This is a genomic window from Paraburkholderia nodosa DSM 21604 (assembly GCF_000519185.1).
In the GTDB taxonomy this organism is placed as follows: domain Bacteria; phylum Pseudomonadota; class Gammaproteobacteria; order Burkholderiales; family Burkholderiaceae; genus Paraburkholderia; species Paraburkholderia nodosa.
Map to the genome: position 1 here is coordinate 1 of NZ_JAFA01000002.1, position 228,762 is coordinate 228,762.

205 protein-coding genes and 2 pseudogenes (1 of these 207 only partly in view) are annotated in these 228,762 nt (G+C 64.4%); 96 read left to right on the forward strand and 111 right to left on the reverse strand.

Translation table 11 applies throughout. From position 1 onward, the window contains the following. Nucleotides 1–123 precede the first annotated feature (123 nt). The gene (locus tag A3CW_RS0102530) at nt 124–1,569 is read right to left on the reverse strand and encodes an IS1182 family transposase (RefSeq protein WP_028202163.1); all 1,446 of its coding nucleotides are present in this window, start codon (nt 1,567–1,569) and stop codon (nt 124–126) included. Between the two features lie 912 nt (nt 1,570–2,481). Between A3CW_RS0102530 and A3CW_RS0102535 the strand changes: the two genes are divergently transcribed. The 5 genes from A3CW_RS0102535 to A3CW_RS44970 all read left to right on the forward strand — a co-directional run bounded on the left by A3CW_RS0102535 (nt 2,482) and on the right by A3CW_RS44970 (nt 7,070). Continuing rightward, nucleotides 2,482–3,057: a hypothetical protein gene (locus A3CW_RS0102535; RefSeq protein WP_028202164.1), complete on the forward strand. Its 576-nt coding sequence runs from the start codon at nt 2,482–2,484 to the stop codon at nt 3,055–3,057. Then, on the forward strand, nt 3,054–4,430 hold the full coding sequence (locus tag A3CW_RS0102540; protein ID WP_028202165.1) for a 7-cyano-7-deazaguanine synthase: 1,377 nt from the start codon (nt 3,054–3,056) through the stop codon (nt 4,428–4,430). Before A3CW_RS0102535 ends, A3CW_RS0102540 begins: the two co-directional genes overlap by 4 nt. Further along, a complete protein-coding gene (locus A3CW_RS0102545) occupies nt 4,423–5,613 on the forward strand; it encodes an XRE family transcriptional regulator (protein WP_028202166.1) in 1,191 nt (396 codons plus the stop codon). The genes A3CW_RS0102540 and A3CW_RS0102545 overlap by 8 nt, the downstream gene beginning before the upstream one ends. 4 nt (nt 5,614–5,617) lie before the next feature. After that, entirely contained in the window at nt 5,618–6,262 is a 645-nt protein-coding gene (locus tag A3CW_RS50725; protein WP_211254028.1) for a DNA-binding protein, read from the forward strand. Between the two features lie 214 nt (nt 6,263–6,476). Continuing rightward, nucleotides 6,477–7,070: a DUF2182 domain-containing protein gene (locus A3CW_RS44970; RefSeq protein ID WP_051481178.1), complete on the forward strand. Its 594-nt coding sequence runs from the start codon at nt 6,477–6,479 to the stop codon at nt 7,068–7,070. Between the two features lie 921 nt (nt 7,071–7,991). Here the strand turns inward: A3CW_RS44970 and A3CW_RS0102565 are convergent. Genes A3CW_RS0102565 through A3CW_RS0102580 form a run of 4 tightly spaced genes read right to left on the reverse strand, consistent with a single transcriptional unit; the run spans nt 7,992 to nt 9,831 of the window. Further along, on the reverse strand, nt 7,992–8,213 hold the full coding sequence (locus A3CW_RS0102565; RefSeq protein WP_028202168.1) for a hypothetical protein: 222 nt from the start codon (nt 8,211–8,213) through the stop codon (nt 7,992–7,994). A gap of 54 nt (nt 8,214–8,267) precedes the next feature. Further along, nucleotides 8,268–9,080, reverse strand: a complete 813-nt coding sequence (locus tag A3CW_RS0102570) for a fused MFS/spermidine synthase (RefSeq protein WP_028202169.1) — start codon at nt 9,078–9,080, stop codon at nt 8,268–8,270. Nucleotides 9,081–9,085: 5 nt separating this feature from the next. After that, nucleotides 9,086–9,349, reverse strand: a complete 264-nt coding sequence (locus A3CW_RS0102575) for an HPr family phosphocarrier protein (RefSeq protein WP_028202170.1) — start codon at nt 9,347–9,349, stop codon at nt 9,086–9,088. 35 nt (nt 9,350–9,384) lie between these two features. Then, a complete protein-coding gene (locus A3CW_RS0102580; RefSeq protein WP_028202171.1) occupies nt 9,385–9,831 on the reverse strand; it encodes a hypothetical protein in 447 nt (148 codons plus the stop codon). A gap of 180 nt (nt 9,832–10,011) precedes the next feature. On the opposite strand from A3CW_RS0102580, the gene A3CW_RS0102585 reads away from it, so the two are divergent. Continuing rightward, the gene (locus A3CW_RS0102585; RefSeq protein ID WP_028202172.1) at nt 10,012–10,356 is read left to right on the forward strand and encodes a zinc ribbon domain-containing protein YjdM; all 345 of its coding nucleotides are present in this window, start codon (nt 10,012–10,014) and stop codon (nt 10,354–10,356) included. Nucleotides 10,357–10,424: 68 nt separating this feature from the next. Next, nucleotides 10,425–11,261, forward strand: a complete 837-nt coding sequence (locus A3CW_RS0102590; protein WP_028202173.1) for a fused MFS/spermidine synthase — start codon at nt 10,425–10,427, stop codon at nt 11,259–11,261. Between the two features lie 24 nt (nt 11,262–11,285). On the opposite strand, the gene A3CW_RS0102595 is transcribed toward A3CW_RS0102590, so the two are convergent. Together A3CW_RS0102595 and A3CW_RS0102600 are read right to left on the reverse strand one after the other, a co-directional pair. Beyond that, complete coding sequence (locus A3CW_RS0102595) at nt 11,286–11,483, reverse strand: ribbon-helix-helix protein, CopG family (RefSeq protein ID WP_028202174.1); 198 nt, start codon at nt 11,481–11,483, stop codon at nt 11,286–11,288. A gap of 233 nt (nt 11,484–11,716) precedes the next feature. Continuing rightward, nucleotides 11,717–12,484 (reverse strand): YoaK family protein, encoded by a 768-nt coding sequence (locus A3CW_RS0102600; protein ID WP_028202175.1) that lies wholly within the window; start codon nt 12,482–12,484, stop codon nt 11,717–11,719. A 250-nt stretch (nt 12,485–12,734) separates the two neighbouring features. Here A3CW_RS0102600 and hyfB point away from each other — a divergent pair, with 250 nt between their 5' ends. The 8 genes and pseudogenes from hyfB to A3CW_RS50730 all read left to right on the forward strand — a co-directional run. Then, nucleotides 12,735–14,741 carry a hydrogenase 4 subunit B gene (gene hyfB / locus A3CW_RS0102605; protein ID WP_028202176.1) on the forward strand — a complete coding sequence of 669 codons (2,007 nt, stop codon included), beginning with the start codon at nt 12,735–12,737 and terminating at the stop codon, nt 14,739–14,741. Beyond that, nucleotides 14,735–15,685, forward strand: coding sequence for a respiratory chain complex I subunit 1 family protein (locus A3CW_RS0102610; RefSeq protein ID WP_028202177.1), 951 nt, complete (start codon nt 14,735–14,737; stop codon nt 15,683–15,685). The genes hyfB and A3CW_RS0102610 overlap by 7 nt, the downstream gene beginning before the upstream one ends. After that, nucleotides 15,686–16,345, forward strand: coding sequence for a formate hydrogenlyase (locus A3CW_RS0102615; protein WP_028202178.1), 660 nt, complete (start codon nt 15,686–15,688; stop codon nt 16,343–16,345). Beyond that, nucleotides 16,338–17,801, forward strand: coding sequence for a hydrogenase 4 subunit F (locus tag A3CW_RS0102620; protein WP_028202179.1), 1,464 nt, complete (start codon nt 16,338–16,340; stop codon nt 17,799–17,801). The genes A3CW_RS0102615 and A3CW_RS0102620 overlap by 8 nt, the downstream gene beginning before the upstream one ends. Nucleotides 17,802–17,804: 3 nt before the next feature. Next, nucleotides 17,805–19,367 (forward strand): hydrogenase large subunit, encoded by a 1,563-nt coding sequence (locus tag A3CW_RS0102625; protein WP_028202180.1) that lies wholly within the window; start codon nt 17,805–17,807, stop codon nt 19,365–19,367. Continuing rightward, nucleotides 19,367–19,885, forward strand: a complete 519-nt coding sequence (locus A3CW_RS0102630; protein ID WP_028202181.1) for an NADH-quinone oxidoreductase subunit B family protein — start codon at nt 19,367–19,369, stop codon at nt 19,883–19,885. Before A3CW_RS0102625 ends, A3CW_RS0102630 begins: the two co-directional genes overlap by 1 nt. 69 nt (nt 19,886–19,954) lie before the next feature. Continuing rightward, complete coding sequence (locus tag A3CW_RS0102635; protein WP_028202182.1) at nt 19,955–20,407, forward strand: hypothetical protein; 453 nt, start codon at nt 19,955–19,957, stop codon at nt 20,405–20,407. 196 nt (nt 20,408–20,603) lie between these two features. Continuing rightward, nucleotides 20,604–20,813 (forward strand): annotated as a pseudogene (locus tag A3CW_RS50730) (IS110 family transposase); the annotation flags it as partial. Nucleotides 20,814–20,992: 179 nt separating this feature from the next. Here the strand turns inward: A3CW_RS50730 and A3CW_RS0102640 are convergent. Next, nucleotides 20,993–21,265: a hypothetical protein gene (locus A3CW_RS0102640; protein ID WP_028202183.1), complete on the reverse strand. Its 273-nt coding sequence runs from the start codon at nt 21,263–21,265 to the stop codon at nt 20,993–20,995. A 10-nt stretch (nt 21,266–21,275) separates the two neighbouring features. Then, nucleotides 21,276–21,953: an MgtC/SapB family protein gene (locus A3CW_RS0102645; RefSeq protein ID WP_028202184.1), complete on the reverse strand. Its 678-nt coding sequence runs from the start codon at nt 21,951–21,953 to the stop codon at nt 21,276–21,278. 800 nt (nt 21,954–22,753) lie between these two features. On the opposite strand from A3CW_RS0102645, the gene A3CW_RS0102655 reads away from it, so the two are divergent. Together A3CW_RS0102655 and A3CW_RS44975 are read left to right on the forward strand one after the other, a co-directional pair. After that, nucleotides 22,754–23,587 carry a DUF932 domain-containing protein gene (locus tag A3CW_RS0102655; protein WP_028202186.1) on the forward strand — a complete coding sequence of 278 codons (834 nt, stop codon included), beginning with the start codon at nt 22,754–22,756 and terminating at the stop codon, nt 23,585–23,587. Nucleotides 23,588–23,710: 123 nt separating this feature from the next. Next, the gene (locus tag A3CW_RS44975; protein ID WP_035512233.1) at nt 23,711–25,972 is read left to right on the forward strand and encodes a ParB/RepB/Spo0J family partition protein; all 2,262 of its coding nucleotides are present in this window, start codon (nt 23,711–23,713) and stop codon (nt 25,970–25,972) included. A gap of 164 nt (nt 25,973–26,136) precedes the next feature. Here A3CW_RS44975 and A3CW_RS44980 read toward each other — a convergent pair whose 3' ends face one another. From A3CW_RS44980 to A3CW_RS0102675, 3 genes are read right to left on the reverse strand one after another with little or no spacing between them, the layout of a single operon-like run. Beyond that, entirely contained in the window at nt 26,137–26,997 is an 861-nt protein-coding gene (locus A3CW_RS44980) for a hypothetical protein (protein WP_407669687.1), read from the reverse strand. Continuing rightward, complete coding sequence (locus A3CW_RS0102670) at nt 26,990–27,682, reverse strand: nucleotide-binding protein (RefSeq protein WP_028202187.1); 693 nt, start codon at nt 27,680–27,682, stop codon at nt 26,990–26,992. Before A3CW_RS0102670 ends, A3CW_RS44980 begins: the two co-directional genes overlap by 8 nt. A gap of 9 nt (nt 27,683–27,691) precedes the next feature. Continuing rightward, nucleotides 27,692–28,147, reverse strand: coding sequence for a hypothetical protein (locus A3CW_RS0102675; protein ID WP_028202188.1), 456 nt, complete (start codon nt 28,145–28,147; stop codon nt 27,692–27,694). A 1,388-nt stretch (nt 28,148–29,535) separates the two neighbouring features. On the opposite strand from A3CW_RS0102675, the gene A3CW_RS54235 reads away from it, so the two are divergent. The 3 genes from A3CW_RS54235 to A3CW_RS0102690 all read left to right on the forward strand — a co-directional run bounded on the left by A3CW_RS54235 (nt 29,536) and on the right by A3CW_RS0102690 (nt 32,280). Beyond that, nucleotides 29,536–31,053 carry a methyl-accepting chemotaxis protein gene (locus tag A3CW_RS54235; protein WP_081771498.1) on the forward strand — a complete coding sequence of 506 codons (1,518 nt, stop codon included), beginning with the start codon at nt 29,536–29,538 and terminating at the stop codon, nt 31,051–31,053. 126 nt (nt 31,054–31,179) lie between these two features. Then, entirely contained in the window at nt 31,180–31,830 is a 651-nt protein-coding gene (locus A3CW_RS53595; RefSeq protein WP_211254029.1) for an amidase, read from the forward strand. A 111-nt stretch (nt 31,831–31,941) separates the two neighbouring features. Beyond that, the gene (locus tag A3CW_RS0102690; RefSeq protein ID WP_245623531.1) at nt 31,942–32,280 is read left to right on the forward strand and encodes a DUF2322 family protein; all 339 of its coding nucleotides are present in this window, start codon (nt 31,942–31,944) and stop codon (nt 32,278–32,280) included. A 42-nt stretch (nt 32,281–32,322) separates the two neighbouring features. Here A3CW_RS0102690 and A3CW_RS0102695 read toward each other — a convergent pair whose 3' ends face one another. The 3 genes from A3CW_RS0102695 to A3CW_RS0102705 form a co-directional block, all read right to left on the reverse strand. Beyond that, complete coding sequence (locus tag A3CW_RS0102695) at nt 32,323–33,762, reverse strand: MFS transporter (protein WP_028202191.1); 1,440 nt, start codon at nt 33,760–33,762, stop codon at nt 32,323–32,325. Between the two features lie 165 nt (nt 33,763–33,927). Then, complete coding sequence (locus tag A3CW_RS0102700) at nt 33,928–35,079, reverse strand: CaiB/BaiF CoA transferase family protein (protein ID WP_028202192.1); 1,152 nt, start codon at nt 35,077–35,079, stop codon at nt 33,928–33,930. 16 nt (nt 35,080–35,095) lie between these two features. Beyond that, a complete protein-coding gene (locus A3CW_RS0102705) occupies nt 35,096–36,046 on the reverse strand; it encodes a hydroxymethylglutaryl-CoA lyase (RefSeq protein WP_028202193.1) in 951 nt (316 codons plus the stop codon). A gap of 127 nt (nt 36,047–36,173) precedes the next feature. Here A3CW_RS0102705 and A3CW_RS0102710 point away from each other — a divergent pair, with 127 nt between their 5' ends. After that, nucleotides 36,174–37,103 (forward strand): LysR family transcriptional regulator, encoded by a 930-nt coding sequence (locus A3CW_RS0102710; RefSeq protein ID WP_028202194.1) that lies wholly within the window; start codon nt 36,174–36,176, stop codon nt 37,101–37,103. A gap of 9 nt (nt 37,104–37,112) precedes the next feature. On the opposite strand, the gene A3CW_RS0102715 is transcribed toward A3CW_RS0102710, so the two are convergent. Beyond that, on the reverse strand, nt 37,113–38,060 hold the full coding sequence (locus tag A3CW_RS0102715; RefSeq protein WP_028202195.1) for a LysR substrate-binding domain-containing protein: 948 nt from the start codon (nt 38,058–38,060) through the stop codon (nt 37,113–37,115). 180 nt (nt 38,061–38,240) lie between these two features. Here A3CW_RS0102715 and A3CW_RS0102720 point away from each other — a divergent pair, with 180 nt between their 5' ends. From A3CW_RS0102720 to A3CW_RS0102765, 10 genes are all read left to right on the forward strand, one after another. Further along, nucleotides 38,241–39,308 (forward strand): ABC transporter substrate-binding protein, encoded by a 1,068-nt coding sequence (locus A3CW_RS0102720; protein WP_028202196.1) that lies wholly within the window; start codon nt 38,241–38,243, stop codon nt 39,306–39,308. Between the two features lie 49 nt (nt 39,309–39,357). After that, entirely contained in the window at nt 39,358–40,428 is a 1,071-nt protein-coding gene (locus tag A3CW_RS0102725; protein ID WP_028202197.1) for an ABC transporter ATP-binding protein, read from the forward strand. Then, nucleotides 40,415–41,287, forward strand: a complete 873-nt coding sequence (locus tag A3CW_RS0102730) for an ABC transporter permease (protein WP_028202198.1) — start codon at nt 40,415–40,417, stop codon at nt 41,285–41,287. The genes A3CW_RS0102725 and A3CW_RS0102730 overlap by 14 nt, the downstream gene beginning before the upstream one ends. A gap of 11 nt (nt 41,288–41,298) precedes the next feature. After that, complete coding sequence (locus A3CW_RS0102735; protein ID WP_028202199.1) at nt 41,299–42,096, forward strand: ABC transporter permease; 798 nt, start codon at nt 41,299–41,301, stop codon at nt 42,094–42,096. Next, nucleotides 42,093–43,235, forward strand: a complete 1,143-nt coding sequence (locus A3CW_RS0102740) for an NAD(P)/FAD-dependent oxidoreductase (protein WP_028202200.1) — start codon at nt 42,093–42,095, stop codon at nt 43,233–43,235. The genes A3CW_RS0102735 and A3CW_RS0102740 overlap by 4 nt, the downstream gene beginning before the upstream one ends. A gap of 7 nt (nt 43,236–43,242) precedes the next feature. Next, nucleotides 43,243–43,617, forward strand: a complete 375-nt coding sequence (locus A3CW_RS0102745) for a (2Fe-2S)-binding protein (protein ID WP_028202201.1) — start codon at nt 43,243–43,245, stop codon at nt 43,615–43,617. Further along, nucleotides 43,607–45,037 carry an NAD(P)/FAD-dependent oxidoreductase gene (locus tag A3CW_RS0102750; protein ID WP_028202202.1) on the forward strand — a complete coding sequence of 477 codons (1,431 nt, stop codon included), beginning with the start codon at nt 43,607–43,609 and terminating at the stop codon, nt 45,035–45,037. Before A3CW_RS0102745 ends, A3CW_RS0102750 begins: the two co-directional genes overlap by 11 nt. A 25-nt stretch (nt 45,038–45,062) precedes the next feature. Then, the gene (locus tag A3CW_RS0102755) at nt 45,063–46,211 is read left to right on the forward strand and encodes an NAD(P)/FAD-dependent oxidoreductase (RefSeq protein ID WP_211254038.1); all 1,149 of its coding nucleotides are present in this window, start codon (nt 45,063–45,065) and stop codon (nt 46,209–46,211) included. Nucleotides 46,212–46,266: 55 nt separating this feature from the next. Beyond that, on the forward strand, nt 46,267–46,620 hold the full coding sequence (locus tag A3CW_RS0102760; protein ID WP_028202204.1) for a RidA family protein: 354 nt from the start codon (nt 46,267–46,269) through the stop codon (nt 46,618–46,620). 158 nt (nt 46,621–46,778) lie between these two features. Further along, nucleotides 46,779–47,444, forward strand: a complete 666-nt coding sequence (locus tag A3CW_RS0102765; protein ID WP_028202205.1) for a DUF2278 family protein — start codon at nt 46,779–46,781, stop codon at nt 47,442–47,444. A gap of 61 nt (nt 47,445–47,505) precedes the next feature. Here A3CW_RS0102765 and A3CW_RS0102770 read toward each other — a convergent pair whose 3' ends face one another. Next, nucleotides 47,506–49,716, reverse strand: coding sequence for a TonB-dependent siderophore receptor (locus A3CW_RS0102770; protein WP_211254030.1), 2,211 nt, complete (start codon nt 49,714–49,716; stop codon nt 47,506–47,508). A gap of 351 nt (nt 49,717–50,067) precedes the next feature. Between A3CW_RS0102770 and A3CW_RS0102775 the strand changes: the two genes are divergently transcribed. The 3 genes from A3CW_RS0102775 (at nt 50,068) to A3CW_RS0102785 (ending at nt 52,123) form a co-directional block, all read left to right on the forward strand. Beyond that, nucleotides 50,068–50,373: a hypothetical protein gene (locus tag A3CW_RS0102775; RefSeq protein WP_154677840.1), complete on the forward strand. Its 306-nt coding sequence runs from the start codon at nt 50,068–50,070 to the stop codon at nt 50,371–50,373. A 193-nt stretch (nt 50,374–50,566) separates the two neighbouring features. Next, on the forward strand, nt 50,567–50,851 hold the full coding sequence (locus A3CW_RS0102780) for a hypothetical protein (protein WP_028202208.1): 285 nt from the start codon (nt 50,567–50,569) through the stop codon (nt 50,849–50,851). A 156-nt stretch (nt 50,852–51,007) separates the two neighbouring features. Next, nucleotides 51,008–52,123: a linear amide C-N hydrolase gene (locus A3CW_RS0102785; RefSeq protein ID WP_028202209.1), complete on the forward strand. Its 1,116-nt coding sequence runs from the start codon at nt 51,008–51,010 to the stop codon at nt 52,121–52,123. 21 nt (nt 52,124–52,144) lie between these two features. On the opposite strand, the gene A3CW_RS0102790 is transcribed toward A3CW_RS0102785, so the two are convergent. After that, nucleotides 52,145–52,570 (reverse strand): VOC family protein, encoded by a 426-nt coding sequence (locus A3CW_RS0102790; RefSeq protein ID WP_028202210.1) that lies wholly within the window; start codon nt 52,568–52,570, stop codon nt 52,145–52,147. 102 nt (nt 52,571–52,672) lie between these two features. Here A3CW_RS0102790 and A3CW_RS0102795 point away from each other — a divergent pair, with 102 nt between their 5' ends. The 10 genes from A3CW_RS0102795 to A3CW_RS0102840 all read left to right on the forward strand — a co-directional run bounded on the left by A3CW_RS0102795 (nt 52,673) and on the right by A3CW_RS0102840 (nt 61,446). Then, a complete protein-coding gene (locus A3CW_RS0102795) occupies nt 52,673–53,566 on the forward strand; it encodes a LysR family transcriptional regulator (RefSeq protein WP_028202211.1) in 894 nt (297 codons plus the stop codon). 37 nt (nt 53,567–53,603) lie between these two features. Then, nucleotides 53,604–54,206 carry an alpha/beta fold hydrolase gene (locus A3CW_RS0102800; RefSeq protein WP_028202212.1) on the forward strand — a complete coding sequence of 201 codons (603 nt, stop codon included), beginning with the start codon at nt 53,604–53,606 and terminating at the stop codon, nt 54,204–54,206. Nucleotides 54,207–54,339: 133 nt separating this feature from the next. Further along, complete coding sequence (alr, locus tag A3CW_RS0102805) at nt 54,340–55,461, forward strand: alanine racemase (RefSeq protein WP_028202213.1); 1,122 nt, start codon at nt 54,340–54,342, stop codon at nt 55,459–55,461. A gap of 131 nt (nt 55,462–55,592) precedes the next feature. Then, complete coding sequence (locus A3CW_RS0102810; protein ID WP_028202214.1) at nt 55,593–56,663, forward strand: fatty acid desaturase family protein; 1,071 nt, start codon at nt 55,593–55,595, stop codon at nt 56,661–56,663. A 43-nt stretch (nt 56,664–56,706) separates the two neighbouring features. Next, a complete protein-coding gene (locus A3CW_RS0102815; RefSeq protein WP_028202215.1) occupies nt 56,707–57,015 on the forward strand; it encodes a non-heme iron oxygenase ferredoxin subunit in 309 nt (102 codons plus the stop codon). A 295-nt stretch (nt 57,016–57,310) separates the two neighbouring features. Then, nucleotides 57,311–58,426, forward strand: a complete 1,116-nt coding sequence (locus A3CW_RS0102820; protein ID WP_035512271.1) for a SpoIIE family protein phosphatase — start codon at nt 57,311–57,313, stop codon at nt 58,424–58,426. 14 nt (nt 58,427–58,440) lie between these two features. Next, nucleotides 58,441–59,004 carry a SiaB family protein kinase gene (locus tag A3CW_RS0102825; protein WP_028202217.1) on the forward strand — a complete coding sequence of 188 codons (564 nt, stop codon included), beginning with the start codon at nt 58,441–58,443 and terminating at the stop codon, nt 59,002–59,004. 18 nt (nt 59,005–59,022) lie between these two features. Then, entirely contained in the window at nt 59,023–59,409 is a 387-nt protein-coding gene (locus A3CW_RS0102830) for a DUF1987 domain-containing protein (RefSeq protein WP_028202218.1), read from the forward strand. 22 nt (nt 59,410–59,431) lie between these two features. Beyond that, nucleotides 59,432–60,172, forward strand: a complete 741-nt coding sequence (locus A3CW_RS0102835; RefSeq protein ID WP_407669689.1) for a GGDEF domain-containing protein — start codon at nt 59,432–59,434, stop codon at nt 60,170–60,172. Nucleotides 60,173–60,315: 143 nt separating this feature from the next. Continuing rightward, complete coding sequence (locus tag A3CW_RS0102840; protein WP_028202220.1) at nt 60,316–61,446, forward strand: patatin-like phospholipase family protein; 1,131 nt, start codon at nt 60,316–60,318, stop codon at nt 61,444–61,446. Between the two features lie 100 nt (nt 61,447–61,546). Here A3CW_RS0102840 and A3CW_RS0102845 read toward each other — a convergent pair whose 3' ends face one another. Genes A3CW_RS0102845 through A3CW_RS44995 form a run of 4 tightly spaced genes read right to left on the reverse strand, consistent with a single transcriptional unit; the run spans nt 61,547 to nt 65,334 of the window. Continuing rightward, nucleotides 61,547–62,794, reverse strand: a complete 1,248-nt coding sequence (locus A3CW_RS0102845; RefSeq protein WP_028202221.1) for an NAD(P)/FAD-dependent oxidoreductase — start codon at nt 62,792–62,794, stop codon at nt 61,547–61,549. 17 nt (nt 62,795–62,811) lie between these two features. Next, nucleotides 62,812–63,846, reverse strand: coding sequence for a sugar ABC transporter substrate-binding protein (locus A3CW_RS0102850; protein ID WP_028202222.1), 1,035 nt, complete (start codon nt 63,844–63,846; stop codon nt 62,812–62,814). Between the two features lie 55 nt (nt 63,847–63,901). Beyond that, nucleotides 63,902–64,225: a Rieske 2Fe-2S domain-containing protein gene (locus A3CW_RS0102855; protein ID WP_028202223.1), complete on the reverse strand. Its 324-nt coding sequence runs from the start codon at nt 64,223–64,225 to the stop codon at nt 63,902–63,904. A 50-nt stretch (nt 64,226–64,275) separates the two neighbouring features. Next, a complete protein-coding gene (locus tag A3CW_RS44995) occupies nt 64,276–65,334 on the reverse strand; it encodes a fatty acid desaturase (protein ID WP_051481182.1) in 1,059 nt (352 codons plus the stop codon). A gap of 251 nt (nt 65,335–65,585) precedes the next feature. On the opposite strand from A3CW_RS44995, the gene A3CW_RS0102865 reads away from it, so the two are divergent. The 4 genes from A3CW_RS0102865 to A3CW_RS45005 all read left to right on the forward strand — a co-directional run bounded on the left by A3CW_RS0102865 (nt 65,586) and on the right by A3CW_RS45005 (nt 70,188). Further along, the gene (locus A3CW_RS0102865) at nt 65,586–66,620 is read left to right on the forward strand and encodes a LacI family DNA-binding transcriptional regulator (RefSeq protein WP_028202224.1); all 1,035 of its coding nucleotides are present in this window, start codon (nt 65,586–65,588) and stop codon (nt 66,618–66,620) included. A 135-nt stretch (nt 66,621–66,755) separates the two neighbouring features. Beyond that, nucleotides 66,756–67,547, forward strand: coding sequence for a DeoR/GlpR family DNA-binding transcription regulator (locus A3CW_RS0102870; RefSeq protein WP_028202225.1), 792 nt, complete (start codon nt 66,756–66,758; stop codon nt 67,545–67,547). Next, nucleotides 67,544–68,758, forward strand: a complete 1,215-nt coding sequence (locus A3CW_RS45000) for an MFS transporter (protein ID WP_245623524.1) — start codon at nt 67,544–67,546, stop codon at nt 68,756–68,758. The genes A3CW_RS0102870 and A3CW_RS45000 overlap by 4 nt, the downstream gene beginning before the upstream one ends. Nucleotides 68,759–68,892: 134 nt before the next feature. Beyond that, nucleotides 68,893–70,188, forward strand: coding sequence for an MFS transporter (locus A3CW_RS45005; protein ID WP_063750793.1), 1,296 nt, complete (start codon nt 68,893–68,895; stop codon nt 70,186–70,188). 25 nt (nt 70,189–70,213) lie between these two features. On the opposite strand, the gene A3CW_RS0102885 is transcribed toward A3CW_RS45005, so the two are convergent. After that, entirely contained in the window at nt 70,214–71,311 is a 1,098-nt protein-coding gene (locus A3CW_RS0102885) for a lactonase family protein (RefSeq protein ID WP_028202226.1), read from the reverse strand. 53 nt (nt 71,312–71,364) lie between these two features. After that, the gene (locus A3CW_RS0102890; RefSeq protein WP_028202227.1) at nt 71,365–72,924 is read right to left on the reverse strand and encodes a methyl-accepting chemotaxis protein; all 1,560 of its coding nucleotides are present in this window, start codon (nt 72,922–72,924) and stop codon (nt 71,365–71,367) included. A gap of 418 nt (nt 72,925–73,342) precedes the next feature. On the opposite strand from A3CW_RS0102890, the gene A3CW_RS0102895 reads away from it, so the two are divergent. After that, a complete protein-coding gene (locus A3CW_RS0102895; RefSeq protein ID WP_028202228.1) occupies nt 73,343–74,698 on the forward strand; it encodes an MFS transporter in 1,356 nt (451 codons plus the stop codon). Between the two features lie 22 nt (nt 74,699–74,720). Here the strand turns inward: A3CW_RS0102895 and A3CW_RS0102900 are convergent, their stop codons facing one another. From A3CW_RS0102900 to A3CW_RS0102960, 13 genes and pseudogenes are all read right to left on the reverse strand, one after another. Continuing rightward, entirely contained in the window at nt 74,721–75,944 is a 1,224-nt protein-coding gene (locus tag A3CW_RS0102900; RefSeq protein WP_028202229.1) for an MFS transporter, read from the reverse strand. A 14-nt stretch (nt 75,945–75,958) separates the two neighbouring features. Next, the gene (locus tag A3CW_RS0102905) at nt 75,959–76,411 is read right to left on the reverse strand and encodes a MarR family winged helix-turn-helix transcriptional regulator (protein ID WP_028202230.1); all 453 of its coding nucleotides are present in this window, start codon (nt 76,409–76,411) and stop codon (nt 75,959–75,961) included. A gap of 196 nt (nt 76,412–76,607) precedes the next feature. Then, nucleotides 76,608–78,101, reverse strand: coding sequence for a patatin-like phospholipase family protein (locus tag A3CW_RS45010; RefSeq protein ID WP_245623525.1), 1,494 nt, complete (start codon nt 78,099–78,101; stop codon nt 76,608–76,610). A gap of 27 nt (nt 78,102–78,128) precedes the next feature. Further along, nucleotides 78,129–79,595, reverse strand: coding sequence for an efflux transporter outer membrane subunit (locus A3CW_RS0102915; protein WP_028202231.1), 1,467 nt, complete (start codon nt 79,593–79,595; stop codon nt 78,129–78,131). A 70-nt stretch (nt 79,596–79,665) separates the two neighbouring features. Continuing rightward, a complete protein-coding gene (locus tag A3CW_RS50060; RefSeq protein WP_245623532.1) occupies nt 79,666–81,267 on the reverse strand; it encodes a proton-conducting transporter transmembrane domain-containing protein in 1,602 nt (533 codons plus the stop codon). Nucleotides 81,268–81,314: 47 nt separating this feature from the next. Then, nucleotides 81,315–82,829, reverse strand: a complete 1,515-nt coding sequence (locus A3CW_RS0102925) for a complex I subunit 5 family protein (protein WP_211254031.1) — start codon at nt 82,827–82,829, stop codon at nt 81,315–81,317. Further along, complete coding sequence (locus A3CW_RS0102930; protein WP_028202233.1) at nt 82,826–83,176, reverse strand: sodium:proton antiporter; 351 nt, start codon at nt 83,174–83,176, stop codon at nt 82,826–82,828. The genes A3CW_RS0102925 and A3CW_RS0102930 overlap by 4 nt, the downstream gene beginning before the upstream one ends. After that, nucleotides 83,173–84,117, reverse strand: a complete 945-nt coding sequence (locus A3CW_RS0102935; RefSeq protein WP_035512236.1) for a hydrogenase subunit MbhD domain-containing protein — start codon at nt 84,115–84,117, stop codon at nt 83,173–83,175. Before A3CW_RS0102935 ends, A3CW_RS0102930 begins: the two co-directional genes overlap by 4 nt. Continuing rightward, entirely contained in the window at nt 84,114–84,407 is a 294-nt protein-coding gene (gene mnhG, locus A3CW_RS0102940; protein WP_028202235.1) for a monovalent cation/H(+) antiporter subunit G, read from the reverse strand. Before mnhG ends, A3CW_RS0102935 begins: the two co-directional genes overlap by 4 nt. Before the next feature lie 56 nt (nt 84,408–84,463). Next, nucleotides 84,464–84,688: pseudogene (locus A3CW_RS0102945) on the reverse strand (monovalent cation/H+ antiporter complex subunit F); the annotation flags it as partial. After that, a complete protein-coding gene (locus A3CW_RS45020) occupies nt 84,681–85,208 on the reverse strand; it encodes a Na+/H+ antiporter subunit E (RefSeq protein WP_051481185.1) in 528 nt (175 codons plus the stop codon). The pseudogene A3CW_RS0102945 and the gene A3CW_RS45020, both read right to left, overlap by 8 nt. Continuing rightward, complete coding sequence (locus A3CW_RS0102955; protein ID WP_028202237.1) at nt 85,208–88,279, reverse strand: efflux RND transporter permease subunit; 3,072 nt, start codon at nt 88,277–88,279, stop codon at nt 85,208–85,210. Before A3CW_RS0102955 ends, A3CW_RS45020 begins: the two co-directional genes overlap by 1 nt. Beyond that, entirely contained in the window at nt 88,276–89,388 is a 1,113-nt protein-coding gene (locus A3CW_RS0102960; protein ID WP_035512237.1) for an efflux RND transporter periplasmic adaptor subunit, read from the reverse strand. The genes A3CW_RS0102955 and A3CW_RS0102960 overlap by 4 nt, the downstream gene beginning before the upstream one ends. An 803-nt stretch (nt 89,389–90,191) precedes the next feature. Here A3CW_RS0102960 and A3CW_RS0102965 point away from each other — a divergent pair. Both A3CW_RS0102965 and A3CW_RS0102970 read left to right on the forward strand, forming a co-directional pair. Next, on the forward strand, nt 90,192–90,848 hold the full coding sequence (locus A3CW_RS0102965) for a cytochrome c oxidase assembly protein (RefSeq protein WP_035512238.1): 657 nt from the start codon (nt 90,192–90,194) through the stop codon (nt 90,846–90,848). Continuing rightward, entirely contained in the window at nt 90,845–91,357 is a 513-nt protein-coding gene (locus A3CW_RS0102970) for a CopD family protein (protein WP_028202240.1), read from the forward strand. Before A3CW_RS0102965 ends, A3CW_RS0102970 begins: the two co-directional genes overlap by 4 nt. Here the strand turns inward: A3CW_RS0102970 and A3CW_RS0102975 are convergent. Continuing rightward, nucleotides 91,321–91,833: a DUF2231 domain-containing protein gene (locus A3CW_RS0102975; protein WP_028202241.1), complete on the reverse strand. Its 513-nt coding sequence runs from the start codon at nt 91,831–91,833 to the stop codon at nt 91,321–91,323. The genes A3CW_RS0102970 and A3CW_RS0102975 overlap by 37 nt on opposite strands. Nucleotides 91,834–91,854: 21 nt before the next feature. Here A3CW_RS0102975 and coxB point away from each other — a divergent pair, with 21 nt between their 5' ends. Genes coxB through A3CW_RS0102995 form a run of 4 tightly spaced genes read left to right on the forward strand, consistent with a single transcriptional unit; the run spans nt 91,855 to nt 96,873 of the window. Continuing rightward, nucleotides 91,855–92,580, forward strand: a complete 726-nt coding sequence (gene coxB / locus A3CW_RS0102980; RefSeq protein ID WP_051481187.1) for a cytochrome c oxidase subunit II — start codon at nt 91,855–91,857, stop codon at nt 92,578–92,580. Next, a complete protein-coding gene (gene ctaD, locus A3CW_RS0102985) occupies nt 92,577–95,114 on the forward strand; it encodes a cytochrome c oxidase subunit I (protein WP_028202243.1) in 2,538 nt (845 codons plus the stop codon). The genes coxB and ctaD overlap by 4 nt, the downstream gene beginning before the upstream one ends. Next, nucleotides 95,111–95,449, forward strand: a complete 339-nt coding sequence (locus A3CW_RS0102990) for a hypothetical protein (RefSeq protein ID WP_028202244.1) — start codon at nt 95,111–95,113, stop codon at nt 95,447–95,449. Before ctaD ends, A3CW_RS0102990 begins: the two co-directional genes overlap by 4 nt. Continuing rightward, on the forward strand, nt 95,440–96,873 hold the full coding sequence (locus tag A3CW_RS0102995) for a ferredoxin reductase family protein (RefSeq protein ID WP_245623526.1): 1,434 nt from the start codon (nt 95,440–95,442) through the stop codon (nt 96,871–96,873). Before A3CW_RS0102990 ends, A3CW_RS0102995 begins: the two co-directional genes overlap by 10 nt. 126 nt (nt 96,874–96,999) lie before the next feature. On the opposite strand, the gene A3CW_RS0103000 is transcribed toward A3CW_RS0102995, so the two are convergent. Next, the gene (locus tag A3CW_RS0103000; RefSeq protein WP_211254032.1) at nt 97,000–97,671 is read right to left on the reverse strand and encodes an MOSC domain-containing protein; all 672 of its coding nucleotides are present in this window, start codon (nt 97,669–97,671) and stop codon (nt 97,000–97,002) included. A 107-nt stretch (nt 97,672–97,778) separates the two neighbouring features. On the opposite strand from A3CW_RS0103000, the gene A3CW_RS45025 reads away from it, so the two are divergent. Beyond that, nucleotides 97,779–98,729 carry a LysR family transcriptional regulator gene (locus tag A3CW_RS45025; RefSeq protein ID WP_051481188.1) on the forward strand — a complete coding sequence of 317 codons (951 nt, stop codon included), beginning with the start codon at nt 97,779–97,781 and terminating at the stop codon, nt 98,727–98,729. Nucleotides 98,730–98,753: 24 nt separating this feature from the next. Here the strand turns inward: A3CW_RS45025 and A3CW_RS45030 are convergent, their stop codons facing one another. The 6 genes from A3CW_RS45030 to A3CW_RS0103035 form a co-directional block, all read right to left on the reverse strand. Then, nucleotides 98,754–99,791, reverse strand: coding sequence for an NAD(P)H-dependent flavin oxidoreductase (locus tag A3CW_RS45030; protein ID WP_051481189.1), 1,038 nt, complete (start codon nt 99,789–99,791; stop codon nt 98,754–98,756). Between the two features lie 3 nt (nt 99,792–99,794). Continuing rightward, the gene (locus A3CW_RS0103015) at nt 99,795–100,349 is read right to left on the reverse strand and encodes a cytochrome b (RefSeq protein ID WP_028202247.1); all 555 of its coding nucleotides are present in this window, start codon (nt 100,347–100,349) and stop codon (nt 99,795–99,797) included. A 23-nt stretch (nt 100,350–100,372) separates the two neighbouring features. Then, nucleotides 100,373–102,043: a cation/acetate symporter ActP gene (actP, locus tag A3CW_RS0103020; RefSeq protein WP_028202248.1), complete on the reverse strand. Its 1,671-nt coding sequence runs from the start codon at nt 102,041–102,043 to the stop codon at nt 100,373–100,375. Next, complete coding sequence (locus tag A3CW_RS0103025) at nt 102,040–102,351, reverse strand: DUF485 domain-containing protein (RefSeq protein ID WP_028202249.1); 312 nt, start codon at nt 102,349–102,351, stop codon at nt 102,040–102,042. The genes actP and A3CW_RS0103025 overlap by 4 nt, the downstream gene beginning before the upstream one ends. A 184-nt stretch (nt 102,352–102,535) precedes the next feature. Next, on the reverse strand, nt 102,536–102,700 hold the full coding sequence (locus A3CW_RS53205) for a hypothetical protein (protein WP_169739091.1): 165 nt from the start codon (nt 102,698–102,700) through the stop codon (nt 102,536–102,538). Nucleotides 102,701–102,888: 188 nt separating this feature from the next. Continuing rightward, nucleotides 102,889–103,092, reverse strand: a complete 204-nt coding sequence (locus A3CW_RS0103035; RefSeq protein ID WP_028202250.1) for a DUF2970 domain-containing protein — start codon at nt 103,090–103,092, stop codon at nt 102,889–102,891. 451 nt (nt 103,093–103,543) lie between these two features. Between A3CW_RS0103035 and A3CW_RS0103040 the strand changes: the two genes are divergently transcribed. Continuing rightward, complete coding sequence (locus tag A3CW_RS0103040; protein WP_028202251.1) at nt 103,544–104,959, forward strand: aminotransferase-like domain-containing protein; 1,416 nt, start codon at nt 103,544–103,546, stop codon at nt 104,957–104,959. 607 nt (nt 104,960–105,566) lie between these two features. Here the strand turns inward: A3CW_RS0103040 and A3CW_RS45040 are convergent. The 3 genes from A3CW_RS45040 to A3CW_RS0103060 form a co-directional block, all read right to left on the reverse strand. Then, a complete protein-coding gene (locus tag A3CW_RS45040; protein WP_081771500.1) occupies nt 105,567–106,541 on the reverse strand; it encodes a LysR family transcriptional regulator in 975 nt (324 codons plus the stop codon). 199 nt (nt 106,542–106,740) lie between these two features. Continuing rightward, nucleotides 106,741–107,196: a response regulator gene (locus A3CW_RS0103055; RefSeq protein ID WP_154677841.1), complete on the reverse strand. Its 456-nt coding sequence runs from the start codon at nt 107,194–107,196 to the stop codon at nt 106,741–106,743. A gap of 95 nt (nt 107,197–107,291) precedes the next feature. After that, complete coding sequence (locus A3CW_RS0103060; RefSeq protein WP_028202253.1) at nt 107,292–107,951, reverse strand: response regulator transcription factor; 660 nt, start codon at nt 107,949–107,951, stop codon at nt 107,292–107,294. A gap of 329 nt (nt 107,952–108,280) precedes the next feature. Between A3CW_RS0103060 and A3CW_RS0103065 the strand changes: the two genes are divergently transcribed. Together A3CW_RS0103065 and A3CW_RS0103070 are read left to right on the forward strand one after the other, a co-directional pair. Next, nucleotides 108,281–109,243, forward strand: a complete 963-nt coding sequence (locus tag A3CW_RS0103065) for a GlxA family transcriptional regulator (RefSeq protein ID WP_028202254.1) — start codon at nt 108,281–108,283, stop codon at nt 109,241–109,243. 149 nt (nt 109,244–109,392) lie between these two features. After that, nucleotides 109,393–110,100, forward strand: a complete 708-nt coding sequence (locus tag A3CW_RS0103070; RefSeq protein ID WP_028202255.1) for an SDR family NAD(P)-dependent oxidoreductase — start codon at nt 109,393–109,395, stop codon at nt 110,098–110,100. Between the two features lie 67 nt (nt 110,101–110,167). Here A3CW_RS0103070 and A3CW_RS0103075 read toward each other — a convergent pair whose 3' ends face one another. The 9 genes from A3CW_RS0103075 to A3CW_RS0103115 all read right to left on the reverse strand — a co-directional run bounded on the left by A3CW_RS0103075 (nt 110,168) and on the right by A3CW_RS0103115 (nt 122,842). Further along, nucleotides 110,168–110,530: a nuclear transport factor 2 family protein gene (locus A3CW_RS0103075; protein ID WP_028202256.1), complete on the reverse strand. Its 363-nt coding sequence runs from the start codon at nt 110,528–110,530 to the stop codon at nt 110,168–110,170. 101 nt (nt 110,531–110,631) lie between these two features. Beyond that, a complete protein-coding gene (locus A3CW_RS0103080) occupies nt 110,632–111,273 on the reverse strand; it encodes a DsbA family protein (RefSeq protein WP_028202257.1) in 642 nt (213 codons plus the stop codon). A gap of 184 nt (nt 111,274–111,457) precedes the next feature. Then, complete coding sequence (ilvB, locus tag A3CW_RS0103085; protein WP_028202258.1) at nt 111,458–113,323, reverse strand: biosynthetic-type acetolactate synthase large subunit; 1,866 nt, start codon at nt 113,321–113,323, stop codon at nt 111,458–111,460. Between the two features lie 295 nt (nt 113,324–113,618). Next, on the reverse strand, nt 113,619–113,819 hold the full coding sequence (locus A3CW_RS0103090; protein ID WP_028202259.1) for a hypothetical protein: 201 nt from the start codon (nt 113,817–113,819) through the stop codon (nt 113,619–113,621). A gap of 123 nt (nt 113,820–113,942) precedes the next feature. Further along, a complete protein-coding gene (locus tag A3CW_RS0103095) occupies nt 113,943–115,736 on the reverse strand; it encodes a 1-deoxy-D-xylulose-5-phosphate synthase (protein ID WP_028202260.1) in 1,794 nt (597 codons plus the stop codon). 27 nt (nt 115,737–115,763) lie between these two features. Further along, entirely contained in the window at nt 115,764–117,188 is a 1,425-nt protein-coding gene (locus A3CW_RS0103100; RefSeq protein ID WP_028202261.1) for an efflux transporter outer membrane subunit, read from the reverse strand. Next, a complete protein-coding gene (locus A3CW_RS0103105) occupies nt 117,181–118,359 on the reverse strand; it encodes an efflux RND transporter periplasmic adaptor subunit (protein WP_028202262.1) in 1,179 nt (392 codons plus the stop codon). Before A3CW_RS0103105 ends, A3CW_RS0103100 begins: the two co-directional genes overlap by 8 nt. Next, nucleotides 118,349–121,537 carry an efflux RND transporter permease subunit gene (locus A3CW_RS0103110; RefSeq protein WP_028202263.1) on the reverse strand — a complete coding sequence of 1,063 codons (3,189 nt, stop codon included), beginning with the start codon at nt 121,535–121,537 and terminating at the stop codon, nt 118,349–118,351. Before A3CW_RS0103110 ends, A3CW_RS0103105 begins: the two co-directional genes overlap by 11 nt. Nucleotides 121,538–121,612: 75 nt before the next feature. After that, complete coding sequence (locus A3CW_RS0103115; protein ID WP_028202264.1) at nt 121,613–122,842, reverse strand: MFS transporter; 1,230 nt, start codon at nt 122,840–122,842, stop codon at nt 121,613–121,615. Between the two features lie 142 nt (nt 122,843–122,984). Here A3CW_RS0103115 and A3CW_RS0103120 point away from each other — a divergent pair, with 142 nt between their 5' ends. From A3CW_RS0103120 to A3CW_RS0103130, 3 genes are all read left to right on the forward strand, one after another. After that, the gene (locus tag A3CW_RS0103120; RefSeq protein WP_028202265.1) at nt 122,985–123,905 is read left to right on the forward strand and encodes a LysR family transcriptional regulator; all 921 of its coding nucleotides are present in this window, start codon (nt 122,985–122,987) and stop codon (nt 123,903–123,905) included. Nucleotides 123,906–124,113: 208 nt separating this feature from the next. Beyond that, nucleotides 124,114–124,869 carry an LLM class flavin-dependent oxidoreductase gene (locus A3CW_RS45045; protein WP_035512246.1) on the forward strand — a complete coding sequence of 252 codons (756 nt, stop codon included), beginning with the start codon at nt 124,114–124,116 and terminating at the stop codon, nt 124,867–124,869. After that, nucleotides 124,847–125,236, forward strand: a complete 390-nt coding sequence (locus A3CW_RS0103130) for a nuclear transport factor 2 family protein (RefSeq protein ID WP_028202266.1) — start codon at nt 124,847–124,849, stop codon at nt 125,234–125,236. The genes A3CW_RS45045 and A3CW_RS0103130 overlap by 23 nt, the downstream gene beginning before the upstream one ends. A 105-nt stretch (nt 125,237–125,341) precedes the next feature. Here A3CW_RS0103130 and A3CW_RS0103135 read toward each other — a convergent pair whose 3' ends face one another. From A3CW_RS0103135 to A3CW_RS0103155, 5 genes are all read right to left on the reverse strand, one after another. Further along, nucleotides 125,342–126,859 carry a CoA-acylating methylmalonate-semialdehyde dehydrogenase gene (locus A3CW_RS0103135; RefSeq protein ID WP_028202267.1) on the reverse strand — a complete coding sequence of 506 codons (1,518 nt, stop codon included), beginning with the start codon at nt 126,857–126,859 and terminating at the stop codon, nt 125,342–125,344. Between the two features lie 269 nt (nt 126,860–127,128). Next, a complete protein-coding gene (locus A3CW_RS0103140; RefSeq protein ID WP_035512247.1) occupies nt 127,129–132,639 on the reverse strand; it encodes a trifunctional serine/threonine-protein kinase/ATP-binding protein/sensor histidine kinase in 5,511 nt (1,836 codons plus the stop codon). Nucleotides 132,640–132,784: 145 nt separating this feature from the next. Continuing rightward, nucleotides 132,785–134,317 (reverse strand): efflux transporter outer membrane subunit, encoded by a 1,533-nt coding sequence (locus A3CW_RS0103145; RefSeq protein WP_028202269.1) that lies wholly within the window; start codon nt 134,315–134,317, stop codon nt 132,785–132,787. Further along, complete coding sequence (locus A3CW_RS0103150) at nt 134,314–135,402, reverse strand: HlyD family secretion protein (RefSeq protein WP_028202270.1); 1,089 nt, start codon at nt 135,400–135,402, stop codon at nt 134,314–134,316. Before A3CW_RS0103150 ends, A3CW_RS0103145 begins: the two co-directional genes overlap by 4 nt. A 12-nt stretch (nt 135,403–135,414) precedes the next feature. Further along, nucleotides 135,415–137,040, reverse strand: a complete 1,626-nt coding sequence (locus A3CW_RS0103155) for an MFS transporter (protein WP_028202271.1) — start codon at nt 137,038–137,040, stop codon at nt 135,415–135,417. Between the two features lie 503 nt (nt 137,041–137,543). Here A3CW_RS0103155 and A3CW_RS45050 point away from each other — a divergent pair. Then, nucleotides 137,544–138,563, forward strand: coding sequence for a LysR family transcriptional regulator (locus A3CW_RS45050; RefSeq protein ID WP_081771502.1), 1,020 nt, complete (start codon nt 137,544–137,546; stop codon nt 138,561–138,563). On the opposite strand, the gene mug is transcribed toward A3CW_RS45050, so the two are convergent. Next, nucleotides 138,549–139,115 (reverse strand): G/U mismatch-specific DNA glycosylase, encoded by a 567-nt coding sequence (mug, locus tag A3CW_RS0103165; protein ID WP_051481191.1) that lies wholly within the window; start codon nt 139,113–139,115, stop codon nt 138,549–138,551. The genes A3CW_RS45050 and mug overlap by 15 nt on opposite strands. After that, nucleotides 139,108–140,073, reverse strand: a complete 966-nt coding sequence (locus tag A3CW_RS0103170) for a GlxA family transcriptional regulator (protein ID WP_028202273.1) — start codon at nt 140,071–140,073, stop codon at nt 139,108–139,110. Before A3CW_RS0103170 ends, mug begins: the two co-directional genes overlap by 8 nt. Before the next feature lie 311 nt (nt 140,074–140,384). Here A3CW_RS0103170 and A3CW_RS0103175 point away from each other — a divergent pair, with 311 nt between their 5' ends. The 4 genes from A3CW_RS0103175 (at nt 140,385) to A3CW_RS0103190 (ending at nt 145,141) form a co-directional block, all read left to right on the forward strand. Next, complete coding sequence (locus A3CW_RS0103175; RefSeq protein WP_028202274.1) at nt 140,385–143,210, forward strand: 2-oxoglutarate dehydrogenase E1 component; 2,826 nt, start codon at nt 140,385–140,387, stop codon at nt 143,208–143,210. 6 nt (nt 143,211–143,216) lie between these two features. Then, entirely contained in the window at nt 143,217–143,795 is a 579-nt protein-coding gene (locus A3CW_RS0103180; protein ID WP_028202275.1) for a DJ-1/PfpI family protein, read from the forward strand. 28 nt (nt 143,796–143,823) lie between these two features. Then, the gene (locus A3CW_RS0103185) at nt 143,824–144,123 is read left to right on the forward strand and encodes an ArsR/SmtB family transcription factor (RefSeq protein ID WP_028202276.1); all 300 of its coding nucleotides are present in this window, start codon (nt 143,824–143,826) and stop codon (nt 144,121–144,123) included. 70 nt (nt 144,124–144,193) lie between these two features. Continuing rightward, nucleotides 144,194–145,141, forward strand: coding sequence for a LysR family transcriptional regulator (locus tag A3CW_RS0103190; RefSeq protein WP_028202277.1), 948 nt, complete (start codon nt 144,194–144,196; stop codon nt 145,139–145,141). Here A3CW_RS0103190 and A3CW_RS0103195 read toward each other — a convergent pair. The 5 genes from A3CW_RS0103195 to A3CW_RS0103215 form a co-directional block, all read right to left on the reverse strand. Then, the gene (locus tag A3CW_RS0103195; protein ID WP_028202278.1) at nt 145,138–146,433 is read right to left on the reverse strand and encodes an HlyD family efflux transporter periplasmic adaptor subunit; all 1,296 of its coding nucleotides are present in this window, start codon (nt 146,431–146,433) and stop codon (nt 145,138–145,140) included. The genes A3CW_RS0103190 and A3CW_RS0103195 overlap by 4 nt on opposite strands. Nucleotides 146,434–146,467: 34 nt before the next feature. Further along, on the reverse strand, nt 146,468–147,991 hold the full coding sequence (locus tag A3CW_RS0103200; protein WP_028202279.1) for an efflux transporter outer membrane subunit: 1,524 nt from the start codon (nt 147,989–147,991) through the stop codon (nt 146,468–146,470). A 56-nt stretch (nt 147,992–148,047) separates the two neighbouring features. Continuing rightward, on the reverse strand, nt 148,048–148,485 hold the full coding sequence (locus A3CW_RS0103205) for a MarR family winged helix-turn-helix transcriptional regulator (protein WP_028202280.1): 438 nt from the start codon (nt 148,483–148,485) through the stop codon (nt 148,048–148,050). A 113-nt stretch (nt 148,486–148,598) separates the two neighbouring features. After that, nucleotides 148,599–150,161, reverse strand: a complete 1,563-nt coding sequence (locus A3CW_RS0103210) for a DHA2 family efflux MFS transporter permease subunit (protein WP_028202281.1) — start codon at nt 150,159–150,161, stop codon at nt 148,599–148,601. Nucleotides 150,162–150,248: 87 nt separating this feature from the next. After that, nucleotides 150,249–150,686 carry a MarR family winged helix-turn-helix transcriptional regulator gene (locus tag A3CW_RS0103215; protein ID WP_028202282.1) on the reverse strand — a complete coding sequence of 146 codons (438 nt, stop codon included), beginning with the start codon at nt 150,684–150,686 and terminating at the stop codon, nt 150,249–150,251. Between the two features lie 270 nt (nt 150,687–150,956). Between A3CW_RS0103215 and A3CW_RS0103220 the strand changes: the two genes are divergently transcribed. From A3CW_RS0103220 to A3CW_RS0103240, 5 genes are all read left to right on the forward strand, one after another. Then, nucleotides 150,957–151,379 (forward strand): VOC family protein, encoded by a 423-nt coding sequence (locus A3CW_RS0103220; RefSeq protein WP_028202283.1) that lies wholly within the window; start codon nt 150,957–150,959, stop codon nt 151,377–151,379. A gap of 259 nt (nt 151,380–151,638) precedes the next feature. Then, nucleotides 151,639–152,349, forward strand: a complete 711-nt coding sequence (locus A3CW_RS0103225; protein WP_028202284.1) for an SDR family NAD(P)-dependent oxidoreductase — start codon at nt 151,639–151,641, stop codon at nt 152,347–152,349. A 90-nt stretch (nt 152,350–152,439) separates the two neighbouring features. Beyond that, on the forward strand, nt 152,440–152,673 hold the full coding sequence (locus tag A3CW_RS0103230) for a tautomerase family protein (RefSeq protein WP_028202285.1): 234 nt from the start codon (nt 152,440–152,442) through the stop codon (nt 152,671–152,673). Nucleotides 152,674–152,758: 85 nt separating this feature from the next. Continuing rightward, a complete protein-coding gene (locus A3CW_RS50065) occupies nt 152,759–153,274 on the forward strand; it encodes a DUF3331 domain-containing protein (protein ID WP_051481192.1) in 516 nt (171 codons plus the stop codon). 92 nt (nt 153,275–153,366) lie between these two features. Next, the gene (locus A3CW_RS0103240; RefSeq protein ID WP_028202286.1) at nt 153,367–154,053 is read left to right on the forward strand and encodes a type 1 glutamine amidotransferase domain-containing protein; all 687 of its coding nucleotides are present in this window, start codon (nt 153,367–153,369) and stop codon (nt 154,051–154,053) included. 57 nt (nt 154,054–154,110) lie between these two features. Here the strand turns inward: A3CW_RS0103240 and A3CW_RS0103245 are convergent, their stop codons facing one another. The 4 genes from A3CW_RS0103245 to A3CW_RS0103260 form a co-directional block, all read right to left on the reverse strand. Next, on the reverse strand, nt 154,111–154,590 hold the full coding sequence (locus A3CW_RS0103245; RefSeq protein ID WP_154677842.1) for a hypothetical protein: 480 nt from the start codon (nt 154,588–154,590) through the stop codon (nt 154,111–154,113). Beyond that, nucleotides 154,587–155,870, reverse strand: a complete 1,284-nt coding sequence (locus A3CW_RS0103250; protein WP_028202288.1) for a DUF3734 domain-containing protein — start codon at nt 155,868–155,870, stop codon at nt 154,587–154,589. Before A3CW_RS0103250 ends, A3CW_RS0103245 begins: the two co-directional genes overlap by 4 nt. 31 nt (nt 155,871–155,901) lie before the next feature. After that, complete coding sequence (locus A3CW_RS0103255; RefSeq protein ID WP_211254033.1) at nt 155,902–156,690, reverse strand: acetoacetate decarboxylase; 789 nt, start codon at nt 156,688–156,690, stop codon at nt 155,902–155,904. Between the two features lie 202 nt (nt 156,691–156,892). Continuing rightward, a complete protein-coding gene (locus tag A3CW_RS0103260) occupies nt 156,893–158,146 on the reverse strand; it encodes a serine hydrolase domain-containing protein (RefSeq protein WP_028202290.1) in 1,254 nt (417 codons plus the stop codon). 223 nt (nt 158,147–158,369) lie between these two features. Between A3CW_RS0103260 and A3CW_RS0103265 the strand changes: the two genes are divergently transcribed. Both A3CW_RS0103265 and A3CW_RS0103270 read left to right on the forward strand, forming a co-directional pair. Beyond that, nucleotides 158,370–159,437: a GGDEF domain-containing protein gene (locus A3CW_RS0103265; RefSeq protein ID WP_322787935.1), complete on the forward strand. Its 1,068-nt coding sequence runs from the start codon at nt 158,370–158,372 to the stop codon at nt 159,435–159,437. Between the two features lie 191 nt (nt 159,438–159,628). Next, nucleotides 159,629–159,895: a DUF4148 domain-containing protein gene (locus A3CW_RS0103270; protein ID WP_028202292.1), complete on the forward strand. Its 267-nt coding sequence runs from the start codon at nt 159,629–159,631 to the stop codon at nt 159,893–159,895. Between the two features lie 119 nt (nt 159,896–160,014). Here the strand turns inward: A3CW_RS0103270 and yicI are convergent, their stop codons facing one another. From yicI to A3CW_RS0103325, 11 genes are all read right to left on the reverse strand, one after another. Continuing rightward, the gene (gene yicI, locus A3CW_RS0103275) at nt 160,015–162,345 is read right to left on the reverse strand and encodes an alpha-xylosidase (protein WP_028202293.1); all 2,331 of its coding nucleotides are present in this window, start codon (nt 162,343–162,345) and stop codon (nt 160,015–160,017) included. A 54-nt stretch (nt 162,346–162,399) separates the two neighbouring features. Further along, on the reverse strand, nt 162,400–163,479 hold the full coding sequence (locus A3CW_RS0103280; RefSeq protein WP_211254034.1) for an ABC transporter ATP-binding protein: 1,080 nt from the start codon (nt 163,477–163,479) through the stop codon (nt 162,400–162,402). Between the two features lie 18 nt (nt 163,480–163,497). After that, nucleotides 163,498–164,310, reverse strand: a complete 813-nt coding sequence (locus A3CW_RS0103285) for a carbohydrate ABC transporter permease (RefSeq protein ID WP_028202295.1) — start codon at nt 164,308–164,310, stop codon at nt 163,498–163,500. Between the two features lie 30 nt (nt 164,311–164,340). Continuing rightward, nucleotides 164,341–165,279, reverse strand: coding sequence for a carbohydrate ABC transporter permease (locus A3CW_RS0103290; RefSeq protein WP_081771504.1), 939 nt, complete (start codon nt 165,277–165,279; stop codon nt 164,341–164,343). Between the two features lie 86 nt (nt 165,280–165,365). Further along, nucleotides 165,366–166,577: an ABC transporter substrate-binding protein gene (locus A3CW_RS0103295; protein ID WP_028202297.1), complete on the reverse strand. Its 1,212-nt coding sequence runs from the start codon at nt 166,575–166,577 to the stop codon at nt 165,366–165,368. A gap of 210 nt (nt 166,578–166,787) precedes the next feature. Continuing rightward, nucleotides 166,788–167,834, reverse strand: a complete 1,047-nt coding sequence (locus tag A3CW_RS45060; protein WP_051481194.1) for a substrate-binding domain-containing protein — start codon at nt 167,832–167,834, stop codon at nt 166,788–166,790. A 187-nt stretch (nt 167,835–168,021) separates the two neighbouring features. Beyond that, nucleotides 168,022–168,414 (reverse strand): hypothetical protein, encoded by a 393-nt coding sequence (locus A3CW_RS0103305; protein ID WP_028202298.1) that lies wholly within the window; start codon nt 168,412–168,414, stop codon nt 168,022–168,024. A gap of 80 nt (nt 168,415–168,494) precedes the next feature. Further along, nucleotides 168,495–169,166 (reverse strand): RraA family protein, encoded by a 672-nt coding sequence (locus A3CW_RS0103310; protein ID WP_028202299.1) that lies wholly within the window; start codon nt 169,164–169,166, stop codon nt 168,495–168,497. Beyond that, nucleotides 169,163–170,203 carry an amidohydrolase family protein gene (locus tag A3CW_RS0103315; RefSeq protein WP_028202300.1) on the reverse strand — a complete coding sequence of 347 codons (1,041 nt, stop codon included), beginning with the start codon at nt 170,201–170,203 and terminating at the stop codon, nt 169,163–169,165. The genes A3CW_RS0103310 and A3CW_RS0103315 overlap by 4 nt, the downstream gene beginning before the upstream one ends. Before the next feature lie 34 nt (nt 170,204–170,237). Continuing rightward, a complete protein-coding gene (locus tag A3CW_RS0103320) occupies nt 170,238–171,566 on the reverse strand; it encodes an MFS transporter (RefSeq protein ID WP_028202301.1) in 1,329 nt (442 codons plus the stop codon). A 169-nt stretch (nt 171,567–171,735) separates the two neighbouring features. Further along, nucleotides 171,736–172,635, reverse strand: coding sequence for a LysR family transcriptional regulator (locus A3CW_RS0103325; protein WP_028202302.1), 900 nt, complete (start codon nt 172,633–172,635; stop codon nt 171,736–171,738). Between the two features lie 138 nt (nt 172,636–172,773). On the opposite strand from A3CW_RS0103325, the gene A3CW_RS0103330 reads away from it, so the two are divergent. The 3 genes from A3CW_RS0103330 to A3CW_RS0103340 are packed head-to-tail and all read left to right on the forward strand — an operon-like array spanning nt 172,774 to nt 176,842. Then, nucleotides 172,774–174,093, forward strand: coding sequence for a cytochrome c (locus tag A3CW_RS0103330; protein WP_028202303.1), 1,320 nt, complete (start codon nt 172,774–172,776; stop codon nt 174,091–174,093). Then, nucleotides 174,090–174,551 (forward strand): (2Fe-2S)-binding protein, encoded by a 462-nt coding sequence (locus tag A3CW_RS0103335; protein WP_028202304.1) that lies wholly within the window; start codon nt 174,090–174,092, stop codon nt 174,549–174,551. The genes A3CW_RS0103330 and A3CW_RS0103335 overlap by 4 nt, the downstream gene beginning before the upstream one ends. Further along, nucleotides 174,548–176,842, forward strand: coding sequence for a xanthine dehydrogenase family protein molybdopterin-binding subunit (locus tag A3CW_RS0103340; RefSeq protein WP_028202305.1), 2,295 nt, complete (start codon nt 174,548–174,550; stop codon nt 176,840–176,842). The genes A3CW_RS0103335 and A3CW_RS0103340 overlap by 4 nt, the downstream gene beginning before the upstream one ends. 20 nt (nt 176,843–176,862) lie before the next feature. Here the strand turns inward: A3CW_RS0103340 and A3CW_RS45065 are convergent, their stop codons facing one another. Further along, nucleotides 176,863–177,147, reverse strand: a complete 285-nt coding sequence (locus tag A3CW_RS45065) for a hypothetical protein (RefSeq protein WP_035512248.1) — start codon at nt 177,145–177,147, stop codon at nt 176,863–176,865. A 155-nt stretch (nt 177,148–177,302) separates the two neighbouring features. Between A3CW_RS45065 and A3CW_RS0103350 the strand changes: the two genes are divergently transcribed. Next, on the forward strand, nt 177,303–178,718 hold the full coding sequence (locus A3CW_RS0103350; protein ID WP_028202306.1) for an MFS transporter: 1,416 nt from the start codon (nt 177,303–177,305) through the stop codon (nt 178,716–178,718). Between the two features lie 21 nt (nt 178,719–178,739). After that, entirely contained in the window at nt 178,740–179,735 is a 996-nt protein-coding gene (locus A3CW_RS45070; protein ID WP_051481195.1) for a GlxA family transcriptional regulator, read from the forward strand. Between the two features lie 14 nt (nt 179,736–179,749). Here A3CW_RS45070 and A3CW_RS0103360 read toward each other — a convergent pair whose 3' ends face one another. Beyond that, complete coding sequence (locus tag A3CW_RS0103360; protein WP_028202307.1) at nt 179,750–180,703, reverse strand: GlxA family transcriptional regulator; 954 nt, start codon at nt 180,701–180,703, stop codon at nt 179,750–179,752. Between the two features lie 142 nt (nt 180,704–180,845). Between A3CW_RS0103360 and A3CW_RS0103365 the strand changes: the two genes are divergently transcribed. After that, nucleotides 180,846–181,649 carry an SDR family NAD(P)-dependent oxidoreductase gene (locus tag A3CW_RS0103365; RefSeq protein ID WP_035512250.1) on the forward strand — a complete coding sequence of 268 codons (804 nt, stop codon included), beginning with the start codon at nt 180,846–180,848 and terminating at the stop codon, nt 181,647–181,649. 52 nt (nt 181,650–181,701) lie between these two features. On the opposite strand, the gene A3CW_RS0103370 is transcribed toward A3CW_RS0103365, so the two are convergent. Genes A3CW_RS0103370 through A3CW_RS0103385 form a run of 4 tightly spaced genes read right to left on the reverse strand, consistent with a single transcriptional unit; the run spans nt 181,702 to nt 186,395 of the window. Continuing rightward, nucleotides 181,702–182,688, reverse strand: coding sequence for an ABC transporter permease (locus A3CW_RS0103370; RefSeq protein ID WP_028202309.1), 987 nt, complete (start codon nt 182,686–182,688; stop codon nt 181,702–181,704). Beyond that, complete coding sequence (locus A3CW_RS0103375) at nt 182,685–183,665, reverse strand: ABC transporter permease (RefSeq protein ID WP_028202310.1); 981 nt, start codon at nt 183,663–183,665, stop codon at nt 182,685–182,687. Before A3CW_RS0103375 ends, A3CW_RS0103370 begins: the two co-directional genes overlap by 4 nt. Beyond that, on the reverse strand, nt 183,662–185,230 hold the full coding sequence (locus A3CW_RS0103380) for a sugar ABC transporter ATP-binding protein (protein ID WP_028202311.1): 1,569 nt from the start codon (nt 185,228–185,230) through the stop codon (nt 183,662–183,664). The genes A3CW_RS0103375 and A3CW_RS0103380 overlap by 4 nt, the downstream gene beginning before the upstream one ends. A 37-nt stretch (nt 185,231–185,267) precedes the next feature. After that, nucleotides 185,268–186,395, reverse strand: coding sequence for a sugar ABC transporter substrate-binding protein (locus A3CW_RS0103385; RefSeq protein WP_028202312.1), 1,128 nt, complete (start codon nt 186,393–186,395; stop codon nt 185,268–185,270). A gap of 391 nt (nt 186,396–186,786) precedes the next feature. Here A3CW_RS0103385 and A3CW_RS0103390 point away from each other — a divergent pair, with 391 nt between their 5' ends. Next, nucleotides 186,787–187,530 carry a FadR/GntR family transcriptional regulator gene (locus A3CW_RS0103390; RefSeq protein ID WP_028202313.1) on the forward strand — a complete coding sequence of 248 codons (744 nt, stop codon included), beginning with the start codon at nt 186,787–186,789 and terminating at the stop codon, nt 187,528–187,530. A 4-nt stretch (nt 187,531–187,534) separates the two neighbouring features. Here A3CW_RS0103390 and A3CW_RS45075 read toward each other — a convergent pair whose 3' ends face one another. The 3 genes from A3CW_RS45075 to A3CW_RS0103405 are packed head-to-tail and all read right to left on the reverse strand — an operon-like array spanning nt 187,535 to nt 192,084. Then, entirely contained in the window at nt 187,535–189,169 is a 1,635-nt protein-coding gene (locus A3CW_RS45075; protein ID WP_063750795.1) for a methyl-accepting chemotaxis protein, read from the reverse strand. 15 nt (nt 189,170–189,184) lie between these two features. Then, nucleotides 189,185–189,493 carry a hypothetical protein gene (locus A3CW_RS0103400; RefSeq protein WP_154677843.1) on the reverse strand — a complete coding sequence of 103 codons (309 nt, stop codon included), beginning with the start codon at nt 189,491–189,493 and terminating at the stop codon, nt 189,185–189,187. Between the two features lie 47 nt (nt 189,494–189,540). Continuing rightward, on the reverse strand, nt 189,541–192,084 hold the full coding sequence (locus A3CW_RS0103405; RefSeq protein ID WP_028202315.1) for an EAL domain-containing protein: 2,544 nt from the start codon (nt 192,082–192,084) through the stop codon (nt 189,541–189,543). A 253-nt stretch (nt 192,085–192,337) separates the two neighbouring features. On the opposite strand from A3CW_RS0103405, the gene A3CW_RS0103410 reads away from it, so the two are divergent. Together A3CW_RS0103410 and A3CW_RS0103415 are read left to right on the forward strand one after the other, a co-directional pair. Then, nucleotides 192,338–192,910 carry a helix-turn-helix domain-containing protein gene (locus A3CW_RS0103410; protein WP_028202316.1) on the forward strand — a complete coding sequence of 191 codons (573 nt, stop codon included), beginning with the start codon at nt 192,338–192,340 and terminating at the stop codon, nt 192,908–192,910. A 16-nt stretch (nt 192,911–192,926) separates the two neighbouring features. After that, nucleotides 192,927–193,463, forward strand: coding sequence for a GNAT family N-acetyltransferase (locus A3CW_RS0103415; RefSeq protein WP_028202317.1), 537 nt, complete (start codon nt 192,927–192,929; stop codon nt 193,461–193,463). 13 nt (nt 193,464–193,476) lie between these two features. Here A3CW_RS0103415 and A3CW_RS45080 read toward each other — a convergent pair whose 3' ends face one another. The 7 genes from A3CW_RS45080 to A3CW_RS52190 form a co-directional block, all read right to left on the reverse strand. Next, on the reverse strand, nt 193,477–194,259 hold the full coding sequence (locus A3CW_RS45080; RefSeq protein WP_081771505.1) for an alpha/beta fold hydrolase: 783 nt from the start codon (nt 194,257–194,259) through the stop codon (nt 193,477–193,479). A 16-nt stretch (nt 194,260–194,275) separates the two neighbouring features. After that, on the reverse strand, nt 194,276–195,292 hold the full coding sequence (locus A3CW_RS0103425) for a helix-turn-helix domain-containing protein (protein ID WP_028202318.1): 1,017 nt from the start codon (nt 195,290–195,292) through the stop codon (nt 194,276–194,278). 227 nt (nt 195,293–195,519) lie between these two features. Then, nucleotides 195,520–196,320 (reverse strand): ethanolamine ammonia-lyase subunit EutC, encoded by an 801-nt coding sequence (gene eutC, locus A3CW_RS0103430; RefSeq protein ID WP_028202319.1) that lies wholly within the window; start codon nt 196,318–196,320, stop codon nt 195,520–195,522. Then, nucleotides 196,317–197,714: an ethanolamine ammonia-lyase subunit EutB gene (locus A3CW_RS0103435; protein ID WP_028202320.1), complete on the reverse strand. Its 1,398-nt coding sequence runs from the start codon at nt 197,712–197,714 to the stop codon at nt 196,317–196,319. The genes eutC and A3CW_RS0103435 overlap by 4 nt, the downstream gene beginning before the upstream one ends. A gap of 47 nt (nt 197,715–197,761) precedes the next feature. Then, nucleotides 197,762–199,204, reverse strand: coding sequence for an ethanolamine permease (eat, locus tag A3CW_RS0103440; protein WP_028202321.1), 1,443 nt, complete (start codon nt 199,202–199,204; stop codon nt 197,762–197,764). Nucleotides 199,205–199,372: 168 nt separating this feature from the next. After that, nucleotides 199,373–200,392, reverse strand: coding sequence for a M23 family metallopeptidase (locus A3CW_RS45085; RefSeq protein ID WP_245623527.1), 1,020 nt, complete (start codon nt 200,390–200,392; stop codon nt 199,373–199,375). A 705-nt stretch (nt 200,393–201,097) separates the two neighbouring features. Further along, nucleotides 201,098–201,307: a hypothetical protein gene (locus A3CW_RS52190; protein ID WP_154677844.1), complete on the reverse strand. Its 210-nt coding sequence runs from the start codon at nt 201,305–201,307 to the stop codon at nt 201,098–201,100. Here A3CW_RS52190 and A3CW_RS0103450 point away from each other — a divergent pair. Genes A3CW_RS0103450 through A3CW_RS0103465 form a run of 4 tightly spaced genes read left to right on the forward strand, consistent with a single transcriptional unit; the run spans nt 201,306 to nt 204,777 of the window. Then, nucleotides 201,306–202,022 carry an ABC transporter permease gene (locus A3CW_RS0103450; protein ID WP_028202322.1) on the forward strand — a complete coding sequence of 239 codons (717 nt, stop codon included), beginning with the start codon at nt 201,306–201,308 and terminating at the stop codon, nt 202,020–202,022. The genes A3CW_RS52190 and A3CW_RS0103450 overlap by 2 nt on opposite strands. Further along, nucleotides 202,019–202,942, forward strand: coding sequence for a glycine betaine ABC transporter substrate-binding protein (locus A3CW_RS0103455; RefSeq protein WP_028202323.1), 924 nt, complete (start codon nt 202,019–202,021; stop codon nt 202,940–202,942). The genes A3CW_RS0103450 and A3CW_RS0103455 overlap by 4 nt, the downstream gene beginning before the upstream one ends. 15 nt (nt 202,943–202,957) lie before the next feature. Beyond that, on the forward strand, nt 202,958–203,611 hold the full coding sequence (locus A3CW_RS0103460) for an ABC transporter permease (RefSeq protein WP_028202324.1): 654 nt from the start codon (nt 202,958–202,960) through the stop codon (nt 203,609–203,611). Further along, a complete protein-coding gene (locus A3CW_RS0103465) occupies nt 203,608–204,777 on the forward strand; it encodes an osmoprotectant ABC transporter ATP-binding protein OsmV (RefSeq protein ID WP_028202325.1) in 1,170 nt (389 codons plus the stop codon). The genes A3CW_RS0103460 and A3CW_RS0103465 overlap by 4 nt, the downstream gene beginning before the upstream one ends. Nucleotides 204,778–204,790: 13 nt before the next feature. Here the strand turns inward: A3CW_RS0103465 and A3CW_RS0103470 are convergent, their stop codons facing one another. Beyond that, nucleotides 204,791–206,896, reverse strand: a complete 2,106-nt coding sequence (locus A3CW_RS0103470) for a TonB-dependent receptor (protein WP_407669694.1) — start codon at nt 206,894–206,896, stop codon at nt 204,791–204,793. A gap of 351 nt (nt 206,897–207,247) precedes the next feature. Between A3CW_RS0103470 and A3CW_RS45090 the strand changes: the two genes are divergently transcribed. The 4 genes from A3CW_RS45090 (at nt 207,248) to glgX (ending at nt 210,767) form a co-directional block, all read left to right on the forward strand. Next, a complete protein-coding gene (locus tag A3CW_RS45090; RefSeq protein ID WP_051481198.1) occupies nt 207,248–207,655 on the forward strand; it encodes a DUF6632 domain-containing protein in 408 nt (135 codons plus the stop codon). Nucleotides 207,656–207,689: 34 nt separating this feature from the next. Next, on the forward strand, nt 207,690–207,857 hold the full coding sequence (locus A3CW_RS53220; protein WP_154677845.1) for a hypothetical protein: 168 nt from the start codon (nt 207,690–207,692) through the stop codon (nt 207,855–207,857). 123 nt (nt 207,858–207,980) lie between these two features. Further along, a complete protein-coding gene (locus A3CW_RS0103485) occupies nt 207,981–208,304 on the forward strand; it encodes an antibiotic biosynthesis monooxygenase family protein (protein WP_028202327.1) in 324 nt (107 codons plus the stop codon). A 285-nt stretch (nt 208,305–208,589) separates the two neighbouring features. Next, nucleotides 208,590–210,767, forward strand: a complete 2,178-nt coding sequence (gene glgX, locus A3CW_RS0103490; protein ID WP_028202328.1) for a glycogen debranching protein GlgX — start codon at nt 208,590–208,592, stop codon at nt 210,765–210,767. Between the two features lie 102 nt (nt 210,768–210,869). Here the strand turns inward: glgX and A3CW_RS0103495 are convergent, their stop codons facing one another. The 10 genes from A3CW_RS0103495 to A3CW_RS52200 all read right to left on the reverse strand — a co-directional run bounded on the left by A3CW_RS0103495 (nt 210,870) and on the right by A3CW_RS52200 (nt 222,976). Further along, nucleotides 210,870–211,703 carry a M55 family metallopeptidase gene (locus A3CW_RS0103495; RefSeq protein ID WP_028202329.1) on the reverse strand — a complete coding sequence of 278 codons (834 nt, stop codon included), beginning with the start codon at nt 211,701–211,703 and terminating at the stop codon, nt 210,870–210,872. Then, nucleotides 211,700–212,776 (reverse strand): DmpA family aminopeptidase, encoded by a 1,077-nt coding sequence (locus A3CW_RS0103500; protein ID WP_051481199.1) that lies wholly within the window; start codon nt 212,774–212,776, stop codon nt 211,700–211,702. Before A3CW_RS0103500 ends, A3CW_RS0103495 begins: the two co-directional genes overlap by 4 nt. Further along, nucleotides 212,773–213,666 (reverse strand): glutathione ABC transporter permease GsiD, encoded by an 894-nt coding sequence (gene gsiD, locus A3CW_RS0103505; RefSeq protein ID WP_028202331.1) that lies wholly within the window; start codon nt 213,664–213,666, stop codon nt 212,773–212,775. Before gsiD ends, A3CW_RS0103500 begins: the two co-directional genes overlap by 4 nt. Before the next feature lie 7 nt (nt 213,667–213,673). After that, the gene (gsiC, locus tag A3CW_RS0103510) at nt 213,674–214,594 is read right to left on the reverse strand and encodes a glutathione ABC transporter permease GsiC (RefSeq protein ID WP_028202332.1); all 921 of its coding nucleotides are present in this window, start codon (nt 214,592–214,594) and stop codon (nt 213,674–213,676) included. A gap of 69 nt (nt 214,595–214,663) precedes the next feature. Beyond that, complete coding sequence (gene gsiB, locus A3CW_RS0103515) at nt 214,664–216,208, reverse strand: glutathione ABC transporter substrate-binding protein GsiB (protein WP_028202333.1); 1,545 nt, start codon at nt 216,206–216,208, stop codon at nt 214,664–214,666. Nucleotides 216,209–216,295: 87 nt separating this feature from the next. Then, complete coding sequence (locus A3CW_RS0103520) at nt 216,296–218,197, reverse strand: dipeptide ABC transporter ATP-binding protein (protein ID WP_051481200.1); 1,902 nt, start codon at nt 218,195–218,197, stop codon at nt 216,296–216,298. A 47-nt stretch (nt 218,198–218,244) separates the two neighbouring features. Then, nucleotides 218,245–219,252, reverse strand: coding sequence for an isoaspartyl peptidase/L-asparaginase family protein (locus A3CW_RS0103525; RefSeq protein ID WP_028202335.1), 1,008 nt, complete (start codon nt 219,250–219,252; stop codon nt 218,245–218,247). Continuing rightward, nucleotides 219,249–220,190: a MurR/RpiR family transcriptional regulator gene (locus A3CW_RS45095; protein ID WP_051481201.1), complete on the reverse strand. Its 942-nt coding sequence runs from the start codon at nt 220,188–220,190 to the stop codon at nt 219,249–219,251. The genes A3CW_RS0103525 and A3CW_RS45095 overlap by 4 nt, the downstream gene beginning before the upstream one ends. Nucleotides 220,191–220,515: 325 nt before the next feature. Then, a complete protein-coding gene (locus A3CW_RS45100) occupies nt 220,516–222,423 on the reverse strand; it encodes a PAS domain S-box protein (RefSeq protein WP_051481202.1) in 1,908 nt (635 codons plus the stop codon). A 367-nt stretch (nt 222,424–222,790) separates the two neighbouring features. Continuing rightward, on the reverse strand, nt 222,791–222,976 hold the full coding sequence (locus A3CW_RS52200) for a hypothetical protein (protein ID WP_154677846.1): 186 nt from the start codon (nt 222,974–222,976) through the stop codon (nt 222,791–222,793). A 138-nt stretch (nt 222,977–223,114) separates the two neighbouring features. Between A3CW_RS52200 and A3CW_RS45105 the strand changes: the two genes are divergently transcribed. From A3CW_RS45105 to A3CW_RS0103570, 5 genes are all read left to right on the forward strand, one after another. Further along, nucleotides 223,115–225,067 carry a putative bifunctional diguanylate cyclase/phosphodiesterase gene (locus A3CW_RS45105; protein ID WP_081771507.1) on the forward strand — a complete coding sequence of 651 codons (1,953 nt, stop codon included), beginning with the start codon at nt 223,115–223,117 and terminating at the stop codon, nt 225,065–225,067. A 43-nt stretch (nt 225,068–225,110) separates the two neighbouring features. Then, nucleotides 225,111–225,980 (forward strand): flagellar motor stator protein MotA, encoded by an 870-nt coding sequence (gene motA / locus A3CW_RS0103550; RefSeq protein WP_028202337.1) that lies wholly within the window; start codon nt 225,111–225,113, stop codon nt 225,978–225,980. Between the two features lie 10 nt (nt 225,981–225,990). After that, complete coding sequence (gene motB, locus A3CW_RS45110; RefSeq protein ID WP_051481204.1) at nt 225,991–226,929, forward strand: flagellar motor protein MotB; 939 nt, start codon at nt 225,991–225,993, stop codon at nt 226,927–226,929. Between the two features lie 220 nt (nt 226,930–227,149). After that, nucleotides 227,150–227,608, forward strand: coding sequence for a PRC-barrel domain-containing protein (locus A3CW_RS45115; RefSeq protein ID WP_322787936.1), 459 nt, complete (start codon nt 227,150–227,152; stop codon nt 227,606–227,608). 314 nt (nt 227,609–227,922) lie between these two features. Then, on the forward strand, nt 227,923–228,762 hold the 5' portion of the coding sequence (locus A3CW_RS0103570) for an intradiol ring-cleavage dioxygenase (protein WP_028202338.1). The gene runs 12 nt beyond the window's last position; 840 of the gene's 852 nt are visible here — the first part of the coding sequence; the start codon lies at nt 227,923–227,925; the stop codon falls past the right edge of the window.

Genomic DNA, 228,762 nt, shown 5'->3' on the forward strand with positions numbered 1-228,762 from the left:
CCAGAGTGTGTGGAAACCCCAATTTTTCCCGAATGTAAGCGGTAGGCAATCAGATCGATCGAGTTCGATACGCCGATTTTGCGCTAATCGGACGTCGCAAGTACAACAACGCCCCTCGGGGCTTCAGCCTACCGCCAACTTCATGGCTTTCATCATTCCCGCTACGCCAAGTATGTTCATGACGCGTTTCAGGTTGTAGGCCAACACGTGGAGGCTCATCTCGGTGCTCACTCGCCCGAGCGTTCTGGTCAGGAAGTGTGCGGGGCCCATCCAGTGCTTGAGCGTACCGAAGACATGTTCGACCGTGCTTCGACGGACGGTCATTGCATCGGGTTTCCTGTCGAGCCGTCGCTCCATGGCTTCCAGTATATTTTCGTGTTCCCATCTTCGGATGCGGCGATAGTCGCTGGGGGAACATCGCCGTTTCATAGGGCAACGCGGGCAGGCACTCGGCCAGTAAACCCTTAGATTCAGGCCATTTTCAACGGTAGTGAAGCGATGGATAGCTCTCTCGCCGGCAGGACATCGATACACATCGCCTCTTGCCTCATAGACAAAGTCGGCTTTGGTGAACAGACCTTTCTTCCGTGATGCCGATGTGAGTGGCTTGGGAACGTATGCACGGATGTCGTTCAGCTCACATGCCCTTATCTCCGGCCCGCTGAAGTACCCCCGGTCAGCGACAACCTTCAGCTTCAATCTGCCCATCGCGTGCTTTGCAGAGATCGCCATTCTGCTGAGTTGTCCGTGGTCGTTTCCGACATTGGTTACCTCGTGCTCAATGATCAGATGGTGTTTCGTATCCACTGCCGCCTGCACGTTATAGCCCACTATGCCGGAGCCTCTTCCGCTTGTCGCCATGGAGCGCGCGTCGGGATCAGTCATCGACAGTTGCTTCTCCGGTTGTTTCTCTAGCTGCTTCCTGATCTGTGCAAGTTCACGCATCTGCAGGCGCAAGCGGGCGATCTTCTCGTACAGTCGAACGGTCTTTGGAGCGAAACCTGTTGCGCTGGTTCTGTCTGCCGTTTCAATCAGGTCGAGGTATCGCTGCACACTCTCCTCGATCTGCCGCTGGCGCTTGTCGAGCTTGCCCGTTGTGTAATTCAGGTCCCGGCTATTTGATGCCTTGAACTTGCTGCCGTCGATGGCCACCATGTCGCTGGACAGCAGCTTTAGTCCGCGACACAGTTCGACGAAACGCCGACATGTATTGCGAATGGCTGTGCCACTCTCGCGGCGAAAATCTGCGATCGTCTTGAAGTCCGGAGCGAGACGGCCTGTTAGCCACATTAGCTCGACATTGCGCTGACACTCGCGCTCCAGGCGCCGACTGGATGGTATCCGGTTCAGATAGCCGTATATGTAGATCTTGAGCATCACACCGGGGTGATAGGAGGGACGTCCGGTGGTCGCCGGCTTGATGCCGGTGAAGCCCAGTTCCGCGAGGTCCAACTCGTCGACGAAGGCGTCTATGACTCTGACTGGGTTATCTGCGCCGATGTAGTCATCGACACATTCGGGAAGTAGTGCGACCTGTTTGCGGTCATCGCCTTCAACGAATCGCTTCATGAGTCACCCGGATCTCAGTGCGTTGATTCAGTTTAGGCGACCAACGCGTTTTCACACAGGCTGGGTCGATCGCAGTATGGGCGTATGAAAGTGGCCGGTGGCGTTCCGAGGTCATCGAATGCTATCTGAGCCACGTTGAGCGCAACAAGGTCAAATTAGCTTACACCAATGCGACGAAGTATCTCTCTGAGAGGCGCGACCTTGCCCAACAATGGGCCGATCTTATAGATCCCCTGACAGCAACGGCCAGCCCCAGATTGAATGTGGCCTAAGGATGTTACCAGCTGCTCTCCGCAGCGGCGAAATTTACAGAAGCCAAACTAGAGCCCCGCAGAAGCCGGATGGCTTCTCCGCAAAAGCGAACGCTATCGAATCGCTGCATCCGCCGCGACCAGAATGATCGCGGCAATTTCCTACCCTGACACACGCCCAATCTGGACGGCATTCTGGCCGCAGTTCGTCGAAGTCAATCTCGTACCTGACGGGAGCGATTTCGACGTCTGCATCCCATCTGGCCGGGCGCACATCGGTTTCAGCACCACCACCGGTCAGAACAAAGCCTTCATTTCGATGTTCGTCTTCCGCCGGACTCTTTGCGCATCCGGCGCCATCTCTCCCGAACGATCTCATCCAAAACGTAGAACGTCACGTCGATCTCCACCTCCACTGTCAATGACGCTGCCAATTTGACAACCCACGCCGGACTTTCCGACCCGGAATCTGACTCCGCGATGGCAGTCTTACATCCAGCGCTTTTTACCGACCCAGCGGGATTCGCCTGTCCCACCGCAGAGGCCGATCGTCAGCGCTCTCCTCCGCCTTCGACCTTGACTCAGCGCAATGTCAGATTATTTAACCCGTGTGTTGACATTGTCAGATTTAACTCGTACATTGCTGACATGGGAGGGCGCTATGTCTGACGGACCATTCAGAAATGTCGCATTAACTAGTCGCTGGAAGGTATACGGCCAAAGGCTGGTTAGCGACGCCACCAGTGCTGAAGAGCGCATGGCGCAGGCTTGCCACAGCATGATTCGCGACGTAGACATGAAGACCTTTCATCCCCTTTTAGGCGAACTCAGTGCGCATGCCCAGCGCCCCCAAATGGACCTCGACCCTGTGGCAGCGATTGAGACAATCTTTGATCGCCACCCCAGGTCGTTTCTGTCCGAATCTCTGAGCAGGCATTTGATCGCCAATCTCAGGGATCAGATATCGCCGGAGAAAGCACTTGATCAAGCGTTGGGGAACACGGCAAGAGAATGGATTGGCACCACCAAGAATCGACTCGACGAACACTGCATTCGCGCCCGCGATCGTGGGGACATGAAGCACGAGGACTATCGCAAGGGGCTTGAGCGAAACCAAGAATCCTTTTCTGCCATCAAGCCTGACGAGCTCTGCGCTGCTTTGGCCTCCGGCAACAAGCGCGCATTTAGCGAAGCGCTTCATAAGAAAAGCGGCGTAGATGAGGGCCCCGAAGAATGAGCACTAGCGTCAACAAACCAGCTAGATCGGAAAAGCGTCTGGTTGTTCTCGAGAATGGGCAGAAGCGCGGTCGCGCCGTCCCGAAGGATGCCGAAATTGCGGAAATCGGCCGGCACATCTGCTTTGATCCGTCAGCTCTCAATAGCTTTGACGTCGAGGGGTGCAAGCCAATTCACTACGAGATGCTGGTTCTTTGTGCCGCCGTGGAGTTCGCTGATCGCCGCTGGAAGCGGCCACTGAACTGGCGCCGGATCTTGCATGTGACTCTTCCCGTTGCCGAACCCGAGAGCTGGCAGCAGCCGGAGGTTCTGAACAGCCTCCAGGGTGTCTTGAACCATCTGACCGGCGACACCTGGCAATTCAGCTTTGTGAAAACGAAGGCGCCCGCGCCTATCGGCTCGCGACAGATACCATTGGACTTCGGTATGACCAAGACCTTTGCTGTTGCCTACAGCAATGGCTTGGACTCGCGTGCAGTATCGGCTTTGAGCGGCGCAAGAGACGAAGCCCTTTGTATCCGGGTTGCCGGAAATTACCAACGGCCCAAAGACGGCGATAGCTACTTCACGCAGATTCCCTTCGAGACCAAGGAATACCGTGGCAGCGAGAGTAGCTTCCGCTCACGCGGATTTCAATTCGCAGCGGTAACAGCGATTGCCGCGCAACTCTCAAACGTGACTCGAATTGTCGTCCCAGAGAGCGGACAGGGGGCGCTTGGGCCGGTGCTGCTTCCGCTGTACAACGTTTACCCTGACTATCGCAACCATCCGACGTTCTTTCGAAAGATGGAGCAGTTCATAAGAGCATTGCAACACTACCAGGTCAGCTTTGAACAACCGCGCCTCTGGTTCACAAAAGGCCAGACATTAAGCGCATTCTTGCACATACCCGGAAAGTCTAAAAAACATCTGACGAACACTCGATCCTGCTGGCAAACGCGCCGTGTCGTCAATGTAGGTGAGAAGAAGCAGTGCGGCCTGTGTGCTGCCTGCTTGCTGAGGCGCTTGAGTCTGCATGCCGCTGGCGTCAGCGAGGCGCGCGACACCTATATTGTGTTCGACCTCGCCGCCTCCGATGTGGAGGAAGCCTTATCGGTCATCCCTCAGAAGGCCGATAGAGATATCATGGTCGAATATGGAAGTGTCGGTGTGCGCCATCTGCAGCATCTTGCAGACATGGCCGGTCGACCCGATGACGGTCTTCGCGCGTACGCCTCGCAAATCGCGATCGCGACCGGGGAAACCTATGAGGAAACTTTGAAAAAGCTGAAGATGATGTTGGTATCGCATTCCGAAGAATGGCGAGCATTTCTATCCGCGCAAGGACAACAGAGCTTTCTGAAGAACTGGATGGATGGAGGACGCTATGGCTGATCTGAATGAGCTGACTGCTCAGGAACTCGGACGTCGGCTGCGAATAGCACGAGAAAACGCAGCCATCCGGCAAGAAGACGCCGCTCAGATCATCGGCGTTTCCAGACCCACGCTCGTATCCATCGAGAAGGGTGTACGCCGCGTGCGTATTCAGGAAATCCAGATGCTTGGCCGCCGCTACGGCGTATCTGTGAACGCCCTACTCCGCCGCGAAGCTGTCCACATCGACTTAGTGCCTCGTTTTCGCAAATTACGTGAGACTGAGGACACTCAAACCGCTGAAGCCATTCGACTATTCAACGACTTGATCAGAGCAGATGTTGAAATGGAAAACATCCTTGGCATCCAGCGCCGACGAAATTATCCGCCGGAACGCGGTCTCAGTGGGGGCGATGTTGTGGCACTCGCCGAAAGGCATGCCAAGGAATTGCGCGACTGGCTTGGTCTTGGCCCTGGACCGATTGCCGACATTTTCTCGGTAATCGAGCTGGATCTTGGCATACGCCTGTATCAGCGTCGCCTTGCTTCCAACTCGAAGGTTGCGGGCCTCTTCAACTACGATGAAAGCATAGGTGCCTGCATTCTTCTCAACGCTAGTCATCCGTTACCCCGGCGCATCCAGTCCGCGGCGCATGAACTCGGCCACTTCTATGGGACGCGTCAGACTCCGGAGGTGCTCGAAGAAGATGAGAAATTTCTGTCTCGGGACGAGCGCTACGCCAACGCTTTTGGTCGTGCCTTCCTGACGCCGGCCGAGAGTTTCTCGGAAAGCTTCCAACAATTGAAGCAAATCACTGGCAAGACGACCCGGCGTCTAATAATTCTCCTCGCCCAACAGTACAACATATCGCGGCAGGCGTGCTGCCTCCGGCTTGAGGAACTAGGCCTTGCCAAGAAGGGAACCTGGGTCTGGTTCGAAAACAATGGCGGCATCACTGACGAGCACGCTCGGGAGGTTCTCGGCGAAATGACTGAACGCCGAGATCCGGCGAAGAGCGATTCGGACCGCCCCATCTCCCACCGCCTGAGCCTGATGGTACATGCCGCCTGGAAGCGCGAATTGATGTCGGAAGGACAATTGGCGGAGTTGCTGAAGTTAGGCCGAGTGGAAGTACGCGGCATTATCGATCAAATCGAGCTTGAGGAAAGGGATACGGATGAACTGCTCAAGCTCCCGGATTGATATCGTGAACCAGTGGGTTCTCGACACCAGCGTACTGATTAACCTTCACGCGTGCAAATATGGCGAACGAATCCTCTCAGCTATCCCGAACGATATCCTTGTTCCCGAAATCGTGGCAGGAGAACTGGAACATGAGAGAAGCCGTAAAAATGGCGAGTACAACTTTCTTCAGGCGCTTGTGGCAGATCGAATCGTTACTGTCGCGGGTCTGACCGACGCTGAGGAGCTGATTTTCCAAGAACTGACATCAACATCTCCGTCGCTGGACGATGGTGAGGCCGCGACGATTGCCATCGCCGCCTCCAGACAACTTCGACCGGTTATTGATGAACGAAGGGGGCGAACGCGCGCCGGCGCACTGCTTCCAACGTTACTGCCGCACTGGTCGCTAGACCTTCTTCGGCATCCGACGGTGATCGCAACACTTGGTGTCCAAAATGCCGTCGATGCGCTATATCACGCCCTACGCGACGGTCGCATGCGCATTCCATTGGAAAGTGCGGACGACGTTATCGCACTGATAGGCGTAGGGCGGTCTCGCGACTGCACGTGCCTTCCTGGGTACCGCGAACGGTTTCTCGACGGTCGGAACAGGTCCACAGAGGCGGGAATATCACCGCATCACGTTGCGACTGCCGCACCCCGATAAAAATATCGGGAATATGGAGCGATCCGCATGCACTCGGTAAACGCACCATGGAGCACCGCGACAAAACCCGGCTGCCGGTACACGGCCGCGTGATCGTACTCACCGGGCTCACGGCTGCCGCGGCAATTGCGTTGGCCTAGCTGCTGTACATGAGCTGGGGCAAGACACATATGAACGTGGGCGCAGCAATGGCCATCATGCCGCGCATGACGGATTGGGCGCCATTAATCTGCTGCTGGTGCTGGTCATGTGGATCGTGATGATGCTCCCGTCGGTGATGCCGATGGCTCTGACTTTCGCGTCGATCAGTCGGCAGCGACGTGTGCAGCAATCGCCGTATGCACGCACGGGTGCATTCGTGCTCGGCTACCTCGCGGTGTGGTGCGGATTCAGCGTGTTGGCGACGCTCGCCCAGTGGGGAATGCTCGAGGTTCGTCTCGTTACCCCGATGATGGTGAGCACAACGCCCTTGCTTGGAGGCACGCCTCTGATCATTGCCGGTGCTTTCCAGCTCACGCCATTAAAACATGCGTACCTTCGCAAATGTACGTCTCCACTCGGCCTTCTTCTGACCGAATGGCGCGACGGCACCCTCGGTGCCTGGATCATGGGAGCTCGCCATGGAACCTGGTGCGTGGGCTGCTGCGGACTACTCATGGCGGTGCTTTTTTTTGGGGTCGGCTGCGGTGCTGTCTATCTGCGCAATGCTCGAAAAGATACTGCCGCAAACACGTTGGATCGCTTTCGCGGTAGCGCTCCTGCTGGTCGGCTGGGGTATCGCTGTTGCAGCAGCCTCGTGAGGTCGTGACGTCACCGCCGGTATGCCCGCTGTCGATGGCGGCATAACCCGCGCTGCGGGGGCGCCAGCTGCCTGACCACTCGAGGCCGTCGGCGAGTACACGCTCAAGCACGCAACCACCCTCGGCAAACCATGGATGCGTGTCAGGCACGTTGTGGGAACCGTGCCTGGCACTTCACCGGTGTTATCCCTCGCAGGCCGCTCGCCAGCGTGGAAACATGCAAAAGAAGTCGTCTCCGACCTGGCAGCCATAGCGGAGCTTGGACGCTGCGTTCGTAGTCTTGTTGTCGTGTAACTGCGTCACTTGCACCCTGCTTCCGGCCCATTCCTCCAGGTCTTTGGCAAGCTCCGCGAGTTCAGCGGACGTTAGTTCGAATACCCGGTACTTCATTTGACTCCTCCAATGCTACGTGTGAACGCGATGCAGCTTACGCTGCTCACCGCTGCCGCCGACGCATCCCGAACCATGGCTCACCTGACGGAATGTCTGCCGCCAGGGCTCACCATTGAACCCGCTTCAGGCGTTTGTCTTGCGTGATCGTTCATGACGTAGCTCATCGTCTCCTGTTTCTGACATGGGCTCGCCGCACATCCTGCGTTCATGGTGGCGGTACCCGCGTGAGTCGATGCAGTTGTCTGCCATCCGGGTCATTCGGACCCGTTCCCGTTGCGACGACAACAATTCATCGCTTCATGACACCACCTCTTCGCCCTCATGTCCGTCGATCTGCACACGGTAATTCTGATGTCTTCGATTATGCTGGGACTCATGCCGATCGCGCTGTTCGCGCGGACCCGAAACTCCCTCCCGAATATTCCCGTGCGCACCGCTCATGGACTCGCCTGATGTCGACAATGATCTCTGACCCCATAATCTACTTCGGCTCGGCCGCCTCGACTGGACGTTCTGTCCAGTGAAATTGACACGATCTATTTCCGGTCTTTCAGAAATGCCCGTCCGGCAGCCGTAATCGTAATGCTGGAGCGCGCGCCCGACGGGTAGCCGACGAAGCCCGCGCTGATCAGTTCCCGGGTGACTGACCAGCCCAGCGCCGGCGCGTCTCTCCCGTAGCGAACTTCGGCGAGGCGTTCCAGCGCCCAGATTGAGGACGCGGATATGGTTCGCTCATTTAGCTTATCGTTGTCGTTCATCGTTTCTCCAAAGAATTAACAGGTACTCGTTGCGTATTGCGAGGTCACGCACGATCAGACGGAATTCGTCGCGCCCTGTCGTGTCCAGTCGCAGGTCGCACCGATCTCGATGCGTATGGCTGCTTCCACGAGATCAACGCCATGCTGCCTGGCGTGTTGATCCACCTGCGTCATCAGCGCCTCAAGTGACGGTAACGGCGCACCATTCTTCCACGCAAATGCAATGATATTTTCTGTACTGTCTTCGGCTGAGGCGAGCGCAACCGATGAGCCGAATGTCCCGCGAATCCCGGCGAGACTGCCCCCCAGCCGGGGATCCTCTCGCAGCAGGTTGGCGGCCATCACGCCACCGTCGTTCATCCGCGAATGGCACGCTTTGTAGAAGGCCGCGTCAGAGAGCTCAGGAGGCGCACCGTCTGCGTTAAAGCCGTCGAGCAACAACGCGTCGTAGGTTTGCGTGGTTATCGACAGGTATTGCGCAGCGTCCGCGCAAACGACCGACAGCCGCTCATCGTCGGGTGGGATGCAGAAACGGTCGCGCAGTGCGATCACCTGCGGATTGATCTCGACTACGGTGATGCTCGCATCTGGCAGATACCGACAGCAGTACTTCACCATTGATCCTCCGCCCAGCCCGATCATGCAGATGTGCCTGGGAGCAGGCTGCAACAGCAGGAATCCCATCATCGTGCGCGTATAACCTAGTGCGAGCATGTCTGGAGCGGCGCGCAGCATGATGCTTTGCACGCCTCGGCCGTCCAGGTGCAGCGAGACGAGATGATCGGATTCCATGACGCCTGGTGTCTCTGGAGCAGTGCCTGAATGAAAGGCCCGAAAACCCGGAAGCGACCAGTTAAAAGGTGGCATGCGGCTCATCCCCCCTGTAGCAGCGGCAAAAGCGCTTGAAGTGCCGCGTCTTCATCCGGGCCCGCGACCAGCACCTGCGCGGCAGTCCCGCTGCGCACCCGTAACGCGTCAATTGCCATGCCGTCCTTCGCATTGGCACGGCGTCCGTTCGCGGTCAGCAGGATGTCGCTCTCGAAGCGGCGTGCCACATTGACGAATGTATCCCGGGCAGCGTACGCCCCATTCCGGTTCCACCCGGAACCGGTTTGAAAATGCATAACCTTTGCCATGTTCTTTACCAAAACCTCAGAACAGATCCCTGGATTCAGTGCGAAATATCGATCTGGCAGTCCATGAGAAATGCCCGTAGCTCGCCTTCCCACGTCGTGACCTGCAGGTCGATGCTGACGCTGGCAAGTCGCTTCATTTCGAGGTTCAGGTGCACCGCTTCAAGCGATCGGGGCCATACACCCTGCACGAAACAACGACCGTCCACGTCAAGCAGCAGCCACGGATAACGCCGGAAGCGCGCACTGGCGACCGAGATCGCATCCAGCACGTGCCGGGCCGATTGCCGTGGATAAACGAAGGCCAGGTGGATACCGGCCGCCGCGAGCTGCTCGCCGACGTCGTGGAACCGGTGGACCATCTGGAACCCGCGTTCACCGCCGCGCCCCACTCCCACCGCGACCAGACCGCGACTTCCTGCAATCTCCCGCAAGCGCACCAGGCGCCGGTCAGGTAACACCAGTGCTCCATCCAGATCGAACATGACGACATCCTCAGCGAATCCGCCCGCAAGTTCGCTGAAGGGCGGCGAACGCAATTATAATCCAGAGGCAATACTATGTGCCTTACATTATAATACCCTGTGTGCCGTCAAATGATTGGTGCCCGCGAGACGCGCCCTATTTTTCCCGACTGGCCCGAACCTGTTCCAATGGAAGCCGCAATGAACGCCACCCCCGCATGCCCGCAATGCTTAATGGAGAACACGTACCCGGACGGAGCGCTGTATGTGTGCGCGGACTGTGGTCACGAATGGTCAGAGGTCGGGGGCGTCGACACCGTAGACGAACCGGAAAGGCGCGTGGTCCGGGATGCAAACGGAACCGTGCTCTCCGACGGTGACTCGGTGGTACTCGCCAAGGATCTGCGTGTGAAAGGCTCGTCGATCACGCTGAAGATGGGTACCAGGGTGAAAAATATCCGGATCGTCGGTGGCGATCACGAGATCGACTGCCGGACCGATACCGGCAGCTTCATGCTCAAGGCCTGCTTTCTGAAGAAGGCCTGACCGAGCGCCCTGCACCGCACGCGAAACGCGGGGGGTGTTTCACGCCTTGTTTACCGGATAAATCGAGAATGGACGGCGACCCGACATCCTGTGACGCATTCGTCGAGTTCCTCTCGACGCCACTGAATGACAGGCGACCCTTCGTGCTGGAAACGCAGCACGCCGTGTCCCTGCACTTCGATCACTTTGCCACCCAGAGCTGCATGTCGCTTCGTGCGCCGGACAGGCTCACGCTCGGCTACACGCGCACGATGATGGGATTCCTGCTGTTGCAGCCTGCTCCCAGGCAAATCTGCATGATCGGGCTCGGCGGAGGCTCGCTGGCAAAGTACTGCTATCTGCATCTGCCCGAGGTGGAGATCACTGCGGTCGAGATCGACCCCGAGGTCATTGCGCTGCGCGACGTATTCAGGATTCCGGCAGACGACGCGCGCTTCAGGGTGGTGTGCGCCGATGGTGCAGACCACATCCGGAATGAGGGCGCCGCAGCCGATGTCATTCTGGTTGACGCCTACGTGTCGGGCGGGATCGCGAACCAGTGCACGGATATCGCGTTCTTTGGTGCATGTCGCGAACGGTTGACGAAGACGGGCGTACTCGCAATGAATTTCACCGATGACGAACCCGCGCTGGATCTTTACGTCGAACGGCTGAAATCCGTGTTCGGCGCCTCATACGCATTGGTCCGATGCGGGGACGACAGCAATTACGTCGTTTTCGCCTGGAAAGGCAGAAGCCGTTTGCCGTCTTCGCGCGTCCTGCTGGACCGCGCCTTCTCGTATGCCTGGGCGGATGATCTGAGGCTACCGGCAACCGCCAGACGCCTGAAGGGCGGTGTGAGCCTCGACCCCAAGCGGTTGGTCTGGCGCGAGAACGGCCACGCACACTGGGAACAAGGCGCCTGATGCTGCTCGCAGATTCCGGCGGCTTCAGTCAGCATTACGCCCGACCCGCTTTCCGAGCGCGCTCTTCGTCTTGTAGGTCACGCCGTGACGTTCGAGATATTCGCGGATCAACTGCCGGACAACCTGCGATGACGTCAGATCCTGAGCGGCACAGAGCTTCTCGAATGCCTCCTTCTTGGCGGGATCGATCAGGATGGTCAGGCGCGCGGTTTTCGTTTCCATTGGGGGGCAGGAAAGGCAAGTATGATAATCGAATTATAATACACTGGCGTTCAATGCCAATGGCCACGCGAGCGGCCGAGGTCGTTCCGGCAAACGCGTCTCCCGGAATATTGAAGCCCAGCGCCGCGAGGCCCCAGCGGCACAGCCGGAACAGCGGGTTCCAGCTGTTTCCCCGTCTGATGGCCCCCGACGCAGGCCATTGTGCTCCGCCCTGCACGCCCTCCCATGCGGGCTTACCGCCTGTATCCCTGTCTCCAGACATACGCGAGTACATCGTCGGCTACAGGCACAACCGTCAGCGTGACGAGCGCCGCAGCGAGCGGAACGGTCGACACGTAACCCACGTGCCTGAACCCGATCGCGCCTGCCAGACCGCCGACGAAAAAAGAAGCCAGCATCGTGCCATGCGTCCTCAATTTCGCGCGGTTCGCGATGACCGCGTGCGTATCCGCGTCAACGGTCGGCCAGTTCCAGTAAAAAAGCTTGCCCAACTCTATCCCGAGGTCCGTCACGATGCCGGTCATGTGCGTCGTGCGGATCTCCGCGCCCGACAGCTTCGCAATCGTCGCGTTCTGCAGCCCCATGATGAAGCACAGCAGGATCACGGTCACAGGCACAAAGAACGCCTCCCATAGCGCGAGATGGCTGCCGAGCAAGCCGAACAGGAGGAGCAGCGCGGCCTCTACCAGCAACGGCAGGACGTACTGGCTTTGCAGGTTGCGCCGTCGCCCCCAGTTGACGAGCACGGCCGAGCACCCCGCTCCGACAAGAAACGATGCGAGCGCACCAATACCGGCAAGCGCAAGACGAGCATCCCCGAGCGCGGTTTGGTCGGCGATCGCCGAGACGATGCCGCTCATGTGTGACGTGTATTGTCCGACCGCGAGGTAGCCGCCAGCGTTGGCCGCTCCCGCAACAAAGGCGAGCGACAACCCGAGCTGACGGTTTGCGCCTGCGCTGCGTCGTCTTCCCGTGAGGCTTCGAAAATACTGTGCTGGCATAGGATCTTCAGACGTTCGCCCGGATGTGGGCACATATCCGATATATGGGGCTTTGAGGCACTGCGCCTTGCGCGTCTGCCCACTCGAAGCACCCGTCTTTTTGGCCTCATGTGCCTCACATGATAACGCCATTAGTATACTCTGCTAGCCACATGCATCTTTCGATGTAATATTATGCGCAAGACTGATCCGGCGTGCCGGGCTCGGTCCATGCCCCTCGTCCAATCCGAGCGCACTGGAGACAATCCGGATGGCAAGCGTGTCTGGCGTGCATTTCGTCCTGCTGGTCGTGGCTGCCTGGCTCGCAGTCGGCGCGCTGGGCCTTGGGGTGCTGCATCGCACGCGACTTGTCGCACACGGTCTGTTTCCGCTTGGCGCACTGGCTGGGTTGCTGCTGGGCGTGGCAGGACTTGCCGGCATCTTCGCTGAACCGTCCCCCCTCGTGCTGCCGGTCGGCCTGCCCGGTCTTCCGTTTCATCTGCGCCTCGACCGGCTGTCTGGCTATTTCCTTTTCGTGCTCGGTGTCGTCACCGCAGGCATCGGCGCCTTCTCTGCAGGCTATTTCCGCAAAGGCGAAGGGACGGCGCCTGGGCTGATCTGTTTCGAATATCACGTGTGTGTCGCAAGCATCGCGCTTGTGCTCGTCGCAGACGACGCCTACGCGTTCATGGTTGCCTGGGAAACGCTGACGCTGTCTGCCACGTTCCTGGTGATGACCAACCACCGGATCGGGGAAATCCGTCGCGCCGCCTACCTGTATTTCCTGATTTCGCACGTCGGCGCGCTCGCACTGCTCCTTTGCTTCGGCATTCTGCAGGCTCGTACCGGCGACTACACCTTCGCCAACATGCGGGCTCAGTCGCCCGACACATTCTGGGCATCGCTCGCGTTCCTGTTCGCCCTGATCGGATTCGGCGCCAAGGCCGGCGTGTTCCCGCTGCATGTCTGGCTGCCCGAGGCCCATCCGGCGGCGCCGTCGCCCGTGTCGGCGCTCCTGAGTGGATTCGTGCTGAAAGTCGGCCTGTACGGCATGCTGCGCACCGTGTTCGACCTGCTGCACGTGCAGATCGCGTGGTGGGGTGTGCTGCTGCTTGTGCTCGGCGTCGGCACCACGCTGCTTGGCGTGGTGTTCAGCACGATCCAGGTCGACATGAAGCGCCTGCTCGCGTATTCGTCGATCGACAACGTTGGCCTGATGATTGCCGCGCTCGGACTCGCGGTGCTGTTTCGTGCCTGCGGCATGCCGCTTCTGTCGGCCCTGGCGCTGACCGCGATGCTCTACCAGATCGCCGCACACGCGTGTTTCAAGAGCCTTCTGTTCCTGGGTACGGGTGCTGTGCTGCATGCTACCGGGGAGCGCAACCTTGGCAGGCTGGGCGGCCTGATCCGCTTCATGCCGTGGACCGCGTGGGCCGTGCTCGCCGGCGTCGCAGCCAGCGCAGGCCTGCCGCCGCTGAGCGGTTTCGTCGCGGAGTGGCTCCTGCTGCAGAGTTTCCTGTTCGCGCCGGGCTTGCCCAATTCCGTGCTCGCCATGACGGTGCCGATCGTGGCCGCGCTGGTCGCGATGTCGGCAGCGCTCGCCGGCTACACGATGGTCAAGTTCTTTGGCATCGTGTTCCTCGGGCAGCCGAGGGAAGCGAAACTGGCCCGCGCGCGCGACGCGAACGCATGGGAACGGCTCGCGTTCTGCTGGTTCGCGGTGGTCAGCGTGCTGCTCGGGCTGATGCCCGTTCAGTTCGTCAAGGTACTGGACCCGGTCACGCGTACGCTGGTTGGGAGCGGCGTCGCTGCGAACAACCAGGGCTGGCTGCTGTTCGCTCCGGTGTCGACCGCCCGGGCAAGTTACATGCCCGCCGTGTTCATGCTTTTCTTCATTGCCTGTTGCGCTCTCGCCTGGGTCCTGGTACGGCGCTTCTACCACGGCCGGCTGCGGCGCGCGCCACCCTGGAGCTGCGGCTTTCCGTTCACGACAGCACGCATGCAGGACACGGCCGAAGGCTTCGGGCAACCAATCCGGGAGATTTTCGCGCCGCTCCTACGCGTCGAGCGGCAATTGCCGTCGCCCTACGACGCGCAACCGGTCTACCGCGTATCCGTCACCGACCGTACGTGGTCCCTGATCTACGACCGTATCGCGGCAATCACGCAACGGGCAGCACAATGGGCCGGCCGGCTGCAGACAGGCAGGATCGCCGTGTACCTGACCTACAGTTTCGCCGTACTGATCCTGCTCCTGATGCTGGTGAGAAGATGGTAAGCGTATCCGGCGTGATCTCGCAGGCCCTCGAGATTGTCGTGGCGCTTGCCGGCGCCCCCCTGCTCACGGGCTGGATCAACGAGTGCCGTGCATGGCTGCAGAACCGGCGTGCACCATCCATCTGGCAGCCATACCGGATGCTCCATAAGCTGTTCAACAAGGAATCGGTTGTCGCGTACAACGCAAGTCCCGTGTTCCGTGGTGCACCTTACGTCGTCTGGGCCGCGATGACGCTTGCGTGTGCGATCGTACCCACGCTGTCGACTGAACTGCCGCTGTCGCCTGCAGCGGACGCGATCGCGCTCGTCGGCCTGTTTGCGCTCGCGCGCGTTGCGTTGTCGCTCGCTGCGATGGACACCGGCACCGCCTTCGGCACGCTCGGCGCCCGCCGCGAGATGCTGATCGGCTTCCTCGCAGAGCCCGCGCTGCTCATGGTCCTGTTCTCTGCCTCGCTGATCACGCAGTCGACACTGCTCACAAGCATCGTCGCGACGCTCGGCCGGGGCGAGCTCACCATCTATCCGAGCCTGGCTTTCGCGGGTATTGCGTTCACGCTGGTGTCACTCGCCGAAAACGCTCGCTTGCCCGTCGACAACCCAGCCACCCACCTCGAACTGACGATGATCCACGAGGCGCTGATCCTCGAATATTCAGGACGGCACCTCGCGCTGATGGAATGGGCCGCGAGCCTCAAGCTGTTCGCGTACTCGTGCATTGGCCTGGCGTTGTTCGTACCGTGGGGCATCGCCGGGGCAGGCAACCCGTTTGCACTCCTGCTCGCGTTGCCCGCGCTCTTCATCAAGCTGATGGTAGGCGGTGCAGCGCTTGCCGCAGTCGAAACCACCAACGCGAAAATGCGCATTTTCCGCGTTCCCGAGTTTCTCGCCACCGCTTTCCTGCTCGCGGTCATCGGTATGCTCGTGCATATTCTGCTGGGGGCATGAATGCACGGTTACGCGACGCAACTCATCAACTTCCTCGCAGCCGTTCTGCTCGCGTTATCGTTCGCGATGCTGAGCCAGCGCCGCATCCTCTCGCTGATTCACCTCTATACGCTGCAGGGTGTCGCGCTCGTGCTGGCAAACCTGATCCTCGGATTTGTGACGGGCGATCCAAACCTGTACGTGTCCGCCGGCCTCACGCTCGTGCTGAAGGTCGGCGTGATTCCGTGGATCCTGTACCGGCTCGTTCGCAGGCTCGACGTCCGGGCCGATGTCGAACCGCTCATCAACATTCCGACGACGATGCTGATTGGCATCGTGCTGGTCATCATTGCGTTCAACGTCGCCTCGCCAATCAGCCAGCTCGCGACCTCGGTCGCGCACGGCACCCTCGGCATCGCGCTCGCGTGCGTGCTGCTGTCATTCATGGCGATGATCACGCGCGCGAAGGCAATTCCCCAGGTGATCGGCTTCCTGTCGATGGAGAACGGGCTGTTCTTCGCCGCAACGGCCGCGACCAACGGCATGCCGATGATCGTGGAACTCGGCATCGGGCTGGACGTGCTGGTTGGGCTCCTGATTCTGGGCGTGTTCATGTTCCAGATCCGGGAGCAGTTCGACAGCCTGGACATCCATCACATCGAGAAACTCAGGGATGAGTGACGCCCACGTCCTGCTCGCCGTATTAGGCATTCCGCTCGTGGCCGCCGCCCGCCTGGCGCTCACGCGAGCGAGCCGTGTCGCGCGTCATCTGAACGTCGCCTTCAGCTTCGCGACGTTTGCAGCCACGCTCGTACTCGCCGCGCGCACCGTCGAGCACGGCCCGTCGTTTGCGTTCGGACGGGCATTTTTTGTCGATCCGCTCAACGTGTACCTCGTCGCGCTGACCGCATTCGTCGGCTGGACGACGTCACTGTTCTCGCGGCCGTACATGCAGGTCGAAGAGGCGCGCGGCCGGATGACGGCAACGCGCATGCGGCTCTATCACAGCATGTACCAGCTTTTCATCTTCGCCATGCTGCTTGCGCTGCTGACCAATAATCTCGGCGTGCTGTGGATCGCGATGGAAGCCGCCACACTCGCAACCGTGCTGCTCGTCAGCGTCTATCGCACCGCCGCGAGCCTCGAGGCTGCCTGGAAATATTTCATCCTGTGCGGCGTCGGCATCGCGCAGGCATTGTTCGGCACGATCCTGCTTTACCTCGCTGCGAGCCGACAGCTGACCGATGGTGATGCGCTGCTCTGGACGAGCCTGGCCGCCGCCAGGACGCACCTTGACCCGAACATCGTATCGATCGCCTTCGTGTTCCTGCTCGTGGGCTACGGCACCAAGGTCGGACTGGTACCGATGCATAGCTGGTTACCGGACGCACACGCCGAAGGCCCGACGCCGATTTCGGCCGTGCTTTCGGGGCTGCTGCTGAACGTCGCGCTTTACGCTGTACTGCGCTGCAAGGTGCTTGCCGACGGCGCACTGGGCAATGGTCTGCCTGGGCGGTTGCTGGTCGGGTTCGGGCTCGTGTCGGTGCTGGTTGCCTCGTTCTCGCTGTTCCGCCAGAAAGACGTCAAGCGGCTGTTCTCCTGGTCCTCGATCGAGCACATGGGGCTGATGACCTTTGCGTTCGGACTTGGTGGTCCGATCGCGACGTTTGCCGGGCTCCTTCACATGACCGTCCATTCGCTCGTCAAGTCGGCCATCTTCTTCACCGTGGGTCACGCGGCGCAAAAGGCAGGCACGCAGGCGATCGATGGGATTCGCGGGCTGCTGCAGGTCAGCCCGACCGTCGGCTGGGGGATGATGCTCGGCGCGCTTGCGATTCTCGGCCTGCCGCCGTTCGGCGTGTTCGCAAGCGAGTTCCTGATCCTGACGACTGCCATGAACACGATACCCTGGACGGCCCCCCTGCTCCTGCTCGGCCTCGCCGTCGCATTTGCGGCAATCTTCGCGCGCGTGCAGCGGATGGTGTTTGGTGGCACGACAACGGCAAAACCGCTCGAGCATCGCCCCGCACTGCTACCGGTATTCGTTCATCTGGGCCTCGGGCTGATGCTCGGTCTTTACGTGCCGCCTTACCTGGCAACGTGGTATCGCCAGGCCGCGACGATGCTGGGAGGCTGAAGCATGCGACTCGACTCGTTACCGCTCAGCGCGGCGACCCACCTCAAGTGCAGTCCCGGTCAAGTGCCGGCAAGGATTGCGGACGTCGAGGAAGCGGGCTGGCTTGAGATCGCGCGCGCCGCGCAATCCAGTCGGAGCCGGCTCATTGCGATGTGGGGTAGCGAAGCGCCCGAAGGAATTTTTTCGGTGAACGCCGCGTACGAATGTGAAGACGGGATACTGTGGCTACGTCTCACGACGGAGCGTAGTCCGCAACCCGACGGGAGCTTCCCTGATCTTGCCGCCATTTTTCCGTACGCGGCGCGCATGCAGCGCGCAATCTTCGATCTCACCGGCCTGCGGGCTCGCGCGGCACAGGACAACCGCCCGTGGCTCAATCACGGCAACTGGCCCGGTGACTATTTCCCTTTGCAAAAACAGGCAACCGGCATCGAAAGGTTCGAGTCGAGCGAGGCCGACTACCCCTTCGTGCAGGTCACCGGAGACGGCGTGCACGAAATCGCGGTCGGGCCGATCCACGCCGGCACCATCGAGCCCGGACATTTCCGGTTCTCGGTCGTGGGGGAAAAGGTGCTGCGCCTCGAGGAGCGTCTCGGCTACGTTCACCGGGGCGTCGAACGGTTGTTCGAACGAACCCCGGCCTCAGGTGGCCACCGGGTCGCGGCACGGATTGCGGGCGACTCGACAGTTGCGTTTTCATGGGCGTACTGCATGGCGCTTGAGCAGGCGTGCGGTGTCACGGTGTCGAACCGCGCGCTGTATGTACGCGGCCTCCTGCTGGAAAGGGAGCGGGTTGCCAATCATCTGGGCGACCTGGGTGCGCTCGGCAACGATGCGGGGTTTGCCTTCGGACTCGCCCAGTTCTCACGGCTCAAGGAGGACTGGATCCGGATGAACGCTCACGCTTTCGGGCATCGCTATCTGATGGACCGGATCGCGCCAGGGGGCGTCGTAGTCGACATTCGCCCCGAGACTGCGACGGCACTGGCCAGGCAGTGTGACCGTATCGAGCGTGAAGTCCACGTCTTGCGCAAGATCTACGAAGACCAGTCAGGATTGCAGGACCGCTTTGCCGGCGCGGGCCGGTTGACTGCCGAAGTTGCCAGGCATTTCGGCGTGCGCGGCATGGCGGCCCGCGCCAGCGGCCACACATTTGATGTGCGCGCGGACTTGCAACCCGCTCCGTATGACGATTTGGCCGTCAAGGTTGCAAGCGACACGCGGGGCGATGTCGCGGCGCGCGTTGCCGTGCGATTCACCGAAATCGACGAGTCCCTGCGTCTGATGCGTGCGCTGCTGGCCGAGCTTCCGGCTGGACCGGTTGCCATCGACTTGAAGCCGGCAACGACACCTTCGCGAGGAACAGGCTGGGTGGAAGGATGGCGCGGCGACGTGTTCGTCGCGCTCGAGCTGGACGCAGACGATGTGGTTTTGCGCTGCCATTGCCACGACCCGTCCTGGCAAGCCTGGCCGGCACTCGAGCACGCGATCATCGGCAACATCGTTGCTGACTTCCCGCTGATCAACAAGTCGTTCAACCTGAATTACGCGGGGCACGATCTCTGATGTGGCAACTTATCCGGCAATTCGCGCGCTCCGGCTTTCCGGACGAACCAGCGCCGACAGTGGAAGACGCATGGCGACACGAGGAGCGAGAGATTCGCGGCGAAATACTCGATCTGCTCGGGCGCGCGCTGTGCATCCGGCAGATCGATGCGGGCTCCTGCAATGGCTGCGAGCTGGAGATCCACGCGCTGAACAACCCCTACTACAACATCGAAGGTCTGGGCATCCGGTTCGTCGCGAGCCCGCGCCATGCAGACCTGCTGCTCGTGACCGGGCCCGTGACGCTGAACATGAAGACGGCAGTGCTCGCAGCCTATGAGGCTACGCCAGCTCCAAAGCTCGTTGTTGCGGCGGGTGAATGCGCGTGTACGGGCGGCATTTTTGCCGGGAGCTATGCAGTGTGTGGCCCCGTTTCGTCGATCCTGCCGGTCGATGTGGCAATCCCTGGATGTCCCCCGCCGCCCATCGATCTGCTGCAGGGCATCCTGACGGCCTGCCGGTCCGCTATCGAGAGATGAAATTCAGTAGGGAGACGTCGTCCACGCGCTTACGCCCCGCGCGATGTCTCGATCCACTGGGACCTTATCATGCGAGACGACAACTCTGGTGACGAGCGCGAGACTCTCGCGCTCGTGCGCCTGGCGTGGCCTCAACTCGTCACCATGTTCGGCTTCCTGTTTGCCGTCCTGCTTCGGTACCCGATGTGGTTTGTTGCGCTATCCGTTCTTGCTGTAACGATCTCGATCTCACACGTCGCTATCAATATCGCAAGGAATCCGGCCAGACCGTTCGATTTTAAAGTGATCGACGGGCTCGTCGTTGGTCTTGGCTGGGCGGCCAGTCTGCTCTCGATGCACTGGCTGCACATCGAGCAGACGCAGCGTCTTAAGCCAGGTGCGCTTCTTGGCCAGGCGATCCAGACCATTCCGTTTTCCACTCCTCAACTGGCGTGGGATTCCGCTGTAGCGCAATGGCTGTTCTGTTTCGCCGCGTTGATTGCGATGCTCACCTGGGCGTATAGCGGGCGATACCTCGACTGACTCCCGAAAGACCGCAGCAAGGGCTGATCCGGCTGACGCTCCGCATCCTTGACGCAACCGGGGCCATGACACGAGAGAGTTTTAATGTGCGCGGCAAAGCTTCGTCGCGCGGCGCTCGGTGTCAATGCGGCCCAGGGGCCGCGCGTGTGGCCTTAGACTGGCCCGCAAACACGGACACCTATCCTCTTTCCGCATATCCGCCAGGCTTGGCAAGAACGACGCGGCGGATGCTGCTGCAGTCTGCGAAGCAGTGACGCGACCAGGCATGCGTTTCGTGCCGGTGAAGGACGAACATCAGCAGGCAGCGCTTTGCCTGCATCGGACACGGCAAGATTTCATAGAAGAAGGGACAATGACCTGCAATCGGTTGCGATGCCCGCTGTCGGAATTCCGTGTGGTGTTGCCGTAGAACTCGGAGAAGTTACACGGGTACGCACCAGCGCTTTACCCTCCACTTCATCGTTGCGCGAGATCGAGCGGTCCCCGCTTTCGTGGAGCGTGAATCCTGTGCGTCGTGCAGCCGGCAGAACCTGGACCTGTCCGCACCTGAAGCGAAGCGTGCCGGCGTAACGCCGCGCCCCGCAATCAGCGCCGGTCATCACGAAAGAGGTCGTCGACAATCCTGTGTGCAGCATCCGAGCCGCCCGCAAGCGCTTCAGCCTCGGTGCAGAATGGGCGCCCGCCTGCTTCCCCGAAACGTAACGGAGAAAACACCGCTATGGCGTTGTCCGCCTGGAATATCCTGACGATCGCGACGTACCCCGGCCCCGCCTGCGCAAGCCTGTTCGTCCCGAGACAGGAATCAGGTTCAACGCAGACCTCGAGCCTGAACCCCTCGTATTGGTATGTGCGCGTCATGGTTGGCCTCCTATTTGTCCTGAAGGCATGCCCGCACACCCCGCATGGCTTCCAGGCGCGCGCAGACCGCCGCGAATTCGCTGGCTGTTACGCGCGATAGCGCAATCTGCACGTCGTCGAGATCGGCATCGTCCTCGGACTGCTGCACGATGAACTGCTTGACCCGTACGCTACCCGTACCCAGCGCACGATGAACCGTATCGAGCGAGACGCTGCCGCGTTCGACCAGGAGCTGGATGCTGCGCTGCTGGCGCACGGAGATAAAGCGCCGCTCCAGCGGCTTCACGCCTGCCAGGATGAGCAGCATGATGACGGTGGCACCGATCGCTGCGGTGTACATGCCACCTCCCACTGCCAGTCCGACGCCCGCCACTGACCAGAGGCTGGCTGCCGTCGTCAGGCCACGCACCACTTCGCCACGCAGGAGGATCGATCCCGCGCCGAGAAAGCCGATCCCCGACACGACCTGGGCTGCAACACGGGATGGATCAAGCACGACGTTCTTCTCGCCCAGCACATCGGCAAAGCCGAATGCCGACACGAGCATCATGAGCGCGGCACCAACACAGACGAGCATATGGGTACGCAGTCCAGCCGCCCAGTTCAGTCTCTCCCGCTCGAAGCCGATCACACTGCCGAGCAGGGCAGCGATCAGCAGCCGCGACAGGATTTCGAGGTTTCCAATCATTTCCCGTTCCCGATAGTAATTTCATCAGCCGGCAGGACGTGCATGCACAATTGTGACATTTTTGTGACGTTCGTGACGTCCACGGACAAGCCAGTCGTCGCCAGGCTCGCCTGTGCGCTGGCCGCTTTCACGCCGGGCAGCAATGGCGCCAGGATGGAACACGTCAACGGCGTATCGCGCAGGCGCGACATCATCACGCGACATGAGCTGCGGCTTGCGCCCGACGGTGGCAGTTCCGTTCGCAGCACGCGTGGCCTGGTGGCACGGCGCAGATAGCGCGCTGCCCGATGAAAGACCCTGAGACAGGGCGTCCCCTGCGCTGACGCTGCGGACCGGGCTTTCGCGCTTCGCGTCGAGCCGCGTGACGCGTCTCGCCCCTGCGGGCTTCAATCCCTGACGCACACACCTGAAGCCTCAACACCCTCGTCACACCCCGGTCAGGTGGAGGCCGCACACGGCCTCCACGATCGCGCTCGCCGCGCGGCGGCTCATCCCGGTCAAACCCGGCGCTTCGCATCCGCCACTCTCCTGGGTTCCCGCCCGACACCCGCGACCGTAGCCGGTGGCAGCCAGACATCAAGGGGCGAGGGACCGTGTTGCCCGCACCCCTCCCTCGCCTATTTCCTTGACATCTGGCTGCCACCGGCTCCTTCAGTCGCACGGGCGCGAACTCAGGAGACTGGCGGCAGCACAGCCGGCACCGGGTTCCACCGGGACGAGCCCAACCCCTACGGGACGGGCGGAATCTTGGAGCCCGGTCAGCGCAAACACCCATCAACCTCCTTGCTGTGGAGAGTGTCATGCAACTCGCTTCCTCCTTCCGTTACGGCTCCCCGATGCTGCGTTCCGACTCGCCCCTCCCGGACGACCAGATCCGCCGTGTCGCCCCTTCGATCTTTGCGGACGGCAAGCACGAAAGCCGCTCGGAACGCTACACCTACATTCCGACCATCGACGTGCTGCGCGGCCTGCGCAACGAAGGCTTCCAGCCCTTCATGGTCTGCCAGACACGCGTCCGTCATGACGACCGTCGCGAATTTACGAAGCACATGATCCGCATGCGGCACGCCGACGAAATCACCGGCGAAGAAGCCAACGAGATCATCCTGCTCAACTCGCACGACGGCACGAGCAGCTACCAGATGCTCGCCGGTGCCTACCGCTTCGTTTGCCAGAATGGCATGGTCGCCGGGGACACCGTGCGCGATATCCGCGTGCCGCACAAGGGCAACATCGTCCAGAACGTCATCAACGGTGCATTCGACGTGCTCGATGGCTTCGACCTCATCGGCGAGCAGAAGGACGGCATGAAGGCCGTCACGCTCGAGCGTGACGAACAGCACGCGTTTGCGCGCTCCGCGCTCGCGCTGCGCTACGACCCGACCGACGCAGACACGCCCGTCCCCATCACTGAAAACAGCCTGCTCGCCCCGCGCCGCTTCGAGGATCGCCGTGACGACCTCTGGACGGTATTTCAGCGGGTTCAGGAAAACCTCACCAAAGGCGGGCTGCACGGTCGCTCGCGCAGTGGACGCTCCATGTCCACCCGTCCCATCACCGGCATCGACCAGAACGTGAAACTCAACCGCGCGCTGTGGATGCTCGCTGACGCCATGCGCCAGATGAAGGCGTAGCCACCACCCGGCGGCATCCGCTGCCGCCCCTCCATTCCTTTGATCAGGACTCCTTTCCGGGTCAAGTCCTGACCAGCCCTCTAGTACCGACCCGGAGCCTTCTTCTACCTTTTGGAGTCAGTCATGCAAGCCCAGGTTGAAACCACCGTGGTCAACAACGAAACGGCCTCCCCGCTCGAAACCAGTTTCGGCGACGAGCAGCCGGTTGTCACCGTGCCGTATTCCAGTCTTCGCCCGTCGCCCCTCAATGTCCGCACGAAGCCCCTGTCCGGCATCGAGGGTCTCGCCGCCAGCATCCGCGCCAAGGGTCTGCTGCAAAACCTTGTCGTCCACACCATGAAGGGCTCGCGCAACAAGCGGCAGACCTACGGCGTATGCGGAGGCCGTCGACGCGAAGCCGCGCTCGACCTGCTGTTCGGGCAGAAGCACATCGCCGCCGACTACCCGGTGCCGGTGCGCATCGTCAGCGAAGGCGAAGCCCTCGCGATTTCGCTCATCGAGAACAGCGAACGCGAAGGACTCGACCCGTTCGACGTCCTGCGCGCATACCGCATGCTGGCCGGGGAAGGGCGAAGCGTCGATTACATCGCGGCGCTTTTCTCGGCCTCGCCGCTCACCGTCAAACGGCGCATGAAGCTCGCCAACGTATCGCCCAGACTGCTCACGCTGCTGCGTGAGGATGCGATCACCCTCGACCAGCTTGCCGCCCTCGCCCTCGCGGACGACCATGAAACGCAGGAGCATATCTGGTTCGACGCGAACGACTGGCAGCGCCAGCCCAACTACCTGCGGCAGGCCATCACCCGCGCCGAGATCGACGCGAGTCGCAGCCGTCTCGTGCGCTTCGTCGGCCTCGCAGCCTATGAAGCGGCTGGCGGCTACGTGAGGCGCGACCTGTTCAGCGACGACGGGAACGCCGGTTATATCGCCGACGCCGAACTGTTGCAGCGCCTCGTCGCGCAAAAGCTCGACGCCGCCGCTCAGGAAGTGCACGCGGAAGGCTGGGGCTGGATCGAAACGCGCGTCGAGCGCGATTTTCTGGAACTGAACCGCTACGGGAGGCTTCGCCCGGTGCAACGTCCCTGTACGGAAGACGAGCAGCGGGAAATGGACGTCCTCACCGCGCAGCAGGACGAACTCGCTGAGAAGTTCGAGGCGCTGTCGGAGGACGATGAAGACGCCTGGGAAGAAGCCGACCGGCTCAACGACGAAATCGAACGCGTCAACGCCGCACTCATCGCCCTCGAAAGCCGCAGCGTGATATGGGAGGCGCAACAGATGGCCGAGGCGGGCGCATTCGTCATCGTCGGCCAGCAGGGCGAACTCGTCATCGAGCGCGGCCTCGTGCGCCGCGAGAACGCCAGCACGCTCGAAGCGGCGGGCGCACAGGTCGCCGGCACGCCCGATGCCGAAGCCGACGAGGCAGTTACCGCCATGGCACCGAAAATCCGGCCCGTTCACAACGCGAAGCTCTGCCAGCGCCTCACCGCGCACCGTACCGCAGCCGTGCACGCCGAACTCGTCGCGCAGCCGTCTGTGGCGCTCGCAGCCCTGCTGCATCAACTGGTGCCGAAGGCGTTTCCCGATCACTTCGGGCACACGTCTGCGCGCGACTTCCTCGCGCTCACCGGCACGAACAACCAGGACAACCTGCTGCGCGCCGCCGACGATCTGCCCGCCAGCCCCGCGTGGAACGCCATCGAGGCGCAGCGCGCGCGCTGGATCGCGGAACTCCCCGCAAAACGGGCCGACCTGCTGCCGTGGCTGATCCAGCAGGACCCCGGCACAACGCTGCTCGACCTGCTCGCGTTCTGCACCGGCACGCTGCTCGACGGCATCGCGAGCGAAGAAAAGCCGCACACGATCAACGCCCTCGCGGGCGCGCTGAGCCTCGACATGACCCGGTACTGGACGCCGACGCGCGCCACGTATTTCGATCATGTGAGCAAGGCACGCATCGCGGAAGTCGTGTCCGCAGCCGTCTCGCCCAAAGCCGCCGCCGATCTCGAAAAGATGAAGAAAGCGGACGCGGCAGCCGCCGCCGAGCTTCGGCTCGCGAAGGCGGCCTGGCTCCCGGAAATCATCACCGATCGTGCGACCCCGGTCACCCCGTCATGGGAAAGCCGCAACAACAACGATAACGACGAGGATGAAGACCAAGGCGGTTGTGACCACGACAGCGCGGACACCGGGAACGGTGCGGATGAAACGCTGGACGACGAGCACGCCGACGCGGAACCGGATGCCGGGAACGGCACCGGACTCGTCAACGGCACGCCCACCGGCGAAAAAACCGCGCCCGTCGCCAGTCGCCCGCTCACGCCGTGGCCCTTTCCCACTGCCGACAACATGAACGGTGCGCAATCCGGCCCGCTCGCGGCTTAACCCCATCCCTCGCCCCGGCAACGGGGCGAGGCACGCGGCAGACCCGCATTGCTACGTATTACCGTGTATTGCTGCCGTCTGCTTGCCTGAAGCGGAGAAATCACCATGACCGACCAGATCCGCATGGCCGTACTCGCCACCAATACCGAAGGTGCGCCCGACCTCTACCTGACGTTTTTCGACCTGCAGTACAACGAAGGCCAGCACCACGGCATGCACTGGCCCGTGCCGGAGATGAAGGCTACCGGGCACCGATGATCGCCTTCGGCCCGAACGACGCAGCTTCGCTGCATGCTCCGCGACGCCGTCGCGTTCATGGACGGTGACACCGGCGAGGTATGACCCATCCGGCTAGACGGCGCACCGTCTGCCCGCACCCTATGACTGCCCGCCCACCATCCGGCCAGCCCACCAGCACTCGCCGCCACCAATATCGCGATCAGCCCACACGCGACCAGCCCATAGCATGCCCGCATGAGCCGCCGCATGACGACCCGTTCGAATGACGCGAGTGCCCCGTCAATCCGCTTCTGCTGTTCACGTGCAGCCACCGCCATCGCACCCACGAGCCGGTTTCCGGCGACGAGCGCAATCCGGTTCGTCGCGCGACGCGTGAGTCTGGTCAATGCCTCGTCACCCAGTGCGGCAAGCGCGGCGCGATAGCGCGCTTCGTGCTCGGCTGTCATCTCTTGCGCCAGTGTGATCGTTTCCTTGCACCGTGCGAGCGCCTCACGATGCTGCACCATGAGTGCCTCGGTCGCCGCGTACGCTTCGGCCCGCGCCGCATCCACCCCGCCCGCCCCCGCCTGCCGGATGCGCTCCGGTATGGCTTCATACAGCCGCGTGTAGTATTCGAGCACGGCCAGCACCGACCACAGCGCATCGTTGTCGCGCAGGTTCAGCGCCGCCGACACGCGGCGCATGCGCAGCAGGCTCGCGTCGTCCGGTGGTCCACCACTGACTTCGAGAAAAAGCCGCGCGAGCGGATCAGGCGGCCCCGTGCGCCGCGAACGACGCTCACGCATCGCCTGTCACCCGCGCGAACATCGCGTCGTAGCACGACCGCCAGCGCAACAACTCCGCGCGCTGCCCGATGGGGAGCGTCTCAACCGCCTTGCGCACCGACAGCCGCTGGCTGCGCAGGTCATCGGCAACGCGGTCGGCCAGTTCGGGAAAATCCAGTGACTTGCCTTTCGCCTCGATACTTTTGCGCAGTTTCGAATCCTGATACAGCACGAAGCGCTCAGGTGTGCCGTAGTAGCCATTACGCACGACATGCACCGTCGCCTCGGGGAACGTCTCGCTGAACTGTCGCAACAGTTCGAGACTGTCGCGCTGCCGGTTGATGACCCAGAATACGACGAGCCGCCGTCCGAGTTCATCGAGCGTACTGCTCAGGGTCGCTCCGTATCGTGTGACGCCATCCTGATTGCGCGCCGCCGTGCTGACCACCACGACCGCATCGCGGTGCACGTCACAGTAGTTCACGAAATCGATCCATCCCCCGGCCTTGTCCAGATCGAACGAAGCGCAATCGAGTTCCTCGTGGACCGCGCGCATCACGTCCGGGTTCGACGTATCGTTTTCCACCAGCACGGTATTCACGCCCCGCCGCTGCAGGTAGTCCACCAGCGCGAGCGCGACCACACTCTTGCCGACACCGCCCTTGCCACCGCCAACGAGATAGATAGGATTGACTGTCGTGTTCATGGCGGCTCCCTACAGATCGTCGGAATCGGGCCGGATTGCGAATCCGAGCGTGCCCTGCACCGGCATGAGTTGTCTGGTTACGGTCTTTCCCCCGTCCTTGCGGACCTGATTCGTGTGTGACGGATCGCCTGGCGCGCGCGGCGATGACGCACTACCTGTGCCCGTCGCGCGCGCGCCCGATGACGCGCGAGTGCTGCCACTTCCGGCACCGCTGCCCTTTCCGGCTGCGCGCAGCGCATAGCGGATCGTGCCCGCCGTGATCTCGATTCCCTGCGACTTCGCCTGCTCCGCGATCTGCTCCAGCGTATAGCCCTTCGCCTGTGCCGCGCGCACACGTGCGCGTATCTCCTTCATCGCCTCGCGCACCGGGACACTGCGCCCGGCATCCGGTTTCTCAGGCAACGCATCGAGCGCGCTCGCAAACGCCTCCCATTGCGACTTCGTATAACCCTTTGCGACAGGCATGCTCACCCTCCCGCGCACGCCGTGACACACGGCCCTGTCGTTATCGTGCGCAGCGCGAGCGCACGCGTCAAGCGCGTCTTTCGCAGAGGAAACGCACACGGGAAGCGATGGGAACGCACGGGAACACGCGAGAACAACGCACTTTTTTGCGCACGTCGCACGCATGCAACAGCCACATGTTCAGGCACGACCGATCGCACCGGATGCGTGCAATGTTCGCGCTTCATGCGCTGCGACAACGCACAGCCATTTACCTTCAGTACACCGCGCCTTGGCTCCGGCAAGGCAAGTTTGAGGCATCAGGTGACGCGACCGGTGGCACCCGGGCAACGCAGCAGGTGCGCATCCCGGTTCGCACCCGCTCACGCCAGCTGTAGGCACCCGGCTGCATGTATCCAGCTCACTGTATGTAGATGTGAACTGTCCTGTTTGCGACACGGGAACACGCACGAGATCGCTCGATTCATCCGCACCGGGTTCGCAGTTTTCAGGACAGGGCAAGCACACTGCGGTATGCAGGTTCGACGCACGATGAAGGACACCAGATCGCACACCATCGCGCACAGGGTTGCGCGACCTTTACGTACTCGCGTACGCACCGCGCTGACGCTGAACGAGCGACCTCTACGCAAACAGTTCGCACGCGGTTCGCACCTGATCGTGCAGGGCCTGAACACGCGGCTTACGCGGGAATGGCGACCTCTGCGCAAAACGTTTACGCCGGGCGACAAAAAACACACAGAAAACACGGTACTGCAGGATAGGCTGGTGCCGGTTTGGGGCGCCTTGTACATCACGCTGGTACTCGGAGCAGGATGGTACTAGCCTTGCGCTTCTCAGCAAGTACTCTCACGTAGACCGGGATCTCATTGCGAATTTCAGCAAGTATAGCCGGGCGGTTCTACTTGAATGCAGGCGAGATAATCGTCGAAATGAGTTGCGCGACTGCGAGATGCGTTGCCTCCGGGATACCCGATCTCCCGTTTAGTCAACGGCACCCATCGAATCGGATGCCCCCAAGCCGCCATCCCGACGCATCGCTGGTCGCCTTCCGCCGCTCTGCGACCGGCTCAGGGCCGATGTGGTTCGCTCCGCCTTCAGTGCAGCGGATTTGCACCGCTCACCCCGCAGATCGCGCGACAGACTCAGAATTTATGACCGGCGGTGCAATTCATATGGGGGCATTCGCCCGCGGCTCGCTTACATTGGCGCCCAACCTACAAAAAGCTTGATGTCTGGAGACAGTTCATGCCCGTTGTCGACGATACGTTCGCGCGTGACCGGGTCCGACGATGATCATCCATTCGAGGCACATTTTGAATGGCCAGCCATGGCGGGCCGGATTGAAATGGGTGGGTTATCCGAACTAGCCTTTAAGGAACACCGTAATGGGTCTTTCCATAAAATCGCGCCTCGCAGTGACGACGGGTTTGTTATCCGTACTGCTGCTAATTGTCGGGATCGTTGGCATAGCCGGCATGACCTACAGTGACGACGGCAATCTCGATACGTACACAAACAAACTGCCAAGCGCCATTTTGATTAGCGAAGCCGAACTCAGCCTGCAGCGTGAGCGTACGGCACTTCTGCGTGGCGCCAGCGACATTTCTTCGGATGACAACATCCAGCAAACCGTCGCGCACGAGAAGAACTTTCGCGCAATGGCCCACAAGGCGCTCAACGGATACATAAAGCTGCCGCACTCGGCAGGCGAAGCTGAACTCGCGCGCGAGTTAATGGCTCAGCGCACGACGATGGACAACAGCCTCGACGAATTCGCACAAGCGCTGCTCGCGAAGGACAGTGCTCGCATCATGCGGTCCGCGCTCGAAAACAACACGTTGTACGGCAAATATCACAGCAGCAGCGTCAAATTACGCGCATTGCAGGTAAAAGAAGCGCAGGAGCAGTTCGAGACTGAGCAGCACTGGTATGCCGTGTTGCGCCTCGTCGCCTTCGCCTCGCTGGTGTTGGGCTTGGCGACTGCTGTCGGCAGCTTTTTGAGTCTGCGCCGCGCCGTCGCACAGCCGCTGAGCGAAGCGCTTGCGCACTTCGAGCAGATCGCGCAGGGCAATCTAACATGCCCGGTTTCGCTCAAATCGCATGACGAGATGGGCCGGTTGCTGCGTGGCATAGCGGACATGCAGGAGCGTCTGCGTCAGACGGTTCGCGATTTGCACCACGCCAGCGAGGCCATAGCGTTAGCCAGCGGCGAAGCGGCTGCGGGCAACCAGGATCTCTCGGCGCGCACCGAAGAACAAGCGGCCTCGTTGGAGGAAACGGCGGCGAGCCTGGAAGAGTTGACCTCGACCGTCAAGCACAATAGTGACAGCGCGCACGACGCAAGACAAATGGCGTCCACGGCACGCGACGTGACTCTGGCCGGAAGCCGCCTGGTTGCGGAAGTTGTCGAGACCATGAACGGCATTAGCGATAGCGCGATCAAGATTGCCGAAATCACCAGCATGATTGAAGGCATTGCATTCCAAACCAATATCCTTGCCTTGAACGCCGCAGTTGAGGCTGCTCGTGCCGGCGAAAACGGCCGCGGATTCGCCGTGGTGGCCTCGGAAGTCCGCTCGCTGGCACAGCGCTCGAGCACGGCGGCAAAGGAGATCAAGGACCTGATTGGCACTTCTGTCGAGCGTGTGCGAATGGGTAGCGAACTCGTTGTCCGTAACGGTAGTGCGATGGACCAGATCAGCCTGTCCATCCAGCGCGTGTATGACATTGTCGGTGAAATCGCCAACGCTTCGGAGGAGCAGAGTCGCGGCATCGAGCAAGTGAATCAGGCGATCTCGCAAATGGACGGCGTTACCCAGCAGAATGCCGCGTTGGTCGAGCAAGCCGCGGCGGCGGCCATGTCGCTGGAAGATCAGTCGAGCAAGCTGCGCAAGATTGTGTAAGGCTTTACGACAGACCACGCGACATCCTGATGCTGAGCGCCTTATTGGGAGCCCTTCAAGGACGCCACATAGCGCGCTACTTCCCGAACGTCGTCTGCATTTAGAGGCGTAGGAAACAATCTGGGCATGATGGCCGATCGCGCCCGAATGTGCGTTTCGATATCCGCTGTTTGGTCACGGCTGGAAATGCGGGTCGCGCGCATGCACCCTTCCGCGCCCAAGGGCCTGCGCCTCGCGGCACTTTCGAACTACGTGTCCGAAGGCATGGACGCGCACGTCGCCCGCACCTGGGAAGCCACGCTCACGCGCCTCTCGCGAGCGGACATCCAGGTTGCCTTGCTGCACCTGCCGTCGCTGGAGGCGCTGCCCGCCATCAAACGCATCGGCTTCTCGCCGATCGGGGCCTACACGGCGCACCGTAGCCGGCTCCAAGCACATGCTCAGCACCACTACCCGCGCGTGCTCGCGCGCATCCGCCTGGGCGAAACGGCGAGCGCAGCGGCAATGTCACAGGCGCGCGCTGCGCTCGCGAGCTTCGATGCCTTCCTCATTGCGACCGTGCCCATGGCCGCCCGACATCGCAGCGCTCGAAGCCGACCTGGCGCACTTCGCGGAAACGAACGCGCTCGTGTTGCGCAATCCCTCGGTGATGAATTTCCTCGACGGATGCGCGGTATCGCTGCCGTGCGCGCCGCGCGGCAAGGCGCCGGTAGGCTTGAGCGTGGCGGGGCTCGCCGAGAGCGACGCGCACGTGCCGAGCGTTGCCGCCGCGCTTGAAAGCGTATTGCAGAACGCGAACGCCGCCTGATGCACGGCGGCGCCCGCCCCGATCGGCTAAGATACGGCTCCACAAACGCCATTTATCGAACCAACGGAGTGTTTTCAGTGATTCAGGCAATTCAACCGGGCGCCGTCTTCAAGGACAATCTCGCACTGCTGCCGGGCATCGACGGCATCGAGCGCATCGATCTCGTGGACGCTCAGGGCAACGTGGCCGCGAGCATCGAGAACAAGCCCGGCAAGCAGGGCTCGCTCGCGGTCTACCACTATCTGCGCGAAGCCTTCGGCACGCTCGACACCAACGCGGCCGAGCATGGCCTCGCCGTGTTCGCCGAGCACACCGCCGACGCGCGCAACCGCCCGGGCGCGCACCCGAACGTCGATCGCCTGCTGGAAATCGCGGCAGGCGGCCCGACGCTGCGCATCGACGTGATCGCCGCAGCCTGAGCGTTGGCTTCGCGGGCGTGCCGGCCGGCACGCCACTCTCCCTCACGCCGAAAGCTCTTCCAGCCGCACGCCATTCGTGCGGGGCCCGAACCCGCCGATCGAAATCATCACCGCGAGCATGCACACGGTGATGCCGGCGAACACACCGCTCACGCCAAAATCGCGCAACAACGCGGCGATGATGAAGCCCGACATCATCGCGCCCACGCGGCTCGCGGAATAGACGATGCCGTTGGCGCTGCAACGTACCGCTGTCGGGAAGAGCTCGGCCTGGTATGCGTGATAGCACACGGAAATGGTCTGCCCCGCAAGACTGATCAGGACACCGAGCGAAATGAGCGCGAGCGGCCCGCGCGCCTGCGAGAACAGCAAGCCGAACACGATCACCGCGAACGCCGAGCCGACGATGAGCCACTTGCGCTCGATGCGATCGGCCACGAGCATCGCGAGCAGCGGCCCGCACGGCAGCGCAATGGCGATCACGACCGCGTAGAGCAGGCTCTTCGTCACGGTCACGCCCTGCCCGATCAGGAGCGTGGGCACCCAGTTCGCGAAACCGTAATAGCCCACCGCCTGGCACAGGTTGAACGCGATCAGCATGATGAGGCGCGCACGGTATGGCGGCTTCCAGAGCTCCGCGAGCGAAGCGCGCCGATGCGCGGGCAGCACGAGCGTGGGCGAAGGCTCGGGCAAGCGCTTGCCGCTTTCGCGCACGGCGCGTTGCTCCATCTGCGCGATCACACGTTCGGCCGCCCCGGTTTGACCGTGCGTGACGAGCCAGCGCGGACTTTCCGGCACGGCGCGGCGCACGAACCACACGATCGCCGCGCCGAGCGAGCCGGCGAGCACGACCCAGCGCCAGCCGTCGAGGCCGAGCGGCGCCTGCGGCACGAGCCACCACGACAGCAACGCCGAAATGGGCGCCGCCGAAAACATGATCGCCTGATTCAGCGCCATGGCGCGGCCGCGCATCTGCTGCGGGACCATCTCCGTGACGTAGCTGTCGATGGTGACGATCTCGATGCCCACGCCGATACCGGTGATGAAGCGCCACAGGATCAGCGCCTGCGAGGTATGCTGAAACGCCATCGCCACCGAGCCCACCGAATACCAGAGCAGCGAGAACGTGAAGACGCTTCGTCGTCCGAAGCGGTCGGGCAGCCAGCCGAAGCAGAATGTGCCGATGAACAGACCCGCGAAAGTCGCGGCCACGAAGGCCCCGATGCCGTTGAAGCCGAAGAACGCATGCGTCGTGGTTTGCAGCATGCCGCTTTTTGCCATGCCCGGCGCGATATAGCCCGTGAAGATGAGATCGTAGACCTCGAAGAAGCCGCCCAGCGAAATCAACATGACCAGCATCCAGAGCTGGCGCGTGGCGGGCAGGCGGTCGAGCCGCGCGGAAAGCGCTGCCGCTGCGCGATTGCCTGCGGGAGGGGCCGTGACGGCGTCGAGCGGGGCGTCCGCGCCGAGGGTTCGTTGCATGCTTGTCTCCGTGACGACGCCTCGCCGGGCGTCATTCTTGTGAACGCCGGGCGTGCGAGCGCGCTGCGCGTGCGAGCTTCTGGCGGCTCATGGCACGCGCAGCCGTATGGCAGACCGGCGGGGGGGAACCGCGAACGTACTGCTTCTACTTCGTCTGCCGGTGGCTCAGGGCGCTGCGTGCGACTTCAGGCCCGCCAGCACCTCTTCGGTATGCTCGCCCACCCGCGCGAGCGGCTGACGCACGCCGGGACGGCGGCCGCCCATCATGAGCGGCAGCAGCACGACTTCGGTCGTGCCGCCGTCGTCGGTCTGCATCGGCACGAGTCCACCGCTCGCCTTGAGGTGCGGATCGTCGAGCAACTGGTCGGGGCGCACGATCGGCGCATACGGAATGCCGGCCGCTTCGAGACGCGGCATGAGTTCGCCCACCTGCTGCGTGGCAAGCACGGCGCCGAGGCGTTCGAGCAATTCGGGCCGCACCTCCACGCGCGATGCGTTGGTCGCGAAGTGCGGCTCGTCGGCAAGCTGCGGGCAGCCGATCACGTCGCACAGCGTCACGAACTGCTTGTCGCTCACCGCACCGATGAAAAGCTGTTCGCCCTCGGCGAGCGTGAACACGTCGTACACGCTCCAGGCCGATACGCGCGAAGGCATGGGCGGCGGCGCTTCGTGCGTCATGGCGTATTGCTGCATGTGCTGCGCGCTCAGGAACACGCAGTTCTCGAACAACGCGCTCTGCACCTCCTGGCCGCGCCCGGTCGCATCGCGCTCGCGCAGCGCGGCCAGCACGCCGATCGCGCCGAACATGCCGCCCATGATGTCGTTCACCGACGTCCCCGCGCGCAGCGGCCGCCCCGCAGGCCCGGTCATGTACGAGAGGCCGCCCATCATCTGCACGACTTCGTCGAGCGCGAGACGCTTTTCATAGGGGCCCGGCAAAAAGCCCTTGTGCGAGACGTAGATGAGGCGCGGATAGCGCTGCGAGAGCGTGGCGTAATCGAGCCCGAGCTTTTCCATGAGGCCGGGCCGGAAGTTTTCCAGCATCACGTCGCACTCGCCGATCAGCTCGACGGCTGCCGCACGGCCCGATTCGGTGTTGATATCGAGCACCACGCTCTTCTTGTTGCGGTTGAACGAGCGGAAAAAGCCGATGCCGAGGCCCGGCAAGTTGCGCGTCTTGTCGCCGCCGGGCGGTTCGATCTTGATGACTTCGGCGCCCAGGTCCGCGAGGATCATCCCGCAGGTCGGGCCCATGACCATGTGCGTGAATTCGACGACGCGCACGCCTTCGAGCGGCAAACAGTTTTGCGTATTCATAAGGATCTCAAACTAGTCAGGCGTGATGCGCGAGTGCGCCAAAGGTCTTCGGCAGGCCGGCGCGCCAGAGCGTGCCGTGCAGCGTTTCGCCCTCCAGCCACTGGGCGACGCGCGCGCGCAGCGCCAGCAGCCGTTCGATGTCGATGCCGGTGTCGATGCCCATGTCGGCGAGCATGAACGCGAGGTCTTCGCTCGACGCATTGCCGCTCGCGCCAGGCGCATGCGGACAGCCGCCGATGCCGCCGAGCGTGGCGTCGAAGCGGGTGACACCCGCCTCCAGTGCCGCATAGACGTTGGCGAGCGCGAGGCCGCGCGTGTCGTGAAAGTGCGCGCAGCACAGCCGCTCGCCCGCGATCTCGCGCGCGGCTTCGAAGAGTTCCCGCACGGCGGCGGGGTTCGCGTAGCCCACGGTGTCGGCGAGGCTCACGCGGTCCGCGCCCGCGTCGAGCAGCGCCTGCATGCAGCGCAGCACCTCGGCGGGCTCGACGCGCCCTTGCAGCGTGCAGCCGAACGCCGTGCCGATGCCGCCTTCGATCAGCGTCTTCGCGCCGCTCGCGTCGCGCGCGGCGCGTATGCGCGCCACTTCGGCCACGACTTCATCGGGCGTCTTGCGCAGGTTCGCGAGGCTGTGCGCCTCACTCGCGGAAAGGGGCACGAGCATCAGGTCCGCTTGCGCCTCCAGTGCACGCTCGGCGCCCTTCAGGTTCGGCACGAGCACCGAGACGAAGAGACCCGGCAGCGTCTTCGCGTAAGCGACGAGTTCCGCCGTATCGGCGAGTTGCGGCAGGAGGCGCGCAGGCACGAACGAGCCCACTTCGATCTCGCGCTGGCCGGCTTCGTGCGCCGCGCGTATCCATTCGATCTTGTGCGCGGTAGGCAGCACCGTCTGGATGCTCTGCAGGCCGTCGCGCAGGCCGACTTCGCGTATCACCGCACGAGTCTGGGCCCTCTGAGGTAATGGGGGCATGAAGGCGTCTCCGTTTTTGTCTCCAGCAATGTGCTAACTTTAGTCATTCCGCAAAATACATAAAGCGGTATTTTGGAACCGTAAAGATTCCAATCCGGAAACATACAAAACGCAGTCAGGAGACACCGTGCACGACATCGACCTCAAGACCCTGCGCCTTCTCGTAAGCGTGTGCGAGCACGGCAACATGGGGCGCGCGGCGCGCGAGGAGCACATCGAACCCTCCGCCATCAGCAAGCGCATCGCCCAGCTCGAAAGCGAATTCGGCGTGCCGCTGCTCACGCGCTCACGCCGCGGCGTGCAGCCCACCGCGGCGGGTCTCGCGCTGCTCGAGCATGCGCGCAGCGTGATCTTCACGCTCGAGCGCGCGGCCAGCGACGTCGCCGCGCTCGGCAGCGGCCTCTCGGGCAGCGTGAGCGTATGCGCCTCGGCGTCCGCGATCGCCGAGGCCCTGCTCGACGATCTCGCATCGTTCATGCGCTTGCCCGAGTACAAGAACATCCGCGTGAACGTGGAAGAGCGCACCTCGCACGAACTCGTAGAGCGCGTGCGCGACGGCGCGGCCTCGCTAGGCGTGTGCTGGGACAACGTGGAACTCGGGGGACTGCAATCGCGCCCCTGGCGCGAAGACCGGCTCGTACTCGCCGTGCATCCCGAGCACCCGCTCGCGAAACGCCGCACCATCGCCTTCGAGGAGACGCTCGATTACGAGCACGTGGGCCTGCCGACCTCCACGGCCGTGCATACGATGCTGCGGCAGTCGGCGGCGCGCAGCGGACGCACGGTCGCCTATCGCGCGGTGGTGTCGACGCTCGATGCGGCGTTTCGCGTGGTGGCCGCCAACCTCGGCATCAGCGTCGTGCCCCAGGAGGTGAGCAACACCTACCGGCGCATCATGGACGTGCACACCATCCCCCTCACCGATGCCTGGGCGCGGCGGCGTTTCATCGTCTGCTTCCGTGCGTTCGACACGCTGCAGCCCGCGGCGCAGCGCATGGTCGAGCATCTCGTGGAGCGGGCGGCACGGAAAAAGCGCGGCGCGAAAAACAACGCCTGATCGCGCGCCTCAAGCCGCCGCATTCTTCGCGCGTTTGCGCGCGGGTGCGCGGTCGGCCGCTTTCACCTGCGCAATCAAACCGTCGTGGTGTTCGCGCAGCACCTCGACGAATTCGGCCACGAGACGCTCGCGCGGCCGGTTCGGCGGAAACAGCAGGTACGTCGGGAACAGCACCGCCGGCGAGAACGGCCGGATCGCAATGTCCGGCCCCGCGAAATCACGCGCGACGATGGGATGCGCGAGCGTCACGCCCATGCCGCAGCGGACCATCTCGCAGCAGATCGCCGTGTACTGCGCCTCGATGGCGAGCACGCGCTCCACGCCCGCGCGCTGGAACACTTCGTCCATCTGCGTGCGTGTGCCGTCGCCGTGGCACAGCGAGATGAACGATTCCCCCTCCAGATCGGCAGGCCGGATCATGGCCTTTTTCGCGAGCGGGTGAGAGGCCGGCATCACGCATACAGCCGAGACCTTCGAGAGCAATTCGACCTCGCAGTTCGACGCTTCGCTGATGTACACCGCCACGCCCAGATCGCAGAACTGCGAGCCGGTCCAGTGGTTCACCGTGCCCGATGTATTCACGTGCAGCGAGACCGTCACGCCCGGATAGAGGCGGCGGAACTTGTCGATGGCATGCGGCACGAGCGTGAGCCCCGCGGAAGGCATGGCGGCAATGCGCAGACGCCCGCTGCCGAGATTGCGGATTTGTGCGGCGGCGGTGCTGAGGCCTTGCAGGCCCACATACGCGCGCTCGACTTCGCGAAAAAACGCATTGCCCTCGCTCGTGGGAATGAGGCGGATACCCACGCGCTGAAACAGCGTGAGCCCGGTCTCGCGCTCCAGTTGCCCGATCAGGCGGCTCACGTTGGGCTGGGAGGTGTAGAGCGCCTTCGCGGCGGCCGTCATCGAGCCCGACACCATCACCGCGCGAAACGCCTCGACGTGCTTCAGATTCAAGATGATCTCTCCTGGGCATAACCCTGATTCTTGCGCCAGGGCCTAACCCTGGTCCATATCATTCCCGTATAGGTTGGCATTTTATTCGTATTGGACGATATGGCCAGCCCGGCACAGACTGCGATGCATCGGCGCACTGTCCGGTTCGCCGCTCCCCACAATCGAATGGAGATCGTCGTCATGAAAGCCGCGATGCGCCGTCGTTCAACCTTCCCCCACAAAACCGCATTCGTCGCACTCGCCGTCGCCGGCACGCTCGCTGCAGCCTCGCTCGCCCACGCCGAAACCACGCTGTACGTCGCCAACGTCGGCGGCTCCAACGAGCAACTCTATCGTCAGAAGATCATCCCGGCGTTCGAAAAGGCGCATGACGTCAAGATCGTCTACGTGGCGGGCAATTCGAGCGACACGCTCGCCAAGCTCCAGGCGCAAAAGGGCCACGAGCAGATCAACGTCGCCGTGATGGACGACGGCCCGATGTATCAGGCGATGCAACTCGGCCTGTGCGGCAAGCTCGACGACGCCCCGGTCATGAAGGACCTCTATCCGCTCGCGCACATTGGCCCGACCGCGGTGGGCGTGGGCATGGTGGCAACCGGCATCGGCTATAACGAACAGGCGTTCAAAAAGCTCGGCCTGCCCGCGCCCAATTCGTGGAAGTCACTCGAAGACGCGCGCGTGAAGGGCAAACTCGGCGTGCCGCCCATCACCAACACCTACGGCCTGCATACACTCGTGATGCTCGCGCGCCTGAACGGGGGCGGCGAGAAGGACATCGACCCGGGCTTCAAGGCCATGACGAAGCAGGTCGCGCCCAACGTGCTTTCGTGGGCGCCCACGCCCGGCGAGATGGACGGCCTCATGCAGTCCGGCGACGTGATCATCGCGCCATACGGCAGTGGCCGCGCGGTGGCGTTGCAGAACACCGGCTTCCCGCTCAAGTTCATCTACCCGAAGGAAGGCGGCGTGGCGCTGCAGGTAGCCGCGTGCTCCATTGCGCAGAACGCACAGCCGCAACTCTCGCAGCAGTTCATCCAGTTCCTGCTGAGCCCCGAAGTGCAGGCGCAGCAGGCGGCGGACATCGGCCTCGGCCCCGTCAACAAGACCGTCAAGCTCACGCCCGAAGTGGCCGCGCGCGTGCCTTACGGTCCTGACCAGATCGCGAAGCTCACGGCGATGGACTGGACCACCATCAACGAGCATCGCACCGAGTGGACCGAGCGCTGGAACCGTTCGGTCGAGCGCTGATGCGCCCGCTCCCCGCCCCGCACCCAACGCACAGCGAGGACCGACGCTCATGAGCTTCCTCACCCTGCAAGGCATCTCGAAGCGCTACGGCGACTTCACGGCGATCGAGCAGCTCGACCTCACGGTCGAGCGCGGCGAGTTTCTCTCGCTGCTCGGTCCCTCGGGTTGCGGCAAGACGACCACGCTGCAGATGATCGCGGGCTTCGTCACGCCGAGCACGGGCCGCATCACGCTCGATGGCCGCGACATCACCCACGAGCGGCCGGAGAAGCGCGGCATTGGCGTGGTGTTTCAAAGCTATGCGCTCTTTCCGCACATGACCGTGGCCGGTAACGTGGGCTTCGGTCTGGAGATGCAGAAGATGAAGCGCGCGCAACGCGCCGAGCGCATTGCCGAGGCGCTGGAACTCGTGCGCTTGCGCGGGCTCGACGCGCGCTACCCGAAGGAGCTTTCGGGCGGCCAGCGCCAGCGCGTGGCGATCGCCCGCGCGCTGGCCATGCAGCCCGAACTGTTGCTGCTCGACGAGCCGATGTCGAACCTCGACGCCAAGCTGCGCGAAGAGATGCATATCGAACTGCGCGCCATCCAGAAACGCCTTGGCATCACGACCCTTCTCGTGACGCACGACCAGGTGGAAGCCATGACGATGAGCGACCGCATCGCCGTCATGCACCGCGGCACCATCGCGCAGTTGAGCACGCCGTTCGACGCTTATGAGCGCCCCGCCACGCCCTTCGCCTCCACCTTCCTTGGCCGCACCAATACGCTCGTGGGCGAAGTGCTGCGCCGCAATCCGCGTTGCGCCGAGGTCGAGGTAGGCGGGACGATGCTGCACGTGCCGCACGAAGGCCGCGAGGTGGCGGGCGCCGTGAACGTGTACATCCGCCCCGAAAAAGTGCATCTGGCCAACGGCGACGCGCGCCTCATGGGGCGCGTGACGACGCGCGTGTTCGTGGGCAATCAATGGTTGCTCGTCGTGGAAACCTCGCTCGGCAAGTTTCATGTTGCGCAGCCCAACCACGGCGCACCGCCGCCCGAGGAAGGCCACGAAGTCGGACTCGCCTGGACCGACGACGATCTGCGCGTGCTCACGCGGGAGGGCGCTCATGGCAACGCTTGACGACTCGCGCCCGGGCGCCGCGCCGTGGCTGCTCTCCGCGCCCGCGCTCTTGCTGTTCCTCGCGCTGCTGCTGGCGCCGCTCATTCTCACCTTCGTGCTGTCGTTTCACGTGTTCAGCGACCTCGCGGGTGTGCAACGCGGCTGGACCGTCACCAATTACCTGGAGGTCCTGAGCGATCCCTACTACGGCGAAATATTCCTGCGCACGGCAGGACTCGCGTTCGCCGTCACGCTGCTTTCCATCGTGCTGGGCGTGCCCGAAACGCTGGTGCTCGCGCGCATGCGCCGGCCATGGCAATCCGTTTGCCTGTTGATCGTGCTCGGTCCGCTGCTGATCTCGGTGGTGGTGCGCACGCTCGGCTGGCAAATCCTGCTGGGCAACAACGGGGTGCTCAACCACGCGCTGCAAGCCCTGCACATCACCGACGAGCCCATTCGCCTCGTCTTTACCATGACGGGCACCATCATCGCGCTCACGCACGTGCTCGTGCCGTTCATGGTGATGTCGGTCTGGGCGACGCTGCAAAAGCTCGATCCGCAGGTGGAATGGGCCGGGCGCTCGCTCGGCGCCTCGCCGCTGCGCGTGTTCCGCCGCGTGATCCTGCCGCAGATCATGCCGGGCGTGCTCTCGGGCTCGATCATCGTGTTCGCGCTTTCGGCCTCCGCGTTCGCCACGCCCGCGCTGATCGGCGGACGACGCCTGAAGGTCGTCGCCACGGCCGCCTACGACGAGTTCCTCGGCACCCTGAACTGGCCGCTGGGCGCGAGCATTGCCGTGCTGCTGCTGATCGCCAACGTGGCGATCGTGATGGGCTGCAGCCGTCTCGCCGAACGCCGTTTCAAGCACATCTTCGACTGAGGAGCCTTTCCATGAAACGCAACGGATGCCTCGGGCTCGCGTTCAACGCGCTCTTTCTCGCCTTCATGCTCGCACCCATCGTCGTGGTGCTGCTCGTGGCCTTCACGGACAAGGGCTATATCTCGATGCCGTTCGACGGCGCCTCGCTGCGCTGGTTTCGCGCGATCCTGCAGAACGGCGACATCGTCTCGGCCTTCTGGCTCTCCGTGCGCCTCGCGTTCGCAGCGGCGACCATCGGCGTGGCGCTCGCGGTGCCCGCCGCGCTCGCCATCGCGCGCTACCGCTTCGCGGGCCGCGGTGCGCTGGTGAGCTTCTTCCTCTCGCCGATGATGATTCCCGCCGTGGTGCTCGGTATCGCGTTCCTGCGCTTTCTCTCGCTGCTGAACCTGAACGGCTCGTTCTGGGCGCTCGTCGCCGCGCACGTGGTGATCGTGCTGCCGTATGCACTGCGTCTCGCGCTTTCTTCAGCGGTCGGCCTGGATCGCGACGCCGAGCGCGCGGCGCTTTCGTGTGGCGCGAGCCGCTTCACGGCATTCCGCCGTGTGGTGCTGCCGATGATCCGCACCGGCGTGGCGGGCGGCTGGGTGCTGTCGTTCATCCAGAGCTTCGACGAGCTCACCATGACCATTTTCGTCGCGACGCCCGGCACCACCACGCTGCCCGTCGCCATGTACAACCAGATCGCGCAGACGATCGATCCGCTCGTCACCTCGGTGTCGGCGGTGCTGATCGTCGGCACGATCCTGCTGATGCTGCTGCTCGACCGCATGGTCGGGCTGGACCGCATCCTGATCGGAGAAGCCCGATGACACAGAACTCCACCGCGAGCCCCGACGTGCTCGTGATCGGCGGCGGCCTCGTCGGCTCCGCCGTGGCCTACGGGCTCGCCCGCGAAGGCGCGCGCGTGACCGTGCTCGACGAGGACGACGGCGGCTTTCGCGCCTCGCGCGGCAACTTCGGCCTCGTCTGGATTCAGGGCAAGGGCTACGGCCTTTCGCCCTACGCGCGCTGGTCGCGCAGCTCGGCGCAGCGCTGGCCGCTGCTCGCGCAAAGCCTCGCCGACGAGGCGCGTGTGGACGTCGCGCTGCGCCAGCCTGGCGGCTTTCATATCTGCTTCTCGGACGAAGAACTCGCCGAGCGCCATAAACGGCTCTCCACCTTGCAGGCCGAGATCGGCGATTATCCGTTCGAACTGCTAAATCATCGCGAGCTGCGCGAGCAGTTGCCCGGCATCGGCCCGGCGGTCGTTGGCGCGAGCTATACGCCGATGGATGGCCACGTCAACCCGCTCAAGCTGCTGCGCGCGCTGCATGTCGCGATGCAACGGCGGGGCGTACGGCTCGTCTCGGGCGAACGCGCCGAGCGTATCGCCGCCGCGCCGGGCGGGTTCAGCGTGCAAGGCCGGCGCGGCGTGTATCACGCTGCGCGCGTCGTGCTCGCGGCCGGCCTCGGCAATCGCGCGCTCGCACCGCACGTGGGCCTCAACGCCCCCGTTGCGCCCAATCGCGGCCAGGTGCTCGTGAGCGAGCGCGTCGCGCCGTTTCTGCGCTACCCGACCATCAACGTGCGGCAGACCGACGAAGGCACGGTGCAGTTCGGCGACTCGATGGAAGAAGCCGGCTTCAACGACTTCACCACCACGCCGATCCTGCGCCAGATCGCCGCGCGCGGCGTGCGGGCGTTTCCCATGCTCGCCCATGTCCGGCTCGTGCGCATGTGGGCCGCGCTGCGCGTGTACAGCCCCGACGGCTTTCCGATCTACGACCAGTCCGAGGCGCATCCGGGTGCCTTCGTCGTCACCTGCCATAGCGGCGTGACACTCGCCGCGGCCCACGCGCTGCGCATCGCGCCGTGGATCACGGGAGGCCCGATGCCCGCCGAACTGCCCGCTTTTTCCGCTCGCCGCTTCGCGACCGACGCGGCGGCCGAACCGATCCTCGCTCACTAATTCCGCCATGACAGCCCAATCTACCCAGGCGGCCGCGCCGCTGTTCAAGACGCTCTCCGACGCCGAAACGCGCGTCGATATCTGGTTCAACGGCCAGCCGCTGTCCGTGCCCGCCGACCGCTCCGTCGCCGCTGCGCTGCTCGCCGCGGGCGTCTCGCGCTTTCGCGCGACGCCCGTTTCGGGTGCACCGCGCGCGCCGTTCTGCATGATGGGCGCGTGTTTCGAATGCCTTGTCGAGATAGACGGCGTGCCGAGCCGCCAGAGCTGCATGGTGCCCGTGCGCGCGGGCATGCAGATCCGCTCGCAGGAAGGCGCGCGCGACCTGCCGCCCGAACCCGGCACGAATGCCGACACGCTCGAGGAGAACGCTCATGCCCGGTGATTATCAAGGCGATGCCAAAGCCGATTTCAATGCGCAAGCCGTCGATGTCGTCGTGGTCGGCGCGGGTCCTGCCGGGATGAGCGCGGCCACCCGTTCGGCGCGAGCCGGACTCTCAGTCGTCCTGATCGATGAGCAGGACGCCGTGGGCGGCCAGATCTATCGCGCGATAGGCCGCGCCGACGCGCGCCGCAAGGAGATACTCGGCCCCGACTACGCGGCGGGCGACGCCATCGCCCAGGCGTTCGCGCATTCCGGCGCGCGCCATGTCGCCCACGCCTCGGTATGGCAGGTCACGCGCGAACATGCCGTTCACTACCTCAAGGACGGCAAGGTGGGCAGCTTCCAGGCGAAGCGCGTGATTCTCGCGAGCGGCGCGCTGGAGCGGCCGTTTCCCATTCCGGGCTGGACCCTGCCCGGCGTGCTCACCGCGGGCGCGGCGCAAATCCTGCTGAAGAGCGCGGGCGAAGTGCCCGCCTCGCCGCCCGTGCTCGCGGGCTGCGGGCCGCTGCTCTACCTGCTCGGCTGGCAATACGTACGGGCAGGCGTGCCGATTCGCGCGCTCGTCGACACCACGCGCCACGAAGACCGCTGGCGCGCGAAACGCCACCTGCTTGCCGCGCTGCGCTCGTGGCCGTTCCTGAGCAAGGGCCTGCATCTGATCCGCACGCTGCGCGAGGCCGGGGTGTCCATTTTCGAAGCCGCCGACGACCTCGCCGTGGAAGGCCGCCAGGGCAGCGACGGCGTGCAGCGCGCAGCCGCGCTCACGTTCACGTCGCAAGGCCGCGCACACCGTATCGAAGCCGATGTGATCCTGCTGCACCAGGGCGTGGTGCCCAATACGCAGTTCACGCAGGCGCTGCGCGCCGCGCATCGCTGGGACAACGGGCAGCTTTGCTTCACACCGCAAACGGATGCATGGGGCGAGCTGGATGTACCCGGCATCTTCGTGGCCGGCGACGGGGCGGGCATCGGCGGAGCCCAGGCCGCGGCACAACAGGGCGTGCTCGCGGCGCTTGCCGCCGCCGCACAGCTAGGCTCGATCGACGCAGCCGCGCGCGATCGCGAGGCCGCGCCCCATCGCGCGGAACTCGACCGCGTAATGCGCATCCGCCCGTTCCTCGACAGCCTCTACCGCCCGCGCGACGCGAACCGCATCCCCGCCGACAGCACCATCGTCTGCCGCTGCGAAGAGGTGACGGCGGGCGAGCTGCGCGGCTTCGTCGGCCTCGGCTGCCTCGGCCCGAACCAGGCGAAGTCGTTCGGCCGCTGCGGCATGGGGCCGTGTCAGGGCCGCATGTGCGGCCTCACCGTGACCGAAGTGATCGCCGAGGCGCGCAAGGTGCCGCCCGCCGAGGTGGGCTACTACCGCATCCGCCCGCCGATCAAGCCGCTTACGCTCGGAGAACTCGCCGGTGAATGACGCCCGAACTCCTCCCGCGAGCGCCATGCAGGAAGCGGACGTGCTCGTGATCGGCGGCGGCCTGCATGGTTCGAGCAGCGCCTTTCACATGGCGCGGCGCGGCGTGAGCGTGATCGTGCTCGAAGCCGACTACGTGGGCCGCCACTCGTCGGGCGTGAACGCGGGCGGCGTGCGCACGCTCGGCCGCCCGCTTCCCGAGATCCCGCTCGCCCTCATGTCGCGCGAAATCTGGCACGCGCTGCCCGACACCATCGGCGACGACGGCGGTTTCGTTCCTTCCGGACAACTGAAGATTGCGGAGACCGAGGCCGAACTGGAAGAGTGCCGCGAGCGCGTCGCGCTGCTCGAATCGCACGGCTTCACACATGAAAAGCTGATCGACCGCGAGACGGTGCTCGAACTCGAACCGGCACTGGCGAAGCACGTGACGGGCGGCATCTGGGTCGAGCGCGACGGCTATGCGCTGCCCTTTCGCACCACCACGGCGTTTCGACTCGCCGCGCAAAAGCACGGCGCGCGCTTTTACGAAGGCACGGCGGTCACGCACATCGAGCCGCGCGGCGAGCGCTGGCTCGCGCAAACTCCGCGCGGCACCTTTGCCGCGCGCAGGCTGCTCGTCACGGCGGGCGCGTGGTCGGGCGAGCTGGCGCGCCAGGCCGGCGAGCCCGTGCCCGTGCACCCCGAAGGGCTCATGCTGATGGTCACGCACCGCGTGGCGCCCTTCTGCCGCGCGACGCTCGGCGCAACGGGCCGCCCGCTTTCGTTCAAGCAGTTCGACAACGGCACGGTGGTGATCGGCGGCAAGCTGATCGGCATCGCGGATCTGCCGGGGCGCCACGGCGAAGTCGATTTCATGCGGCTCGTGAAAAGCGCGCAGACGGTCGTCGATCTGTTTCCGCATCTGCGCCATCTGGGCGTGAACCGCGCGTGGGCCGGCGTGGAAGCGTTCACGGCCGACTCGCTGCCGATCATTTCGGCGAGCCGGCGCGCCGCGAATCTCTACTACTCGTTCGGCTATTGCGGCAGCGGCTTTCAACTCGGGCCCGCGTGCGGGCGGCTCGTTGCCGAACTCGTACTCGACGGCGCGCCTTCGCTTTCGCTCGATGCGTTCGCGATCGACCGCTTCGCGCGCGCCGCGGTGCAGGCGCCGCTGGCCGGCGTTGCCGCGCATTGACGCCATCGAATCCCTCACCCCGTATCGCCATTGCGGCGAAGGAGCTTGCAGACACATGAACGATATCGTTCGCATCGAAACCAATCAGCGCATGAGCCGCGTCGTGAAGGCCGCGGGACTCGTGTTCGTGGGTGGCCAGACGTCGGCCGACCCGTCGCCCGACGTGAAGATCCAGACCGCCGCCGTGCTCGCGAAAATCGACGGCTTTCTCGCCAAGGCCGGCATCGACAAGACGCGGCTCGTCTCCGCGCAGGTCTGGCTCGCCGATATCGCGCGCGACTTCGCCGGCATGAACGAGGTATGGGACGCTTGGGTGCCCGAAGGCTGCGCGCCCACGCGCGCGACGGTGCAGGCGCAGCTGGCATCGCCGCAACTGCTCGTGGAAATCGCGGTCGTGGCGCTGGGCTGAGCGCCGCGTGAGGCTGACGGCGCCGCCGTGAAAGCGCGCCGACAGCCGCAGTCGAGCAACCGTAAAGCGATGGGCGGGGCATCGCGCGCACGCTGTAAGCGCAAGTTCACGTTCGCGCGGCACAATGACGAACCCACCCTAACTTAGAGGAGCGCGCGATGGCCCTTCCTTACGGCTACGTCAAGGCGAAAATTGTTTCCGCGCCGCAGTTGAAGGCCACGCGGCGGCCGCACGAAGTCCAGTATCACCTGCACTTCGGCGTGACGGTCAACGGCGCGCGCTGGGACATCGCTGTGAACGTGGGCACCACGGACGCGGACGACCTGCTCAAGTACAAGCTCGTGTTCGACTTCAACCATAACGTGCTCACCACGCTCGAGGGCGCGGCCGAAGGCTCGACCGATCTCACGGGCACCGAAGCGCTGCCGGCCATCGACTTCGAGCGCAGCGACTTCCTCGCCAATACGGGCGCGTGGCGCAATAGCGACGTGATGGACGGCTCCAACCAGGTGGAGCCCGTCGCCTCACTGCAGCGCCTGCTGTTGCGCGCACAACAAGCGTCGCTCGACGTCTACGTGTTTGGCCGCTTCTACAGCGAAGGCGACGGTATCCACGACGTCCACATGAACCAGGGCTCGAAGGGCGAGTTCATCCACAAGGCGGGCAACGACGCGAACGACCACAACGACATCTGGCAGGACGGCGCGCTGCTCGTGGATCTGGGCGACCCTGAATGGGCCCTGTATGTGGCGGCGTTCGATCAGCAATACGTGCCCAGCGACAATCTCGGCAACCCCACGCCGGATTCGCAGCCGATTTCGTAAACGGCGCGCGGGCGCATGCGGAATCCCGCCATGCGCCCGCACTTTCAAGCGGATCGAACGCTTAGAAGTCGATCTTCGCGTTGAGGCTGACCGTGCGCGGATCGCCTGGCGCGATGTAATCGGAGTACTGGTACATCCAGTAACGGCGATTCGTGATGTTGTCGATCGCCGCGCGCAGCGTCACGTCGTGGCCGCCAATGCGCGTGAAGTAGTTCGCGCCCACGTTCACGAGCATGTAGCCGCCCGTTTCCAGATTGTTTGCCGGACGCACCTGGGTGCTGCCCGTGAACTTCGCATCCGCGGCCAGTTGCAGGCCTTGCACGTAAGGCACGTCATAAGTCACGCGGCCCGCGGCGACGAACGTCGGCGCGCCGGCTACACGCTTGCCGTTGTACGACTGGCCCTTCGCGTACCACGTATCGAGCAGCGTGACGCTGCCTGCCACCTGCCAGCTGCGGCCAAGCCGTACGCTGCCGGCCGCCTCGACCCCTTCGTAGATCGCGTTACCGTCCTGCACGTAGACGTTGTCGCTGTTCGCGTAAGCCGCGCCGCGCTCGATGCGGAACAGCGCCGCCGTTGCGCTCCAGCGCTCGTGCTCGCTCTTGATGCCGATTTCATACTGACGCGAGCGCAGCGGGCGCAGCATCGCGCCGCCGTTCGCATAGATGCTGTCCACGATCGCGCCCTGCTCCAGCGCCTCGACGTAGCTCGCGTACAGCGTCGTATTCGGCTCGAGCTTGTACATGAGCGCGAAGGTCGGCGTGAGCACGCCGTTCTGGCTGTACTGGGACGTCTTCTCGCCCGTGGTTGCGTAGTTGTTCTGACTATAGTTCGTGTAACGCAGGCCCGCGAGCACCGACCAGCGGCTCGTGATCTGCATCGTGTCGCTCACGAACGCCGAGGCCTGCGTGATATCGCTCGTGCGGTACGTTTCGAGCCCGCCGCCCGAATAGAAGCGCCACGGGTTGGGCTGATACAGGTTGCCGTTGCCGAGCACCGTATAGATCGAGTTCAACGCGTAGTTGTTGGTCTGGTGCTGGTACGCGCCGCCAATCACGAGTTGATGCGTGAACGGCCCGGTCTTCAACTTGCCCTCGAACATGCCCTGCCAGTAGACGTCCTGATGGCCTTCGTCGCCGTTCCAGCGCGCGTCGGTGTAGTCGCCTTGCTGGTTGAGCAGCGTGAGCGTGCTCTCGTTGCGGTCGCGCGCCGACTTGCTGTAACTGCCCGAGGTGGTGAACGACCAGTCGGGCGTGATCTGGTAACGCACGCCCGCCGTGTAAAGCTGCAGGTTCGTGTTGATATGCTGGTCGGTGCCGCCGAGCAGGTTGCTGCCGCCGCTGATCACCGCGGGCAGGCTCGACGCCGTGTAGCTGCCCGTGTAGATCGCGGGCGTCTGGCCGCTGGAACGGATCGTCTGGTAGAGCGCGTTGAACCACACCTGCAGGTCGCGCGTGAGCTGGCCGTCGAGCGCGAGCGAAACCGAGTTGCGGTTGATATCGCCGGCGTTATAGGTCTTGCCCGCTTCCTTCGTGTAGTTCAGGCGCGCGCCGAACATATCGTCCGGGCCGAAGCGGCGGCTCAGGTCGACGTGCGTGCTCAGCACGCCGTCCATGCGATAGCCCACGTCGAGGCTCGTGACAGGGTCCTTCTCCGGCCGCTTCGTCACGTAGTTGACGAGGCCGCCCGGCTGCGCGAAGCCGTACATGAAGCCGCCCAGGCCCTTGAGCAGCTCCACGCGCTCCAGTTGCTCGTAGGGCATGGTGATGCCGTACGAGATGAACGGATTGCCGTCGATGCGAAAGCCGTTTTGCCAGTCCACGGGCAACCCGCGAATGGTGATGTAGGTGGCCCACGCGTTATAGGCGTTGCTGTTGTTGGTGACCGAGGCGTCGCCGGCGAACACATCGCCGAGCTTGTAGACCTGGCGCTCGGCCAGATTCTCGCCCGTCACGACGGTGGTCGAGAACGGCGTGTCGAGCTGCGAGCGCGTGCCGAGCGCGCCGCTGTTCACCGGCGTGTTCAGGTTCAGCGGCGAATCGGCGACCTGGCTCGCGCTCACCTTCACGGCGGGCAGCGCCTGGTCTGTGCCGGCCGTACCGGTGGCGGCGGCCTGAGGCGGCGCCTTCTGGGTTGCGCTCGTCGCGGCGCTGTCCTGCGTCGACGTTTGGGCAACAGCGGCCTGAGCCGCTGCGAAAGTAAGCCAGGCCGCAATATGCAACGGCCGCGGCAGCGTGCGTCGCACGTGCCGCGCGTGTTCTCGGTTGTTCATGTCGTTTTGGAAGGGTCGTCTCGCCAGTGCTTGCCGGATACTTCAATGAGAAGCATTCTCATTATCACTGGCGGGCGATATTAACAAACCCTTACGACTTTTCCTAGAACCCGCGGCTCATTCGTCAGATTTGATGGATTCCCGCGAAATACTGCTCAAAACGGACTCAAGGCGACCGGATAATGTCTATCTGGCGCAAGAATCACCGGAAATCGTCTGGATTGGACAGCCGCGCGAAAGGTAGCGCGCTCGCGCCCGGCTTGCTGCTTTGCGTGATGCCGGCGCCTGGAAATACGCTAAGCCGCGACATAAAATACAGGCCCAGTTAGTGCATTCACGTGGTGACCGCGTATGAGACACGCTACGTTCCCCGTGCTGATCGTTCTGGCTTCGGTCCCGGCCGCATGGGCCATGGGCCTCGCCGCGGCGAACGAAAACACGGATCTGCCCTCTCCCCAGAGCGCGGCGCCTGCCACGCTGCATTGGCCTCCCGCCTCGCCCTCGTCCATCCCGCCGGGCATTTCGCGCGCGGCGTTGCATACGGGGACCCAGAAAGACGACAAGTCGTATTTCGAAACGCTCCCGGGCGGCGATAAAAACCTCGACGATAACGGCGCGCCCCTGCGCGGCGATCGGTTCCACTGGCAGCAACCTTAGCGTTTGCATCCTGCTGCACTGCACCTGCCAGATAATCAGCTTTACTGATTATTTGTGTGAGCCGCCGGATTCCGCTGTTTGCCACGCCGGCGCCAGCATTAATCTACGGTTAAGAATCCGCTCCTATGCTCGTGTTGCGAGCCGCCAGGTCCTTCGCCGGCGGCATCGCGGCGAACACGATGGAGGTCGGATCATGAAAACCGGAATCTATTCAACCGCACTGTTTGCGGCGCTAATCTTGCCAGCCGCTGCCTTCGCGCAAACCGGCAACGCCTACGCCCAGCTCGATTTGAACAGCGGCCCCGCGGCGCACGCGCAACTCCCCGCCGACGTGCACGCTGCCGAAGCCCGCGTCGCGACCCGCAGCGGCGCCGACGACGCCACGCTCTGGGGCGTGGGCGGCGTGCCGGGCGGCATGTCGCAGTCGGGCATGGGCGCGCACTCGCATGCGCGCGCCGCGCTTTATCTGCACCACTGAGCCGTCGATAAACCGCCAGCCGGCCAGCGACAACCGCACCGGGATATTCGCGCCGCATAGCGCGCGCGTGGGCATGCTTGCACCTCGTGCCACGTTCGAACGGCCCAAAAGGCGTTCCATGACATGATCGGCGCGTCCTGCAACTGGAACGCCATCATGTCCCGTCTGGTTCGTTCGCCTCTGCGCCTGAAAGCCTGTGTGCTTGCCGCGTCGCTCGCCTTGCTGGCTGCGCCGCTCGTCATCGACCCCGCGCTTGCCTGCACGCGCGCGCTCTACGTGGGCGACAGCGGTCTCGTCATCACGGGGCGTTCGATGGACTGGTCCGAGGACATGCGCTCGAACCTCTGGGTCTTTCCGGCCGGGATCGAGCGCGACGGCAACGCAAGCCCGCGCTCGCCGCACTGGCGCTCGAAATACGGCAGCGTGGTGGTCTCGGGCTACGACATCGGCAGTGTGGATGGCATGAACGAGCGCGGCCTCGTGGCCAACGCGCTCTATCTGGCCGAAACCGATTACGGCAAGCCCAACTCGGGGCGGCCGCCGCTCGCCATCAGCCTGTGGGCGCAATACGCGCTCGACAATTTCGCCACCGTTGGCGAAGCCGTCGCTGCGCTTGGCCACGAGCCGTTCCAGATCATTGCGCCGCCGCTGCCCGACGGCAAACCGATCTCGATCCACCTCGCGCTTTCCGATTCGCAAGGCGACTCGGCGATCCTCGAATATATCGACGGCAAGCTCGTGATCATGCACGACAAGGCGTACAAGGTGATGACCAACTCACCGATCTACCCCGAACAGCTCGCGCTCGACACGTACTGGAAAGGCGTGGGCGGTCTCGCCTTTCTCCCCGGCACGAATCGCGCGGCCGACCGTTTCGTGCGCACCTCGTTTCTGCTCGACGCCATTCCCAGGAAGCCCGACCCTGCCTATATGGCGGGCGTGCCGCAGCAGAACCCCAATTATCAGGCTGTGGCGAGCGTGATGAGCCTCATCCGCTCGGTGAGCGTGCCGCTCGGGATCACCACGCCCAACATGCCGAATCTTTCGTCGACGATCTGGCGCACGGTCGCGGATCAGACGAACCGCGTCTATTACTTCGATTCCGCCACGCGCCCCGACACGTTCTGGATCTCGCTGAGCAAGCTCGACCTCAAGCCCGGCGCGCCCGTGATGAAGCTCACGATCGCTTCGGGCCAGGTGTATTCAGGCGAGGTGTCGGGCAATTTCGTGGCGACGCCGTCGTTCAAATTCATGCCCGCGCCGGCGTCTTGATCGCCGCGCGGCGATTCACGTTTATTTGGCGAACAGCTGGCCGATGTCCTTGAACGCCTTGAATTCGAGCGCGTTGCCGCACGGGTCGAGGAAGAACATCGTGGCTTGCTCGCCCACCTGCCCCTTGAAGCGCACGTAAGGTTCGATCACGAACTTCACGCCAAAGGTCTTGAGGCGCTCGGCCAGCGCCTCCCAGTCGCCCCAGCCCAGCACGACGCCGAAATGCGGCACCGGCACGTCGTGGCCGTCCACGGGGTTCGTGTGCGCATGGTCCTGCGAGGCCGTTTTCGGGTGCTCGTGAATCACGAGCTGATGGCCGAAGAAGTCGAAGTCGACCCACTGCGCGCTGGAGCGCCCTTCCGCGAGGCCGAACACGCGGCCGTAGAAGTCGCGCGCGGCGGCGAGGTCATAAACGGGAATGGCGAGGTGAAAGGGGGAAAGCGACATGCGTGTCTCCACTGTCTTCGAAAGCGATCCCGCCATGGTAGACAGGCCGAATCAAAAACAAAATCAATATATAATTTTCTGATACACAAATATTCTTGATGAATGATACGCGAACTCAGAACCCTCGTTGCCGTGGCGAGAGAAGGCACGTTCGCCGCGGCGGGACAGAAGATCGGCCTGACTCAGGCTGCCGTGAGCGCGCAAATGCAACGACTCGAGGCAGAGCTGGGTTTCGCGCTGTTCGACCGCGAGGGGCGCGCCGCGCGCCTGAACGCGATGGGCCAGCAGATCCTCGCCCAGGCGCACGAAGTCATCCGGCTCTATGAAAACCTGAGTTCGAGCGCGGCCGGCCCCGCGGCGACCGGGCGCGTCACGCTCGGCGCGATCGCTTCCGTGCAGCGCGCGCTGGTGCCCGAGGCGCTCGCCGAATTCCACCGCCGTTGTGCCGGCTGCCGCACGCGCGTGATCCCGGGCGTTTCGATGGAGCTTCACAATCTCGTCGATGCGGGCGAAATCGACATGGCGGCCATCATCCGGCCACCCTTCGCACTGCAAAGCGATTTGCATTGGACCACGCTCGCGCGCGAGCCGTTCCGGCTCATCGTGCCGCGTCACGTGAAAGGCCACGACTGGGCCGAACTGCTGGCGACGCAACCCTTCATCCGCTACGATCGGGCATCGTTCGGCGGACGCCAGGTAGACCGCTTCCTGCGCCGCATGCACTACACCGTGCAGGACCTGAGCGAACTCGACGAACTGGAGGCCATCGTCGGGCTCGTTGCGAACGGCGTGGGCGTCGCGCTCGTGCCGCAAACGTCGGCGTGGCGGCGCTGGCCCGCCAAAGTGCGCGCGATCGATCTCGGGCAGCACACGTTTCACCGCGACGTCGGCCTCGTGCATCGCGCGCCGGGCACACTGAGCGAGCCCGCGCGCCTGCTGATCCAGCTGCTCGAATCGCGCGCCCGTGAGCAACAGCCGGCGGGCGAGGCGCAATGAACCCATCATGCCTTGCAGGCCCACCGGAGAAGCACACGTGAGCACTCCCGAACAATTGCTTTTCCTGCCCGGCGCTTCGGGCAACAAGGCCTTCTGGCAACCGCTGTCCGATCGCCTCGCCACGCCGGCGGCGCGTCGCTTCGTGGGCTATCCGGGTTTTGGCGGCGAACCGGCGGACCCGGCAGTCGCCAGCATCGACGACATCGTGCGGCGCGTGCTGGCCATGCTCGATCGGCCCACAGCGCTGATCGCCCAGTCGATGGGCGGCGTCATCGCCGTGCGCGCGGCGCTCGAGAAGCCGCAGTTCGTCACGCATCTGGTGCTCTCGGTCACGTCGGGCGGCATCGACACCGCGGCGCTCGGCGCGCAGAACTGGCGCGCGGGCGACACGAGCGCGTTCCCCGAGTGGTTCGTCTCGTTCCATACGGACCTTTCGAAGCCGATCGCCCGCATCACCCAGCCGGCCCTGCTGCTTTGGGGCGACAACGATCCGTTGAGCCCTGTCGCGGTCGGCGAGCGGCTCAACGCCCTGCTCGCCAATTCCACGCTGCACGTGGTGCGCGGCGGCGAGCACGATCTCGCGAGCGTCCATGCCGAGGCGTTGGCGCCGCTCGTGGAGGCGCATTTGACGGCGCATTGACCCGTTGCCCTGCGGGATGGACGACAGTCGTTTCGACCAAATTCGTCGGAAAATACATTAAAAATAACTGGACAAAAATCAATACGATTGCACAAATCACTAGACCATCGCCATCCAACCCATAGGAACGCCTATGCCGCGCCCCATCGTCGCCCGCATCCAACCCGACGCCATCCGTCACAACCTGCAGCTGGCGAAGCAGATCGCGGCCGGCTCGCGCGCCTTCGCCGTGATCAAGGCCAACGCGTACGGTCACGGCATCGAGCGCATCTATCCGGCGCTCGCGGGCGCCGACGGCATCGCCCTGCTCGACCTCGATGAAGCCGTGCGCGTGCGCGAACTGGGCTGGACCAAACCGCTGCTGCTGCTCGAAGGCGTGTTCGAGCCCGCCGATGTCGAGCTGGCCGCGGCGCATCGGCTCACCGTGGCCGTGCACTGCGACGAGCAACTCGATCTGCTCGCGGCAGCGAAGCCGCAGCATCCCATCGATATCCAGCTGAAGATGAACTCGGGCATGAACCGCCTGGGATTCCGCCCCCATGCGTATCGCGCCGCGCGGGAGCGCGCACGCGGCATTGCGTCGATCGGCGCGATCGGCCTCATGACGCACTTCGCGAACGCCGATGACGGCCAGGTCGACTGGCAGCTCGACACGTTCGACGCGGCGGTGCAGGACATTCCCGGCGAGCAGTCGGTGTCGAATTCGGCGGGCGTGCTCTGGCACCCGCGCGCGCATCGCGACTGGGTGCGGCCCGGCACGATCCTCTATGGCGCGTCGCCCACGGGCGTGGCGCGCCACGTGGAAGGCTTCGGGCTGCGCTCGGCCATGACGCTCACGAGCCGCATCATCGGCGTGCAAACGCTCGCACCGCAGGAAACCATCGGTTATGGCCGCACCTTCGAGGTCGACCGGCCGATGCGCATCGGCGTGGTGGCGTGCGGCTATGCGGACGGCTATCCGCGCCACGCGCCCACCGGCACGCCGATTGCCGTGGATGGCGTGCGCACGCGCGTCGTGGGCCGCGTGTCGATGGACATGCTCACCGTCGATCTCACGCCGTGCCCGCACGCGGCCATCGGTTCGAGCGTCGAGCTGTGGGGCGACCAGGTGCGCGTGGACGAAGTGGCCGAAGCGTCGGGCACGATTGGCTATGAGCTGCTGTGCGCACTCGCGCTGCGCGTGCCGGTGGTCGTGGCCGACGGCGCGGACACGGCCTGCGCTGCGCAGGCGCGCGGCGAGCGCGTAGCAGCCTGACTGCGCCGAAAGCTCGCTGACGAAATTTCGTCAAACTTCCGGTTGAGCCCCGGCCTTGCGTCACCTATTTTTGTGTTGACACGCGCGGCGCATTGCACGCCGCGCGCTGCCAACACTTAAAGGAGACACTCGTGGCCGACCAGGAGACTCACGCCTACGCGCCGCATCATGCGGACTACCGGCTCATCGGCGGTGCAGGCGAACGCGCGCGCGCAGCGGGCCTCGTCAATGCGGACTGGTACCGGTGCGCCGTGCCGCGCCCCGTGATGAAGCAGCTGATGCAGCGCAGCGACGCGCGCGCCATACGCGACACCGCGATCTGGTATGCGGCCATCGTCGCGAGCGGCGTGCTCGCCGGCTTCCTCTGGCACGCGCATTCGTGGTGGGCGGTGCCCGCGTTCCTGCTCTACGGCACGCTCTATTGCAGCCCCGCCGATTCGCGCTGGCACGAAGCGGGTCACGGCACCGCATTCAAGACGCGCTGGATGAACGACGTGCTCTATCAGATCGCGTCATTCCAGGTGTTCCGCTGCGCGACGATCTGGCGCTGGAGCCACGCGCGCCATCACACCGACACGCTGGTGGTGGGCCGCGATCCCGAGATCGCCGCGCCGCGCCCCACCGACTGGCTCTCGCTCGCCCTCAACCTCTTCGCGCTCAAGCACGCCTCGCGCGAGCTGCCGCGCATGATCTCCGCCGCGTGCGGGCGCCTCGGCGCGGAAGAACGAAGCTTCGTGCCCGCCTCCGAATGGCCCAAGGCCATTCGCGAAGCGCGCCTGAGCCTGCTCGTGTACGCGATGGTGATTGGCGCGTGCATCGGCTTTCGCACCCTCCTGCCGCTGCTCTATATCGGCCTGCCGAGCCTCTACGGCGCGTGGCTCTATCTCTACTTTGGCCTCACGCAGCACGCGGGCATGCCCGAGAACGTGCTCGACCACCGGCGCAACTGCCGCACGATCATGATGAATCCCGTGTTCCGCTTTCTCTACTGGAACATGAATTATCACGTCGAGCATCACATGTTTCCGATGGTTCCGTTTCACGCGCTGCCGCGCCTGCACGAAGTCGTGAAACCGGATATGCCGCCGCCCTATCGCAGCAGCCTTGCCGCCTACGCGGAAATCATTCCCGCGCTCGTACGGCAAACGCGCGATCCCTCCTATCACGTGGCGCGCCCGGTTCCGGGCCACGCCGAAGCCTGACCCGTTGCGCACACAACTTTCCATACCAATCTGGAGACACCCCATGACCCAATGGATCGACGCAGCCGCACTCGACGATATCGAGGATGAAGACGTCATGCGCTTCGACCACGGCGCACGCACCTTTGCGATCTATCGCGTGGAAGACAAGGTCTACGCGAGCGACGGGCTTTGCACCCACGAACACGTGCACCTGAGCGACGGGCTCGTCATGGGCCATGTGATCGAATGTCCGAAGCACAATGGCCGCTTCGACGTGCGTGACGGCAAGCCGCTTTGTGCACCAGTATGTGAGAAGCTCGCAACGTATGCGGCCAAGGTCGAAGGTGGACGGATCTATATTGAAGTGTGATGCACCGAAACCCTGCACGAGGGAAGCGAAAAAAACGCGCAAACGTTAGCGCGGTGTTCGCCGATCATTACGGTGTATTAAACAAGCGAACTTGAGCGCTTACTCTCGTCCATGTAACGAGAATGACATAAATAGCCATTAGCGTGCTGAATCTCCATATTAATCGGAATGGATAGTCATGCATCCCGCGCTCGCGCAGTTTCGTCGTCCGGGTCTTCCCGCAGGCCCGCGCAGCGCCGGAGAACTGGCTCTGGAAGTGCCGGCCATCGACGCTTCGGATTCGAACTCTCTCGTCATGGAGATTTTCTATTCGAGGCGCGACATGGCCAGTCTCGCGGTAATCGAAAACGATCGCCCCATCGGGCTCATCAACCGCGATATTTTTCTGTCGCAAATGAGCAAGCCGTTTCATCGCGAGCTATACGACAAGAAGAGCTGCATCGCGTTCATGGACAAGGAGCCATTGATCGTCGACGCGGCCATGAGCATCGAGGCGCTCACGTTCAAAACCGTTGAAGTCGGCGAAAAGGCGCTGGTCGACGGTTTCATCGTGACGCGCGAGGGCCGTTTCGCTGGCGTGGGCAACGGTTTGCGGTTGCTTTCCATCGTGGCGGAAATGCAGGCGGAAAAGAATCGTCAGATCATGCAGAGCATCGAGTATGCGAGCGTGATCCAGCAAGCCATGCTGCGCGCCTCGCGCGAAACGCTCGCGACCATGCTGCCCGATGCCGCGCTTGTCTGGGAGCCGCGCGACGTGGTGGGCGGCGACTTCTACCATTTCGCGGCGTTCGCCGACGGCTGGTTCGGCGCCGTGGCCGATTGCACGGGGCACGGCGTGCCCGGCGCGTTCATGACGCTGCTCGCCTCGGCGTCGCTTTCGCAGGCGCTCGAACAGATCGGCCCGCGCAACCCCTCCGCGCTGCTCGCAGCCGTCAATCGCAATGTGAAGGGCCTGCTCGGGCAAATCAACGGCGCAGGCGACGCCCCGCAGTCCAACGACGGTCTGGACGCCGCGTTCTTCTGGTTCGACGCCGCCAGCCAGGTGCTGCACTTTGCGGGTGCACGGGTCGCGCTGCATGTCTTGCGTGCCGACGCACCACAGTTCGAAAGCACTGCCGGCGACCGCATGGGCGTGGGCTATGTCGACAGCCTCGCCGATTACACGTGGACCCAGCATGCCGTTGCCGTGCCGCACGGCAGCCTGCTGTTCGTTTCCACCGATGGCCTGACCGATCAGATTGGCGGCCCGCGCAAGATCGGCTTCGGCAAACGCCGCACGCTCGACCGGATTCTCGCCGAGCGCGAAAACGCTTCTTCATTCATCTGCGCACGCCTGCTCGAAAGCTTCGCCGAATGGCAGGGCTCACAGGCGCGCCGCGACGATGTCACGCTTTTCTTTGCACGAGTTTGAGGTAGTTCACCAATATGTCTGGAATTCTGGATCAAAACTGCTGCTTCTTCGAAATCGCACAGAAGCGCAATTTGCTCTTCTATCACAAAGGCTATTTCTCGCACAGCATCGTCGCGGCGATGAGCGAGGTCGTCAAGCTGCAACTGGAAGTGGCGGGACTGAGCTCGTCCACGCGCAGGAGGATCTTCTCCTCGTTCATCGAGCTTTCGCACAATATCGTGCATTACTCGTGCGACGCGCTCTCAGAAGATCAAGGCCAGGGCGGTGCAATCCGCGAAGGCGCGATGTCCATTTCCGCCGAAGGCGAGCGCCACCTCATGGTCTGCGTGAATCCCATCGCCACGGCGGCCGTGAACGACTTGCGCGAGAAGCTGGAGCCGCTGCGCAACATGTCGATCGAAGAGATCAAGCAGGCCTACAAGATGTCCCTGCGCGCGGACACGCCTGCCGACAGCAAAGGCGCGGGACTGGGTTTTCTGACGATGGCGCGCGACGCCAGTGCGCCGCTCGAATTCGCGTTTCATCCACGCGAAAACGATACGGGCACCACACTGTTTTGCCTCAAGACCATCATCTGACCAGGGCACGCGTACAAAATGGAAAACCTTTTTATCGCCGCCACGGCAACGTCGCCGGAAATCGACTTCCGCTTCGACGAAAACGTGCTGTCACTGCGAGGCGAATCGTATCCCGAGAATGCCGCCGCGTTTTATGCGCCGATCATCGAGCAGCTCAATCTCTGGCTCAAGGCTTGCGAAGACGCCGCGATCACGGTCGAGGTCACGCTCACCTACTTCAACAGCTCGAGCACGAAAATGCTGTTTAGCGTGTTCGACGCACTGGATCGCGCCGCAGCGGCGGGCAACCAGGTGCAGGTGAACTGGTATCGCGACGAAGAAGACGAAACGATCCTCGAATTCGGCGAGGAACTGCAAACCGACTTCACCGCAATCAAGTTCAACGATTGCCCGGTTGCAACGTGAGAACGCTTTGAGGACGACGCGCGTGGAAACGACTGGCTTGCGGGACACCATGAAGGATCATTACCTCGACCTGTTCCGCAACGAAAGCGAGGCGCTGGAGCGGGCCCGTGCGATTGCCGAGGCTCCGGAGTCGCACGCGCACAGTCATCGCGAGGCGCTCATCGAGCTGATCCACCATTACGAGCGCCTGATGCGCGAAACCCGCCGCCTGATCGGGCGCAGCGATCGCGCCGAGCGCGAAATGCAGGCGCTCACGCAGCAACTGCAGTATCGTGCGACACACGACGCGCTGACCGGCGTCCTGAATCGCAGCGCCGTGATCGAACGCACGGTGAAGGCGCTGCGCGCGAATCGGGCGGTCATGATCCTGCTCGACATCGACGACTTCAAGAAGGTCAACGACGACTTCGGGCACCCGGCCGGCGACAGCGTGATTTCGGGCATCGTGAACTGCCTGCGGCGCATACTCGGCGAGACCGGCATCATCGGACGCGTGGGCGGCGAAGAGTTCACGGTGGTATTGCCGGGCTTCGAGATTGCCGATGCCTTGCAACTCGCCGAGCGCATGCGCGCGGCCATTGCGAATCACGCGTTCCCCGCGCCGGTGTGCCGCCTCATTACCGCCAGTTTCGGCGTCAGCGACAATCCGGCCGGCACCGATTTCGACACGGCGTACGGACTCGCCGATTCCGCGCTTTACACCGCCAAGCGCGGCGGCCGCAACTGCGTGACGTTCGAAGGGCAAATCGCCTCAGCAGGCTGAAGGACGGCGGCTGATTGGGCCGTTGCCACGCAACGCTCGTCTTTTCCTAACGCCACTACAATGGTGCGGAGAAAACGGTGACGCGTATGAAGAATGCAGGTCACGAAAGCGCGCGTCGGCAGAGCAAAACAGCGAGGCGATCGATGACAGCGAAGCAGCCGGCAAGCCTGGCGTTGCCAGGGCAAGTCGTACTCGTGTTGCAGGGCGGCGGTGCGTTGGGCGCCTATCAACTCGGCGTTTATGAGGCGTTGCACGCAGCCGGCATCCATGTGGACTGGGTGATCGGCACCTCCATCGGCGCCATCAACGCTGCGTTGATCGCCGGCAACGCACCGGAGCACCGCTTCGAGCGTCTGGACGAATTCTGGCACCGCGTCACGGACCGCACCCGCCTCGACGTGGCGGCAGCGTGGCCAGGCTTCGCGCCCGGCTGGGACAAGACGTTTGCAAAACTGATGATCATCGGCGGCGGCATTGCGGGGTTCTTTCAGCCCAACCCGGCATCGTGGTTCGGTCCGCTCGCGCACCTCGGCGTCGATCGCGCGTCTTACTACAGGATTGCACCGCTGCGCGATACGCTCGTTTCACTGGTCGACTTCGAATTGCTGAACGCCGGGCATCCGCGCCTCACCGTGGGCGCGGTGAACGCACGCACGGGTGCGATGCGCTATTTCGATTCGCGCGACCAGCGCCTGAACGTCGAACACATCATGAGTTCGGGCGCGCTGCCGCCCGCGTTCCCGGCGGTGCGCATCGACGGCGAGCCGTACTGGGACGGCGGCATCTATTCCAACACGCCGGTGGAGGTCGTGCTGGACGACAAGCCGCGCAACAGTTCGGTCATCTTCTCGGTGCAGGTGTGGAATCCAGCGGGCCCGGAGCCGGAAAGCATCTGGCAGATCGCAGAGCGGCAAAAGGACATTCAGTACGCGAGCCGCACCGAAAGCCATATCGCGCGCCAGCAGCAGATCCACCGCTTGCGCCACGTGATCCGCGAACTCGCGAAGCGCGTGCCCGAGGCCGAACGCGACACAATCGATGTGCGGGAACTGGCGGCCTGGGGCTGCGAGACCACCATGCGGCTCATCAAGCTCGCGGCGCCTCGACTCGACGGCGACGACCAGTTGAAGGACATCGACTTCACCCCGTCGGGCATTGCCGCGCGCCGGCGCGCGGGCTACGAGGCCGCCATGCGGGCGATCGAAGCGAGACCCTGGGACGCCCCGATGGACCCGATAGAAGGACTCAGCGTCTACAGCGCGGACGAAGAATAAAAGAAAGCGATAGGGCATCAACCCCATATCGCCCCACTCGAACCACAGTGGAAAAAAGCCGGCGGGTGGAGCCACCGGCCGAGCAGATCGGTCCGGCCGGTCAGTGCACGGCAGCGGCGAGCAGCGATTTGAGTTGGGTCGCGCTGTCGGCGAGACGCTCGGGTTCGATGCGCGCACGGCGCGCAATCAGTTCCTGCGCAATGCGTACGTCGCGGGCGATTTCGCCCGTTTGCCCCACGCCGCTCGCGCTCACCAGCACGCCCGCGTCGTCGAACGCGAAGAACACCTTCGATGCCGTGCCCGTTGCACGCACTGCCCTGGTCGAGCCGAACGCGGGCAAGCCCGCGATCTGGACCGTCATGTCGTATTGATCGGACCAGAACCACGGCACGGCGCGGTGCGCCTCGTCGCGGCCGAGCATGTTGAGCGCGGCCACACGCGCCTGGTCCTCGGCGTTGCGCCAGCATTCGAGACGAATGCGCCGTCCGTACAGCGGATGCACGAACGAACACACATCGCCCGCGGCGTAGATATCCGGGTCGCTGGTCCGCAGCATGGGATCGACGGCAATGCCGTTGTCGATCGCGAGACCCGCTGCCTGTGCGAGCGCCACACGCGGCGCGACGCCAATGCCGACCACGACCGCATCGCAAGGCACGACGGTTGCGTCGCCGAGCACGACGGCATTGACGCGCCCTTCGCCCTCGAAGCGTGCCACGTGCACGTCGAAGCGCACGTCCACGCCGCGCTCGCGATGAAGGTCCACGAGGCACTGCGCCACCTCCGCAGGCACCGCGCGCATCAACGCGCGCGGCGCGGCTTCGAGCACGACGACTTCGCAGCCGCGCTGCACCGCCGAGGCCGCGACTTCGAGCCCGATGAAACCCGCGCCGACCACCGCAATGCGACGCCCCGGCCCGAGTTCTCCCGCGATGGCGAGCGCGTCGCCGGCAGTGCGCAACACGTGCACGCCCGCGAGACCGGCGCCAGGCACACTCATGCGGCGAGGCTCGGCACCGGTCGCGATCAGCAGGCGACGGTAAGCAAGCGTCGCGCCGTTCGCGAGCGTTACCGTATGCGCGGCGCAATCGATCGCGCGCGCAGCGCAACCGCTGCGCAGGTCGACACCCTGCTCGCGATAAAACGCCTCGCGGTGTATCGCGCCCTGTTCCGGCGTGCGCACGCCCAGCAGCACCGCCTTGGAAAGCGGCGGCCGTTCGTACGGTGCTGCGGCTTCGCCGGCGATCAGCGAAATCGCGCCTTGCCAGCCGCCTTCGCGCAGAACCTGCACGGCGCGTGCACCGCACTGGCCGCCGCCTATCACCACCATGGCATCGCCCGCACTCATGCTGACTCCTTGCGCGCTCAACGATACTGCCCCGCGAGCGCAGACACCTGCTGAATGTTCTGCGGCGTGATGAAGCCCGGCCCGGAGCTGATATTGCGTGCCTCATACACGGGCTTGAGCCCATAGTCCTTTAGACGCTGCTGGAACTTCGGGTTCTGCTCGAGTGCGGTGCGCGCCTGCAGCACATCGTTGTTGTGGTTCTGATGCATGATCGCCAGCAGGGCTACCGGGATATACCCCTGCAAATACGGCTGCTGGTCGGTGCAGAACTTGATCGTGCCGTCCTTGATGCCCTTCGCGACGTCCGAGTCGATATCGAAGGTCGCAAACCAGATCTTGCCGGCAAGCCCGAGGCTCTTCACCGCGCGTATCGTCGGATCGGCCGAGGTCGGACCGAGCGTGAGCACGGCCTGCGTGTCCGGGTGGTTGCGCAGATACGCACTCACCTTCGATTCTATGCCCGTGGGGTCGGTGCCCGCATCGAGCACCGAGGTTTTCATGTTCGCGCCGATGGCATCGGCAAAGCCGCGGCAGCGTTCGAACGAGAGCGGATTCGTGGCGTAATGGTTCACGCACAGGAACGTCTTCACGCCGTCCGCCTTCGCGCGCAGCCCCGCCTCCTTGCCCGCGAGATACTCGGGCTGGCCCACGTGCATGAGCGCGCCAAGCTCGGCGCTCTGCTGCTCAGTGCCCGTATTCGCGGTGATGAAGGGAATGTTCTTCGCTTTCAGGCGCGCCACGGCGCCCTTGAGCAGATCGAAATCCGCAATGGTCGTGACCACGCCGTCGTAATTGCGCGCGGCCGCCTGATTCACGAGCTGCACCATGTCGGCGATATCGCCATTGGGCGGATTACGGTAGTCCGTCTGGACATTGAAGTCCTGATCCGCCTGCTTGATGCCGTTCTTGACGGTATTCCACCACGCATCCGAATCGGGCGCGTGCGAAATGAAGTCGAAATGCGCGACGGGGTCCGCGTGCGCCGCAGGACTCAGCGCGAGTGCGAACACCGTAGCCGCCAGCGGCAATACCCTCAGGAAAGGAACATTCATGGCTGTCTCCTAAATTGCGTCGTTATCGTGGTGATTCAACGATTCGTATGCCGAATCAATCGGTTGCGAGCCCGAGGTAGATCGTGCCGGCCTCCACCTTGACCGGGTGTGTGGCGAGATTCACGCAGACCGGCGCCCCCTTGGCCGCGCCCGATGGAATGTGGAAGCGCCCCATATGCATCGGACACTCGATGATGTCGCCGAACACGAGACCTTGCGCGAGACGCGCCGTTTCGTGTGTGCAGACCCCCGCGGACGCGTAGTAGCCCGTGGGCGTGTGGTAGATCGCGTAAAGCTCGCCTGCGTGCTCGAACTCCATCACGTCCTCTTCTTCGAGTTCGTCGCTCGCGCACACCTCATGCCATTGAAGAATGTTCATGGTCGTCTCCTCCGTCTTCATCTTCGAAAAATTAGCGGGTGGCCCAGGCGTCATTGCGTATCGGCGGCAAAGGCATTCGCACCGGCGGCCTCGCGCATCGCGCCCGCCGTCTTGCCGGGCACCTGCGGTGTGATCATGTAGTCCGGGTCGCGGCGCTGCCTGCGCAACACGTGCACGATCTCGGCCCACGCGTCGAACAAACCGTCATAAGCGGGCGGCAAGTCGGCCTCGATCGCTTTGCGCAGTTTGGGCAGCGCATGAAACGGCACGTTGGGGAACATATGGTGCTCGACGTGATAGTTCATGTTCCAGTAGAGGCACTGCAGCACGGGGTTCAGGCGCAGCGTGCGGGTGGAGAAGCGGTGATCGAGTTCGTTCTCGCGCAGGCCGGTGTGCTGGGTAATGGCCAGCAGTTCGTGCAGCCAGGCGCCGTATGCGCGGGGCAGCAGCAGGAACACCACGGGCAGCCAGCTATGCGCGACGAAGGCCCACACGCCAACGGCCACGTAGAGCGCGAGCATGACCCGCGAATTGCGGCGCATGGCCCGATATTCGACCACCGGTACGACGGCCTTCGCGCTCCGTGTCACGATGCCAAGGCTTTGCAGCACGATGTTGCCGAGATGATGAATGCCATGGGAAACGCGCAGGAAGTCGGTGGCGAGCTTGAGGTAATTGGGCGGCCGCTTGACGGCGATTTCAACGTCGGCGGGCACCGTGGCCGTGAGGTGCGTATAGGTGTGATGCTGCGCATGCGACCAGCGGCTATAGATCTGCTCGCGCCAGGTCATGAAGCAGATGACCCAGTGCACGGACTCGTTGAGCCATTCGCTCCTGAACGGCGTGCGGTGACGCAGTTCGTGCTCCATCGCCTCGGCGAACGCGTAGATCGTGCCGTACAGCAGAAAGGCCGGAATGCACCAGAGCGTGCCCAGCGAAAGCCAGGCGAGCGTGCCGGTGGCGAGCACGAGTGCCATGAAGCCGCCGAAATACGTCAGGGCAACCCGGTCGTTGCGCCGCGTGACCTCCTTGAGCACCTTGCGGTCGAGCGGACAACGGTACCAATCGTCCATCGTGATGACCTGCGGCGAGCCTGGCTGTGCGGACATGAATCGAACTCCCGTGCATAACATTGAACGCTGATGAGCCGCTTTGACTTCGCTCATCCTTGAGGCGAATTACAGGCTCTAAATGAGCTACAGTCAAAGACTAAAATGACTCATTTTGATCATTAAAGGGTTTTTACCTAAACTCATCGTGTCTGAAAACGTTCTCCACGTGGAGATAAAATCCAAATACGTGCGACGAAAGACTCATTTTGAGGCAAAATGAGATCATCCTCACTCGCTGCGGAACCCCGATGAAGAGCCGCCCCACGCTGAAGCAGTTAATGGAACTCACGCAGTTGAGCCGCGCGACCATCGACCGGGCGCTCAACGACCGCCCCGGCGTGCACCCGCGCACGCGCAGCGCCGTGGAAGCCGCGCTCAGACAACTGGGCGCGGGCGACGGCGAGGTGCTGCCGCCCGCATCGCGTACTTCGTCCAGTGCGCTGCGCGTGCGCCTGCTCCTCCAGGCCGGCGACGCCTTCAGCGCGGAACTCACGCGCACGGCAGCGAGCCTCGAAGCCGAGTTCACCGGGGCGGGCGTGACGGTCGAGGTGGTCAATTGCGTGGGCGCCAGCGACGAAGACGTCGCACTGCGCGTGCGCGAGGCGGCGCAAGGCGCTGCCGACGCCATCGGCATCATCTGCACGAACACGCCGCCGATTACGTCGGCGCTGCGCGAATGCATGGCGCGGGGCCTGGGCGTGGTGACGCTCATCACCGACGTCGACGCCGATGCGCGCCACACCTACGTGGGCGTGAACAACCGCGCCGCGGGCCAGTCGGCCGCGTTCCTCGTGGGCCGGCACCTGGAGGGACGGCCCTCGCCTTCCGTGGCCGTTGTGGTCGCAACGTTCTCGTACACCTGTCACGAAGACCGCGAGATCGGCTTTCGTTCGCTGTTGCGCCAGCGCTTTCCCCACGTGAACGTGGTCGAAGTGATCAAGGGCGCCGACTCGGGTCCGGCGACCTACGAGGCCACGCGGCACTGCATGGAAATGCACGGCGCGCTCGACGGCATCTACAACGTGGCGGGCGGCAACGAAGGACTCGCAGCGGCGCTGCGCGAGCGCGGGCTTGCGGGCCGCACGCTCTATGTGACGCATGAGGTGAACGCCGTGACGGAGCCGCTGTTGCGGGCGGACGTGATCGACTATCTGCTCTCGCAAGACTTGCGTCTGCTGCTGCGCACGGCCGTCGAACAGATGCGCCACGCGGCGGCAGGCGGCACGCCGCCCGCGCAGGCGCTCGTGCCGATCGAGACGTATTCGCGCTATTCCTTGCCCTGAAGCGGCTGAAGCGCCTGAAGCGGCTGCGCCACCAGCCTTGCGCCACCGGTTGCATGCATCGCCCGTTTACGATACTTTATGCTCGTTTTTGCTCGATTCGACGGGCAAGCCAACGAGCAAGCGGGAGCCGAACCCATGCAACGAACACGCCAGGAGGCCAGTGAAGGCCTGCTCCCCGACGAGCGCGAGCGCCTGATCCTCGAAAAACTGCGCGCCGAGGGCCGTGTGCTGGCCGCCGAACTCGCCGCGCAGCTCGACACCTCGGAGCACACGATCCGGCGCCATTTGCGCGACCTGGCCGAGGCAGGCCACTGCAAGCGCGTCTATGGCGGGGCGCTGCTCACCTCGCCCGCCAACAAGCCCGCCTCCGTGCGCATGCGCGAGCAACTGCCGGCCAAGGCGCGCCTTGCGCGCGCCGCCGCCGCGCTCGTCAAGCCCAACCAGGTGATTCTGCTCGACGCGGGCTCCACGAACGTCGAGATCGCGGCGGCACTGCCGGAGAACGCCGGCCTCACGGTGGTCACCACGTCGCCGCAGGCCTGTGTGCGCCTGCTCGAGCGTCCAGGCATCGAAGTCGTCCTGATCGGCGGCCGCGTGAGCGCGCAGGCCGCGGGCGCGCTCGGAGCGACGGCGCTCGTGCAGATTCAGCAGATCAAGGCCGATCTCTGCTTTCTCGGCGCATGCGCACTCGATCCGTCCGAAGGCATTGCAGCCTTCGATGCGGAGGATGCCGAAATGAAACGCGCGATGGTCGCCGCAAGCGGCCAGATCGCGGCCGCGGTCACCACGGAAAAGCTCATGACGTCCGCGCCGTTCGTCATTGCGCCGTGCGCTTCGCTCGACTATCTGGTCGTCGATATCGACGTACCGAAACGCCATCTGAAGCAGCTGAAAGCCGCATGCGGCGACGTGGCGGTGGCGCGATGAGGCCCCTGCGCGAACGCTACGCCACCACGGCGATCTTTCTGGCGAACGGCTTCGGCATCGGCGCGTGGGCCGTCGAGGTGCCGCGCGTGAAGGACAAGCTGCTCCTTGGCGACTCCCTGCTCGGGGTCGCGCTCTTTGCCTTCGCGCTGGGCGCCATCGTCGCCATGCCGCTCGCGGGGCGTCTCGCGCCGAAGGTCGGCAGCGGCCGCGCGACCGCCCTGCTCGGCGTGCTGTTCGTCGCCGCGTTTCCAATGCCCGCGCTCGCGCCCAACGCGCCGTTGCTGTGTGCCGCGTTGCTGCTGCTCGGCGCGCTCAATGGCGCGCTCGACGTTTCCATGAACGGCCACGCCAGCGCGATCGAAAAAGTGTGGCATGCGCCGATCATGTCGTCGTTCCACGCGGCATGGAGCGCGGGCGGTCTGGCGGGCGCGGCAGTTGGCACGGTGCTGCAGAAAGCAGGATTCGGTGTGCTAAGCGGTCTAGCGCTGCCGGCCATTCCCATCGCCGTGCTGATCGTCGGTGCAGCGCTGCTCTCGCTGCGCGACGTGGGCACGCGCCCGGAGGCTGCGTCGGGCGGCGGCTTCGCGTGGCCACAGGCGGGCGTCGTGAAGCTCGCCGCACTCGCGTTCCTTTGCATGATGACCGAGGGCGCCATCGCCGACTGGAGCGCCGTGTACCTGCGAACCGCCTTGCCCGCTCATGCGGATAGCGCGGGCATCGGCTATACGGCGTTCGCGTTCGCCATGGCGGCGTGCCGTGTGGTGGGCGACGCGTTCGTGCGGCGGCTGGGCGCGGTGCGCGTGGTCGCGCTGGGCGGCCTGCTTTCGGCTGCGGGTCTTGCCGCCGTGCTCGCTGCGCCGGCGCTCGCTACGGCGGTGGTGGGGTTCATCTGCGTGGGCATTGGGCTTGCCAATGTGGTCCCGGTGATTTTCAGCGCAGCCGGGCGTACGACCGATCCGCCCGTTACCGGCGTGTCGATGGCGGCCACTGCGGGGTATGCGGGCTTTCTCGTGGGACCGCCGATCATCGGCTTTGGCGCGGGGCTAGTGGGGCTGCAACTCGCGCTCGGCGTGCTGGTGCTCGCGACGCTCGCGGTGTGCTTTGCGGGGAGTCGCGCGGTTCGCGATGTCGATGCATCGCGCGGCGAATCGGCGACGCATGCGCCGGTGCGCAGCGATACGCGCGACGCGGATCGTATCGAGGCGGACTGACCTGCGGTCGCCCGGCGCATCGAATATCACCACAAGATCCGGATATCTCCACCCAATCGCCCTGCGTAGACTCGATCCCGAAGCTCAAACCACCGCATCCGGCCCGCGCCGGATCGATCTTCGGGACATCGACAATGGGCATCACAACAGGTAACGCGACGCCACAGCGCGTCGTCGTCAATCTTTCGCACGCGAGTCTCGCCGCGCAATTCAGCGAGCAGATGGCCATTGCGGTCATTCCGATCGTCGCCGTGGTGGCATTGGGCGCTACCGCGCAGCAAAGCGCCTCGCTACAGGCCATCAATACCCTGCCCTTCCTGCTGCTGTCGCTGCCCGCCGGTCTCATTGCCGATCGCAGCCGGCGCAAGCCGCTCATGATCGCAACCGAACTGCTGCGTGCCGCCGCCCTCTTCGTGCTGTTCGCGTTGTTCCATGCGCGCGTGCTGTCGCTCTACACGCTCGGCTCCCTGGGCTTCGCCATCGCGACCGGCACCGTGGTGTTCAGCGTGACGGCGCCCTCGCTCGTCGCGGCCATGGTCGAAACGGGCGACCTGCTCGCCGCCAACCGGCGGCTCGAAATCGCGCGCAGCATCGCCTATACGGCGGGGCCTTCCGTGGGCGGTATCTTTGCGGGCTGGGCGTCGGGCGTGTTCGCGTTTCTCGCGGCGTTCGCCTTGTCGCTCGCCAGCGCATGGTGTCTCGCACGCCTGCCCGCCGAGGCGCCGCGCTCGCGTTCGCGTCGCGCGCTTGCACGCGAACTCTTCGACGGCGTGCAGTTCATCGCGCGCAGCACGCATCTGCGGCCCATCGTGGCGACGGCCTTCGTCTTCAACACGTCGTGGTATCTGCTGCTCGCCGTGTTCGCGTGGTACGCGATACACCGGCTCGCGTTCGCGCCATCGGCGGTAGGCGTTGCGCTCGGCGTATATGGCTTCGGGATGGTGGGCGGCGCGTTTCTCCACAAGATCATCGCAAAGCGGCTCGTCTTCGGGCGGCAAATCCTGCTCGGCCCGACGAGCGCTGCGCTTGCCTCGCTGCTCATGGCGAGCACCGCCCTCACGCATTCGCGCGCCACTGTGTTTCTGGCTTTCTTTCTGTTCGGCTTCGGGCCGATCGTCTGGACCATCTCGACCACGGCGTTGCGCCAGGTCGTCACGCCTCGCGATCTGATCGCGCGCGTCTCGTCGGTCATCATGATGGCGACGTTCGGCGCGCGCCCGCTCGGCGCCCTGCTCGGCGCGTTCCTGAGCACGCGCCTTGGCATGACGAGTTGCCTCGTCGGCGCCGCGTGCGGTTTCGCCCTTCAGCTCGCGATCATCGTGTGCTCGGCGCCCGCGCGGCTGCGCTCGATCGAAGGTCTCGATGAAGCGCAAGCCGAGCCGAGCGACGTGAAGGCAATGCGCTTCGCGACGGAGAGCCGCCAGGAGTAAGGCGACCGAAGTCGCCCTTCATTGCCTAGCTGTTCGAACCGTCGAAGTCCACCACTTCGACCCAGTTCGCACCCTTGCCCACCGGGTACTTGCCAAGCTCATGCAGCGCACCGCTCTTCGCCTCGATGCGGTACGCGCTCAGCGTGGGCGAGAGCTGGCCCACGGCAAACAGATACTGGCCCGACGGATCGATATTGAAGCCGCGCGGCTGCTTCTCGGTGGCGTACGTGCCGATGCGCGTGAGCTTGCCCGTTTCCTGGTTCACGCGGTACGCGCCCAGCGTGCTCGACGTGCGCTCCGAGATATACAGGTGGCGGCCATCGGGCGTGAGGTGGACGTCGGCGCCCCATGGCTTGTCGCCGGAGAAACCGGCGGGCAGGATCGAAATCGTCTGGATCGGCTTGACCGAGTCGTTCGCCGCGTTGAAGGCGAGCACGTGCAGCTTGCCGTCGAGTTCGTCGATCAGATAGACGAAGCGCTGGTCCGGCGAGAACTGGAAGTGGCGCGGGCCGGAATCCTTGGGCAGCGAGTAAGCGGGCTTCGCGTCTTCGGTGAGCGCGCCCGTCGAGGCGTCGAACTTCAGGCGCAGCCAGGCGTCGGCGCCGAGCACCGAGGCGAACGCATAGCGGTTGTCCGGCGAGGTGCGAATGATGTGCGCCATCGGGCCCGTCTTCACGGTTTGCTGCACGTCGGCGGCCACGCCGTTTTCGCCGATACGGTTCACCGCCAGCAGATTGCCGCCGTACGAAGCCGAAAGCAGATAGCGTCCCGTGCCGTCGGTGGAAACATAGGCCATGCTCTCCGCGAGCGGCGCGCGGCCCAGTTCGGCGAGACGGCCGTCGAGCGGATTCACGGCGAAGCTCACCACGCGATACGGCTTCGAGCGCAGCGCCGCATACAGGTGGTGATGGTCGGGCGAGAACGCCATCGGCATCACCGTGCCGCCCGCCGGCACGGTCTCGACCGCGGCCAGCGCGCCGCTTTGCGCATCGAGGCGAAACACCGAAATATCCTGGCTATCGGCGTTCGACACATACACATAGCTAGCCGCATGCACGGCCACCGATGCCGCGAGCCCGAAAACGGCCCCCACCACGCTGCGCAAGATTGCCTTCTTCCTCATATCGTCCTTTCTGGTTTGTTAGTTCTATTGAATGGTCTTGCGCGTTGCAGGCTTCACGCAAGCGCGCCGACGCGGAACACCGAAACCGCTTCCTTCATCGATTGCGCCTGGTGCTCCAGCGCGCTCGCGGCGGCGGCGGCCTGCTCCACGAGCGCGGCGTTCTGCTGGGTGACCTGATCCATCTGGCTCACGGCCATGCCCACCTGCTGAATGCCCGTGCTCTGTTCGGCGGTGGCCGTCGTAATCTCGGCCATGATGGTGGCGACATTGCGCACCGAGTTGACGATCTCGTTCATCGCCTCGCCGGCCTGCGCGACGAGCGCGTTGCCGCTGCGCACGTCTTCCATCGACGCGCCAATCAGTTCCTTGATCTCGCGTGCGGCGCCCGCGCTGCGTTGCGCGAGTGTGCGCACCTCGCCCGCGACCACGGCGAAGCCGCGTCCCTGCTCGCCCGCGCGCGCCGATTCCACGGCGGCGTTGAGCGCGAGAATATTGGTCTGGAACGCGATGCTGTCGATCATGCTCGTGATCTCGGCGATCTTCTGCGAGCTGGCGCTGATGTCCTGCATGGTCTGCACGGCGCGTCCCACCACGTCGCCGCCGCGCTGCGCGAGTTCGGCCGCGCCCGTGGCGAGCGTGCTGGCCTCGGATGCGTTCGCGGAGTTCTGCTTCACCGTGGAGGTGAGTTCCTCCATGCTCGCGGCGGTTTCTTCGAGCGAGGCAGACTGCTCCTCCGTGCGGCTCGACAGATCGAGATTGCCCGCGGCGATCTCGCGCGCGGCCGTGTGAATCGCGTCGCAACTGTCGCGCACGCCGGCCACGGTGTGCGAGAGCCCCGCCTGCATCCGTCGCATGGCCGCGAACAGCAGGCCGATTTCGTTGCGGCCCGCTTCGGGCACGCGCACGGTGAGATCGTTCGAAGCGATGCGGTCGAGCACCGCCGCGGCGTCGGCCAGCGGGCGTGACACGATGCGCTGCAAGGCGAAATGCGTGACGACGACGAGCGCCAGTGCGATGGCCACGCCCACGCCCACGAGCGTGACGATCCAGGCATAGCGCGCGTTGCCCTCGTCGAGCGTGGCCTCGGCGAGCGCGTTAGCGAGCTTCTGGAACTTCTCCACGCTCACGGAATAGGCCGCGCCCGCGGCGGTGATGTCGGTGTCGTTGACCGCCACGTAGGCGGCCGTGTCGCCGTTGCGCAGCGCGTCGGTGGCGCGCGTGAGCGTGTTCGAGAGTTGCGCCGCCGAATCGAGCAACTGACGCTTGAGGTCCGCGTCCATGCCCTCGAAAGCCGGAGCATTGGCGAACGCCTGGGTCTCGCTCGCCGAAAGCTCGAAGCTATGGGCCGCGCTCTTCAACGCGGAGTCGCGCGTGGCCGTGTCGTTGCGTTCCTTGAGCGCGCTGTAGCCGCGCACGAGCGCTGAACGCGTGCGCGTGGTGTCCTTATAGGCGTCGTTGACCAGAATGGTCTGACGCGCGATTTCGTGCAGGCGTTGGGCGCTGGCGTTCGACTCCCTGAGCGAGAACACGCCCGCGAAGCCGCCAATCAGGATCATCACGCCAAAGATCACCAGCACCGCAAGGAGGCTGGCTCGTACCGTCGTGTTGCGCATGTTGCTTCAATCCCCGGTTTCCATGGTGCTCTTCTTTACGGCTCAAACGCCGGAGTCTTGAGGGTCCAGTCGCCATGTTGTCCAACAACTTGGCCGCATCATCCCACAATCGCGCGGTTATCCTGAAATTCGAGTTTACCCTGAGGCCGACTCAAGAGGCATACAGTCTGGTTGCTTCGGCTTCCCGGGCGTTGTACGATTAGCTCAGACAACCATCCATGATGTCAAACAACTTACTGACAACTGGCTGAACAAGCAGCGAATCAGGTCCGCAAACAGAACGCGCTTGACGCGAGTCAGGCGCGTTCTTGCGTAAGCAGATGCGGCGTGCACGAGGCGCGCCGTCCGGAGACAGCAGATTCAGGCCGCAGCGTGAGCGCAGCGGCCCGCGTCTCGCGCACGAGAGAGGTCGATCCACATGTCGTTGAGCCGCACCGCCACGCAGTCCGATGTCGCAAGGCGCACCAGGGTGCGCTATCTGATCCTCTCGCTGATCTTCATCATCACCACGCTCAACTACGCGGACCGCGCCACGCTCTCGGTTACGGGTTCGGCCATGCGCACCGAGTTCGGTCTCGACGCCATTCACATGGGCTACATCTTCTCGGCGTTCAGCTGGGCCTATGTGCTCGCGCAGGTGCCCGCGGGCTGGGTGCTCGATCGCTTCGGCGCGCGCCGCGTGTACGCGGGCAGCATCTTCCTGTGGTCGCTCTTCACGCTGCTGCAAAGCTCGATCGGCCTGCTCGGCGGCGCGGGCGCTGCGATTGCGGGCCTCTTCGCACTGCGCTTCGCGATGGGCGCGGCCGAAGCGCCCGCCTTCCCCGCCAACGCGAAAGTGGTGGCGAGCTGGTTCCCGGCGAAGGAGCGCGGCACGGCCTCGGCGATTTTCAATTCGGCGCAGTATTTCGCGGCCGTGGTGTTCACGCCGCTCATGGCGTGGCTCACGCACGCGTATGGCTGGCATCACGTCTATATCGTGATGGGCGCGGGCGGCCTCGTGCTCGCCTTCGCGTGGATCAGGTTCATGAAGAATCCGGCCGATCACCCGGGCGTGAACCCGCAGGAACTCGAATACATCGAAGCGGGCGGCGGCATCGTCAACGGGCATCAACGCGCAGCGCGCGCCGAGCATAAAGAACGCAAGGGCGCGAACTGGGCGGTCATCCGCCAGCTGCTCGGCAACCGCATGCTGCTGGGCGTCTATCTCGCGCAGTACTGCATCAACGTGCTCACGTACTTCTTCCTCACGTGGTTCCCGATCTACCTCGTGCAGGCGCGCCACATGACCATCCTGAAGGCGGGGCTGATCGCTTCGTTGCCGGCGATCTGCGGCTTCCTGGGCGGGGTGCTGGGCGGCGTGGCTTCGGACGCCCTGATCCGCTCGGGCCGCTCTCTCACCATGGCGCGCAAGGTGCCGATCGTCGGCGGCATGGTGCTGTCGTCGTGCATCGTCGGCTGCAACTACGTGAACAGCGACTGGATCGTGGTCGCGCTCATGTCGCTCGCGTTCTTCGGCAAGGGCCTGGGCGCGCTCGGCTGGGCCGTGATCGCCGATACCGCGCCGCGCGAAGCGATCGGCCTTTCGGGCTCGATCTTCAACATGTTCGGCAATGTGGCCGGCATCGTGACGCCGATCGTGATCGGCTATCTCGTGGCGGAAACCGGTTCGTTCAACGGCGCGCTCGCCTTTGTCGGCATCAACGCGATCGTTACGGTGATCAGCTATCTCGTGATCGTGAAGGACATCAAGCGTGTGGAGTTGAAGGCCGCGTGATCGTGTGTGATCGTGCGGCGCGCTACGGCTTCTCGTGGGCCCGCCGCGCGAGCGTGCGGGCCGCGACGATCGCCGCCGCGAAGCCGGAAGCCGCGCCCACCAGCAAGGCCCAGCGCGGCCCCCAGTGGTCGGCGATCCACCCCACGATCGGCGCGCCGATGGGCGTGCCGCCCAGCGCCACGGCGAGGCGGATCGCCAGCACGCGGCCACGCATGCCAGGCTCGGTGGAAAGCTGCATGAGGCTGTTGGTTTCGGTGGTGAACGTGAGCGCCGCGATGCCGATCAGCACGAGCGCACCGCCGAACCACCAGTAGCCCGGCGCAACCGACGCCAGCACGCATCCCACCCCGAACGCCGCCGCCGCGAACAGCAGCGAGACGAAACGCGGATGGCTGCGCCCCGCGCCGAAGAAGGCGCCGCTCATGGTGCCCACCGCCATCATGGAAGACAGGAGTCCGTAGCGTCCCGCGTCGGCGTGAAAGACGTTTACGGCCATCGTCGAGATGAAGATCGGAAAGTTCAGCCCGAAGGTGCCGATGAGGAACAGCATGACGAGAATGGCTCGCAGGTCCGGGCGCGCCCACACGTAGTGGAACCCCGCGGCAATGCCGCCCTTCGCGGGTTGCGCGCGCCTCGCCGAACGCAGTTCGTCCACGCGCAGACGCGTGAGCGAGATCAGCACGGCGACGAACGACAGGCCGTTGAGCAGGAAGGCCCAGCCCACGCCCACCGATGCAATGACGAGACCCGCCACGGCCGGGCCGATCATGCGCGCGGCGTTGAACGAGGTGGAATTGAGCGCGACGGCGTTGGAGAGATCGGCGTCGCCCACCAGCTCCGAGACGAAGGTTTGGCGCACCGGCGAATCGAATGCCGTCGTGCAGCCGAACAGGAACGCGAACACGTATACGTGCCAAAGCTGCACGAGCCCCGTTGCCGTGAGCACGCCCAGTGCAATGGCAAGCGCGCCGAGCGTGGCCTGCGTGACCATGAGCAGCTTGCGCTGGTCGAAGTGGTCGGCGGCGAAGCCCGACCAGGGCATGAACAGCATTTGCGGGCCGAACTGCAAGCCCATCACGATGCCAACCGCGGCCGCGCTGTGATGCGTGAGCCCGGTGAGCACGAGCCAGTCTTGCGCCGTGCGCTGCATCCACGTGCCGACGTTCGAGACGAGCGCGCCCGCGGACCACACGCGATAGTTGTAAGTCCTGAGCGAACGAAAGAACCCGGAAGCTGGAGCGCCCATGTGCCCGCCTCGCCTTAGTCGGCCACGAGCCGCTTGAGCAGTTCGACTGCCGCGGCTAGCTGCTGTTGCTCGGCGGCCGAAAGGCGCGTGTCGATCCTGCGCGAGAGCCAGTCCTGGCGCGCCGCCCGCCCTTCCTTGAGCCACTCCCGAAAGGCGTGAGTGAGCGACCAGAGCGTTTGGCGCCCGTCATTGGGGTCCGGTTCACCGCTGATGTGGCCCGCCGCTTCGAGCGGCGCGATGAGCGTGCCCATGGACTGCGGGCGCATGCCCTCCGCGCGCGCGAGGCTCGACACCGTGGACGGCCCCTCGCGTTCGAGCCGCTGCAGCACGGCCATCTGGGAAGGCGTGAAGTCGCCGAGGATCGCCTGCTCGCGAAAACGGCGGCGCAGCTGCCCGACCAGTGCGCGCAGGTCGCCGGCAAGCGCCGCGGCGAGGTCGGGAGGGGGAGTTTGGGCGCGATCGGTCATGCCCGCATTCTAGGAGATATGAAGGTAAACTGCAAAGATAACCTTCATATCTCCGGCGACGCGGCAGGCATGACTGCCCCTGCACAACAGACCCGGGAAAATTAGCAATCGCTACTCCGCCGCGCTTGCGCGTCGACTCTGACGAAGGTCAGTCGACCGGCCAGCTTTTTCAGTCATCCGCAAACATGCTGGCCAACTATTTTTCGAGGGAATTTTTGTTCTCAACCGGTACGAAGTTTGATTTGGCCTTTACGGCGTCGGGCTGCTCAACCATACGGGCACCCCCGCTCTTGACTGCGGCCTGGAATTCCGGCGAGTCCAGGATGATTGCGCTCGCGGCGCTGCGCAGGCGATCGATCGCTGCATCCGGTAACGCAAGCGAAGTCGGCAATTGATTGAGGTAGTTCCGCTCGACTTTGTCGGCCAGCGCGTCAAACGACACGTCGACCACATAGATATCGGTATCGGGCGCGTCCACCGCCTCGGCCAGTGCCGGGTCCTTGCTACCCTTGAATGCCTCGGAATTGCGGATCTGGCGCAATAAGGCCCATCGTGCCTTGATGTCCTGCAATAACTCGACTGATTCGCTGGAGAACCGGTCGATCGGCACGCCGACCGCCCGGACGAGTGTTCTGATCGTGCCCGGTGGACGCTCCGAGAGGTTCCAGCCAGTCGACGGCGACGAGGCCGCGTTCACCACGAAGATAATCAATCTGCGAACGTTGTCGAGCGGCGCGGGCTGACCGGCTTCGTGGAGCGCCTCAAATGTGCCGATGAAATCGAGCACGCCTCTTAAGCCCAGATTGTCGGATACCCCGCCATCTACAAGGTGGAAATACGGGTTCTGCTGCGCGTCGACAATTTCGCGCAAGTCCGCCAGTCGATTGAGGATGCGACTCGCGGATCTCTGCACGCGGTCGGATTGGGCAAGCGCATGGCTCCATTGGGGTTCCTGGTAACCACACGTGCCGCCGTAGTTGTTGATCGTAATCGGAGCCAGAGCGACCGGCACCGCAGAGGATGCCGCCACCGCACGCGAAAGCTTGATTGGCCCGAGATCCGCGCACATGACATCGAAGTTTTGCTGGAGAAACACGATACGCGATCCCGTCGTCAGTTCTGTCGCGCTGACTGCGATCATCGGACCGCCCTTGTCCTCGAGTTCGGCGAATGTTGCATTGTTGAACAGGACTTCGTCATACAGCTTCGCCGCAATCTCGGAGCGGCTCCAGCGCGCGGAAGCCAGTGCGGGCCAGTTCGCAGGATTGAGGATCCGGGCAATGAGTTGCCCCTGCACATTGCGCTTGAGAAAGCGATCCTCATAGAAGTCGAACAGACGCTCGCCGTAAAGCCCGTACGCGAGCGCAGTAAAGCTGCCTCCGGAAACACCGGTGATCAGGTCCACCTCGTCGAGCAAGCGGACTTTCTTGCCCGACGTGGTCGTCACTTCGATGCGCCGCAGTGTCTCCAGTGTTCCGTATGAAAATGCGGCCGCGCGCATGCCGCCGCCAGAGAAGGCCAGAATGACCATATCCTGCCGGTCTCCCCTGTTCCCCTCCAGCCGGTCAAACGGGCTCAACTGTTGCGGGTCGTATCGAATGATCGGCGGGTTCACGGGCCGCGTCGCACATCCGCCAAGCAACATCAACAGCGTGGCCGAAAGTATTACGGAGTCCTTCCATGAACGCACGAAGATGTCCTTAAGGCCAGCGTGAAATCACCTTCCCTGCGGGGCAGAGCCCTTTCGCTCGGCGCTCAGTGACACGGGCGTACGCGAATCAGCGACATCCACCCAGCCCCCGCCCATTGCCTGATACACACCGATCACCTGGTTATAGCGCGCGGCCTGCAAGCTCGCGAGGGCAAGCTCGGCTGAGAACAGGTCGTTTTCGGAAACCAGCACTTCGAGATAGCCGATGAGACCGTCTTCGAACTTGAGCCGCGAAAATCTCGCATATTCACGCAACGCATCGACGCGCTGTTGTTGAAGCTCGGCCTGCTCGATGGTCTTCTGCGAGCTGACGAGCGCATTGTTGGCATCGCCGAACGCACCCAGCACCGTTTGCCGGTAGACCAGTTCGGCCTGGCTCTTTTGTGCCTCGGCCGACTGCACCTGACCACCGATGGCGCCCGACGTGAAGATCGGGCCGGTCAGCCCCGCCGCGAGCGACCAGACCTGCGCCGGGCCGGAAAGGAAGTCGCCGAATGCAGTGCTGACCGAGCCAAGCGCCCCCGTCAGCGAGATCGTCGGATAGTAAAGTGCGCGGGCAGCGCCTACATTCGCGTTGGCCGCCACCAGATTCTGTTCGGCCTGCAAAATATCGGGACGCCGCTCGAGCAGTGTTGAAGGCAGATCCGCCGGAATCACGGGAAGCACGAGCTCGTTCACCGACTTGCCTCGCGGAATCGGCCCAGGATTGCGCCCAAGCAGAATGGAGATGCCGTTTTCCACGATGTCGATCTGCTGCTCGATGGCCGGGATCGCGGTTTGTGCCAGCTTGTACTGGGAGCGCACCTGCGAAAGCTCCGTCTGGGAAACGAGGCCGTCCCGGTAGCGCAACTCGAATATGCGCAGTGTTTCGCTGAAATTGCTCGCAGTGGCCCGCGCGACTTCGAGTTGCCGGTCGAGCCCGCGCAACGTGATGTAGCTGGTCGCCACGCCTGTCACGAGCGAAAGCACGACGCCCCGCTGGGCCTGTTCGCTGGCATAGACCTGCGCCTGTGCGGCCTCGGTCAGGCGCCTTACGCGCCCGAACAAATCGATTTGCCATGAGGCGGACAGCATGCCCTGATAGAGATTGAATACGGGGTCGAGCGTGGGTGGCAGCGGCGGCATGCCGACCTGGCTGGCCCGGTTGCGGCTCACGCTGGCGCCGTAGCCGATCTGCGGAAGGCCTTGTGAGCGCGCGGAGCGCAGCACGCCGATGAACTGGTCGACGCGCGCCGCAGCGATGCGCACGTCCAGATTGCCCTGCAGCGAGGATTGAATCAGGTCGTTCAGCACCGGATCGTCGAACTGCTCCCACCATGCCGTGTTCACGACCTCTTCAGCCTGTGGCAAGTCGATGCGCCACGTTGCCGGCACCTGGACTTCGGGGCGACTGTAATCGGGTCCCACGGTAATGCAGCCGGCCAGGCAACTGGTAGCGGCGGCAAATAGTGCAGCACGCGTCAGCGTTCTCATGACGGACTCCAGGTTCTGCTTCGACCGCGTACGGTATGCGCCAGCGCCGCGATCGCTTGCGACACACACATCAGGCCGCCAGGGCCAGCAGGCCACCGAACAGCAGCGCTGCAAGCAACAGCGTCAGACACGACACGGACCATCCCCGCACGAATGCATCCGTACACTGAGCGAACCGCCCTGCCGCCGCTGCGGCCCGCTGGAGTTCGCGCAGGATCGCGCCCACATCCCCTACCGGTATTGGGGGGGCTTTCTTCCTCCATCGATCCCAGCCAATGGCCAGCGCCGCGCCAGCGAGGACAGGCCAGAGCGCCGACCACAACGCCGCGGGCGCGAGCGCCTCAGGCAACGTGCCAACAGGGATATGCAGATACAACACCCACGGCCCGATCAGCGAGGCCAGCACCATGGCCAGCCATGCGACTGTGATCGGTGCGGGAGCGCAGGCATTGCGATGCGCCGCTGCGGTGGCACTCAGACAGCGCACGAAATGAAGCATCAGCAGTGTCGTCGCGACGGAAGACGCCACGGCCAACGAGCCTGCGAGATCCCCGCCCAGCAGATCCTTGGCCGCGTATTTGGCCAGTGCACCGCCAGTCAACGGCAAGCCGCCCAGCCCGAGCGCGATAACTGCCGTAGGCGCCAGGACCCAGCGCAGCCATCCGGCGCCCGTCAACGCGACCACGCCCACGGCCAGAAACAGCGTGCCTTTCACCAGCAGATGATGCGCGGCATAGTAGGCGGCCGCCACGACGGTAGCGGGGTCTCCCGCGGCCAGCCCCATGCCGGTCACCGCCATCAGAAAGCCCATCTGGCTGACGCTCGAGTAGGCGAGCACGACCTTCGGCTCAGACTGCATGATGCCAATCGCCACGCCGTAGAACGCGCCCAACATGCCCAGCGCCGCCAGTGGAATGCCGAAGTGCGGCGTCGCGTCGTTGAGCGTGAATGGCAGAAAGCGAACCAATGCGATCACGCTGGCCTTGACCACCGCGCCGCTCATGACCGCCGCCGCGGGAACCGGCGCCGCGCGATAGGCATACGGCATCCAGAAGTGCAGCGGCACCAGCCCGGCCTTCATGCCGAGACCAACGAGCAGCAAGAGCAGCGTGGTGTCGCGCCAGGGCGAGCCCGGCAACGCCGCTGCTGCATCACGAATCAGCAGGCTGCCGCCGGGCGCGGCCTGTGCCAGCAGGATCAGCGCCACCAGCACGAACGCTTCGGCCAGCAGGGCAATGCCCAGATAGAGGCCGCCCGCATACCGCGCATCGGGCGCCGCTCCCTGGAGCACCAACCCGCTGGCGCCGACGCTCAACACCGCCAGCATCAGATAGAAGCCGATCAGATCCGCCGCCAGGAACACGCCTACGCTGCCGGTCATCGCCATGAACCAGCAGACGACGAATCCAGCGGAGCCCTCGCCTTCGACTGCCCGGTCGCGCACAAAGCGCGCGGCATAGATGCCGGCGAAGAGCCACAACAGCGCCGCCGCGCCGAGCAACAACGCGCCCGGCATATCGATTGCGAAACGCAGGGCGAAACGGCTGTTGCCGAGCATGAGCATTTCGCTCGGGCTAGCGCCGACGGCCGCCGCCAACGCGGGCAGCGGAGCGATCGCGAACCATGACGGCAAGCGCCGGCGAATATTCGCCGACGCACTAAGCAGCAGCATCAGCAACGGCAAGCCAACGGCTGTGGCCAGCAGACTCTGGGACAGGTTCATGGCGTCCCCGCCGGCAGTATCACGGTGCGGCCAATCTGCGCCACGTCGACGGGCAGCAGCACGGCCAGGCCCAGCAGGAAGGAGCCCGTGGCGAGGCCGAGCACCGCGAGCTGCTGGTAACGGGGCACTTGCTTCTTTGGCGACCAGCCGGGTGCGGCGGGCTCCATCGCGCGTACGACCACCATGAAGACGTAGACGCTCGTGAGCAGGCCGCCGAGCAGCATCACCAGCGCCCACCACCATTGCCCGGTGGCCAGCGCCGCCGACATCAACAGCCACTTGGCCAGAAAGCCTCCCGAGGGCGGCAAGCCGATCAACGTGGCCCCGGCCAGCGCGAATGCGGTCAGCGTCATAGGCAAGGCGCGCCCCGCGCCACGCAGGTCGGCCAGACGGTCGTGACCCAACGTGCTATAGATCAGACCGGCCGCGAGGAACATGGCCGCTTTCGCGCTCGCATGCGAGACGGCCTGCAACAAGCCGCCCGTGACGGCTCGGGCGCTCTCGTGCTGCGCGGCGAGCGGAAACAGCAGGAACAGATAGCCGATCTGGGCAACCGTCGAATACGCGATCAGGAGCTTCAGGCGCACCTGGCGCAGCGCCACGACGTTGCCAAAGAGGATAGCCATGGCGCCCAGGCCCGCAAGCAGTTGCGCGACGGACCCGCTCACCATGCCACCGAAGACATCGACCCACAACCGCACCACCACGAACCACGATCCCTTGATGACCAATGCCGACAGCAGCGCGCTCGCGGCGGCAGGCGCGCCCGCGTGGGCGGGCGGCAACCACAGATGCAGCGGGAACAGCGCGGTCTTGGCAAGCATGCCAGCGGTCATCAAGGCCACCGCCGTCCATGCTAGCGGGCCGGGTCCGATCCTCCCTGCCAGCAGCGCGATGTCCAGTGTGCCATACGCGCCATAAAGCAGGAACACACCCAGCAGATACAGCATCGAGCCGATCAGCGCATAGAGCAGATAACGCAACGCCGCTTGTAGGGTTTCGGCGCGACCGTCCAGCGACACCAAAGGTACGCCGGCAAAAGTCAGCAGTTCGAGCGCGACGTAGAGCGTAAAGATGTCGCCGCTCACGAACACCAGATTGAGCGCTCCCCATACCGCTAGCAGCAGCAGCCAGAAGGCCAGCGGCGCGCGCGCCTCGCGCGTGCCGGGCGGCGTGCCGAAATCGCCGTTGGCGTAGATGGCCACCGCGCCAACCACCACGGCAACCACCAGCATCATGCAGACCGAAAGGCCGTCCGCGCGGAGCATGACGCCGAGCGGCGGCGCCCAGCCGCCGAGCGCATAGCGCAATGCGTCGCCCGAGACCAGCAGCCTGGCCGCGATCTCCAGCACGATGCCTATGCCGAAGACGATCGTTACCCACGCCACACGTTGCGCGTGGCGGCCACCTGGCGTCAACCCGGCCAGCATGCCGGCGAAAGGCACTAGCACCGCGAGCGCCAGCAACAGGCCGCCCGGCGTCGATTGCCCTGTGAGCGCCAGCGTCGTCACCTGGCCTCCGCATTGGTGCGCGCCTCGCCCGGCGCTGCATCGCCGTCCGCCGAAAGCGAATTCGTGCCGGTTTCCGCAAACCGGCGCAGCATGAGTCCGACCGCGAGCGCGGAAGCGGCGAACGATACGACGATCGCCGTGATCAACAGCGCCTGCGGCACCGGATCACCGGACATGCCGGCGCCCGCGCCACGCTGCGCGATCACGGCACAGGCCAGAAAAACGCCATTGCCGATGAGGTTGAAAGCCAGCACCTTGCGCAAGGGCTGCGGGTTGACGATCAGGCCATACACGCCCAAACCCACCAGAGCGGCGGCGGTCAAGCCGAACAGGTGCGAGACGTTCATGGGCGCACCTCCGGCCGCTGCGGTGGCCCGACAAGCAGGAGTACCAGGGTCACGGCAAGCGAAGGGAGCAGCGCGGCTTCGATCACGATGATCCACAGCTTCGCCCACCCATCGGGGTACGCCAGAAACGCCCCGGCCATGACCGCGCCGAGCAGGCCGAGCGCGATGAAGACAGCCGGTCCGAGAATCAGCACGGCGCGCAACCAGCGCCGGCTGACCGCGGGCGCGTCGCGCAGACCGGACATCATGACGAGCAGCCACATTGCCGCAATCACCGTGGCGCCCTGGAATTTGCCGCCCGGATGATCGGCGCCGACCCAGAAAATGTAGATGCCGATTACGACGCCTATCGGCGGCAATACTCGCGCCAGGTACACCAGAATGTCGTTGGGGCCGACCGCCTGCGCCAGTCCCGGCCTGCCGCCCCAACAGCGGTCCGGCGCCAGCGACCAGACGCCGACCACGCCGAACAGCAGCACGATCGCTTCGAGCAGCGTGTCGATCGCGCGAAACGACAGCAGGACCGCCGTGATCGGGTTGCCGACGCCCGTTGCCTGAATGTGCCGCGCCACCTCGGGCGCGAGTGTCGGCGCGGGGTCCGGCAAGCGCAGCAGGCACAAGGCGATCACGACCGCCACAGCCGCGGCGGCGACGCCGGCCGCAACACGCATTCCGAGGCCCGGCGTTTCGGTTTGGGCAGCCGCTTCGGTTGGACGCAGCCGCGAAGCCGCGCGGATCAGCAGCGCGCCGGTCAAGCCCGCGCCGATGGCCGCCTCGGTCAACGCCACGTCGACTGCGCGCAGCACCAGCCAGGCGAGCGTGAGCAGCAGGCCGTAAGGAATGAACCCGGCGACCGCGGCGAACGTATCGCGCACAACGACAGTCCAGAGCGCGAGCGCCAGCAACAGAATCCCGATGCCGACGGAGATGGCGGAGATCACGTGCGTTTCTCCTGCCGGCGCGCGGCGCGCGCGATGAGCTGCGACACATCGGACGACGTCAGCATCACCAGCAGCCAGACCACGATCAGCTTGAGGGCGACCACGATATGACCGGCCTGGGGCAACAGCCCCACCACCACCATGCCGAGGCCCAGATTATCGGCCTTGGTGAGCGCATGCAGCCGCGTGTACGTGTCCGGGAACCGCAACAGCCCGACCGTGCCGGCCACGAAGAAGAACAGGCCGGCCAGCATGGCAATGATCGTGAAGACGTCGGCTGCGGTTTTCATTTCCGGTCCTCATTCGCGCTATCGCCTTCTGACTGGAGATCGGCCTTCACGAAGGCGACCGAAGCGAACGCCGCGAGCACGGCAAGCGTCAACGCGACATCCACGACCGAATCCACGCCGGTTGCCGTGCCGACCAGCAGCAGCGCCGCAATCCCGCCCGTGCCGAACAGTTGCGCGGCCATCATGCGGTCGGCGCGCGTGGGCCCGCGCAGCACGCTCAGCAACCCCACGGCCACCATTAACAGCACCAATGCGCAGACGGCGATGAGCACGTCAGCCATGACGTTCACCGCTGACCAGCGCGCCGGCGAGGCGCCGCTCCTCGTCCGCCAGTTGCTCGGCGATCGGCTGCGAGATGTCGAGGCAGTGGTAGACGAGCCCGTCCGCGGTCTCGTCTACCGGGAGCGAGCCCGGCAAGAGGCTCGTGATGATGGCGAAACCGTTGCGCGCCGTCCCCGGCGGAAAGCCGGTTCGATAGACGACGATCCCCGGCTGCAAAGGCAGGCGCGGGTCCAATGCGCGGCGCGCCACGTCGATGCCCGCCAGCACGGACTGCGCAAGAAAATGCGGCGCGAAAACGAGTAAAGCCCCCAGGCGCAACCGTCCTGCGGCGGGAGGAAGCAGACGCAGGCTCATCTGCGTCGCGACGATCGTCGCGATCAGGCCACATGCGAGATCGGCCGGCTTCACGCTCGGCATCAGGATGAACCATATCGCCAGAAAACACAGCGCGCGGGTCAGCCCGACGCGCCAGTGCGAACGCCAGTCGAGCAGGAAAGCACGCAGCGATGATGAGCTCATCAAAGAGGCGCCTCCTTCAGGGAAGACCCGCCGGGCCGGTCTTCCTTGCCGAACACCACCATGTACAGGGCGGGCAGAAACACCAGCGTCAATAGCGTCGCCACCAGCAATCCGCCCATGATCGCGAAGGCCATCGCGCCCCAGAACACCGTGGGCGCAATCGGGATCAGGCCGAGCACGGTCGAGATCGAGGTCAATATCATGGGCCGTATGCGCGAAGTGCCCGACGCGACCACGGCCTCCAGCACGCCCATGCCCTCGTGGCGATAGGTCTCGATCTGCACGATCAGGATCAGGCCATTTTTGGCGATCATGCCGATCAACGCGAGAATACCCAGAATGGCGACGAAGCCAAGCGGCCGGTTGAAGACCAGCAGCGCGAGCACCACGCCTATCAGGCCCAATGGCATGACCGAAACCACCATGGCCAGGCGTTGGAAGCTCACCAGCAGCACCATCATGGTCGTGAGCATCAACACGATCATGATCGGGACCACGGCAAACACCGATGCCTGCGAGATCGCGCTTTCCTCGAATATGCCGCCGGTCTCGACCCGATAGCCCTTGGGCAGCTTCGCATTGAACTCGACAATTTTCGGCGCCAGCGTCGCGACGACTTCGTCGGGCAGCCCGCCATGCATCACGTCGGCGCGAACCGTGAGCGTCGGTACGCGGTTTCGCCGCCATACCAGCGGCGATTCCTGTTCCTCCGTGAACGTCGCGAACTGGCTGAGCGGAACCATCCGGCCGCTCGGCGTGGGCACCTGCAAGGTGCCTAGTGACTGCACCGTCAGCGGCTGCTCCTCCTGCGCTCGCGCCACGACGTTGACGAGATAAATGTCGTCGCGTATCTGCGTGATCGGCGTGCCGGTCACGACGGTGTTCATGATGGCGGCCAGCGCAGCGCTGCTCACGCCGAGCTGGCGCGCTTCATCCTGGTTGATGTGAATGCGGATCTGCCGGGCCGGCTCCATCCAGTCGAAGTTGACATGGCGCGTGCGCTGGTCCGCACCCACGATACCGGCGAGATCGAGTGCGACTCTGCGCACCTGTGCCGGATCGGGTCCCGAGACGCGATACTGCAGCGGCCAACCCACCGGCGGCCCGAGTTCCAGCGGCGACACCCGAGCCACGATGCCGGGAAACTGGTCGCTCAGTACCTTCTCCAGTTTCAGTTGCAGCCGGTCGCGCGCCTCCAGATTTTTCGCCACCACGATGATCTGCGCGAAAAACGGATTGGGCAACTGGACATTGAGTGTGAGAATAAAGCGCACCGCGCCACGACCTACATAGCTGCTGAAGTGATCGACATCGGGATCGCTTTTCAAAATCGCTTCGATGCGCTCGACCTGCGCCTCGGTGGCGTGGATCGACGCGTTCTGGCGCAAGGTCAGATCCACCGTCAACTCAGGGCGATCCGACGCCGGGAAAAACTGCTGCGGCACGAAGCGAACCAGGAAGATCGATACCACGAACGCGGCCAGCGTAACGGCAATGGTCAACCACCTCATGCGCAGCGCGCCGCGCAGGAAGCGGTCATACGCCATGAGCATCTTGCCGGGCTTCTGCGGCTCCTTGCCTGCCTTGGGCGCCTTCAGGATTGCCTGACCCACCAGCGGCGAGAAAATCACGGCGCCGAACCACGACACGAGCAGTGCGATCGCGACCACCGCGAAAATGGAAAACGTATATTCACCGGCCGAACTCTTTGCGAAGCCAATCGGCACGAAACTCGAAATCGACACGAGCGTGCCGATCAGCATCGGCGCGGCCAGGGTCCGGTATGCGAACGTCGCTGCCTGATCTTTGCTGTCCCCCGCGGCGAGCCGGTTGATCATGGCGTCGACCGTGGTCATGGCGTCGTCGACCATCAGCGTCAACGCGATGATCAGCGCCCCCAGCGACACGCGGTGCAGGTCGATATGCACGACGTCCATGATCGCGAATACGATCGCCAGCGTGAGCGGAATCGACAACGCCACCACCGTCCCCGGCCTGATGCCCAGACTCACGAAGCTGCACGCGAGGATGATGATGATGGCCTGCCAGAGGGACGCCATGAAGTCGTTGATGGCCACATCGACGGTCTCTGACTGATTGGCGACCAGGAATGGCTCGATGCCGGCAGGCAGGTTCGCGGTCACGTCAGCCATCTCGGCCTTCAGGTTATGGCCGAGTGCGAGGATGTCGCCCGAATCGCGCATGGCGATGGCAAGGCCGATGGCAGGCTTGCCGTTGACGCGGAACATCGGCTGTGGGGGGTCGGCGAAGCCGCGTCTCACGGTGGCGATGTCGCCCAGGCGAACGATGCGTCCTCCCAACACCAGATTGACATTTTCGATGTCGCGTTCGGAATCGAAGGCGCCCGTGACCCTGAAGAACACCCGCTCCTGCCCGGTTTGCAGGACGCCGGTCGGCCTGATGACATTCTGTGATCGCAACGCCGCGACGATGGACGGGTAATCCAGACGCAAACCCGCCAGACGCGTGGTCGAGAATTCAATGTAGATCTGCTCGTCCTGCGCGCCCAGCACCTCGATCTTCGAAACGTCCGGCACCAGCAGCAGACGCGAGCGGATCGCCTCAACGCGATCGCGCAACTCCCGCATGTTGTAGCCGTCGGCAGTAAATCCGTAGATGATGCCGAAGGTGTCGCCGAAGTCGTCGTTGAAGAACGGCCCGAGCGTTCCGGCCGGGAGCGTCTGGCGCATATCGCCCACGTTCTTGCGAACCTGATACCAGATGTCCTGGACTTCGGAAGGCGGCGTGGATTGCAGGAGATCGACAAAGATCGTCGTCTGACCCGCGGTCGTATAGCTGCGTATGCGATCCAGGTGCCGGGTCTCCTGCAGCGTGCGTTCGAGCCGCTCGGTCACCTGTGAGAGCGTGTCGTCGACCGTGGCACCCGGCCACACGGCGGACACCACCATGGTGCGGAATGTGAAGAGCGGATCTTCAGCGCGCCCCAACCGAAAAAACGACAGGGTTCCCGCGGCGAGCGCAGCGATCATGAGGAACACGACCAGGGGGCGCTTCGAAAGCGCCCACTCGGATAGATTCGGGCCAATCACCTGGCTGCCTCGGTCCAGTTAATTTTTTGTCCCGGCCGTAATGCCTGCACGCCGGCAGTCACGACCACGTCGCCTGTGGCCAGGCCTTGCGATACCTGAACGCGGTCCTCGCCATACGCCTGAAGCTCCACGTCACGCGCCGAAACCGTGCCCGTCTTCGTATCGACCACCCAGACCGCCGGTTTGCCACCGGGCTGGATCAAGGCACTCGCGGGAATTTCGATGGCGGGCGGCCGCTGCACCTTCATATGGCCAATGACCGTACTGCCCAGGCGCATGGTCGCGGGTGGATCGATCAATCGCACCCTGACCGCAAAAGTCCCGGTCACCGGATCGGCGCGGGGCGATACTTCGCGCACCTTACCAACGGCGGTCACCTGCGGGTTGCTGGCAAGCGCAACGACAATGTCAGGATTTTCCGGGGCGGCGTCCTTGATCGCGGCGGGGACGTCGAACACGGCATCCACTGCGCCTTCGCGAGCGATCTGCACGATCATGCGGCCAGCCGGAACCACCTCGCCCGGCTCCGCACCGCGCGCCGTCACTACGCCCGCGACATCTGAAACCAAATCGGTATAGCTCAGGCGGTTCTGTGCGATGCTCACCAGTGACTGCGCCGAATCGACTTGCGACTGTGTGATCTTGGCCATCGCCTCGGACTGCTCAAAGGAAGCACGCGACACCGCATGTTCCGCAAGCAGATCGCGCATGCGGGTGAACATGGTGCGCGCCTCCAGGGCTTGCGCCTGAGCTGCGGCCAGTTGTGCGCGAGCGGACTCCAGGCTGCTTTCTTCGTTCATCCGGTCAAGCCGCGCCAGCACCTGGCCAGCTCTGACGCGGTCTCCGACATCGACGTTGCGCGAGGTCATTCTTCCGTCGATACGGAACGACTGATTGATCTCGGCCTGTGCCTGCAGCCGGCCGGTCAAGGCGATGGTGCTCCCCGCCTCCTGCTTCTCTATGCGGATGACACGTACCGGACGCACTTCTGCCACCGGCGCCTCTTCGCCTTTGCGACAGCCCGCCAACAGTGCACCTGCTGCCAATACACACAGCGTCACGGCGAAAGGCAGGGATACCGCTCGACCCGTTGCATGGTTCGCAAACACTGGCGTTTTCCTCTGGATTCCTGAACAGGCTGCCAGAATCCACCCTGACCTGATAGCGCGCCCTGTAGCAGCCCCGCTGGGCGCGCGGGTGCACTCCCGCGCAAACACCTTACGAAGTGGTGAATTCGCACGGGTGTTACGGTCGCAGGAAAACACGACGCTGAGCGGCAATATGCAAACCAGATTCGCGCCGCGCTATAGGTGCTTTATTCCCGAACCTGCCGTCGCCCCTGTATTCCGGTCGTATAGGCGTAGAGACTAGCCGATTTTTTTAAAAGCCGTATTTTGATTTGCCATCCATAAGGGAACCGGTCTTTCCCTTCACAAAATCCACTGTAATGTTGGCGACGGAGCTGCAAAAATCGGCTTCTCATGAAGCACTCATGGGTCAGCGAAGACAGCATGGACGCCTTCCCTGGACTGCGTTTCACGAAATTGGGGCCACGCGCGCGGAACGTGAGCGCTGCAAACATCTGGCAGGCATCCCTGGTTTCGGGCTTGCTCCCGTAGCGGGATTTTGTCTGGCGGATACGAACGTTTTCCCACAGGAACCGCAATCTATTCGCAATCCTCAAAGGCAGCGTAAGCATATTGGGAGGCCCGAGCGAGTTATTTGAGCTACAGTGCTTCTGCAGTCGACACGATCGTTGCCGTCCCGCCAAACGCTCCAGGTTTCTCTTCCTTTGCGCTTCAGCGCATGGTACTGAACCCGGACTAGCCGAAGATATTGCGCCATGCCATATTTTCCGGTCGCTTACTGTGGCCCTGCGAGTGTCCCCGACAGCTTCTGGATGCGCTGGAATATGGACCCGCTGCTACTCGCGTCGCTTGCTGCGCTCGCGTTCGTCGTCGGGCGTGGCTGGTCGGCGAATACGCGAGCAGGCTGGGCAGCGATCGCACTGTTGGCCGTCGTATTCGTTTCTCCACTCTGCGCCCTGTCTTCGGCATTGTTCTCGGCACGCGTGACTCATCACGTCATTCTGATCGCGGCTGTCGCGCCGCTGCTCGCCATTGCCTTTCCGATGCCGCGCCTCGTCTATCCCCCGCTCGCGCCGGTGGTCGCCATGCATGCGTGCTTCATCTGGCTCTGGCATGCGCCAGGGCCCTACGCATGGGGACTTTCTACGGTACCTGCTTACTGGCTAATGCAGATCACACTGCTTGGAAGCGCCTGGCTGATGTGGCGCGGCATCTTCGCAGCGTCCGTGCAGACAGGCGCCGCATTGATGGCGCTCGTCGCAACGATCGGGCACATGGGTCTACTCGGCGCGCTGATCGTATTCGCGCCCGTGCCGTTGTATGCCGTGCATTTCGATACCACGGCTGCCTGGGGGCTGACGCCGCTCGCCGATCAGCAACTAGCCGGTCTATTGATGTGGGTGCTGGCGATGGTCCCCTATCTCGTCGCGGGGTTGCGGATCGCCTGGTCAGGCCTGCGCGTCAGTGAGCCTCATCTGTGACGACCGTCCTCAAATTCATCCATCTGGGCGCGATTGCCATCTGGTCGGGCGGCCTCATCGCGTTGCCCTTCCTGTTCGGGCAGCGCCGCGCGCTCACGGCCACCGCCGATCTCGACCGGCTGCACCGTGTCACGCGGCTGGTGTACGTGGAACTGACCTCGCCTGCCGCTTTCGTGGCGATTGCCAGCGGCACCGCGTTGATCTTTCTGCAGGCTACGTTCGTGGAATGGTTTTCCGCGAAGATGGTGCTGGTCGGCATCATGGCTATGCTGCACGTAGTGGCCGGCCTCGTGATGCATCAACTTTATTCGCCCGACGGACATTTCAGCCGGCTCTCGGAGATCGGGCTGACCACGGCCTATGTCGTCGTCATCGTAGCGATCATCTGGGTCGTGCTGGCCAAGCCGCACATCGACTCGATCCTGATCGCCCCGCATCTGTTCGAACCCGGCGGGCTCGGCCGGTGGCTGCATCAGTCCTTCGGCGACACGAGAATACCCACGCCATGATCGAAGACGAGCTTGCCTCCATGCCAGCCGGCGAAGCCCGTCATCACCGAGGCCAGTGCCGACAGTGCAAGCCCATGCGGCAGAACCTCGTTGGGGAAAAAGAGACGCACGCCCCAGTTGGCGCCCGCGATGGCAACGAGCGTCATGGCGGCGACCGCATGGGACCAGCTCGCCTCGCGCAGCCGGATGCCGCGCACGAGCAACAATTCGGCCGTGCCGACGGCGCTTGCGCCCACGCCGCTCCAGAACGCGAATCCGGCGGCCCACAGACCCGCCCGCACCCAGAACGGATCGCCCGTCCACCAGTAGATAACGTCCACCCCCAGGGTAGCGACGACGAACGCGATCGGAAAATGCACCATCATCACGTGAACCGGATGACCAACGAGTGCAACGGCGGAACCCGCATCGAGACGCAGCAGTTCCAGGAGCACTTCGCTCCGGGTTTCGGCTCCGGTATCGCCTTGCTTTGCCATGACGGAAGCTCCTCGCGTCGAATGAGGGACGCCGCAAACCATCATAGCTTCTTGAGCGCATCGGTCCAAGCAGGATTGCTCCTGGCGGCAGTCGGCATCGCCGGCTGCGCCGGTCCACTTTCGGCACTGGACCCGTCAGGCCGCTCGGCGAAGTCCATCGCCGGGTTGTGGTGGGTCATGCTCGCCGGGGCGGCGGTGCTGTTCGCGATGGTGCTCATCCTGTTCTGCATGGTGATCTGGCGTCCGGGCTGGGGTTCGCGGGTGTCGCCCATGCGCTGGATCGTGCTCGGCGGCCTGGTGCTGCCTGCCGTCATCCTGATCCCGCTGATCGGCTATGCACTGCTCGCGGGTGAACGGCTGCTGCCGCTGCCAGCGCAGGCACCGGTGCGCATCGAGGCGATTGCGCAGCAATGGCGCTGGACCTTCCGCTACCCGGACCAGGGCGGACTCGAAATGGAGAACGTGCTGCATATGCCGGCGGGGGTGCCGGTCGACATCGTCGTCACCAGCAAGGACGTCGTGCACGCATTCTGGATTCCGCGCCTTGCCGGCAAGATCGATGCCGTGCCGGGTCACGAAACCCGGCTTCGAATCCAGGCCGATCAGCCGGGCCAATACGCTGGACAATGCAACCAGTTCTGCGGCATCGGCCATGCCGAGATGCATTTCGCCGTGGTCGTCGACCGTCCTGAAGACTTTTCCGCTGCCGTCAAAAGCGCCGCCACCGCCGGGGAGGTGAAGAAATGAGTGTGCCCGTCGAGCCGCCTTCAGAGGGCATGAGCGCGCTACGGCTGCATCGCCAGCTCACCGCGATCTGGGCTACCGGGCCGGGTGTGCAGAAGCTTGCCGCCGTGAATCACACGGTCCTCGGTATGCGCATGATGATCACCTCGTTCGTGTTCTTCGCGATCGCGGGCGTTCTCGGCATGCTCACGCGCGTCCAGCTCGCGACGCCGCATGCGGCCTTCATGGACGTGGAGACCTACAACCAGGTCTTCACGATGCATGGGTCCATGATGCTGTTCCTGTTCGCCATTCCCATGGTGGAGAGCTTCGCGGTCTACCTCACGCCAAAGATTCTCGGCACGCGCGACTTCGCGTTTCCGCGGCTGACCGCGTACGGCTACTGGTGCTATCTGCTGGGAGGCACGATCCTGGCGGTCTCGCTGATCCTGCGTAGCGCGCCGGACGGCGGCTGGTTCATGTACACGCCGCTCAGCTCGAACGTCTACACGCCCGGCATCAACGCGGACGTCTGGCTGCTCGGGATCACGTTTGTCGAAATCTCGGCGCTGTCGCTCGCAATGGAAATCGTCGTCTCGATCCTCAAGATGCGGGCGCCGGGCATGTCGCTCGACCGCATGCCGATCTTCGCGTGGTATATCCTCGTGACCGCGATGATGATGATCGTGGCCTTTCCCCCGCTCATTCTCGGCTCGATTCTGCTCGAGGTGGAGCGCGCGTTCAATCTGCCGTTCTTTGATCCGACCCGTGGCGGCGACCCGTTGCTCTGGCAACATCTGTTCTGGCTGTTCGGCCACCCGGACGTGTACATCATCTTCCTGCCCATGGCGGGCGTGCTGTCGACCATCATCCCGGTTTTTGCGGGACGTCCACTCGTCGGCTACCGGGTTATTGTCGTCGCGATCATCGCACTCGCGTTCCTGAGCTTCGGCATCTGGGTTCACCACATGTTCACGGTGGGAATACCGCATCTCGCGCTGGCGTTTTTCTCGGCCGGCTCCGCGATCGTCGCGGTGCCGACTGCGATCCAGTTCTTCGCCTGGCTCGCCACGCTGTCGCACGGCAGGCCGCGCTGGGACGTGCCGATGCTGTACATCTTCGGCTTCTTCTTCGTGTTCACGGCAGGCGGGCTAACCGGTGTCATGCTCGCGATCGTGCCATTCGACTGGCAAGCGCACGATACGTACTTCGTCGTCGCACACATGCATTACGTGGTGGCAGGCGCACTCGCGTTTCCGATGCTCGCCGCGTTCTACTACTGGCTGCCTTTGCTTACCGGACGCACGGCAGTGTACAGGCTGTCCGTACCGGCCTTCTGGCTGGTCTTCATCGGCTTCAACATGACATTCTTCATGATGCACCTGACCGGCCTGCTCGGCATGCCGCGGCGCATCTATACGTATAGCGGCGATGAAGGCTGGAACTGGCTCAATCTGCTGTCGTCGGTGGGCAGCTTCGTGATGACGATCGGCTTCGCGCTGGTCGTGATCGACATCATCGTGCAGGTGCGCTTCGGCCGCCGCGTGCGCCGCAACCCATGGGAGTCGACCACGCTCGAATGGGCCATGCCGATTCCGCCCGCACCGTATGCATTTGCGTCGATCCCGCGTATCGATGCCGAAACGGAAGGTGTCGCCCCCGGCCTGCTGGCAACCTCGCTCGCACGCGGCGAAGGCTATCTCGGCTTCACGCGCAACGGCTGGCAGGAAACGCTCGGCGTACACATGACTTCAGGCGAACCCGAGCAGTTGATCGTGTTGCCGCGCGCGACCTATCTGCCGCTCGTCACCGCGCTCGTGACCTGCGCGGCCGTGCTCGCGATGCTGTTCAAGTTCTATCTGGTGTCGCTCGCGTTCGCGTTCGTGACGTTCGGCCTGTTCATCTATGCAGGACAGAGCGCAGGGCTCGCACGCGACTATGGCGCGCTGCCGGTTGGCCGTGGCGTGAGCGTTCCGCCGCATACCGAAGTTTCGGGCGCGCCAGCCTGGCTCGCGCTGACCTGTACGCTGGTCGCGAACGGCACGCTCTTTACGTCGCTCGTGTTCGGCACATTCTATCTGTGGATCGCCGCGCCAAACTGGCCGGCTGCGGTGACGCCGCAACCCAGCCGCCTGCTCGCGTTCGTCACGGTTGCCGCGCTGGCCATCGGGGCGGCGGCGGCGCGGGGCTCGCTGCGCGCCGCCGCCAGCGAGCGCAAGCCATACACGACGATCGGCCTCACTGTGCTGGCGCTCGCCGTCGCGCTGGCCTCGGCCGTCGCGCTGATCAACGGTGTCACGCCGAACCCTCGCGAACATGCACTCGGCGCGACGGCTGCGGCACTGCTCGCGTATGTCGCGGTACACGCGGGCATCGGCCTGCTGTTCCTCATCAGCAATCTGCTGCGCCTCGGCGCCGGCTTCATTTCCGCACGACGGCTGACGGACCTGCGCCTCACGCGCCTCTGGGTCGACTACACGCTGGCGACGGCCATCATCGCGTTGGGCCTCGTGCTCGCGCTGCCCGGCCTCGTGGGCATGCTCGGAGCCAGACCATGAATGCGCGTCCGTTTCCGCCCCGGCGCTTGTGGTGGCTAGCTGCGGGCTTCACTGTCTGGTGCCTCGCGCTTGCCGTTCTTTACGCGCTGCATGCGATCGGCTGCGCATTCGGCTGGGCCGCCGGCCCGCTGCGCGCGAGTCTCGCAATCGTACTGCTCCTGCACCTGGTCGCGATCGGCTGGCTATGGCGCTATCGTGCCGCCGCGCGCCGTGATCCTGGTCCCGAGCGCATCAGCACGTTCATGCACTCGGTCGTTATCTGGACCCTGATTTCGGCGTTGGCGGCGACCGTCATTACCTTTGGCCCCGCACTACTGCTCACCACGTGCATCTGAGCGGCAGGCGAGCGACGCGCGGCCTCTTACATGCGAGGGACGGCGCCGCGGACAGCGAGACGCCCGTTTATGTCGCTGCAGAGATAGAGAGGCATTTCATGCAGTCTCGTGATCTCATACGCAGGGCCATCTGGTCCGCCATCTATCTGCTCTTCATACTCGCCCCGCTCTTCGCGTTGCTTGCAGGCACACTGCCGCCCGCGCGAAACTTCGGCACCGAGTTTTCGGTTGCGCTCGGTTACTCGGGGCTTGCCATAATGGGCCTGCAATTTGGTCTGACCGCGCGCTTTCGTCATGTGACCGAGCCGTGGGGCGAGGACGTCATCTATCACTTTCATCGACGGGTTTCGCTGCTCGCAGTCGGCCTCGTCATCGTTCATCCGCTTATTCTGGTCGCCATTCGCTCGGAATCAGTCGCAATGCCAGAATCGCTCAGTGAGGTTCCGTGGGGTGCCTGGTTCGCTGTCCTCTCGATTGGCTCGCTCATCGTTCTCGTGATCACCGCTCTATGGCGCAAACAACTGAAAATCCGCTATGAGATATGGCACCTGTCGCATATCGTGCTCGCGCTGACGGCAATCGGCGCGGGCATGCTTCACATGATCGGCTGGGGCTTCTATCTGACCGATCCATTCAAGCGGGCGCTCTGGATCTGCGTTGCGATCTTCTGGATCTGCCTGCTGCTCTACGTGCGTCTCTTCAAGCCGCTTTTCATGCTGCGACGCCCCTACCGGATCTCGGAGGTGCGCACGGAACGCGGCGACACAACGACCCTCGTGATGCTGCCCGACGGCCATGCAGGCTGGCGCTTCAAACCGGGGCAGTTCGGCTGGCTAACCGTGTGGGGCGGACCATTCAGGGTCACGGGACACCCCTTCTCTTTTTCGTCGAGCGCGGAGGCGCCGGATGGCCGCGTCGAAATGACGATCCGGAATCTCGGCGACTTCACGAGTACCGTGAACAAGATACCCGTCGGCAAGCGGGTGTATCTCGATGGGCCGTATGGCGCTTTCACGATCGGCAATCCAACCGATATGCATGTGCTGATAGCGGGCGGCATCGGCATCACCCCGATGATGAGCATGATCCGTACGCTCGCCGATCGCGGCGACAAGCGTCCGCTCGTGCTGATATACGGCGCGAAGACCTGGGACTCGCTCACGTTCCGCGAGGAACTGGATACTCTGAAGACCCGCCTCGATCTGCGGATTGCCTATGTGCTGGCAAATCCGCCCGATGGCTGGGAGGGAGACACCGGTCGCATTGACGCGGAATTGTTCCGGCGTCATCTTCCCCCCGAGTATGCCGATCATGAATATTTCATTTGTGGGCCCGATACGATGATGGATGCAATCGAGTCCGCGCTCGGCGAAATGAAAGTGCCGCTTTCCCGATACCATTCCGAACGCTACAGCTTCGTCTAGGAGATTTGCGATGCGTCGACTGTTAGCCAATCGCCTCGTGGTTGCGACGGGCATCATTGTGGTTGGGCTGTCGCTGCTGTTTGCGTATCTGCGGGTGACCTCTGTGCACTAGCATGACCGAACGCCTCATCGACGCGCACGCAGCCATTTTTCCCGCTCGCCCAGGCGCCGCTTCCAGTCGGGCGCAAGGCCCGGAATGGCAATCAGCTCGACCAACGCATCGATCGACGGACGATGCGACAACTGCACCTTCCAGAACTCGTCGATGGAGAAACGTTCCGTTTGCCGGTCGACGAGCGTGATGGCGTCGCCCGGCGCGATCATGCCCGGGCGTATGACACGGTAATACCATCCGGTGATTCGCCCCTCGGCAATCTGCATCGACATGCGCTCGACGCCAAAGCGATGATTGATCTTCCAGCACGGGCTGCGCGGTTGCGAGACTTGCAGCATGGCGCTGCCGACCTGGTAGATATCGCCAATGTGCACATCGCGCTCGGACAGCCCCCAAGCCGAGATGTTTTCGCCGAGACTGCCGGGCACCAGGGCCTCCACGCACGCCGCGAACGCCTGCGCGATGCGTGCGTAATTCTCCGCCGCGTAGTGATGAACGGCCTTTTCCGGGCCGCCGTGCACGCGCGGATCGCCATGCTCGTCGCCGACAATCCCCTGCGCCTCCACGCGCACCGGCCCGGCCATGCGCCGCTTGAAAATGCCGCTGCGCTGCCCTTCGTGGTCCAGATAGCCCATCCCCCCGGCGAACAGGCACTCAACGTTCGTAGTCGTCGTCGTCGCCACACGCATCCTCCCGTTCGCGTTTACGACACTGTGCTCGCACCGCTCGATCCAGTAAAGTGATGGTAAATGATGAAATCCATCATTATTTGTGATTCTTGGAATTCGCCATGGAGATGCGTCAGCTGAAGATTTTCTGTGCGGTGGCGGAGCACGGCAGCTTCACAGCGGCGGCCGAGAAAGTGCACACCGTGCAGTCCAACGTCACGATGCGCGTCAAGGAACTCGAAGCCGAACTCGGTCAGCCACTGTTTATCCGGCAAAAGAGCGGCGTGGTGCTCACTTCGGCCGGGCAAACCTTTCTGGGCTACGCCCAGCGCATCCTCCAGCTCACGGAAGAGAGCCGCAACGCGCTGCTCGATACCACAACGCCGGCAGGCACGTTACGGCTCGGCTCGATGGAGACGACCGCGGCAATACGCCTGCCCCAGGTATTGGCCAAATACCGCGAGAAGTATCCTCAGGTCCACTTGTCGCTACTCACCGGCACGACCGCCGAGCTGATCAAGGCCGTCGAGAGTCATCGCCTCGATGGCGCATTCGTCGGCGGTCTTCACCAGAATCCGGTGCTCGCGCAAGACGAGGTCTTCCAGGAGGAGCTCGTCCTCGTGAGCAGTTGCGAGTTCGCCTCGCTCGACGATCTCATCCATGTCATGCCACAGCAGACGGTGCTGGTCTTCCGCACGGGCTGCTTCTATCGCTCCACGCTCGAACACTGGTTTTATCAGGTCGGGCTCGTGCCCAACCAGGTGCTCGAACTGGGCACGCTCGACGGCATCCTCTCGTGCGTGGCCGCGGGCATGGGCGTGACGCTGTTGCCAAAGGCTGTTGCGCAAAACTACGCCGCGCGCCAGGCCCTCGCCCTCCACGCGCTCCCGCGCGAGTTCGCCAACGTCAAGACGGTATTCATCCGCCGCAACGACACACTGGCGACACCGGCATTGAGCGCGTTTGTCGCGCTCGCGCGCGACCAGCTCGCGCTTTCCACTGACGACACGAAAGCGAAGCGCATGAGTACGACGAATCGCAAGAGCACGCGGCGTTCGACGGCGGCCGCCTGAGCGCCGCCGAACACCGCATCGGGGTCAGTATGCGGCGCGGCACTCGGCCGGCTCCCCCTGCGCCAACGCACGGCTTGCGACGTCTACCAGGCCATCGGGCATCGCCCGGGCATGCGCCGCAATCGTCGAGGCCGGCAGGCCCGCCACCAGCTCTGCCATGCGCTCGGCCGCCGGCACGACGCTGCCGATCTTGCTGACGCCCTGCCCCGCATAGAGCGAGAGCTTCTGCGCCATGCGCGGTTTGTCGATCAAGCGTGCGCCGCCGCCAACGAAGCGCAGCAGGTTCCACCTGTCGCGATTGGGAATCACACAGTGGGGCGTGCCGTACGGCCAGCCGAACGAATATCCGGTGCGATACTCGATGTCGTCCACGCTGGCTTCGACGATCTTTTGCTTGTAGAGCGGATGCGCATTCGATTCGTCGGTCGCAACGAACGCGGTGCCCACGAGCACCCCCGAGGCGCCGAGCAGCATCGCGGCCCGGACGTCGTCGCGCGTCGTCATGCCCCCGGCCGCCAGCACGGGACGCCCCTGCGCGACCTCGCAGATCGCGGGCAACAGCGACATCACGCCGATCGTCCCCCGGTTGAGGTGGCCGCCGCTTTCGCTGCCCTGCGCGACGACGATATCCGCGCCGTTCCGGATCGCGTGCCGGGCGAGCGCAACCGAGCCCACCTGGACCATGACGATCATGCCGGCATCCTTGGCGCGCGGGATCATGTCCGCCGCATAGTCTTCGGCGTAGAACAACGACAGCATGCGCGGCCGCTCCTGCAACACGACCCGAAACTGGGCTTCGAACAAGGTCGGGCCGCCGAACTTCGGCACGAGATTCACGCCGAAGGGCTTGTCCGTCAGCTCCCGCGTTTCCTGTATCCACCTGCTCAGCGCGAGCGGCGGCAAACGCAGGCCGCCAAGCGTCCCCATGCCACCGGCATTCGCCACCGCGGCAACCAGCTTCGGGCCGGAAATCGCCGCCATGCCGCCGAGAAAGACGGGATACCGGACGCCGCACAGCTGCGTGACCGCGTTGCCGCCAAAGGCCGATTTGAATTCGCTCATCGCTCAAAGCTCCACGTGTTTGCCAAGCATCCGCTTGAGGGCGTCATTTCCCAGCGCGAAATGATTCTTCAGTGCTCCGAACAGATGCAACGCGAGGCCCAGCAGAAAAGCCGTCGCCCCGATATCGAAGAGAATGTCCACGACCCGTTGCACTGCCACGCTGGGCTCGATGAGCGTGGGGATCGTCAATCCCCCCGGCAACTCGACGGCGACACCGGCTGCCGCCCTGGAGAGCCATATGGCAACCGGCAGCAGCACCATGGCGAGCGCGAGGCCCACCGCCACGGAGCGGCTGACGATCACTTCGACGGGGTTCGGCGAGCCCACGGGCAGCGGATGATACGAAGAAAGCCGTGCCCAGAGCCGATAGATCGACACGACGAACAGCACAGTGCCCAGCAGATTCTGCGTACGCACGAGGCTCAGTCGTTGCGCGTCGTCCGCGCTAAGGATGAGCGCAATGCCGCATCCGACGATCGACAGCAGCAGCGCTGCGACGATCCAGTGCAGCGCGATCGTGATGGGCGAAAAGCCCAGACCGTTGTCACGCATTTGCATGATTGTCTCCTTGTTGGCGTTCTCTAGTGGCTGACCGCTCCGGACGCGCCGAACCCGGTCTGCGCGCGAATGGCCTGCTCGCCGAAGTCGTCGCGCTCGCGCTGCGCCTGCTCGCTGCGGTCTGTGACGGAACCCAGCCAGGCGAACAGGAACGCGATGGTCATCGACACGATGGCCGGATAATCGTAGGGAAAGATCGCTTTCGCGTGGCCCAGCACCGTGACCCAGATGGCGGGCGACAGAATGACGAGCGTGATGGCGCTCACGAGGCCCGCGATGCCGCCGGCAAGCGCGCCGCGCGTCGTCAGCCCCTTCCAGTACATCGAAAGCGCGAGAACCGGAAAATTCACCGAAGCGGCGACGCCGAACGTCAGTGCAACGAGGAAGGCGATATTCTGATCCTTGAACACGATGCCCAGCAGCACCGCCACCGCGCCAATGCCAACCGACGCGATTCTGGACACCCGCCGCTCGCTCGCGGGATCGGCCCGGTTCTTCTTGAGCACCATCACATAGAGGTCGTGCGAGATGGCTGACGTACCCGCCATCGTGAGACCGGACACGACGGCAAGGATGGTCGCGAACGCAACGGCCGACAGGAAACCCAGCAGCAAATTGCCGCCGAGCGCCTGGGCGAGATGCATGACCGGCATATTGCTGCCGCCGATCAGCTTGCCTCCGGTCAGGCCACCTACATAGAACGACGGGTTGCTGCCAACAATCGCGATCGCCGCCACGCCGAGCACCATGATGACCAGATAAAAGAAGCCGATGAAGCCCGTGGCAACGAACACCGACTTGCGCGCTTCTTTCGCATCCGGCACGGTGAAAAAGCGCATGAGGATGTGGGGCAACCCTGCGGTGCCGAACACCAGTCCGATCGCGAGTGAAATCAGCGCAACGGGATCGGACACCAGCTTGCTCGGCAGCAGGATGTGCATGCCGCTCCTGTGTGCGGCGACCGCCTGCTCGAACAGCGCGTTCAGCGAAAAACCGAACCGGTACAGTGCGAGAACGGCCAGCAGCGTGCCGCCAAACAGCATCAGCGCGGCCTTGATGATCTGCACCCATGTGGTGGCCACCATGCCGCCGAAGGTCACATAGACCACCATCAGCAGGCCGACCACGACAATCGCGTCGTTATAAGGAAGACCGAACAGCAACTGGATCAATTGGCCCGCGCCGACCATCTGGACAACCAGGTAAAAGCAGACAACGGTCAACGAACCGAAGGCGGTCATCGTCCGGATCCGGTTCTGGTCGAGCCGGTACGATGCGATGTCGGCAATCGTGACGCGGCCCAGATTGCGGATGCGCTCCGCGAACAGGAACAGCAGCAGCGGCCAGGCGACGAAAAAGCTGATCGCGTAGATCACACCGTCGTAGCCGTGGAAAAAGATCATGCTGGTCACGCCCAGCAACGCCGCCGCCGACATATAGTCGCCGGCCAGCGCCATGCCGTTCTGGAATCCGGTGATGCCTCCCCCGGCGGTGTAGAAGTCGTCCATGGAACGGGTGCGCGACGCCGCCCAGTACGTGATGCCCAGCGTCGCCACGGCGAAGACCAGGAACATCGCGATCGCCGTGAGATTGAGGGGACGTTGTTCAACGTCGTGCAGGACCTCCGCGGCCGCCGCGCGAGTCGCAACGCCCAGCAGCAGCGGGAAGACGAGAGCAAGACCGGCGCGCTTCATGGTTTCGCTCCCGCCAGGATCTGGGCGGTCAGCGCGTCGAATTCGCCATTGGCGCGGCGAACGTACAAGCCCGTGAGGCACCAGCTGCCGACGATCAGCGCGACGCCGATCGGCCAGCCGATATTGACGATACTGTCTGCGGAAAGCCGGATGGCCAGCAAAGCGGGGGCGAATCCGACCAGCACGATGAAGCCGCAATAGGGAATCAGCGTGATGGCCGTCAGCCAGGCAATGTATCTGCGCCGGCGTTTGACCAGCGTGGCGAACAGGGGATTGCTACGAATCCCGTGCAGGGTCGTGGAGTTCATCCGATTGTCTCCGTCCATGGAAGGTATCCGGCTTGCCCTCTCCCGTGATATCGCCGTCGATCCACCGGGGGCTGCCGCTTCTCGTGAACTTCACAATAGGTCGAACCAACAATCTCCTCAAATGATGTTTCGTGATGGCTGCAATCTGTTTGAGTGAAGCGTGGCGCTTCCCGTCACGATCCAATCAGATACGCTTGCCGGATTCGGCTTGCCTGTGCGCCTCGAGCAGCGCGGCGAACCGTTCCAGCGCGGCCACGCTGCTGTGAACGGACTGGTATTCCTGTTGGCCGATACGTGCGTCGAGCACAACCGTCATGCCGGATTGACGGGCGAGATTGAGGATATCCATCTCACACTCCTTGCCTGAAAACTGGGTGAATCGCGTCGCGTGAACGCAGCGCTTCCTGATAGTCAGATTACGCGCGGCACCACAAAGATCAACGCGGCGCGGACGAAATCACCGTTATGAAACGCCGAACAATCACACGTCTCACGATGATTCGCCGGCGCCCCCATGTTTTCGGCGGCACCGGATGCTCAGAAGCCTTGTGCGGTTCCCGTAGAATGCGCGACCAGCAGCACGACACCCAGTATGCAAGCCCCAATCATCGCGGCCAGCACAACCGCCACGAACGGCAGCCACTTGAAGTTCACGCTGGCGAGATCCGCTTCGTGCGACGCGCTCTTGCGCACGCCGAAGAAGCTCCACAGAACCATGCGCATCATTCGAACGAGTTCCATCATTGACTCCGGTTACGTCGATCAGGTCGATCGGATAGCCTGATCTTCAACCTTGCGCACTCACAAAAAAAGCAGCAGTTACGAACGATTCGAGCGATGCAGCCGATGCACGCGCTGGCTGCCTGTGCGCAACGAACAAACAGAAAAAGAAACGCCCCGGTACTCGCGCACCGGGGCGAAAGGCTTGCCACGCTACAGGCAAAAAGAGCCGCAAGCTCTGCGGGTTTAGGTGATGATCCAGGCACTCGCGCAGTAATCCCGGCGCATCCCGGGAGAACAGACCCGGACTGCGATACGCACTGCCCGCAATGATCCGCCCCCGGCGCAAGCACGTATAGAAGCAGTCGACGCATAATTGACCGTAGCAGACCGGATTTCCCGTCCGGTGCGCCATGAGAAAATCGATCGAAGCACGAGTCCACCCATGACCTCTCTGGAAGACCCCGGACGCATGACACGCTATGAACGCCTCGCACAGAGCATGGCCGCCGAGATTCGCTCCGGCAACCTGAAGCCGGGCTCACGCATGCCGTCGCTGCGGCAAATCATTGCGCAGCACGGCGTGAGTCAGTCCACGGCGGCGCGTGCTTACTACGTGCTCGAACAGTGGGGCCTCGTGCGCGCCGAAGAACGTTCGGGCTACTACGTCGCGCCGCCCTCGAAGCCCAGCAAGACGGAATCGCGCGCAACGACGGGCGAATCCGCCACCGTCGATATCAGCGAGCTGGTGTTCTCCGTGCTCGATGCCGCCAAGCGCCCCGGCATCGTGCCGCTCGGCTCCGCCTTCCCTTCCCCGCTGCTGTTTCCGCTGTCGCGCCTGGCGAAATCGCTCGGCCAGGCGGCGCGCAGCGTGAGCCCGTGGAGCACGGTGGTCGATCTGCCGCCCGGCAACGAGAACCTGCGGCGGCAAATTGCGCTGCGCTACATGCGGGTCGGCATCTCGCAGCCGGCCGAGGACATCATCATCACCAACGGCGCGCTGGAAGCGCTCAACCTTTGTCTGATGGCGGTCACGCAGCCCGGCGATATCGTCGCCGTGGAGTCGCCGGGCTTTTATGCCGCGCTTCAGGCGATCGAGCGGCTCGGCCTGCGCGCGGTCGAAATTCCCGTCGATACCGCCACGGGGCTCGACCTCGACGCGCTGGCGCAAGCGCTGGACAAGCACCCCATCCGCGCCTGCTGGTTCATGACGAATTTCCAGAACCCCACGGGCGTCACGCTGTCGGCGGCAAAGAAAGAAGCGCTAGTCGAACTGCTCGCGAAACATGAGGTCCCGCTCATCGAGGACGACGTGTACGGCGAGCTGCACTACGCGCCGAACTATCCGCCGCCGGCCATCGCGTTCGACCGGCGTGGCCTCGTCATGCACTGCGGCTCGTTTTCGAAGAATCTGGCGCCGGGTTATCGCGTGGGATGGGCGAGCGCTGGGCGCTTCGCAGAACGCGTGCAGCGCCTGAAGCTCATGACGACGATCTCGGCGAGCATTCCCGCCCAGGCCGGCATTGCCGACTACCTGGAGCATGGCGGCTACGAGCGTCATTTGAAGAAGATCCGGCTAGCCATGCAGACGCAGCGCGATGCGATGATCGAGGCGATCCGCCGATGGCTGCCTGAAGGCACGCAGTACACGCGGCCCGAGGGCGGCTATTTTCTGTGGCTCACGTTCCGCGAGCGCATCGACGCCATGGCGCTCCATCGTCTCGCGATCGAACGCGGGATCAGTGTCGCGCCCGGCCCGCTCTTTTCCGCGTCACGTGCATTCGAAAACTGCATACGGCTCAACTACGGACATCCCTGGTCGGCGCGCATCGACGAGGCGATCCGCACACTGGGCGAACTGCTCGTTCATCCCGATGTGTGTGCCTGATCGCGATCGATCGATGCGCGCGGCGCCAGCCCATAGCGACCTTAACTGCCAAAGAACAGGTTGCAGAAACTCGCCGGCCCCACACAGGTATTGGCGTCCCGTGCCGGCGTCGTAGCCGGACGCCGCGGCGCCTGATACGTATTCGCCCGGGACGTATCGGCCTGGGCCGTTTGTTGAGCCTCCGTATGCGCGGGAGCGAGGGATTCGGCGTGGACAGCGACGCTGGCCGACAGCGAGCAAGCAAAAAGGACAGCAGTAAGCAATTTCATTTCAATCTCTCTAGCAAGGTGAGGGAGGCGACGCCTCCGGGGAAACAGCCTGGCCAGATTAATCACTTTCACCAATCAAGAGAATCCCGCAACCTCGGGAATGATCCTTCCATTCCATGGGAATATCGGGAAGCCGGCCTGCGCTGTGCGCGCGCACGCTCTCAGCAGGCAAACACGGCTCAAATCCACCGTGCGGCGGTAGACGTTCCTGTTGAGCCAGGGAACGAAGGTGTATTCGTCATAAGCAGTACTGCCAACGAATATCCAGTTGTGCAATACGTAAGACATCGCGACCTCTTCGGCGCTGAACGCACTCGCTTGACTCTCGCGGGAAGCCGTCATGCCATCATCGCGAGCGCTTCGCTTCGCTTGACCGGTTGCGGTATGCGTATCACGTCATCGGCACCCGCCTTCGCGGGCGCCCGATAGAACTCGGTGCAGAAGTCGACGAACATCCTGAGCCGCGCCGGGATCAGTTCCCGGTGAGCGTAGAAGAGGCACAGTTCAACGCTGCTATCCGATACCGTGCACTCCGGCAGGACGTGCACGAGATCCCCCATATCGATATCTTCGCGAACCATGGCTTCAGGCAGCGTGGCAATGCCGGTGCCGTCGAGCGCTGCCGCGCGCAGCAGCGCCTCGTTGCCTTCCATCGACGACATGGGCGCTATGCTCACTTTCCGGCCGCCCTCATGGAGATCGATGGAGTCCGCACTCTTCTTTCTCGTTTCCGGATCGATCAGCAGAAAATGACTGGCGAGCTTCGCAGCGGATTCCGGTGCACCGTATTGTTCGAGATACGCGGGAGCGGCCACGAGAATGCGAGGCGAGCGCAATAGCGTCCGGCGAATCACCGTGGACTGCTCCACGAGCTGAGGCGGAAGCATGGCGATATCGAAACGGCCGTCGAACAGGTTCGTGGCGTGATCCTGAACGCACACCACCAGACTCACATGAGGCGCGATGGCGCGATAACGTCGTACCAGGCGCGAGAATGTTCCGCCCACCAGCATGGGATGCACGACAAGCCGTAACTTTCCGCCGTTGACCTCATGCTCCATCGCAATGCGCCGGTTCGCCTCGTCGAGCTCTTCGAGCAAACGGCAGCAAATCAGGTAGTACGATTGCGCGGCGTCCGTCAAGGAAACCGACCGCGTGGTCCTGAGCAAGACTCTCGTCTGGACGCATTCTTCGAGCCTGGCGATCGCTTTCGAAACGGAACCGGTGGTCACGTTCAACGATTCGGCGGCCTTGCTGAAACTCTGATACCGCGCAGCGGCGACGAATGCGCGCAACATGTAAAGCTGATCCATCTCGCACCTCACAAGTTTATTGCCTGGCCGACGAGTCAAGCGTAGGCGCGCAAGCCGTGCGGCGGTATCGTCCGATATGGTGCGATGCCTTATGCAGGCGCGTGCGCGGTTAATACATTCGGATGGCCTGAACGAGCGGCCGGCATAGCGGCGCTCGCGTCAGACCCGGCAGCGCCCGAATTCCGGACCTGCGGCCACGTCACGTCTTCAGCAATTCACTCACCAGTGCGAGAAGTCGTGCGTCATCCACGGGCTTCGAAAAGAAGCCGGCGGCGCCGTTACTTTTTGCCCGCTCGCGCACGTCCTCGGTCACATGCGCGGTCACGAAAATGACGGGGATCGGACGCTTCCATCGCTTGATCGACTCGAGCAGCGCAAAGCCGTCCATGCCCGGCATCTGGATATCGGCAACGACGAGTTTCAGTTTCGAGCGGCGCGTATCGCCCAGAAGCTGGCCGGCGGACGCGTAGTCGACGACGTTCCAGCTCGCCGAACGCAGCGAACTGGACAGCGCCATCCGGACGGATTCATCGTCGTCCACCATGGCGATGGTTGCAGACGAGCGCGCGGGTGTTATCTGGGTTCCGGTGGCCATCGAAAGATGCAGAGAGGTTGAATCTTTCTGCAAAATACAAGCCCGCCGAGGGGCCAGCAATCACACCTTCGGATGATTCTTGCGACAGTCCGTATTAGCGGGGCGAGATCCGCGCGCTGACGCAGGCAGCCATTGCGCAGCGAAAGGGCAAATGCCTATCTGGCGCTCTGAGGAGCCGGCTGCACCTGTTGCAACTTCTTGATGAGTTCGGCCACGGAGCGCGCATTGAGCTTGTGCATGGCCTGGGCCCGATGGATCTTGACCGTGACCTCGCTAAGGCACAGGAGGTCGGCAATCTGTTTGTTTAGCAGACCTTCCGTCACCAGTCCGATCACTTCGCGCTCGCGTGCGGTGAGCGAATCGTACGCTTGACGGATGCCCGCAACGAGTCTCGCCTGGCGCCGCAATTCGCCATCGCGTTTGAGCGCCGCGGCGATCGTATCGAGCAGGTCCTGATCCTTGAATGGTTTTGTCATGAAATCGAAAGCGCCCGCTTTCATCGCCTTGACCGTCATGCCTATATCGCCATGTCCCGTCAGGAAGACGATGGGAAATCGAATGCTCTCTTTGAAGGCTTCCTGCTGCAGCGTGAGACCGCTCTCGCCGCGCAACCGGATATCGAGAATGAGACAGCTCGGCACGTCCGGCATTTTCCCGGCGAGAAATTCGTCAGCCGATTCGAACGCCCGCACCTCGATGCCCACGGACATGAGCAGACTGGTTAGCGCGCCTCGAATGGACTCGTCGTCGTCGATCACGTACACGAGCGAGTCCGGTAATTGTTCACTTCGCGTCCCAACGCTATCGTGTTTCATCGCTCGATCTTCGAAAAGTTCGTGATGGCGAAAAAGTGCCGATGCTCGCCATATGGTAAGCAATAGCAAGACTTATCGCCACCGCTTGCGCACGGTAAGCAGTGTCTTCCTTTGAAGCAGGCGCCCCCATAAATCATGCGCGGTAGCCCGGCGGCTTTTGGCGCACCACGCCTGGGAACTACACGGCTCATCCCTGCGTATGAGGGACCACATGCCAGCAAGATGCAGCTTCAGCCATTCGGAGAATGGTCAGCCTGACGCTGCACGCTTAACCTTGTTCCAGCGGGTCATCGCGCTATCGGGATCATCGGTCAGGTTGGGTGCGCAAAATGAAAGTCGCTATTGTGGTGCTGGATGGTGTACAGGCCATGGATATGGCGGGCCTGCTCGACGTGTTCTCCGAAGCGAACCGGTTGCTCGGCGAGACGCGCCAGTATCAGGTGCCCCTCATTGGCGCGCACGCAGGCGAAGTTGCCTGTTCGAACGCCATGCAGCTTTGCGTTCCATGGGCCTATGCCGACTTTCGCGCAAACATCGATGTGCTGCTGGTAACAGGCGCCGCCCACGCAACGCACGCCCGGCCGAAACAGGATTTGCTGGACTGGCTGCGGCGCCGCGCATTCGAGTCGAAGCGATACGGCTGCGTTTGCAACGGCGCATGGCTGCTCGGGAGCGCCGGTCTGCTCGATGGCAAGGAGATTGCCGCGCGCTGGAGCGACGCGAGCCGGATGGCCAGTGAATTCCCGCGAGCCCGCATCCGTCCCGACAAGAACCTGATTCGCGATGGACGCCTGATTTCGTCTGCTGGCGCGACTGCCGGACTCGATCTTGGCCTCGCGCTCATCGCGCAAGACTGGGGCCAGAAGCTCGCCGAACAAGTGGCACGACGGCTTGGCGCCAATCTGCAGAGCGAGCCCTACCAACGAAATCCTGACGATGCGCCGCTCACCGATGAAAGTTCGATTATCGGCAAAGTACGACGCCATATCGACGACCATCTTTCCGATGTGCTTTCGATAGAGCAACTCGCCGAGGCGGTCTACGTGAGCCGGCGCACGCTATCGAGGATCTTTGCGAAGTACCTCCACACGACACCTTCCGCATTCGTGGACCAGGTCCGCGTCGGTGCTGCAAAGCGGCTCCTGGAGGAGCGCAACATCCCGATGAAAACCGTTGCGTTCGACTGTGGCTTTCATAACGCCACGCACATGCGCATGGTGTTTCAACGGCGCCTCAAGGTCACCCCCCGGCAATACCGCCAACAGTCCCACACTACCGAGGCCGCCGCCTGAGTGATCGCCGCGATTTGTTCTCGCGGCGCAAGACTCTTTGTCCATGGTGTGTGTTCGCACTCGCAACGGATGCGCCTAGAGTGCATCCCCATCGGATCCGTCGATTCGAACGGCCAACCGGCCGGCATACCCATACTGCGAGACACACAATGAGCACTTCCAAGGTCGTCATCGTCACCGGAGCATCGCAAGGCATCGGCGCGGAAACCGTCAAGGCGTTCCGCGCACAAGGCCATCGCGTGGTCGCCACGGCCCGTTCCATCACGCCGGCCGCCGAGGCCGACTATGTCGCCGTGGCCGGCGACATCGGCGACGCCGCCACGGCCCGCCGCGTGGTGAACGCCGCCATCGAGCACTTCGGCCGTGTCGATACGCTCGTCAACAACGCGGGCATTTTCATTGCGAAGCCCTTCACGCAGTACACCGCCGACGACTACGCCGCGATCCTGAACGTCAACCTGAACGGCTTCTTCCACATCACGCAATACGCGATCGAAGCGATGCAGAAGCACGGCAGCGGCCACGTGGTGAGCGTCACCACCACGCTTGCCGACAAGGCGAACAGTAAAGTCCCTTCCGTTCTTGCGTCGCTCACCAAGGGCGGCCTGAACGCTGCGACGCGGTCGCTCGCAATCGAGTATGCGCGTGCTGGCATCCGTGCCAACGCGGTTTCGCCTGGGGTGATCAAGTCGCCGATGCATGCGCCCGAAACGCACGCCACGCTCGGCGCGATGCATCCGGTCGGTCGCATGGGCGAAATGAGCGACATCGTCAATGCGATTCTCTATCTCGACTCGGCACCGTTCGTGACGGGCGAGATCCTGCACGTGGACGGCGGCCAGAGCGCAGGCCAATAAGCGGTTGTGCGTCGCCCGCGCCCCCCGGCCTGGATGGGCCGTCGGGGCGTGGGCGCGAGGCGGCCGCTTATGCCACGTTGGTTAGCGTCTTCGTAATGACGAGCCATGTGTCGCGCTGGCGCATGATCGAAAAATAATTGTAGTAGTTGAAACCCAGCATGCGTACGTGCAGTTTCGCCGTCGCGATGTTCTTCTGAACATCGAGCATCAGCAGTTCCGTTTCGACCGGCTCGCCTAATTCGGCCGGCGATTTCCTGTTTGCGACGCCCGCAAGATACTCGTCGATCGTCTTGTAGTAGGGCTCGCCGTTCACCTCCCCCGCCACGATCGCGCGCGCATCGAACACCGTTCTCAACTGCTCCACATCGCCGCGCCAGGTGGCGTCGAAATAGCGCTGGACGAGTTCGACGATTTCGTTGCTATCGTTCATTGCATCACTCTCCTTATGGATTCAAGCCTCGGTCCGGGAAGTCGAAGCGGGCTGCGCAATCGCTCGCGCAGCCCGCTTCGAACAACCTGGATCAAACACGGTCAGGCAAGCGGCCCCTCGATCTCGTTGAGTCTTTCTTCGAGCGCGTTGACGCTCGCATAGCCCGAATGCACGGCGTACGTCCGGCCCTGTTCTTCAAGCAGCAAGGTCGGGAACGACGCGACGCCAAGCGCTCGTGCGCGGGCGAAATCGCGCTGCGTCTCTTCTTTCGTTTCTGCTGCCGCCCATGCCCGGTAGAACGCGTCGGCACTGACCTGAACGCCCACGGCGTCCAGCGCCGTTGCGGCGATTTCACTCAACACGCTACCGTCGGTCGTATCCAGCCCTTGCACATAGAACCCGTTCTGGAGCGCGCGGAACACCGAGAGCAAGGCGTCGCCACTGGCGAAGCGGCGCGCCGCCACGACGGCACGGCACACGGGCTCGGTATCGTAGACAAACCCCTCGCGCCCCATGAACGCTTCGCGGTTGAACGGCAAGCCGCTCAGCGCTTCCACGCGCTGCCAGTGCTGCAGCCGGAAACGCTTGCCGGTTGCGTCGAGAACATCGGTCGCGCCGGCGCGAATCCCGCCGACCACGATTTCCAGTTTCAGGTCCGGCACGCGCGCGACGAGCGCCGAAAGCTCCTTGCCAAAGCCATAGCACCACGAACACATCGGATCGCCAACATAGATCAGTTTCATTCTTGCTCGCTCATCAAGAGACAATGCGGGGCCCGCAGGACCCCATGCCCCGCATCGCTCCCAGCCATCGGAATGACTATAGGGTTGCAGCCTGACTCGATAAACGCCGTAGCCAGAACTTCTTTTGTTACATGGCGGAAAGACGCCATGCGCCCCGCGAGCAGACTGGCGCGGTTGTGCTGGCCTAGAACATGTCCGAAGCGGATTGATGCCCTGCACGCGGGCTCCCCGACTCCTCGCCATCCCTCGACGGGATGAACGGGCCGGTGATCATGTCCGAGTAGCTCATGCCCGGCCCGACCATCGGAAACACATCGGCATCCTGATCGATCATCACTTCGAGGAAAGCCGGCCCGTCGAACGCGACGAACGCCCTGAGTTTTTCCTCGACTTCGCTCAGCGCCTCGACGCGCTGCGCGAACTCGAACCCGTCGGCACGCGCGGCCATGACAAAGTCCTTTCGATGCAGCGACTTGTCGCTCACGCACAGGCGCCCGTCGTAAAAGAGACGCTGCCACTGCCGGATCATCCCGTCACCGACATTGTTGAACAGCAGCACTTTGACCGGCACGCCATAGGTGGTCGCGGTCTCCAGATCGCCGATATTCATGCGCATGCTGCCGTCACCGTCGATGTCGATCACGAGGGCATCCGGGCGCCCCATCTGCGCGCCGATCGCAGCGGGCAGGCCAAAGCCCATCGTCCCCATGCTGCCCGAGGTGAGAAAACTACGCGGCTCCACAAAGTCGAAGAACTGCGCGGCCCACATCTGGTGCTGGCCCACGCCCGTGGTGACGATAGCCCGCCCGCCGGTAATCTCGCTCAGCCTTTCCACCACGAACTGCGGCTGAATGAGCGGGCTGGCGCGGTCATAATTCATGCCGTAGCGCTGCTTCAGCTCCCTGATGTGGTCGAGCCACGCCAACGGCGCCTGCAGGTGCGCTTCGTGTTGCATCAGCGAAAGCAACGCGTCCTTCGCGTCGCCCACGTGAGTCCAGTGCGCGCGCTTCACCTTGTTGATCTCCGCCTCGTCGATATCGATGTGCGCGACATGGCGCGCTCGCGGCGCAAAGGCGTGAGGGCGGCCGCCGGCGACGCGATCGTCGAATCGCGCGCCCACGGCAATCAGGAAGTCACAATCTTCCACCGCGTAGTTCGCGCAAGCCGCGCCGTGCATACCCAGCATGCCGAGCCCCAGCTCGTGCTTCACGGATATCGTGCCGAGCCCCATCAACGTGTTCACCACGGGAATGCGGTAGCGCTCGGCGAACTGGCGCAACTCCGCCGTGGCGCCGGCCGTCATGACGCCCCCGCCCGCATACAGCAGCGGGCGCTTGCTTTGCGCCAGCAGATCGAAGAATTCGTCGCGCTTGCCTGCATCGAGACGTGCTCCCTTCGCCACCTTGCGAAGACGGTCAGAGTAGCCGCGAAACGCCAGCGTGCCGTGCCCCTGCCACGTGCCGGTCCAGTTCTGGATGTCTTTGGGCACATCCACCACAACTGGCCCCGGACGACCGGTGCGCGCGACTTCGAACGCCGTGCGCAGCGTCTGTTCGAGCTTGTCCGGGTCGGTAACGAGAAACACCTGCTTGGCGCACGCCGACATGATGTTGAACACCGGCGCTTCCTGGAACGCGTCGCTGCCGATCGCGGCACGCGGCACCTGCCCGCAGATGAGGACCACCGGGACCGAATCGCCATTGCAGTCGGCAATCGGCGTCACCGCATTGGTCGCGCCGGGACCCGACGTCACCATGAACACGCCGACCTTTCCGCTCGCGCGCGCGTACCCCGCGGCCATGAAACCGGCGGTCTGTTCGTTGGCGGGGACGACGAGATTGATCTGACGCTCGGGCTCGCCGGCGTGCAGCTCGTTGAAACGAAACACCGCGTCGTAGGTCGGCAGGATCGCGCCGCCGCTATAGCCGAACACGGTATCGACACCCTGTTCGCTAAGTACGCGCAAGATGATGTCGGCACCCGACATCGGTTCGCCGGGCAGCGGCGCTTTCTGGGGGCTTTCTGGAGCAATTTTGGGGTTCTGGGTCATACCTGACTCGCACGGAAACGGGCGCTGATGCGATCAGCGGCCACACAACGGAAATCATTTCCCTTCCGACTCAAGAACAGCGTATGTCCCCTACCAGCTCGTGGACGAAGGCTTCAGCGGGTTCTCCGCAAGAAGCACAGTCCACCCGGCACTCTTTTGACGTGCGCCTGGAAATACCGTGAGAAAGGGTTTCAGGAATTCTGACAACGATTGAAGCGGCGCGCGTCAGCAATACGGTTGTTTATGGGCCAGGATGCGTCGCATCCGGGCCACCGCGGCTGACGACTGACCGTTCCTACCATTCGGCAATGCCCACGTCCATGTTCTCGTCGTAGAACGCGACGAGAAACTCTTCGGGCATCAACCACGAATCGACGCTCACGGTTTGCGCGCCCACATCGACATCGACCTTCGCGTCGGCGTCCACGGACTTCATCGCATGCACGATCGTCGCAAGATCGTCCGTGCGGATTTCAGTTTTCATCGCGAACTTCATGTTTCACCTCTCTGTCTGGATAACCAGTGTCGATAACTATAGGATCAACGCCCCATGCCACCAACCAGGCCCGCCTCAATTCACTCTTTACATCGCGTAACCCAAACCGGCGGCACGAGGCGATCATCCAACCTCGTCGAGTACGTCTACCGCCTCGGTGAACGCCAGAACGGCTTCCCGCACGCCTGCGACACCCAGGCCATTCAACCGGAGCAGTTCGGAACGGTCGCCGTGCGGGACAAACGCATCGGGAAGTCCGAGCCGCAGCATGCGTACGGCCCACCCTTCCGCCGCGATCCGTTCGGCGCATGCGGCACCCGCTCCGCCAATCACGGTGCCTTCTTCGAGTGTCACGATCACCTCGTGCTCGTTTGCAACCGTCAGCAACAAGTCTTCATCGAGCGGCTTGACGAAGCGCATGTCGACCACCGTCGCATCGATCTCCTTTGCGACTTCCATCGCGACCGAGAGCAAGGGCCCAAACGCCAGAAACGCCACCCGCGCGCCGCCCTGCTTGCCTGACACGCGGCAAATCACGCCTCTGCCGAGCGGCAGCGTCTCTTTCGTCTGCTCAATGACTTCAGATCCGGTTGTCGCGCGCGGATATCGCACGGCGCACGGTCCAGGCCACGCCAGGCCGGTGTTCAGCATGCGATAGCATTCCTTTTCATCGGACGGGGTCATCACCACCATATTCGGCACGCAACGCAGGGCCGCAATGTCGAACGCGCCCAGGTGCGTGGCACCATCGCCGCCGGCAATCCCCGCGCGATCCAGCGCGAACAGCACCGGCAGATTCTGCAGGGCGACATCGTGAATCAGCTGGTCATACCCGCGCTGAAGAAACGTCGAATAGATAGCGACCACGGGCCGCATTCCTTCAACGGCGAGGCCGGCCGCCAGCGTGACAGCGTGCTGTTCCGCGATACCCACGTCGATGTAGCGATCCCGATAACGACGCTCGAATCCAGTCAGGCAGGACCCTTCGCTCATCGCGGGCGTGATGCCGAAGATTCGCTCATCCGTCGCCGCCGCGTCGCACAGCCATTGGCCGAATACCTGGCTATAGGTCAGCTTGCCGCCTTTCTTGCGCACCAGCCCTGTTTCGGGTTCGAACGGGCTGGGCCCGTGGTAGGCAACGGGCTCGAGTTCCGCGGGTCGATACCCCTTTCCTTTCTTCGTCACCACGTGAATGACGTGCGGCCGATTGCGTGTCTTCGCGTCCCGCAGCGCGACGAGTAGTTTCGCCATATCGTGGCCATCGACGGGACCGACGTAATCCAGACCCAGTGTTTCGAACAGGTTGACTAGAGGAACATTCGTTTCGTCCCGCCAACGCGTAACCAGCGACTCGAGATGATCATTCAGTCCGCCTACTGCCGGTGAGATCGACATGCGGTTGTCATTGAGAACAATCGTCAGCGGCAGCGCTTCGCAGGACCCCGCGTGATTGAGCGCTTCATAGGCCATGCCCGCGGACAATGAGCCATCGCCGATCACCGCAACGACGCGGGCGTCTCGACCGCGCAGCCCCAGGGCCATGCCGACTGCCGCCGATATGGACGTGCCGGCGTGCCCGACACCGAACGCGTCGTAAGGCGACTCTTCGCGCGCGGGAAAACCGGCCATCCCGCCCACTTTCCGCACGCTTGCCATGGCCGCCTTTCGGCCGGTCAGGATCTTGTGCGGGTAGCATTGATGCCCCACGTCCCACACCAGGCGATCGTGCGGCGTGTCGAATACGTAGTGAAGCGCAACCGACAACTCCACCACACCGAGGTTCGATGCCAGGTGGCCGCCGGTACTCGACACACTTTCGATCACGAATTCCCGAACCTCGTCCACGAGGCGCTGAAGCTCACGCTCCTCCAGATCGCGCAGATTGTTCGGGAAATCGATCATGTCAAGCAGGTTCATGACGTTGCTGTCCTTGATGTATGAAATTCAACCGGCCTTCAGGTCGTCCGTGGTCCAGCCGCCGCCGAGCGCGTGAATGAGGTCGACATTCGCATCGAGTTGCCGCGTGCGCAGCGCGATTACGCTGCGTTGCGCCTCAAGCTCGGCGGATTGCGCCTCGACCACGTCCAGGTAGCTCACCGCGCCGCGCTGATAGCGCGCGAGCGCCAGGTTGAGCGCGGTTTGGGCGGCACTGGCGGCGTCCTGCTGCTGATTCGTTGCGGTGCCCAGATCGGCGAGCAACGTGAGGTTGTCCTCCACCTGCCGGAACGACCCCAGCACCACGCTGCGATAGCGCGCGCCGGCTTCGGCCGTGGCCTCCTTCGCGGAATCCAGCTGCGCGTGGCGCTTGCCGCCGTCCAGCAGATACACCGCCAGCGACGGTCCGATCGCCCAGTACGAACTGGACAGGCTGAGCAGATTGCCGAGCACCGAGCTTTGCACGCCGCCTTGCGCGCTGAGCGTGAGCGTCGGGAAATACGCCGCGCGTGCCACGCCAATTTTTGAATTGGCCGCCGCGATGCGCCGCTCGGCTGCGGCGACATCAGGCCGCCTTTGCAGCAAGGTCGACGGCACCCCGACCGGAATGACGGGCAGCGCGATGGATTCGGTACTCGGCGCGAGCTGGAATTCCGAAGGCGACGCGCCGACCAGCACCGCCACCGCGTGTTCGAGCAATGCGCGCCTGGCCCTGACCTGGGTGAGTTCGGACTGGACCGATGACAACTGGTTGCTGGCGCGCGCCACGTCGAGACCCGACACGATGCCCGCGCCATGGCGGTTGCGGGTCAAGTCGAGCGCCTTCTGGTACGCGTCCTGGGTCCCCTCGATCAGCTGAATCTGCTGATCGAGACCCCGCAGGTCGATATAGCTTCGGGCCAGCTCGATTTCGAGGCTCAGCTGCGTCGACGCGAGATCCGCTTTCGACGCCTGCCCTTCGTCCTTGCTTGCGGCAACGGAGTCGCGCACGCGCCCCCAAAGGTCCACTTCGTAGTCGACTTCGACACCCAGCGTGGCCGAGTTGTAATCGGTCGGCCCAGTCGGGCTGCGCAACGGCCGCGTGTCCGACTCGCGCTCGCGCTGGACATTGCCGGCAGCGGAAACCTGCGGGTACATCTGCGACTTGACCTGCCTGATATACGCCTGCGACTGCTCATAGTGAAACAGCGCCGCGCTCAGGTCGGGGTTATTCGCGATCAGCCGCTGCTCGAGGTCGTCGAGTTCGGGCTCCTTGTACAGCTTCCACCATCCCGCGCGGTCTAGCTGGTCAGCGGGGCTCGCCACGGTCCACGGCCCCTGGGTCTGGTACTGCGCCGCGACGGGCGTTTCGGGCACCTCGTAATGCGGCGCGAGCGAGCACGCGGCGAGCGCCACGGCACTCACCAGCACGGCCAGTTTTAGATACTTAGTCATGCTTTCCACCTTTGGCCGTAGGCGCGATCACCTGAACATGGTCGCCTTCGACGAGACCATCGGGCGGCGCATCGATCACGCGGTCGCTTTGCGCCAGCCCCGAGCCGATATCGACCGCGTTGCCGAGGTCCTGCACGATCGAAACGGGTTTGAACCGAACGGTATCGCTGCGATCGACGGTGGCGAGCCGGAGCCCGCGGTTGTCGAATATCAGCGCACTGGCCGGCACCCGCAATGCGTCGGCGCGTGCCGGCAGCGCAAAGTGCAGATTCACGAAGTCGCCCGGCAACAGCACATGACCTGGGTTATCGACCATCAACTGGACGAGCGACGTGCCCGATGCGGCGTTGACCGACTCGGCCAGACCCACGACCGTGGCGGTGAACGTCTTGCCGGGATACTCCGGCACGGTGAAGGTGCCGGTTCCGCCCGGCTTGACCGCCGGCACGTATTCCTGCGGCACGCGTACGTACACGCGCAACTTGTCCACGCTCGATACGGAGAACAGTTGCGGCCCCGTCCCGCCGCCCGCATTGATCAATGCGCCGACGTCGGTGTTGCGCGCGGTGATCACGCCGTCGAACGGGGCGACGATCCGCGCGAAGCTCTTGGTCGCGACCAGCCGGTCCAGATTGGCCTGCGCCGCCGCTACGCGAGCCTGCTTCGCCACGTAGTCCTGCGTGCGGTCATCGACCTCCTGGCGCGACACTGAATCGGAGTCCAAAAGACTTTGCCAGCGTGCGGCGGTCGTTTTCGCAAGCGCGGCATCGGCTTGCGCGCTCGTGAGGTCGGCTTTCGCCTGAATCAACTGTTGATCGAGTTCCGGCGTCTCGATCTCGGCGAGCGTCTGGCCGGCCTTCACCGGTGTGCCGATGTCGACGCTCCACGATTTCAGGTATCCGCTCACCCGTGCGTAGATGGGCGCGCTTTCGAAGGCCTCCAGTCTGCCAGGCAGGTCCAGCGAGCCACCCGGCGCCTCCGGGGCGGGCACGACGACATTCACGGACGGCACGGCTTGTGCCTCGGTCCAGTCTTTGAGTTGGTGCTCATGCTTCATGCGAAGCGAGACGCCGCCAACCACGATGAGGACGGCGAGCGCACCGCCGACAATGCCGGTAAAAGAAAGCTGACGTTGCGCGAGCGCGGCGCGCGTTGTGGGTTCAGAGGACATGGATCGAATCTCCGGTAAGCTGCGCGGCCGTCGAAGTGCGACCCCGACGCGAGTGGATCATGCAAAAAATAGCGGGCACGAGAAAAAGCGTTGCGGCAGTGGCGAACAGCAGTCCGCCAATCACCGCTCGGCCCAACGGCGCGTTCTGCTCTCCGCCCTCGCCAAGACTCAATGCCATCGGCGCCATGCCGATGATCATCGAGAGCGCCGTCATGAGGACCGGCCGGAACCGGGTTGTACCGGCTTCCAATGCTGCTTTGAACGCATCGCCGTGCTCGGCCAGACGTTCGCGGCTGAAACTCACCACCAGAATCGAATTGGCCGTGGCCACGCCCATGCACATGATTGCGCCCGTCAGTGCGGGCACCGAGAGCGTGGTGTCCGTCGCAAACAGCATCCAGACGATGCCGGCCAACGCACCAGGCAAGGCCGCCACGATCACGAGCGGATCGGACCACGACTGGAAATTGACGACGATGAGCAGGTAAATCAGCACCACGGCGCCCAGAATCCCGAACGACAGACCGCCGAAGGCGTTGTTCATCGTCTGCGCCTGGCCGAGCAGCACGACCTTCGCCCCCTTGGGCGCGTCCTTGGCGTTGGCCGAAACGATGTGGCGAATGTCGGCGGCGACGGCGCCGAGATCGCGGCCCTGGGTCGTGGCGAACACCTCGACCATCGGCTGCACGTTGTAGTTGCTCACCACTTCGTTGCTGGCCGTGCGGTGAATGCTCGCCACCCCGCCGAGAATTTGCCCGTCGTTGGCCTCGGCCCCTCCGCTCACCGGCAGATTCACGAGCGACGAGAGCGAATCCACGCTGTACTGCGGCGTCTGGAGCACGATCGAATACTCCACGCCATTGGCCGCATTGAGCCAGTAGGTCGGGTCGATCTGGCTCGATCCCGCCATGTGCACCACCAGGCTATTGGTCACATCGCGTTCGGTCAGGCCCTGAAGCGACGCGCGGTCGCGATCGACGTCGATATTGAATTGCGGATTGGCCTGCGATTGCTCGATGCGCGCATCGACAACGCCGGGCACGTACCGGATCTGACGCAGCAGCGAGTTGGCGTAGGCAAAGTCGGCCGGCAGATTGTTGCCGCGAATCTGCAAGTCGATCGGTGCGGGCGAGCCGAAGTTCAGGATCTGGCTCACGATGTCCGCCGGCGGGAACGAGAACGTCACGCCTGGAAACGCGCGCGGCAGCGATTCGCGCAACTTGCGCACGTAGGCGGCCGTCGGCCCATGGCCTTCCTTCAGCGAGATCTGAATGTCGCCGTCCTGCGGGCCGATCGTGCCCGTGTTGTTGTAGGCCGTATTGATGGAGCTGGTGGAGAGTCCAATGTTGTCCACTACGGTGCCGAGTTCGGACGGCGGAATCGTGGCGCGAACCTGGGCTTGCACTTCGGCGAAAATCTCCGAGGTTCGCTCCACACGCGTACCCACCGGTGCACGCACATGCAGCAGGATCTGGCCCGCATCGACGTCCGGGAAGAAGTTGCGCCCGAGCAGCGGCATCAACGCGAACGACACCACGACGAATGCAAAGAAGCCAATCACGAACGTGCGGCGACGCACCAGCACCCGTTCGAGCATCGCGGCGTAGTTCGCGCGCACGCGCTCGAAGCGCTGCTCGAATCCACGGTGAAAGCGCGCCCACACGCTGGAAGACTCGCGATGTCCCTGTTCATGCGTCTGGGTCTTCAGCAGGTATTTCGCCATCGTCGGCACGAGGGTGCGCGACAGAATGAACGAGGAAATCATCGCGAAGATCACCGACTCGGCCATCGGCACGAACAGGAACCTCGCCACGCCATTGAGGAAGAACATCGGCACGAACACAATGCAGATGCAAAGCAGCGAGACGAACGCGGGCGTCACGATTTGTGCCGCGCCATCGAGAATCGCACTTTCGACGTCCTTGCCTTGCTCCAGGTGCCAGTTGATGTTCTCGATGGTCACGGTGGCGTCGTCCACGAGAATACCCACCGCTAACGCGAGGCCGCCGAGCGTCATGATATTGAGCGTTTCGCCGAGCACCGAGAGCACAGAGATCGACCCGAGAATCGCGAGCGGTATGGAAGTCGCGATAATGATCGTCGAGCGCCAGCTACCCAGGAACAGCAGGATCATGACGCTCGTGAGCAAGGCGGCAATCATGCCCTCGCGCGCCACGCCCTTGATCGCAGACCGGACGAAGATCGACTGGTCGCCAATCGCGTCGATCTGAAGCGCGTCGGGCAAGGAGGCCTTCGCATCGGCAACCTTCTGACGAATTCCGCCGATAATCGACAAGGTGGATGCCGAACCGTTCTTGAACACGGTGAGCAGCACCGAACGCTTGCCTTCCACGTGAACGATATTGGGCTGCGGCGGGCTGCCGTCGGTCACATCGGCGACATCGTGCATGTGCACAACCGTGCCGTTGGCCGACTTGATGGGCAGATTCGCAATGGCCGCGATCGTCGCCGGCGCATCGTTCAGTTGCAGCGTGTACTCGTAGTTGCCGATCTTTTCGGTGCCGACCGGCGTGACCAGGTTCTGCGCCGTCAACGCATTGAGCACATCCTCGGCCGACAAGGAGCGCGCTTCGAGTTCGGACGGCTTGATGTTGATCTGAACCTGCCGGTCCTTGCCGCCGAACGGAAACGGGATCGCAGCGCCGTTTACCGTCGCGAGAATCGGGCGCAACTGGTTCTTGCCGAGGTCCGCCAGATTCTGTTCCGAGAGGCCCTTGCCCGAAAGCGCGAGCTGAATAATCGGAACGGTCGAAGCGTTGTAATTGATGATGAACGGCGGCGTCGCCGAGGGCGGCAACTGCTTCAAGATCTCCTGCGAAATGGCCGTCACCTGCGCATTCGCGGTACCGATATTGGTGCCCGGCTGAAAGAAGATTTTGACGATGCCGTAGCCGGTCAGCGACGTGCCCTCGATGTGTTGAACACCGTTCACGGTGGTCGTCAACACCCGCTCGTACGGAGCCATCACACGACCTTCCATCTGGTCGGGCGAAAGCCCCGTGTACTGCCATACCACGCTAATCACCGGGATATTGATCGGAGGAAAAATATCCGTAGGGGTACGAAACGCCGACAGAACGCCAACGATCAGGATAAACACGGCCAGCACGACGAAGGTATAAGGCCGTTTCAGCGCAACGCGCACGATGCCAATCATGATAATTCCAGTATTGAAGCTGGCATCGCCCCTAACCGTGGCGGATTCCAGCAAGCAGATTCCCGATGCCTCGAATCAATCTGCGTTTGATGGGACCCGGCCCGCGGACTCGCGAGGCGCACCGATCCAGTGGATGGCGGAAGCCACGATGCCGAGTACGACACCGAAGGCGACGATGCCCGACCAGCCAAAGCGGCTCATGAGCCAGCCGCTGACCGTCGCACCGACTGCGCCGCCGAAGAAGGTGGCCGTCATATACAGGCTGTTGATCCGGCCTTGTGCTTTGGGATCGACTGAGAAAGCGCGAGTCTGGTTAGAAACGAGACCGGACTGCACGCCGATATCGAGCACGATCACGCCTACGATCAGCAGCGTGAGCGACGTGGCCGCGCCGGAGAGAAGCACGTAGGCAAGCGTCGCGATACCGATACTGGCGCCGATGACCTTGCGGAAGCCCACGCGGTCGGTGGCATTGCCGCCCAGCGAGGCGGCGAACGCGCCGGCCGCGCCGATGATGCCGAAGCCGCCCGCCCACGCGCTGCCGAGGTGCCACGGTCCGCTCTTGAGCAGCGCGGCGAGATTGACCCAGAAGGCGTTGAAACAGGCCCACAGCAACGCCTGGATAATCATCGATTCGCGAATCGGACGATTGTCGCGAACGAGCGGCCACAGCGAAGCGAGCAGACGCCCATACGAAAGATTCGTGGAGGGCACGCCTTTCGGCAGAAGCACCGCGGCGGCGATAAAGACCGGCACCATGAACGCGGCTTCCGCGCCATACACCGCGCGCCAACCCCACGCCGCGCCGATCACGCCCGCGATCGTGCGCCCGACCAGGATGCCGACCATGATGCCGCTCACGACGGTGCCGACGTTACGACCCCGCTCGCTCGGCAACGACATGACGGCGGCGAACGGCACGAGCTGCTGGGGGACGCAACTCACGATGCCGAGCGCAAACGAAGCCGCGATCAGCGCCCAGATGCCGGGCGCAACCGCCGAGGTCGCCGCAAAAACGAGCGCGAGCGCAATTTGCGTGAGCACGAGCTTGCGCCGGTCGAAGCGGTCGCCAAGCGGCAACAGCAGCGCGAGGCCGGTCGAGAAGCCGAGCAGCGCCGCTCCCGCGACGAAATCGACTGTTGTGATGTTGACCCGCAGACCCGCAGCGATCAGCGGCAGGATCGGCTGCGTGCAATAGATGTTGGTGATCACTGCTCCTGCGATGATCGCCATCATGACGATCTTGCCGCGCGATGCGACGGCGGGCGTAGCTGCACTTTCTGGGGTGCTGGGTAAGCCGCTCACGACAACCTCCTTGTTCGTTGAATTTCTCCGGTCTTTGCAGCGGTTTGCCGCAATCCAGATTGAGGTCGAACGTTACGCGCTTGCATTTCCGAAGAGAATCCCTCACGATCAAGATTCATCCTTCCACTATTTGATAGGGTCCATGAATCGCCTCGAAGCCATGGCCATCCTCGTTTCGGTCGCCGACGCGGGCAGTCTCTCGGCTGCCGCACGGCGCCTCGACATGCCGCTCGCCACGGTCAGCCGCAAGGTTGGGGAACTGGAAGCGCACCTGAAGACGCGTCTCTTTCACCGCACGACGCGCAAGCTTTCATTGACGGAAGCCGGCAGCGCCTACGTGGCCGCCTGCCGGCGCATTCTCGAAGACATCGGCGAAGCCGAGCGCGCCGCAACGGGGGAATACGCCGCGCCCAAAGGCGAACTCGTGGTCACCGCGCCCGTTGCGTTTGGCCGCTTGCACGTGGTGCCGGTGGTGGCGGAATTCCTCGCGCACTATCCGGAGATCGACATCAATCTCCTGCTGACGGATCGTGTCGTTCATCTGATGGATGAACACGCGGACGTCGCGGTCCGCATTGGCGAGTTGCCCGATAGCACGTTGATCGCGACGCGCGTGGGCATGGTGCGCCGGGTCATTTGCGCCAGCCCCGCCTATCTCGCGAAGCATGGCGTGCCCGCCGAACCCGCGGACCTCACCGGCCATCAATGCATCACCTTCGAGGCGCTCGCTTCCCTGCGCGCGTGGGCGTTCGGCTCCGGCAAGTCGGAGCAGTCCGTACCGGTTCATTCGCGGCTTGCCGTGAATACGGCGGACGCCGCTATCGAAGCCGCGATCCTCGGCGTGGGGCTGATACGCGTGCTGTCCTACCAGGTTGCACGCGCCGTTCGCGCCAACGAGCTTCGCGTCGTGCTCGACGCGTTTGAAGCGGCGCCGCTGCCCGTCAATCTCGTGCATGCGGGGCAAGCGCCCCTGCCGCTGAAGCTGCGCGCATTCCTCGACTTCGCGTCGCCGCGCCTGCGCGAGCGCACGGCGGGCGAACTCGTCAGCGCCGTGAGCGCGTGACCGCCTGAGCCGCCTACGCCAAGGCGCTGCGCGCTCGCGCCGGAAGAGAATCCGTTAGCATCGGGAATCTCCCTTCCAGTTATCGAGAAGATCATGGACCGTCTCGAAGGGATGGCCATCCTGATCGCAGTCGTCGATGCAGGCAGTTTGTCAGCCGCGGCCCGGCAGCTCGGCCAGCCGCTGGCGACCGTCAGCCGCAAGGTCGGCGATGTATATCGCGAGCCTCGCGGCAGTGACGAGCGAGATCGCGCTCGGCACGACCGGCATCGTCTTGCCGATGCGCGAGCCGCTTTTGCTGGCCAAGCAGGTGAATTCGCTCGACCAGTTGACGAATGGAAGGCTGCTATTAGGGATGTCTTCGGGAGATCGACCTTCCGAGTATCCTGTCTTCGGCATCGACTTCGATACGCGTGGCGAGCGGTTTCGCGACGCCTTCGAGACTTACCGCACGGTCAGCGAGCAGCCCTTTCCGGTGTTCTCCTCGCCGCGCTTCGGCAAATCGGGCGGCACGCTCGACATGTTGCCCAAGCCGCCTTATGGACGTACGCCGGCCATTGCCGTCGGCAGGGCACAGCAGAGTCTCGAATGGATCGCGGCGCACATGGACGGCTACCTCGGCTTCGTGCCCGGCCCCGCCGCGCTCGATGCGTTCGCGCAGAGCTGGAAAGAGCAGGTCGCCCAGTCGATGGGCCGCGAAGCCTTCAAGCCGATTGCCTTTGGCGGCTACCTCTATCTGCACCCGCGGCCCGATTACCCGTTCCGCGCCATCAAGGGCGGCTTCGCTATCGGCAGCCGTTCGCTCAGGCATTTCCTCGAGCAGGCACGCGAAGCGGGTGTCAGCCACGTCGCGCTGAATCCGAAAGTCACGCCGCGCCCGTATGCGGATGTACTGGACGAATTGCACAGCGAAGTGCTGCCGTACTTTATCCCGGAGGTTTTTCATGCAACACGCGAACATACGTGACGCGCTGAATGCGCACTGGCAGGCGTCGGCGGCCGGCGATCTCGAAGCCGAACACGACATCTACGCCGACGACGCCATCTGCGATTACCCGCAATCCGGTGAACGCATCCTCGGGCGCAGGAATTTGCAGGCCCTGCGCGGACATCATCCCGGCAAGCCGTCCGGTTTCGAAATCAGACGCCTGCAGGGCGAAGGCAATCTCTGGGTGACCGAATACACCATCGCGTACCAGGGGCGATCCGCTTTCACCGTGAGCATCATGGAATTCCGTGACGGCAAGGTCGTTCACGAGACCCAATACTTTTCGGAATCCTTTGAAGCGCCCGCCTGGCGCAGCCAGTGGGTACAGAAGATCACGACCAGCTAACATCCGCTTCGAAACATCGATTACGCAAGCTGAAAAGCGACTGATAGCCGGCCATACCCGCGCCGGCTATCTTCAAACGCGCGGCGTTTTCACGCCGCGCTTACCTTATTTCGACGCGGGCATGGCGAATTCCGCGCCCTTGTCGATGCTGTCGGGCCAGCGCTGCGTCACGCTCTTGTAGCGCGTGTAGAAGCGCACGGCTTCCTCGCCGTAAGCGTGATGATCGCCGAACAGCGAGCGCTTCCAGCCCCCGAACGAATGCCAAGCCGACGGAACCGGACTCGGCACGTTGATGCCCACCATGCCGATCTGAATCTGCCGGGTAAACGTGCGTGCCGCGGCGCCATCGGCCGTGAACAAGGTGACGCAATTGCCGAGTTCGTGCGCGTTGACAAGCTCGATTGCGCTGGCGAGATCCGGCACGCGCACCACCGAAAGCACCGGCCCGAAAATCTCTTCCCGATAGATCTTCATATCCGGCTTCACGTCGTCGAAGAGCGAGCCGCCGAGGAAGAAGCCCTCTTCGTGCCCGGCCACGGTATGGCCGCGCCCGTCCACCACGAGCTTCGCGCCAGCGGCGACGCCCGCATCGATATAACCCAGCACCTTGGTGCGATGCGCGGCGCTGATGAGCGGCCCCATGTCCAGATCGGGCTCCATGCCCGCGCCGATGCGCAGCGCACGCACGCGCGGCGCGAGACGCTCGATCAGTTCGTCGCCAATGCTGCCTACCGCCACCGCGACCGAGGTCGCCATGCAGCGCTCGCCCGCCGAGCCATACGCCGAATTGATCAGCGCATCGACGGCTTGATCGAGATTCGCGTCGGGCATGACGACGAGATGATTCTTCGCACTGCCCAACGCCTGCACACGCTTGCCGCGTTTGGCGCCTTCGGCGTAGATATATTCGGCCACCGGAGTGGAGGCGACGACGGACATCGCGGCCACGTCGGGATGCTGAATCAGCGCATCGACGGTGCCCTTGTCGCCGTTCACCACGTTGAACACACCTTTGGGAAAGCCCGCCTCGATGAAGAGTTCCGCCAGCCGGATCGACGACGACGGCGTGCGCTCCGAGGGCTTGAGGATGAATGTGTTGCCGGTCGCGGCGGCCATGACGAACATCCAGCACGGCACCACCACCGGAAAATTGAACGGTGTGACGCCCGCAATCACGCCCACGGGCTGACGCAAATTCCAGCTGTCGACGCCGCTGCTGCTTTGGTCGGTAAAATCGGTCTTGAGCAGGTTCGGAATGCCGCACGCGAATTCGACGATCTCGATGCCGCGCATCACCTCGCCCTTGGCGTCCGAGAAGAGCTTGCCGTGGTCGCGCGTAATGAGTTCGGCAACCTCGTCCAGGTGCGCCTCGAGCAGTTCCTTGAACTTGAACATCAAGCGCGCGCGCTTGAGCGGCGGGGTTTCGCTCCAGGCTGCAAACGCGGTTTTCGCGGCCGCGACGGCGGCGGCAACCTCATCGGGATTCGCAACCGGCACGCGCGCCGTAATGCGGCCCTGCGCGGGATCGTAGACGTCGTTGAACCGGCCGCTCACGCCAGCGGTGTTTTGACCGTCGATGAAATGTTTCAGTTGGCGCACCGCGCCCTGGTTTGCTTCGCTCATACGTCCTTCCTTTAGGGGGTTTGGGCGCTGCGCGCGGATCGAAGAGAGTCCGCATTGCAGCGCGCGTCAAGTCAAGTGGCCGGGTATCTCCACGACTCCCCGCCAGGACCGGCAGTCATTGACCGCCGACGAGAACAGTCTACGTTTTGCGGCTCCTGGCCGAGGGGCTAGCTGCGACGGTTTGGGGACATTCCCGGCGCGTTTCCGGCCATGGCGACAACGCGGAAATCGAGGCGATCTGAAGGGTCGTATGACTTGGCGGGGCGGCGCTAACTACGCGCTGGCAGCGAGGCGTTACCTTGTGCGGGAAGCGTGAAATGGAAGCGGGCGCCAACGGGGACGTTCGGCGTCACCCACAAGCGCCCGCCGTGGCTCTGCACGATCGATCGACAGATGGGTAGCCCCATGCCCAAACCGTCGGGCTTGGTCGTGAAAAAGGCCTCGAATACGCCCTCGAGATTGCCGGCGGCGAGTCCCGGTCCGGAATCCTGCACGGTAATGCAAAGTTCGTTTTCGTCGGTCCTGCCGGTTCGGATCAGTAGCGTGCGCTCGCCGGCTTTCAGTTCGCTCATTGCCTCGATGGCGTTGATCATCAGATTGAGCATGACCTGCTGCAATTGCACCCGGTCGCCCTGAACGCGTGGCAACCCCTCGGCGAGTTGCACCGTGAGTTCGACCCCGGACTTGCTGGCTTCGCCGCGCACGAGCGCGATCAGTTCCCGAATCATGTCGTTGACATCGAGCCCGTCGGTGCGCAGCGGCTCTTTCTTGAAGTAGGCACGGGTCCTGTCGACAATGCCGTTGGCGCGGTCGCTGTCCGCGACGATGCGGGTGAGCGCGAGACGCGCTTCGTCGAAATTCGGCGGGCGCGCCGCGAGCCAACGCAAGGCCGCACTCGCGTACGCCGCGATGGCGGTGATCGGCTGCTTCACTTCATGCGCGATCGACGCCGATAGCTGCCCCATCGTCGCCACGCGGTTCGAATGCGCCAGCACCGTCTGGAGTTCGCGGTAGCGTCGTTCGCTGTCTTGCACGTCCTGTTGCGCGCGCTTCTGGTCGGTCAGGTCGAGTATGAACGCGACGCCCTGCCCCGCGCGGTCGCCAAACGCCGCTGCACCAACCATGACGGACACGCGGCTGCCGTCCTTGCGAAAATATTCCTTCTCGAACGGTTTGGCGCTACCCGTGGCCTGCAATTCCGCCTTCACCCGCTCGTCGCGCTCATGCCATTCGGGCGGAGTCAGGTCGGGCCAGCGAATCTGCCCGGATCGCAGATCTGCCGCGGTGTAACCCACAATGCGCAGAAATGCATCGTTGGCGTCGACGACATTCCCTTCGAAGTCCCAGATGTGAATGCCGATGATATTGGAGTCCACCAGGCGCCGGACCTTTGCTTCGCGTTCCTGAAGATCGGCATACAGGCGCGTATTCTCCAGAGATATGGCGGCCTGCGAGGCGAGCAAGTCGAGCAGTGCCGAGCGGCGTGCGGTGAACACATGGGAAGCCTCGGTGTTCTCCAGATACAGCAGCCCACTGAGTTTGCCCTGCCTGACCAGCGGCAGGCAGAATACGGACCGCGTGGCGCCGCTCGCCAGATACCCGTCTTCGGGAAAGAGACTGGACGTCCCGGCATCGTCGATGATGACGCGCTTGCCCGTGTGCATGACGTAACGCAGCAGCGCCGCGGGCGTGGCCGTGCCGGTGTCCGGCAAGCGCTTCACCTCGATCCCGTTACCGTCGATACGCGCTTCCGCCTCGATGCGGTAGCCGTCCGGCTGCTCGGGCACGATCAGCAGACCACGGTCCGCGCCTGCGGTTTCCAGCGCGATCGTCATCAGGCGCTCGACCAGGCGCTTCAGTTCGATCTCACTGGAGAGCGCGTGAGAGGCCTTGAGCAGCGTTGCTGCGTCGAACTGGCGCCAGTCGAAGCTGAGCGTCGACGTCAGCGTGCTCCCTTCCAGATCGGCCAGGCGCGGGAATTCGCTGTCGAGCTGCACGATCTTGCTTTGCGCGCCCCAGGCGCCGAAACACCGGCGCGCATTGCGCAAATGACCTTCGGCGCTCGTCGCGAGGCCCATGCGCAAATAGAAACGGCCGGCCAGTTCGCTGGCCATGCCTTCGTGATGCGCAAAGCCATTCTCGCGAGCGCAGCGAATCGCCTCCTCGTACAGGCGCATGGCGTCGAGTTCGCGCCCCTCCAGACGCGCGAGTTCCGCGCTGAGCAACGCATAGCGGTTCTGATAGTTCTCCGGACAATGTCCGGCCCACGTTTCAAACTTCTCGAGTGTCTCTGCGAGCAGGCGTTTGTCAATTTCCTGCTGCTCGGGAGAGGACTCGGGATAAAGCGCCGTCAAGGTGAGCATATGAAAAAAGTGAAAGGTCGGTTCGATCGCCAGCGCCATCACCGAACTCAGCACGGCCTGCGCCTGCTGCACTGCCGCCAGCGCGTCGACATAGCGGCCATCGAGAAACGCGAGCATGACCTTGATGATTCGATAGACGCCAATGGCGCAACCGAAATTCGACTTGACGATCGCCTCGAAACAGGCGGCTTCGTCGAACGTCTCGTCATTCAGATCGAACGGTTTGGCCGTCCTGCCCCGCAGACTGATGACGCATTGCCGTTCGACCCGAATCAGTTCGTAGACCGCGTCGTTGTGGCTCTGCCGCATGAGCGCCGCGTACTTTTCGGCAATCGCCTGCACGTCTTCGAGCGCGGCCCCGCTCTCGAGCGACTGCCAGACGGCATTGAACGCCACGTTGCCGGCAAAAACGAAATCGCCCACTTCCATGCACTCGGCTGTCGCCCGTTCCAGCACCGGGAGATTCGCGGCGATGTGGCGGCGCCAGAAATTGACGTGGGCGCCATACAGATGAAGCAGCTTTCCATTCAAGTGCCGATTGCCGAATCTCTCGTTCAGCTTCAGTGACATCTCCGACACCTGAACCGCCGTGGGAATATCGCCGATCAGCGAAACCAGCATGAGCGCGTAATTGCCGAACGCAAAACTCGAGTTATCGGTCATGCCGTGCTGCAAGGAGAGATTGACCGCCTCGAGCGTGACGAGCGGATAAAACGCGGGCCGCGCGGCAAACGCGCAGTTCATCGCCTGCAGGAGCAGATTGACGATCGCGTGGATCGCGGGGTCCGTCGCCACCGGCGCCTCGACGAGTTCGCCGATGGAACGGCCCGCCTGATTGACGCGAACGTCGTGCAGGGCGGCATGGAACGCCGCCTGAATCGCCTCATCGGTTTCAGGAAAGTGGATATCGAAGCCGCGCAGCGCAACGAGCGCGACCGCGAAGCTTTCGTCGTATCTTCCGGCAAGCTGATACAACTCGATGCGCAAGCTGTAGACCTTGGCGCGATCGAGACTGGAGCGCGCCGTGGCGAGCATCATGTCCGCCAGGGCATCTGCTTTTGCAAAGTCGCCCACCAGATATTCGCACTCCGAAAACGCGAGATAGAGTTCGAACGTGCTCTCGTAGCGCAGCGTCCACGCGGCGGGCGACAGCAAGGCCACGCCTTGCGCGAAATAGCCCAGTGCGGCCACATAGGCCGTCGAACGCATGGCCCGCCTGCCCGCGACGAGATTCACGGCAACCGCCTGCTCACGTTCCGTTTCGTCCACGATCAGCGCCGCGCCGCGATTGAGATGGTTCACGATGTCGAAAATCGCCTCTTCGAGCGCGTCCGGCGGCGTGCGCGACACCAGCGCCCGGCCGATCCGCAGGTGCGCGGCAGCCCGTTCGTTGGCCGGAATGAGCGCGTACGCGGCCTCCTGCACGCGATCGTGCGCGAATTCATAGACATTGGCCTCGCGAAAGACCAGGCCCGTTCGCACGGCTTCCCACAGGTCCGCGTGCATCTTCTCTTCGGAGCCGCCCTGAACCCAGGTCAGCGCGGCGACTTCCGCAACGTTGCCAAGGCACGCCAACTGGCCCAATGCGTCGCGCGCCGCGGGCGGCAGCCGGCTCAACTTCGCCGCCATTAAATCGGCGACGTTCTCGGTGTAGCCCTTCGCGCGAATGCGCGGCAGTTCCCAGCCCCACTTCGCGGCGCGCGGATCGAAAGCGAGCAGGTCTTCATCGGCGAGCGCGGTCAGAAACTGGATCGTGAAGAACGGATTGCCGCCGCTTTTCTCATGCGCCAGTTGCGCCAGCGGTGCGACGCTCGCGCGGTCACAGTGCAGCGCATCCGCCACGAGTTGCGTCACGTTGTCCCTCGTGAGCGGCGCAAGCTCGATTTGCTGCACTTTGCCTTCGGTGCGGGCAATCGACTCGAGCGTGCGCGCGAATGGGTGGGTAGCGTCGACCTCGTTGTCCCGATAGGCGCCCACCAGCAGAACGTCCCGCACGTCCGGATGCATGGCGAGATGCGCGAGCAGGTCGAGCGTCGCCGTATCGACCCATTGCAGATCGTCGATAAACAAGGCGAGCGGGTGCTCCGGCCGCGCAAATACGCCGAGAAAGCGTCGAAATACGATCTGGAAGCGATTTTGCGCGTCTTGCGGCGGCAGCGTCGGCGCAGCCGGCTGCTCGCCGATGATGAGCGCAAGCTCAGGGATCAGATTCACGATCAGTTGCCCGTTGGGCCCGAGTGCGTCCATCAGTGCGCGCCGCCACGGCTCGACCTCAGCCTCCCGCATGCTCAGCAGGTTGCGCACGAGGGTCTGGAAGGCCTGCGCGAAAGGCACGTACGGAATGCCGCGCCGGTACTGGTCGAACTTGCCGGAAGCGAAGAGACCGCGCGGCGGGACCAGCACCCTGTGCAACTCGTTCACGACCGACGACTTGCCGATGCCCGGATAGCCCGAGATCAGCACCAGTTCGACCGACCCGTTGCCGACCACGCGATCGAACGCGCTGGTCAGTGCTTCGATTTGCGCCTCGCGTCCGTACAGCTTCTCGGGAATCAGCAACTGGTCGGACGCGTCGTGCTCCCCCAGCGGGAATGGGTCGATGCGATGGTGCGCTTGCCATGCCGCGAGGCACGAGCGCAGATCGGCCTCGAGTCCCGCCGCAGTCTGATAGCGGTCCTCGGCGGCCTTCGCGAGCAGCTTCAGCACGATGCCCTCGAGCGCCTGCGGAATCGCGTCGCGGCGCGCCCGGGGTGGCGTGGGCTTGCGCGCGATATGGCAATGAATCCACTCCATTGCGTCCGAAGCCTTGAACGGCAGCGACCCGGTGAGCATCTCATACAGCGTGACGCCGAACGAATAGAGATCGCTGCGCGTGTCGATCGAACGGTTCATGCGGCCGGTCTGCTCGGGCGCCATATACGCAAAGCTGCCGGCCACGATCTCGGGCGGCGCGGGCGGCTGATGTTCGTGCGGCAGTTGCGAAGCGATACCGAAGCCGGTGAGCCGCACGTTGCCGCTGCGGTCGACGAGCACATTCGCTGGCTTGATGTCTTTGTGAACGAGGCCGCATCGATGCACGTGGCCAACCACCTTCGCCAGATTGACCGCAATGCGCAACAGGCGCGCGAGTTCGAACGGCCCCGCAAGCGTGCGATCGAGGGGTTCGCCGCCGTCGTCGTCGAGCACGAGCATGGGCGGCTCTCTGTGCCGGTAGAGCGCAAGCGGCCGCGCCGCCCAGCTGGAATCGAGCAGGGCGGCGAGTCCGTATTCGCGCTCGAGGCGCTTCACGCCCACCGGGTCCGCCCGCGTGGCGACCAGCGCGAGCACCGAGACGGGATGGCTGCGTTTGCGGGCGCGATACAGTGAAAAGTCGCCGTCGTCGCGCAGCGGCTCCAGCTCATATCCAGCGAGATCCATGACGGAAGCTCCTGTCATGATGCGATCTTCATCCGGAAATGATTTTGCACGCGCGCCTGTCTTTACGCCATGGCGAGCGGCGCACCGTCATCGATTGTCCTGAACAATGAAGGTGGGCATGACAGGTGGGCATTCGGGCTAAAGATTACCCGCCATACGTCGACTCCCATCCGCCTCCCAGCGCTTTACAAAGCGTAATGAGATTCGTGGCCGCCGTGGCTCGGCTTTGCTCGAGATTGCTTTGCGCTTCGAGCAGCTGCTTCTGCACGTTCAACACGTCGAGATAATCGAGCGCCCCCGCCTTGTACCGCTCCTTCGCGACCGAGAGCGCGCGCTCGTTCATGATCACGGCCTGGGCCAGCCGGTCGCGGCGGCGCTGTTCGGCGTCATAGGTGACGAGCGCATCGTCCACCTCCTGCCACGCGCGCAGCACCGTCTCCTTGTAGGCAATCGCCGCCTCCTGCTGCTGCGCCTCACGCAGCTGGAGCGTGCCTTTCAGGCGGCCGCCTTCGAAGATGGGAAACGTAATGGAAGGGCCAACGACAAACTGCCCGGACGCCCAACTGGCCAGACTCGAAAGCTGAAGACTCTGAAAGCCCGCGCTTCCATTGAGCATGATGCGCGGATAAAAATCGGCCTTCGCCACGCCGATCGACGCCGTCGCCGCGTGCAGGTCCGCTTCTGCCTTGCGGATATCGGGCCGGCGCTGCACGAGTTCGGAAGGAAAGCCGATCGGCACCTGCGCGGGCAGCACGGGCACCTCCTGCGTTGCAGCGAGCGTTTGGCGCAGCGCGCCTGGCTCCTCGCCGAGCAGCAGGCCGATTGCATTGATCGTCGTTTCGGAGTGCGATTCGAGCGTGGGAATCAGGCTTTCGATATTCTCCACCTGCGCCGAAGCGTTCGAGACATCGAGGTCCGTGGTCACGCCTTCATGCGCGCGCACCTGCGTGAGCTTCAGCGCGTCGTTGGCGATGTCCAGGTTTTGATGCGCGATCTGCAGGAGTTCCTGCGTGTCGCGCAACTCGATATAGTCTCGCGCAAGCTCCGCGCGCGCGCTCAGCAAGACCGCGTTGCGGTCCTCATACGAGGCTTGGGACAGCGCCGTCGCCGCTTCCACGCTGCGTCGCACGCGACCCCAGATATCGACCTCCCATGAAGCATCGAAGCCGGCCTGATACAGGTTATAGGCGGGCGACCCCTTGGAGCCCGGCATGGCCGCCACGCCGAGAGGCGCGCTGCCGGAGGCCGACTGCGGCTGACTTTGCGTCGGCGTCACGCCGAGCAGCGAGAGGATGCCGTTCTCGCTGCCGCGTTCGCGGTTATACGATGCGGCGCCGTCGAGCGTCGGATACTCGGCTGCGCCCGCCACGCGGCGCTCGGCGCGGCTCTGCAGCAGGCGCGCGGAGGCCGCCGCCACGTCCAGGTTTGCGTCGGCGAGTTGCTTTTCCAGGCCGTTCAATACCGGATCGTTGAACAGCGTCCACCATTCCGGACCAAACTGGCCTTCCACGGCTTTGCTCGGCGCCTGCGCCGTCTGCGTGCGGTTGAAGACCTCCGGCGTCGGCGACTTTGGCGGTTCGAAGTTGGGACCCACCGTGCAACCGGCTATTGTCAGGAACGCCGGGCATGCGAGAACCGCGAGAAAGATCGCGCGGATAGCATAGTTGCTCGTGTTCATTTGCTTTCCGCTCCCTCGGCCGACGCTTGTTCGCCCCGGCCAACGGCCACTTCGGCTTCCACCGAGAGCCCAACGCTCAATGCCGCTGCAGCAGGCTGCCCGCGATCGATCGTGATCTTGACGGGCACGCGCTGCACCACCTTCGTAAAGTTCCCGGTTGCGTTGTCGGGTGCGATCGGCGCGAAGCTCACGCCGGTCGCCGGCGCGAGGCTGTCGATGCGGCCACGGATCACCACGCCGGGAAGGCTGTCGACCGTCACGCGCACACTTTCGCCGGGCCGCATATGCGTGATCTGGCTCTCCTGAAAATTGGCGACGACATACGCATCCGAAAGCGGAACGATGGCCAGCACAGGGGCGCCGGGCGTCACGAATGCGCCGACCCGCGCCGAGCGGCGTCCCACCTTGCCGTCGACCGGCGCGCGGATTTCCGTATAGGAGAGGTTGAGCTTCGCCTGTTCGCGCACCGCTTCGGCGTGTTGAAGTGCACCGGCGGCCTTGTCGCGCTCGGTGCGCAGGACGTCCAGGTTTTGCTGGGTGGCCGTGAGCACCGCCTGATCGTGCGACTGCTGCGCGAGTTGCTCGGCGAGCGTGCTCGAAGCCTGTTGCTGCTCCTGCGCGGTCCCCGCACCCGCCGTGGAAAGATTCTGGTAGCGCGCCGCGTTGGCCCGCGCGAAGCCGATCGACGCATCGTCGGCGCGCAGCGTGGCGCGCGCCTGATCGACGAGCGAGGGCTGGCGCGCAATCTCCGCTTCGAAGTTCGCCACCGACGCCTTCGCGCCCACCACCTCCGCCTCGGCGCTCATCAACGCGGCGCGATAGTCGCGGTCGTCGATGCGCACCAGCAGCTGACCGGCCTTCACGTCCTCGTTGTCATTCACCAGCACGTCCGTGATCTGCCCCGCGACTCGCGGCGCGACGAGCGTGAAATCCGCGGTGACGTAGGCGTCGTTCGTGGATTCCGAACTGGAGTGAGACAGGAGCTTCGTGCCGCCCCACGCAGCAACGCCGACAACGGCGACGACTGCCGCAATGCGAAGCCATTTCAGCCTGGACGGTGTGGGGGTGGGTTTAGTCGATGACATGGAAAACGGACCTCATTTCGAAGCGGGCGGCGTAGTGCTCCACGGCGGATAGATCCGCACCGGCAGCACCGGAACAAGAAGAAGCAGAACGAGCGCAACGCACGCCATCACCCGATAGAGATCGGCGGAAGTCAGCACGACGGCCTGCTCGTGAATACGGTGCGCGAGTTGCCCCAGCGCGTAGGGGGTATCGAGGCCGGGGCCTGCCACCAGCGCACGGTTGCCCAGCTGGTCGACGAGCATGCTCGAATGGAAATGTTCGCGCGCGGTGCCCACCCCCTCGATCAGACCGGTCGCGATGGCGGCGGCGAACGTCTTGACCGTATTGAACATGGCCGAAGCAAACGGGCCTTCCGTGGGCGGCAGCCCCGTCGTGACGCCCATGAGGATCGACATGATCACCATGGGCTGCGCGATGATCTGCAGCGCCTGCAGCACATAGAAGTTGTCGCGAATCCACTCGGACGTCATGAAACTACCGAGTGCGCACGTCGTGAACATCAGCGACAGGCCGATCGCGATCACCCAGCGATGATCGGCGCGCCGCGTGTTCAATAGCGCCGCCGTCAAAGGGAGCGTAATCAGCAGCGGAACGGCAAGCAACAGCGAGAGCGGCGCCGTCTGCAGCGGCCGGTAGGCGTGAACTTTGGCGAGAAACTGCCCGGGTATCGCCGCGACGCCCACCAGCAGGATCACAGTGCCGAGCAAGGTCGAGAGTCCATGCGTGAAATTTCTGCGCTCGAGTAACTGCAGCTTGAAGAAGGGCACGGGCTGAAACCACTCGTTGACGAGGAAGACCACGAGCAGCAGCGCGCCGCCGCCAAGCATCACGCGGATAAAGTCCGATTCGAACCAGTCGAGCCGGTCGCCTTGCAAGAACCCGGTCACGAGCATGGCAAACGCGGGGAAACCCGTCATCAACCCGATCCAGTTGAACGTACGAAAGCGCTCGAGCTTGACCGGATCGTCGGGCAGCCCCTGCTGAATCGCGATACAGCACAGCACGCCGAGCGGAATGATTTGCCAGAACGCCATGCGCCAGCTCACGAACTCCGTCCACAACGCGGCGAGCGGTGTGCCGAGCGCCGGTCCGAAGGTCGCCGTGAGCGCGTAGCCGGCGAGCCCATACAGCTTGAATTCTGGCGGCAGATAACGCAGCGCCACGATGATCAGCATGGGGGGCAGACAGCCGCCCGCGATTCCCTGGAAGATACGCAAGAGGTAGAGCGTCGCCAGATTCGGCGCAAACGGGCACAGCAATCCGAACAACATCGTGGCGAGCACAGCGCCGATCGTGAAGCGCTTGAGCGTAAAGGTGATGCCGAACCAGGGTGCGAATACCATCGTCGCGACGTTGGCGGCTTCGAAGAGCGACGTGAGCCACGTCCCGTCGTCATGCCCGATCAGGAACGCGCCCTGGATATCGGCCATCGCCGCCGCGGTAACCTGTTCGTTGAGGATGGCCAGCAACGAAGCGAACAACATGCCGAGCAGGCCCACGACAATGCGTCCCGTGAACGCCACTTGCGCGGGGCCAGGCTGCGCCGGCGCCGCGGCTTCGCGTACCGGTCGTGGCTCCAGCGCCTGCGGGGCCGTCGCCGCTTCCGTTCCAGTCGTCAAAGGGTTCGCAGTTGTCATGGGGATCGGCAACTTCTCGGGTTTCGTTAGCTGTACTGTTTGATGTGGCTATTTCACTGTGAGGCCATTCAGTGCCCTGCGTCCTCAAGCGATGCGATGACCACACCATCGGCTTCGCCGCGCATTGTTGCTGTTCACTGACGGCTTTATTGTCAGAGATGAACCCAATTTCTTAAAGTCTTGCCTGGTCTGATTTTGGGCCATCTAGTACGAGAATTTTGCCAGGCCGTCCGGTCGTGATTCGCCCAACGCGTGTGCGCTGCGCCAACGCAAACCTGACTGATTGCGCATGGGTCATTTCTGCGCTGTTTTGAGCCAATCCAGCTTGCGAGGCGATACCAGACGGCACACGATGCCTAGAATCGCGGCGTAGGCATTCAGGCCGCGGGTTAATCGTGATAGACACGATCAACGAAGGTTTGAAAACGAACCAGCAACGGTAGGCGCCGAACGGCTTTTACTTTTGTTTTCCGTTTGCAAGAGACTTGGATTGGGAAGTCAAGATGGACAGATTACGCGAGATGGAGGTTTTTGTAGCCATCGTCGAACGCGGCAGCTTCAGCGCCGCATCCGAAAAATTCGGCTTGTCGCGAGCGGCGGTTTCGCGGGCGGTCAACTCGCTCGAAACGCGCCTGGGCGCCCAGTTGCTCGCGCGCACGACACGCTCGGTCCGGCCCACGGACGCGGGCGTCGCTTACCTCGAGGCCTGCCGCAAGCTGCTCGACGGCATCACCGACGCGGAGTCGCATATCGCCGTGGATCCCGCCAACCCGGTGGGCACGCTCACGATTACGGCGCCGGTCCAACTCGGCCAGCGCTTCATCGCCCCGCTCGTCAACGCCTACACGCTGCGCTATCCCGACGTCAGCGTGAACGCCGTTTACCTCGATCGTCCCACGCGCCTGCTCGAAGAAGGCGTGGATATCGCCATACGCATTGGCCATCTCGAAGATTCGTCGACTTTCGCGGTGCGCCTGGGATCCGTGCGGCGACAAACCTTTGCGTCACCCACTTATCTCGCCGGGCATGGAGAGCCCATGCATCCGCGAGACCTGGTCGGCCACCACTGCGTTTCCTTTACCGGCGTTTCCCAACCGTTCGAGTGGATGTTTTACGAAAATAACGCGAAGATTCCTGTACGGCTGCAGCCGCGCCTGATCGTCAATCTGGCGCCCGCCGCCATTTCGGCTGCGGAAGACGGCGTGGGTATCACGCAGTTGCTGTCTTACCAGGCCGCAACCGAAGTGTCCTCCGGAAATCTGGTGCCCATTTTGCGCGCATACGAGCCCGAATCGGCGCCGGTCAACCTGCTTCATGTCGAACGGCGCGGAACGAGCGGAAAGATTCGGTCCTTCGTCGAGTTCGTGACCGAAACGCTGCGAAACAATGCGTATCTTCAATGCGCGAGCGGCTTGACGACCGAAGGCGAATGTACGCCCGGTCCAGGCAAGCGCGAACTCGCAAGGCATGCCGCTGCGCCTGCACAATATCTGCAGCCGCTGATTCATTCACTCGACAACTGAGGAAATCTGAGCCGCTATGCGAAGTTCGCGGTAGGCGCTCACGAGCGCGTCGAGGCTGAATGCGCGATTCAGGCCGCTCGGGTTCGGCAGGACCCATGCACACGCGCCGCCGAACTGGCTGGACTGCAAACCCCACTGGATATCCCGCTTGCCGGACATTTCGGCAAGCGCCATCTTGCCAAGAAAGGCGATAAACCGTGGCGCGTAGTGTTGAACCTTCCGTTCGAATTGCGCCGCAGCAGCCTGAATCTCCGCTCTCGACAATTCGTCCGCGCGTGCCGTCGCGCGCGAGACCGCCGTAGTCAGACCAAAGCCATGCTGCAGCAACTCACGGTCGTTCTCGGGGCGAAATTCTTCCGGCGTAAAGCCGGCGCGATGGAGCACTCGCCAGAACCGGTTCCCTCTGCCATCGAAGTGGTGCCCCGTGGCCGCCGCACGCATGCCCGGATTGATCCCGCAAAACAATATCGACAGACCGGGCTCGATGATATCGGGAAGACATGGCGCGGAATTGGCGTTCGCCAGTTCCACCAGGGAATCGCCGCTACGCACTCGCCTCCCCGCGGAATCGCAGGCGATATTGTTTTGGCGTGACGTTCAGGCGCCGCGAGAACGTCGTGCGCATATGCGTGGCGCTATGAAAGCCGCATTTGAATGCGACCGTCTTGAGCGGTGCATCCGTGTCCTCCAGCAGCTTTCTCGCCGTGTCGACGCGAACCTGCTCGACGAATACGGAGGGCGTGACCTTTGCGTTTTTGGCGAATATGCGCGACAAGGTGCGGCGGCTCACGGCAGCCGCGCTCGCCAGCGCCTCGATCGAAAGCGTATCGGTGATATGTTCGCTCACGTAGCGATACACCTTGCTCAGTATGGGGTCCTCGTCCTTACCGGCGCCGATATACGGGCTGTACTGAGACTGCCCGCCTTCGCGCTGGATATACACCACCAGCCGCTTCGCGACCCGCACCGCCAGTTCGTGTCCCCAGTCTTCCGTCACCAGCGCGAGGCACAGATCGATGCCCGCGGTCACGCCCGCCGACGTGAACAGCCGCCCGTCGCGAACGAAAATCCGGTCCGGCTGCACATTGGCGTGCGGGAATTCATTGGAGAGACGGCCGGCATCCGACCAGTGAGTCGTCACGTCCTTGCCATCGAGCAGCCCCGCATGAGCGAGCACGAATGCGCCGTTGCATACCGAACCAAAGCGGCTTGCACTGCGCGCCTGATTTTGCAGCCAGGCCAGAAACGCATTCGACGGATGCAGGTCGGGCAACTGCGGCCCACCGGCTACGAGGAGCAAGTCCCATTGCACGTCGCTGTCGGCATAGCCAAGCGAGACCGCCAGTTGCATGCCGTTCGAGCAGGTCACGGCGCCCGCCTCGCGCCCGACGAGTGTCACCTCGTAGCGCTGATGCTCGGAGAGGAACGTGTTCGCCTCGGCGAACACATCGAGTGGGCCTGCAACATCTAGCGCCTGCACACCATCGAATACAACAATGGCGACTTTCATGCCGTGACCTTCAGTGGAGGTGTCCCAACCAGGACCGTGGCGCAGCTTAACGCATCGTCGTTAGCTGGTGCAGTCTGTCCCCGGAAAAAGTATTTTGCGTCGGTGTAACAAATCGGCAGCGTGGCCCAAAACGTCCACTAGTTGGCAGGCGGCGGCACCACGCGCGCATTTCGCCCGCTGCCCCGCATCACTAGACTGTGTTCACGACTGCGGCAGGGCAAACAACCCGGGCGGACCCGAAGGCGTTATCGCCATCACTCCACGTGTTGCGCCCGACATTGGACCGCACACCGACCAAAGGCAGAATCATCATGTTGAAAGAACGTCAGAGCTCTTTCCTCTTCGGGGGCAACGCCCCTTACGTCGAAGAGCAATATGAAACTTACCTGGCTGACCCGGATGCGGTCACCAGTGAATGGCGGGCGTGGTTCGATGCACTGCGCGAAACGCCCGCTATCGACGGCAGCGATCGCGACGACGAGCCGCACGCCCCCGTCATTTCCAGCTTTGTCGAGCTTGCCAAGCGGCCGCCGCGCATGATCGTCCAGGCCGATACCGCGCTTGCCAACGACTCCGGCCTTGGCCTCGCGCGCAAGCAGGTCGCGGTACAGTCGCTGATCGCCGCGTTCCGCATGATCGGCACGCGCACGGCCGATCTCGATCCGCTGATGTGGACGCCGCCACGCGCCTACGCCGAGTTGACGCCAGCCTATTACGGCCTGACGGCCGCGGACATGGCGACCACATTCAGCACCGCCGACACATTCCTGTTCGACGACGACGCCACGCTGCAAGCGCTCGTCGCGGCGCTGGAGCAAACCTACACGGGCACGCTCGGCGCCGAATTCATGCATCTTACCGACGCCGGGCAGCGGCGCTGGTGGCAGATGCAGCTCGAATCCACGCGAGCCAGACCGTCGCTGCAGGCCGCGGAACAACGCCGGCTGCTGGAACGCCTGAGCGCGGCGGAAGGCCTCGAGAAATACCTTAACGCACGCTACGTCGGGCAGACGCGCTTCTCGCTCGAAGGCGCGGAGTCGCTGATTCCGATGCTCGACGAAGTCGTCCGCTACGGGGCTTCGAAAAAATTGCGCGCGGTGGTGATGGGCATGGCGCACCGCGGACGCCTGAACGTTCTGGCGAATATCGTCGGTAAGCCGTTGCGTGCGCTGTTCGACGAGTTCGATGGCAAGGATCCCGAACGACTTACTGCAGGCGACGTGAAGTATCACAAGGGCTTTACGAGTTCGGTCGATACGCCCGAGGGACCGGTCGAAGTGATGCTCGCGTTCAACCCGTCGCATCTGGAAATCGTCAATCCGGTCGTGCAAGGCATGGCGCGCGCCAAGGGCGAGGTCCTGGGCAGCGCCGACGGGGTCGAGGTTCTGCCGGTCGAGATCCACGGCGACGCGGCGATGTCCGGCCAGGGTGTCGTGATGGAAACCTTGAGCCTCTCCTATACGCGCGGCCACGGCACGGGCGGCACCCTTCATATCGTCGTCAACAATCAGATCGGCTTCACGACGTCCGATCCGCGCGACACGCGTTCGTCGTTCTACACCACCGACGTCGCGAAGATGATCGAGGCGCCGATCCTGCATGTGAATGGCGACGACCCCGAAGCCGTCGCGATGGCGGTGCGCCTTGCCCTCGACTATCGCACCGCGTTCAAACGGAGCGTGGTCATCGATCTCGTGTGCTTCCGCAAATTCGGGCACCAGGAACAAGACACACCGGGCATCACGCAGCCGCTGATGTATCGCGCGATCGCCAGTCATCCCGGCGTGAGAACCCGCTACGCGCAGAAGCTGATCCAGCAAGGCGTGTTGACGGCCGAAGAAGCAGAGGGCTACGTCAGCGCGCGGCGTGAACTGCTCAAGCGTGCGAATGAAACCGACGGCTCCGACGCGGCCTCTTCACGCGAGGAAGCGGCGAGCCCGGCTTCTCACCCCACCCCTTCGACGGAAACGCTGCGCCGTCTCGCGCATCAGATTTCGACCGTTCCTGAAGGCCTTGCGCTCCATCCGCTCGTCAAGAGAATGATGACCGGGCGCCAGGAAATGGCCTCGGGAACACGGCCGCTCGACTGGGGCATGGGCGAGCATCTGGCATTCGCTTCGCTGCTCGGCGCGGGGGTCAGCGTTCGACTGAGCGGGCAGGATAGCGCGCGCGGGACGTTCAATCATCGTCACGCCGTGTTGCACGATCAAACGCGCATGAACCGGCCGGATGGCGTTTATATTCCGCTCGATCATGTCGGTGTTGCGAGTGGCAACGCGCAGGGCCGCTTTAGCGTGACGAACTCCATCCTCTCCGAAGTGGCGGTGCTCGCGTTCGAGTACGGCTATACGACGGTGAACCGCGATGCGCTGGTGATCTGGGAGGCGCAATTCGGTGACTTCGCAAACGGCGCGCAGGTGGTGATCGACCAGTTCATCGCAGCGGCCGCCGCCAAGTGGGGGCAACGCAGCGGCCTGACGCTCTTCCTTCCTCACGGGCAGGAAGGCGCGGGACCCGAGCACGCATCGGCGAGGCTCGAACGCTATCTGCAGCTGAGCGCGCAGGACAACATGCGCGTCGCCCAGCCGACCACGCCCGCGCAGCTGTTCCATCTGCTGCGCAGGCAGGCGCTCGCCTCCGATCGCCGCCCGCTTGTCGTCATGACGCCCAAGTCGCTGTTGCGGCATCCGGAAGCGGTCAGCACGTTCGAGGAGTTGAGCGAGGGCGCATTCCGCGAAGTTCTGCCGGATACGCAGGTCGAGGCGTCGCGGGCATCCAGCGTCGAGCGCGTGATCGTGGCCACGGGCAAGGTGTACTTCGAATTGCTCGAGCATCGCCGCGCGAACGCGGCCGACACGCCGATCATCCGCGTCGAACAGCTTTATCCGTTTCCCGCAAAACAGTTGGCCGCCGAACTCGCGCGCTATCCCAACCTGAAGACCGTCGTCTGGTGTCAGGAGGAGTCGCGCAACCAGGGTGCATGGAGTTTCGTCGACCCGCAGTTGCGCGACCTCCTGCCAACGGGTGCGAAGCTGCTCTACGCCGGTCCTGACGCCGGCGCATCGACCGCGCCGGGCTACCATTCGGCGCACGTCGCGCGGCAATCCGCGCTGGTCGAGCAGGCGTTCATGGGGTAACCGCGCATGCGTGTCGCGATGATGCTCTATGCGGGTTTTCAACTGCTTGAGGTGAGCGGCCCGATGGATGTGTTTCATGCAGCGAATCGCCTGTATGGCGGCGCGTTTTATGAACCGCACCTCGTCGGGACCTCGCCTGGGCCCGTGCTGTGCTCCAACGGCACGGCGGTGGGCACCACGGAATGCCTGGTCGAAACGAGCACGCCGTTCGACGTCGTGGTGGTGCCCGGATCTCCCGTGGTCAGTTCGGCGCGAGAGCATCGCGAACTCGTCACGTGGCTCGGCGACGCCAGGGCCGCCACGCGCAGGCTGGCCTGCATTTCCAATGGCGCGTTCCTGCTGGCGCGCGCCGGCGTTGCCGACCGCCGCTGGCTGACCACGCATTGGCGCGACGCTCACCGCCTCGCGGCCGAATATCCACGGGTGCACGTCATGTCCAATCCCGGCTGCCTGAAGGATGGCAACCTCTATTCGTCGGGCGGCGCAAGCGCCGGCATTCACCTGGCGCTGTCGATCGTGCGGGAAGACCTTGGGCAAGGTGCCGCGGGAACCATCGCCAGAACGCTGTTGATGCAGCCGCGTTGAAGCACGGCTTGCACGCGCAAGGAACGCCATGATAGACGCGAACCGGATTCACAAGGCACTCGCCAATCCCCTGCGGCGCGACATCCTCGCGTGGCTGAAGGTGCCCGCCGATGCCTTTCCAGAGGGCCATGTCGATCTGGGTCGCGGCGTCCCCGCACACGCCATCCAGGCACGCAGCGGGCTCTCGCAGTCCACCGTATCGGCGCATCTTGCCGTCCTGGTCGAAGCGCGACTGCTCGTCTCGACGCGAGTCGGACAATGGATGTTTCTCTCACGTAACGAAGAAGTGATACGGACATTTGCCGAACAGATTTCCCTGCATTTATAGGAGAATCTGGCGTGGCGCGAGTTTGCGTCGTAGCTGCGTGCGAGACAGATCTATCCGTGGAAGACGCGTAATGGACAAGCTGGACATGATGCGGATTTTCGTCCGCATAGCGGAAGAAGGAAGCTTTACGGGTGCGGCCTCGCGCCTGGATATTCAAACCGCCAATGCGTCGCGGGCGGTCTCGCAACTCGAGTCGCAATTGCGCACGCGCCTGCTGCATCGGAGTACGCGGCGGCTCTCGCTAACCGAGGCGGGCCAGCGCTATCTGGAGCGATGCGAGCGGATCCTCGCGTGTGTCGACGAGGCCGAGGCAGAGGCGGCCAATGCGCAGGTCAATCCCTCCGGGCGGCTGCGCATTCATGCGTCGCCGAGCTTCGGCCAGGCCTATGTGGTCCCGGCGCTCGTGCGCTATCGCGAGCGGTATCCCGCGGTATCGATCGAATTGACGTTGTCGCAGCACACGCCCGATATCATCGAGGCCGGCTACGACGTGATGTTTCAATTGAGTACGACAGGGTTGCCGGACTCGCGGCTCGTGTCGCACCGGCTCGGCGATGTCCATAACGTGCTGTGTGCGGCACCCGCCTATCTGGATACCCACGGCGTGCCGCGCACGGTGCAGGACCTGGAGGCTCACACGTGCCTGCAGTTCGTCACGACGTTCTTTCCGCGCGATCGCTGGCATCTGCACGGCCCCAACGGCCGGGAGACGGTGGCGTTCCCGAAGGCGCCCGTCGAGATCAATCTTCCCGATGCGCTCAGCGTCGCCCTTCGCGAAGGCGTGGGCATCGGCGCGCTGCCGATGTCGACGGCGCTGGCCATGCTCGATAGCGGCGCGCTGGTGCGTGTATTGCCGCAATATCGTCTGCAGAGGCTCTCCGCCTACGCGGTGCATGCCTCGCGCAAGTACCTCGACGCCAAGATCAAGACGTTCATGGATGACCTGCGCGAGGCGGTGCCCAAAGCGCTTGCTGCGGATGCGCAAGCGCTTTGCCGGGCCGCCGCCAGACTCGCTTAGCCCGCGGTTCCCTTATGATCGCGCGCCGCCACACGTTGCGGCGTGGGTTGTGACGCAGTCGCAGGGGCCGCCACTTCGTTCTGCTTGATGATCTTTTCGATCTCGCCGTCGGCTTGCGCGTCGTACTGTGCGAAGACATCGGTGCGATAGCGCGTATTTTGCGCCGCGCCGAGCTGCGACCCCGAGTCGTCGCGCGTATCGGCATCCACCGTCATCGAGAGGCCGATGCGCAACGGACGCGCCGCGAGTTCGCGTGGATCGAGCGCGATGCGCACCGGCAGGCGCTGCACGATCTTGATCCAGTTGCCCGTGGCGTTCTGCGCCGGCAGTGTCGCGAAGGCGCTGCCCGTGCCCGCCGAAAAGCCTTCGATGCGGCCGTGATACTTCACGCTCGAGCCGTAGACATCGGCAGTGAGCGTCACCGGCTGACCAATGCGCATGTGCTTCAGCTGCACTTCCTTGAAGTTCGCGTCCACCCACACGCCGTTGAGCGGCACGATCGCCATGAGCGGCGTGCCGGGCGCCACGCGCTCGCCCACCTGCACCTGGCGCTGCGCCACATAACCCGTCACCGGCGCGGGCAAGGTATCGCGCGCATACGCGAGCCATGCCGCGCGCACTTTCGAGGCGGCCGCCTGCACGTCCGGATGCTGTTCGACCGACGTGCGATCGGTCAGCGCGTGATTCGCCGCCCCCTGCTGGCGTGCGGCGTCGAGCGCGGCCTGTGCGGCCTGCACGGCGTCGCGCGCGTGGGCAATGTCTTCGGCGGAAACGGCGCCCGAGTCCGCCACCGCGGCTCGGCGGCGCAGATCGTCGTTGGCGCGCGCCAGGTCCGATTCGCGTTGCGCCACGTTCGCCGCATAGAAGTCGTTGTTGACATAGAGGCCGCTCACGCGGCGCACGGTTTGGCCGAGCGACGCTTCGGCGTCGGCCAGCGCGATTCTTGCGTCGGCCGGATCGAGCGTCACGACCGGGTCGCCCGCCTTCACGATCTGCGTGTCGTCGGTGTTGACGGCGACCACCGTACCCGTGACCTGCGGCGTGAGCTGCACGAGATTGCCGCTCACGTAGGCGTCGTCGGTCGATTCATGAAAGCGGCCTTCCGTGAAGTAGTACGCGCCATAGGCCGCGCCCGCGATCAAGGTGACGGCGCCGAGCAGCGCGATCAGGCGCTTGCGGCGGCCCGGGGGCGTGGCTTGCTGGTCATTGTTGGCCGGGGCCGCTTGCGCGCCGTTTTTTTTCTCGTCGCGTTGATCCACCGGCTCGCGGTCGGTCGTGATCGTTTCGCTCATTTCAGTTCTCCTGACGGGTTTGCAAACATGCCGTTCAACGCGCGGCGGCAATGACGGAATTGGCTTGAGGGTTGGGTTGGGCGGCAGCGTCCGCGTGGTGGCCGGTATCGGCCGAGGTGTCGACATAGCCGCCACCCAGGTCCGAAGCCAGCGCGATCTGCTCGTCGCGGCGATCCATCTTCAGGTTGGCGATGGCTTCGTCGGCGTTCAGTGCCGTGACGTCGGCGTTGAGCACCGTGAGCTGATTGGTCAGGCCGCCCTTGTATTGCGTGATCGCGAGCTGGTCGGCGTCGCGTGCCGCCTGCTGCGCGGTTTGCGCATCGACGAGCTGCGCATCGCTCGAATGGATCTGCGCGAGCTGCGTGGCCACGCCGCTGAGCGCGCCAATGAGCGTCTGGTCGTAAGCGGCCACCGCGTAGTCGAACTCGGCGTAGCGGCCCTTCAACTGCGCACGCAGCTCGCCGCCGTCGAAGATCGGCAGGTGGACCGCGGGGCCCACCGAGGCCGTGCGGCTCGCGGCGGTCAGGAAGCGGCCGAAGCCGAACGCGTCGAGACCGAGCGCGGCGCTCAGGTTGATGTCCGGATAGAACTCGGCCTTTGCTTCCTTCACTTCGTGCGTAATCGCGTCCACGCGCCAGCGCGCCGCAACGATATCCGGGCGCCGGCTCACGAGGTCGGCGGGCAGGTTGTCCGGCAAACGCACCTCGTCGCCCACGCCCAGCGTCGGCCGCGTGATCGCGAGCCCGCGGTCGGGGCCCTTGCCCATCAGCGCGGCCAGCTGGTAGCGCGTCGTGAGAATGCTGCCGTCGAGCGCGCTCACCCGCGAGCGGCTGGTCGCCAGGTTCGCCTGCGCGGTCTTGCGCTCCACCTGCGTGTCGAGGCCCGTGGCAATACGGCCCGCGGTGATGCGGTCGATCTGCTCGCGGCGCGTGACTTCTTCCTGCGCGATGTCGCGCAATGCATAGAGCCGCGCCAGTTGGTTGTAGGTGCGTGCGATCGAAGTATCCAGCGTGAGCTTGACCACTTCCTCGTCGGCCTCGCTCGCGGCCGTCTCCGAAACGGCTGCCCGCAGCGCCTCGCGATTCTTGCCCCACAGGTCGAGATCGTAGGAAGCGGTGAGCAAGCCCTTGTTTTCGGTCTGCCACGAGCCGGCGTACGGCGGCGGAATCAGCGCCGTGCTGCTGTACTGCTGGCGCGTGAGCGTATAGCTGGCGTCCACGCGCGGCAGCGTGCCCGCCTTCGCGGTTTCGCTATAGGCCTGCGCCTGGGCCACGCGCGCCTTGGCCTGCTCGACACTCGGGCTGCCCTGCAGCGCTTCGGCAATCAGCGCCTTCAGCTGCGCGTCGCCGAACTGGTCGACCCAATCGGCGGACGGCCAGTGCCCCTGTTCTTGCGGCAGGCTCTGCGCCGTCTCGTACTGTTGCGGCTGGGCCATCTGCTTGTCGCTGTGGATGCCCGCGTAGTTGGCGCAAGCCGCCAGCGTGGCCATTGCAATCGCCGACACGCCCAGCTTCAGCGTACGGGTACCGATGCTTGCTTTATAAGTCTGAGATTTCATTTTCTGACATATCAGATTAATGGTCGAAAAAAAGCGCGGCACCACGGCCGCACCGTTCAGTCGTCTGTGAACTTGCGAAGCAGGCGGTTCAGTTCGGCAAACTCCGCCTTGGTGAACTTGCGCAGGCGTGCGTTCAACACGTGCGGCGCGACTTCCGGAATCTGGTCCGCCGTTTCCAGTCCCTTTGCCGTGAGGTTCAGATTGACCACACGACGGTCGTCTGCGTCGCGCGAACGCTCGAGCAGACCCTTGGTTTCCAGCTTGTCCAGCATCCGCGTCATGAGGCCCGTATCGATGCCGAGCAGCTTCGACAGTTCGAACGGTGTGGTCGCCACACCCTGCTTCACCGAAAGCAGAATGCCCATTTGCTGGCCCGTGATGTCGAGGTCCTTGAGCGCCGCGTCCATCTCCGCGACGACCAGATTGCGCGCCTTGACGATTCTGAAGCCGACACTTTCCGTGAGCATGAAATTTCTCGTCGTGTAGTGGTCCATCGCGACATCCTCCGTGTTGAACAGCACAATATCTGCATTATCAGATACTGTCAAGAAAAACACGCGAGCTTTGCCTTCAGGTTTGCCGTCTGAACCGGGTTCAACTGCTGAATTCAGTGTCCGCCAGCGCCTGCCGCGCCCGCGCCACCGCCCTTGACCGGCCGCGTCACCCAGATCAGCGGGATGATGACGACGAAGATCACCGCCGAAATCCAGAAGATGTCGTTCAACCCCAGCATGGTGGCTTGCGCGTTGAGCGAGGCTTCGTAAAAGGCCGTGGCCTTGGGAATGCCGCCACCCAGCGTCGCATGCAGGTGCGCGATGGCGCCGGTGAACGCCGGATTCTCCACGCTCGTCTGCTCCGCGAGCCGGGCGTGATGGAGGATCGTGCGGTCGTTCCAGGCGTTGCTCATGAGCGACGTGCCCACGGCGCCGGCGAAAATGCGCGCGAAGTTGGACAGGCCCGCGGCCGCCGGAATCTCGTCGGGCCGCAGACCCGACAGGATGATGCCGGTGAGCGGCGTGAAGAACAGCGCCGTGGGAATGCCTTGCAGCAGCGTCGGCAAAATCAGCGTCCAGGCGTCCACGCCGGTCGTGTAGTTCGAGCGCATGAAGAACACGGCGGCGAAGCCAACGAACGCGAGGGTGGCGAGCACCCGCAGGTCGGAGCGCGGCATGAGCTTGCCCATCACGGGGGCGAGGATCACGGCGAAGATCCCCAGCGGCGCGGTGACGAGCCCCGCATCTACCGCGCGGTAGCCGAGAAAGCCCTGGATCCACTGCGGCAGGATCACGAGGTTTGCAAAGAAGATCGCATACGCGACCGAAATCGCAATCGTGCCGCCGAGGAAGTTGCGTTGGGCGAACAGCCGCAGGTTGACGATCGGCTTTTCCTCAGTCAATTCCCAGATCAGGAAGAACACGAAGCTGACCGCGGCGACGATCGTGAGCACCCAGATGACCGGCGAGCTGAACCAGTCGAGGTCCTTGCCCTTGTCGAGCATGATCTGCAGCGGCGCGACCCACGCGATGAGCGAAATCAGCCCGACCTTGTCGATGGGCAGTTTGCGTGCCGGCGTCTCGCGGTCGCGGTAGATCGCCCAGATCGCGCCGGCCGCGAACAGACCGACCGGCACGTTGATATAGAAGATCCACGACCAGCTGTAGCTGTCGGTGATCCAGCCGCCGAGCGCCGGACCCGCGATTGGTCCGACGGTTGCGGTCATCGCCCACAGCGCCAGCGCATTCGAACTCTTTTCCTTGGGGAAGGAGGCGAGCAGCAAGGCTTGCGACAACGGCACCAGCGGCCCCGCCACGGCGCCCTGAACGATACGGGCCACCAGCAGCGTCAGCAGGTTCGGCGCCAGACCGCAGGCTGCCGACGAGAGCACGAACAGCAGGATCGCCCAGACGAACAGCTTGACCTGGCCCACGCGCTGCGTCAGCCACCCGGTCAACGGAATGGACACCGCATTGGCCGCGGCAAACAGCGTGATGACCCACGTGCCTTCGTCGATCGACACGCCGAGGTTGCCGGAGAGCGTGGGAATCGCGACGTTTGCAATCGACGAATCCAGCACGTTCATAAAAGTAGCGAGCGCCACGGCGAAGGTGCCGAGCGCGAACTTCGCGCCAGTCAGCTGGGGTAGCCCGCCTGGGTTGGTCGATGGATTCATGTTAGGTTCTCTCGTCTGGATGCGAATGTCCCGTCAAGCACGGGCCGTTATCTGACATGTCTGATAATTGGGCAAAAAAAGGCCGCCCTAGCCATGGAGCAGTCTGGAAAGCAGTGTGCTCAAGGCGTCGAAGTCGGACCTCGAGAAGTGCGAGAGCCGCTCGCTCCAGGCGCCAGGCGCTACGTCTGCGTTGCGGGCCGCGACCGAGTGGCCCTCGCGCGTCAGCGAGACGTCCACGAGGCGCCGGTCCGTGCCATTGCGCGCGCGCTCCACGAGCCCGCTGGTTTCGAGCTTGTCCAGCACGCGGGTCATCCGGGCGGGGTGGACGCCAAGCAGCTTCGCCAATGCCGCCGGCGTTTTCGCGCTCCCGCCGGCCAGCGTCAGCAGAATGCCGCGCTCCTGCAGGTTCAGCCCGGCGTCCTTGAGCCCTGCCCTGAGTTCAGTGGCCATCAGGTGGTGCGCCTGACCGAGCACGAACACCAGCTTCTGCGTGCGCTCGAAATCTTCATTGACGGGATCGTTCATCGATTGCCCTCCTCGATATCTGATGCGGAATATATCTGACATTGCAGATGTGTGCAAGGAAGTTTCCGCGGCCACAGAGAGACGCGCCGACGCCTCGATCCAGCGCCGGAGCGCCCTTCAGCAGGCGACGCGATACACCATGTAAAAAGTGATGTGAACAGCAAGCGATAATCGACGTCGTTGCTGGCAGCTATATTGTTTCGGCAGAGACTGGATCCGTGAGGTACGGAAGTCCGGAGCAATGCACTCTTTTTTCAGGAGAATCGAAGCATGACTGACAAACCGCTTACGCTGGGCATCGATCATGTCGGGCTGACCGTGCGCGACCTGAACCTCACCCGTGACTTCTTCGTGAATTGTCTGGGCTGGAAGCAGGTTGGCGAGCGACCCAGTTATCCGGCTGCGTTCGTTTCGGACGGACACGTCATGTTGACCCTCTGGCAAGTGACCGATCCGGGCCGCCTGGTCGAGTTTGACCGCAAGACCCATGTGGGCCTGCATCATCTTGCCTTGCGCGTAGGCAGCGAAGAAGCACTCAACGATATCTTCTCGCGCGTGTCCGCCTGGCCGGGCGTGACAATCGAGTTTGCGCCGGAGAACCTGGGCCCGGGGCCGAAACGCCACACCATGGTGTACGAGCCGGGCGGGATCAGGCTCGAATTCGACCACGATCCGCGCACGCAGGCCTCCTGAGCCTCGCAGCAAGCCGCACGTGAGCCCACACGCGGCCATGCCGGTCCCATTTAGTCAGTTATCCAAAGTGAAACGGGCGTCATTGGCCTGGCCTGTTTCGCCGCGCGTCATCGCGCCCAACTCGCTCTCATTTGTTCCTGTGACTCACAACTGTTTGTCCGCGTCCTGTATTCAAACCGGGGGCATGGATGCGTAAATTGGTCGTCATCGGAGCAGCAAACCCGATCAAAAACAGAGTCCAACTTACTTCGAGGTTCATATGAGTCAATCCCCCAAAGTCGTCGTGATCACTGGCGCATCGCAAGGCATCGGCGCCGAAGCGGCCAGGGCATTCCGCGCACTCGGCCACAAGGTGGTCGCGACGTCGCGCAACATCAAACAGACTGACGATAGCGATCTCGTCGCAGTGGCCGGCGATATCGCCGACCCGGCCACGGCTCGCCGTGTCATCGAAACGGCCGTCTCGCGCTTTGGCCGCGTCGATACGCTCGTCAACAACGCGGGCATTTTCATCGCGAAGCCGTTCACGCAATACACCGCGGAAGACTACGCGGCGATCAAGGGCACCAACCTCGACGGTTTCTTCCACATCACGCAACTCGCGATTGCGGAGATGGAAAAGCACCAGAGCGGCCACGTCGTCACGATCACGACGACGCTCGTCGATCACGCGATCGACGGCGTGCCGTCGGTGCTGGCCTCGCTGAGCAAGGGCGGTCTCGCCGCCGCCACGCGCTCGCTGGCGATCGAGTATGCGAAGCGCGGCATTCGCGCCAACGCGGTATCGCCTGGCATCATCAAGTCGCCGATGCACGCGCCCGAAACCCACGCCGCGCTCGGCGCGCTGCATCCGATGGGGCATATGGGCGAGATGAGCGACATCGTGAACGCCATCCTTTATCTCGACTCGGCGCCCTTCGTGACGGGCGAAATCCTCCACGTCGACGGCGGCCAGGTCGCCGGCCACTAAGGCCCGCTGCGCACTACCGGGCCCCACCGGGCCGACGAGGAGCGCCGCTCGCCGGCGCTCCCTGCAACGATCACCATCAAGGAAAGCGATATGCCGATCGTCACAATTCAGGTTACACGCGAGGGCACACGGCCCGGCGCGGATTCCGTCACGGCGGAAGAAAAGGCCCAGCTAATCAAGGGCGTGAGCCAGCTCATGCTCGACGTGCTGAACAAGCCGCTGGAGGCGACCTTCGTCGTCATCGAAGAAGTGCCAACGGAAAACTGGGGATGGGGCGGCCTGCCTACCGACGTCTATCGAAGACAGAAGGGACTCATCAAGTGAACGCGCGCGGCCCGCTCGAGAGCGGGCTTTTGCGCAATTGCACCGGTTGCATCGTGGCGCCATCAATCTTCATCTGAGGCCTCGCATGAACACGGACGAAGGACTTCGAACACGCTCGCGCAATCGCGCCGCGAACGCGGGCGCAGCGGCGGGCAACAAACACGCCTCGCGCCCGGACCCATGGGAGCAGACACTCCTGCTGCTCGACAGGCTGTGCGCGACGGAACCCCGCGCACAGACCCCGAGCCCCGCTGATCTCGCACCCGGCCCGCGCATCGCCGAGCCGCGCCGCTACGACGGAAGATGCCGCAAAAGCCGCAATATCCGCAAAGGGCGCGATGCGACAGGCGAGGCGCCCTGCGCGGCCGTCGTCACGCTCCTCGACCGCCTCTCCCCCCGAACCGTTGCGTTGCGCTGGTGCTCCGCCTCATGCCACTACGGCTATCAGATCTGGGTCTGCGCAAAGGCACGCCGGGCCGGCGTGTGCGCAGTGAGCGGCAAAGCGATCCTTCGCGGCGATATCATCTACCGGCCCTATACCCGCACGCCTGTCCTTCCCGTGAACGTGAACGCCATGATTCATCTTGCTGCTTTGGCTTGATGGCAGTTCAGTAGTCTGATTCGGCACGCCAGCGGCGTTGACCGGAATTCTCTGCAACCTGAAGTTGTGCAAACGCATTCAAGGAGAACTTCATGAAGATTCTGATGGTTTTGACTTCGCACGACGAACTGGGCAATACGGGACGCAAGACCGGGTTCTGGCTCGAGGAACTCGCCGCGCCGTACTACGTGTTCAAGGACGCCGGCGTGCAGATCGTGCTCGCGTCGCCCAAGGGCGGCAAACCTCCGCTAGATCCCAAGAGCAACGAGCCGGACTTTCAGACCGACCTGACACGTCGCTTCGAAGCCGACCCGGCCGCGTTGGCGGATCTGGGCAACACGGCGAAGCTCAAGGACGTCGCCCATGACGAATTCGACGCCGTCTTCTACCCCGGCGGCCACGGTCCGATGTGGGATCTCGCAGAAGACCCGGACTCCATCGGCCTGATCGAGCGCACGATCGCAGCCGGCAAGCCCGTCGATCTCGTCTGCCACGCGCCGGGGGTTCTGCGGCACGTGAAGGGTCCCGATGGCAAGCCGCTCGTCAACGGCAAGTCGGTCACGGGCTTTACGAATAGCGAAGAAGAAGCGGTTGGCCTGAGCAAGGTGGTCCCGTTCCTCGTTGAAGACGAACTCAAGGCGAAGGGCGGCAACTATTCGAAGGGCCCCGACTGGCAGCCGTATGTGCTCGAAGACGGGCTGCTGCTCACCGGCCAGAATCCCGCGTCGTCGGGGCCGGCCGCCAAGGCATTGCTGGAGATGTTGAGCAAGCGTCACTGAGTTCTGCCCTCGCGCCGGAAAATGGCGGCTGCCCGGCGTGGGCGCCGCCCCGACTCATCACGGCAAATCGTCATCGCCGGAGCGTTGCAATACCGGGTCGCGAAATGCCCGATAGACCACGAATGCCATCCACAACGCCAGCACGCCGAAGCTCCACCACCGCAGGAATATTCCCCATCCCCAGATGAGCGTACCGAACGCCGAAAGCGTCAGTCCACGCCTGGCCGCGAGTACCTCGCTCATTGCGTGACGAGGCTTGAATCCGGCATCCTGATTTGCGTGGGCGACCACCAGATCCGTCACGGTATGCTCGAGATAGCGGCGCGACGCCAGCAAAAGGCCCGTGATGGTGATGACCGATCCGGACCGCTCGAACAGGTCCCAACGTGTTGAAGCCTGTGCGAGGTAGGCGCATATAATCGCCGGCGAAACCGCCAGCGCGATCATGGCGATGCTGCGAAAAATATAGCCCCACGGCGTCCGCAGGGTGTCCTCGCACAGGCAGCGCACAGCGCAGCGAAACGGCTCCTTACTCACGATACGCCCTCTCCAGCCGGTTCGCGGGCTTCGATCGCCAGCTCGCCGTCGGCGATTTTCCGTTCTTCCTCGAGCGGCAGGATGAGCGCCTCACGATCATCCTGCGGCACGGAACCGGGCAAGCGATGCACGTCGTGCGTCACGAAACCCTGCTCGCGGCTCGGCACGTCGAACCACTCGCGATGAGAAAACGAATCACGAATGTCTTCGAGGCCGCTGTCCCAATGCTCCCGCATCGTGTCGACGCTGAATTCGTAGTCCTTATAATGTCCTTCATAAGGCTTGTTCTTGTAGATGAGGTGCACCACATTGATCGCGCTGCCGTCGGCCGCCTCTTCGGCGAGGCGAAACAGCGGATCGGTCCTGCGCACATCGGCGGGAATGTGCGCGAGCAACTCCTTGATGAATCGGGCGTGCTTCTGACGATCCGCCAGCATGCTAGTCACCGCGCGTGTGCGGCTCGAATACTGGATGTCCTTGGCGCGCGCGGAGATATCGAAGAAGTCGCCAGGCGCATTGCCGCGCGCGCTCCAGAGATCGACCTGAAACACCAGCGCATCCTTATGGTCCGCATCGCGCAGCACCTCGGTCAACGGCGTATTCGACACGAGCCCGCCGTCCCAGTAATACTCGCCGTCGATCTCGACCGCCGGAAAGCCGGGCGGCAACGCCCCGGATGCCATGAAATGCTCGGGCTTCAAACGCATCTTCGTGTTGTCGAAGTACACCAGGTTGCCGGTCCGCACGTTCACCGCCCCCACCGAAACACGGACGTCGCCGTCGTTGATGCGGTCGAAGTCGGCGAACTCGAGCAGCGTCTCCTTCAACGCGGCCGTATCGTAGTAGCTGACCACGTTGGGGTTTTGCTTGTCGAGCCCGGCTACCGGCAACGGCACGCGCGGCGAGAAAAACCCCGGCTGGCCCTCGGTCAGGGCGCGTGCGGCCGCCCACCCACTCGCCCACTTGCGCGTGAAATCGTGCATGCCGAACATGGGCGGCATCCAGGCACCCAGACCACCGACCCAGTCGCGTGGATGGCAGATCCGGTTCCAGAATCCATGCAACGCCGCCACGCGGTTTTCCGGCGCATTGCCAGCGATGATGGCGGTATTGAGCGCGCCGATCGAAATGCCGGAGATCGTGCCCGGATGCACACCCATCTCGGCCAGGCCTTCGTACACGCCGGCCTGGTACGAGCCGAGCGCGCCACCGCCCTGAAGCACCAGAGCGACTTCGTCGTAGTGCGGCAGCACGAACGCCACTTTGTTGTGCAAAGACATGTTGCTTCCCTTCGCGTAAATCCACGCAAACTTATTCGTTGACCGCGAGCTTCACGGTTTCGCTGTGAGCCAGATAGTCGAGCGCAACCTCGCCGATATCCAGCGTGAGATTGGCGATCAGATGCCGCGCGCCGACCACCCGCTTCACCGGCAGATCGGCCACGGGCGCCAGCGCATGCGGATGAAATTCGAGCGCCGCCGGACCGCTCCACGCCCCGAGCACGCTCACGTCGCGCAAGTAAAAGCGCACGAGTTCGCAGACGCGCGGCGAACCGTCAACGTGCGGGATCACCTTGAGCAGATAATTCGGCGTCTCTGCAAGCTTCCTGCGTTCGGCCTCGATATCGAGCGGCACATGCTTGTAGCCCATCGTGCCGGTTGCGACGCGTTGGGTGCCGTAGTCGAGCGTGCCGAGCAGCGTGTCGTTGCCATCGATGCTCAAGGTCGGTCTCGCCAGCTTCTTCGGAAAGCCCCAGATTTCCCGGCCACCGGCAATCGGGCCTTCGTCGTCGAGGTACATCGAATGCGTGTAGTTGCCGAGGCGCCCTTCCTGATCGCGCACCGTAATGACCTGACCGGTTTCCGTGTAGTCACCGAAGCCCGACGAATCCGGCATACGAATAAATTCGTAGTGCACAAGATTGTTTTCCGGGCGCAAGGGCTCCGGCACGATGGCTTTCAGCGCATCGAAATCGGTCTCGTAGGTAATGATGAAATATTCCCGGTTGATAAAGCGGTACGGCGGCCGGGGATAGGCGGGGTTGTGGACAGGCATCGCAAAGGCGTCTTTGCGAATCGAAGCCAGATTCAGGCGGGTCATGACGTTCTCTCTTAGAGATTGAGTTGCACCGCAGCAGATGCTACGCACTCACGAATCACGAGAGAATCCGTCGATATCAGGAATCTATCTTCCACATATCGGGAAGGTATTGCGGTGAGGGAAACGGAGAAGAGGCCGCCGGCAATCCCGCCGGCAAGCCTCTTGCCATTTCATTGCCATTCGCGAACGCCAGGCGCGCCGCTCAGCTTTCGCACTCCGTAATCGCGCTGTAAACGAGCGTGCGCAACTGCCGGCGAATCGGGTACGCGGTCGAAGGCAACAGCTGGGTGAGAAACAGCACGACCATGTCCTCGCGAGGATCGGCCCAGAAGAAGGTGCTGGCCGCGCCGCCCCAGAAGAAGTCGCCCGCGCTGCCCGGAATCAGCGTGGATGCGGGCGCAATCGTCGTGGCGAAGCCGAGCCCGAAGCCCACGCCTTCGTAAGCCGCTTCGGTGAACATCGAGCGCGAGAGGCGCGGCAGGTCGACACCGCCCGGCAGATGGTTGGCGGTCATCAGCGCGATGGTCTTCGGCCCCAGCAGCCGCACGCCGTCCAGCTCGCCGCCCCGCAGCAGCATGCGCGCGAACCGCATGTAGTCGGCCGCCGTGGATACGAGGCCGCCGCCGCCCGAAACGAACGACGGCGGCTCGCGATACGGGCTCGTGTGAGGATCGTCCTGCAGCTCAGGACCTTGTTCGGAAACGACCTTCGAGCCGAGCGCGCCGATGGCATAGCAGGCGCAGAAGCGCGACACCTTCTCCTGCGGCACGTAAAAGGCCGTGTCGACCATGCCGAGCGGCTCGAAGATGCGCGTTTTCAGAAAGTCCTCGAAGGCCATGCCGCTGACCTTGCCGACGAGATAGCCGAGCACGTCCGTGGAAACCGAATAGTTCCAGGCCTCGCCCGGCGAAAATTCCAGCGGCAGCGTGGCCAGTTTCTCGATCATTTCGTCGAGCGTGCCCGCGGTCGCAAGCTCGCCCACCTTCAGTTTGCGATACGCCGCATCGACATTGGTGTTCTGCTGAAAGCCGTACGTCAGGCCCGAGGTATGCCGCAACAGGTCGACCACGCGCATCGGGCGTGCGCTCGCGCGCGTCTGGAAGCTCTCCATGAAACCGCCCGCGTACACGCCGAGCTTCTCCCACGACGGGATGTACTTGCTGACGGGGTCGTCGAGCGCGATCTTGCACTCCTCGACCAGCATCATGATCGCCACCGACGTAATGGGTTTGGTCATCGAGTAGATGCGGAAGATCGAGTCCTCGGCCATCGGCGTGCGCCGTTCGCGGTCCGCGAGACCCAGCACCGAGTTCAGCGCGAGTTCGCCGCGCCGCCACACCTGGGTCACGGCGCCCGCGAGCGTGCCGGTCGCGACGTAGTTCTCTTCGAGAAAACGTTCGATCCGCGCGAGCCGCTCACACGACATGCCCTGCTTTTCCAGACCTTCCCTACCCATGACGCCTCCTTGAATGGATTGACCGAGCGTATTCGGAACCGATGGATTGCACGCGATGCGCGTCACAGTATCGGTCATTCGGCGCGAAGTTGCCTTGCATTGCGTATCGGCGCCATGCGCGTTGAAATTTCGTTTTTTTAGCGCCTCGAGACGCAATACGTGTGGGGTACACTACCGGGCGACAAAATACAGAATGAGAGCGGGGGTGGCAGCCATGGGCGAAATGGAAACACATTCCTGGCCCGGGAAAGCGTTGTTTCGCGCATTTCCGAAGGACCCAGAAAAGGAGCAGGCCGTACTGCGCATCACGCTCGGTTCCGTCGTGCTTCTCGCCTACCTCGTTGCCTGCTCGATCTATCGCTCGACCCACGTCTACGCCACGCTTCTGGCGGTCACCGCCTATGTGGCGTTCGGCGTCATCACGTATGTGGCGGTCACCGTCGCACCAACGCGCTCGCTCTTGCGCCTCACGCTTTCCACGTTCGCCGATCAGGCCATCGTCACCGCCGCGCTGGCCGTGGGCGGAACGGCCGCGCTGCCGCTTCTGTGGGTGGCCTTCTGGTTTCTGGTCGGCGCGGGCTGCCGCTATGGCCAGCGCATGCTGGGCCTTTCCTGTGTGGTGGCGCTCGTCGGCATCATGGGACTGATGCATTGGCAACCGTGGTGGCGCGCCAACGTCACGGCCGCGCTCGGCATTGCGCTGAGCATCGTGGCGACGTCCGTCTACCTGGCGGTACTCGTCTACCGGCTGGAACGCCAGGCGTCGACCGATCCGCTCACCGGGCTCTACAACCGCGTGCGGCTCGAGCAGGCCATTGGGCGCACGCTCTTTACGCGCGCCGGTGAGGTCGAGCGCACCGCCATGCTGCTCGTCGATCTCGACGGCTTCAAGGAAGTGAACGACTCCTTCGGGCACGCGGTGGGCGACGAACTGCTGCGCAGCTTCGCCGCCGCACTGGTGCGCCGCATGCGGCGAGGCGACACGCTCGCACGCCTGGGCGGCGACGAGTTCGTGGTGCTGGCGCGTCACGTCTACGACAAGAACGACGCGCTTACCGTCGCCAACAGCATCCACGCGATTCTCGCCAACATGCGCACCGTGGGCGGCTATCCGGTGACCGTATCGTGCAGCATCGGCGTGTGCCTGCTCACGGAAGGCAGCGGCAGCCGCTCGCTCGATGCGCGAACCTTGATGCGCGCCGTCGACAGCGCCATGTACCGGGCCAAGTCGCGTGGCATGGGCAAGACCGAGTTCGTCGATACGGTCGGCGTCGCGCCCAGCATGGTCTGACCCCACTCGCTGCCGTCGCGTTCGGGGAATCCCCGGCTTGCGCCACGCTTATGCCCGGATTGTTCTCCTGGCGGAAACAGTGAATTCGGCTATTAGGTATTTACCCTAGTCTCCGACCCTCCTACACTGACTTCACCGCTGCTTACAACCCTGTAGGCAGCTAAAGAAGAAAATAAATCTGGAGGTTAGTCATGAAATCGCTCGTCCAAGCCGTCGTTATCGCTGCCGCCCTCGCCGCGCCCGTTGCCGTGTTCGCCCAGTCGAACCAGCCCGTGACGCGCGCGCAAGTCCGTGCAGACATGGTCCAGGTCGAAAAGGCCGGCTTCAATCCGGCACGTTCGAACCCCAATGAATATCCGGCGAACATTCAAGCTGCCGAAGCTCGCGTCGCTGCGCAAAACAGCGCAGTGGGCGGCGTGAACAACGGTTCGTCGCAAGCCGGTCAGGCAGCGCAGTAAGCTGCCCGGCTGAATCGCCGCGCTTCGTAGTTGTTGCCTTCTGGCCCGCCATCGCAGTTGTGTTGCGATGGCGGGCCAGTTGCGTATCTGGCGTTCGCAACGCCTCGCGTTGCCCCTTGTTAAGGCTGAACGCGCAACACGACCTCTCCGTCGCCCGCCGGCAACTGCACCTGCACGCCCAGTTCCCCGGCTAGCGAACTCAAACCGCCGGCGTCGCGCAGTTCGGGCCATTGCCGCAGCGTGAGCGGGAGCGATTCCTTCACGCCGTCGTAGCGCACGTTCAGCGTATCGCCGCGCCGGGTCACGCTCACGTAGGTCACGCGCGCGCCGCGCTCGTCGCGCAGCGTCGCCGCCGCGCTCGCGCCGTCGGCCAGTTCGAACAGATGCAGTTCGCAGCGCGATGCGTAGTCGTAATCGGGGCGCTGGTCCTCGGTGCCGATCGCGAGCAGCGTATTCGGCCGCACGTAGACAGGCAGGCTCAGAAACCCGTGCCGCTCGCGCACCCACCTGCCGCCCTCGACCGGCCTGCCCGTGAACAGATGCGTCCAGCGCCCCGCCGGCAGCCAGAAGTCCACGTCGCCCGCGGCGTTGAACACCGGCGCCACCAGCAGCGATTCGCCGAGCAGATACTGACGGTCCAGGTGATCGCAGGTCGGGTCGCCGGGAAACTCCAGCAGCATGGCGCGCAGCATCGGCGTACCGCGATCGACCGCCTGCTGCGCGGCGTCGAACAGGTACGGCATGAGGCGTGACTTCCATTCGGTGAAATGGCGCACCACCTCCACGGCTTCGTCGTCGAACAGCCATGGAACGCGATACGACTTGCTGCCGTGCAGGCGGCTGTGGCTCGAAAGCAGCCCGAACGCGCACCAGCGCTTGTAGACGTCGGCGGGCGCGGTGTGCTCGAATCCGCCGATGTCATGGCTCCAGAAACCGAAGCCGCTCAGGCCCAGCGAGAGACCGCCGCGCAACGTCTCGGCCATCGATTCGTAAGTCGCGCTGCAGTCGCCGCCCCAATGCACGGGCAACTGCTGGCTGCCCACGGTGCCGGAGCGCGCGAACACCACCGCCTCGCCCTCGCCGCGCACGTCGCGCAGCACGTCGAACACCACCTTGTTGTAGAGGTAGCTGTAGTAGTTGTGCATCTTCTGCGGATCGGAGCCGTCGTGGTAGACCACGTCGGTCGGAATACGCTCGCCGAAATCCGTCTTGAAGCAGTCCACGCCCATTTCCAGCAAACGCCGCAAATGTCCCGCATACCACTGCGCCGCGGCGGGATTCGTGAAGTCGACGATGCCCTGACCGGGCTGCCAGCGGTCCCACTGCCACACGTCGCCGTTGGGCTTGCGCAGGAGGTAGCCCTTCGCCATGCCTTCGGCGAACAGTGGCGAAGGTTGCGCGATATACGGATTGATCCACACGCAGATCTTCAGCCCGCGCGCCTTGAGCCGCGCGAGCATGCCCTGCGGATCGGGAAAGGTCTCGCGGTTCCACTCGAAGTCGCACCAGTGGAAAGCCTTCATCCAGAAGCAGTCAAAGTGAAACACGTGCAGCGGGATGCCGCGCTGTGCCATGCCGTCGATGAAGTGATTCACCGTGGCTTCGTCGTAATTGGTGGTGAACGAGGTGGTGAGCCACAGGCCGAACGACCACGCGGGCGGCAGCGCCGGGCGCCCGGTGAGCTGCGTGAAGCGTTCCAGCACGGCTTTGGGCGTGGGGCCGTCGATCACGTAGTATTCGAGCCGCTCGCCTGCCACGCTGAACTGCACCTTCGCCACCTTCTCGCTGGCCACCTCGAACGACACGTTTTCCGGATGATTCACCAGCACGCCGTAGCCGCGGTTGGTCAGGTAAAACGGCACGTTCTTGTACGCCTGCTCGGTGCCCGTGCCGCCGTCGCGGTTCCAGCTTTCGACCACCTGCCCGTTCTTCACGAACGCGGTAAAGCGCTCGCCGAGCCCATAGACGTTTTCGCCAACGCCCAGGTCGAGCCGCTCGAACATGAACGCGGCGCCTTGCTGGCTGGCGTCCTGGACCTGGCCGCTCGCGCGAAAGCCGCTGCCGGTGATGCGCTCGCCGTCGCGCAGGAAATCCACCGACCAGTCGCCCGACTTGACGATGCGCACCGTCAGCGACCCGCTGGTGAGGCTCGCCTCGGCCTCGGTGTTGCGCGTGACGACTTCCGTGCTCGTGCGCTGCAGCGTGAAATGCGGGCCGCGATCGCGCGCGCCGGCAAAATGCTCGACGCGCACGCCAATCACACCGCTTTGCGGCGAAAAGAAGCGCCACGTGAAGAGGCCCGTGTCGAGCTGCCGTTCGCGGTTCGAGACGTCGCGGGGCGCCACATGCACGAGCAGTTCGTCGCCGACGATCTCCACGCTGTGCGGCGACGCCGAGTACGAGACGTTCAGGCCGTCCCGGATCAACCAGTTGCCATCGCTGATTTTCATTTAGATGTACTCATAGCTCATTGAACAGCCAATCCTTATCTACCTGCGGTGTGGCTAGAGCGCCTGCTCGGTCTTCCTGTCGAACACGTGGATGTGCTCGCCCGCCATCTCGAGTCCGATCGCCTCGCCGCTGCGCATGGCGCACACGCCGGCTTGCGCGATCATCACGGGTGCCGGGACGCCATCGAGCTTCACCGCGATGAAGTTCATGGAGCCGGTGGTCTCCACGGTGTCGACAACGCCGCGCAGGCCATGCGCCTCGCGGTGCAACTGCAGATGCTCGGGACGCAGGCCGATCCAGACCTCGGCGCCCGCCGGCAGCGCGCGGGCCAGGTCGAGCGTCTGCGCGCCAGCGCCTGGTGTGCCGCCGAACTGCGCGCTGCGCCCGTCCGGTCCGATCACGGCTTCGATGAAGTTCATCGACGGCGAGCCGATGAAGCCCGCGACAAAGCGGTTGGCAGGTCGGTGATACAGCGCGAGCGGCGCGCCCTGCTGCTCGACTTCGCCCGCGCGCATCACGACCACGTGATCGGCCATCGTCATCGCCTCGATCTGGTCGTGCGTGACGTACACCGAAGTTGCGGAGAGTCGCTGATGCAGCTTGCGGATTTCCGTGCGCATATGCACACGCAGGGCGGCATCGAGATTCGAGAGCGGCTCGTCGAACAGAAATACCTTCGGATTGCGTACGATGGCGCGGCCCATCGCCACGCGCTGGCGCTGGCCGCCCGAAAGCTGGCGCGGCATGCGCGCGAGCAGATGGTCGAGGCCCAGCGTGCGCGCCACGCCGTCGATGCTCTCGCGAATGACCTTCGGCGCGGCGCGACGCAGCCGCAACGAGTACGACATGTTCTTTTCGATGTTCATGTGCGGATAGAGCGCGTAGCTCTGGAACACCATCGCCACGTCGCGCTTGCGAGGCGGCACGTCGTTGACGACCTGGCCGTCGATGCGCAGCGTGCCGCCCGTGATCGGTTCGAGCCCGGCAATGGTGCGCAGCAAGGTGGACTTGCCGCATCCCGACGGTCCGACCAGCGCGACGAAGCACCCTTCCGGCACGCTGATATCGATGTCCTTCAAAACCTGCACGGTTCCGTAGCTCTTGCTCAGGCGCTCGATCTGTATGCGATCCACAGCGATTCTCCGTATGCGTTACTTGAGCGCGCCGGCCGTCAGCCCGGCGACGATCTTGCGTTGCAGCAGCATGAACGCCACGAGGATGGGCGTGACGAAAATGGCCGAGTAGGTCATGATGCCGATCCAGTCGACCTTGGTCGCGCCGACGAATGCCGAGAGGCCCACCGTGGCGGTCTGATACTGGTCGTCGAGAATCAGCGAGCGGGCATAGACGTACTCGCCGAACGATTGCAGGAACACAAGGATCGCCGAAACGAGAATGCCGTTCACCGCGAGCGGCAAGATCACGCCGAAGAACGCGCGCGCCGGCGTGGCGCCGTCCACGAGCGCCGCGTCGCGCAGCTCGCGCGGCACCTGCACGAAGCTCGGGCGGCACAGCACGATATAGAACGGCAGCGTCTTGGTGATCTGCGCGAGCACCACGGCGAGGCGGGGCGTGTCGAGGAGGCCGAGCATCTTGAACGCCGTGAAGATCGGCGTGACCATGAGGCTCGACGGCAGCGCCTGCAGCACCAGCACCGCGAAGATCGCGACACTGGTCCAGCGGTTCTGCACGAACGCGAGCGCATAAGCGGCGCCGGTGCCGACGAAGACGGTCACCGCCACCGTGCCGCATGCGGTCACGAACGAGTTCCACAGGAAGTTGCCCATGCCGCTGCTGCTGAACACCTGCCACAGGTGCGATTGCAGATGCTGCGGCCAGAACGTAGGCGGATACTGGAACATCTCGCTCGCGCTCTTGAACGCGGTGATGTACATCCAGTACAGCGGGAACAGGTAAACCGCCGTGACGCACAGCGCAATGACGAACAGCCCATAGCGCTTCATCCCAGCCTCCCGCTTGGAGATCGCTTCATCTCAGACCATCCTTTCGTTGCGCGTGGAGCGCACGTAGATCACCGCGACGATCAGCACGAGCACCAGCATGACCGTGGCCACCGCCGAGCCCGCCGACACCTCGAAAGTCTGCAATGAGAGCTGCCACGACCAGTACTGCGCGACCAGCGACGAGTTGGCCGGACCGCCTTGCGTGAGCGCTGCGATCAGGTCGAACTGCTGCATCGTCAGAATCGCGCCCAGCGCGATCACGGCGCCGAGCGTGGCCTTCATCATCGGCAGCGTGATGCCGATGAAACGCTGCAGCGCATTCGCGCCATCGAGTTCGGCGGCTTCGTAGAGATCGACCGGAATGGCCGCGAGCCCGACCGAAAGCAGCAGCATATTGAACGGCACGCCAAGCCACACGTTCGCGGCGATCACCGCATAGAGCGACCAGTGCGGATCGGAGAGCCAGAAGATCTTCTCTTGCAGGATGTGCGTTTGCATCAGTACATGATTGAGCACGCCATAATCGCCCGCGAAGATCAGCTTCCAGATCACACCGACCACGAGCCCCGGCATGATCCAGCCCGCGAGAAACAGGCCGCGCATGAGGCTCGCGAACGGAAAGTCCTGCGCGAACAGCAGCGCCAGCAGAAAACCGATCACCACCTGGAAGACGAGGGAGAGCCCGACGAACAGCACCGTGTTCACGATCACCTGGTGCATCTCGGGACGGCTGAACACATCGCGATAGTTCGCCAGCCCGACGAACGGCCGCAACAGCGTGGCGGGGGCCATCAGATCGACCTGCTGAAACGACAGGACGATGTTGTAGATGAGCGGCAGGCCCGCAAACACCAGCAGATACAGCAGCGCGAACACCGCCAGCGAGATCTCGAAGGCGTGCGCGCGCGGCAAGCGGCCCAGGCGCCCCGCGGCCGGGTCGCGAGGAGCGCGGCGCGAAAGTGTGTTCATGGCGTTCATTGCTCAAAGGCGGGACGGCGCCCGAAGAACACAGGTTCCCCGGGCGGCAACAACCTCAATGCCATACTTGGGAATGCTTACTTCGCTGCGGCCTGCACGGTCTGTGCGTCGGCCGCCATGGCCTGTTGCGGCGTGGCCTGGTGCGTCAGCACTGACTGGATCGCATCGGAGATCGACTTCGAGATTTTCGGCCAGTTCGGGTTCGGACCACGCGCACGGGCGTACTGCATCTGCTCGTTGAAGACCTTGTACGCCTGCGGCCACTTCGGGTTCGGCGTCACGGTGTCTTTGGACGGCGGCAGCATGCCGAATTCGTTCCAGTCGCGGCCGCGCTGCGCATACATGTACTCGAGGAACTGGAAGGCCACATCCGGGTTCTTCGCGCCACGCAGGATCGCGTGATTCTGCTCGCCGAGCGCGGAGGCGCGCGGGCCGCCCGCCTTCTCGACCGGCAGGAGCGCGACGCCCCACTTGAACTTCGCGCCCTTTTCCACGGCGCCCAGTTCCCACGGACCGTCGATGTCCATCGCGGCATTGCCGTTGATGAACGTGGCCGCCGCCTCCGACTGGCTATGCGTGAGCGTGTCCGGCGACGCCACCTTGCTGTCCAGCAGCTTCTGCCAGAAGGCGGCCGCGCGCACGGCGCCCGGGTCGCTCATGCGGTCCCAGTCCGCGCCCGCGGCCTGCACGAATGGCAGGAACTGGAACACACCTTCTTCCGTGTTGATGGCGGAAAACGCGAGACCGTACACGCCCTTCTTCGCGTCGGTGAGCTTTTGCGCGTCCGTATAGAGTTCGTCCCAGGTCTGCGGCGCGTGCTCGGGATCGAGCCCGGCTGCCTTGAACATGTCCTTGTTGTAGTACAGCGCGAGCGTGTTCGTGCCGCGCGGGATCGCATACACCTTGCCGTTCCAGGTGGCGTTTTTCAGCGGACCGGGGAAGATCTGCTTCGCGTCGATGACCTTCGACTTCGCGAGGTACGGGTCGAGATCGAGCAGCGCGTTCTTCGAAGCGAACATCGCCGTGTTCGGGTTATCGATCGGCACGACGTCGGGCATGTTGCCGGACATCACGGCGCGCATGGTTTCGTCGTTGAGCGCCGCAAAGCCCACCTTGCGGATCTGCACATGGACATCGGGATGCAGCTTGCCGAATTCCTGCGCCATTTTCGCGGTGTAGTCGTCGGGCTCGTCCACGGCCCAGACCGAGAGCGTCGCGGCGTGCAGCGACGCGCAGGAAAGCGAGAATGCCAAACCAATGGCCGCGGATGCGGCAAGTAGCCTCTTCATGCTGTCTCCGTTTTCGCGCGTTGTGAATCGCGCTTTGTTTCAGGCTCTTTTCTGGGACCTGGCGGGAGCCGTGCCGCTGCAACCGCGTTTTCCGGAAACGTTTCCGGAAACAGGCAAATAGTTGCTTCTGCAGGCAGCGCTGTCAAGCTGGCTGCGAAAATCGCAATGCCGATTCGCGGAAACCGCAATGCCGACGGCGGCGGCCGCGGACTAGCGCTGGACGGCCTCGGACGTCACCGTGTCGTCGTCGCGCTCGCGCAGCGTCAGCGGCCACAGCAGCGGCTCGCGCGCGGCGCGGTAGGTGTCGCCAAGATCCGGGAATTGCGCGAGCAGCGCCTGCGCGAGGCGCTGCCCCAGCCCATAGGCGTCGAGCGTGAAGCCGGAGAGGCGCGGCGCGAGGTACTCCGACACTTCGCCCGCCAGCACGCCGCCCGAAATCGCCAGATCGCGGCCCGGCGCCCGGCCCGTTTCGTGCAGCTTGCGGTACGCGCCGATCGCCATGCAGTCGCTCTGGAACATGAGCGCATCGAGCGGCACGCCCAGCTTGAAGAGCGCCTCGGTCGCGAGATAGCCGCCGCGCTCGGAGAGTTCGTTGCGCTGCACGAACCCTTCGGGCACGGGCAGCCCGTGCTTCTTCATCGCCTTCTTCCACGCGTGCAGGTAGATATGCGCCTGCATCGCGTCGCCGCCGGGAATGGCGAGCGCAATACGGCGATGCCCTTGCGCCACGAGCCGCTCGACACCCTCCGTAGCGGCCGCCTCGAAGTCCAGATCGACCCATGCGTGCTTGCCGCCCGACTCGCTGCGGCCCAGCGCCACGAACGGGAAATGGCGGCTCGCGACGTAATCGAGCCGCTCGTCGTGCCGCCGCGTCCCCGCGAGAATCACGCCGTCCACATGACGGCGATCGACAATGCGCCGCAGCCGCGCGAACTCGTCGTCCCACGACTCGCTCGAGTACATGACGAGGTCCATGCCGTGCCGCGACAGGACCGACTGGAGACCGTCCGCCAGCTTCATGAAAATGCCGAGCGTGTAGGTCTCTTCTTCGCGCCGCACCGGCAGCATCAGCCCGACGATGTCGAGCCGCCCCCGGCGCAGGCTCGCGGCCGACTTGCTTGGCGCATAGCCATGCTCGAGCGCGGCGGCGCGCACGCGCTCACGCGTTTCGGCGCTCACCTCGTCGCTGTCGTTCAAGGCGCGCGACACGGTCGAAACGGACAGCTTCAGTACTTTGGCGAGTTCCCGAATACCCATGCGCTGGTTGAATGATGTTGGAATGTGTCCGGGCTCGCGGAGCCCGCACGGTGCGAAACATCATAACCGTAAGGGAGCGTTGGGCCGAAGTGGCCGAAGCAAAAAACAGCCAGCGGACGTTCTTCACGTCCGCTGGCTATTTGCTGTGGCGCCTCGCGCCGGTTTGACGGTGCGGGCCATCAAAGCCTCAAAGCGGCACATCCTCGATCAAGCGCGCTTTCAACGCGCGGATGCGCTGATCGACGAAATAGCCGCCGCCTTCCGTATACCGAAGATAAAGGCGTCCGCACAACGTGCATTTCCACACGCCGCAACGGTTATACGGAAAGTACCGGGGCGCGATCGGCGCATTCTCCGACCAGTAGCCGGCCTCTCCCGGCAGATGTTCGGCGAAGGTCGGCTCGGCTTCGTCCGCGCTAACGAGCGTGCCGATCTGTTCCAGTTGCCGCTCGTCGAGCGAGAGCGGCTGCGATTGCCAGCCATCCAGCGGCGTTTTCGTGCAGGTGCACGGCGGCGGGTCGGTTTGCTCCGCGTGTTCGGCGAGTTCGCGCAACGCGGCAGCGTCAAGGTATCGGGTCATGGAGCAAGAGTGGATCTGCGGTTGAGCGAGGGAGCACAGGCTCCAGCGCGCATCTTAACGCCTGACGCCGCCTGGGTTCATCAGGCGCCGCTTCTCATCCGCTCGATGTGCGGCACGACCCATGCGCGATCGAAGCGCCCTTCGGCGATTGCCTGCAATACGGCGGCCTCCTTTTCGCCTTGCCTGCGCGCGCCGGCGATGACGGTCTCCACATCTTCAGGCGCGATGGCGAGCAAGCCGTCCTCGTCGCCCACGATGATATCGCCGGGATTGACGACCATCCTGCCGATGGTCACGGGCACGTTGATTTCGCCTGGCCCGTTCTTGTAGGGTCCGCGGTGCGTCACGCCGCGCGCATACACGGGAAAGTCGCGCTGGCGAATCGCACCGACGTCGCGGATCGCACCGTCGATCACGAGCCCCTGCACGCCGAGGCTTTCCGCGTAGCTCGACATGATGTCGCCCATCAGGGCCTGGGTCACCTCGCCCGCGCCATCGATCACGAGCACGTCGCCCGGCCGGCAGAAGTCGAAGGCGCGATGGATGGCGAGATTGTCGCCGGGACGCGTGCGCACCGTCACAGCCGTGCCCGCCATCGGCCTGGGCTTGTGGAACGCCTGCAGGCCGAGAATGCCACTCGAGCGCGCCATGTTGTCGCTCAGGAGCGACACTTGCAGTTCGCGCAACGCGGCGAGCGTCGCTGCGCTGGCCTGCGGAGCAGACTCGTATTCACGCCAGCCAATCGGATTCATTTCGCGATCCCTTCCAGTGCGGTTTGTCGTTCGATCTGCGCGGAAAGACGGCTGTACACCGCACGCGCGTTGCCTTCGTAGATGCGTTGTCGATCGGCCTCGCTGAGCCATTCGATCGCGTCGATATAGCGGCGCGTGTCGTCGTAGTAGTGGCCGGTTTCCGGGTCGATGCCCTGCACCGCGCCGATCGTCTCCGAGGCGAACAGAATGTTCTCCACCGGAATCACCCTGGCGAGCAGGTCGGAGCCTGGCTGGTGGTAAACGCAGGTATCGAAGAACACATTCTTGAGCAGGTAGTCCTTCAGGAGCGGGCGCTTCATGTCCTGCGCCAGGCCGCGATAGCGTCCCCAGTGATACGGAACCGCGCCGCCGCCATGTGGAATGACGAAGCGCAAGGTCGGGAAGTCGGCGAACAGGTTGCCCTGCAGCAACTGCATGAATACCGACGTGTCGCCGTTGAGATAATGCGCGCCCGTCGCGTGAAAGTTAGGATTGCATGACGACGAAACGTGAATCATCGCGGGCACGTCGAGTTCCACCATCGCCTCGTAAAGCGGATACCACGAGCGGTCCGTGACCGGCGGCCCCGACCAGTGCCCGCCCGAGGGGTCCGGGTTGAGGTTGCAGCCCACGAAGCCCAGTTCCTCCACGCAGCGGCGCAGCTCGGGAATGCAGTTTTCCGGCGTCACGCCCGGCGCCTGAGGCAACTGGCAAACGCCCACGAAATGCTGCGGGAACAGCGCGCACACGCGATGCACGAGATCGTTGCATTCGCTGGACCACAGCGCATTTGCCGCTGCGCCCGACAGGTGGTGACCCATGCCCGCGGCGCGCGGGGAAAAGATCGTCAGGTCCGTGCCACGCTCGCGCTGAATGCGGCGCTGGCCATTTTCGATGCTTTCGCGAATCTCGTCGTCGCTGATCGGCGGGCGCGGCGGAACCGGCGTGCCGTCCTCGAGCGCGGCGATCTGTTTAGCGCGCCAGGCTTCGTGCTGGGGCGGCGAGGTCGTGTAGTGACCGTGGCAATCAATGATCATGTAGCAATTCCATCAGGTGTACGGACGATTAAAATCAGCTTTCCGTCGCTTCGTCGTGGCCAACGAGCGCCCGGTTCGAGGTGCCGCGCTCGGTAGGCTTCACGCGCATTACGATGGCGATGAGCGTGGCGAGCACGAGGAAAGCGGCGATAGTGAGCAGCGCGAGCTTGAAGTTGCCGGTGGCGTGGCGCACGAGACCGATGCTCCACGGCCCCACCACGCCACCGAACTGCGCGATCGTATTGATGAGCGCGATCGTCGCCGCGCCCGCCGCACCGGTTCTGAACGAAGCGGCAAGACTCCAGAACAGCGGGTTGCCCGCATAGATGAAGAGGCCCGTCACGCAAAGCAGCGCATATGCAAGCAGCGGATTCGGCGCATACGCACTGCCCGCAATCGCCAGTGCGCTCATGCCGTAGACGAATGCGAGGTGGTACTTGCGGTCGCCGGTGCGGTCCGAGCTGCGGCTCACGAGGTACGTGCCCAGCACGCCCAGCAGCGGCGGCGCGGCGGAGAGGAAGCCCACTTCGATGTTGCTGAGGTGACCCAGGCTTTTCACGATCTGCGGCAGCCACAGGAACAGCCCATAGATGCCGACCAGCGCGCAGCCGAACAGACACGCGAGGCTCCAGACGCGAATGTCGCTCGCCACCTTCAGCAGCGGAAAATGACGATGGCCGCCCAATGCCTCGCGCTCCGTGGCGAGCGTGGCTTCTAGCCATTGCTTCTCTTGCGCAGAAAGCCAGTCGGCGTCGGCGGGGCGCTCGGTCATGATGCGCAGCGTGACGAGGCCGAGCAGCATCGCAGGCACGCCTTCGATAATGAACATCCACTGCCAGCCGTGCATGCCGAGCACGCCGTTCGCATAAGTCATGACGGTGGTCGAGAGCGGGCCGCCCAGCACGGCCGAGAACGACCCCGCGATGATGTACCCGCCCACGGCGCGGGCGCGGTAGCGCTCCGGAAACCAGTAGGTCAGATACACGGCGATACCCGGCAGAAAGCCCGCTTCCATCACGCCCAGCAAAAAGCGCAGCACGTAGAAGCTCGACGCGTTGAACACGAACGCCGTTGCGGCCGCAACGGCGCCCCACGTGAGCAGAATGCGTGCGATCCAGCGGCGTGCGCCCACGCGATGCAACAACAGATTGCTGGGCACTTCCAGCAGCATGTAGCCGACGAAAAAAATACTGCCCGCAAAGCCGAACACGGCCGGGTCGAAACCCATGTCCGAGTTCATGTCGAGTGCGGCGAAACCGATATTGATACGGTCCAGATAATTGAAAAACATCATGCAGAAAAGGAGCGGCACAAGCCGCTTGTAAACCTTTCGCATGGTTGCTGCTTCGTCGAAGTGACTCATGCTGTCTCCGCCTCATGGCGACGGGCGGTGCCGTCGCTGCATCGTTATCGGCCGGCAGCGGTGACCGCTGCCGGCGGCCCCCCGCGAGACAGGGCGCCTGAGTTTCGATAATAAGAAGCGGGAGGCGTCGAGTCCAAGACGCGATACTTATGCTTCTATAAGCGTGCGCTTATAGTGTGCTGGCGAGCGGCGGCGGCAGGCATTCGAGAAAGGCGCGCAGATGCGGCGAGGCGTCGTCGCTGCGGAACGTCGCGGCGAGCACGGTGCGCTGCGACGCGCCGGGGCCGGAGAGGTGGCGCGCGATGACGTCGGCGCGGCCATGCCGCGCCACCGACTCGCCCACCACGGTCACGCCCAGCCCCGCCGCCACGAGCGCAATGGCGGTCTGGATCTCATAGGCCTGGTGCGCGACGAAAGGCGTCACGCCCGCGTCGCGGTAGAGCGCCTGAACCGTGCGCTTGAACTGCGCGTTCTGATGCTTCGGGTAGAGGATCAACGGCGTATCGGCGAGTTCGTCGATGCGCACCCTCTTTCGTTTGGCGAGCGGGTGATCCGACGCCATCAACACCACGAGCCGCTCGCGCAGCAGCGGCAAGGTCGTGTAACCGGGCACGGCGAGCGGCTGCCGCCCAATGCCGATATGGATGCGCATGTCGCGCAACGCGTCGGTCTGCTCGTCGGTCAGCATTTCGAACAGCTTGAGCTCGACCTGCGGATACGCCTGATGAAACGCCTTGAGCGCGGGCGGCAGGACGCTGTACATCGACGAGCGCGTGAAGCCGACACTGAGCCAGCCGCGCCGGCCCACGCCGATCTCCAGCGCGCCGTGCGTCACCTCGGCGAGCGAACCGAGAATCTGCCGCGCTTCGGTGGCCAGGTACTGGCCCGCTTCCGTCAGGCGCAGCGGGCGGCGCGTGCGATCGATCAGTTGCGTGCCCACACGGTCCTCGAGCGCCCGTATCTGCTGGCTCAAGGCCGGCTGCGCGACGTGCAGACGCTCCGCGGCGCGGCTGAAGTTCAGTTCCTCGGCGAGTGTCACGAAACACTGCAGGCCCCGAAGCTCATTCATCTCGTCATCTCCGTATCGATTTGCCCTGCATCGTAATACAGCGAACCACCCACGAACCAGGCACGTCATTTGCTCGCGATCGAACGACGCATGCCGATCGCCATGTTGAGCGATGGCCCTCTCGGCTCTGGAGGCTCGATGAAAGGCAGGCGGGTACGGATGGCGGGCGTGGCCGTTGTCCTTCTTGCTCTCGCTGCCGCCTATGGCAGCCACGTTGCGCGTGCCTCGGAGCGAGGGCTCGCACCGGTGGCCGCGCCCTCGCCGCCGGCGGGCGACGCCGAAGCCGTCGCGCGCGGCGCGAGGCTCGCGGCCATCGGCAACTGCATGACGTGCCATACCGCGACGGGCGGTCAGCCGCTCGCGGGCGGCCTGCCGTTGCGAACGCCCTTCGGCGTGATCGACTCGACCAACATCACCCCGGACAAGGACACCGGCATCGGCGACTGGTCGCTCGACGCGTTCACGCGCGCGATGCGGCAAGGCGTGTCGCGCGACGGGCATCTGCTCTATCCCGCGTTCCCGTATCCGCACTTCACGCAGATGAGCGACGCCGATATCGCCGCGCTCTATGCGTGGCTGATGAGCCGCGCGAGCGTCAACGCGCCGGCGCCGCACAACGCGCTGATTTTTCCGTTGGGGTTCCGGCCACTCATGGCGGTATGGAACCGGCTCTATCTGCCGCCTGAGTCTGCTGCGTCCGCAACGTCTGCTGCGTCCGCTACCGCGAGGGACGCTCAGGCGCAGGAGGTCGCGCGCGGCCGCTATCTCGTCGAAAGCCTCGGTCATTGCGGCGCATGCCACACGCCGCTCAACCGTCTCGGCGCCGAGCGCCGCGACCGTGCGTTGCAGGGCGGCACCCTCGAGGGCTGGGACGCGCCTGCGCTGACCGACCTCGCGGCACGCCCAACACCCTGGACGCAAGCACAACTGACGAACTATCTGCGTACGGGCTACGCCAGCGAGCACGGCGCGGCGGCCGGCCCGATGCGTACGGTGACGCGCTCGCTCGGCGAAGCCGCTCCCGAAGACGTCGAGGCCATCGCCGCGTATTTGATGACATTGCAGTCCAACCCGAACGCCGCCGCACCGCCTGCCGCAGCCAGCGTCCATCTCTCGACCGCGCCCGCCAACGGCGCTACCCTGTTTGCCGCGGCCTGCGCGTCGTGCCATGGCGCAGGCGCGGCGATGTCGATCGACGGCCATCGTCCGTCGCTGTCGTTCTCCACTGCCGTCAACGCCGATAGCCCGCGCAACATGGTGCGCATCCTGCTCGACGGCATTGCCTGGCACGAGAGCGAGGCGGCGTCTTTCATGCCGCCGTTCGCCGGCACCTTCACGGACGCGCAGATCGCGGAGCTTGCCAACTACACGCGCGCACGCTTCACCGCGCTTAGTCCGTGGTCCGCGCTCGATGCTCAGGCGGTGGCGCGTCTTCGCAAGGAAAGCCCATCACGATGATTACGCTCAACGTAAACGGCGACAGCCATACCGTCGATGTCGATCCGTCCACGCCGCTGCTCTATGTGCTGCGCAACCAGTTGCGGCTCAATGGCGCGAAGTTCGGCTGCGGGCTCGGCCAATGCGGCGCGTGCACGGTGAGCGTGGGCGGCGAGCCGGTGTTCTCGTGCCTGCTGCCAGTCGTGGCCGTGGGCGAGCGGCCGGTGCGCACCGTCGAAGGACTCGGCAGCGCGGATCATCCGGGGCCGCTGCAACAGGCCTTTATCGACCAGCAGGCCGCGCAATGCGGCTACTGCATCGCGGGCATGATCATGCGCGCGCAAACACTTCTGGAACGCACGCCGCACGCCACCGACGACGAGATTCGCCGCTATATGCAGCCGAATCTGTGCCGCTGCGGCACGCATATGCGTATCCTCGCGGCGATCCGGCAAGTGGCGACGGGCGCGCAATCATGAGCCGCGCCCGCTCATCCCCTGCGTTCGACCCTGCCGGCCCCGACGATGCCGCGCGCCGCCGTTTCCTCGTGGGCGGCTCGCTGATGGTGAGCTTCGCCATCGTGCCCGGCATGGCCGCGCTCGCGCAAACCACCACCGAAGCCGGCACCTTCCATGCGAGCGCCCCGAAGCTGCCCGGCAGCCTCAAGACCACGCCATCGCTCGACGCGTGGATCAAGGTCGGACCCGACGGCCACGTCAGCGTGTTCACGGGCAAGGTGGAGCTGGGCACCGGCGTTCGCACGGCGCTCCTGCAACTCGCCGCCGAAGAACTCGACCTCGCGCCTCATGCGATCGAACTGATCACGGCCGATACGGCCGCCACGCCAAACGAGGGCTACACGGCAGGCAGCCACACGATGGCGGACAGCGGCACGGCCATCCTCAACGCGGCGGCCCAGGTGCGCACGTTGCTCGTCGCGAGCGCGGCGGCACAGTTGGGCGTCGATGCCGCCGCGCTCACCACGCGCGACGGCGCGATCCTCGCCGCCGACGGACGGCGCGTGACCTACGGCGAAGCGGTGCAGCACGCGAACCTGCATCAGGACGCGCAGCCCAACGCCGCGAAAAAGCCGCCCGCGCACTACGCCGTGATCGGGCACACGCTGCCGCGCGTGGATATTCCGGGCAAGGTCACGGGAGGCCAGAGCTATGTCCAGGACCTGCGACCCGCCGGAATGCTGCATGCGCGCGTCGTGAGGCCGCCTTCCTATGGCGCGCGGCTCGTTGCTGTCGATAGCGCGCGCGTGGCGGCGCTGCCTGGCGTCGTCAAGGTCGTGCGCAACGGCGATTACCTCGCCGTGGTCGCCGACGACGAATGGCTCGCCATCGTCGCCATGCGCGAACTCGCGCTTGCGGCGCAGTGGCAGCCCGGCCCTCCGCTGCCCGATCCGGCCAGCATTCACGCGTTTCTCATGAGCCTGCCCGCACAGGAAATCGTGGTGGCGGACCAGGGCGCGCCCGCAAGCCCGACGGCGGCGACGTTGAAAGCCCGCTATTCGAAGCCTTATTTGACGCATGGGTCGATCGGGCCGTCGTGCGCGATCGCGCAACTCGACGGCGGCGTCATGACGGTCTGGACACACACGCAAGGCGTCTACCCGCTGCGCGCCGGCATTGCCGAAATGCTCGGCATGCCGCGCGAGAAGGTGCGCTGCGTGCACGTGGAAGGTTCGGGCTGCTACGGACACAACGGTGCGGACGACGCCGCCGGAGACGCCGCGCTCATCGCCCGCGATCTGCCCGGCCACCCGGTGCGCGTGCAGTTCATGCGCGAGCAGGAACACCTGTGGGAGCCGTTCGGTCCCGCGATGACCGTGGATGCGAGCGCATCGCTCGACGCCGGCGGATCGATCGTCGCCTGGCAATACGAACTATGGAGCAATACCCATAACAACCGCATCGAGAACGCGGGCCGGCTGTTGCCCGCGCAGCTGCTCGCGCGACCCTTCACGCCCGCGCCGCCCAAGCCGATTCCCATGCCGGAGGGCGGCGGCGACCGCAACAGCATTCCGCTCTACCGCGTGCCGAGCCTGCACGTGCAGCATCACTTCCTGCCCGATATGCCGATACGCGTTTCGGCCATGCGCTCGCTCGGCGCGCATATGAACGTGTTCGCCATCGAGAGCTTTATCGACGAGCTTGCGAGTGCCGCGCACGCGGACCCCGTCGCGTTCCGTCTCAAGCATCTCGACGATCCACGCGCGCAAGCCGTCATTCATGCCGTGGCCGATCGATTCGGCTGGGGTGCGCATGCCGCGCGTGCGACGCACCCGGACGTGCACGCGTCCGGCTCCGGTTTTGCATTCGCCCAATACAAGAACCTGATGGCCTACCTTGCCATTGCCATGGACGTGACCGTCATGCGCGATACCGGCGAGGTGCGTATCGAGCGCGTGGTCGCTGCCATCGATTGCGGCCAGATCGTGAATCCGGATGGCGTGCGCAACCAGGTCGAAGGCGGCATTTTGCAGTCCACGAGCTGGACGCTCTTCGAAGAAACGCATTTCGACCGCGAACGTATTACGAGTTTCGACTGGAGCACTTACCCGATCATGCGCTTCGCGTCGGTGCCGGGACGCGTGGAGGTATTGTTGATCGATCGCCCCGGCCTGCCGTTCCTCGGCGTGGGCGAAGCCGCGCAGGGACCGGCCGCCGCGGCGCTCGCAAACGCGATTGCCGACGCGACCGGTGTGAGAATCCGCGACGTGCCGCTACTCGGGGCAAAGTCGCGGAATGCGCTCAAGGCGTAGTGAAACCGCCGCTTGTTTCGCTAGTGCTTTTTAGGCGGCAGAGGCTGGTCGAGGCCGGGCTCGACCGGGGTGGGCACCGCGTCGCCTAGCGGCCTGGAAATATCGTTCTGCGGCGCTCGCTCTGACTCCTTAGGGCTCTCGGTCGCCTCCTCCGTTGGTAAATCACGTGTTTTTGGCGGCAACGGCTGATCGAGACCCGGCTCGGTCGGCGCGGGCACAGCGTCCCCAATTGGCTTGGGCAGATCCGTGCCGCGCGGTTCCGGCGCATCTTCGGGCTGTTCGGACTCGTCGGACTGGTTGCTCATCGTTACGACCTCCCTTTGCGATGGATATCGCACACCAGAACACGCAGGGAACGTGCCAGCGGACGATGGGCCAACTTCAGTAGAATGAGGGACACTCCGCGCCGAATCCGGCGGCCGACGAAGAATCACGCCCGGAAAATCCTGGAACACGCCTGATGCCGCACGCCCTCGATCGCCGCACCGCCGTTGCATTCCTTGTGGCCGCAACGTTCTTCATGGAGAACCTCGACGCCACGGTCATCACCACCTCGCTGCCCATCATCGCGCGCGACTTTCACACGGCGCCGGCGTACCTCTCGATCGGCGTCTCCGCGTACCTCGTCGCGCTGACCATGTTCATCCCCGTGAGCGGCTGGTTCGCCGAGCGCTTCGGCGCGCGGCGCGTGTTCGCCACGGCCATCACCGTGTTCAGCGTGGCCTCGCTGCTGTGCGCGCTGAGTTCGGGCCTGTTCGCCTTCACCGCCGCACGCGTGCTGCAGGGCCTCGGCGGCGCGATGATGGTGCCGGTGGGCCGGCTCGTCGTGCTGCGCGACACGCCGAAGCACGAGATCGTGCGCGCCATTGCCATCCTGACCTGGCCCGCGCTGGTCGCACCGATTCTCGGGCCGCCGCTCGGCGGCTGGATCAGCACGCACTGGAGCTGGCACTGGATCTTCCTGCTCAACCTGCCGCTCGGCGTGGCCGCGCTCGTGGCCGCCCTGCTGCTCCTGCGCGACGAGCACACGCAACCCCGCCGCTTCGATACCTTCGGCTTCGTGCTGAGCGGCCTCGGCTTCGCATTCGTCATGAGCGGCATCGAGATGGCGAGCCGCTCCGACGTCACCGCGCCCGTGTCGATCGGCACGTGCGTGGCGGGCGTCGCGCTATTGGCGGCGGCCGTCGTGCATTTGCGGCGCGTGCCGCATCCGCTGTTCGATCTCGCGCCCGTGAAGATCAACACCTTTCGCGTGACCGTGTTCGGCGGCTCGTTGTTTCGCACGGCCATCGGCACCGCGCCGTTTCTGCTGCCGCTCATGTTCCAGGTCGCGTTCGGGTGGAGCGCCGTGGCATCGGGCGCGCTGCTGCTGTGGCTGTTCGCCGGCAATCTGTGCATGAAGCCGGGCACCACGTGGGTCATGAACCGCTTCGGCTTTCGCACCGTGCTGATCGGCAACGGCACGCTGGTGGCGCTCGGCTTCGCGGGCTTCACGCTGCTCGGGGCGGATACGCCGCGTGTCGTCGTGGCGGCGTTGCTGTTTTTCAGCGGCCTCGTGCGCTCGATGCAGTTCACCGCGCTGAACACCATTGGTTTCGCCGACGTGCCCCAGGCGCAGATGCGCGACGCGACGACACTGTTCTCCGTGCTGCAGCAAATGAACGCCGGCATGGGGATCGCCGTGGGCGCGCTGGCGCTTTCGGTTGCCGAGGCGCTGCGCGGCACACACGCCGGGACGGCTGGCGCCGCCGACTTCCATCTCGCGTTCTGGTTCATCACGGCGCTCGCGGCGCTGGGCGTGGTCGACAGCGTGCTGCTGCCGCGCAGCGCGGGCGCGCATATTCTCGCGCGACGCCAGCGCGCCTCCAATTCCTGACCCCGTTCTTCGTTCAACACGATGCTTACCGTTGCGCTTCTCGTCTTCCCGGGCGTCCAGGCACTCGACGTGTTCGGGCCCACCGACGTCTTCTCGGAGGCCAATCGCCTGCTGCCGCCCGAGGCGCAATACCAGCTCGAGCTGATCGCAACGGAACGCGATACCGTGCGCTGTTCCAGCGGTGTGCGGATCGGCGCGGACCGGTACTTCGACGAAGCAAATGGCCATTACGATCTGCTGCTCGTTGCGGGCGGCCCGTCGCTCGTGGAGCAGCCGCTTGCCGATGCCGCGCACGCATGGCTGCGCGAAGCCAGCGCGCGCGCCCGGCGCTTCGGTTCCATCTGCAACGGCGCACTGACGCTGGGGCGCGCGGGATTGCTCGACGCGCGCACCGTGACGACGCACTGGAACGACGCGGCCGCGCTCGCCGCGATGTGTCCGACCGCGAACGTCGAATTCGACCGGATCTTCATTCAGGACGGCAATCTCTATACTTCGGCGGGCGTGACGGCGGGAATCGATCTTTCGCTGTATCTGCTGGCTCAGGATCACGGCCCGGAAATCGCGCTGAACGTGGCGCGACGGCTCGTGGTGTTCGTGCAGCGCGCGGGCGGCCAGTCGCAGTTCAGCCCGTATCTCACACCCTACGCGGAGGCGACGTCGCCCATTGCCCAGGTGCAGCAGTACGTGCTCGGGCATCTGAATGAAGATCTGGGCGTGGAAGTGCTCGCCGACGTTGCCAGGATGAGCAAGCGAAACTTCGCGAGAATCTTCGTGCGCGACACCAACGTGACGCCCGCCGAATTCGTCGAGAGCGCGCGCATCGACGCGGCGCGCGTGATGCTGGAAAACAGTACGGCGCCGTTGAAAACGGTGGCCTTTCGATGCGGCATGCGCGACGCCGACCATTTGCGTGTGGCCTTCAGGCGCAAGCTGGGCACCACGCCGCAGCAATATCGCGCGCACTTCGGCGCTGTGACGGCCAGGGCCAAACGCACCGCAAAAGCGGATTCGTAGCAGCGCCTTTGCGCCTACGCCCCCGCGCGCACCTCGCGCCGCACCGCCTGCGGCGGCACGCCAAAGCCGCGCACGAACGCCTCGCGCATATGCCGCCGGTCGCGAAAGCCGGTCTCGCGTGCGATGACATCGAGCGGATGCGTGCTCTGCTCGATCATGAGCCGCGCCGCCTCCAGGCGCAGGCCCTCCACGGCGCGCGCGGGCGACTGCCCCGTTTCCGCCGTGAACACGCGGCTGAACTGGCGCGGGCTCAGGTGCACGGCCTCGGCAAGCTGCTCCACCGTGAGCGCGCTACTCAGGTTGCGGCGCGCGTAGTCGAGCGCGTTCTGAATGCGGTCCGATTTCGGCGCGAGCGCGAGCATTTCGGAATGCTGCGACTGGCCGCCCGAACGACGCTGATGCATGACGAGCTTGTGCGCAACCGAGCGCGCCACTTCCGCGCCGAGGTCGCGTTCGACCATGGCGAGCGCGAGATCGAGCCCCGCCGTCATGCCCGCCGAAGTCCAGACCGGCCCGTCGACGATATAGATGCGGTCGTCTTCCACACGCACTTCAGGAAAGCGCTGCTGTAGATCGCGCGCGTAGTACCAGTGCATGGTGGCGCGGCGGCCGTCGAGCAGGCCCGCCTCGGCCAGCACGAAACCACCCGTGCAGACGCCCGCCACCCGCCGCGCCCGGCCGCTCGCGCGGCGCAGGAACGCCAGCACCGCGGGCGCGGCGTCCACCGTACGCGGGTCGTTCACGCCCGCCACGATCCAGGTGTCCACGCGGCTGCGCGCGGGCGCGGGTGTGCGCAGCGTGTCCACGCTCATGCCGAACGACGAACGAACCGCGCCACCCTCCACCGAATAGTTCTCGATCGCGTAGAACGGCGAGCCGGCCACCATGTTCGCGTATTCGAAAACGCTTTGGGTCGCGAGCGCCATGACCTGGAATTCGTCGCTCAAAAGGTAGCCGATGCGGTGCATGTCCTACTCCCGTCGCTGGATGTCCTGAATAACGACCTTATACGTCATTTGCGCCACGGTCAATCGCGGCCAGAATGTACTCACAGCAGCGCCACTTGCACGTTACCTAACCACTCGCGCCGCTACGCAAAGGAGCTTGATCATGAACCAGCAAACCCATCGCGGCACCGCGCTCGTCACCGGCGCATCCTCCGGCATCGGCGCCGTGTACGCCGCGGAACTCGCGCGCCAGGGCTACGACCTCGTGCTCGTCGCGCGCAATCGCGAGCGGCTCGCCGCGCTCGCCGGGCGCATCACGAGCGAAACCCGGCGCGACGTGGAAGTGCTCGCCGCCGATCTCAACGACCGTGACGATCTCGCCGCCGTGGAAGCGCGTCTGCGCGACGACGCCAGCCTAACGCTGCTCGTGAACAACGCGGGTATCGGCACGCACACGCCGCTCGTGGAGAGCGACGTCGATTACATGACGCGCATGATCGAGCTGAACGTCACCGCGCTCACGCGGCTCACGTATGCGGCCGTGCCGGGTTTCGTCGCGCGCGGCCAGGGCGCGATCATCAACATCGCCTCCATCGTGAGCATCGCGCCCGAGATCCTCAACGGCGTGTATGGCGGCACCAAGGCCTTCGTGCTCGCGTTCAGCCAGTCGCTGCATCACGAACTGGCGGCCAAGGGCATCCGCGTGCAGGCGGTGCTGCCCGGCGCCACGGCCACGGAGTTCTGGGAGACGGGCGGCCTGCCGCTCGAACATCTCGACAGCGCGATCGTGATGTCCGCCCAGGACATGGTGAGCGCCGCCCTCACCGGCTTCGAGCGCGGCGAAACCGTGACGATTCCTTCGCTGCACGACGTGGAGCAATGGAACGTGTTCGAGACGGCTCGTCGCGCGATGTCGACGCAACTGTCGAGCAACACGCCCGCGCCGCGCTATCGCATCGCGCAGTGACGCTCTGGTTCGATCCGGTGGATTGAGTGAGGCGGGGGCTCGCCCCCGCAGCCTACACTTCCCGCTTGCTACGCCCATATAGCAGCAACATGGCCGCGATCACCACGCCGTAGATGATCTGGCGTCCCGCCTCCGGCATCTGCGCGACCGAGAGAATGGACTGCAGCAGCGTGATGAGGATCGCGCCGGCGACAGTGCCGAGGTACGAGCCGCGGCCGCCCAGAATGGAGGTGCCGCCCAGCACCACCGCCGCGATCGCGGGCAGCAGGTAGGCGTCGCCCATCGACTGCGCGGCCTTCGACGCATAGCCCGCGAGCAGCACGCCGCCGAACGCGGCGAAGGCGCTGCACACGGCGAACGCGGCGACCGTCACGAGCCGCGTATCGATGCCGGAAAGATACGCCGCGCGCTCGGTGTTGCCGATCGCGTACAGCGTGCGGCCGAAGGTCGTACGCGAGAGCAGGAATATCGTCGCGGCCCCGATCACCACCCACAGCGCTACGGCATTCGGCACGCCCGGCACGAGCCAGCCCGCGGCGAGCCAGCGCATGACGTGCGGCGCGGAATCCTGCGGCGACGATCCGCCCGTATAGACGATCATGATGCCCTGCGCGACCGCATTGGTCGCGAGCGTCGCGATCATCGAAGGAATGCGCAGGAGTGCGACGAGAATGCCGTTGACGATGCCGATCAGCATGCCGCAGCCAATGCCGACCGGAATCGCGAGAATCTCCCCGAGTTCGCCATGCCCGGCGACAGCGCACGCCATCATCGCACCCACCGTGATCGTCCACGGCAACGAGAGGTCGATGTGGCCGAGCAGAATCACCATCATCAGCCCAGTCGCGATGATGCCGAGAAACGCGCCGACCTTCAGCTGCAGCAGGATATATTCCGGCGACGTGAAGTTGCGCGAATACATCCCGCCGACGAGCAGCAGCGCAACGATGCACCCGAACGAGATCAGGATCGGCTTGTCGATCCTGCGCGTGAGCCTCGACACGAAGGTGGTCCGGGTGCTTGCAGAAACGCCGCTCATTGGAACCACTCCAGACGGTTGCGCACGCTGAACAACCCGCATGCGCCAATCGCGACGGCGAGCAGGAGAATCACGCCCTGGAATAGCGGCTGCCAGAGCGCGTCGACGTTGAACACGAACAGCAGGTCGCCGATGGAGCGGAATGCGAACGCGCCGAAGATCGCGCCGATCGCGCTGCCCTTGCCGCCGAGCAGCGACACGCCGCCGATCACCACGGCGGCAATCGAGAAGAGTGTGTACGAGTTCGCGCTGCCAAGGCTCGCTTCGCCGGTGTCGGTGAAGAAGGTCAGAAACAGACCGCCTATTGCGGCGAGCAGGCCCGCCAGCGTATAACTCGCGAACTTCGCGCGGCGGATCGGCATGCCGGAGAGGAAGGCCGCGGGTTCGGAGGAACCCGTCGCATACGCCGCGCGGCCCACCGCCGAGCGTTTGAAAGGAATCCAGACGATCGCCACGGTCGCGATCAGAATCAGCAGACTCGCCGGCACGATGCCCGCGACCTTGCCGGTCAGGGCGTCGGCAAGATCCTCGTTGATCGTCCCGCCGGGCACGGGGCGCAGCAGCAGCGCCAGCCCGTAAAACACGGCGCCGGTCGCAATCGTCGTCACGATCGGCTGCAGACGGCCGAAAATGATGATCACGCCGTTGAGCGCGCCGCACAACGCGCCCGCCGCGAGCACGCCGACGATGCCCAGCGCGCTGTGCAGCGCGTCGCCCGTGACGATCCACGAGCCGATGCAATTCGTCAGCACGAGCATCATGCCGATGGAGAGGTCGATGCCGGCCGTGAGCACGACGAGCGCCTGCCCCATCGACACCAGTGCGAGCAGCACCGCCTTGTTCGCCGCGGTCTGAAACACGTTCGCCGATAGACTCGACGGATAGTTGACGAGGTAAATCGCGAACATCAGCACGAACAGGCCGAACGCGAACGCCATACCACGATTTTCCGCATACCAGTAACGCAGCCCGCTCATGGCGCGACTCCCGAGGAAGGCGAAACCTGCGCAACCTGTCCGATTTGTCCAACCGGCAGGTCCAGTGCGCTGGCGATCAGATTCTGTTCGGTGATCGCCGGCCCGACGAGTTCCTTCTTGATCCTGCCTTCGTACAGCACGAGCACGCGGTCGCAGCAGCCGATCAACTCGTCATAGTCGGTCGAATAGAAAAGGATCGCGGCGCCTTCGTCGGCCAGGCGCCTGAGCAGCTGATAAAGCTCCTGTTTGGTGCCCACGTCGATGCCGCGCGTCGGGTCGCTGAGCAGCAAAATTCTCGGCTTGCGGATCAGCCACTTCGCGATCACCACCTTCTGCTGGTTGCCGCCCGACAGCGAGCCCACGGGCGCGTCGACGCCGTGCGACTTGATCGCGAGGAGTTCGATCATCCGGTCAACGAAGGACTGCTGGCGATTGCGATCGATCACGCCTGCGCTCGACATGCGATCGAGCGCGGCAAACGAGAGGTTCTCGCGCACCGACATCGGCAGCATCAGGCCTTCGGTCTTGCGGTCCTCCGGTATCAGCGCCATGCCGATTCCCTTTGCGCGCGCGGCAACGGGGCTGCCGATCGTCACCGCCTTGCCGTCGATCTCGATCTTGCCCGCGCAGCCGCGCAGCACGCCGAACAGCGCGAGCAGCAGTTCGCGCTGCCCCTGGCCGTCGAGACCGCCCAGCCCGAGAATTTCACCGGGCTTCAGCGAAAAGCTGATGCCCCGCAGCGTGTCGCTCCACGCGAGATCATGACAGGCGAGAACGGGTTGGCGCTCGGCCTTTTCTGCGGGCTTGTCGGGGAAGACATGCTGGTACTTCCGCCCGATCATCATTTCGACGACCTCAGTATCCGAGCGCGCGCCCGCCTCGAAGCTCATCACATGACGGCCATTGCGATACACCGTGCATTCGTCCGCGAGTGCCTTGACCTCGTGCATCCGGTGCGAAATGAAGAGCAATGCGAGCCCCTCTTCGCGCAGGCGCTTGAGCACCTCGATCACGCGCGCCACGTCGGCGGCGGTCAGCGCCGAGGTGGCCTCGTCGAGAATCAGGATGCGCGGTTCGTGCGCGAGCCCCTTGGCCAGCTCGACCATCTGCTGGCGCGACAGCGGCAGGTCGCGCACTTTCGCGAGTGGATTGATGTCGGCCGCGCCCGCGCGGGCCAGCGCTTCCTCGGCCTGGCGGCGCTGGGCCCGGCGGTCGATCATGCCGAAGCGGCGCGGCGGGTTCGAAGCGAAGATGTTGTCGGCCACGCTCAGGTCGGGGATCAGCGACAACTCCTGATACACGCAGACAATGCCGGCCGCGTTCGCCTCGGCGGGCGAGGCGAACGAGACTTCACGGCCGTCGAGGTGCATCACGCCCTCGTCCGGCTGCACCACGCCGGACATCACCTTCAGCAGCGTCGATTTGCCCGCCCCGTTCTCGCCGAGGATCGCGTGAATGCGGCCCTTTCGCACCGCGAGTTCCGCGTGATCCAGCGCGACGGCGCCGCCGTAGCTCTTCGACACTCCAGACATCTGAAAGAACGGCTGCCCTGCACCCTGCTGCATGCTTCGCCTCCCGTCACGTCACGCGGCAATCACGCGGTCACTGGTTGCCCTGGCTCTGCTTCATGATTGCCTGAGCGGAGAAGTTGATGCCGCAAGTGGGAAACGAGTTGCCCACGAAGAAGTTGTCCGACTCGTTCGGGAAATAGTTGGTGCCCGCCTTCAGCATCGAATCGTCGGTGACGTCCAGCGGCAGCTTGATCGCCACGGGAATGGTCTGTCCATCGAGCGCCGCGAGCGCCGTCTTGATCGCCACGGCCACCTGCGCGGGACCGGTGCCCGCCGACGTGCACTTCAGACCTTGGGCGCCGTACTGCGCGCAGAACTTGCGAAAGCCGTTCTCCGTCTCGCCGCCGAACGGCACGAACGGATGTTTCGCATCGATCATCGCGCGCACTACCCCCGTGTCGCCGCCCTGCGCCGAAATGCCGTCGAAATGGCCCTGCACGGCGATGGCGTCGGCGGTGGCCTTCTGCGCGACCGCGTCATCCCACTTGCCGTAGACCTGCACGACGTTCCACTTCTTGCCGGTCTCGTCGAGGGTCTTCGTGAAGCCGTTGTGGCGGTCCGTGTCGACCGAGGTGCCGGCCACGCCGCGGACTTCCAGCACCTTGCCGCCGTTGGGCACATGAGTCGCGAGCCACTTGGCCCACAGCACGCCAAGCCCGTACTGGTCGACGTCCACGTTGATCGCGTCTTCGCTGTCGAGCGTATTGTCGAACGCGACCAGCACGACGCCGGCTTTCTTCGCGCGGCGGATCGCGGGTCCGAACGAGGCGGGATTCTGCGCGTCGACGATGATCGCGTCGTAGCCGGCGTCGATGAAGTTGTTGACGGCCGAGATCTGCGCGGGCACGTCCTCGCCCGTCGAGACGACCTTGAATTCCTTGAGCTTGGCGGCGACGGCCGGTTCCGCCGTATAGGCCTTGGCCGTCTTGATCATCTGGATACGCCAGGTGTTCGCGATATAGCCGTTCACGAGCGCGATGCGGTACGGCCCGCTCTTCTTCGGATACTTGATGAATTTCGTGTCGGCCTTCCAGGGGACCATGCAGGTGGGGTCGCTGGACGGACCGGAAACGATCGATGCCTGCGCGAATGCCGCGCTCGCGCACAAGGCCATTGCCGCGGTCGCCGCCGCTCGAAGCACGTGGATTCCTGAAAGCATGTTGTCTCCTTTTTGTCGGATAGAACTTACTGAAAGCCGGCGCAACGGGCTCGTCGGGAATGGCCGACACCGTGTGCGTGACGCAGGGAATCTTGCTGGATGTGCTGCAGCGGGACTGGACCGGACGCGCCGGACCAGCGGAATGACCTCTTCAAAGGCGTCCCCTCGAAGCAAAACGACGGGCATGCGTGAACGCCTCCCCGTCTGACAGTACTGGCATACCAATCGGCGCGCGATAGTGGTTTACCACTGGCCCCGGCGCAGACCCCGCGCGGGCTGAAATCGGGCGGAAACCCACGCCGCCTCGACGCTTGGCGGCGCGGCAACTGGTGTACCATTCTGGCGAACTTCAGCCGCCTCCCGGCGGCTTCGACGCTTTCGAGAATCCTGGATGGCCGATCTTTCGCATACGCCAACCGGTCGCGCCGCCGATGCGGACGCAACCGACCGCTCCTACGTCGGCCTCGCGAAACAGATCTACGACCTGATCGCGGCAGGCGACATTGGGCGCGCGCCGGGCGCGCCTCGCACGCGCCTGCCCTCCGAGCGCACGCTCGCCGAGCGTTTCGGCGTGAGCCGCACGCAGGTCAGAGAGGCGATCATCGCGCTCGAAGTGCAAGGCGTGGTCGAGGTGCGCGTGGGGTCGGGCATCTATGTGGCCGACGCGCAGGACGCGCGCGCCGTCGCGTTCGAACTGCCGCGCGGGCCGGGCCCGATCGAGACGCTGCGCGCGCGCGAAGTGATCGAGAGCGGGATCGCGGCGCTCGCCGCGACCGAACGCAAGGATTCGGACCTCGACCGCCTCTTCGCCGCGTTGCGCACGATGCGCGAAAACATGGACGACAAGGCCGCGAACGAGGCCGCCGACCGCGAGTTCCATCTGGCGATCGCGGGTGCAACTGGAAACGACATGCTGCGGCAGGTGGTGAGCGCGATGTGGGACAACTCACGCGCCGACCCGTTGTGGAAAAAGATCGAGGAGCACTTCCATACGCCCGCGTTGCGCGCGGCTTCGCAGGAAGACCATCAGCGCATTTTTTCGGCCATCATGGCGCGCGACGCGGATGCCGCGCGTGCGGCGATGCAGGCGCATCTCGCCCGCGTGATCGGCGAGTTCACCCAGGCCTGGCGTTAGCCCCTCATGCCGCCGCAGGCAGCGCGCTTTCCTCGTACGCAGCCGCCGGCGGCGTGACGGGCAGCGGCGCCGGCGGCGTGTCCGCCGTCTCGCTCACGCGGAACGTCGCCACGGCATCGGCCATCTGGCTCGCCTGCTGCTCGAGCGACTCGGCGGCAGCCGCCGCCTGTTCCACGAGCGCCGCGTTCTGCTGCGTGACCTGATCCATCTGGCTCACAGCGGTCTCGACCTGCTCGATGCCGGCGCTCTGCTCCACGGTGGCCGAGGCGATCTCTTTCATGAGGCCCGACACCTTGTCCACCGAAGCGACGATCTCGGCCATCGTCGCACCCGCCTCGCCCACGAGCGAGCGGCCGTTGCGCACGTCGTGCACCGAGGCGTCGATCAGCGACTTGATCTCGCGCGCCGCGGCGGCGCTGCGCTGCGCGAGCATGCGCACCTCGCCCGCGACGACGGCGAAGCCGCGCCCCTGCTCGCCCGCGCGCGCGGCCTCGACCGATGCGTTGAGCGCAAGGATATTGGTCTGAAACGCAATGCCGTCGATGATGCCCGTGATGTCCGCGATCTTGCCCGAGCTGCGGCTGATCTCCGCCATCGTGTCGATCACCTGCTCGACCACGCGTCCGCCGCGCTGCGCGACATCGGCCGCCCCCGTGGCGAGCGCGCTCGCGGCGTTCGCATGCTGCGCGTTCTGACGCACGCTCGACGTGAGCTGCTCCATGCTCGACGCCGTCTGCTCGAGCGACGCAGACTGCTGTTCCGTTCGGCTCGACAGATCGAGATTGCCGGCCGCGATTTCGCGTGCGCCCGTGTTGATCGCATCGCAGCTCGATCGCACGCTGCGCACCGTGTGGCTCAGGCCGCCCTGCATGCGCCGCATTGCGCCGAGCAACTGGCCGATTTCGTTGCGCCCGCCGCCTTCGATGTGGACCGAGAGATCGTTCGCGGCGATCTGGTTGAGCACTTCCACCGCCTCTTTGAGCGGCGCCGTCACGAGGCGCCGCAGCGCCAAATGCGTCGCAACGACGAGCGCCAGCGCACCCAGCAAACCCACCGCCACCATCGCCATCACCCAGTCGTGCTCGCGCCCGGACTGCTCGAGCGTCGCGCGCGAGACGGCATCGGCATTCGCGCGCAGTGCAGCCACGCTCGCAGAGAACTGCGTATTGGCATTGGCGACATCCCCGGCGGCCAGCGTGGCATAGGTTGCCGTGTCGCCCGATTCGAGCGCTGTGGCCGCGCGCTGCAGCGACTGCGCGAGCGCGCTCCACGCGCCGAGCAAGGCATCGCGCTGCTGGGCCGCATCAAGGTCGAACGGTGCGCTCTCGCGCAGCGCGGCGCTGTGCTTCGAGGCCTGCTCGAAGAGATCGCGTGCTTCCTGCCGCGCCCGCTGTTGCGCTTCGGCGGCGCCATTCTCCTTGCTGGCTTGATAAGCGCGCGCCAGCGCCGTTTGCGCAAGCGCCGCGTCCTCGCGCAAGGCGAGCGCGAGCGCGTCCTGTCGCGCAACTTCGTGGATGTAACGCGCCGAGTCGTCGGCGCGGCCGATCATCAGGACACCTACCGCGGCACCCACCACCAGCATCGCCGCAAACGTGCAAAGCACGAGCAGCAGCCCTTTTCGAATCGTCAGATTACGCATTGCCTTAGTTCCGCTTCAGGGCCTCAACGTGGTGGGGACAGCATCGCTGCCCAGCCGGGCCAGCAGCATGTTCGCCTGTTCGATCAGCGTGGCGCGGTATTCGCCGGGCAACAGCACGTCGTCGGCCACGGCCATCGCTTCGCCGAGTTGCGCGCGAAACGCGAGGATCGTGCGTTCGATCTGCGGCGCGGAGAGTTGCGGCAGCACCGCCTCGACGAACTTCGTCATCACCACCACACTCGCGCCGAAGCGCGAGATGGCCTTGCCATGCGCGCTCACTAGCGCGGTCATCGAGTTCAACAGCATCTCGTCACTGGTGCTCACGGAATTCTCCAGATACGTCGGCTAAAGGGGAAAAGAAAAGGCCGTCTTCAGCCAGCCACGCACGCTTCGAGCGCGCGCGGCATCAACCCGGCCGGCGCGGGACGCGCAAGCAGGAAACCTTGTGCGCGGTCGCAGCCGATCTCGCGCAGGAACTCGAGTTGCCGCGGCGTCTCGACGCCCTCGGCCACTACCGTGACACCAAGCGTGCGCGCCATCGCGACGATCGCGCGCACGATCGAGCGGTCTCGCGCCGCGCTTTTCTTCACACGCGGCGACGTTCCCGGCCCCGGCCCGGCCATGTCCGCGAGGAACGAGCGGTCCACCTTGAGCGTGTCGACCGGTAAGGACTGCAGATACTTGAACGATGAATAGCCCGTGCCGAAGTCGTCGATCGCGAGGCTGATGCCGCGCGCGGCGAGCTCCTGCAGCAACGCTTCGATGCCGCCCCGGCCCGAGGTCATCGCCATGCTCTCCACGAGTTCGAGCTGCAGCCGCGTGGCTGGCAGGCCCGTTTCGCTGAGTACGGTCGTGAGCTGATGCAGAAAGCCGTCGTGCAGACATTGCCGCGCCGAAAGATTCACGCTGATGCGCCCGAAATCGAAGCCCTCGTCCAGCCACTCGCGCGCCTGCCGGCAGGCCTCGCGCAACACCCACGCGCCGAGCGGAACGATCAATGAGGATTCCTCGGCAATCGGGATGAACTGGTCGGGCGGCACGAGGCCGCGGCGCGGGTGCTGCCAGCGCACGAGCGCCTCGATATTGACGAGCGCCCCGCTCGCCACATCGAATTCGGGCTGATAGTGGAGCACCAGCTCGCCCGCCTCGAGCGCATGGTGCAGCTCGCTTTCGAGCACGATGCGCTCCATGGCCGACGATGTCATCGGCGTGGCGAAGAAGCGGAAATTGTTCTTGCCCGCGTCCTTGGCCTCGTACATCGCGCGGTCGGCCTGCATGAGCAGTTGCCGCGGATCGTGCGCGTCGTCCGGATACATGCTGATGCCGATGCTCGGCGTGACGAACAGCAGCTGCTCGCCGATGTGCATCGCGGCGCCCACGCGCGCGAGCAGCCCCTGGGCGATCTGCCCGACGTGGCGAATGTCTTCGATATCCTCGATCAGCAGCGTGAACTCGTCGCCGCCGAGACGCGCCACCGTATCGGTCTCGCGCACCGCGTCGCGCAGGCGCGTGGCGATCACGGTGAGCGCCTCGTCGCCCACGCCGTGGCCCATGGTGTCGTTGATGAGCTTGAAGCGGTCGAGGTCGAGGAACATCACCGCGACGCGCTTGCCCGAGCGGCGCGCGCGCGCGAGCGAGAGCGTGAGGCGCTCGGTGAAGAGCGTGCGATTGGGCAGGCCGGTCAGGGCGTCGTGCGTCGCGAGGTAGCTCAGGCGCTCCTCGGTCTCGCGGCGCTGCGTGATGTCCGCGAAGATCGCGGCGTAATGCGTGCAGCGGCCGCTCGGGTCGCAGATGCTGGAAATCGTCAGGTATTCCAGGTAAAGCGCGCCGTCCTTGCGGCGGTTCCAGACTTCGCCCTTCCAGTGGCCGTTTTGCTGCAGGCTGCGCCAGAGCGCGCTGTAGAACCCCGGGCCCTGGCGCCCCGAGTTGAGCAGGCTCGCATTGCGCCCTAGCGCCTCGTGCTCCGTATAGCCCGTGAGCCGCGTAAAAGCGGGATTCACGCGTTCGATGGTGCCGTCGAGGTCGGTGATCATCACGCCATCGAGCGTCGACTCCACCACCTGGTCGGCGAGACGCAGATTCGCGCGCGAGGCGAGCAGCGCGTCGTCGCGCTCGCGCAGCGCCAGCTGCAGCTCGCGTACGAAGCTGTCTTCGATGTCGTGCAGGATATGCGAGAGGTCGAGCAGGCCCGCGAGAGTCCCATCTTCGCCGATCACCCCCACGTGGCGCATGCGGTGCTCGAGGAGATACTGACGCGCCGCGTAAAGGCTTTGCGAATGCGCGAGCGAGCGCAGCGGCCGGCTCGCGCGCGCGCCGGCCGTGCCGTCGAGCGCACCGTCGGCAGCGAGGCGCACCACGTCGCGCTCGGTCACGATGCCGAAGTCGCCTTCGGGATAGCTCACGACGAGCGCGCTCAGACGCCGCGCACGCATGCGCTGCATGGCCTCGTGCATGGACATGCGCGCGTCGACCACGAGCGGCATTGCCGCATTGACCGAGCCGACCGTCTTCAGCCGCAGAAAGCACTCGAGCCCCTGGTTCATGACCAGGTCGGTTTGCGTGACGATGCCGAGCGAGCGGCCCGCCTGATCGACCACGAGACAATGGCGGATGCCTTCGCGCTTGAAGCGCAGGGCGGCGTCGCGCAGACGCGTGCTCGCAGGCAGCGCGCGCACCGGATGGCTCATTGCATGGCGGATGGGCAGCGCAAGCGCGGCGGCGTCTTCGCCCAGCGCGAGCGCGTCGTGCTCGGTCCAGATGCCGACGGGCCGCCCCATTTCGGTGATCACGATGGCGCTATAGCGCCGCTCGCTCATCATGCGCGCCGCTTCGCGGATCGGCACGTCGGGCCCGCAGGCAAGCGGCGGCCCTGAAAGTAGCTGCCCGATTTCCAGGTCCAGCGTGTGGTGTTGCATGTTGCGTCCCGAACCGCACGGCGATGTCTTTATGAGATAGCGGGAAACTAACAGCGGGCAGGAGGCCTTCAATTGACGAAAATCAAGGTTTTGACCGCCCGAGACGACGCAAACGTTTGCGTATCGACTAACCGGAATAACAGGGCGGCATCGTCTGTCGCACGCCCGCGACAAACTTGATGCGCATAAAGATTTATACACAAAATTACAGAATCCAGTTTACTGGATTCTTAAATCCATTAAACTGGACGACATGGATATTCACACCAATATCGCCCGCCGCCTGCGCGAATTGCGCGACGCCAAAGGCTGGTCGCTCGAAGCGCTGGCCGAGCGCAGTTCGGTGAGCCGCTCGAACATCTCGCTCATCGAACGCGGGCAAAGCAGCCCCACGGCCGTCGTGCTCGACAAGCTCGCGACGGCGCTCGGCGTCGCGCTCGCGTCGCTCTTCGAGGCGCCGGGCGACGATGCGCGGCAGGCCCCTTCCCCGCACGCCGCGGCCCGCGATCAAGCGGTCTGGACCGATCCCGAGTCGGGCTACGTGCGGCGCAATCTCTCGCCGCCCGCATGGTCGCCGATCCAGCTCGTGGAAGTGCACTTTCCGCCCGGCCAGCGCGTGGCCTACGACACGAGCCTGCGCGACGCGGAGATTCATCAACAGGTTTGGGTGATGGAAGGCGCGATGGAGATGACGGTGGGCGAGCGCGTGTGGCGGCTCGAAACCGGCGACTGCCTCGCGATGCGCCTCGACTGCCCCATCGTCTATCGCAATCCCGCGAACGAGCCGGCGCGCTATGTCGTCGCGCTCTGCAGGACCACTAACTGACCGGGTTCACATTCCTATGCGCGAAACCATCAAGGTACGCCGCCTCACCGCCGAACAGGCGCAAGCCTGCGCGAGCGCGCTTGCGGACGTACTCATCGACTGCGTGGAGGGCGGCGCCTCGGTGAGCTTCATGCTGCCGATCGCGCGCGAGACGGCGCTCGCGTTCTGGCACGGCGTGGCGCGAGACGTGGCGCGAGGCGAACGCATCCTGCTCGCGGCCGAAGACGCGCAGCAGCGCCTTGTGGGCACGGCGCAGCTCGTGACGGGGCAACCGGAAAACCAGCCGCATCGCGCCGATGTCGCCAAGGTGCTGGTGCACCGCGCCGCGCGCGGACAAGGTGTGGGGCTGCGCCTCATGCTCGCGATCGACGAGGCGGCAACGCAGGCCGGAAAATCGGTGCTCGTGCTCGACACCGTAACGGGCGGCGCGGCCGAGCGCCTCTATGCGCGCGCGGGATGGGAGCGTGTGGGCGCCGTGCCGAATTACGCGCTGATGCCGGACGGCGCAGTTTGCGGCACCACGTTCTATCACAAGCAACTGCTGAGCCGCTAAGCCGGCGGGCTGCTCAAGCGCCTCGTTCGAGCATATTGCTGATGGAGAGCGCGAGGCCATCGGGATTGTCGTAAGCCATCATATGCTCGGTGTCGGCAACGAGTTCGACGCTGCAGCCGGCGTGCTCGAATTGGGTAATTTCGTCACTCGCAGCCGTATCCGGAAGAATCACCCCTTTTTTTGCATTCAGCCTGGCGAGATCATCGAGCCAGTTTTGCGCGTTATCGTCCAGCGCGGATCTTGCCCATTGGTAAATGGCATGAGGCGATGCGACGGAAAACGGGCCCAGCCAGGCGTCGTTGCCGCCGGCGGCTTTCAACTGCGCCAGAAGCTGCGAATACCCTTCGGCGACGAATTGCGCTTCGGTCATCGACGTGATTTCCGACAACATCGCATTGCCGTAGTCGTTCAGACCGGGCGCACATAAAATCACGCTAGCCAGCTCGGTCGGCAAGCATTTAGCGAGCTTCAGCGCGACGAACGCGCCAGCGCTATGGCCGAAGAGATTCACCCGCGTGAAGCGCTCGCTCGCGACAAGGTTTGAGAGGACATTTGCCTGGTCATCCGAAGTATATGTCCCGTCCTCCGGTTTGTCGCTGAACCCCGCCCCCATGAGATCGATGAGGAGCGACCGGCATTTTGAGTATGAATTCGAGCCCACTACCGATGGGTAATCACTGCTGGACGCACAACCCAAACCATGAACCAACAGGAGCGGTTCGGAAGCGTTCGTGCCGGAATATAAATCCAGGTAGCGAAGAACGTTCCCTCTGTCATCTGTCGCGAATGCATTCATACTCTCGTCCGGGAATTCAAGGCGATGCCACCGCGCGCAACGCCTCAGAAGGCCGCATGCCGAACATGCGCCGGTAGTCGGAGGCGAACTGGCTCAAATGCCAGAAGCCCCAGGCGGCGGCCACGTCCTGCACCGAACCGGCCGCGCGAGCGCACAGGTCGCGCCGGGCGCCGTTCAGGCGCAGCGCGCGCAGGTAGGTTGCGGGCGCCATGCCAAGGACATCCTGAAAGCAGTACTGGAGCGTGCGCCGGCTCACGTGCAGCTGCTCGCAAAGCTCCGGCACGCCGACCGGCCGCGCGCGATGCGCGAGCACGTAGTCGCGCGCCTGCGCAACGATCCAGCGGCGCCGCGACGCGGGCTCGGCAACCGCATCCGCGCTGCCCGCGCAGGCGTCGAATAGCGCGGCGAGCACTTCCGCCTGCAATGCATTACGCCCGGCGTCCGAAAGCGATGCGTTCGGCACGTTCTCATGCGCGTGGCCGCCATCGTCGAGACACCTCGCGAGCCGCGCGCAAAGGCGCTCGATGCTCGCCTCGCCGGCCTGCACGACAGGCGCAGCCGGCAGACGCTCTTCGAGCGCCGTGTGCTCGACCGCGGCGGCATAGTGGCGCATCACGTCGCCGCGCACGACCACGCCGTAGATCGAAAACTGTGCGGGCGTGAGCAACTCGAATTCGACGTTGCCCGGGCGCAGCGCAAACGCCTGCGCACCAAAGGGCTGCGCGTCGATACGCGCCTCGCCTTCGCGCGCGACCGGTATGCCGAACCACCAGGCGTCGCCGCGCACCTCGCACGCCTGGCGCAGCGTGTGGCTCGTGGTCTCGCGAAAGACCTTCATGGTGTCGAGCGGCAGCTCCGTGAGCGTGCCGACAAAGCGGCCCGCCGCGAGCTGGTCGTAGGTCTGCCGCCAGCCCACGAGGTTGCGCGCCTGTTCGTCGGCGTCGTGCGCCACGCTGACCACGGTGCGGGTGCCAGGCGCGTTCCATTGCGCCTGTCCGGCCGTGGCTTCGGTTCGCTCTGCCGTTTCGTTCATGGCTGCCTCCCAGTACGCGCTTGCTTCGATCGATCGTCGATTGATGCAAGAGTCGGGCCAGCGAGAACGGTATGCAGAACGGCAATGCCGGGCGCGGCGCTGCTCCACGGCGGCGCAATGGCGGTGAGAGGAGTGCTCAATCCCTGCACAGGCGGCGGCACCGCCGCGGTGCGTCGCCGGCTTCAATGGTGGCGGCGCATGCAGTCTCCGCGCTCGCGTGCAGACCTTCATGCAGACGTGATCTGCCCGGCCGCCCCGACGCCCGGCAGCGTCGCGTCGCTATCGTCCTTCAGTCCGACGCCGGTCAGCCCGAGCCGCCGCGCGTGCGTGAGGAGGTAATGGAGCTTGTGCGCGGCCGCTTCATACGGCAGCCCTTCGGGACGCACGTTCGAGATGCAGTTGCGCTGCGCGTCATGGCAGCCCACCTTCGGCGCATAAGTGAGATAGACGCCGAGGCTGTCTGGCGAGCTAAGCCCTGGCCGCTCGCCGATCAGCATCGCTACGAGTTTCGCACCCAGCAACTCGCCAATCTCGTCGCCGAGCGCCACGCGTGCCTGACGCGCGACCACCACCGGGCCGATGCGCCAGCCCGCGAGGCGCGCGCGCACCGCGAGCAGCAGCGGCGCGGCCTGTTTCGCGGCCGCGATCGCCGAGAGGCCGTCGCCGATCACGAACACGACTTCGGGCGGCTCGTCACGCGCAGCAGTGGCCAAACCCGCCGCTTCGACCAACGCTGCCCGGCTCGCCTCCGACAAGCGCCGCCCCAGGTCCGGCCGGCGCAAATAATGTTGCCGGTCCGGCGCCGCGCTTTCCACGCCGAGCGTGGCGAAGCCTTCGGCTTCGAGCGTGCGCCGCAAGGCTTCGGCGTCGAGCGGGTGATGCACGGCGTCGCGCGCCTGCGCGTGCGAGAGATTGAACGCGAGCAGCGGCGCCGTAGGCAAGCCGTTGCCCGCGCGCCCGAGCGCGATGCGCGCGTTCGTGAACGCCTTGAGACCGCCCCATGGGTTCTTTTCGACGGCGTCGCTCATGCGTCGATCCCCATCCATTCGTGCGCGCCCGCGAGCAGCGGCACGCGCGCGGAGCCTGGCAGGAGCGCGCCTTTCGCGTCGACGATCTCCATGGTCTCGAGCCACTCCTCGAACTCCGGCGCGCGGCGCAGGCCGAGCAGATCGCGCACGTAGAGCGCGTCGTGAAACGAGGTGCTCTGGTAGTTGAGCATCACGTCGTCCGCGCCCGGAATGCCCATGATGAAGTTGATGCCGGCTGCGCCCAGCAGCGTGAGCAGCGTGTCCATGTCGTCCTGGTCGGCTTCGGCGTGGTTCGTATAGCAGATGTCGCAGCCCATGGGCACGCCCAGCAGCTTGCCGCAGAAGTGATCTTCGAGCCCCGCGCGTATGATCTGCTTTCCGTCGTACAAATACTCGGGGCCGATGAAACCGACCACCGTATTGACGAGGAACGGCTCGAACTTGCGCGCGACTGCATAAGCGCGCACCTCGCAGGTTTGCTGGTCCACGCCGTAGTGCGCGTTCGCCGAGAGCGCGCTACCCTGCCCCGTCTCGAAGTACATGAGGTTGTTGCCAACCGTGCCGCGCTTGAGCGAGAGCGCCGCCTCGCGCGCCTCCTGCAACAGCGCCAGCGAAATGCCGAAGCTCGCGTTCGCCTTTTCCGTGCCCGCGATCGACTGGAACACGAGGTCGACAGGCGCGCCCTTTTCGATCGCCGCGATCGTGTTGGTGACGTGCGTGAGCACGCAGGACTGCGTGGGCACGCGGTAGCGCTCGCGAAACCCGTCGATCATCGCGAGCAGCTTCACGATGGCCGCCAGGCTGTCTGTTGCGGGATTGATGCCAATCATCGCGTCGCCGCAGCCATACATCAGGCCGTCGAGCATCGAGGCGGCGATGCCCTTCACGTCGTCGGTCGGATGGTTCGGCTGCAGGCGCACCGACATCCGGCCGGGCAACCCCACGGTGTTGCGAAAGCGCGTAACCACGGGGCGCTTCTTTGCCACGGCGATCAGGTCCTGATTGCGCATGAGCTTCGACACCGCCGCGACCATCTCGGGCGTGAGGCCCGGCGCCAGGCGCTCGAGCGCTTCGGTATCTGCCGCCCCGGAAAGGAGCCAGTCGCGAAAGTCGCCCACCGTGAGGTGCGCAACGGCCGCGAACGCGGTGGCATCGTGATCGTCGACGATCAGGCGCGTGACCTCGTCGTCTTCATAAGGCACGAGCGCTTGCGCGAGAAACGCCTTGAGCGGCACCGCGGCAAGCGCCATTTTCGCGGCCACGCGCTCCTCTTCGCTCGCCGCCGCCACGCCCGCGAGCTGGTCGCCGGAGCGCAGCGGGCTGGCTTTGGCGAGCAGCGTCTTGAGGTCCGCGAAGCGGTAGGTGCGCGCGCCGATCGTCTCCGTATAGTTCATGCGTTGGACTCCTCCAAAGCCAGGGCCTGTGAACAAGCCCTGGAGGCTCACTCCTCGAGCAGCCCCTCGACGGACATTCCCTCGCGCTGCGTGCGCGTGGCGAGGAAATACGCGTAGCCGAGCGCGAGGAACACCACGAACACCCCCGCGACCAGCGCATTGAAATACACCATCGTGCCGAGGCAAACGAGCGCGGCCACGAGCGCGAACGCCGGGAAAAACGGGTACAGCGGCGCGCGAAACGGCCGGTCCATAGCCGGCTGCACGCGGCGCAGCTTGAAGAGCGCCGCCATGCTGACAATGTACATCACGATCGCGCCGAACACCGACATCGTGACGATGTTGGCCGTGAGCGTCTGCCCGCCGAACTGGATCAGCTCGTCGCTATAGATCGCGGCGATGCCCACCGCGCCGCCCGCGAGGATCGCGCGATACGGCGTCTTGAAGCGCGGATGGATTTTCGCGAGCCACGCGGGGAGATAGCCTTCGCGGGCCAGCGCGAAGATCTGCCGCGAATAGCCGAGGATGATGCCGTGAAACGAGGCCACGAGACCGAACAGCCCGAGCCAGACGAGCATGTGCATCCAGCCGCTGTGCTCGCCGACGATGAACTTCATGGCCTGCGGCAGCGGGTCGTTGATATTGGCGAGTTTGGTCCAGTCTCCCGCGCCGCCCGCGAACACCATCACGCCCACGGCGAGCGCGACGAGCGTGAGAATGCCGGCCACGTAGGCGATGGGAATCGAGCGGCGCGGGTTCTTCGCTTCCTCGGCGGCCATGGCGACGCCTTCGATCGCGAGGAAGAACCAGATGGCGAACGGAATCGCGGCGAACATGCCATGGAACGAGCCCAGCGAAAAGTGATCGTTACCCGACCAGCCGCCCTTCGTGAAGTGGCTCCATGCGAAGCCCGGCGACACCACGCCCATGAACACGAGCAGCTCGAAGATGGCGAGCAGCGTGACGATCAGCTCGAAGGTCGCGGCGATCTGCACGCCCACGATATTGAGCGCCATGAACACGAGATACGCACCCATGGCCGCGTGTTTGGGCTCGAGCCCCGGGAACTGCACGTGCAGGTACGCGCCGATGGCGAGCGCGATGGCGGGCGGCGCGAATACGAATTCCACTAGCGTGGCCGCCCCCGCCAGATACCCGCCGGTCGGCCCGAACGCGCGGCGGGCATAGGCGAAAGGGCCGCCCGCATGCGGAATGGAGGTGGTGAGTTCGGTGAAGCTGAAGATGAACGTGGTGTACATCGCCGCGACGAACAGCGCCGTGATGACGAAGCCGAGCGTGCCGGCGCTGGCCCAGCCGTAGCTCCAGCCGAAGTACTCGCCCGATATCACGAGGCCGACTGCGATGCCCCACAACTGCCACGTGCCGAGCGTCTGATTGAGCGCGGGCGCGCCTGCGCCGCCTGCGTTGCCAACTACGGTGCCAGGTGTGGTGCCAACTGCAGCAGGGCGTGCGTTCGACTCGCTTTGCATGGTTTTCTCCCTCTGGGTGGCCCGGGCGGCCGGCCCTGGCCGCCACGGTTGAGTGGAACCATGCTATTGAGTCATTAATCGACGTGTTATCGAAAATCGGCAAATCGCGTTTGCGGCGCAGCACGCGCCGCGGCGTGCTTCCTTGCGGCAGCCTTTCGCGCGTTGTGCCTAAAGCAGTGGATCGATGAGCGCGACCTGCTGCGCGAAGCGCTGCTTGTCCTCGCCCTGCAAGGGGTCGCGATGCGGCAAGTCGACGGTCAGCGGATCCTGCGCGACCTGATCCACGTGCACCTCATAGTGCAGATGCGGACCCGTCGCCCAACCCGTCGCGCCCACGTACCCGATCACCTGCCCTTTGCTCACCGTCTGCCCGACCTTCAAGTGCTTCGCAAAGCGCGCGAGATGGGCGAAGGTCGTGGAGTAAGGGCCGAAGTTCTCGAGCTTCACGACCTTGCCGTAGCCCGTCTGCCAGCCGGCGAACGTCACGGTGCCGCGAGCGGTCGCGTGAACGGGCGTGCCGACGGGCGCCGCGAGATCCACACCTTCGTGCGGCTGCACGCGATGCGTGACCGGATCGAGCCGTCGCAGCGAGAAGTGCGAAGACACGCGCGTGAACTTCACGGGATAGCGCAAGAACGATGGCGCGGCAGCATGGCCGTCGGCCGAATAATAGAACGCCTTGCCCGCGAGGTTCCGGTAGAGAAAGAGATCGTGCGAGACGTTGCCGTTCGAGATGCGGATCGCGACCGGCGTGTCGTCTGAAGACGCTGTGCTCTGTGGCGCGCCGGCATTCGCAGCGCTCACGTCGTTTGCATCTTTTGCTTCGCTCGCGCCATTCGCGCCGCTCGTGTCATTGCGAAACACGAAGCGGATCTCGCTGCCGCGTTGAAGATCGCGCCGGAAATCGAGGCGGCCCGAGAACGCGCGCGCCAGCCTCGCCGTCGTCGCTGCATCCACGCCGAGACGCTGGGCCGCCTCGGAAAAGCTGTGCCCGACCACGGCGGTCTCCACGCGATACGCCGGCGCGCTTTCGCTCGCGGGCGCCGCGCTGGCCGCTGCCTGCGACGCGGCATCTTGCGCCGGCGCTGCAGCCGTCACTGTCGCCGCGTCGGCAAGCGGATCGTCGGTGGCAACGTTCGCGTGTCGATGGGCGAGCCACGCGGCGCTCGTCAAACCGATTGCTGACACAACGATGAGTTTCCCCGCGAGGCCCGGGGAGGCCGCTATTGCACGAAAAGCCATGAATCGAATGACGGATTGCAGAGCAGAGAGACGCGAGCGGGCGCCGCGCTTCTCAAGGTGAAATCGGAAGTGAGATCGATGGCCGCAACGTTGAATCGGCGAGCATCGATGATGCGAAGCGCTTCAAAATAAATGGCCTTTCTTAAACGAATCTTAAGAAAGCGAAAAGAGCGGAACATTCTGCCGCAGCGCCTCGATGCAGCACCGGGAACGTCGATTGCTAAAGCCCACGACGCAAAAGTGCATACCTGTACGGCACTTTCTGTCACCTTTTTATAAACGGGAAATGCTACCGAAAGATCTTTATCCGGATAACTGATTAATTTCCCAAAATGACACCCCGAATGCAACCCTGCCTGTTATACGTCAACTCGCGATCGCTCCCCAAGGTAGACGCACCTAATCGAATGATCTATACTGATCTCGTTTCGATCACAACGAAGTCGTTCTCGTGCGCATTGAGATACCCGGTCCACGCTAAAGGGCCGCTGTGTCGCAAGCGCCGTTCAAACGGGCCTCCGGCCCTCGCGTAGCGGTTCAAAGCCGCCGCATCCATGCCGTCATCAGGCGGTTTTCTGCTCCAGCGCGCATCGATCTGCTCGGTGCCGTTGAGCTGAACATGACAACCAGAAGAACGCGAGAAGCGCGTTCCTACCACTGCGGCCACGTAGCCATCGTGCGCGGGCGGTCTGGTTTTCGTCCGCTTTTTTGTCCGCTTTTCTGTCCGTTGTTTTCGTCGGTTCCAATCGCGGCCATGCCGGGATCACGAACTTCCTTCGCGGCGCCTTGAGCATCCTCTTGGGCGTCCCCGCCGCGCAGCGTTGCGCCGCGCGGCACAAAAACAAGGAGGCGTACCTTCATGACTCGACGCTCTGCCCTGCTCGCGGGCAGCCTGATCGCCCTTGCCGTCATCGCGTGGGCCCTCTCACGCGCCATCGGCGCCGATACGTGGCAAAGCCACGCAGGCGACCTCGCTTACTACACCGGGCGGCACCTGCTGCTCGTCGGCTATTCGATGGTGCTCGCCGTCGTGGTCGGCGTGCCCGCCGGCGTGCTGCTCAGCCGGCCGCGCTTCGCGCGCCAGGCCGAACGCTTCATGCAGATCTTCAACGTGGGCAACACGATTCCGTCGCTCGCGGTGCTCGCCATTGCGCTCGGCGTGTTCGGCATCGGCGACATTCCCGCGATCGTCGCGCTCTTTCTCGCGTCGCTGCTGCCCATCACGCGCAATACCTATGAGGGCGTGAAGAACGTGCCGGGCGCACTGCGCGAAGCCGCGCGCGGCATCGGCATGACGGGCTGGCAGTCGCTCACGCGCGTGGAATTGCCGGGTGCGCTGCCCATCATCGTGGGCGGCGTGCGCACCGCGCTCGCCATCAACGTGGGCACCGCGCCGCTCGCGTATCTGATCGGCGCCGACAGCCTGGGCTCGCTCATTTTCCCCGGCATCTATCTGAACGATCAGCCCTTGCTGCTGCTCGGCGCCGCGTTCACGGCCGCGCTCGCGCTCGTGCTTGACGGCGTGGTCGCCGCCGGCAGCCATCAGTGGCTCTCGCGTCACGGAGGGCTCGCATGATCTTCGCGTCACCCTTCAAATCCCTGCGCCGCTTCGTTCAGGCCTGCGTGATCGGCAGCGCGCTCGTTGCCGCCGCCACGCCCGCATTCGCGCAACCCAAGCTCGTACTGGGCGCGAAGAACTTCACCGAGCAATACGTGCTCGCCGAAGTCACCGCGCAATACCTGCGCTCGCGCGGCTATACCGTGGAGGTGCGCTCCGGCCTCGGCAGCACGCTCATGCGCAGCGCGCTCGAGAACGGCCAGTTCGACCTCGTATGGGACTACACGGGCACGGCGGCACTCGTCTACGACAAGCTGACGGAAAAGCTTTCGCCCGAAGCGATGTACGAGCGCGTGAAGGCGCTCGATGCGCCGCGCGGTCTCGTCTGGCTCAACGCCTCGCCGCTCAACGACACGTATGCATTAGGTCTGCCAAGCAAATTCGCCGAGGAAACCGGCATCACCACGGTCTCGCAGCTTGCGCAAAGGTTGAAGACGGACCCCGACGCGAAGCGCTACGTGTTCGGCATGGACGCCGAGTTCGCGAATCGCCCGGATGGTCTCAAGCCGCTGCTCGCGACCTACGGCATGAGCTTTCACCGCTCGCAGATGAAGCAGATGGACCCCGGCCTCGTCTACACGGCGCTGCATAACAACCAGCTGAAGATCGGCCTCGTCTACACCACCGATGGCCGCGTGAAAGGCTTCGGCATCGTGCCGCTCGAAGACGACAAGCACTTCTTCCCGCCGTACAACGCCACGCCGGTGGTGCGCAAGGAAGTGCTGGAGCGCAATCCCAGGCTGGCCGCGCAGCTCAACGCGCTTTCCGCCGCCCTCAACAACGACGTGATGCAAGACATGAACAAGGCCGTGGATCTGGACGGCAAGCCCGCCCAGCAAGTGGCGGCGGAGTTCCTGCGCACGCATCCGCTCCCCTGAAGGAGGCCAGGCCATATGAACGTATTCGACTATCTCGCTTCGAGCTGGCCCGAGCTGCTGCAGCTCACGCTCCAGCATCTCTACCTCGTGGGCATCGCCGTGGGCTGCGCGATCATCGCGGGCGTGCCGCTCGGCGTGCTCATCAGCCGCCACGACTGGCTCGCGGCGCCGCTGCTGGGCGTTGCGACCATCATCCTCACGCTGCCCTCCATCGCGCTGTTCGGCCTGATGATTCCGGTGTTCTCGCGCTTCGGCCAGGGCATTGGCGCGGTGCCCGCCATCACGGCCGTGTTTCTCTATTCGCTGCTGCCCATCATGCGCAACACCTACCTCGCGCTGCGCAACGTGGACGCGGGCATCAAGGAAGCCGGCACCGGCATTGGCATGACGTCGTGGCAGCGGCTGCGTCTCGTCGACTTGCCGCTGGCCGTGCCCGTGATTCTCGCGGGCGTGCGCACGGCAGTCGTGATGAACATCGGCGTGATGACCATTGCCGCCGTGATCGGCGCGGGCGGCCTCGGCACGCTGATCATTCGCGCCATTGGCCAGAGCAGCATGATGAAGCTGCTCGTGGGCGCCGTGCTCGTGAGCGTGCTCGCGATCGCCGCCGACCTGTTGTTGCAGATGCTGCAGCGCGCATTGACACCGAAAGGAGTACAGAAGACATGATCGAACTCGACCAACTGACGAAGACCTTCACGCAGAAAGACGGCCAGACCGTGCGCGCCGTCGACTCGGTGAGCCTTTCGGTGGCCGAAGGCGAGATCTGCGTGTTCCTCGGCCCGTCGGGCTGCGGCAAGACCACCACGCTCAAGATGATCAACCGGCTGATCGAGCCGACCTCTGGCCGCGTGCTCATCAACGGCGAGGACACCACGGGCCTGAACGAAGTGGATCTGCGCCGCCGCATCGGCTATGTGATCCAGCAGATCGGCCTGTTTCCGAACATGACGATCGCGGAGAACATCACGGTCGTGCCGCGCCTGCTCGGCTGGGACAAGAAGCGCTGCGCGGAGCGCGCGGCGGAGCTGATGTCGATGGTCGCGCTCGACCCGAAGCTGTATTTGAAGCGTTATCCGCGCGAGCTTTCGGGCGGCCAGCAGCAACGTATCGGCGTGATTCGCGCGCTGGCCGCCGACCCGCCCGTACTGCTCATGGACGAGCCGTTCGGCGCGGTCGATCCGATCAATCGCGAGGCCATCCAGAACGAGTTCTTCCAGATGCAGCGGCAACTGAAGAAGACCGTCATCATGGTGAGCCACGATATCGACGAGGCGATCAAGCTGGGCGACCGCATCGCGGTGTTCCGGCGCGGCAGGCTCGTGCAGTACGACCATCCCGATACACTGCTTGCGCGCCCGCATGACGACTTCGTCGCGCAGTTCGTGGGCCAGGACAGCACGCTCAAGCGCCTGTTGCTCGTGAAGGCCGGCGACGCCGCCACGCAGCCCGAAACGGCGCGCGCCGAAACGCCGCTCTCGCACGCGTTCGCCGCGATGGACGAAAGCGATTCGCGCTACCTCACCGTGCTCGACGAAGCCCAGCATGCGCTCGGCTTCGTGGCGCGCCGCGCCGCGCGTGGGGCCGAAGGCGTGTGCGGCGATCGCATCACGCCCTTCCCGGCCACCGTTTCCGTCGACGACAACCTGCGCATCGTGCTCTCGAAGATGTACCAGTTCCGCGCCTCGTGGATGCCGGTGCTCGACGCCGAGGGCGCCTACGTGGGCGAGATCACGCAGGATTCGATCGCCGACTATCTGAGCTCGGGCCGCTCGCGGCAGCAGACCGGACAGCCGCCGAGCGCGGCGGTGCGGCCGGCGGCTGCCACCGTGTGAGCGGCATGACGCGCTAGAACGTGGTGCGCAATCCGACCATGACACTGCGCCCGCCCTCGGGCGCGATGTCGCGCACCACGGAACTGGCATAGCGCACGTCCTGATTCGTGAGATTGTCGCCGCGCACATAAGCGAGCCAGTTCGTTGCGCCCACATGGAATTTGTAGGTGAGCGCCAGCGCGAGCGTGGTGTAGCCTGCGGTCGGCAAATCGTCTTCAGGCACGCGGTTTTGCGCCCATGCGTGCACGAGTTCGGCGTGCGCGCCGAACGGGCCGTAGCCGTAATCGGCGTTCAGCGTCGCGCGCAACGGCGCAATGCGCGGCAGCGGCGCGCCCGTATCCACGTTGCGCGCGTGCGTGTAGTCGGCGGCCAAGCCGATATCGAGCCGATGCGCGCCGCGCTCCAGCACGCGCCAGCGCCCTTCCAGTTCCACCCCATAGAATTCCGCGGGCACACCGCGGTAGACGGCCTCGTTGAGCGCATCCGCGGTGCCGGCGGGCACGGGCGTGTCGCCGTCGTCCACGAGGCGGCCGGTGTTGTACTCCGTGAGGTAATTGCGAAAGCGGCTGTAGAACACGCCCGCGCTCGCCTTGTTGGGGCCGCTCGCGTAGCGCAGCGAAAGATCCGTGGAAACGGCCTTTTCCTTCTGTGCGTCGGGGTTGCCGATCAAATACTGGCCAGTCGCGTCGTGCGGGCCGTTTGCGTAAAGCTCGTAGAACGTCGGCGCGCGCTCGGTGTACGCCACGCTGCCCACCACCGACCATACGGGCGTGAGCTGGTAGAGCGCGCCCGCCGAGAGACTGCCCGCGTTGAAGTCGCGCGCCTGCACGCCCGCGAACTTCGTGCCGTCTTCGCCCGCCACCGGATCGAGCTTCACATGCTCGAGGCGCCCGCCCAGACTCAGCTTCAGCGCCGGCGTCACGTTCCATTCTTCCAGACCGAACAGCGCGACATTGGTGGTTTGCGTGGTCGGCACGAGCGCCTCGTCGCCTAGCGCCGAGAAGGTGTTCTGGCTCACCTGCACGCCGAAGGCGCCCTCCAGCGGCCCGATTTTCTCGTGGCGCGCTTCCAGGCGCGCTTCGTAGCCGTGGTTACGGAACGTCGTGCTCGTTTCGCCGTTGTCGATCTCGCGATGTTCGTAGTCCGTATAACCGAAATCGAACTTGAGCTGGCTGATCGGCCCCTGCAGGTTGCGCACTTCGGACGCGAGCGCCACATGGTCCTGATGCATGCGCAGGCGCACGTCGTCTTCGGCCACGGAGCCGTAGTTCGCGTCGAAGCCGTTGTACGAGATGCCCGCGTAGCCGTCGGCCCAGGTGTACGAGGAGCCGACCGCGCCGCCGTGCCAGCGCCCGTCGCTGTTCGGGATGCTGCCATAGGGCTCTTCGGCATCGGGACCGTCCAGCGTGCGTTGCTGCGCCGAGTGCGCGTAGCCGGGAATGCGCTGGTTGCTCGTGTCGCGGGCGAAGGCGTCCACGTGGAACGCGAAGCCGCCGTTGCCGCCCTCCACCTGCGCCGCGCCGGCGCGCGCGTCGTTCGCGCCGCCGTAGCTCGCATCCACCGCGCCGCTGACGCCCGAAATCGGCTCGCGCGGAATGCGGTTGTCGATCGTGTTGACCACGCCGCCAATCGCATTGCCGCCGTACAGCAGCGCGGCCGGCCCGCGCACGATCTCGACGCGCTCGATCGAGAGCGGATCCTGCGGCACCGCGTGGTCGTACGAGAGCGACGAGGCGTCGAACGCGGCCACGCCGTTCTGCAGCAGGCGGATGCGGTCGCCGTCCATGCCGCGAATGATCGGACGCCCGACCATGGGGCCGTAGGTCGTCGTCGAAACACCCGGCAGGCCGTTGAGCGTTTCGCCCAGCGAGTTGGCGCGGCGCAGAACGAGCGCGTCACCGTAGAGCGCGGTGGAGGGCGCCGTGAGAGCGGTGTTGCCGAGCGGGTTCGCGGTGACGAACACCGGCGCGAGCGTCGCGACGCCAGGCGTTGCGACGCCCTGCCGGGTGTCGCCAGCCGCGGCGTCGACCGCATTCGTTGCCGGCGATTGGGCATGAGCCAGCGCACCGCAGAGCGCGAGCGGCAAGGGGGCGAGCGGCAGGACGCGCGCGAAGCGCAGCCCCGCCAGCAACGCGGACAAGGACGTAAAAGGGATGGTCGCCACGATGGTTTCTTGTTTGCGTCGTTGGAGTGATGCGCGGCGAACGTCCGGGCCCAGGTGGACGCCCGCCGCACAGGGTTGTGGCTGCAGCTCGACGCGAATGTTACGTTATAACATTACTAACTGTGAAGGGAATTTTGACGAATGGCTTTCAGTTCACCGCCACCACGCACGAGCGAAGTTGCGCTGAACATCGCTCATCGCGCCGGTAAGTTGCGCAAATTAGCGCGTTAATCGCAAAGGACTTGCGCGAGAAACCGCGTGCGCGCATATTCCCCATACTGTCAGACGGACACAACGAGGTGCGCCATGGACGACTCGACACGGCTCAAAAGCCTCTCCATCGCCCTATACGCGGTCGGCGCGATCGCCACCTTCGCGATCTACCCGCTGATGGTGCTCTGGCCGTCCGGCTGGACCTGGCACTCGGGCCACTCTGACTACCCGCTGATGATCGTCGGCATCTACGCCACGCTGGGCGTGTTCCTCATGCGCGCCGCGCGCCGTCCGCTCGAGCATTTGAGCCTGATCTGGTTCGCGGTGTGGTCGAGCGTCGTGCACGGCTCGATCATGACGGTCCAGTCGCTGGCGTCGCCCGGCCATCTCGGCCATCTGCTCGGCGACGTGCCCGCCCTCTTTCTCGTCGCCGCCGTGCTGGCCGCGCTCACGCCGCGACGGGCGAACGTCCGTGCTCCGGTGGTGGCGACTGGGTTATAAGGAGGCCAAAGCAAACCTCCCTCTGTTCTCGGGCGTGAGCGCCGCTCATGGTCGTGCGCAGGTCGACACCGCCGTCACGCAGATGGACGAAGTCACGCAACAAAACGCGGCGCTCGTCGAGCAGGTCACCGCGGGCGCCCAGGCGCCCGACACGCAGTCCACCAGGCTTGCCGGCACCGTGCAGGTGTTCCGCGTCGGCTGAGGCCGGGGGACTGACGCGGCGCGAGCGCCTTCACGGCCTCTTATAATCGAAGCTCGAAGCGGCGGCGGGCGCAGTCACCGCCGCCCTGCCTATCGATTTTTCGTACGCGAAGAGGAACGCCGCATGTATATCGCCATGAACCGCTTCAAGGTCGCGCCAGGCTCCGAGGCCGCATTCGAGGAAGTCTGGGCCACGCGCGACACGCACTTGAAGCAAGTGCCCGGCTTCATCGAATTTCATCTGCTCAAAGGCCCGCAGCGCGAAGACCACGTGCTCTACGCGAGCCACACGATCTGGGCGAGCCACGCGCACTTCGAAGACTGGACGCGCTCCGACGCCTTTCGCGCGGCACATCGAAACGCGGGCAATACGGGCGGCGCAAACCGTCCGGTCTATTTGAGCCACCCCGAGTTCGAAGGCTTCGAAGTCGTGCAAACCGTGAAATAGGCGGTGCACGCGGAGTCGTCAAGAAAATCGGTAAATCTGTGCACGCGCTGCGCCAAAGCTACACGCTCGCAGCGCGCACCGCCGCCTGACGCAGCAACGCACGTTGCGATCCACGGCGATACACAATCTTCTTCGCTGCCGCCGTGCCCCGTGCATCCGGCCCCTCTCCCTCGTCTTCCCGCTGCGCCGCGCGTCTTAGGCCCAAACCTTGCTTGATACAAGCCCCCGCCCTCGCGCGCAACGGTGTTGGAGGCGCGCGCCATCGCGTCCCCAACCGACGAGCCCATGAAGAAAAAAACCGCTACCCGCATCGTAGAAGGACAACCGTTCCCCCTCGGCGCCACCTGGAACGGCCGCGGTGTGAACTTCTCGCTCTTCTCCGCGAACGCTACGAAGGTCGAGTTGTGTCTCTTCGACAAGAGCGGCGTGCGCGAACTCGAACGCATCGAGTTGCCCGAATACACCGACGAAGTGTGGCACGTCTATCTGCCCGAACTCGAACCGGGCGCCATCTATGGGTATCGCGTGCATGGGCCGTACGAGCCGCAAGCGGGCCATCGCTTCAATCCGCACAAGCTGCTGCTCGATCCCTATGCGAAGGCGCACGTGGGCACGATGCGCTGGCATCCCGCCGTGTTCGGCTACACGATCGGAAGCCGCGACGGCGATCTTTCGTTCGACACGCGAGACAGTGCGCGCTATGTGCCGCGCTGCCGCGTGGTCGATCAGGGCTTCACATGGCACCACCCGATGCGCGAGCGTGTGCCGCGCGAGCGCACGATCATCTACGAAACGCACGTGCGCGGCTACACGATCCGCCATCCCGAGGTGCCGCCCGAAGAGCGCGGCACCTTCGCCGGGCTCGCGCAAACACCGGTGCTCGAATATATGCGCGGGCTTGGCGTGACCTCCGTGGAGCTACTGCCCATTCATACCTTCGTGAACGACTCGCACCTGCTCGAACGCGGTCTCACGAACTACTGGGGCTACAACACCATCGGCTTCTTCGCGCCGGACCCGCGCTACTCGGTGGGCGCGCACGGCTCGATCGACGAGTTCAAGAACATGGTGGACCGCCTCCACCAGGCGGGTCTCGAAGTGATACTCGACGTGGTTTACAACCACACGGCCGAAGGCAGCGAACTCGGCCCGACGCTCTCGTTTCGCGGCATCGACAATGCTTCGTACTACCGGCTACCCGAAGACAGGCGCTATTACATCAACGACACCGGCACGGGCAATACGCTCAATCTCTCGCACCCGCGCGTACTGCAGATGGTCACGGACAGCCTGCGCTACTGGGTGCTGGAAATGGGCGTGGACGGCTTTCGCTTCGACCTCGCGACGATCCTGGGGCGCGAGCCCTACGGCTTCGACGAAGGCGGCGGCTTTCTCGACAGCTGCCGCCAGGACCCGATTCTCGCGAGCGTGAAGCTGATTGCCGAGCCGTGGGACTGCGGGCCGGGCGGCTACCAGGTGGGCGGTTTCCCGCCCGGCTGGATGGAATGGAACGACCGCTTTCGCGACACCGCGCGCGCCTGGTGGAAAGGCGACGAAGGCAAGGCGCCCGAACTCGCCACGCGCCTGTGCGCCTCCGGCGACAGCTTCAACCGGCGCGGGCGGCGGCCATGTTCAAGCGTGAACTTCGTCACCGCGCACGACGGCTTCACGCTGAACGATCTCGTTTCGTACAACGAGCGTCACAACGAAGCCAACGGCGAAGAGAACCGCGACGGCCACGGCGACAATCTCTCGTGGAACTGCGGGGCGGAAGGCCCGACCGACGACCCCGAAATCCGCGCGCTGCGCGAGCGCCAGAAGCGCAACTTCCTCGCCACCTTGCTGCTCTCGCAGGGCACGCCGATGCTGCTCGCGGGCGACGAGTTCGGCCGCACGCAGCGCGGCAACAACAATGCGTACTGCCAGGACAACGAGGTGAGCTGGGTAGACTGGGAGGGCATTGACGACACGGGCCGCGCGCTCGCCGACTTCGTGCGCAAGCTCACCGCGCTACGCCATGCGCTGCCGGTGCTGCGACGCAACCGATTTCTCATCGGCGAGCACAACGCCGCGCTTGACGTCACCGACGTCGAATGGCTCTCGCCCGCAGCCGTGCCGATCGCTCAGGAGCAGTGGGACGACTCGGCCATGCGTTGTTTCGGCATGCTGATCGATGGACGATCGCAAACGAGCGGCATCATGCGCCTCGCTTCGGATGCGACGATGCTCATCGTGCTCAACGCCTATCACGACGTGGTGGATTTCACGCTGCCTTCCGTGCCGGGCAACGACCAGTGGAACTGCCTCATCGACACGAATATGCCCGTGCGCGACGAGCTGCCCGAATTCGAGGCGGGCGATGTCTACCAGGTGACCGGCCGCTCGCTACTGCTGTTCGCGCTGCACGCGCGTGGCGCGACGCGGCGGGTGTTCGACCGCCTGGAGGAAGATCTCACCGGGTGATCGGCGGGCTTTTTTGCGGATTGGTGGCGAAGCCGCCGATCCGTTGTGCGACGTGTGGCGGGGCTGACAGTTAGTTGCACAATGCGGCGAACGACCGCCGCCTCATCGCAGCACCGCCGACATCGCCGACAAGCTATTGAGCGTGCGCACGAGGGACTCGGCCGTTGGCGCCACGAACCGGATCACGCAGCCCGCCGTGCGCTCCACTCCCGGCCACTGCGCAAAGAGGTCAGCCAGTGCAGTAGTCTGCGTATGCAGCTCGCACGTGCGCACACGCGGCGCCGCACACGCGCGGTCCCACCATGCGCCGTCGCGTGCCATCTGCCCGACGGCTTCGCGCGCCGCGTCGCGAATCCGCTCGCGGCTCGCGGCGGGCGTCAGCAGGTCGCCGCTCGCGTGGCCGCCGGCGCGCTTCACCACCACGAACTTCGCATCGGGAAAAGCGGGCCGTATTTCGCCTTCGAACACATCGTCACCGCTGAGCAGCGCCACTCGTGCGCCGTATTCCTGCGCGAGCGCGCCATACAGCCCCGCCTCGCCCGTCGCCACGCCATCGACGAGCACGCGCGCAAACGCAAAACTGTTGATGGTGTGCGCAAGCATGCCGCGGCTTTGCGCCATGGCGTGATAGCCGATCATGAAAACGAGCGCGGGCCGGTGCTCGAGCCCCGCCATCATGCCCAGCGTGCGCGGCTTACCGAGTATCACGCGTGCGCGCGCATCGATCTCGTCGAGCAGCAGGTTGTTGAAGCCGCCATGCGAGTCGTTGACCCACACCTCGCTCGCGCCGCCCGAGAACGCGCCCTCCACGGCCGCGTTCGCTTCGAGCGTCATCCAGCGGCGGGCCTGCTCGTACTCGGCGTTTCCCGCGCGCGTTTGCTGAACGTTGAAGACGCCGCCTATGCCTTCGATATCGACCGAGATGAGGACCTTCACGCTTGCGCTCCGCCTGAAAGCAGATCGGCGAGATCGGGCGCCGCTTCGCGCAGCGCGAGACGCACGTGGCCATCGCGACCCTGCACGGTGCTCGCGCACCACAAGGCGTCGAGAATGGCTTGCTCGACGCAATCGGCGCTCGCCTGAAACAGCGGATCGAGCTGCGAGTCGGCGAGCAGGGGCGGCAACGCGTGGGTCGGCGCGTCGTGCGCCAATGTGTACGCGGTGCTGAACGCCATGGCGATATCGCCGCTGCCGTGTCCATAGACGGACCCCGTGCGCGCGAGACCCGCTGCCGCGCGCATCGACACGCGTCGAAGCTGCCGCGTGTCGAGCGGCGCGTCCGTGGCGATCAGCATGATGATCGAGCCCTTCTCGGGCTCCTGCGCTGCGCGATTGGACGCCGCGCGCGCCGCAAGCTCGCGCCCCACGGGCACGCCGCCGATCGTCAGCATCGGCAAGCGGCCGAAGTTCGCCAGCACGAGCGCGCCCACGGTGTACTGCGCGAGCGCCGCCTGCACCACGCGCGACGCCGTGCCGATGCCGCCCTTCAGGTCGAAGCTCGACATGCCGCGGCCCGCGCCTACGCTGCCACGCGCGAAGTCAGCGTTCGCAGCGGCGCAGGCAGCGAGATAGTGTTCCTCATGAACCGCCGGCGCCTGAATATCGTTTAGATAGCCGTCGTTGCACTCGAACACGAGCGGATTGACGGTCGGCAGGCCGCGCCCGATTAGCGGATTCGCCGCGACCGCCGCGCGAATCTGCGCCTGCGCGAGTGTGCCCACCGCAAACGTGTTGCTCAGCGCGACCGGCGTTTCGAGCACGCCCAACTCTTCGAGCTGCATGAGCCCGATGCTCTTGCCGAATCCGTTGATCACGCAAACGCTCGCCGGCACCTTCTCGCGAAACAGGTCGCCTGCATGCGGCAACAGCACGGTCACGCCGGTTTGCACCTCGCCCGCGTCGAGCGTGCAATGTCCGACGCGCACGCCGGCTACGTCGGCAATCGTTCCCGTCGCCCCGCTCGCCAGGGTGCCGACATGCGGCGCGGTATCTCCACGATCGATGCTCATGCGCGGTCCAGCTTCGGGTCGAGTGCGTCGCGCAAGCCGTCGCCCAGCAGATTGAACGCGAGCACGGTGAGGAAGATGGCGAGGCTCGGGAACAGCGCGATATGCGGCGCCGTCACCATATCGGCGCGCGCCTCGTTGAGCATGGCGCCCCACTCCGGCGTGGGCGGCTGCGCGCCAAGGCCGATGAACGACAGGCTCGCCGCGGTGATGATCGACGTGCCGATACGCATGGTCAGATACACGATCACGGACGACACGGTGCCCGGCAGAATATGGCGCATGATGATCGTCCAGTCCGACGCGCCAATGCTGCGCGCGGCCTCGACATAGGTGAGGTGCTTGAGCATGAGCGTGTTGCCGCGCACGAGCCGCGCGAACGCCGGAATGCTGAATACCGCCACCGCACAGACCACGTTGATCATGCCGTTGCCGAGGATCGCCACCACGCCGATGGCGAGCAGAATGCCTGGGAATGCGAACAGCACGTCGGCCACTCGCATGGTGATGCGGTCCCACCAGCCTTCGTAGTAGCCCGCGAGCAAGCCGAAGAACGTGCCGATCACGGCGCCCAGCGCCACGGAAAGAAAGCCCGCCGCGAGCGATATGCGCGTGCCCGCGAGAATGCGGCTGAAAATATCGCGGCCCAGCGCGTCCACGCCGAACCAGTGGGCAGCCGACGGACCCGCGTTGAGCGAGTCGTAGTCGAAGTAATTTTCCGGGTCGTAAGGCACGAGATGCGGCGCGAACACCGCGATCACCACCAGCAGCAGCACGAATGCGCCCGCGCCGAGCGCGACATGCTGCTTGCGGAACTTGCGCCAGAATTCGCGCCACGGCGTGCGGATCGCTTCGTCCTCTGCGCGTGCGTCAACGTTTAGGGTCGTGCTCATGGCGGGCTCACCTGAATCGAATGGTCGGATTGATGACCGCGTACAGCACGTCCACGATCAGATTGATGACGATGAACTCGAGCGAGAACAACAGCACTTCGGCCTGAATCACGGGGTAATCGCGCATCGAAACCGAATCGATGAGCAGCCGCCCGAGGCCCGGCCAGTTGAACACCACCTCCACGACGATCGAGCCGCCCAGCAGGAAGCCGAACTGCAGGCCCATCATCGTGACGACGGGAATCATCGCGTTGCGCAGGCAATGCTTGATCACCACCCATTGTTCGGCCACGCCCTTCGCGCGCGCCGTGCGCACGAAGTCCTCGTTGAGCACCTCGACGAAGGAGGCCCGCGTGAAGCGCGCCATCACCGCCGCCACCGCCGCACCGAGTGTGATCGACGGCAGCACGTAGCTGCGCCAGGAACCGTCGCTCACCACGGGCAGCCAGCCCAGGCGCACCGAGAACAGCTCCATGAGCGCCATGCCGAGCGCGAAAGCCGGAAACGAAATGCCCGACACCGCGAGCGCCATGCCGATGCGATCGGGCCAGCGATTGCGCCACACGGCCGAGACGATGCCGATCGCCATGCCGAACACCACGGCCCAGACCATGCTGGTGAGCGTGAGCAGCAGCGTGGGCATGAAGCGCTCGCCGATTTCGGTGACAACGGGGCGCTTGCTGCGCATGGAAACACCGAAATCGCCGTGAGCGATGCGCACGAAGAAGTGGAGGAACTGCTGCGGCAGCGACTGGTCGAGGCCGAGGTCGGCGCGTACGAGCGCGACCGTGGCGTCGTCCGCTTCGGGACCGGCCGCGAGGCGCGCCGGGTCGCCCGGCAGCAGGTGCACGAACAGGAACACCAGGACCGCGACGATCAGGAGCGTCGGCAGCAGACCCAGCGAGCGTTTGACAATGAAATTCAGCATGAGCGCGTTACTGCATCGGGGCGTGCGCGCCGCACCGGAACCAACCGTTCCGGCGCGGTGCGCAACGCATTAGCGAATCGAGATCTCGTCGAAGTTGAACGAGCCGTCCGGCGCCACATACGCGCCCGCCAGGCGCTTGCTGCGGGCGTACACGACTTTCTCCTTGACGAGGAACACCCACGGGGCGTCGGCCCAGATGCGCTTTTGCGCGTCGGCGTAGAGCGCCGTCTTTTGCGCGCGGTCCGTCGTTTCGAGCGCCTTCGCGAGGTCCTCATCGACCGCCGGGTTCTTGTAGTACGCCGTATTCATGAGCTTGGGCGGCCACGATGCCGAAGCGAGCAGCGGCGAGATGCCCCAGTCCGCCTCGCCCGTGGACGACGACCAGCCGATGTAATACATGCGCACGCCCGCCGTTGCCGGGTCCTGCGCGCTTTCCACACGCGCGACCGCAGTGCCCGTTTCGAGCGCTTCGACGTTCGCCTTCACGCCCACCTGCGCGAGTTGCTGCTGCACGAACTGAATGGCCTTTTGCGCGGTCGAGTTGTTATACGCCGACCACAGTGTCGTTTCGAAGCCGTTCGGGTAACCGGCCTGCTTGAGCAGTTCTCGCGCCTTGGCCGGATCGTAAGGCCAGGGGCCGAGCTTGACCGAATAATCCACGCCTTGGGGCAGCACACCGTCCGAAGGCAGCGCATAGCCCCCGAACGCCACCTTGGCCAGTGCGTCCTTGTTGATCGCGTAGTTCAGCGCCTGGCGCACGAGCGGGTTGTCGAACGGCTTCTTCGCGGTGTTCAGGCTGATGTAGCGCTGGATGATCGAGGGCGTGGCGATCAAGTCCACCTTCGGGTTCGACTGGAACGCGCTCGCCTGCTCGAACGGAATGCGGAAGGCGAAGTCCGCTTCGCCGGTGCGCATGAGCGCCGCGCGCGTGTTGTTGTCGGCCACCGGCTTCCAGTCGATCTCGTCGATCTTCGGGTAGCCCTTCTTCCAGTAGCCGTCGAACTTGTGGACGACGAGGTCGCCAGCCGGGTCCCACTTCACGAAAGCGAACGGGCCAGTGCCCACCGGATGCAGGCCGATGTCCTTGCCCCACTTCTTCATGGCCGCCGGCGAGATCATCACCGCCGAAGGGTGCGCGAGCACGTTCACGAACGCCGAAAACGGCGCGCTCAGCGTGACCTTCACCGTGTACGGATCGACCACTTCGGTCTTCGCGATGCGGCGGAACATGTTGTAGCGCTTCAGGTGGTTCGCCGGGTCCGTCACGCGGTCGAAGTTCGCCTTCACGGCCGCCGCGTTGAAGTCGGTGCCGTCCTGGAACTTCACGCCCTCGCGCAGCTTGAAGGTATAGACGAGGCCGTCGCCGCTCACTTCATAGCTCGTGGCGAGCACGTTGGTGAGCTTGAGGTCCTTGTCGAAACCGAACAGGCCCTGGTAGAACGACTTCGAAACCGCCTGCGAGAGCGTGTCGTTGGCGTCGTACGGGTCGAGCGTCGAGAAGGTCGAATCGACGGCCATCACGGCGCGCTGTCCGGCGGCCTGTGCCGCGCTCGCGCCCGCGATCAGCGCGAGTGCGAGCGCGCTGCCTTTCATCCATGTTTTGACTTCTTTCATCAATCAGGTCTCCATAACAATGAATCTTGACGACTCAGCGAAACGATCCAGCTAAACAGCGAACGACTGCGTGGCATGACGGCGGGTTCAGTAAGCGCCGCCCACCCGATGCTTCGCAACGAAATGACCGGGGCCGACCGCCACGAGCGGCAGGACCTGCGGCTCGTCGCCGGTTGCGCGAATCGGGCTCGGCAGTTCGTCGGCGGCGAGCACGCGCTTCGCGTGGCGGCGCGCCGGATCGGCGATCGGCACCGCGCCCATGAGCTTCTTCGTATAGGCGTGCTGCGGATTCTCGAACACGGCGCGGCGCGGGCCGATCTCGACGATCTGCCCCAGGTACATCACCGCGACGCGATGGCTCACGCGTTCCACCACGGCCATATCGTGCGAGATGAAGAGATATGCCACACCAAGTTCCTGCTGCAGGTCGAGCATCAGGTTGACGATCTGCGCCTGCACGGAAACGTCGAGCGCCGACACCGATTCGTCGGCGATCACGACTTTCGGGTTCATCGACAGCGCGCGCGCAATGGCGATGCGCTGACGCTGGCCGCCCGAGAATTCGTGTGGATAGCGGCCCGCCGCCGACTTCGGCAGGCCCACGCGATCGAGCAGCCATTCCACGCGCGCCTGCGCCTTTGCCCCCTTCGCGATGCCGTGCACGAGCAGCGGCTCCATGATCGAGAAGCCCACCGTGAGGCGCGGGTTGAGCGAGGCGAACGGGTCCTGGAAAATAAACTGGATATCGCGGCGCAACGTCTGCAGTGCGGGGCCGGTGAGGGTGCTGATATTCTGGCCGCCGAATTCGATCGTGCCGCTCTGGCTCTCGACGAGCCGCAGCAGCGAGCGTCCCGTGGTCGATTTTCCGCAACCGGACTCGCCCACCAGCGCGAGCGTTTCGCCGGCGTGAAGATCGAAGCTGACTTTTTCGACCGCATGCACGCGGCCGGTGACCTTGCCGAACAGACCGCTGCGCACGGGGAAGCGCGTGACGAGGTCGCGCACGCGCAGGACCGGCGCCACGTGCGTTTTCGGCGCGTTCGCCGGGAGCGTTGACGGGGCAACCGGGCGCGCCGCGTCGCTCACCGAAAGCAGCGGGAACTTCTCCGGCAAGTCGGTGCCCTGCATCGCGCCAAGCTTCGGCACGGCGGCGAGCAACGCCTGCGTGTAGCGATGCGAAGGGGCGGCGAACAGCGCGTCGGATACGCCCTCTTCCACTTTTTCCCCGCGATACATCACGAGGATGCGGTCCGCCACTTCGGCCACCACGCCCATGTCGTGCGTGATGAAGACCACGCCCATATCCATCTCGTCCTGCAGGCCGCGAATGAGCTGCAGGATCTGCGCCTGGATCGTCACGTCGAGCGCCGTGGTCGGTTCGTCGGCGATCAGGAGCGCGGGCTTGCACGAGAGCGCCATCGCAATCATCACGCGCTGGCGCATGCCGCCCGAAAGCTGATGCGGGAAGCGGTCCATCACGCGGCGCGCCTCGGGAATGCGCACGAGGTCGAGCAGGCGCAGCGTTTCGGCGCGCGCCTGCGCGGCGTTCATCTGCTGATGCAGCGCGATCGCCTCGCTGATCTGGTTCCCCACCGTGAACACCGGGTTCAGCGAGGTCATCGGCTCCTGAAAGATCATCGCGATGTCCGCGCCGCGCACCGAACGCATGGTCGATCCACTGGCACGCGTGAGATCGAGCACGCTGCCGTTGCGGCGGCGCAGGTCGATGCTGCCGCTTGCAATGCTGCCGCCGCCGTGCTCGACGAGCCGCATCAGCGAAAGCGACGTGACCGACTTGCCCGAGCCCGATTCGCCGACGATGGCGAGCGTCTCGCCCCGATCGACGTGAAACGACAGATTGCGCACGGCTTCGAATGTGCCCGCGCCGCGCCGGAACGACACGCTGAGATCGCGCACGTCGATCACGCGGTTCGGCGGCAGCGCAGCCTTTTCGCTGGCCGGCGCGGTATCAGGAGAGTGCGAGGACATCTGCACGATGAGGATTCCTTCGTTTGGTGCGCAAAACGATGCGCCGCTTAAGCGTAGATCAACGCAACGGGCGCTTCGCCCACGCGCGCGTAGCCGCGATACATGCCTTCGGTGTTGAACGGCAGGACCACATTGCCTTGTGCGTCCACGGCGATCAGGCCGCCACGGCCGTCGATGCGCGGCAATTGCTCCATCACGACATTCGTGGCGGCTTCGGAGAGCGAAACACCGCGATATTTCATTTGCGCCGCCACGTCATAGGCCGCGACCATGCGCATGAACATTTCGCCCGATCCCGTGGTGGACACCGCGCAGGTGGCGTCGTCGGCATAGCAGCCGGCGCCGATCAGCGGCGCGTCGCCCACGCGGCCTACCTGCTTGTTCGTGATGCCGCCCGTCGAAGTCGCCGCCGCGAGGTGGCCGTGCGCGTCGAGCGCCACTGCGCCCACCGTGCCGTATTTGCGGTTGGGGTCGATCGGCTCATGCGGCAGGCTGTCTGCCGATGCGTTTGCAGCCGCCCGGGCTTCCGCATTTGCCTGAAGGGTTGCGCCATCGTGATCGAGCATCGCGCGCGCTTCGCCGCGTGCGAGCTGCCACTGGCGGTAGCGCGAATCCGTGTGGAAATAGCCGGGATCGACGAATTCGAGGCCCTGGGCTGCCGCAAACGCTTCCGCGCCTTCGCCCGTGAAGAGCACGTGCTCACTCTTCTCGAGCACGCGGCGCGCCGCCCGCACCGGATTGCGCACGCGCGTCACGCAGCACACGGCGCCCGCTTCGAGCGAGCGGCCGTCCATGATCGAGGCGTCGAGTTCATGCGTGCCCGCGGACGTGAACACCGCGCCGTGGCCCGCGTTGAATAGCGGACAGTCTTCGAGCAGGCGCACCGCTTCTTCGACTGCGTCGAGCGCGCTGCCGCCTTCGGCCAGGATGCGCTGGCCAGCCGCGAGAATGCGGTTCAGCGCGTCGAGATACCGGTTTTCGACTTCGGGCGCCATCGATGCGCGCAGGATCGTGCCGGCGCCGCCGTGAATGGCAAGGACTGCGTTCGATTTCATGACTTCTTTTTCGTGGGGGAAGACGGGGCGCCAGGCGCGGCAGACGCCTGCGCCGGGGCCGAGGTGAGCCACGGCAGCACCGATTCGGTGATGGCCGCCGCGGCGACGACGGAATCCTTCGCGCGCAACGCCACGGCGTCGCACAGCGCTTCGATGACGGCCAGTACCGCGGCTTCCGAGTTCGCCGCAAGGCGACGCTCGGAGCGGATCAGCAGCGTGAGATCGGCGAAGCGCGCGAGCGGCGAGTCGATGCTGTCGGTGAGCGCGAGCACGCGTGCGCCCAGCTTCGCGGCATGGCGCGAGAGCTTGATCGTGTCGTCCACGTAGCGCGGAAACGCGATGCCGATCACCAGATCGTCCCTGTTCGCGCCGAGCAGCCTGCGCGCCGAATGCGTGGGGCCGCCGACCGAGGCGAGCGCCTGCACGTTGTCCAGATACGGCAGCAGCGCGTTCTCCATGAGCCCGGCGAGAAACGCGCTCGTGCCCGAGCCGATCACGTAGACGCGGCGCGCCGAAAGAATCGCGTCCACGGCTGCGGCGGCCGCTTCGCTGTCGATCGACTGGCGCGACAAACGCAGGTTCGACTCGGCCTGCTCCAGCGAGGCGCCGAACAGCCCGGCGCCGCTGGTCGGCGATTCCTGCGCGCTGCGCAGCCGCTCGACCGGCGCGAGCGTGGCCTCGAAGCCGCGCACGAGCGCCTCGCGAAACTGCGGATAGCCGTCGAACCCGAGTGAGCGTGCAAAGCGGTTGGCCGTGGCCACCGAAGCGCCCACCGCGTCCGCCAGTTCGTCGATGCGCATGGTCGCGGCGTGGAACAGGTTTGCGAGCACGTACTCGGCCATGCGCCGGTGGCCCGGTGTGAGAACGGGCATCGCGGCGGTGATGCGCGCGACGATCTCGGCTTCGGGCGTGTCGGGAGTTGACGGTCGGGTTGGCATGCGTGAGCGGGAGTTGGGACGGCAAGTCCGTAAATGAAATTACATGAGCGGATCTTAGTGAAAATTAATTTTCATCGCGCCCTGGGTTTACCCTATTCGAACGAAGAAAGGTCAAATTCGCCTGACCGGGCGCAACGCAACGCGAAGCTGTGCGCCTCGTACACGTTGCAGGATTTTGGAGGGAGGACCCGGCAGAAGCCGGAAAGAGATGTCGCCCGCAGGCGAGATAAGGCGCGCGGCTGCGCGTGGGAAGTGGCGCCGCACTTGCCGCCAGCCAGGCGCTGGCGGCAATCGAATCAGTCACATGAAAACGCCGTGCGCGGCTTCACGACGCCGCCATCGCTTCAGCGCTCGGCGCCAATCGCCACGTATTGCGTCCCGCGCGCTTGGCTTCATACATGGCCGCATCGGCGAGACACAGCGGATCGTCGGCCAGTGCCTTGTTCTCGGCCTCGGCCGAGAGCACCGCGCTCGTTGCATCCACCACACCAGCCGCGCCTGTCATGCCAGTCAGCACGACGCCCACGCTGGCGCTCGTCTCGATCACGCGGCCCGCGACGACGAACGCCTTCGACACTTCACGGCAAATGGCTGCCGCGATGCGCTCGCCGGTGCGCGCGTCGCTCACGCCGCGGCTCGCCACCACGAATTCGTCGCCGCCCAGGCGGCTCACGACATCGCCCGTGCGCACGGTGGCGACGAGCCTGCGCGCGACCTCCCTGAGCAGAGCGTCGCCCAGATCGTGGCCGTAGCGGTCGTTGATGGACTTGAAGCCATCCATGTCCATGAAGAAGAGCGCGAAAGGCTCGCCGCTCGCGCGCAGTTCGCACAGCGTTTCCTGCAGCGCGCGCCGGTTCGCGAGTCCCGTGAGCGGGTCGATCAGCGCGCCCTCGCGCAGGCGTTGCTCGGTGCGGCGCTGCTCGGTCACGTCGTGCGCCATCACGTAGAAGCCCGTCACCTTGCCTTCGCGCTTGGCCGGAATGTAGGTCGCCGACCATACGCGGTCGGCGTCGGCCCGATAGCGCACCTCGTCGCAGGTGACGCGTTCGCCGGCCAGCGCGCGCGCAAAGAGCGGCTGCAACTGCTCGAACACTTCGGGGCGCAGCGTTTCGCTCAGGCTGCGCCCGCGCAGCGCCGCCGGCTCCGCGCCGAACACGCGCTTGAACGTCTCATTGTTGAACTGGTAGCAAAGATCGCGATCGACCACGGCGATCAGCGCCGGCACGTTGTCGGTGATGGTCTGCAGCGCGTCGCGGCTGCGCCGCAGCTCCCCTGTGCGTTCGCGCACGCGCTCTTCGAGTTCGACGTGATAGTTGCGCAGCGCCTCTTCGCTCTTCTTGCGGCTCGTAATGTCCTGCACCGCCGCGATGAAATGCAGGGGCGTGCCGGACCCATCGCGCACGAGCGACACCGCGAGATTGACCCACACGGCCTGGCCGTCGGGCCGCAGATAGCGTTTTTCGATTGCATACGTGGCCTGGCGGCCCGCGAGCAATTCGGCCACTAGCGCGAGATCGGCGGCGATGTCGGCCGGGTGTGTGACCGAGGCGAAAGTGCGGCGGCGCAGCTCGCTCTCCTCGTAGCCGATGATCTCCGAGAACTTCTGGTTCACGTCGAGAAAGCGGCCGTCGAGATCGACCACGGCCTTGCCGATCGGCGTTTGCTGGAACACGGTCCGAAAGCGCGCCTCGCTGATGGCGAGCGAACGGCGGTCGCGCTCGTGCGCCGTTCGCGAGCGGTTCAACTGCCGGCGCAATTCCAGCTCGCGTTCGACGAGGTGCGCGAAATCCGCGAGCACGGCGGCCTGTGCGGCGTCGAACGTGCGCGGCTTTTCGTCGATCAGGCAAAGCGTGCCGACCACCTGGCCGTCGGCGAGACACAGCGGCGAGCCCGCATAGAAGCGGATGTTCGGCGCGCCCGTGACGAGCGGATTGTCGAGAAAGCGCTCGTCGTCGAGCGCATCTTCCACCACGAGCATGCGCTTGCTCAGCACGGCGTGTGCACAGAACGACACGCTGCGCGGCGTTTCACAAGCCGCCAGCCCGTGGTGCGCCTTGAACCACTGGCGGTCTTCGTCCACGAGCGAAATCAGCACGATCGGCATCTCGAACGCAAAGGCGGCGAGCCGCGAGATGCGATCGAATGCTTCTTCGGGATCGGTGTCGAGTATGTCGAGTTGCCGCAACGCCCGAAGGCGGACGTCCTCATCCAGAGGAAGCGGAGCAGTGATCATCGTGTGAGGGGCCCGGCTGGGCGGATACGGTTGCGTGGCGCTTTCCGCACCGGCGCGCCTTACCGGGGTTTACGGCCGGATTAAGCAAAAACTGAAGTGCTGAAATGCCCGCACCGCGCGTGTCGTGCCAGTCTTGCGCGCCAGGCATTTCCCCTACGCGGAAACCGCAACTTAAGCGCACGAACGTTCGGTATACGCGTGGTTGCGCAATCATCGAGCGCTGCGGCTGTCATGCCTGCGCCGCTCGCGTCGCCCGGCCCCACGGGCGTGACGCATCTTCTTCCCGAAGTTTCACTGCGTCAGAATTGATTCGCCATCCGAAATACATGTCGTTTTTAACCGGCTGGTTAGCGTGTTGCAAAATCGATCAAGCCCTCAAAAAAAACATGTCTGGCGACTTCAGCAACGCTTTTTCACCGCCGTAAAAAGGGCAAAGCTCCACCCCTTCCGGTGTCACCATGAGAACCCTCGCGCAAACCCTGCGACTGAAATTGACCACCCGCATCGCCACCGCGGCGCGTATTGCCGCCGGCTGCGGCGCCAGCACGCGCATGAGCGCTGCACCCCGTGCGCGTCGCGCACCGGCGCTCAGCACTCATCCGCCTACCGGCACGTCGTGCCACTACGCCGTGCGCCGCCTCGCAGCGCAGGTGCGCACGCGCAGAATCTGACGCCACTCGGACATCGAGACATGAGACAGGAAACCGTGGCGGCAATGCCCGATCCCGCCGCTGCCTTGAATCCCACGGCGGCGCTTCCCTGGATAGGGCGTGCGCGCGCCACGTTGCGCGCCTCGATCCGCGCACGCACGAAGTTTTTCATCGGCCTGTTCTTCGCCTTGTTCGCCACGCAAACCACGCTGCTCGCAAGCCAGCTGATCGCGTTTGGCCACGCTTTCGAACGCGTGGATACGAGCTGGCACGACGAAAGCGCCGCGCAGGAAAGCGAAGCGCCACCCAGGCAAGCCGTCTCCTCCGCGCCGCGCGAACTCGCTGTCGAGCGGCTGCACAGTCAGGTCCAGCGCGGCATCCTGCGCGTGCATCACACGCTCGAAGCCGCCTTTGCGATCGCACTCGCCACGCTCGCCTTCGGCCTCGTGCTGCTGCACTACCTCGAGCGCACGCTACTGCGTCCGTTGCAGACCTTGACCGATTCGCTCGTGCGCCTCGCGCACGGCGAAGACATGCGCGCATTGCCCGACATGAACCGCACCGACGAGATCGGCGCGATGGCGCATGCCTTCGATACGTTGTGCGAAAAATCCCGCGAGCTGCATCTCGCCCACGAAGCCACGCGCGCCGCCGAGGCCCACGCCCAGACACTGGCGCGCCACGATCCGCTCACGGGCCTGCCCAACCGGCGTTTGCTCGCGGCGGAGATGAGCGCGGCGCTGGAGCGCACGCAGCACCGCTCGCCCGACTACCTCGTGTTCGTGATCGATCTCGACCGCTTCAAGCCCGTCAACGACTTTCACGGTCACGCCGCGGGCGACACGGTACTGTGCGAGATCGCCGCGCGCCTGCGCCGCGTGGTGCGTGACGGCGACACGGTCGCGCGCCTGGGCGGCGACGAGTTCGCCGTGCTCGCCCGCGTGCATCGCGACGACCATATCGAGGCCGCGAGCGAGCTGGCGCAGCGCCTGCTCGCCGCCACGCGCGCGCCCATCGACATCGGCAAGCTGCGCATCAACGTGGACGCGAGCATCGGCATTGCGTGCTGCCCACGCGACGGCGGCGACCCGGACGCGCTGCTGCGCGCCGCCGATATCGCCATGTATCGCGCCAAGTGCGAAGGCAAGGGCACGTACCGCTTCTTCGAGCAGAAAATGGACGACGAGCTGCGACTGCAGGCCTCGCTCGAATCGGACCTGCGCCGCGCGCTCGCGGGCGGCGAGATCCGGCCGTTCTACCAGCCGCTCGTGCGCCTCGCCGACGGCCAGACTACCGGCTTCGAGATTCTCGCGCGCTGGCATCACGAGCAGCGCGGCTGGATCTCGCCCGAGGTGTTCGTGCCGCTCATCGAGCAGATGGGGATTTCGCCCGCGTTCACGGCTTCGATCTTGCGGCGCGCGTGCCGCGACGCGCTGGGCTGGCCTTCGCGCTACCACCTCGCGCTCAATCTCTCGCCGGCGCAGTTCAAGGACACGCAACTCGCCGCGCTGCTGCTCACGATCCTCGCCGACGAGGGCATGCCGCCCGAGCGCATGGAGATCGAGATCACCGAATCGGCGCTGATGTACGACTTCGACGCCGCGCGCGCCGTGCTCGCGGACTTCCGCAACGCGGGGCTGCGCATGTCGCTCGACGACTTCGGCACCGGCTATTCGAGCCTGCAGCACCTGCGCGAGCTGAAGGTGGACAAGCTGAAGATCGACCGCTCCTTCGTGCTCTCGATGGCCTCGTGCAACGAGAGCGCCAAGATCGTCGACGCGATCATCGCGCTCTCCTCGAACCTGGGCATGAGCACGGTGGCCGAGGGCGTGGAGACCGCGGAACTCGCGCGCACGCTGGCGGCGAAGGGCTGCGACTACGCGCAGGGCTATTTCTTCGGCAAAGCGATGGCGGCGCGTGAAATCGACGCCTTGCTGAACGTGGATCGTGCGGCGAACGAGGCACGGCTCAAGCGTGTCGTCGAGCCGGCCTGAACAGATTGACCCGTAGTACTTTGAGAATGGAAAGGTAGACATCATGTTTGTAGCAATAGGCTGGATCGTCGTGCTCGGATCGGTGATCGGGAGCTTCGTGGGCGTGGGGGGACACCTGCCCGCACTCGTTCAACCATTCGAACTCCTGTGTATTTTCGGCGCGGCGCTGGGCGCGTTCGTGGTGAGCAACCCGACCGCCACGCTCGGCAAGACGCTCAAGGCGCTGCCCACCTGTTTCAAGGGCGGCGGCTACACGAAGGCGCAATACCTGGAGCTGATCGCCCTCCTCTACGAGCTGCTGCAAAAGGCGCGCAAGGAAGGCATGATGGCGCTCGAAGCGGACATCGAAGCGCCCGAGAACAGCCCGACTTTCCAGAAGTACGCACGCGTGCTCTCCGACCATCATCTGCTCGACTTTATCGTCGACTATCTGCGCATGATGTCGAGCGGCAACGTGAACCCCATGGAAATGCAGGACCTCATGGACGAAGAGCTCGACACGCACCACTCCGAGGTGTCGATTGCGCCCAATGCCATCCAGAAGATGGCCGACGGCCTGCCCGCGTTCGGCATCGTGGCCGCGGTGATGGGCGTGGTGCACACCATGGGCTCGGTCGGCAAGCCGCCGGCCGTGCTCGGCGAGATGATCGCGGGCGCACTCGTGGGCACGTTCCTCGGCATTCTGCTCGCCTACGGCTTCGTCGGTCCGATCGCCGACCTGCTGACCGCCAAGGGCCGCGCCGCCAGCAAGCCGTTCCAGTGCGTGAAGGCCGTGCTGCTCGCGTCGCTCGCCGGCTATGCGCCGCCCGTGGCCGTGGAATTCGGCCGCAAGGTGCTGTTCACCGCCGACCGCCCGAGCTTCCAGGAACTCGACGAAGCGGTGCGCGCCACCAGGACGCCGAAGGCCGCTTAGGAGTCCCGAGATGGCCGAACGTAATCCAGGCTCGCGCGCCGCGCGCGACACCGAGGGCAGCAAGACCACGCTCGTGGTGCGCCGCGTGAAGAAAGGCGGCCACGAGGGCCACCACGGCGGCGCATGGAAGATCGCCTATGCGGACTTCGTGACCGCGATGATGGCGTTCTTCCTCTTGATGTGGCTGCTCGGCTCGACGTCGCAGTACGACCGCGACGGCATCGAGAAGTATTTCAACACGCCGCTTTCGGCCATGCTGGGCAGCAAGCCCGACGCCGCGAACCCCAACCCGAGCGTGGTGCAAGGCGGCGGCCGTGACCTTTCGAGCAAGACGCCCGCCGTGGGCGGCTCGAACGCGCAGCCCACGCTCTCGCACGCCGTGCCGGTGGAAGCGGTCGACAAGTCGCGCCTTTCGCAGCTCAAGGAAAAACTCTCGGCGCTCATCGAGCGCAAGCCGGAGTTGCGCGCGTACCGCGACCAGATCCGCATGTCGATCACCGACGAAGGCCTGCGCATCGAGCTGGTCGATTCGCTCAAGCGCCCCATGTTCGCGACCGGTAGCGCGAAGCTCCAGGACTACGCGTACGAGATCCTCGTGCAGATCGGCAGCGCATTGAACGACGTGGACAGCGGCGTGTCGATCGCGGGGCACACCGACTCGGTGCCCTACTCCGGCGGCCTCGTCGGCTACTCGAACTGGGAGCTTTCGAGCGAGCGCGCCAACGCCGCGCGCCGCGCGCTGGTGGCCGGCCACCTGAGCGAAGAGAAGCTGCTCCAGGTGCGCGGCCTCGCCGACGTCCTGCCGCTCGACCACGACACGGCGGACAGCCCGCTGAACCGGCGCATCAGCATTCTGGTGATGAACAAGGACGCCGAGCGCGCGTTCTTCGAGCAGGCGAAACGCTACGACGTCGACACCCCGCAAAGGGCGGCCACGCCGGCTTCATAAGGCATCTGCCGCGCGGCCCAAAATGGGTCTCCAAACATGCAGGAACGCCGCCGATGCCTCTCGTCCCGGCGCATCGAATCGACGGGCGCGGCGCGGTACGCCGCTTGCTGTGTCTGCGGCAGGCGGCCAGAACCGCCGCGGCATCGCCTGCCGCCTGACACGGGAATCGTCGGGAGTCTGGCCGGACTCAACATTGTTCCCCTCATAGATGGAGACCAGCATGCCCACCTTCATTCCTCCGCCCATGCCAACCGGCAATGGCGTGCGCATCGTCGGCAAGGGCCGCGTGAGCGCCGCGGGGCCGGGCCCCGACGTGATGGCCGCCAGCACGCTCGACAGCGACCGCGTGCTGAGTTCGGACGGCCAGGAAGTCGGCAAGATCAAGGAAATCATGCTCGACGTGCAGAGCGGCCGCGTAGCCTACGTGGTGCTGTCGAGCGGCGGCTTTCTCGGCATCGGCGACAAGCTGCTCGCCATTCCCTGGAGCGCGCTCATGCTCGACACGAGCCGCAAATGCTTCCTGCTCAATGTGTCGTCCGAGCGCGTGAAGGAAGCGCCGGGCTTCGACCGGGACAGCTGGCCCTCCATGGCCGACGCGAGCTGGGGCAGCACGCTGCACGCGTATTACGGCGCCGAGCCGTACTGGGCCGCGGTCGAGCCGGTGACGCCGCGCCACTGAGCTTCTCGTCTGGCGCGCGGCTCCGGACGGCAAGCGGGCGTTCGGAGCCGGACTTCGCGTCGAGGGCACGCCGGCGTTCAGCGCGGCGTGGTCCCGGCGTTCGCGGCCATTGGCGGCGGCTCGGGGGCGTCGACCGCCTCCAGCGCCCACGTGCGCTGCCCGAACGCGATCACGCGACCCGGCCGAATACGCCAGCGGTTGCCAATCGGACCCGATTTTGGGTCCCGATGGCGACAGGCGCACAATACGCGTTGTTACGGCCCAGCCTCTACGTGACCGCGATCAGGCAGCAACCCTACAGGTAACCCCGAACCATGACCCAGTTCTTCAGCGAAGCCACCTCCGCCGAGGCCGTCAATGCGCGTATCGGCGAAAACGCCGACGAGCGTGTGCGCCAGGTGATGAGCGCGCTCGTGCGTCATCTGCACGCATTCGCGAAAGAAGTGCAGCTCACCCAGCCGGAATGGGAGACCGCCATCGACTTCCTCACCACGGCGGGCCAGCTCTGCAGCGCCGAGCGCCAGGAGTTCATCCTGCTCTCGGACACGCTGGGGTTTTCCATGCTCGTGGACGCCATCAACAACCGCCGCCCAGGCGTCGCCACCGAAAACACCGTGTTCGGCCCGTTCCATGTGGCCGGCGCGCCCGAGCGCGAGATGGGCGCGTGCATCACCGCCGACGGCAAAGGCGAGCGCTGCCTGTTCGAGGGCCGCGTGCTCGATCTCGAAGGCGGCCCGGTGGAGGGCGCGCGCATCGACGTGTGGTCCGACAACGCCGACGGCTACTACGACGTGCAGCAGCCCGGCGTACAGCCCAGGTGGAACAACCGCGGCATCTTCACGACCGGCGCGGACGGCGCCTATCGCTTCGTCGGCATCAAGCCGGTCTCGTACCCGATCCCGCACGACGGCCCGGTGGGCAAGATGCTCGCCACCCTCGGCCGCCACCCGTACCGGCCCGCGCACATGCATTTCCTCATCACCGCGCCGGGCTTCCAGAAGGTGGTCACGCATACCTTCGTGGGCGACGACCCGTACCTGCAGTCGGACGCCGTGTTCGGGGTGAAGGCATCGCTCGTCGCCCCGTACGAGCGGGTGGCCGACGGCGACACGCCCTGGCGCTCCACGTTCGATTTCGTGCTCATGCCGCTCGCG

Excerpts from the sequence above, each read along its gene's own strand:
- A3CW_RS0103040 (WP_028202251.1), top strand. The coding sequence starts at position 103,544 with ATGACACGCTATGAACGCCTCGCACAGAGCATGGCCGCCGAGATTCGC.
- A3CW_RS0102855 (WP_028202223.1), bottom strand. The coding sequence starts at position 64,225 with ATGAACATTCTTCAATGGCATGAGGTGTGCGCGAGCGACGAACTCGAA.
- A3CW_RS0102760 (WP_028202204.1), top strand. The coding sequence starts at position 46,267 with ATGAACGATATCGTTCGCATCGAAACCAATCAGCGCATGAGCCGCGTC.
- A3CW_RS0102570 (WP_028202169.1), bottom strand. The coding sequence starts at position 9,080 with ATGCCACCTTTTAACTGGTCGCTTCCGGGTTTTCGGGCCTTTCATTCA.
- A3CW_RS45080 (WP_081771505.1), bottom strand. The coding sequence starts at position 194,259 with ATGAATGCATTCGCGACAGATGACAGAGGGAACGTTCTTCGCTACCTG.
- A3CW_RS0103375 (WP_028202310.1), bottom strand. The coding sequence starts at position 183,665 with ATGAGCGGGCTGCGTTACTGGTATGCGGAAAATCGTGGTATGGCGTTC.
- A3CW_RS0102885 (WP_028202226.1), bottom strand. The coding sequence starts at position 71,311 with ATGAGGAAGAAGGCAATCTTGCGCAGCGTGGTGGGGGCCGTTTTCGGG.
- gsiC (WP_028202332.1), bottom strand. The coding sequence starts at position 214,594 with ATGCTGAATTTCATTGTCAAACGCTCGCTGGGTCTGCTGCCGACGCTC.
- A3CW_RS0102820 (WP_035512271.1), top strand. The coding sequence starts at position 57,311 with ATGGAGATTTTCTATTCGAGGCGCGACATGGCCAGTCTCGCGGTAATC.
- A3CW_RS45040 (WP_081771500.1), bottom strand. The coding sequence starts at position 106,541 with ATGGATCAGCTTTACATGTTGCGCGCATTCGTCGCCGCTGCGCGGTAT.
- A3CW_RS44995 (WP_051481182.1), bottom strand. The coding sequence starts at position 65,334 with ATGTCCGCACAGCCAGGCTCGCCGCAGGTCATCACGATGGACGATTGG.
- yicI (WP_028202293.1), bottom strand. The coding sequence starts at position 162,345 with ATGAAAATCAGCGATGGCAACTGGTTGATCCGGGACGGCCTGAACGTC.
- A3CW_RS0102535 (WP_028202164.1), top strand. The coding sequence starts at position 2,482 with ATGTCTGACGGACCATTCAGAAATGTCGCATTAACTAGTCGCTGGAAG.
- eat (WP_028202321.1), bottom strand. The coding sequence starts at position 199,204 with ATGCAAAGCGAGTCGAACGCACGCCCTGCTGCAGTTGGCACCACACCT.
- A3CW_RS0102590 (WP_028202173.1), top strand. The coding sequence starts at position 10,425 with ATGGACGGCGACCCGACATCCTGTGACGCATTCGTCGAGTTCCTCTCG.
- motB (WP_051481204.1), top strand. The coding sequence starts at position 225,991 with ATGGCCGAACGTAATCCAGGCTCGCGCGCCGCGCGCGACACCGAGGGC.
- A3CW_RS0103380 (WP_028202311.1), bottom strand. The coding sequence starts at position 185,230 with ATGCAGCAGGGTGCAGGGCAGCCGTTCTTTCAGATGTCTGGAGTGTCG.
- A3CW_RS0102720 (WP_028202196.1), top strand. The coding sequence starts at position 38,241 with ATGAAAGCCGCGATGCGCCGTCGTTCAACCTTCCCCCACAAAACCGCA.
- A3CW_RS0103360 (WP_028202307.1), bottom strand. The coding sequence starts at position 180,703 with ATGCACCGCATCGGCTACCTTTTGAGCGACGAATTCCAGGTCATGGCG.
- A3CW_RS0103525 (WP_028202335.1), bottom strand. The coding sequence starts at position 219,252 with ATGAAATCGAACGCAGTCCTTGCCATTCACGGCGGCGCCGGCACGATC.
- A3CW_RS0102900 (WP_028202229.1), bottom strand. The coding sequence starts at position 75,944 with ATGGGCGCTCCAGCTTCCGGGTTCTTTCGTTCGCTCAGGACTTACAAC.
- A3CW_RS0102795 (WP_028202211.1), top strand. The coding sequence starts at position 52,673 with ATGATACGCGAACTCAGAACCCTCGTTGCCGTGGCGAGAGAAGGCACG.
- A3CW_RS0103340 (WP_028202305.1), top strand. The coding sequence starts at position 174,548 with ATGAGCCGCGCCCGCTCATCCCCTGCGTTCGACCCTGCCGGCCCCGAC.
- A3CW_RS0102595 (WP_028202174.1), bottom strand. The coding sequence starts at position 11,483 with ATGGAAACGAAAACCGCGCGCCTGACCATCCTGATCGATCCCGCCAAG.
- A3CW_RS0103465 (WP_028202325.1), top strand. The coding sequence starts at position 203,608 with ATGATCGAACTCGACCAACTGACGAAGACCTTCACGCAGAAAGACGGC.
- A3CW_RS0102840 (WP_028202220.1), top strand. The coding sequence starts at position 60,316 with ATGACAGCGAAGCAGCCGGCAAGCCTGGCGTTGCCAGGGCAAGTCGTA.
- A3CW_RS0102825 (WP_028202217.1), top strand. The coding sequence starts at position 58,441 with ATGTCTGGAATTCTGGATCAAAACTGCTGCTTCTTCGAAATCGCACAG.
- A3CW_RS0103060 (WP_028202253.1), bottom strand. The coding sequence starts at position 107,951 with ATGAAACACGATAGCGTTGGGACGCGAAGTGAACAATTACCGGACTCG.
- A3CW_RS0103230 (WP_028202285.1), top strand. The coding sequence starts at position 152,440 with ATGCCGATCGTCACAATTCAGGTTACACGCGAGGGCACACGGCCCGGC.
- A3CW_RS0103305 (WP_028202298.1), bottom strand. The coding sequence starts at position 168,414 with ATGACCCGATACCTTGACGCTGCCGCGTTGCGCGAACTCGCCGAACAC.
- A3CW_RS45000 (WP_245623524.1), top strand. The coding sequence starts at position 67,544 with ATGAGGCCCCTGCGCGAACGCTACGCCACCACGGCGATCTTTCTGGCG.
- A3CW_RS0103095 (WP_028202260.1), bottom strand. The coding sequence starts at position 115,736 with ATGAACCTGCTTGACATGATCGATTTCCCGAACAATCTGCGCGATCTG.
- A3CW_RS0102735 (WP_028202199.1), top strand. The coding sequence starts at position 41,299 with ATGAAACGCAACGGATGCCTCGGGCTCGCGTTCAACGCGCTCTTTCTC.
- A3CW_RS45090 (WP_051481198.1), top strand. The coding sequence starts at position 207,248 with ATGGACGACTCGACACGGCTCAAAAGCCTCTCCATCGCCCTATACGCG.
- A3CW_RS45045 (WP_035512246.1), top strand. The coding sequence starts at position 124,114 with ATGTATATCGCGAGCCTCGCGGCAGTGACGAGCGAGATCGCGCTCGGC.
- A3CW_RS0103220 (WP_028202283.1), top strand. The coding sequence starts at position 150,957 with ATGACTGACAAACCGCTTACGCTGGGCATCGATCATGTCGGGCTGACC.
- ctaD (WP_028202243.1), top strand. The coding sequence starts at position 92,577 with ATGAGTGTGCCCGTCGAGCCGCCTTCAGAGGGCATGAGCGCGCTACGG.
- A3CW_RS0103065 (WP_028202254.1), top strand. The coding sequence starts at position 108,281 with ATGAAAGTCGCTATTGTGGTGCTGGATGGTGTACAGGCCATGGATATG.
- A3CW_RS52190 (WP_154677844.1), bottom strand. The coding sequence starts at position 201,307 with ATGAAGGTACGCCTCCTTGTTTTTGTGCCGCGCGGCGCAACGCTGCGC.
- A3CW_RS0103200 (WP_028202279.1), bottom strand. The coding sequence starts at position 147,991 with ATGAAATCTCAGACTTATAAAGCAAGCATCGGTACCCGTACGCTGAAG.
- A3CW_RS0102850 (WP_028202222.1), bottom strand. The coding sequence starts at position 63,846 with ATGAATGTTCCTTTCCTGAGGGTATTGCCGCTGGCGGCTACGGTGTTC.
- A3CW_RS44980 (WP_407669687.1), bottom strand. The coding sequence starts at position 26,997 with ATGCGTGAGCGTCGTTCGCGGCGCACGGGGCCGCCTGATCCGCTCGCG.
- A3CW_RS0103195 (WP_028202278.1), bottom strand. The coding sequence starts at position 146,433 with ATGAGCGAAACGATCACGACCGACCGCGAGCCGGTGGATCAACGCGAC.
- A3CW_RS0103320 (WP_028202301.1), bottom strand. The coding sequence starts at position 171,566 with ATGAGTCACTTCGACGAAGCAGCAACCATGCGAAAGGTTTACAAGCGG.
- A3CW_RS0103315 (WP_028202300.1), bottom strand. The coding sequence starts at position 170,203 with ATGATCATTGATTGCCACGGTCACTACACGACCTCGCCGCCCCAGCAC.
- A3CW_RS0103120 (WP_028202265.1), top strand. The coding sequence starts at position 122,985 with ATGAATCGCCTCGAAGCCATGGCCATCCTCGTTTCGGTCGCCGACGCG.
- A3CW_RS0102750 (WP_028202202.1), top strand. The coding sequence starts at position 43,607 with ATGCCCGGTGATTATCAAGGCGATGCCAAAGCCGATTTCAATGCGCAA.
- A3CW_RS0103325 (WP_028202302.1), bottom strand. The coding sequence starts at position 172,635 with ATGAATGAGCTTCGGGGCCTGCAGTGTTTCGTGACACTCGCCGAGGAA.
- A3CW_RS0102965 (WP_035512238.1), top strand. The coding sequence starts at position 90,192 with ATGGACCCGCTGCTACTCGCGTCGCTTGCTGCGCTCGCGTTCGTCGTC.
- A3CW_RS0102755 (WP_211254038.1), top strand. The coding sequence starts at position 45,063 with ATGCAGGAAGCGGACGTGCTCGTGATCGGCGGCGGCCTGCATGGTTCG.
- A3CW_RS0102865 (WP_028202224.1), top strand. The coding sequence starts at position 65,586 with ATGAAGAGCCGCCCCACGCTGAAGCAGTTAATGGAACTCACGCAGTTG.
- A3CW_RS0102630 (WP_028202181.1), top strand. The coding sequence starts at position 19,367 with ATGTGGCAACTTATCCGGCAATTCGCGCGCTCCGGCTTTCCGGACGAA.
- A3CW_RS0103210 (WP_028202281.1), bottom strand. The coding sequence starts at position 150,161 with ATGAATCCATCGACCAACCCAGGCGGGCTACCCCAGCTGACTGGCGCG.
- A3CW_RS0102830 (WP_028202218.1), top strand. The coding sequence starts at position 59,023 with ATGGAAAACCTTTTTATCGCCGCCACGGCAACGTCGCCGGAAATCGAC.
- A3CW_RS0102725 (WP_028202197.1), top strand. The coding sequence starts at position 39,358 with ATGAGCTTCCTCACCCTGCAAGGCATCTCGAAGCGCTACGGCGACTTC.
- A3CW_RS0103015 (WP_028202247.1), bottom strand. The coding sequence starts at position 100,349 with ATGCAAATGCGTGACAACGGTCTGGGCTTTTCGCCCATCACGATCGCG.
- A3CW_RS0102540 (WP_028202165.1), top strand. The coding sequence starts at position 3,054 with ATGAGCACTAGCGTCAACAAACCAGCTAGATCGGAAAAGCGTCTGGTT.
- A3CW_RS0102585 (WP_028202172.1), top strand. The coding sequence starts at position 10,012 with ATGAACGCCACCCCCGCATGCCCGCAATGCTTAATGGAGAACACGTAC.
- A3CW_RS0103390 (WP_028202313.1), top strand. The coding sequence starts at position 186,787 with ATGGCCGATCTTTCGCATACGCCAACCGGTCGCGCCGCCGATGCGGAC.
- A3CW_RS0102765 (WP_028202205.1), top strand. The coding sequence starts at position 46,779 with ATGGCCCTTCCTTACGGCTACGTCAAGGCGAAAATTGTTTCCGCGCCG.
- A3CW_RS0103155 (WP_028202271.1), bottom strand. The coding sequence starts at position 137,040 with ATGACAACTGCGAACCCTTTGACGACTGGAACGGAAGCGGCGACGGCC.
- ilvB (WP_028202258.1), bottom strand. The coding sequence starts at position 113,323 with ATGACCCAGAACCCCAAAATTGCTCCAGAAAGCCCCCAGAAAGCGCCG.
- A3CW_RS0103385 (WP_028202312.1), bottom strand. The coding sequence starts at position 186,395 with ATGCTTTCAGGAATCCACGTGCTTCGAGCGGCGGCGACCGCGGCAATG.
- A3CW_RS53595 (WP_211254029.1), top strand. The coding sequence starts at position 31,180 with ATGATGGCCGATCGCGCCCGAATGTGCGTTTCGATATCCGCTGTTTGG.
- A3CW_RS0102645 (WP_028202184.1), bottom strand. The coding sequence starts at position 21,953 with ATGATTGGAAACCTCGAAATCCTGTCGCGGCTGCTGATCGCTGCCCTG.
- A3CW_RS45050 (WP_081771502.1), top strand. The coding sequence starts at position 137,544 with ATGGACAGATTACGCGAGATGGAGGTTTTTGTAGCCATCGTCGAACGC.
- hyfB (WP_028202176.1), top strand. The coding sequence starts at position 12,735 with ATGGCAAGCGTGTCTGGCGTGCATTTCGTCCTGCTGGTCGTGGCTGCC.
- A3CW_RS0103460 (WP_028202324.1), top strand. The coding sequence starts at position 202,958 with ATGAACGTATTCGACTATCTCGCTTCGAGCTGGCCCGAGCTGCTGCAG.
- A3CW_RS0102600 (WP_028202175.1), bottom strand. The coding sequence starts at position 12,484 with ATGCCAGCACAGTATTTTCGAAGCCTCACGGGAAGACGACGCAGCGCA.
- A3CW_RS0103075 (WP_028202256.1), bottom strand. The coding sequence starts at position 110,530 with ATGAACGATAGCAACGAAATCGTCGAACTCGTCCAGCGCTATTTCGAC.
- motA (WP_028202337.1), top strand. The coding sequence starts at position 225,111 with ATGTTTGTAGCAATAGGCTGGATCGTCGTGCTCGGATCGGTGATCGGG.
- A3CW_RS0103455 (WP_028202323.1), top strand. The coding sequence starts at position 202,019 with ATGATCTTCGCGTCACCCTTCAAATCCCTGCGCCGCTTCGTTCAGGCC.
- glgX (WP_028202328.1), top strand. The coding sequence starts at position 208,590 with ATGAAGAAAAAAACCGCTACCCGCATCGTAGAAGGACAACCGTTCCCC.
- A3CW_RS50060 (WP_245623532.1), bottom strand. The coding sequence starts at position 81,267 with ATGCTGCTGCTTAGTGCGTCGGCGAATATTCGCCGGCGCTTGCCGTCA.
- A3CW_RS0103035 (WP_028202250.1), bottom strand. The coding sequence starts at position 103,092 with ATGGAACTCGTTCGAATGATGCGCATGGTTCTGTGGAGCTTCTTCGGC.
- A3CW_RS45100 (WP_051481202.1), bottom strand. The coding sequence starts at position 222,423 with ATGATCACTGCTCCGCTTCCTCTGGATGAGGACGTCCGCCTTCGGGCG.
- A3CW_RS52200 (WP_154677846.1), bottom strand. The coding sequence starts at position 222,976 with ATGCGCGTGCTGGCGCCGCAGCCGGCGGCAATACGCGCCGCGGTGGCG.
- A3CW_RS0103105 (WP_028202262.1), bottom strand. The coding sequence starts at position 118,359 with ATGTCCTCTGAACCCACAACGCGCGCCGCGCTCGCGCAACGTCAGCTT.
- alr (WP_028202213.1), top strand. The coding sequence starts at position 54,340 with ATGCCGCGCCCCATCGTCGCCCGCATCCAACCCGACGCCATCCGTCAC.
- A3CW_RS45005 (WP_063750793.1), top strand. The coding sequence starts at position 68,893 with ATGGGCATCACAACAGGTAACGCGACGCCACAGCGCGTCGTCGTCAAT.
- A3CW_RS0102890 (WP_028202227.1), bottom strand. The coding sequence starts at position 72,924 with ATGCGCAACACGACGGTACGAGCCAGCCTCCTTGCGGTGCTGGTGATC.
- A3CW_RS0102990 (WP_028202244.1), top strand. The coding sequence starts at position 95,111 with ATGAATGCGCGTCCGTTTCCGCCCCGGCGCTTGTGGTGGCTAGCTGCG.
- A3CW_RS45095 (WP_051481201.1), bottom strand. The coding sequence starts at position 220,190 with ATGCCAACCCGACCGTCAACTCCCGACACGCCCGAAGCCGAGATCGTC.
- A3CW_RS0102655 (WP_028202186.1), top strand. The coding sequence starts at position 22,754 with ATGCAACTCGCTTCCTCCTTCCGTTACGGCTCCCCGATGCTGCGTTCC.
- A3CW_RS0102790 (WP_028202210.1), bottom strand. The coding sequence starts at position 52,570 with ATGTCGCTTTCCCCCTTTCACCTCGCCATTCCCGTTTATGACCTCGCC.
- A3CW_RS45070 (WP_051481195.1), top strand. The coding sequence starts at position 178,740 with ATGCTTACCGTTGCGCTTCTCGTCTTCCCGGGCGTCCAGGCACTCGAC.
- A3CW_RS0102625 (WP_028202180.1), top strand. The coding sequence starts at position 17,805 with ATGCGACTCGACTCGTTACCGCTCAGCGCGGCGACCCACCTCAAGTGC.
- A3CW_RS0103330 (WP_028202303.1), top strand. The coding sequence starts at position 172,774 with ATGAAAGGCAGGCGGGTACGGATGGCGGGCGTGGCCGTTGTCCTTCTT.
- gsiB (WP_028202333.1), bottom strand. The coding sequence starts at position 216,208 with ATGAAAGAAGTCAAAACATGGATGAAAGGCAGCGCGCTCGCACTCGCG.
- A3CW_RS0102705 (WP_028202193.1), bottom strand. The coding sequence starts at position 36,046 with ATGCCCCCATTACCTCAGAGGGCCCAGACTCGTGCGGTGATACGCGAA.
- A3CW_RS0102695 (WP_028202191.1), bottom strand. The coding sequence starts at position 33,762 with ATGCAACGAACCCTCGGCGCGGACGCCCCGCTCGACGCCGTCACGGCC.
- A3CW_RS0103270 (WP_028202292.1), top strand. The coding sequence starts at position 159,629 with ATGAAATCGCTCGTCCAAGCCGTCGTTATCGCTGCCGCCCTCGCCGCG.
- A3CW_RS0103090 (WP_028202259.1), bottom strand. The coding sequence starts at position 113,819 with ATGAAGTTCGCGATGAAAACTGAAATCCGCACGGACGATCTTGCGACG.
- A3CW_RS45030 (WP_051481189.1), bottom strand. The coding sequence starts at position 99,791 with ATGAGCGAATTCAAATCGGCCTTTGGCGGCAACGCGGTCACGCAGCTG.
- A3CW_RS0102870 (WP_028202225.1), top strand. The coding sequence starts at position 66,756 with ATGCAACGAACACGCCAGGAGGCCAGTGAAGGCCTGCTCCCCGACGAG.
- A3CW_RS45020 (WP_051481185.1), bottom strand. The coding sequence starts at position 85,208 with ATGAGCTCATCATCGCTGCGTGCTTTCCTGCTCGACTGGCGTTCGCAC.
- A3CW_RS0103225 (WP_028202284.1), top strand. The coding sequence starts at position 151,639 with ATGAGTCAATCCCCCAAAGTCGTCGTGATCACTGGCGCATCGCAAGGC.
- A3CW_RS0103450 (WP_028202322.1), top strand. The coding sequence starts at position 201,306 with ATGACTCGACGCTCTGCCCTGCTCGCGGGCAGCCTGATCGCCCTTGCC.
- A3CW_RS0102845 (WP_028202221.1), bottom strand. The coding sequence starts at position 62,794 with ATGAGTGCGGGCGATGCCATGGTGGTGATAGGCGGCGGCCAGTGCGGT.
- A3CW_RS0102670 (WP_028202187.1), bottom strand. The coding sequence starts at position 27,682 with ATGAACACGACAGTCAATCCTATCTATCTCGTTGGCGGTGGCAAGGGC.
- A3CW_RS0102615 (WP_028202178.1), top strand. The coding sequence starts at position 15,686 with ATGCACGGTTACGCGACGCAACTCATCAACTTCCTCGCAGCCGTTCTG.
- mnhG (WP_028202235.1), bottom strand. The coding sequence starts at position 84,407 with ATGAAAACCGCAGCCGACGTCTTCACGATCATTGCCATGCTGGCCGGC.
- A3CW_RS0103135 (WP_028202267.1), bottom strand. The coding sequence starts at position 126,859 with ATGAGCGAAGCAAACCAGGGCGCGGTGCGCCAACTGAAACATTTCATC.
- A3CW_RS0102730 (WP_028202198.1), top strand. The coding sequence starts at position 40,415 with ATGGCAACGCTTGACGACTCGCGCCCGGGCGCCGCGCCGTGGCTGCTC.
- A3CW_RS0103350 (WP_028202306.1), top strand. The coding sequence starts at position 177,303 with ATGCCGCACGCCCTCGATCGCCGCACCGCCGTTGCATTCCTTGTGGCC.
- A3CW_RS0103260 (WP_028202290.1), bottom strand. The coding sequence starts at position 158,146 with ATGGGTAGGGAAGGTCTGGAAAAGCAGGGCATGTCGTGTGAGCGGCTC.
- A3CW_RS0103110 (WP_028202263.1), bottom strand. The coding sequence starts at position 121,537 with ATGATTGGCATCGTGCGCGTTGCGCTGAAACGGCCTTATACCTTCGTC.
- A3CW_RS0102775 (WP_154677840.1), top strand. The coding sequence starts at position 50,068 with ATGAGACACGCTACGTTCCCCGTGCTGATCGTTCTGGCTTCGGTCCCG.
- A3CW_RS0102915 (WP_028202231.1), bottom strand. The coding sequence starts at position 79,595 with ATGAGAACGCTGACGCGTGCTGCACTATTTGCCGCCGCTACCAGTTGC.
- A3CW_RS0103310 (WP_028202299.1), bottom strand. The coding sequence starts at position 169,166 with ATGAATCCGATTGGCTGGCGTGAATACGAGTCTGCTCCGCAGGCCAGC.
- A3CW_RS0103365 (WP_035512250.1), top strand. The coding sequence starts at position 180,846 with ATGAACCAGCAAACCCATCGCGGCACCGCGCTCGTCACCGGCGCATCC.
- A3CW_RS0103295 (WP_028202297.1), bottom strand. The coding sequence starts at position 166,577 with ATGAAGAGGCTACTTGCCGCATCCGCGGCCATTGGTTTGGCATTCTCG.
- A3CW_RS53205 (WP_169739091.1), bottom strand. The coding sequence starts at position 102,700 with ATGGATATCCTCAATCTCGCCCGTCAATCCGGCATGACGGTTGTGCTC.
- A3CW_RS0102745 (WP_028202201.1), top strand. The coding sequence starts at position 43,243 with ATGACAGCCCAATCTACCCAGGCGGCCGCGCCGCTGTTCAAGACGCTC.
- A3CW_RS0102815 (WP_028202215.1), top strand. The coding sequence starts at position 56,707 with ATGACCCAATGGATCGACGCAGCCGCACTCGACGATATCGAGGATGAA.
- A3CW_RS0103190 (WP_028202277.1), top strand. The coding sequence starts at position 144,194 with ATGGACAAGCTGGACATGATGCGGATTTTCGTCCGCATAGCGGAAGAA.
- A3CW_RS0103080 (WP_028202257.1), bottom strand. The coding sequence starts at position 111,273 with ATGAAACTGATCTATGTTGGCGATCCGATGTGTTCGTGGTGCTATGGC.
- A3CW_RS0103180 (WP_028202275.1), top strand. The coding sequence starts at position 143,217 with ATGCGTGTCGCGATGATGCTCTATGCGGGTTTTCAACTGCTTGAGGTG.
- A3CW_RS0102930 (WP_028202233.1), bottom strand. The coding sequence starts at position 83,176 with ATGAACGTCTCGCACCTGTTCGGCTTGACCGCCGCCGCTCTGGTGGGT.
- A3CW_RS0103370 (WP_028202309.1), bottom strand. The coding sequence starts at position 182,688 with ATGAGCGGCGTTTCTGCAAGCACCCGGACCACCTTCGTGTCGAGGCTC.
- A3CW_RS0103500 (WP_051481199.1), bottom strand. The coding sequence starts at position 212,776 with ATGAGCATCGATCGTGGAGATACCGCGCCGCATGTCGGCACCCTGGCG.
- A3CW_RS0103520 (WP_051481200.1), bottom strand. The coding sequence starts at position 218,197 with ATGTCCTCGCACTCTCCTGATACCGCGCCGGCCAGCGAAAAGGCTGCG.
- A3CW_RS0103205 (WP_028202280.1), bottom strand. The coding sequence starts at position 148,485 with ATGGACCACTACACGACGAGAAATTTCATGCTCACGGAAAGTGTCGGC.
- A3CW_RS54235 (WP_081771498.1), top strand. The coding sequence starts at position 29,536 with ATGGGTCTTTCCATAAAATCGCGCCTCGCAGTGACGACGGGTTTGTTA.
- A3CW_RS0103175 (WP_028202274.1), top strand. The coding sequence starts at position 140,385 with ATGTTGAAAGAACGTCAGAGCTCTTTCCTCTTCGGGGGCAACGCCCCT.
- A3CW_RS0102635 (WP_028202182.1), top strand. The coding sequence starts at position 19,955 with ATGCGAGACGACAACTCTGGTGACGAGCGCGAGACTCTCGCGCTCGTG.
- A3CW_RS0103290 (WP_081771504.1), bottom strand. The coding sequence starts at position 165,279 with ATGAACACACTTTCGCGCCGCGCTCCTCGCGACCCGGCCGCGGGGCGC.
- A3CW_RS0103285 (WP_028202295.1), bottom strand. The coding sequence starts at position 164,310 with ATGAAGCGCTATGGGCTGTTCGTCATTGCGCTGTGCGTCACGGCGGTT.
- A3CW_RS0103250 (WP_028202288.1), bottom strand. The coding sequence starts at position 155,870 with ATGTCTTTGCACAACAAAGTGGCGTTCGTGCTGCCGCACTACGACGAA.
- A3CW_RS0102530 (WP_028202163.1), bottom strand. The coding sequence starts at position 1,569 with ATGAAGCGATTCGTTGAAGGCGATGACCGCAAACAGGTCGCACTACTT.
- A3CW_RS0103265 (WP_322787935.1), top strand. The coding sequence starts at position 158,370 with ATGGAAACACATTCCTGGCCCGGGAAAGCGTTGTTTCGCGCATTTCCG.
- A3CW_RS0103170 (WP_028202273.1), bottom strand. The coding sequence starts at position 140,073 with ATGAAAGTCGCCATTGTTGTATTCGATGGTGTGCAGGCGCTAGATGTT.
- coxB (WP_051481187.1), top strand. The coding sequence starts at position 91,855 with ATGAGGGACGCCGCAAACCATCATAGCTTCTTGAGCGCATCGGTCCAA.
- A3CW_RS45115 (WP_322787936.1), top strand. The coding sequence starts at position 227,150 with ATGCCCACCTTCATTCCTCCGCCCATGCCAACCGGCAATGGCGTGCGC.
- A3CW_RS0102700 (WP_028202192.1), bottom strand. The coding sequence starts at position 35,079 with ATGAATACGCAAAACTGTTTGCCGCTCGAAGGCGTGCGCGTCGTCGAA.
- A3CW_RS0103335 (WP_028202304.1), top strand. The coding sequence starts at position 174,090 with ATGATTACGCTCAACGTAAACGGCGACAGCCATACCGTCGATGTCGAT.
- A3CW_RS0103435 (WP_028202320.1), bottom strand. The coding sequence starts at position 197,714 with ATGAACTATACGGAGACGATCGGCGCGCGCACCTACCGCTTCGCGGAC.
- A3CW_RS45075 (WP_063750795.1), bottom strand. The coding sequence starts at position 189,169 with ATGCGTAATCTGACGATTCGAAAAGGGCTGCTGCTCGTGCTTTGCACG.
- A3CW_RS0102675 (WP_028202188.1), bottom strand. The coding sequence starts at position 28,147 with ATGCCTGTCGCAAAGGGTTATACGAAGTCGCAATGGGAGGCGTTTGCG.
- A3CW_RS0103140 (WP_035512247.1), bottom strand. The coding sequence starts at position 132,639 with ATGGATCTCGCTGGATATGAGCTGGAGCCGCTGCGCGACGACGGCGAC.
- A3CW_RS0102740 (WP_028202200.1), top strand. The coding sequence starts at position 42,093 with ATGACACAGAACTCCACCGCGAGCCCCGACGTGCTCGTGATCGGCGGC.
- A3CW_RS0102780 (WP_028202208.1), top strand. The coding sequence starts at position 50,567 with ATGAAAACCGGAATCTATTCAACCGCACTGTTTGCGGCGCTAATCTTG.
- A3CW_RS0103240 (WP_028202286.1), top strand. The coding sequence starts at position 153,367 with ATGAAGATTCTGATGGTTTTGACTTCGCACGACGAACTGGGCAATACG.
- A3CW_RS0103185 (WP_028202276.1), top strand. The coding sequence starts at position 143,824 with ATGATAGACGCGAACCGGATTCACAAGGCACTCGCCAATCCCCTGCGG.
- eutC (WP_028202319.1), bottom strand. The coding sequence starts at position 196,320 with ATGAGCGACGCCGTCGAAAAGAACCCATGGGGCGGTCTCAAGGCGTTC.
- A3CW_RS0103410 (WP_028202316.1), top strand. The coding sequence starts at position 192,338 with ATGGATATTCACACCAATATCGCCCGCCGCCTGCGCGAATTGCGCGAC.
- A3CW_RS0102565 (WP_028202168.1), bottom strand. The coding sequence starts at position 8,213 with ATGAACGACAACGATAAGCTAAATGAGCGAACCATATCCGCGTCCTCA.
- A3CW_RS44975 (WP_035512233.1), top strand. The coding sequence starts at position 23,711 with ATGCAAGCCCAGGTTGAAACCACCGTGGTCAACAACGAAACGGCCTCC.
- gsiD (WP_028202331.1), bottom strand. The coding sequence starts at position 213,666 with ATGAGCACGACCCTAAACGTTGACGCACGCGCAGAGGACGAAGCGATC.
- A3CW_RS0102905 (WP_028202230.1), bottom strand. The coding sequence starts at position 76,411 with ATGACCGATCGCGCCCAAACTCCCCCTCCCGACCTCGCCGCGGCGCTT.
- A3CW_RS45105 (WP_081771507.1), top strand. The coding sequence starts at position 223,115 with ATGAGACAGGAAACCGTGGCGGCAATGCCCGATCCCGCCGCTGCCTTG.
- A3CW_RS0103405 (WP_028202315.1), bottom strand. The coding sequence starts at position 192,084 with ATGCAACACCACACGCTGGACCTGGAAATCGGGCAGCTACTTTCAGGG.
- A3CW_RS0103425 (WP_028202318.1), bottom strand. The coding sequence starts at position 195,292 with ATGAACGAAACGGCAGAGCGAACCGAAGCCACGGCCGGACAGGCGCAA.
- A3CW_RS0102785 (WP_028202209.1), top strand. The coding sequence starts at position 51,008 with ATGTCCCGTCTGGTTCGTTCGCCTCTGCGCCTGAAAGCCTGTGTGCTT.
- A3CW_RS45025 (WP_051481188.1), top strand. The coding sequence starts at position 97,779 with ATGGAGATGCGTCAGCTGAAGATTTTCTGTGCGGTGGCGGAGCACGGC.
- A3CW_RS0102610 (WP_028202177.1), top strand. The coding sequence starts at position 14,735 with ATGGTAAGCGTATCCGGCGTGATCTCGCAGGCCCTCGAGATTGTCGTG.
- A3CW_RS0103025 (WP_028202249.1), bottom strand. The coding sequence starts at position 102,351 with ATGAACTCCACGACCCTGCACGGGATTCGTAGCAATCCCCTGTTCGCC.
- A3CW_RS0102975 (WP_028202241.1), bottom strand. The coding sequence starts at position 91,833 with ATGGCAAAGCAAGGCGATACCGGAGCCGAAACCCGGAGCGAAGTGCTC.
- A3CW_RS45065 (WP_035512248.1), bottom strand. The coding sequence starts at position 177,147 with ATGAGCAACCAGTCCGACGAGTCCGAACAGCCCGAAGATGCGCCGGAA.
- A3CW_RS0103130 (WP_028202266.1), top strand. The coding sequence starts at position 124,847 with ATGCAACACGCGAACATACGTGACGCGCTGAATGCGCACTGGCAGGCG.
- A3CW_RS0102545 (WP_028202166.1), top strand. The coding sequence starts at position 4,423 with ATGGCTGATCTGAATGAGCTGACTGCTCAGGAACTCGGACGTCGGCTG.
- actP (WP_028202248.1), bottom strand. The coding sequence starts at position 102,043 with ATGAAGCGCGCCGGTCTTGCTCTCGTCTTCCCGCTGCTGCTGGGCGTT.
- A3CW_RS0103150 (WP_028202270.1), bottom strand. The coding sequence starts at position 135,402 with ATGTCATCGACTAAACCCACCCCCACACCGTCCAGGCTGAAATGGCTT.
- A3CW_RS45060 (WP_051481194.1), bottom strand. The coding sequence starts at position 167,834 with ATGGGTATTCGGGAACTCGCCAAAGTACTGAAGCTGTCCGTTTCGACC.
- A3CW_RS0102640 (WP_028202183.1), bottom strand. The coding sequence starts at position 21,265 with ATGACGCGCACATACCAATACGAGGGGTTCAGGCTCGAGGTCTGCGTT.
- A3CW_RS0102770 (WP_211254030.1), bottom strand. The coding sequence starts at position 49,716 with ATGAACAACCGAGAACACGCGCGGCACGTGCGACGCACGCTGCCGCGG.
- A3CW_RS0102895 (WP_028202228.1), top strand. The coding sequence starts at position 73,343 with ATGTCGTTGAGCCGCACCGCCACGCAGTCCGATGTCGCAAGGCGCACC.
- A3CW_RS0103485 (WP_028202327.1), top strand. The coding sequence starts at position 207,981 with ATGTATATCGCCATGAACCGCTTCAAGGTCGCGCCAGGCTCCGAGGCC.
- A3CW_RS0103415 (WP_028202317.1), top strand. The coding sequence starts at position 192,927 with ATGCGCGAAACCATCAAGGTACGCCGCCTCACCGCCGAACAGGCGCAA.
- A3CW_RS50065 (WP_051481192.1), top strand. The coding sequence starts at position 152,759 with ATGAACACGGACGAAGGACTTCGAACACGCTCGCGCAATCGCGCCGCG.
- A3CW_RS0103145 (WP_028202269.1), bottom strand. The coding sequence starts at position 134,317 with ATGAACACGAGCAACTATGCTATCCGCGCGATCTTTCTCGCGGTTCTC.
- A3CW_RS0103070 (WP_028202255.1), top strand. The coding sequence starts at position 109,393 with ATGAGCACTTCCAAGGTCGTCATCGTCACCGGAGCATCGCAAGGCATC.
- A3CW_RS0102580 (WP_028202171.1), bottom strand. The coding sequence starts at position 9,831 with ATGTTCGATCTGGATGGAGCACTGGTGTTACCTGACCGGCGCCTGGTG.
- A3CW_RS0103100 (WP_028202261.1), bottom strand. The coding sequence starts at position 117,188 with ATGACTAAGTATCTAAAACTGGCCGTGCTGGTGAGTGCCGTGGCGCTC.
- A3CW_RS0103215 (WP_028202282.1), bottom strand. The coding sequence starts at position 150,686 with ATGAACGATCCCGTCAATGAAGATTTCGAGCGCACGCAGAAGCTGGTG.
- A3CW_RS0102575 (WP_028202170.1), bottom strand. The coding sequence starts at position 9,349 with ATGGCAAAGGTTATGCATTTTCAAACCGGTTCCGGGTGGAACCGGAAT.
- A3CW_RS0102620 (WP_028202179.1), top strand. The coding sequence starts at position 16,338 with ATGAGTGACGCCCACGTCCTGCTCGCCGTATTAGGCATTCCGCTCGTG.
- A3CW_RS0103255 (WP_211254033.1), bottom strand. The coding sequence starts at position 156,690 with ATGACCCGCCTGAATCTGGCTTCGATTCGCAAAGACGCCTTTGCGATG.